Source organism: Rubellimicrobium roseum, assembly GCF_006152145.1.
Taxonomy (GTDB): domain Bacteria; phylum Pseudomonadota; class Alphaproteobacteria; order Rhodobacterales; family Rhodobacteraceae; genus Rubellimicrobium; species Rubellimicrobium roseum.
The window spans coordinates 109,405-333,955 of the sequence record NZ_VDFV01000002.1 but is presented as its reverse complement, the minus strand read 5'-3'; the positions used below and the strand labels follow the sequence as shown (position 1 = coordinate 333,955).

General features: G+C 70.3%; 205 protein-coding genes, 2 tRNA genes and 2 pseudogenes (2 of these 209 running past the window's edge). 116 read left to right on the top strand and 93 right to left on the bottom strand.

All coding sequences use genetic code 11. The features are described from left to right. From dpdH to FHG71_RS03935, 10 genes are all read left to right on the top strand, one after another. Positions 1–1,949: the 3' portion of a protein DpdH gene (gene dpdH / locus FHG71_RS03980; RefSeq protein WP_139080307.1), read on the top strand. Its footprint begins 1,066 nt before the window's first position; only the last 1,949 of its 3,015 coding nucleotides appear in the window; the start codon falls outside the window, past its left edge; it ends in the stop codon at positions 1,947–1,949. Further along, positions 1,939–2,652, top strand: coding sequence for a hypothetical protein (locus FHG71_RS03975; protein ID WP_139080306.1), 714 nt, complete (start codon positions 1,939–1,941; stop codon positions 2,650–2,652). The genes dpdH and FHG71_RS03975 overlap by 11 nt, the downstream gene beginning before the upstream one ends. Before the next feature lie 29 nt (positions 2,653–2,681). Further along, positions 2,682–7,163: a protein DpdJ gene (gene dpdJ, locus FHG71_RS03970; protein WP_176559273.1), complete on the top strand. Its 4,482-nt coding sequence runs from the start codon at positions 2,682–2,684 to the stop codon at positions 7,161–7,163. Beyond that, entirely contained in the window at positions 7,163–7,690 is a 528-nt protein-coding gene (dpdK, locus tag FHG71_RS03965) for a phospholipase D-like domain-containing protein DpdK (RefSeq protein ID WP_139080304.1), read from the top strand. The genes dpdJ and dpdK overlap by 1 nt, the downstream gene beginning before the upstream one ends. Further along, positions 7,669–9,813 carry a protein DpdD gene (gene dpdD / locus FHG71_RS03960; protein ID WP_281281942.1) on the top strand — a complete coding sequence of 715 codons (2,145 nt, stop codon included), beginning with the start codon at positions 7,669–7,671 and terminating at the stop codon, positions 9,811–9,813. The genes dpdK and dpdD overlap by 22 nt, the downstream gene beginning before the upstream one ends. A 151-nt stretch (positions 9,814–9,964) precedes the next feature. Further along, entirely contained in the window at positions 9,965–10,606 is a 642-nt protein-coding gene (locus FHG71_RS03955) for a hypothetical protein (protein WP_139080302.1), read from the top strand. A 543-nt stretch (positions 10,607–11,149) separates the two neighbouring features. Then, positions 11,150–13,507 (top strand): ATP-dependent helicase, encoded by a 2,358-nt coding sequence (locus FHG71_RS03950; protein ID WP_139080301.1) that lies wholly within the window; start codon positions 11,150–11,152, stop codon positions 13,505–13,507. Between the two features lies 1 nt (position 13,508). After that, positions 13,509–14,690, top strand: a complete 1,182-nt coding sequence (locus FHG71_RS03945; RefSeq protein WP_139080300.1) for a PD-(D/E)XK nuclease family protein — start codon at positions 13,509–13,511, stop codon at positions 14,688–14,690. A gap of 386 nt (positions 14,691–15,076) precedes the next feature. Further along, the gene (locus FHG71_RS03940) at positions 15,077–16,249 is read left to right on the top strand and encodes an ankyrin repeat domain-containing protein (RefSeq protein ID WP_139080299.1); all 1,173 of its coding nucleotides are present in this window, start codon (positions 15,077–15,079) and stop codon (positions 16,247–16,249) included. Then, positions 16,246–16,752, top strand: a complete 507-nt coding sequence (locus FHG71_RS03935; RefSeq protein WP_139080298.1) for a hypothetical protein — start codon at positions 16,246–16,248, stop codon at positions 16,750–16,752. The genes FHG71_RS03940 and FHG71_RS03935 overlap by 4 nt, the downstream gene beginning before the upstream one ends. A 1,047-nt stretch (positions 16,753–17,799) precedes the next feature. Here the strand turns inward: FHG71_RS03935 and FHG71_RS24690 are convergent. Together FHG71_RS24690 and FHG71_RS03925 are read right to left on the bottom strand one after the other, a co-directional pair. Next, entirely contained in the window at positions 17,800–18,276 is a 477-nt protein-coding gene (locus tag FHG71_RS24690; RefSeq protein WP_425467319.1) for a GNAT family N-acetyltransferase, read from the bottom strand. A gap of 88 nt (positions 18,277–18,364) precedes the next feature. Then, entirely contained in the window at positions 18,365–19,825 is a 1,461-nt protein-coding gene (locus FHG71_RS03925; RefSeq protein ID WP_139080296.1) for a hypothetical protein, read from the bottom strand. 108 nt (positions 19,826–19,933) lie between these two features. On the opposite strand from FHG71_RS03925, the gene FHG71_RS03920 reads away from it, so the two are divergent. The 3 genes and pseudogenes from FHG71_RS03920 to tnpC all read left to right on the top strand — a co-directional run. Then, positions 19,934–20,155 carry a hypothetical protein gene (locus FHG71_RS03920; RefSeq protein WP_139080295.1) on the top strand — a complete coding sequence of 74 codons (222 nt, stop codon included), beginning with the start codon at positions 19,934–19,936 and terminating at the stop codon, positions 20,153–20,155. Between the two features lie 139 nt (positions 20,156–20,294). Further along, entirely contained in the window at positions 20,295–20,558 is a 264-nt protein-coding gene (locus FHG71_RS24685; RefSeq protein WP_425467317.1) for a transposase, read from the top strand. Between the two features lie 57 nt (positions 20,559–20,615). Next, positions 20,616–21,938, top strand: a pseudogene (tnpC, locus tag FHG71_RS03915) (IS66 family transposase); the annotation flags it as partial. A 175-nt stretch (positions 21,939–22,113) separates the two neighbouring features. On the opposite strand, the gene FHG71_RS03910 reads toward tnpC, so the two are convergent. From FHG71_RS03910 to FHG71_RS03890, 5 genes are all read right to left on the bottom strand, one after another. Then, entirely contained in the window at positions 22,114–22,932 is an 819-nt protein-coding gene (locus FHG71_RS03910) for a hypothetical protein (protein WP_139080294.1), read from the bottom strand. An 879-nt stretch (positions 22,933–23,811) separates the two neighbouring features. Beyond that, a tRNA-Thr gene (locus FHG71_RS03905) sits at positions 23,812–23,887 on the bottom strand. A gap of 41 nt (positions 23,888–23,928) precedes the next feature. Continuing rightward, positions 23,929–25,380 (bottom strand): heme biosynthesis protein HemY, encoded by a 1,452-nt coding sequence (locus FHG71_RS03900; RefSeq protein ID WP_139080293.1) that lies wholly within the window; start codon positions 25,378–25,380, stop codon positions 23,929–23,931. Between the two features lie 34 nt (positions 25,381–25,414). Next, the gene (locus FHG71_RS03895) at positions 25,415–27,088 is read right to left on the bottom strand and encodes a COG4223 family protein (protein WP_139080292.1); all 1,674 of its coding nucleotides are present in this window, start codon (positions 27,086–27,088) and stop codon (positions 25,415–25,417) included. A 48-nt stretch (positions 27,089–27,136) separates the two neighbouring features. After that, complete coding sequence (locus tag FHG71_RS03890) at positions 27,137–27,871, bottom strand: uroporphyrinogen-III synthase (protein ID WP_139080291.1); 735 nt, start codon at positions 27,869–27,871, stop codon at positions 27,137–27,139. Positions 27,872–27,967: 96 nt separating this feature from the next. Here FHG71_RS03890 and tsaD point away from each other — a divergent pair, with 96 nt between their 5' ends. Genes tsaD through FHG71_RS03875 form a run of 3 tightly spaced genes read left to right on the top strand, consistent with a single transcriptional unit; the run spans position 27,968 to position 30,473 of the window. Further along, positions 27,968–29,062, top strand: a complete 1,095-nt coding sequence (gene tsaD / locus FHG71_RS03885; RefSeq protein ID WP_139080290.1) for a tRNA (adenosine(37)-N6)-threonylcarbamoyltransferase complex transferase subunit TsaD — start codon at positions 27,968–27,970, stop codon at positions 29,060–29,062. Continuing rightward, positions 29,059–30,036: an NAD(P)H-dependent glycerol-3-phosphate dehydrogenase gene (locus tag FHG71_RS03880; protein ID WP_139080289.1), complete on the top strand. Its 978-nt coding sequence runs from the start codon at positions 29,059–29,061 to the stop codon at positions 30,034–30,036. The genes tsaD and FHG71_RS03880 overlap by 4 nt, the downstream gene beginning before the upstream one ends. A 17-nt stretch (positions 30,037–30,053) precedes the next feature. Beyond that, positions 30,054–30,473: an EVE domain-containing protein gene (locus FHG71_RS03875; protein ID WP_139080288.1), complete on the top strand. Its 420-nt coding sequence runs from the start codon at positions 30,054–30,056 to the stop codon at positions 30,471–30,473. A gap of 189 nt (positions 30,474–30,662) precedes the next feature. Here the strand turns inward: FHG71_RS03875 and FHG71_RS03870 are convergent, their stop codons facing one another. Together FHG71_RS03870 and ahcY are read right to left on the bottom strand one after the other, a co-directional pair. Next, on the bottom strand, positions 30,663–30,872 hold the full coding sequence (locus tag FHG71_RS03870) for a hypothetical protein (RefSeq protein ID WP_218014022.1): 210 nt from the start codon (positions 30,870–30,872) through the stop codon (positions 30,663–30,665). Positions 30,873–30,922: 50 nt separating this feature from the next. Then, entirely contained in the window at positions 30,923–32,317 is a 1,395-nt protein-coding gene (ahcY, locus tag FHG71_RS03865) for an adenosylhomocysteinase (protein ID WP_139080287.1), read from the bottom strand. A 144-nt stretch (positions 32,318–32,461) separates the two neighbouring features. On the opposite strand from ahcY, the gene FHG71_RS03860 reads away from it, so the two are divergent. Continuing rightward, positions 32,462–33,022, top strand: coding sequence for an HD domain-containing protein (locus FHG71_RS03860; RefSeq protein WP_139080353.1), 561 nt, complete (start codon positions 32,462–32,464; stop codon positions 33,020–33,022). 4 nt (positions 33,023–33,026) lie between these two features. Here the strand turns inward: FHG71_RS03860 and FHG71_RS24535 are convergent, their stop codons facing one another. Further along, positions 33,027–33,149 carry a hypothetical protein gene (locus FHG71_RS24535; RefSeq protein WP_281281939.1) on the bottom strand — a complete coding sequence of 41 codons (123 nt, stop codon included), beginning with the start codon at positions 33,147–33,149 and terminating at the stop codon, positions 33,027–33,029. 92 nt (positions 33,150–33,241) lie between these two features. Between FHG71_RS24535 and FHG71_RS03855 the strand changes: the two genes are divergently transcribed. Next, the gene (locus FHG71_RS03855) at positions 33,242–34,108 is read left to right on the top strand and encodes a LysR family transcriptional regulator (protein ID WP_139080286.1); all 867 of its coding nucleotides are present in this window, start codon (positions 33,242–33,244) and stop codon (positions 34,106–34,108) included. A 21-nt stretch (positions 34,109–34,129) separates the two neighbouring features. On the opposite strand, the gene FHG71_RS03850 is transcribed toward FHG71_RS03855, so the two are convergent. Both FHG71_RS03850 and FHG71_RS03845 read right to left on the bottom strand, forming a co-directional pair. Continuing rightward, a complete protein-coding gene (locus FHG71_RS03850) occupies positions 34,130–34,696 on the bottom strand; it encodes an ActR/PrrA/RegA family redox response regulator transcription factor (RefSeq protein ID WP_139080285.1) in 567 nt (188 codons plus the stop codon). Between the two features lie 63 nt (positions 34,697–34,759). Next, positions 34,760–35,383: an SCO family protein gene (locus tag FHG71_RS03845; RefSeq protein ID WP_139080284.1), complete on the bottom strand. Its 624-nt coding sequence runs from the start codon at positions 35,381–35,383 to the stop codon at positions 34,760–34,762. 84 nt (positions 35,384–35,467) lie between these two features. Between FHG71_RS03845 and regB the strand changes: the two genes are divergently transcribed. From regB to hslU, 11 genes are all read left to right on the top strand, one after another. Then, complete coding sequence (gene regB / locus FHG71_RS03840) at positions 35,468–36,817, top strand: sensor histidine kinase RegB (RefSeq protein WP_342777506.1); 1,350 nt, start codon at positions 35,468–35,470, stop codon at positions 36,815–36,817. Positions 36,818–36,898: 81 nt separating this feature from the next. Further along, positions 36,899–38,455, top strand: a complete 1,557-nt coding sequence (locus tag FHG71_RS03835) for a PAS-domain containing protein (protein ID WP_139080282.1) — start codon at positions 36,899–36,901, stop codon at positions 38,453–38,455. A 74-nt stretch (positions 38,456–38,529) separates the two neighbouring features. Then, positions 38,530–38,997 (top strand): tRNA (adenosine(37)-N6)-threonylcarbamoyltransferase complex ATPase subunit type 1 TsaE, encoded by a 468-nt coding sequence (gene tsaE / locus FHG71_RS03830; protein WP_139080281.1) that lies wholly within the window; start codon positions 38,530–38,532, stop codon positions 38,995–38,997. Then, entirely contained in the window at positions 38,990–39,967 is a 978-nt protein-coding gene (locus FHG71_RS03825) for an aminoglycoside phosphotransferase family protein (protein WP_176559271.1), read from the top strand. The genes tsaE and FHG71_RS03825 overlap by 8 nt, the downstream gene beginning before the upstream one ends. After that, the gene (locus tag FHG71_RS03820; protein ID WP_139080279.1) at positions 39,964–40,647 is read left to right on the top strand and encodes a nucleotidyltransferase family protein; all 684 of its coding nucleotides are present in this window, start codon (positions 39,964–39,966) and stop codon (positions 40,645–40,647) included. Before FHG71_RS03825 ends, FHG71_RS03820 begins: the two co-directional genes overlap by 4 nt. Further along, the gene (addB, locus tag FHG71_RS03815) at positions 40,647–43,586 is read left to right on the top strand and encodes a double-strand break repair protein AddB (RefSeq protein WP_139080278.1); all 2,940 of its coding nucleotides are present in this window, start codon (positions 40,647–40,649) and stop codon (positions 43,584–43,586) included. Before FHG71_RS03820 ends, addB begins: the two co-directional genes overlap by 1 nt. Before the next feature lie 42 nt (positions 43,587–43,628). Continuing rightward, positions 43,629–47,036, top strand: coding sequence for a double-strand break repair helicase AddA (addA, locus tag FHG71_RS03810; RefSeq protein ID WP_139080277.1), 3,408 nt, complete (start codon positions 43,629–43,631; stop codon positions 47,034–47,036). An 84-nt stretch (positions 47,037–47,120) separates the two neighbouring features. Next, positions 47,121–47,441 carry a thioredoxin gene (gene trxA, locus FHG71_RS03805; protein ID WP_139080276.1) on the top strand — a complete coding sequence of 107 codons (321 nt, stop codon included), beginning with the start codon at positions 47,121–47,123 and terminating at the stop codon, positions 47,439–47,441. Beyond that, a complete protein-coding gene (gene hslV, locus FHG71_RS03800) occupies positions 47,441–47,998 on the top strand; it encodes an ATP-dependent protease subunit HslV (RefSeq protein WP_139080275.1) in 558 nt (185 codons plus the stop codon). The genes trxA and hslV overlap by 1 nt, the downstream gene beginning before the upstream one ends. 51 nt (positions 47,999–48,049) lie before the next feature. Further along, positions 48,050–49,156: a hypothetical protein gene (locus FHG71_RS03795; RefSeq protein ID WP_139080274.1), complete on the top strand. Its 1,107-nt coding sequence runs from the start codon at positions 48,050–48,052 to the stop codon at positions 49,154–49,156. A 58-nt stretch (positions 49,157–49,214) separates the two neighbouring features. Next, entirely contained in the window at positions 49,215–50,519 is a 1,305-nt protein-coding gene (hslU, locus tag FHG71_RS03790; protein ID WP_139080273.1) for an ATP-dependent protease ATPase subunit HslU, read from the top strand. Here hslU and FHG71_RS03785 read toward each other — a convergent pair. The 5 genes from FHG71_RS03785 to FHG71_RS03765 all read right to left on the bottom strand — a co-directional run bounded on the left by FHG71_RS03785 (position 50,507) and on the right by FHG71_RS03765 (position 54,618). Continuing rightward, positions 50,507–51,337 (bottom strand): metallophosphoesterase family protein, encoded by an 831-nt coding sequence (locus FHG71_RS03785; protein ID WP_246045332.1) that lies wholly within the window; start codon positions 51,335–51,337, stop codon positions 50,507–50,509. The two genes, hslU and FHG71_RS03785, sit on opposite strands and share 13 nt — an antisense overlap. Further along, positions 51,334–52,275 (bottom strand): diacylglycerol/lipid kinase family protein, encoded by a 942-nt coding sequence (locus tag FHG71_RS03780; protein WP_139080272.1) that lies wholly within the window; start codon positions 52,273–52,275, stop codon positions 51,334–51,336. Before FHG71_RS03780 ends, FHG71_RS03785 begins: the two co-directional genes overlap by 4 nt. A gap of 74 nt (positions 52,276–52,349) precedes the next feature. Next, the gene (locus tag FHG71_RS03775) at positions 52,350–52,943 is read right to left on the bottom strand and encodes a Smr/MutS family protein (RefSeq protein ID WP_139080271.1); all 594 of its coding nucleotides are present in this window, start codon (positions 52,941–52,943) and stop codon (positions 52,350–52,352) included. Then, positions 52,940–53,938 (bottom strand): murein transglycosylase A, encoded by a 999-nt coding sequence (mltA, locus tag FHG71_RS03770; protein WP_246045331.1) that lies wholly within the window; start codon positions 53,936–53,938, stop codon positions 52,940–52,942. The genes FHG71_RS03775 and mltA overlap by 4 nt, the downstream gene beginning before the upstream one ends. Positions 53,939–53,955: 17 nt before the next feature. Continuing rightward, on the bottom strand, positions 53,956–54,618 hold the full coding sequence (locus FHG71_RS03765) for a Tim44/TimA family putative adaptor protein (protein ID WP_139080269.1): 663 nt from the start codon (positions 54,616–54,618) through the stop codon (positions 53,956–53,958). A gap of 137 nt (positions 54,619–54,755) precedes the next feature. Here FHG71_RS03765 and FHG71_RS03760 point away from each other — a divergent pair, with 137 nt between their 5' ends. Together FHG71_RS03760 and secB are read left to right on the top strand one after the other, a co-directional pair. Beyond that, complete coding sequence (locus tag FHG71_RS03760) at positions 54,756–55,250, top strand: FxsA family protein (protein ID WP_176559270.1); 495 nt, start codon at positions 54,756–54,758, stop codon at positions 55,248–55,250. Between the two features lie 57 nt (positions 55,251–55,307). Then, a complete protein-coding gene (secB, locus tag FHG71_RS03755; RefSeq protein ID WP_139080267.1) occupies positions 55,308–55,832 on the top strand; it encodes a protein-export chaperone SecB in 525 nt (174 codons plus the stop codon). Positions 55,833–55,848: 16 nt separating this feature from the next. On the opposite strand, the gene dnaQ is transcribed toward secB, so the two are convergent. The 4 genes from dnaQ to FHG71_RS03735 are packed head-to-tail and all read right to left on the bottom strand — an operon-like array spanning position 55,849 to position 58,583. Beyond that, positions 55,849–56,547 carry a DNA polymerase III subunit epsilon gene (gene dnaQ, locus FHG71_RS03750; RefSeq protein ID WP_139080266.1) on the bottom strand — a complete coding sequence of 233 codons (699 nt, stop codon included), beginning with the start codon at positions 56,545–56,547 and terminating at the stop codon, positions 55,849–55,851. Beyond that, positions 56,547–57,155 (bottom strand): dephospho-CoA kinase, encoded by a 609-nt coding sequence (gene coaE, locus FHG71_RS03745; RefSeq protein WP_139080265.1) that lies wholly within the window; start codon positions 57,153–57,155, stop codon positions 56,547–56,549. Before coaE ends, dnaQ begins: the two co-directional genes overlap by 1 nt. Before the next feature lies 1 nt (position 57,156). Continuing rightward, the gene (locus FHG71_RS03740) at positions 57,157–57,984 is read right to left on the bottom strand and encodes a shikimate dehydrogenase (RefSeq protein WP_139080264.1); all 828 of its coding nucleotides are present in this window, start codon (positions 57,982–57,984) and stop codon (positions 57,157–57,159) included. Then, the gene (locus FHG71_RS03735; protein ID WP_139080263.1) at positions 57,981–58,583 is read right to left on the bottom strand and encodes a Maf family protein; all 603 of its coding nucleotides are present in this window, start codon (positions 58,581–58,583) and stop codon (positions 57,981–57,983) included. The genes FHG71_RS03740 and FHG71_RS03735 overlap by 4 nt, the downstream gene beginning before the upstream one ends. A gap of 388 nt (positions 58,584–58,971) precedes the next feature. Here FHG71_RS03735 and hemJ point away from each other — a divergent pair, with 388 nt between their 5' ends. The 7 genes from hemJ to FHG71_RS03700 all read left to right on the top strand — a co-directional run bounded on the left by hemJ (position 58,972) and on the right by FHG71_RS03700 (position 66,332). Further along, entirely contained in the window at positions 58,972–59,418 is a 447-nt protein-coding gene (gene hemJ, locus FHG71_RS03730) for a protoporphyrinogen oxidase HemJ (RefSeq protein WP_139080262.1), read from the top strand. Positions 59,419–59,570: 152 nt separating this feature from the next. After that, entirely contained in the window at positions 59,571–60,845 is a 1,275-nt protein-coding gene (gene rho / locus FHG71_RS03725) for a transcription termination factor Rho (protein WP_139080261.1), read from the top strand. Between the two features lie 6 nt (positions 60,846–60,851). Then, the gene (gene mnmE / locus FHG71_RS03720) at positions 60,852–62,132 is read left to right on the top strand and encodes a tRNA uridine-5-carboxymethylaminomethyl(34) synthesis GTPase MnmE (RefSeq protein WP_139080260.1); all 1,281 of its coding nucleotides are present in this window, start codon (positions 60,852–60,854) and stop codon (positions 62,130–62,132) included. 4 nt (positions 62,133–62,136) lie between these two features. Next, complete coding sequence (gene mnmG / locus FHG71_RS03715) at positions 62,137–64,008, top strand: tRNA uridine-5-carboxymethylaminomethyl(34) synthesis enzyme MnmG (protein WP_139080259.1); 1,872 nt, start codon at positions 62,137–62,139, stop codon at positions 64,006–64,008. Further along, complete coding sequence (rsmG, locus tag FHG71_RS03710; RefSeq protein ID WP_139080258.1) at positions 64,005–64,625, top strand: 16S rRNA (guanine(527)-N(7))-methyltransferase RsmG; 621 nt, start codon at positions 64,005–64,007, stop codon at positions 64,623–64,625. Before mnmG ends, rsmG begins: the two co-directional genes overlap by 4 nt. After that, positions 64,618–65,409 carry a ParA family protein gene (locus FHG71_RS03705; RefSeq protein WP_139080257.1) on the top strand — a complete coding sequence of 264 codons (792 nt, stop codon included), beginning with the start codon at positions 64,618–64,620 and terminating at the stop codon, positions 65,407–65,409. The genes rsmG and FHG71_RS03705 overlap by 8 nt, the downstream gene beginning before the upstream one ends. 11 nt (positions 65,410–65,420) lie before the next feature. Further along, positions 65,421–66,332, top strand: a complete 912-nt coding sequence (locus tag FHG71_RS03700; RefSeq protein WP_139080256.1) for a ParB/RepB/Spo0J family partition protein — start codon at positions 65,421–65,423, stop codon at positions 66,330–66,332. A 95-nt stretch (positions 66,333–66,427) separates the two neighbouring features. Here the strand turns inward: FHG71_RS03700 and hemW are convergent, their stop codons facing one another. The 3 genes from hemW to rph are packed head-to-tail and all read right to left on the bottom strand — an operon-like array spanning position 66,428 to position 68,920. Next, on the bottom strand, positions 66,428–67,615 hold the full coding sequence (gene hemW, locus FHG71_RS03695) for a radical SAM family heme chaperone HemW (RefSeq protein WP_246045330.1): 1,188 nt from the start codon (positions 67,613–67,615) through the stop codon (positions 66,428–66,430). Beyond that, entirely contained in the window at positions 67,608–68,216 is a 609-nt protein-coding gene (locus FHG71_RS03690; protein WP_139080255.1) for a non-canonical purine NTP pyrophosphatase, read from the bottom strand. Before FHG71_RS03690 ends, hemW begins: the two co-directional genes overlap by 8 nt. Next, positions 68,216–68,920 (bottom strand): ribonuclease PH, encoded by a 705-nt coding sequence (gene rph, locus FHG71_RS03685; RefSeq protein WP_139080254.1) that lies wholly within the window; start codon positions 68,918–68,920, stop codon positions 68,216–68,218. The genes FHG71_RS03690 and rph overlap by 1 nt, the downstream gene beginning before the upstream one ends. 132 nt (positions 68,921–69,052) lie before the next feature. On the opposite strand from rph, the gene hrcA reads away from it, so the two are divergent. Together hrcA and FHG71_RS03675 are read left to right on the top strand one after the other, a co-directional pair. Then, a complete protein-coding gene (hrcA, locus tag FHG71_RS03680) occupies positions 69,053–70,135 on the top strand; it encodes a heat-inducible transcriptional repressor HrcA (RefSeq protein ID WP_139080253.1) in 1,083 nt (360 codons plus the stop codon). Between the two features lie 14 nt (positions 70,136–70,149). Beyond that, positions 70,150–70,722, top strand: a complete 573-nt coding sequence (locus FHG71_RS03675) for a nucleotide exchange factor GrpE (protein ID WP_139080252.1) — start codon at positions 70,150–70,152, stop codon at positions 70,720–70,722. A gap of 176 nt (positions 70,723–70,898) precedes the next feature. Here the strand turns inward: FHG71_RS03675 and mutS are convergent, their stop codons facing one another. Further along, entirely contained in the window at positions 70,899–73,535 is a 2,637-nt protein-coding gene (gene mutS, locus FHG71_RS03670) for a DNA mismatch repair protein MutS (RefSeq protein WP_246045329.1), read from the bottom strand. Positions 73,536–73,659: 124 nt separating this feature from the next. Between mutS and FHG71_RS03665 the strand changes: the two genes are divergently transcribed. The 4 genes from FHG71_RS03665 to FHG71_RS03650 are packed head-to-tail and all read left to right on the top strand — an operon-like array spanning position 73,660 to position 78,395. Next, complete coding sequence (locus FHG71_RS03665) at positions 73,660–75,924, top strand: NADP-dependent malic enzyme (protein ID WP_139080251.1); 2,265 nt, start codon at positions 73,660–73,662, stop codon at positions 75,922–75,924. After that, positions 75,921–76,790: a ribokinase gene (locus tag FHG71_RS03660; RefSeq protein ID WP_139080250.1), complete on the top strand. Its 870-nt coding sequence runs from the start codon at positions 75,921–75,923 to the stop codon at positions 76,788–76,790. The genes FHG71_RS03665 and FHG71_RS03660 overlap by 4 nt, the downstream gene beginning before the upstream one ends. Beyond that, on the top strand, positions 76,780–77,682 hold the full coding sequence (locus tag FHG71_RS03655; protein ID WP_139080249.1) for a D-amino acid aminotransferase: 903 nt from the start codon (positions 76,780–76,782) through the stop codon (positions 77,680–77,682). The genes FHG71_RS03660 and FHG71_RS03655 overlap by 11 nt, the downstream gene beginning before the upstream one ends. After that, a complete protein-coding gene (locus FHG71_RS03650; RefSeq protein WP_484335638.1) occupies positions 77,679–78,395 on the top strand; it encodes a sulfotransferase-like domain-containing protein in 717 nt (238 codons plus the stop codon). The genes FHG71_RS03655 and FHG71_RS03650 overlap by 4 nt, the downstream gene beginning before the upstream one ends. A 174-nt stretch (positions 78,396–78,569) precedes the next feature. On the opposite strand, the gene FHG71_RS03645 is transcribed toward FHG71_RS03650, so the two are convergent. Together FHG71_RS03645 and FHG71_RS03640 are read right to left on the bottom strand one after the other, a co-directional pair. Further along, positions 78,570–79,802: an argininosuccinate synthase gene (locus tag FHG71_RS03645; RefSeq protein WP_139080248.1), complete on the bottom strand. Its 1,233-nt coding sequence runs from the start codon at positions 79,800–79,802 to the stop codon at positions 78,570–78,572. A 469-nt stretch (positions 79,803–80,271) separates the two neighbouring features. Then, on the bottom strand, positions 80,272–80,706 hold the full coding sequence (locus tag FHG71_RS03640; protein WP_246045328.1) for an NUDIX domain-containing protein: 435 nt from the start codon (positions 80,704–80,706) through the stop codon (positions 80,272–80,274). Positions 80,707–80,819: 113 nt separating this feature from the next. Here FHG71_RS03640 and hslO point away from each other — a divergent pair, with 113 nt between their 5' ends. From hslO to FHG71_RS03605, 7 genes are all read left to right on the top strand, one after another. Next, positions 80,820–81,827 carry an Hsp33 family molecular chaperone HslO gene (hslO, locus tag FHG71_RS03635; protein ID WP_139080247.1) on the top strand — a complete coding sequence of 336 codons (1,008 nt, stop codon included), beginning with the start codon at positions 80,820–80,822 and terminating at the stop codon, positions 81,825–81,827. Beyond that, positions 81,814–82,416 (top strand): NUDIX hydrolase, encoded by a 603-nt coding sequence (locus FHG71_RS03630; RefSeq protein ID WP_139080246.1) that lies wholly within the window; start codon positions 81,814–81,816, stop codon positions 82,414–82,416. Before hslO ends, FHG71_RS03630 begins: the two co-directional genes overlap by 14 nt. Then, the gene (locus FHG71_RS03625) at positions 82,409–83,578 is read left to right on the top strand and encodes a CCA tRNA nucleotidyltransferase (RefSeq protein WP_342777505.1); all 1,170 of its coding nucleotides are present in this window, start codon (positions 82,409–82,411) and stop codon (positions 83,576–83,578) included. The genes FHG71_RS03630 and FHG71_RS03625 overlap by 8 nt, the downstream gene beginning before the upstream one ends. A 117-nt stretch (positions 83,579–83,695) precedes the next feature. Further along, positions 83,696–85,579 (top strand): ABC transporter ATP-binding protein, encoded by a 1,884-nt coding sequence (locus FHG71_RS03620; protein ID WP_139080245.1) that lies wholly within the window; start codon positions 83,696–83,698, stop codon positions 85,577–85,579. After that, positions 85,576–87,468: an ABC transporter ATP-binding protein gene (locus FHG71_RS03615; RefSeq protein ID WP_139080244.1), complete on the top strand. Its 1,893-nt coding sequence runs from the start codon at positions 85,576–85,578 to the stop codon at positions 87,466–87,468. The genes FHG71_RS03620 and FHG71_RS03615 overlap by 4 nt, the downstream gene beginning before the upstream one ends. A gap of 80 nt (positions 87,469–87,548) precedes the next feature. Further along, positions 87,549–88,769 carry a class I SAM-dependent RNA methyltransferase gene (locus FHG71_RS03610; protein ID WP_139080243.1) on the top strand — a complete coding sequence of 407 codons (1,221 nt, stop codon included), beginning with the start codon at positions 87,549–87,551 and terminating at the stop codon, positions 88,767–88,769. Positions 88,770–88,851: 82 nt separating this feature from the next. After that, the gene (locus tag FHG71_RS03605; RefSeq protein WP_425467318.1) at positions 88,852–89,367 is read left to right on the top strand and encodes a L,D-transpeptidase family protein; all 516 of its coding nucleotides are present in this window, start codon (positions 88,852–88,854) and stop codon (positions 89,365–89,367) included. Positions 89,368–89,418: 51 nt separating this feature from the next. On the opposite strand, the gene dalA is transcribed toward FHG71_RS03605, so the two are convergent. Beyond that, entirely contained in the window at positions 89,419–89,937 is a 519-nt protein-coding gene (dalA, locus tag FHG71_RS03600; RefSeq protein WP_139080242.1) for a divisome-associated lipoprotein DalA, read from the bottom strand. A 166-nt stretch (positions 89,938–90,103) separates the two neighbouring features. Between dalA and FHG71_RS03595 the strand changes: the two genes are divergently transcribed. Then, the gene (locus tag FHG71_RS03595; RefSeq protein WP_139080241.1) at positions 90,104–90,706 is read left to right on the top strand and encodes a L,D-transpeptidase; all 603 of its coding nucleotides are present in this window, start codon (positions 90,104–90,106) and stop codon (positions 90,704–90,706) included. A gap of 86 nt (positions 90,707–90,792) precedes the next feature. Continuing rightward, positions 90,793–91,467 carry a ribulose-phosphate 3-epimerase gene (gene rpe, locus FHG71_RS03590; RefSeq protein WP_139080240.1) on the top strand — a complete coding sequence of 225 codons (675 nt, stop codon included), beginning with the start codon at positions 90,793–90,795 and terminating at the stop codon, positions 91,465–91,467. Here rpe and FHG71_RS03585 read toward each other — a convergent pair. From FHG71_RS03585 to FHG71_RS03575, 3 genes are all read right to left on the bottom strand, one after another. After that, complete coding sequence (locus tag FHG71_RS03585) at positions 91,464–91,937, bottom strand: gluconokinase (protein ID WP_139080345.1); 474 nt, start codon at positions 91,935–91,937, stop codon at positions 91,464–91,466. The two genes, rpe and FHG71_RS03585, sit on opposite strands and share 4 nt — an antisense overlap. Positions 91,938–91,969: 32 nt before the next feature. Continuing rightward, entirely contained in the window at positions 91,970–93,034 is a 1,065-nt protein-coding gene (gene hemH, locus FHG71_RS03580) for a ferrochelatase (protein ID WP_139080239.1), read from the bottom strand. An 87-nt stretch (positions 93,035–93,121) separates the two neighbouring features. Beyond that, positions 93,122–93,985: a methyltransferase domain-containing protein gene (locus FHG71_RS03575; RefSeq protein ID WP_425467316.1), complete on the bottom strand. Its 864-nt coding sequence runs from the start codon at positions 93,983–93,985 to the stop codon at positions 93,122–93,124. On the opposite strand from FHG71_RS03575, the gene FHG71_RS03570 reads away from it, so the two are divergent. The 4 genes from FHG71_RS03570 to FHG71_RS03555 are packed head-to-tail and all read left to right on the top strand — an operon-like array spanning position 93,984 to position 96,642. After that, a complete protein-coding gene (locus tag FHG71_RS03570) occupies positions 93,984–94,724 on the top strand; it encodes a ComF family protein (RefSeq protein ID WP_139080238.1) in 741 nt (246 codons plus the stop codon). The two genes, FHG71_RS03575 and FHG71_RS03570, sit on opposite strands and share 2 nt — an antisense overlap. Before the next feature lie 54 nt (positions 94,725–94,778). Then, a complete protein-coding gene (gene grxC / locus FHG71_RS03565; protein ID WP_139080237.1) occupies positions 94,779–95,036 on the top strand; it encodes a glutaredoxin 3 in 258 nt (85 codons plus the stop codon). Continuing rightward, positions 95,036–95,863, top strand: coding sequence for a carbon-nitrogen hydrolase family protein (locus FHG71_RS03560; RefSeq protein WP_139080236.1), 828 nt, complete (start codon positions 95,036–95,038; stop codon positions 95,861–95,863). Before grxC ends, FHG71_RS03560 begins: the two co-directional genes overlap by 1 nt. After that, a complete protein-coding gene (locus FHG71_RS03555) occupies positions 95,860–96,642 on the top strand; it encodes a GNAT family N-acetyltransferase (protein WP_139080235.1) in 783 nt (260 codons plus the stop codon). The genes FHG71_RS03560 and FHG71_RS03555 overlap by 4 nt, the downstream gene beginning before the upstream one ends. On the opposite strand, the gene ubiG is transcribed toward FHG71_RS03555, so the two are convergent. Next, positions 96,636–97,415 carry a bifunctional 2-polyprenyl-6-hydroxyphenol methylase/3-demethylubiquinol 3-O-methyltransferase UbiG gene (gene ubiG / locus FHG71_RS03550; RefSeq protein WP_139080343.1) on the bottom strand — a complete coding sequence of 260 codons (780 nt, stop codon included), beginning with the start codon at positions 97,413–97,415 and terminating at the stop codon, positions 96,636–96,638. The genes FHG71_RS03555 and ubiG overlap by 7 nt on opposite strands. A gap of 53 nt (positions 97,416–97,468) precedes the next feature. Between ubiG and pip the strand changes: the two genes are divergently transcribed. From pip to infB, 6 genes are all read left to right on the top strand, one after another. Continuing rightward, the gene (gene pip, locus FHG71_RS03545) at positions 97,469–98,521 is read left to right on the top strand and encodes a prolyl aminopeptidase (protein ID WP_139080234.1); all 1,053 of its coding nucleotides are present in this window, start codon (positions 97,469–97,471) and stop codon (positions 98,519–98,521) included. Then, on the top strand, positions 98,518–99,849 hold the full coding sequence (locus FHG71_RS03540) for an ABC transporter substrate-binding protein (protein WP_139080233.1): 1,332 nt from the start codon (positions 98,518–98,520) through the stop codon (positions 99,847–99,849). The genes pip and FHG71_RS03540 overlap by 4 nt, the downstream gene beginning before the upstream one ends. Positions 99,850–99,984: 135 nt before the next feature. After that, positions 99,985–100,605, top strand: a complete 621-nt coding sequence (gene rimP / locus FHG71_RS03535) for a ribosome maturation factor RimP (protein ID WP_139080232.1) — start codon at positions 99,985–99,987, stop codon at positions 100,603–100,605. Continuing rightward, the gene (gene nusA / locus FHG71_RS03530; RefSeq protein WP_139080231.1) at positions 100,605–102,314 is read left to right on the top strand and encodes a transcription termination factor NusA; all 1,710 of its coding nucleotides are present in this window, start codon (positions 100,605–100,607) and stop codon (positions 102,312–102,314) included. The genes rimP and nusA overlap by 1 nt, the downstream gene beginning before the upstream one ends. 19 nt (positions 102,315–102,333) lie before the next feature. Beyond that, positions 102,334–102,975, top strand: a complete 642-nt coding sequence (locus FHG71_RS03525; RefSeq protein WP_139080230.1) for an RNA-binding protein — start codon at positions 102,334–102,336, stop codon at positions 102,973–102,975. 16 nt (positions 102,976–102,991) lie between these two features. Continuing rightward, entirely contained in the window at positions 102,992–105,505 is a 2,514-nt protein-coding gene (gene infB, locus FHG71_RS03520) for a translation initiation factor IF-2 (RefSeq protein WP_139080229.1), read from the top strand. A 311-nt stretch (positions 105,506–105,816) separates the two neighbouring features. Here infB and FHG71_RS23385 read toward each other — a convergent pair whose 3' ends face one another. The 4 genes from FHG71_RS23385 to FHG71_RS03505 form a co-directional block, all read right to left on the bottom strand. Beyond that, positions 105,817–105,963: a hypothetical protein gene (locus tag FHG71_RS23385; RefSeq protein WP_176559269.1), complete on the bottom strand. Its 147-nt coding sequence runs from the start codon at positions 105,961–105,963 to the stop codon at positions 105,817–105,819. Between the two features lie 109 nt (positions 105,964–106,072). Continuing rightward, entirely contained in the window at positions 106,073–106,522 is a 450-nt protein-coding gene (gene mutT, locus FHG71_RS03515; RefSeq protein ID WP_139080228.1) for an 8-oxo-dGTP diphosphatase MutT, read from the bottom strand. Beyond that, positions 106,503–107,720, bottom strand: coding sequence for a bifunctional glutamate N-acetyltransferase/amino-acid acetyltransferase ArgJ (argJ, locus tag FHG71_RS03510; RefSeq protein ID WP_139080227.1), 1,218 nt, complete (start codon positions 107,718–107,720; stop codon positions 106,503–106,505). The genes mutT and argJ overlap by 20 nt, the downstream gene beginning before the upstream one ends. Before the next feature lies 1 nt (position 107,721). After that, entirely contained in the window at positions 107,722–108,705 is a 984-nt protein-coding gene (locus FHG71_RS03505; protein ID WP_139080226.1) for a peptidylprolyl isomerase, read from the bottom strand. Positions 108,706–108,902: 197 nt separating this feature from the next. On the opposite strand from FHG71_RS03505, the gene secA reads away from it, so the two are divergent. Next, positions 108,903–111,704, top strand: coding sequence for a preprotein translocase subunit SecA (gene secA, locus FHG71_RS03500; protein WP_139080225.1), 2,802 nt, complete (start codon positions 108,903–108,905; stop codon positions 111,702–111,704). A 494-nt stretch (positions 111,705–112,198) separates the two neighbouring features. Here the strand turns inward: secA and radC are convergent, their stop codons facing one another. The 3 genes from radC to dnaK form a co-directional block, all read right to left on the bottom strand. Continuing rightward, complete coding sequence (radC, locus tag FHG71_RS03495; protein WP_139080224.1) at positions 112,199–112,963, bottom strand: RadC family protein; 765 nt, start codon at positions 112,961–112,963, stop codon at positions 112,199–112,201. Between the two features lie 202 nt (positions 112,964–113,165). After that, positions 113,166–114,317: a molecular chaperone DnaJ gene (gene dnaJ / locus FHG71_RS03490; protein ID WP_139080223.1), complete on the bottom strand. Its 1,152-nt coding sequence runs from the start codon at positions 114,315–114,317 to the stop codon at positions 113,166–113,168. A gap of 79 nt (positions 114,318–114,396) precedes the next feature. Further along, positions 114,397–116,304 carry a molecular chaperone DnaK gene (gene dnaK / locus FHG71_RS03485; protein WP_139080222.1) on the bottom strand — a complete coding sequence of 636 codons (1,908 nt, stop codon included), beginning with the start codon at positions 116,302–116,304 and terminating at the stop codon, positions 114,397–114,399. 202 nt (positions 116,305–116,506) lie between these two features. Here dnaK and FHG71_RS03480 point away from each other — a divergent pair, with 202 nt between their 5' ends. Both FHG71_RS03480 and FHG71_RS03475 read left to right on the top strand, forming a co-directional pair. Then, positions 116,507–117,112, top strand: coding sequence for an alpha-ketoglutarate-dependent dioxygenase AlkB family protein (locus FHG71_RS03480; protein ID WP_139080221.1), 606 nt, complete (start codon positions 116,507–116,509; stop codon positions 117,110–117,112). A gap of 102 nt (positions 117,113–117,214) precedes the next feature. After that, complete coding sequence (locus tag FHG71_RS03475) at positions 117,215–117,484, top strand: hypothetical protein (protein ID WP_139080220.1); 270 nt, start codon at positions 117,215–117,217, stop codon at positions 117,482–117,484. A 52-nt stretch (positions 117,485–117,536) separates the two neighbouring features. Here the strand turns inward: FHG71_RS03475 and FHG71_RS03470 are convergent, their stop codons facing one another. Continuing rightward, complete coding sequence (locus FHG71_RS03470) at positions 117,537–118,136, bottom strand: COG3650 family protein (RefSeq protein WP_139080219.1); 600 nt, start codon at positions 118,134–118,136, stop codon at positions 117,537–117,539. Positions 118,137–118,264: 128 nt separating this feature from the next. Here FHG71_RS03470 and cysQ point away from each other — a divergent pair, with 128 nt between their 5' ends. The 3 genes from cysQ to FHG71_RS03455 all read left to right on the top strand — a co-directional run bounded on the left by cysQ (position 118,265) and on the right by FHG71_RS03455 (position 120,875). After that, positions 118,265–119,065 carry a 3'(2'),5'-bisphosphate nucleotidase CysQ gene (gene cysQ, locus FHG71_RS03465; protein WP_139080218.1) on the top strand — a complete coding sequence of 267 codons (801 nt, stop codon included), beginning with the start codon at positions 118,265–118,267 and terminating at the stop codon, positions 119,063–119,065. Continuing rightward, on the top strand, positions 119,062–119,862 hold the full coding sequence (locus FHG71_RS03460) for a 3-deoxy-manno-octulosonate cytidylyltransferase (protein WP_139080217.1): 801 nt from the start codon (positions 119,062–119,064) through the stop codon (positions 119,860–119,862). Before cysQ ends, FHG71_RS03460 begins: the two co-directional genes overlap by 4 nt. Before the next feature lie 119 nt (positions 119,863–119,981). After that, positions 119,982–120,875 (top strand): UTP--glucose-1-phosphate uridylyltransferase, encoded by an 894-nt coding sequence (locus FHG71_RS03455; RefSeq protein WP_139080342.1) that lies wholly within the window; start codon positions 119,982–119,984, stop codon positions 120,873–120,875. Between the two features lie 600 nt (positions 120,876–121,475). Here the strand turns inward: FHG71_RS03455 and FHG71_RS03450 are convergent. The 9 genes from FHG71_RS03450 to FHG71_RS03410 all read right to left on the bottom strand — a co-directional run bounded on the left by FHG71_RS03450 (position 121,476) and on the right by FHG71_RS03410 (position 128,745). Continuing rightward, entirely contained in the window at positions 121,476–121,943 is a 468-nt protein-coding gene (locus FHG71_RS03450; protein ID WP_139080216.1) for a PTS sugar transporter subunit IIA, read from the bottom strand. A gap of 12 nt (positions 121,944–121,955) precedes the next feature. Further along, positions 121,956–122,570, bottom strand: coding sequence for a ribosome hibernation-promoting factor, HPF/YfiA family (hpf, locus tag FHG71_RS03445; RefSeq protein WP_139080215.1), 615 nt, complete (start codon positions 122,568–122,570; stop codon positions 121,956–121,958). Between the two features lie 150 nt (positions 122,571–122,720). Continuing rightward, positions 122,721–123,515 (bottom strand): LPS export ABC transporter ATP-binding protein, encoded by a 795-nt coding sequence (lptB, locus tag FHG71_RS03440; RefSeq protein ID WP_139080214.1) that lies wholly within the window; start codon positions 123,513–123,515, stop codon positions 122,721–122,723. Further along, positions 123,512–123,991, bottom strand: coding sequence for a lipopolysaccharide transport periplasmic protein LptA (gene lptA, locus FHG71_RS03435; protein WP_139080213.1), 480 nt, complete (start codon positions 123,989–123,991; stop codon positions 123,512–123,514). Before lptA ends, lptB begins: the two co-directional genes overlap by 4 nt. After that, positions 123,988–124,620 (bottom strand): LPS export ABC transporter periplasmic protein LptC, encoded by a 633-nt coding sequence (gene lptC, locus FHG71_RS03430; protein WP_139080212.1) that lies wholly within the window; start codon positions 124,618–124,620, stop codon positions 123,988–123,990. Before lptC ends, lptA begins: the two co-directional genes overlap by 4 nt. A 5-nt stretch (positions 124,621–124,625) precedes the next feature. Beyond that, on the bottom strand, positions 124,626–125,597 hold the full coding sequence (locus FHG71_RS03425) for a KpsF/GutQ family sugar-phosphate isomerase (RefSeq protein WP_139080211.1): 972 nt from the start codon (positions 125,595–125,597) through the stop codon (positions 124,626–124,628). Beyond that, on the bottom strand, positions 125,587–126,198 hold the full coding sequence (locus FHG71_RS23925) for a ribonuclease D (protein ID WP_139080210.1): 612 nt from the start codon (positions 126,196–126,198) through the stop codon (positions 125,587–125,589). The genes FHG71_RS03425 and FHG71_RS23925 overlap by 11 nt, the downstream gene beginning before the upstream one ends. A 102-nt stretch (positions 126,199–126,300) precedes the next feature. Continuing rightward, positions 126,301–128,133, bottom strand: a complete 1,833-nt coding sequence (gene treZ, locus FHG71_RS03415) for a malto-oligosyltrehalose trehalohydrolase (protein ID WP_139080209.1) — start codon at positions 128,131–128,133, stop codon at positions 126,301–126,303. Between the two features lie 93 nt (positions 128,134–128,226). Further along, a complete protein-coding gene (locus FHG71_RS03410; RefSeq protein WP_139080208.1) occupies positions 128,227–128,745 on the bottom strand; it encodes a GAF domain-containing protein in 519 nt (172 codons plus the stop codon). A 200-nt stretch (positions 128,746–128,945) separates the two neighbouring features. Here FHG71_RS03410 and FHG71_RS03405 point away from each other — a divergent pair, with 200 nt between their 5' ends. Next, positions 128,946–129,725, top strand: a complete 780-nt coding sequence (locus FHG71_RS03405) for a histidine utilization transcriptional repressor HutC (RefSeq protein ID WP_139080207.1) — start codon at positions 128,946–128,948, stop codon at positions 129,723–129,725. 5 nt (positions 129,726–129,730) lie between these two features. On the opposite strand, the gene hutU is transcribed toward FHG71_RS03405, so the two are convergent. From hutU to hutI, 4 genes are read right to left on the bottom strand one after another with little or no spacing between them, the layout of a single operon-like run. Next, positions 129,731–131,428, bottom strand: a complete 1,698-nt coding sequence (gene hutU / locus FHG71_RS03400) for a urocanate hydratase (protein WP_139080206.1) — start codon at positions 131,426–131,428, stop codon at positions 129,731–129,733. A gap of 11 nt (positions 131,429–131,439) precedes the next feature. Then, positions 131,440–132,240 carry an N-formylglutamate deformylase gene (hutG, locus tag FHG71_RS03395; RefSeq protein WP_139080205.1) on the bottom strand — a complete coding sequence of 267 codons (801 nt, stop codon included), beginning with the start codon at positions 132,238–132,240 and terminating at the stop codon, positions 131,440–131,442. Next, a complete protein-coding gene (gene hutH / locus FHG71_RS03390) occupies positions 132,240–133,772 on the bottom strand; it encodes a histidine ammonia-lyase (protein WP_139080204.1) in 1,533 nt (510 codons plus the stop codon). Before hutH ends, hutG begins: the two co-directional genes overlap by 1 nt. Continuing rightward, complete coding sequence (gene hutI / locus FHG71_RS03385; protein ID WP_139080203.1) at positions 133,769–134,974, bottom strand: imidazolonepropionase; 1,206 nt, start codon at positions 134,972–134,974, stop codon at positions 133,769–133,771. Before hutI ends, hutH begins: the two co-directional genes overlap by 4 nt. 444 nt (positions 134,975–135,418) lie before the next feature. On the opposite strand from hutI, the gene FHG71_RS03380 reads away from it, so the two are divergent. Beyond that, a complete protein-coding gene (locus FHG71_RS03380) occupies positions 135,419–135,886 on the top strand; it encodes a GNAT family N-acetyltransferase (RefSeq protein WP_176559266.1) in 468 nt (155 codons plus the stop codon). A 15-nt stretch (positions 135,887–135,901) separates the two neighbouring features. Here the strand turns inward: FHG71_RS03380 and FHG71_RS03375 are convergent, their stop codons facing one another. Continuing rightward, complete coding sequence (locus FHG71_RS03375; RefSeq protein WP_139080201.1) at positions 135,902–136,660, bottom strand: SIR2 family NAD-dependent protein deacylase; 759 nt, start codon at positions 136,658–136,660, stop codon at positions 135,902–135,904. Positions 136,661–136,860: 200 nt separating this feature from the next. On the opposite strand from FHG71_RS03375, the gene FHG71_RS03370 reads away from it, so the two are divergent. From FHG71_RS03370 to phoB, 8 genes are all read left to right on the top strand, one after another. After that, positions 136,861–137,853 (top strand): sensor domain-containing diguanylate cyclase, encoded by a 993-nt coding sequence (locus tag FHG71_RS03370; RefSeq protein WP_176559265.1) that lies wholly within the window; start codon positions 136,861–136,863, stop codon positions 137,851–137,853. 137 nt (positions 137,854–137,990) lie between these two features. After that, positions 137,991–138,953: a TIGR03885 family FMN-dependent LLM class oxidoreductase gene (locus FHG71_RS03365; protein WP_139080199.1), complete on the top strand. Its 963-nt coding sequence runs from the start codon at positions 137,991–137,993 to the stop codon at positions 138,951–138,953. Positions 138,954–139,247: 294 nt separating this feature from the next. Then, the gene (locus FHG71_RS03360) at positions 139,248–140,285 is read left to right on the top strand and encodes a substrate-binding domain-containing protein (RefSeq protein WP_139080198.1); all 1,038 of its coding nucleotides are present in this window, start codon (positions 139,248–139,250) and stop codon (positions 140,283–140,285) included. 69 nt (positions 140,286–140,354) lie between these two features. Further along, positions 140,355–141,779 carry a phosphate ABC transporter permease subunit PstC gene (gene pstC, locus FHG71_RS03355; RefSeq protein WP_139080197.1) on the top strand — a complete coding sequence of 475 codons (1,425 nt, stop codon included), beginning with the start codon at positions 140,355–140,357 and terminating at the stop codon, positions 141,777–141,779. After that, a complete protein-coding gene (pstA, locus tag FHG71_RS03350) occupies positions 141,776–143,134 on the top strand; it encodes a phosphate ABC transporter permease PstA (protein ID WP_139080196.1) in 1,359 nt (452 codons plus the stop codon). Before pstC ends, pstA begins: the two co-directional genes overlap by 4 nt. An 11-nt stretch (positions 143,135–143,145) precedes the next feature. Continuing rightward, positions 143,146–143,943 carry a phosphate ABC transporter ATP-binding protein PstB gene (gene pstB / locus FHG71_RS03345; protein WP_139080195.1) on the top strand — a complete coding sequence of 266 codons (798 nt, stop codon included), beginning with the start codon at positions 143,146–143,148 and terminating at the stop codon, positions 143,941–143,943. Between the two features lie 11 nt (positions 143,944–143,954). Further along, positions 143,955–144,677, top strand: a complete 723-nt coding sequence (gene phoU / locus FHG71_RS03340; protein WP_139080194.1) for a phosphate signaling complex protein PhoU — start codon at positions 143,955–143,957, stop codon at positions 144,675–144,677. Further along, positions 144,674–145,369 carry a phosphate regulon transcriptional regulator PhoB gene (gene phoB, locus FHG71_RS03335; RefSeq protein WP_281281937.1) on the top strand — a complete coding sequence of 232 codons (696 nt, stop codon included), beginning with the start codon at positions 144,674–144,676 and terminating at the stop codon, positions 145,367–145,369. The genes phoU and phoB overlap by 4 nt, the downstream gene beginning before the upstream one ends. Positions 145,370–145,476: 107 nt before the next feature. Here the strand turns inward: phoB and tal are convergent, their stop codons facing one another. After that, positions 145,477–146,442: a transaldolase gene (gene tal, locus FHG71_RS03330; protein ID WP_139080193.1), complete on the bottom strand. Its 966-nt coding sequence runs from the start codon at positions 146,440–146,442 to the stop codon at positions 145,477–145,479. Positions 146,443–146,577: 135 nt separating this feature from the next. Between tal and FHG71_RS03325 the strand changes: the two genes are divergently transcribed. The 8 genes and pseudogenes from FHG71_RS03325 to FHG71_RS03290 form a co-directional block, all read left to right on the top strand. Further along, a complete protein-coding gene (locus FHG71_RS03325) occupies positions 146,578–147,345 on the top strand; it encodes a sulfite exporter TauE/SafE family protein (protein WP_246045326.1) in 768 nt (255 codons plus the stop codon). Positions 147,346–147,407: 62 nt separating this feature from the next. Then, entirely contained in the window at positions 147,408–148,196 is a 789-nt protein-coding gene (locus FHG71_RS03320; RefSeq protein WP_139080192.1) for a ThuA domain-containing protein, read from the top strand. Further along, positions 148,193–149,383, top strand: coding sequence for a Gfo/Idh/MocA family protein (locus FHG71_RS03315; protein ID WP_246045325.1), 1,191 nt, complete (start codon positions 148,193–148,195; stop codon positions 149,381–149,383). Before FHG71_RS03320 ends, FHG71_RS03315 begins: the two co-directional genes overlap by 4 nt. A 28-nt stretch (positions 149,384–149,411) precedes the next feature. Beyond that, positions 149,412–151,085, top strand: a complete 1,674-nt coding sequence (locus FHG71_RS03310) for a glycosyltransferase family 4 protein (protein WP_139080191.1) — start codon at positions 149,412–149,414, stop codon at positions 151,083–151,085. Between the two features lie 67 nt (positions 151,086–151,152). Beyond that, positions 151,153–151,956: a hypothetical protein gene (locus tag FHG71_RS03305; RefSeq protein ID WP_139080190.1), complete on the top strand. Its 804-nt coding sequence runs from the start codon at positions 151,153–151,155 to the stop codon at positions 151,954–151,956. Then, the gene (locus FHG71_RS03300; protein ID WP_139080189.1) at positions 151,953–153,326 is read left to right on the top strand and encodes a tetratricopeptide repeat protein; all 1,374 of its coding nucleotides are present in this window, start codon (positions 151,953–151,955) and stop codon (positions 153,324–153,326) included. Before FHG71_RS03305 ends, FHG71_RS03300 begins: the two co-directional genes overlap by 4 nt. Continuing rightward, positions 153,323–153,730 (top strand): DUF6165 family protein, encoded by a 408-nt coding sequence (locus tag FHG71_RS03295; protein WP_139080188.1) that lies wholly within the window; start codon positions 153,323–153,325, stop codon positions 153,728–153,730. Before FHG71_RS03300 ends, FHG71_RS03295 begins: the two co-directional genes overlap by 4 nt. 82 nt (positions 153,731–153,812) lie before the next feature. After that, a pseudogene (locus tag FHG71_RS03290) lies at positions 153,813–153,917 on the top strand (chemotaxis protein MotB); the annotation flags it as partial. Between the two features lie 284 nt (positions 153,918–154,201). Here the strand turns inward: FHG71_RS03290 and FHG71_RS03285 are convergent. Beyond that, positions 154,202–154,528 carry a flagellar protein FlgN gene (locus FHG71_RS03285; RefSeq protein ID WP_139080187.1) on the bottom strand — a complete coding sequence of 109 codons (327 nt, stop codon included), beginning with the start codon at positions 154,526–154,528 and terminating at the stop codon, positions 154,202–154,204. Next, a complete protein-coding gene (locus tag FHG71_RS03280; protein WP_139080186.1) occupies positions 154,518–154,793 on the bottom strand; it encodes a rod-binding protein in 276 nt (91 codons plus the stop codon). Before FHG71_RS03280 ends, FHG71_RS03285 begins: the two co-directional genes overlap by 11 nt. A gap of 1,205 nt (positions 154,794–155,998) precedes the next feature. On the opposite strand from FHG71_RS03280, the gene FHG71_RS23380 reads away from it, so the two are divergent. Both FHG71_RS23380 and FHG71_RS03270 read left to right on the top strand, forming a co-directional pair. Then, positions 155,999–156,505 (top strand): flagellar hook-length control protein FliK, encoded by a 507-nt coding sequence (locus FHG71_RS23380; protein ID WP_176559264.1) that lies wholly within the window; start codon positions 155,999–156,001, stop codon positions 156,503–156,505. Between the two features lie 9 nt (positions 156,506–156,514). Continuing rightward, positions 156,515–157,180, top strand: a complete 666-nt coding sequence (locus FHG71_RS03270) for a flagellar hook assembly protein FlgD (RefSeq protein ID WP_176559263.1) — start codon at positions 156,515–156,517, stop codon at positions 157,178–157,180. Between the two features lie 377 nt (positions 157,181–157,557). On the opposite strand, the gene ubiB is transcribed toward FHG71_RS03270, so the two are convergent. Both ubiB and ubiE read right to left on the bottom strand, forming a co-directional pair. After that, the gene (gene ubiB, locus FHG71_RS03265) at positions 157,558–159,087 is read right to left on the bottom strand and encodes a 2-polyprenylphenol 6-hydroxylase (RefSeq protein WP_139080184.1); all 1,530 of its coding nucleotides are present in this window, start codon (positions 159,085–159,087) and stop codon (positions 157,558–157,560) included. After that, positions 159,087–159,845 (bottom strand): bifunctional demethylmenaquinone methyltransferase/2-methoxy-6-polyprenyl-1,4-benzoquinol methylase UbiE, encoded by a 759-nt coding sequence (gene ubiE, locus FHG71_RS03260; RefSeq protein WP_139080183.1) that lies wholly within the window; start codon positions 159,843–159,845, stop codon positions 159,087–159,089. Before ubiE ends, ubiB begins: the two co-directional genes overlap by 1 nt. A gap of 121 nt (positions 159,846–159,966) precedes the next feature. On the opposite strand from ubiE, the gene mutM reads away from it, so the two are divergent. The 10 genes from mutM (at position 159,967) to pncB (ending at position 171,096) form a co-directional block, all read left to right on the top strand. Then, positions 159,967–160,821: a bifunctional DNA-formamidopyrimidine glycosylase/DNA-(apurinic or apyrimidinic site) lyase gene (gene mutM, locus FHG71_RS03255; protein WP_139080182.1), complete on the top strand. Its 855-nt coding sequence runs from the start codon at positions 159,967–159,969 to the stop codon at positions 160,819–160,821. Positions 160,822–160,897: 76 nt separating this feature from the next. Beyond that, entirely contained in the window at positions 160,898–161,182 is a 285-nt protein-coding gene (gene rpsT, locus FHG71_RS03250) for a 30S ribosomal protein S20 (protein WP_139080181.1), read from the top strand. A 616-nt stretch (positions 161,183–161,798) separates the two neighbouring features. Further along, on the top strand, positions 161,799–163,214 hold the full coding sequence (gene dnaA / locus FHG71_RS03245; RefSeq protein ID WP_139080180.1) for a chromosomal replication initiator protein DnaA: 1,416 nt from the start codon (positions 161,799–161,801) through the stop codon (positions 163,212–163,214). Positions 163,215–163,292: 78 nt separating this feature from the next. After that, on the top strand, positions 163,293–164,414 hold the full coding sequence (gene dnaN, locus FHG71_RS03240; RefSeq protein ID WP_139080179.1) for a DNA polymerase III subunit beta: 1,122 nt from the start codon (positions 163,293–163,295) through the stop codon (positions 164,412–164,414). Next, entirely contained in the window at positions 164,411–165,520 is a 1,110-nt protein-coding gene (recF, locus tag FHG71_RS03235) for a DNA replication/repair protein RecF (RefSeq protein WP_139080178.1), read from the top strand. The genes dnaN and recF overlap by 4 nt, the downstream gene beginning before the upstream one ends. Before the next feature lie 11 nt (positions 165,521–165,531). Next, positions 165,532–165,960: a VOC family protein gene (locus FHG71_RS03230; RefSeq protein WP_139080337.1), complete on the top strand. Its 429-nt coding sequence runs from the start codon at positions 165,532–165,534 to the stop codon at positions 165,958–165,960. Positions 165,961–165,964: 4 nt separating this feature from the next. Further along, a complete protein-coding gene (locus tag FHG71_RS03225; RefSeq protein WP_139080177.1) occupies positions 165,965–166,585 on the top strand; it encodes a LysE family translocator in 621 nt (206 codons plus the stop codon). A 113-nt stretch (positions 166,586–166,698) separates the two neighbouring features. Beyond that, positions 166,699–169,134, top strand: coding sequence for a DNA topoisomerase (ATP-hydrolyzing) subunit B (gene gyrB / locus FHG71_RS03220; RefSeq protein WP_139080176.1), 2,436 nt, complete (start codon positions 166,699–166,701; stop codon positions 169,132–169,134). A 67-nt stretch (positions 169,135–169,201) separates the two neighbouring features. Next, the gene (pncA, locus tag FHG71_RS03215) at positions 169,202–169,807 is read left to right on the top strand and encodes a bifunctional nicotinamidase/pyrazinamidase (protein WP_139080175.1); all 606 of its coding nucleotides are present in this window, start codon (positions 169,202–169,204) and stop codon (positions 169,805–169,807) included. Next, a complete protein-coding gene (gene pncB / locus FHG71_RS03210) occupies positions 169,804–171,096 on the top strand; it encodes a nicotinate phosphoribosyltransferase (protein WP_176559262.1) in 1,293 nt (430 codons plus the stop codon). The genes pncA and pncB overlap by 4 nt, the downstream gene beginning before the upstream one ends. A gap of 6 nt (positions 171,097–171,102) precedes the next feature. Here the strand turns inward: pncB and arfB are convergent, their stop codons facing one another. Continuing rightward, positions 171,103–171,537 (bottom strand): alternative ribosome rescue aminoacyl-tRNA hydrolase ArfB, encoded by a 435-nt coding sequence (gene arfB / locus FHG71_RS03205; protein ID WP_139080174.1) that lies wholly within the window; start codon positions 171,535–171,537, stop codon positions 171,103–171,105. Positions 171,538–171,585: 48 nt separating this feature from the next. On the opposite strand from arfB, the gene FHG71_RS03200 reads away from it, so the two are divergent. Then, positions 171,586–173,478, top strand: coding sequence for a hypothetical protein (locus FHG71_RS03200; protein ID WP_139080173.1), 1,893 nt, complete (start codon positions 171,586–171,588; stop codon positions 173,476–173,478). A 243-nt stretch (positions 173,479–173,721) separates the two neighbouring features. Here the strand turns inward: FHG71_RS03200 and FHG71_RS03195 are convergent, their stop codons facing one another. From FHG71_RS03195 to FHG71_RS03165, 7 genes are all read right to left on the bottom strand, one after another. Further along, positions 173,722–174,351 (bottom strand): queuosine precursor transporter, encoded by a 630-nt coding sequence (locus FHG71_RS03195; protein WP_139080172.1) that lies wholly within the window; start codon positions 174,349–174,351, stop codon positions 173,722–173,724. Between the two features lie 83 nt (positions 174,352–174,434). Continuing rightward, positions 174,435–175,322 (bottom strand): esterase-like activity of phytase family protein, encoded by an 888-nt coding sequence (locus tag FHG71_RS03190; RefSeq protein WP_246045324.1) that lies wholly within the window; start codon positions 175,320–175,322, stop codon positions 174,435–174,437. A 4-nt stretch (positions 175,323–175,326) separates the two neighbouring features. Further along, a complete protein-coding gene (gene mepA / locus FHG71_RS03185; protein ID WP_139080171.1) occupies positions 175,327–176,235 on the bottom strand; it encodes a penicillin-insensitive murein endopeptidase in 909 nt (302 codons plus the stop codon). Beyond that, a complete protein-coding gene (locus FHG71_RS03180) occupies positions 176,232–177,593 on the bottom strand; it encodes an MFS transporter (RefSeq protein WP_139080170.1) in 1,362 nt (453 codons plus the stop codon). Before FHG71_RS03180 ends, mepA begins: the two co-directional genes overlap by 4 nt. An 850-nt stretch (positions 177,594–178,443) precedes the next feature. Further along, a complete protein-coding gene (locus FHG71_RS03175) occupies positions 178,444–178,611 on the bottom strand; it encodes a YdcH family protein (RefSeq protein ID WP_139080169.1) in 168 nt (55 codons plus the stop codon). Positions 178,612–178,743: 132 nt separating this feature from the next. After that, complete coding sequence (locus FHG71_RS03170; RefSeq protein WP_139080168.1) at positions 178,744–179,535, bottom strand: tRNA1(Val) (adenine(37)-N6)-methyltransferase; 792 nt, start codon at positions 179,533–179,535, stop codon at positions 178,744–178,746. Further along, positions 179,486–179,701 carry a putative signal transducing protein gene (locus FHG71_RS03165; protein WP_139080167.1) on the bottom strand — a complete coding sequence of 72 codons (216 nt, stop codon included), beginning with the start codon at positions 179,699–179,701 and terminating at the stop codon, positions 179,486–179,488. Before FHG71_RS03165 ends, FHG71_RS03170 begins: the two co-directional genes overlap by 50 nt. Positions 179,702–179,758: 57 nt before the next feature. Here FHG71_RS03165 and FHG71_RS03160 point away from each other — a divergent pair, with 57 nt between their 5' ends. Further along, complete coding sequence (locus FHG71_RS03160) at positions 179,759–180,757, top strand: polyprenyl synthetase family protein (protein ID WP_139080166.1); 999 nt, start codon at positions 179,759–179,761, stop codon at positions 180,755–180,757. On the opposite strand, the gene FHG71_RS03155 is transcribed toward FHG71_RS03160, so the two are convergent. Next, positions 180,733–181,152 (bottom strand): winged helix-turn-helix transcriptional regulator, encoded by a 420-nt coding sequence (locus tag FHG71_RS03155; RefSeq protein WP_139080165.1) that lies wholly within the window; start codon positions 181,150–181,152, stop codon positions 180,733–180,735. The genes FHG71_RS03160 and FHG71_RS03155 overlap by 25 nt on opposite strands. A 96-nt stretch (positions 181,153–181,248) precedes the next feature. Between FHG71_RS03155 and FHG71_RS03150 the strand changes: the two genes are divergently transcribed. Continuing rightward, positions 181,249–182,094, top strand: coding sequence for an SDR family oxidoreductase (locus FHG71_RS03150; protein WP_139080164.1), 846 nt, complete (start codon positions 181,249–181,251; stop codon positions 182,092–182,094). Here the strand turns inward: FHG71_RS03150 and FHG71_RS03145 are convergent. From FHG71_RS03145 to FHG71_RS03135, 3 genes are all read right to left on the bottom strand, one after another. Next, positions 182,091–182,945: a 4-(cytidine 5'-diphospho)-2-C-methyl-D-erythritol kinase gene (locus tag FHG71_RS03145; RefSeq protein WP_139080163.1), complete on the bottom strand. Its 855-nt coding sequence runs from the start codon at positions 182,943–182,945 to the stop codon at positions 182,091–182,093. The two genes, FHG71_RS03150 and FHG71_RS03145, sit on opposite strands and share 4 nt — an antisense overlap. Continuing rightward, complete coding sequence (locus tag FHG71_RS03140; RefSeq protein ID WP_139080162.1) at positions 182,938–184,656, bottom strand: tetratricopeptide repeat protein; 1,719 nt, start codon at positions 184,654–184,656, stop codon at positions 182,938–182,940. Before FHG71_RS03140 ends, FHG71_RS03145 begins: the two co-directional genes overlap by 8 nt. Positions 184,657–184,786: 130 nt before the next feature. Beyond that, entirely contained in the window at positions 184,787–186,460 is a 1,674-nt protein-coding gene (locus tag FHG71_RS03135; RefSeq protein ID WP_139080161.1) for an electron transfer flavoprotein-ubiquinone oxidoreductase, read from the bottom strand. 174 nt (positions 186,461–186,634) lie between these two features. Here FHG71_RS03135 and greA point away from each other — a divergent pair, with 174 nt between their 5' ends. Continuing rightward, entirely contained in the window at positions 186,635–187,105 is a 471-nt protein-coding gene (gene greA / locus FHG71_RS03130) for a transcription elongation factor GreA (protein ID WP_139080160.1), read from the top strand. A gap of 60 nt (positions 187,106–187,165) precedes the next feature. Here the strand turns inward: greA and FHG71_RS03125 are convergent, their stop codons facing one another. The 4 genes from FHG71_RS03125 to FHG71_RS03110 all read right to left on the bottom strand — a co-directional run bounded on the left by FHG71_RS03125 (position 187,166) and on the right by FHG71_RS03110 (position 188,739). After that, positions 187,166–187,747 (bottom strand): GNAT family N-acetyltransferase, encoded by a 582-nt coding sequence (locus FHG71_RS03125; RefSeq protein ID WP_139080159.1) that lies wholly within the window; start codon positions 187,745–187,747, stop codon positions 187,166–187,168. 45 nt (positions 187,748–187,792) lie between these two features. Further along, positions 187,793–188,383, bottom strand: coding sequence for a molybdenum cofactor guanylyltransferase MobA (gene mobA / locus FHG71_RS03120; RefSeq protein ID WP_139080158.1), 591 nt, complete (start codon positions 188,381–188,383; stop codon positions 187,793–187,795). An 81-nt stretch (positions 188,384–188,464) separates the two neighbouring features. Beyond that, positions 188,465–188,590 carry a type B 50S ribosomal protein L36 gene (ykgO, locus tag FHG71_RS03115; RefSeq protein WP_037280171.1) on the bottom strand — a complete coding sequence of 42 codons (126 nt, stop codon included), beginning with the start codon at positions 188,588–188,590 and terminating at the stop codon, positions 188,465–188,467. 74 nt (positions 188,591–188,664) lie between these two features. Continuing rightward, a tRNA-Val gene (locus FHG71_RS03110) sits at positions 188,665–188,739 on the bottom strand. A gap of 133 nt (positions 188,740–188,872) precedes the next feature. Between FHG71_RS03110 and FHG71_RS03105 the strand changes: the two genes are divergently transcribed. Together FHG71_RS03105 and FHG71_RS03100 are read left to right on the top strand one after the other, a co-directional pair. After that, positions 188,873–189,733, top strand: coding sequence for an N-formylglutamate amidohydrolase (locus FHG71_RS03105; protein ID WP_139080157.1), 861 nt, complete (start codon positions 188,873–188,875; stop codon positions 189,731–189,733). A 100-nt stretch (positions 189,734–189,833) separates the two neighbouring features. After that, positions 189,834–190,823: an MBL fold metallo-hydrolase gene (locus FHG71_RS03100; RefSeq protein WP_139080156.1), complete on the top strand. Its 990-nt coding sequence runs from the start codon at positions 189,834–189,836 to the stop codon at positions 190,821–190,823. Between the two features lie 30 nt (positions 190,824–190,853). On the opposite strand, the gene scpA is transcribed toward FHG71_RS03100, so the two are convergent. Genes scpA through FHG71_RS03080 form a run of 4 tightly spaced genes read right to left on the bottom strand, consistent with a single transcriptional unit; the run spans position 190,854 to position 197,098 of the window. Beyond that, positions 190,854–192,983, bottom strand: a complete 2,130-nt coding sequence (scpA, locus tag FHG71_RS03095; protein ID WP_139080155.1) for a methylmalonyl-CoA mutase — start codon at positions 192,981–192,983, stop codon at positions 190,854–190,856. 12 nt (positions 192,984–192,995) lie between these two features. Then, positions 192,996–194,996 carry an acetyl-CoA carboxylase biotin carboxylase subunit gene (locus FHG71_RS03090; RefSeq protein ID WP_139080154.1) on the bottom strand — a complete coding sequence of 667 codons (2,001 nt, stop codon included), beginning with the start codon at positions 194,994–194,996 and terminating at the stop codon, positions 192,996–192,998. Between the two features lie 9 nt (positions 194,997–195,005). Further along, on the bottom strand, positions 195,006–196,532 hold the full coding sequence (locus FHG71_RS03085) for an acyl-CoA carboxylase subunit beta (RefSeq protein ID WP_139080153.1): 1,527 nt from the start codon (positions 196,530–196,532) through the stop codon (positions 195,006–195,008). Continuing rightward, positions 196,532–197,098 (bottom strand): biotin transporter BioY, encoded by a 567-nt coding sequence (locus tag FHG71_RS03080; RefSeq protein WP_139080152.1) that lies wholly within the window; start codon positions 197,096–197,098, stop codon positions 196,532–196,534. Before FHG71_RS03080 ends, FHG71_RS03085 begins: the two co-directional genes overlap by 1 nt. 107 nt (positions 197,099–197,205) lie before the next feature. Here FHG71_RS03080 and FHG71_RS03075 point away from each other — a divergent pair, with 107 nt between their 5' ends. Beyond that, complete coding sequence (locus FHG71_RS03075) at positions 197,206–198,636, top strand: helix-turn-helix domain-containing protein (RefSeq protein WP_139080151.1); 1,431 nt, start codon at positions 197,206–197,208, stop codon at positions 198,634–198,636. Here FHG71_RS03075 and recD2 read toward each other — a convergent pair. Beyond that, positions 198,621–200,816, bottom strand: a complete 2,196-nt coding sequence (gene recD2, locus FHG71_RS03070; protein WP_139080150.1) for an SF1B family DNA helicase RecD2 — start codon at positions 200,814–200,816, stop codon at positions 198,621–198,623. The two genes, FHG71_RS03075 and recD2, sit on opposite strands and share 16 nt — an antisense overlap. 123 nt (positions 200,817–200,939) lie before the next feature. On the opposite strand from recD2, the gene FHG71_RS03065 reads away from it, so the two are divergent. Next, positions 200,940–203,030 (top strand): S9 family peptidase, encoded by a 2,091-nt coding sequence (locus FHG71_RS03065; RefSeq protein WP_139080149.1) that lies wholly within the window; start codon positions 200,940–200,942, stop codon positions 203,028–203,030. Here FHG71_RS03065 and FHG71_RS03060 read toward each other — a convergent pair. Together FHG71_RS03060 and FHG71_RS03055 are read right to left on the bottom strand one after the other, a co-directional pair. Continuing rightward, positions 203,008–203,667 carry an alpha/beta hydrolase gene (locus tag FHG71_RS03060; protein ID WP_139080148.1) on the bottom strand — a complete coding sequence of 220 codons (660 nt, stop codon included), beginning with the start codon at positions 203,665–203,667 and terminating at the stop codon, positions 203,008–203,010. The two genes, FHG71_RS03065 and FHG71_RS03060, sit on opposite strands and share 23 nt — an antisense overlap. Positions 203,668–203,719: 52 nt before the next feature. Beyond that, positions 203,720–204,076 (bottom strand): hypothetical protein, encoded by a 357-nt coding sequence (locus tag FHG71_RS03055; protein WP_139080147.1) that lies wholly within the window; start codon positions 204,074–204,076, stop codon positions 203,720–203,722. Between the two features lie 169 nt (positions 204,077–204,245). Between FHG71_RS03055 and FHG71_RS03050 the strand changes: the two genes are divergently transcribed. Together FHG71_RS03050 and FHG71_RS03045 are read left to right on the top strand one after the other, a co-directional pair. Further along, positions 204,246–205,571 carry an ABC1 kinase family protein gene (locus FHG71_RS03050; RefSeq protein ID WP_139080146.1) on the top strand — a complete coding sequence of 442 codons (1,326 nt, stop codon included), beginning with the start codon at positions 204,246–204,248 and terminating at the stop codon, positions 205,569–205,571. A 352-nt stretch (positions 205,572–205,923) separates the two neighbouring features. After that, entirely contained in the window at positions 205,924–206,865 is a 942-nt protein-coding gene (locus FHG71_RS03045; RefSeq protein ID WP_139080145.1) for a sugar ABC transporter substrate-binding protein, read from the top strand. 79 nt (positions 206,866–206,944) lie between these two features. Here the strand turns inward: FHG71_RS03045 and FHG71_RS03040 are convergent, their stop codons facing one another. The 3 genes from FHG71_RS03040 to FHG71_RS03030 all read right to left on the bottom strand — a co-directional run bounded on the left by FHG71_RS03040 (position 206,945) and on the right by FHG71_RS03030 (position 209,992). Then, a complete protein-coding gene (locus FHG71_RS03040) occupies positions 206,945–207,535 on the bottom strand; it encodes an alpha/beta hydrolase (protein WP_139080144.1) in 591 nt (196 codons plus the stop codon). Next, complete coding sequence (locus tag FHG71_RS03035; protein ID WP_139080143.1) at positions 207,532–208,464, bottom strand: VOC family protein; 933 nt, start codon at positions 208,462–208,464, stop codon at positions 207,532–207,534. Before FHG71_RS03035 ends, FHG71_RS03040 begins: the two co-directional genes overlap by 4 nt. A 103-nt stretch (positions 208,465–208,567) precedes the next feature. Continuing rightward, positions 208,568–209,992, bottom strand: coding sequence for an aldehyde dehydrogenase family protein (locus FHG71_RS03030; protein ID WP_139080142.1), 1,425 nt, complete (start codon positions 209,990–209,992; stop codon positions 208,568–208,570). A gap of 108 nt (positions 209,993–210,100) precedes the next feature. On the opposite strand from FHG71_RS03030, the gene FHG71_RS03025 reads away from it, so the two are divergent. Then, positions 210,101–210,754, top strand: coding sequence for a peroxiredoxin (locus tag FHG71_RS03025; protein WP_139080141.1), 654 nt, complete (start codon positions 210,101–210,103; stop codon positions 210,752–210,754). A gap of 61 nt (positions 210,755–210,815) precedes the next feature. On the opposite strand, the gene FHG71_RS03020 is transcribed toward FHG71_RS03025, so the two are convergent. Further along, positions 210,816–212,153 carry an alpha/beta hydrolase gene (locus FHG71_RS03020; RefSeq protein WP_246045323.1) on the bottom strand — a complete coding sequence of 446 codons (1,338 nt, stop codon included), beginning with the start codon at positions 212,151–212,153 and terminating at the stop codon, positions 210,816–210,818. 176 nt (positions 212,154–212,329) lie between these two features. Here FHG71_RS03020 and FHG71_RS24180 point away from each other — a divergent pair, with 176 nt between their 5' ends. Beyond that, complete coding sequence (locus FHG71_RS24180) at positions 212,330–214,042, top strand: catalase (RefSeq protein WP_246045322.1); 1,713 nt, start codon at positions 212,330–212,332, stop codon at positions 214,040–214,042. Here the strand turns inward: FHG71_RS24180 and FHG71_RS03010 are convergent. The 6 genes from FHG71_RS03010 to rpsO form a co-directional block, all read right to left on the bottom strand. Beyond that, entirely contained in the window at positions 213,978–214,532 is a 555-nt protein-coding gene (locus tag FHG71_RS03010) for a L,D-transpeptidase (RefSeq protein WP_139080140.1), read from the bottom strand. The genes FHG71_RS24180 and FHG71_RS03010 overlap by 65 nt on opposite strands. 111 nt (positions 214,533–214,643) lie before the next feature. After that, positions 214,644–215,303 carry a L,D-transpeptidase gene (locus FHG71_RS03005; RefSeq protein ID WP_139080139.1) on the bottom strand — a complete coding sequence of 220 codons (660 nt, stop codon included), beginning with the start codon at positions 215,301–215,303 and terminating at the stop codon, positions 214,644–214,646. 88 nt (positions 215,304–215,391) lie between these two features. Next, a complete protein-coding gene (locus tag FHG71_RS03000; RefSeq protein WP_139080138.1) occupies positions 215,392–216,174 on the bottom strand; it encodes a glycosyltransferase family 25 protein in 783 nt (260 codons plus the stop codon). Between the two features lie 3 nt (positions 216,175–216,177). Further along, positions 216,178–216,876 (bottom strand): hypothetical protein, encoded by a 699-nt coding sequence (locus FHG71_RS02995; RefSeq protein WP_139080137.1) that lies wholly within the window; start codon positions 216,874–216,876, stop codon positions 216,178–216,180. A 61-nt stretch (positions 216,877–216,937) separates the two neighbouring features. Further along, a complete protein-coding gene (gene pnp, locus FHG71_RS02990; protein WP_139080136.1) occupies positions 216,938–219,076 on the bottom strand; it encodes a polyribonucleotide nucleotidyltransferase in 2,139 nt (712 codons plus the stop codon). A gap of 199 nt (positions 219,077–219,275) precedes the next feature. Next, positions 219,276–219,545 carry a 30S ribosomal protein S15 gene (gene rpsO, locus FHG71_RS02985; protein WP_139080135.1) on the bottom strand — a complete coding sequence of 90 codons (270 nt, stop codon included), beginning with the start codon at positions 219,543–219,545 and terminating at the stop codon, positions 219,276–219,278. 211 nt (positions 219,546–219,756) lie between these two features. Between rpsO and FHG71_RS02980 the strand changes: the two genes are divergently transcribed. The 3 genes from FHG71_RS02980 to FHG71_RS02970 are packed head-to-tail and all read left to right on the top strand — an operon-like array spanning position 219,757 to position 222,283. Then, positions 219,757–220,947 carry a glycine C-acetyltransferase gene (locus FHG71_RS02980; protein WP_139080134.1) on the top strand — a complete coding sequence of 397 codons (1,191 nt, stop codon included), beginning with the start codon at positions 219,757–219,759 and terminating at the stop codon, positions 220,945–220,947. Beyond that, positions 220,944–221,969 (top strand): L-threonine 3-dehydrogenase, encoded by a 1,026-nt coding sequence (gene tdh, locus FHG71_RS02975; RefSeq protein ID WP_139080133.1) that lies wholly within the window; start codon positions 220,944–220,946, stop codon positions 221,967–221,969. Before FHG71_RS02980 ends, tdh begins: the two co-directional genes overlap by 4 nt. Beyond that, a complete protein-coding gene (locus tag FHG71_RS02970) occupies positions 221,966–222,283 on the top strand; it encodes a hypothetical protein (protein ID WP_139080132.1) in 318 nt (105 codons plus the stop codon). Before tdh ends, FHG71_RS02970 begins: the two co-directional genes overlap by 4 nt. A 48-nt stretch (positions 222,284–222,331) precedes the next feature. On the opposite strand, the gene FHG71_RS02965 is transcribed toward FHG71_RS02970, so the two are convergent. Further along, positions 222,332–222,604 (bottom strand): hypothetical protein, encoded by a 273-nt coding sequence (locus FHG71_RS02965; protein WP_139080131.1) that lies wholly within the window; start codon positions 222,602–222,604, stop codon positions 222,332–222,334. 178 nt (positions 222,605–222,782) lie between these two features. On the opposite strand from FHG71_RS02965, the gene FHG71_RS24175 reads away from it, so the two are divergent. After that, positions 222,783–223,913: an MFS transporter gene (locus FHG71_RS24175; RefSeq protein ID WP_139080130.1), complete on the top strand. Its 1,131-nt coding sequence runs from the start codon at positions 222,783–222,785 to the stop codon at positions 223,911–223,913. Then, positions 223,910–224,551, top strand: the 5' portion of a protein-coding gene (locus FHG71_RS24170; RefSeq protein ID WP_139080129.1) for an ABC transporter ATP-binding protein. It continues 27 nt past the right edge of the window; the window shows 642 of its 669 coding nt (coding positions 1–642); its start codon is at positions 223,910–223,912; its stop codon lies beyond the right edge, outside the window. The genes FHG71_RS24175 and FHG71_RS24170 overlap by 4 nt, the downstream gene beginning before the upstream one ends.

Below are 224,551 nucleotides of genomic sequence, written 5' to 3'. Positions count from 1 at the left end.
CCTACATGCGCACAACCCACATCGTCGACATGGATCAATCCGCGGGCCGGTCCGAGGGGCAGGGCGTCACGCCACGGGCGCTGTCGGAGTTCGCGGCGCGCTACCTAAACGCAGCGCGTTTGGGGCGCGAGCGAATTGGTAACTGGAGCGAGGGCGCGGCGCCTGGCGAGGCAGCGCCCTCGGTCTGCCCGAACTGTCCTCACGTGAGCACCTGCCACGCGACCTTCGGGGAAGTAGATGGCTATGGTCTCTATCCGTTCACCGAGCGCGCGCTCACGAACCTCGCTTCGAGGGTCGATCGGAGCATGCCGGCCAGCTTCAACCCCCGTATCCTACAAAACGACCTCTTAGTGGAGGTGCTGGACAACTTCGCGCCGGACATCGAGGCGGGCGCCTATCCATCACCTCGGCTTCTTGAGAAGGTGGGTGGGGCGAAGCTCCCGGTTTCTGTCGAGAGCGCCTTGCAAGCCAAGGACGCCCAAGCCGCGCCCCGCTGGATCGCGGCCTTGGAGATCTATGACGGCACAGGGCGGATCGTCGAATTGCCTCGCCGATTCCGTGAGGTTTTTAGCATCCCACCGATCCCGGATGCTCTCGCCCCGACTACTCCGTCCACCCCGTCAGCCCCCGTTATCACGCCCGGGCAAGGACAGCCGCGTACCGTCAACCCCGACGACGAGGCGATCGAGTCTTGGATTCGCGGTGGCCTACTTAACGAGAGGGTTGCCGTGCGGTTACGCGACCTGCTCTTTCCAGCCATCGCAGATGCGATCGACTGGGACATGTTGGGAATGGCTCGCGCTGACTTCGCAGGGGGGGCCGGCGCCTTCAAACGGACCAGCATCAGTTTCGTGCGACAGTCGACTAGGGCGTCCAGTCGCGCCGGGGTGCAGATGGAGATCGCAGCCGACGCTAAGACAGGCACGGCGCTGCAAGGTCTTCTGCGCGCGGCGCAGGATCAGTTCCGATGGCACTTCGAGGGAGGAGACCGAGCGCTTGCGGCGTTCCTCGACTGCCTTGATGGATGGTCAGCCGAAGTTGTGCGTCAGCTGCGCCACTTAGTTGCCCCGACGCCTCGCTGGAACCAGGCGGCTGGCGCCCTCCAACTCCTCTGCGTGGCCGCAGCGATCGGCGGCAAGATCAAGGCGGACGCTACGGCCGCTGACATTATCGACGCCGTCTTCGACGGCCTACCTAGCGATCCCGCAGCCTCGACCCGTGACCTGCGCAACCTGTTTGCCAAGCTGTCGCGGGAACGCGAACACCTAGTGGGGGTTGTTCGGGCCCAGGCGTCAAGCCTGAAGGGTGGACGGGCAGGCGCGATGCTCGACCCGCTTCGGGCGCTGAGCCCGGTGCGGGCATTGCGGGCCAGCAAATGGCATCTCGACCTCGATCCTGGAGACAACGTCGACAAGGTCGCCACGCTTTACCGGGAGGTGGCGATGAACTTGAGCGCCGCCGTCGTGGCCGAGCGCGATGTGCGGCTGACATGGCTGGCCGACATGGAGGCGGCCTTTGGATCCTCGACCCCGCGCGCCGCCATCATCGCCGCTTTAGACGATGCCAGACAGCAGACGTTCGACGCTGGAATTAGCACGGAGAATACAAGGCGAGCGCTGGTCGAGGCCCTCGATCGGTTCAAGACCACCCAGTACGACGACGCGATCGCCGCCGCTCGCCAACTGGCCCGCTTGGAGGACCCAGTCGCCGCTCTGCCCCAGTTCGGTCGTGGCCGGGCCAACGCTGTGGAGGCAGGAACCGCGCTGCGCCAAGTGGCGACGCAGTTCCTGGACGCGGTGGAGCGCAACCTCGAGCAGGATGGGGTGGGGCAGTCGGCCGGAGCGGCCGACGTGGCACGCAGCCTCGAGAGCCTGGAGAAAGACCTCGGAGCGATTGTTGAGGACCTCACGGCGTTGACCATGCAAGGAGAGCCCAGTCGTGTTGCTTGAGCGCGCATCGGCCCTCGCGGCCAAGATCTCCCGGCACCAGTCTCTCAAGAAGGCTGCGGCTGAGGCGGACATGCTCCGCACCCGGGCGGGCCAGGTGCGTCAGGCAGCCGCAGCGCTGGCCGAGCAGCGAAGCGCGCTGCGGCGCCTAGAAGCGGCGGGAGTGGCTGTGTCATTCAGGCCAACTCACCCAGCTCCACTCGTCGAACGTGCGCAGGGCTTGAAGGCGGTTGTTAAGGAAAACCCCGCCGGGCTCGCGGACCCTTCGTTCAACCTAAAGTACGAGTTCACGGATCGTCTCAAGGGCATCGCGGATGCCGCACGCCAGACAGCGGAGAAGGCATGGCGGGCTCACGTCCTAGCCCAGGCCACTGTCGCCTCCGACGAGGTCCTACAGACTCTGGGTCGACTGCCCCCGCTCAGGGCAGGCGTCACCCGCATCCTTAACTGCAGAAACCGCACTACGGCGCTGTCCCAGGCGCTTCCTACGGATCCGAATGCTGCAAACCGGGAGTTGGCCCAGCTCGTGTCGGACCAGCGCGCCGCCTGGAATGAACTCACAGCCGACGACATCCCGCCAGCGGTTATCGGCTTCCTACGCTCCTGCGGCAATGAGGGCGCTTCCTTGAGTGCCTTCTCGGGCGAGGTTCGCACTTGGTTGGAGGGTCGCAACCTTCTGGGCGCGTTCCGCATTCGCATCTTATAGGCGCGGTAATGTCACCCTCTCCCAGGGCCATGGCCCTCCTGGATCAGATCGAGACGCTTGAAATGCGCTCGCTTCGGTGGGGCTTCACCGGGGGGGGCCTGACTGCTTCCGAGGCCTCGGCCCTTTGCCCGCAAGCCGACCAGGCGGAGGATGTGCTCGAGGAGTTGATTGATTCAAAGCTGTTGCTCGAACTCAGCGGCGCCCAGGGGCGCCTTTATCGCTCGCGCTTTGCCGAAGCGGTGCGCCTTCTAGTGGCGAACCGGCAACTCTTTAAGGGTCGACCTTGGCAGGAGGCACCTCACCTCGTCGCGGACTTCCGCGTCGACCGACGGCCTCGTCGCTTCCCTCGGCGCGACTTAGAACCCTCGGCCATCCTTGCCGCGCGCGGCGGGCGGATCGCTCCCAACGCCTTGCGACGTGCCTTATGGGATGCCCTGACTGGCCGGCCTGGCCTGCGCCTCGCAGCCTTCCAAGAGAGGGCCACACTCCGGCTCGTGGATTCGCCCGACGACGGCGGTACAATCGTGACGGCTGGAACCGGGAGCGGCAAGACAATCGCCTTCTATCTTCCCGCGATGCTCCGGATCGGTGAGGCCATCGGTTCCGACTCCTGGGTCAAGGCCGTGGCCGTGTATCCTCGAATTGAACTCCTAAAGGACCAGTTCGCTGAGGCCTTTAGCATGGCCCGCGCCATCGACGCGGCCCTGACTGCCCATGGCCGGAGGCCCCTGCGCATCGGCGCGCTGTTTAGCTCCACACCGAGCCGAGCCGCCGTCGAGGATGTCGAGCGCCATGGCTGGCCGCGGCGTGGCCGCGATCACGTCTGCCCCTGGCTTCGATGCCCGGAATGCAAGGACGACATGCTGTGGCGGGCCGTCGACCTCCAGGCGGGCGTTGAGCGACTCCACTGCGCGCGTCCAGGTTGCGGGACCATCGCCAGCGAGTCGCACATTGCCCTGACCCGCAAGCGCATTCAGCGCGAGCCGCCGGACATCCTGTTCACCACCACCGAGATCCTGAACCAGCGCCTATCTGACCATTGGATGCGCGGGGTGTTTGGCGTCGGAAGCGCCCGAAAGCCCTTTTTGGCCCTTCTCGACGAGGTGCACACCTACGAAGGCACCAGCGGCGCGCAGGCCGCTCTCACCTTCAGGCGGTGGCGGTACCTCTTGGGCCGGCCCCTGCATTGGGCGGGCTTATCTGCAACCCTGGAGGAGGCGAATCGGTTCTTCTCTGATCTCACCGGGGCTATGCCCGAGCGCGTGGCGGAGGTGACACCAGCGGCCGAGGAGTTTGAAGAACGCGGCGCGGAGTATCAAATCGTACTTCGGGGCGACCCGGCTGCGCGGACTTCGCTCCTGTCCACAACGATCCAGACGGCAATGCTGCTGCCCCGCGTCCTCGACCCGCCGGGGGCGCCCGCCTCGGGAGCGTTTGGCCGGCGCGCGTTCCTCTTTACCGATGACCTCGATGTGACGAACCGCCTCTACAACGACCTCCAGGACGCCGAGGCTTACACCATCTTTGGCCGGCCTGATGAGAAGCGCAGCCCCCTCGCTAAGTTGCGGGCTGCGGGCGCGGATGATCGGGCGCGCGATGCGGAGGGGCAACGGTGGCGCCTCTGCGAAGACCTCGGCCACCCCCTGTCCCAGCGACTCCTGATCGGTCGCACGACTTCCCAGGATGGAGGGGTCGCGCAGGGCACCAACGTTGTGGTTGCCACCGCGGCGCTCGAGGTAGGCTTCAACGACCCTGAAGTCGGCGCGGTCATTCAGCACAAAGCGCCGCGTGGCATGGCGTCGTTCCTCCAGCGAAAGGGACGCGCAGGACGCGATCGGGCGATGCGGCCAATCATGCTCACGGTCCTGTCGGACTACGGCCGAGACCGCGCCGTATTCCAGTCTTATGAGCGGCTTTTCGATCCCGAACTCGCTCCTCAGCACCTGCCTATCCGCAATCCTTACGTCCTCAAAATGCAGGCTACCTTTGCCCTGTTCGACTGGCTGGCCGCCGAGGCTGCAGGTCGAGAGCGGGCATGGGCCTGGGATGTGCTGAGCCGACCGCTCGACACGCCGTCCGACAACGTCGCCGCCGTGCGGGATCGGATGAAGGCCTGCCTGAGGGCCCTCGTCCGCGGCGATGAAGCAACCCTGGCGAGCCTCCAGAGTCATCTGAGGGGCGCCCTCGGTGTGAGCGAAGATGTGGTCCAGTCGCTCCTCTGGGAGGCTCCCAGGTCCCTCCTCATGGAAGCGGTGCCGACCCTCGTGAGGCGGCTGTTCCGGGGCTGGCGTCTGGCCTTTCCTCGTCCCGGGACGGGCCTCGACCTACACGTGCCCTGGCATCCGCTGCCCGACTTCGTGCCCCATAATCTGTTCAGCGACCTGAGCCTACCTGAGGTCCGTATCGTGATCCCCCCTGCGACGGTCCGCCACGAGGAGCGCACCGAGGCGCTGCCCATTGTCCAAGCACTCAACCAACTCGTCCCTGGGCGCGTGACCCGGCGCTTCGCTTTCGAACGGGGTGCCCTGTCGCATTGGGTGCCGGTGGACCCTACCAGGCCCGAGCAGGACCTACGGATCACCGAGTATGCCGAGGTGCACGAGTTCGTCGGTGAGTTCACCGGCCGCTACAACGACGACAGCGAGGAGGGCGCGAGGCTCGTCTTCCGACCATGGACAGTGCGCCTGTGCCAGGCCAAACGCACCGATGCCCTGCCCTCAAGCAACGCGAGGCTCGTCTGGCGCACGGATATCGCGCCCCAGGGCGAGGCCATCACGGTGCCTGTCTCTCCACGCTCGGCCTGGTGCGCTCACGTTCCGCGCGTCGAGTTTTTTCTCCACCGCTTCCGGGCCAGCGCGCAGGTTCGGCGCTTCGCCGGCGAGGCCAAGGCCAACGTCCGCCGGCTTGACGGCGACGCCGCCGTGACCGTTCGTTTCCTGAGCGACGATGGCCGCCCAGCCGCCCTGGGTTTTGCGCTCGACGTGGACGGCATTCGGCTGGACCTCTCGCTACCCGTCCAGGGCTCAGATTGGGACAATAGGCTGCCCCCAGATCTATTGCGCGCCTGCAAACTCTCCTACCTGCGCGAGCGCCTGCGGACCGATCCCGCACTTTCCCCCGAGATCAACGTCTTCCAGCGCGATTGGCTCTTCGAGATCCTGTGCTCAGTGCTGTTCGCAGACGTAGCCGCGACCCAGCGGACTATTGAAGAGACCGCTACCGACCTGCTCTCGGATGGCCGGATCGACGATGCGCTGGGCGACGTGATCGACACGATTTTCAGTGCGCGCCCCGCCGCGTCCTACGAGGACGAAGTGGGTGAAGACGAAGCAACCGGTGAGGAAGCTAGTCCCAGTGGACTCGGGCGCTTGCCTCGCCTCCTCAAACTCCTTGTCGCGAGCCCGCAGGTCGGCGATCGCTTGAGAGCCCTGGCCGGGGAGATCGCCGCTCCCGATCAACAGGCTTTCGGCGCCTTCATCCGCCGCCTCGTCGTGGAGTCCATGGCCGAGGCCATGCGGCAGGCCTGTATCGCGGCCGCTCCGCGTCATGCTACATCGGATGACCTTTTGGCCGACGTTCACGACGACTCCGGGACGGGCACAGCTACCATTTGGATCACGGAAACGACCCTGGGCGGGGCCGGCGTGCTCGAGGCCTTCGCCGAGCGCTTCGCGGCAGAGCCTAGCGCCTTTTTTGATGCCGTTGAGGCGGCGCTGGCTCCAACCGACCTCGAATTGGTCGATCCGGGGCTCCGCCGCGTCCTGTCTCTACTCAGGGACGATCCGAGCCTGGCAGAGCAGGTGCAGCAGTTGCGCATGGTCGAGTCGCATGCCCACCGTGCCCGCCATTGGCAGTGTGTCGCGGCCACTCTCGGCCGGCGCGGAGGTGTGGACCTCAGCCACGCCTTCGTCGCCTCGCTTAACACGCGCCTGCTGCGGCCGGGCACCGATGCCACGCTTGATGGTCTGATGCTCGATCTGGTGGAGGGGTGGAGCGAACTGGAGCGCCGGGTCGGCCTGTGTGTCGGCGTGCGCGAGTTCGCCTTCGTTGCGAGCCGGCATGGAGGCTGGCGCCGCCGTATCCGGGACCATCTAGCTCGGTCGGTGCCAGGGGGGGCTGCCGACGTCAGTTCCTACGCGGCGGCGACCGCTCTGCTGTGGCCTACGGACGTCGAGGTGCGCCGCTCCAGCCTTCAGGGCTTCCATCCGTTCCGCGACGTCCGCCCCACCGACCCGGCCGTGCCCCGTTACTTGCTCCTGGGCCGATCGGTGGCGACTGTGGAGTTGAGCGCTCCCGACTGGCGTCTCTGTCTCAATGCGGCACTTGGGGCCCAAGGGCGTTGCCGCCTTGCCGCCGCTCTCGATCAAGCGCCGGCGCTGCGCGCCGCGTTGGTGCAGCTCGCTGCCTCGCCGGTCGATGTGGGAGCGCTCCAGTTCTTCCCCGTAGTCGAGCGGATCGATCACGAGGCGGAGCGGATCGTCGCAGACCTTTCACTTCGGGAGCACGCGTGATGACGGCCCCCAGCCGGGACCTTCACGGCCCCTCGCAAGCGCGAGGCATACGGGACCTGCTCCAAAGCCTCTTTGCCGCGGAACTCCTGAGCCCAAGCCCCAAGCTTTGGCTGCTCTTCGCCTGGATCTCGGACGTCGAGATCCTCGACAACTCCGCCCGCCGCTTCGCGACGCTCGTGCCCGATTGGCCCGCTGCGCCGATCCGGCTGACCCAGGTTCTCGACGCGCTATTAGTGCGCGGAGCCGAAGTCAGCTTGGTGATACGAGCTGAAGGTCACAACGACTACGTCCTTTCTCGCCTCTGGGCCCTGAAGACACGTCATGAGCGAGGCCTGAGATGGACCGTCGCTAAGGACTTCCATGCCAAGGGGCTGCTCGGGGCCGACTATGTGCTGAGTGGGTCAATGAACCTCACTCGCAATGGTATTACGGTCAACGGCGAGCACTTGGTGCTCAGGACCGACCCCGCGGTCGTGGCCGAGCAAGCCCTGGAGATGGAGCTGCAATGGGGAGGGCTGCTCGCGTGATCGCTGCCGACCTCGAGACTTCGCAGGCCATCCTTAGCAGGCTTGCCCCGTGGCCCTCGCAGTCGGTCGTTTCGACCGAGATCGACGCTCTCTGCGAACGGTTGAGAACAACTCTGGTCGATCCCCAAGTGCCCGGTGCCCTTGTGCCCCAAATCTCAGCTTCAGGGGACCTGTGGATCGCCGCAGCCTCTACACCCAGCGACTGGCGTAGGTTGAGCCCGGTTCTGCACGCCTTCGCCGGCCCTACTATGACCTCCTTTGATGGGCAGCCAGCCTCACTGCCGTCCGAATGCGATCTTGCCAGCGCGGCCGAAGGCTTCGGGCCAATGATCACCGCCGTCCTACGCCTACCGCCTGAGGCGGGTGTCCGGCTGGGAGCTCTTCGTGCCCTCCAAAGCGCTTGCGACACCTTCGCGCGTGCACCAAGGACGACCCGCGCGACCCCTGAGCCGACCAGTTGGTTGCTCGCCCGCTTCCAAGACTACCTCAATGTCGGCCGCTGGGACGCGGCTGCTACACTCCTTGACCGGTTGCGCGGCGAACTCCGGATCGACGCCCTGAACCTCAAGTCGCTCCAGGTGCAACTCCTGGCCGCGCGCGAGGATTGGATTGGTATCACCGATCTGCCTGGCTTCGCGAACCTGCTCAACGCCCGGCGTACGCCCGCCGTAACTGCCCTTCTCCTCGAGGCACTCTACCGCACTCATCTAGCCCAGGCCTTTGACGATCCCGAAGAGGCACGCCGCATCTACGCCAACAAAACGCGTCCGCTCGCCCTACCCCTGCTCTCTCTTCCGCGTCCATCTCCCTTGAGCCAAGGCGGCTGGCGGCTCTGCGGACTCGAGGCGCTCGAGTCGCCATCTCGGCGTGAACTTCGCCTCGCCCTGGTCGGGCACGAGGCGGACCTAGGCTGGGTGGCCGACCGCCTCGGACCAGCGGAGCCTCCCGCGCCCACGCCTCAGTCCTCTGCCGACAGCGCTCAGACCGCTATCGCCACCATGCAAGCCACGGAGAGCCTTGACGCGATGGCCGCGGCGTTAGCCGCATTGTCCCGGCTGACCGACGATCAACGGCAGGCACTCGGCCAGCTAGAGCCAATGCGAACGGCTCTTCAAGCGCTCGATGCTGAGGTCGGCGCCTCAACTGTGCCTACCTCCTGGACGGAGTGGCTCGGCCGGGTCTCCGATCCCGGCTTCACGAGCGCGCTCGACGTCGCGCGATTGGGGGCCGAGGAGTGGCGGCTCGACGATGTAGCGCACGATCCCGAGGCGGTCCGCGCATTCCTCGACGCGCTGAATGCCATTCAGAGCGACAATCTTGCCGCCGAACGTACCTTTCATGCCCTGCCCTTCATCGTGGCGACGATGCGTCGGGATGATACCTTCCCCAGTCCTGTCCTCGTCCCCGCCTATGCAGGCCTGCTCACCCTTCTCGCGCTCGGAGTCACCAGGGGCAGTGCAACCTTCCAATCGAGCCGCGTCCTGGTGGAGGCCCTCCTATCGATCGGGCTGAACGCGAAGCGCTACGGCGACCTCGTCGCGGACCTGGACGAGATCGCCGGCGAAGGCTTTGGCGCTGACATGGCCTACTGGGCGCTCGACATTGTCGAGACAATTATGAGGGCGGCGACGCCCGACGTGCGTACGCGCGAGCGGTTCGTCCACGGCGTCTTGGCACGCCTAGTCCCGATCCGGGCCCGAATGAGCAGCCTACAGCGAGCCGCTGCCGATCGGCTGGCAATCGAGTTCGGCTGGGACTTTGGTGCGGCCGATGCCAATGACGCTCCCGACGATGGACTCATGGCGCGACTGAGTGGAAAGAAGGTCAGCATCTACTCGTTAAGTGAGACTGCCAGTCGCCAAGCTAAGGCGGAGTTAGAGCGGTCCGTGAATGACATCAGGGTGGAGTGCAACGCCGACCACGTCGGCACGGCGGCCCTCAAAGCACTGGCGACTAACAGCGACTTGTTCGTCATCGTGTGGTCGGCAGCCAAGCACGCTGCCACCGACTTCATCCGCGCCAATCGTGGCAACCGGCCGCTCGTCTACGCAAAGGGGAAAGGGGTTTCGAGCATCTTGTGCGCCGTCGAGGAGCACATCAGGCAGGTTAAAAGCAGCAATTGACCAATCCTACCTGGGAGTTTCCCCGGCCAGAGAGAGAAAGAACCGGATGTAGAGCATCCAAGCATTTTCCACACCTTCGCCATCAGAAAAGACTGCATGGGTAGAAGGTTGGAGCCAGTGCCAGAGAGTGGTGAGTTATCAAGGAGCGAATATGCCCGATCATGATTGCAGGTCTTCGAGAACGGAAGCGGTCGCGGCCAGTCAGGCAATTAACAAGACTATAAGGATGATTCTAGACCTTTGGCAGGAGGTTTTTGAAGAGGAGCTAGAAATCGGAGGAGATCAGTCAGCCCGCAGGCGAGATCAACTCCTGGAAACGCTTCGTAGCAAGTTCAAGGACCAGCAAGCACGAGCAGCGGTCTTGGAGAGACTAGGAATTAAGGGAGAAGTTGACCCAGAGGCACTAATACGCATCCTTGAGAAAGAGTTTCTTGGCTCTTCCAGGCCCACAAGTATCGACGATTTCTCACCAAACCAGTTTCTGAAGGTTTTGCGCGAGGTATGTCGAAATCGAGTCCAAAGTGACGACTACCGTGATATTCCTCTACCAGACCTGCTTCGTGCCGTTCTCGACAGAATGTTCGAGGAGGTTCGCGCGCCGCGGGCCATCAGGGTGGGGCGGAACCGGCACTTCCCCCGTCTTATACAGTATTTAAGAGAGTACGAGAAGGAGACCACCTGGGAGGACGGACAAGGATTCCGCTTAATGAATGCTTCCGGTCGTGGCTCCGTATCGACAAATCCGGATGACCCGCGCAAGCTAAAGGTTCGTCTTAATCCAGACTATCTGTAGCAACACTTATCGATTGAGGGTAGCTCTGGCAGATGCGCTATGAGACAGGAAAGTGCCTAGCAGGGATCGGACCGACGATTGAAAAATTAGATCGTGAGCTAGCTCAACTGGTTCAATCAAATCAACAATCGCATCATACGCAGCGGAGGCGGTCTTGGAACCCACAAATTGGTAGCGAGAGATGGCGTCAAGTGTCCAGTCCTCTGAGAAGAGATGGCGAGTATGCGCACGATTGCTGGGGACCTCAATCGGAGGTTTTTTGTTGCGAAATGGAAAGCACCAACTACCACACTCGTGCGGGAACTAATGTGGTGGTGGCGGACGTAGAGACGATATCCCATAACTACAGCAACGGCGATGATCGGTTCGAGGACTTCAAGGTGGTGCATCACAGATCGACTCTAGTCGATAGCGAGCCTACTCCTGCGGCGCCCAACGTCGTCACTGACCAAGCGGCTAAAGGGTGTTGAATTGCTAGAGTTCCCAACCTCGCCAACCGTCAAGGAATTCCCAGAGATAGTTGCGCGCGCCCTCTCAACGCACGTGCCGAACGAACGGCAGCGTGAGGCCATCGCGGCGTCCAGCGACGTGCCACTCTTGGTGGTGGCCGGACCTGGCACCGGCAAGACGACGACGTTGGTACTCAGGGCGCTCCGTTTCACGTTCGTAGATGGGATTGCGCCCGAGGACGTGCTGATCACCACCTTCACCGAGAAGGCAGGGCGAGAGATCAGGTCGAGGCTGATTGAATGGGGCACCAGATTGCGCGCCCACCTCGTTGCTGTGGCTGCCGCAGCGGGTGACGAAAAGCATGTCCGCCATCTGTCGACCATGGACGTCAACCGCTACATTGCGGGCACGCTCGACAGCATCTGTGAGGACGCGGTCCGTGACATGCGCGAGCCGAACGAAGCGTCGCCGGTCATCTTAGAGCAGTCGGCCTCGCGAGCCATTCTCTACCGGCGCGGCGAGGTCTGGAGTGAGTTGCGTACCTTGGGCGACCCACTGCGGGCCTACCTCGGCCGATACGGTTTCACCGGAGACCCGGTACGCAACAACGGCGAGGCGACCGAGATCGTGCGCACCATCATCGACCGGCTGGTGCAGGACCTTGTCGACCTTAATGCTTACGGTGCTCCGCATAGCGACCAGGAGTTTCGCCAAGCAATCCTGCGCATCAAGAATCGCTACGAGCAGCACCTTGCCGGTAGCAACCAGATGGACTTTGCGCTGCTTGAACGGCGCTTCTTAGACCGACTCCGGGCGGGTCGCATCCCGCGGAGCATGCATTCGCTGCGGATGGTGATGGTCGACGAATACCAAGACACTAACCCGCTGCAGGAGGCGATCTACTTCGAGTTGGTTCGCCGCACCGGCGCCAGTCTCACAGTGGTGGGCGACGACGACCAGTCGCTCTACCGCTTCCGCGGGGCGACGATCGAGCTCTTCCGCGACTTCCGCGACCGGGCTCAACAGGAGCTCGGTTGCCCCGAGCCGCAGCTCGTCTGCCTGGAGGAGAACTATCGCTCGTCCAAGCAGATCGTCGAGTTCTTCTCCGCCCATGTAACCAACGATCCCGATTTCGCCGGCGCGCGTGTGCCGCTCCCAGCACCGTACGTGCGCCGCGTCATCTCGACTGCCGGCGCCGCCCCGATCGGGGTCATCGGCATGTTTAGGAACGATGCGCCCACCCTAGCTGCCGACCTTGCAGACTTCCTCCATCGCGTCTTCCGCCAGGGCGGCCGCTTCCCGCTCCCGCACGAAGACACGTTGACCGAACCAATCCTTCCCGCCGACGGAGGTGACCTCGGGGACGCTGTGCTGCTGGCTTCCACCGTTGCAGAACGCGGGAGGCCGTTCAGGGGGACTCCCGGTAAGGAGAGGCTGCCCCTCCACCTCCGGCGGGAACTGGAGGCGCGGGGCCTCGCCGTGTTCAATCCGCGCGGCCGGGCGCTACGCGACGTTGACATCGTTCAGCGGTTCCTTGGGCTCGCTCTCGTCTGCATTGATCCCTCGCCTGCCCCTGGATTGCGGGGTGAACGTCAGCAGCAGGCATTCCTTACGAACGAGGCGAATGACTTCCTAGACCAGTGGCGCGCTGCCGCCGAAGCGATGCTCACCGTCAACCCGCGCTCGCCGCGCGGCGAACTGCTTTCGGCCAAGGTAGAGCGGTGGCGCTTGTTTGCGGTACACGGCGAAGGAGACGAAACCGAGTGGCCTCTGCTCGACATCTGCTATAGCTTTTTGCCTTGGTTTCCGCCCTTCCAAGACGATCCCGAGGCGCAGGTCTATCTAGAAGCGATTACGAGGACAGTCGCGGCCGCGTCGACCTTCTCGGGCTACAAAGCTACCATTCAGCGGGATGAGCCGCACCGCCACCGCTCAGTAAACAGCGCAATTCGAGACGTACTCAATCCAATCGCGGAGGATCTCGTCCAAGTTGATGAGGAGATCATGCCGAGCGTGCCTCGCGACCGGCTCAACATTATGACCATTCACCAAGCGAAGGGGCTGGAATATCCACTTGTCATCGTCGACGTATCGTCAGATTTCAAGACGAATAATGCCAGACAGCGCTTCCGGCGCTTTCCTGACGAGGAGAGTTCGGTAGTGAGACTAGAGAACGACTTAACACTGGTGACTCCAGTCGGCCCCGCGCGTGGGCAACGCACCGGCATGCAGCGTACCTTTGAAGATCTCGTGCGCCTCTACTACGTTGCCTACAGCCGCCCGCAGAGTTTGCTGATGCTGGTCGGCTGCCAGCAGGGCCTTCAGTTTAGGACGAAAATCAAGAACGTTGCGAAGTTCTGGCGTCGCGACGAAAGCTGGGCATGGCTAAGCGATCCTGCATTGCGGCCGCCGCCGGTCGACGCAGACCACCTACCATTCGTCAGGATTTGAAATGCGCATTGCCCGTAAGCGCCCCGATCACGTCGTTCCCGAATACTCGCTGACCGGCGACTTGCTGTCATTCCGCCGCTGCGCGCGGCAGTATCGCTACCAGAACGGTAGCGCTCTGCCACCGTCGCGGCCCGTGCAACTCTGGTACGGTGAATTTATCCATGGACTGCTGGAGAATGTCTACAGGCTTTGGAAGAGCAAGGGCGGCCTGCCGTTTCCGCTTCCCTACGAACGGCTCTCCATGTCTGAACCGATTGAGGAACCGCCAGCAGACTTGGACGAATTCGACCTGCGCAATCTCGGCTGGCCTGTCGAGGAGTCGCTCCTCAATCAGAATAAACGTGCCCGCAGCCGCAAAGCGAGATTAGCCGCCTACCGCCGTGCCGAGGCAGCGGTGAACATGTTGGGTCCGCACTTGTTCCCGCTGATCGCCGAGGCTGAGGAACGGGTCATCGGTACCCGTGACATCCCCGGCGCCATCGCTAGCGAACATCGCGCCGAGAAATACGCGCTCACCGGTGTCATTGACGTGTTGACCGAGATAGAGCTAGGCTCGGCACACACGGATAACCTGATCAGACAGGCTGTGCAGGCGCAGTGCCCTGACCTCGCCGGCGAATTTGAGGTGATTGTCGATTACAAGGGTACACGCCGCCCCGACACAAATACGTCCGAGTGGCGAGACGGCGAGTGGCAGGTCCAGACTTACGCTTGGTTGCGTCACGAGCAGCGCCGAAGCCGACGTGTGGCCGCGGGCATACTGATCTATATCAACGAACTCGCTCCCGGCGAAGGAGATTTGCTGGCGCTAAAGGCAGCGTTGAGCAAAGGTCGAACGGATGTCGGGCCCGCGCTAGATAGCGACCGCCGTATGTTGGAGAACTGGCGGCCCGGTGCCCGCGCCGACTTCAGTCATGGTTTCCTGTTCTCGCGGGCGGTGCGCGTCATTCCCGTTAATGACGCTAGCATCGAAGAAGCCACTGGCGCCTTCGACGACACCGTCAGAAGCATTGAGGAGTGTGTCCGCCGCGAAGACCAAGCGGTCAGCATTCTCCAGACTTGGCTAGACGATTGCCTAGACGGTAAGACATGCGCCGCGTGCGACTTCCGCTATTTCTGCGAGGGTTACCAGAGGAACGGCAACACTATTGGCGAGGAGGACAGGATCGAGGACGAGATTTGAGCGGATCCAATAGGACGACGGCAGCGCCTACTCTCCGTTGAATATTCTGTACCGGCCTTTGATAGAGCGGGTTGGCGGTGGACCTATGCGGCTCGGGGACCCAGGCTATGCAGATGAACTCATAGCGCGTGAGACCCTTCAGCGTCTTAAGCGAGCGGCCGAAGTAGGAGGCCTGCACGAAGTTGTCGAGATGCCGGCGGAGTTGGAGTAAGCGTCCGGTTTGACTGCTGCGGCCGGCACGCAGGAGCCGCCCATAGTCGCCCCGAGCCGCGGAATAGCAGTCCCCTACGCGCCACGGACGCGCTAGGCTGGCGTCCGCGGGCCGAGGTCGGCAGGATTGGACTAAGCAGGCCCAGGACATACTCACTTTGAGGATCTAGGAAGAATTGAACGACCTAATTAAAGCCGTGACATCCGGGGATATCTCGGCAGTCAGCACCGCCCTTGCGAGCGCTGATGATAACCCTGAGACACCCAATCAAATCAGCGCAACCGCACTCCTCGCTGCCATGAAAGCAGGCTTTACGAAGATCGCGCATGCCCTGATCGAGGATGCCCGCTTCGATGCGAAGGTTGGCGACGGGGAACCGCTCCGACAGGCCATCGTTTTAGGCTATCTCGATTTGGCGGAACTGATGGTCGATAAGGGTGCACCGCTGAACCGCTGGTCGGCCGAGAGCGGCTCGGCGATGCTTCTGGCCTTGGACCGGGAGTACTTCCCGCTAGCCCGGCATATGATCTCGCAAGGGGCAGAACTCTCTATTCGCGACGACAGGGGCTGGACACCCCTGATATGGGCAGCAACCACTGGAAGACGGCCCGTTGTCGACTTCCTGATCGAGAACGGCGCCGATATCCACGTCTGCAATAATGACGGCTGGAACGCTATAACCGGCGCCTTCTTCAAAAATCACGCCGGAGTCGTGGAGGCCCTGCGGGCCAACGGCGCTTATTTCGGCCAAAAGTATGCGGATGCCGTTCTGCTGTCGGCCTTCCGGAACGGGCAGAACGACATGTTCTTCGATCTCGTCAAACAGGGTGCGAACATCAACGTCGCCAATGACAAGGGCGAGCCACTCATTATTCTCGCGGTGAGCCGGGGCGAGAAGGCTTTCACCGAGTTGCTCCTGGAGTATGGCGCGGATCCAAACAGCCGTTCTTCCAAAGGGCAGACATGCTTAGTGCTAGCCTTGGAGCTATGCAACTTTGAGTTGGCCGAGGTTCTAGTTGCTGCCCACGCTGCAACCACTATCCCTGGACCCAAGAGTTGGACCCCGCTGCATTACGCCGCCTATCATGGGTCCGCCAGCACGTGCAGACTTCTGATCGCCCACGGCGCTGCTATCAATCAGCGGGCCGACGAGGGAATCACCCCTCTCATGTTGGCCGCACAACAAAACCATCTGGAGGCTGCAAGAACGCTGACGAAGCTTGGCGCAGATTTGAACATCCGTTCAGGGAAAGGAGATCGTGCGCTTTCGATGACACCTATTCATATCATCAACGGGCCCACGACTAAAACGGGATTGTTCCTGAAAGAGCATGGCGCACTTGCATGATCGAGGAGGCATCGGTCATCGACGCCGTCAGGCGGGGCTACAACGAGCTAAGATCCAGTTCCCTCGAGGAGATCATCTCCTACTTCGCCGCCGTCGATGCAGACGCGGCCCTGGGGCACATGAACAATATTAAGGGAATCCTATTCGAGGAGGTCTACACGACCCATCTGATCGAGCAGGGCATCGAAGCCGCAATGTTCGAGGCAACCAACCACCCACTCGCGGACATCGCCATCTATGAGGGGAGCGCTGTTGTCGGCGAGTTGCAACTGAAAGCGACCGACAGTGCCAGCTACATTGCAGCCACCTTGCAGGAGAACCCGGACGTGCCTCTCGTCGTCACCAGCGAGGTGGCCTCGAGCTTCAAAGCAGGACTTGTGACCGACTCGGGCATCGAGAACGCGGTTTTGGAGGATGCGGTCCAGAACACGATCTTTGAGGAGGCGATCAGCCCATTCGGGGCGTTCACCCTCATTAGGTGGCTGATGGGGATACCGTTCTAGCACGTCGCCGAAGAGCCAGACTCTCGACGCGCTCAGGCGAGTTCTCGACTGCTCCGGAGCCAAGTCCGTAGGCGACATAGTCCGAGCAGACGTTTAAGGACATTCGGCCAGAAGTAAGCGATGGGGTGGACGCCCCCGACAACATCAAACCCTGGGATCGAACATCTTAGCCAACCAATAGAGGTCGGCAGCGAAGTGGAGGGTACTGAGGACGCTTGCTCACGGCTGGAGCAGCGGCACCATGGGTCCCCACCGCAGGGCAGCCTAGGGCCGTGTTCTCGTGTTGGGTAAGTTCTTTGCGCTGGCGCAGACGAAGCGCGTCGACTACTTCCTCGACCACAGGCTAAGCGTATCCGTCATGCTCACTGAGGGCCAGAAAAGACCTGATGCTGCCGCGGAGCGAATAAACTGCGGCGTGTCTTTAGACCTCCGGGCAACGCAGATCGAGCAGAGTGAGAAGATGCACCAAGGGAAGTCAACCATGATGACTTCTGCCCCTTTGGACTTGAAATACCTTGCGACTTCATGATGGCAGGCTGGAAACCATGATATTCGTAACTGGCGCATCTAGCTCGGGCAAAACATACACTATCCAGCTTCTGACTGAGCAGAAGCCAGAGATAAAGCATGTCAGGGCCAGTCAAGTTCTTGCGAAACTAGGCCGCCCCCTTCATCTCCAAAATAGGAGAGACGCTATTGGGAATCAGTTCGCGCTGATCAGCTATTTGCGGGAGCATGATCTGCTGGGTAGGCCTGACGCCATTCTGGATGGCCATGCAGTCTTGGAAACCGAAGAAGGCCCCTTGACCCTTCCCGACCAAATTACCGACCAACTCTGCCTACTTGCCCTTGTTGAAATAACAGAGTCAGCTGAAGAGATCCACGCAAGACAACGAGGCAAAGGATTGCCTAGCACGACTCAGAAGATCCTACTCATTCAGGATCTGGAGAGAGCCTACCTCAAGTACAACAGTGATAGGCTCGGCATTCCAGCGAGTCAGGTCCGATCAGGCGACGTCAATGAGCTGCAACGAATTGTCGAACGAGTCAGGATGACGGATTTGGGCGCAGTCGCCCGTTAAAAACTAGCTCCTTTGAGCTGCCGCCATAATACCCTAATAGTTCCTCTTGAAGCTCGAATCCGAAGTACTGGAACAAACCCAAGAACAGGGGGGCCCGGTGCTCCGAGACCGTGATCAGAGGCCGCTCAGTCTCTAACCAATCCATCGCATCCGCTACGAGCAAACGACCCACTCCATGGCGCCGCGCATGTGGCGCAACCCACACAGTGCAGAGCTTACGCTCTGCTCCTCTCTTAGCGATCACGACTCCCTTCAGCCCACTCTGATCTGTGGACAAGAAAATACGTCTGCTCCCTCTCTCTACGCCAGGAACAACCTTACTCCAGTACCATGAGCGGAAGCCTGGGTAGGTACTCTGAAGGCCTTGTAGAGCACGCCAAGCCAAGTCAGCCTCGCAGCCAAAGTGCTGTAGGCTGGGCGTCTGAAACTCAGGCGCAGGCATCGGGGCAGCGACAGCGGCTAGGGTCATGTAGCGAAACTAGAGGGCTGCGGTGCCTCAGGCAAGTACAAGTCCAGCGCTTCGAGGCGGTTTACCGATCTCGAGGCTGCCGCTTGCGCTTAGCTAAGTTGCGGTACACCGCCCACAGCAGTCCGATGACTATTACCACTCCAATCAGGTTGGCTGTAACCGCCGTCGTAATACCCTCGGGGAGAGTCAAGCCCAGTTTAGACCTAATCGGCCCCGTGATAGCGGACTGGACAAGAGCTGTGACGACCGTAGACGTCGAACTCCCGACCGCTCCTAGGAGCACCGCGCCAAATATAAACATCTTGAGATTAGGTTCGCTTCCTCTGAAACTTGCAAATGCAGTGAAGTCGTCGATGGCCTGCTCCTCCCGGGGCGTGCCAGAGCCTTGCTTCTTCCAATGATAGATAAGCATCCGCTCGGTTGGATAAGTTCTAGTTTCGCCGCCGGAGTAGGGACGCCCCTCTAGATAGTTGTTCCATATGAGCCCCTCAAGGCGCCTGACCTTATGGTTTGGAGCATGCTGCATCACCAACTGGCGCGTGGCCTCACGGATCAGGAAGTAGTGCACCGCCTCGACATGAAACTCCTTACCTTCCGCCAGATCGGCAACACGTCTCGGATAGCTTCTCTTCTCATTCAGTCGGAAATCGATGAGCTCCAAAGATTCAAAAGAAGGTGACCACGCCGACTCGTCCGCTGGCAGAACGGAGCTAAAGACCTGCATGCGGTCAGACGGAAACCGAATACGGAAGCGCAGATATTGCGGCGCATGCCGCTTCCCAGATTGAAGCAATGCCCTCTCTGCACTGCGGATACGCTCACAAAGAGCCTCACCGAATGCAATTACCGAGCCACCATCGCTATTCAAATCTTGCTGACTAGTAGTAAAGATCTCTTTGGTGGTATTCACGGAGTGAATCGTGGCGAAGTACTCGCCCTGCTCCTCGGCCTCGAAGCTGTAATCTTGCTCACTCTTAAGTGAGATTACAGAATTGAACACCGCGTTCAAAGTGTGCTCATCCTTCAACACGGGACTTAGATCGGAGATCCAAGTAGGGTCGATGTAGGCAGGAACATAGACATAGATCCTGCCAAGCTGTTCCGTGTTGGATAGCAGAAGACCGATATCGAGGAAGCTGAACAATGGCGAGAGATCTCGCCATAGGTTGAAGTGCAGTTCCAGCCTCGGCTTTGGACTGGTAGAATGAACATCGGACGACTGCGTTAGCGCTTGGTCGTCCGCTCGCAATCCCTCTGAGTTAGTCACTCGCCGAGTAGTCAGATCCGGCTTCGTCGCCTGGGCGGCGGTCTCGAGTGATTCAACCGTAACCCCGCCAGTATCAAGATTCTCACCCGACATTAAGGGCAGCAAAGGAGGCTGACTTCCTGAACGGCTATTGGCTCCGCTGATAACCTCGATGCTGTAGCCTTCGGCTGCGATCTCCTCAACAATGCCCGTACTTGTACCAGCACCGTAGTCTGCAGGCCGTTTGTCAAACCATGTCGCGACGGTCCCTCTCATGCTTGACAAGGTTCACCCGAGTTCCACGCTTCTAGGGGTATCTGAGCACCTTTAGGCAACTAACTCTCGCTCGCTCAACTCTGGGTAGCCACTTGAACTTGGCTCGTGATGACACTCGAGATCCTATATGAGCAAGGCTGGCGGCAACAAGTTGAGTATGCGCTGCTCGAAGTGAAACTGCAGAGCATCGCGGGACGGGCCTACTCGGTGGTTGCGACGGCGATGACGGGATCGCACCTGCGTGTACCCGAGATCCAACAAAACCTGCTCTGGCCGGCCGTGGCGATAGCTCGAAAGTGCCTGGTTTCTGCGGAAGAGGATGCATGGTGAAAATCGGCTTGCCCAAGACGAGGTGTAAGCGGTAGCTTGGCCCCCTCTCTGTGTGCTGAGTGCGGCTTCTGCTCCATTGCCGCGGGATGGCGGCCCGGATTGGAGCAACGCTTTGCAGAGAAGATTGCCAAGTTCTTTGGTGAGCTTTGGCCTTGGGGTCGAGCAGCTTGAGGTGCTCTCGGGTCCCACGGGGCGGCGTCATGGGCCTGACGAGGTGAAGGCCCGCATTGTCGCCGAGACGCTGGAGCGAGGCGCGCGCGTGAAGGAGGTGGCCGCGCGGCATGGGATCCAGCCACAGCAGCTCACGGCCTGGCGACGGCTGGTCCGCAAGGGTGAGCTTGCGATCCCGGCCGAGAGGGAGACGGAGTTCGCGGCGTTGGTGGTCGAGCCGTCGGTGGCATAGGCCGAGGTGGCCAAGGCGGCCATCGGCTCTTCACCCCGAACTGTGACGCCGATCCGGCGCAACCTTGGTCGGCTGCCGCAAGAGCTTCCGCGCATCGAGCGTGTGGTCGAGCCCTCCAGCACGCTCTGCCCCTGCGGCTGCGGTGCCATGACCCGGATCGGCGAAGACCGCGCTGAGCGGCTCGACATCGTTCCGGCCCAGTTCCGGGTGATCGTCACGATCCGGCCGAAGTATGCCTGCCGGATCTGCTCCAGCGCGGTGGTGCAGGCGCCCGCGCCGGCCCACCTGATCGAGGGCGCGCTGCCGACCGAGGCCCTGGTCGCGCATGTCCTCGTCTCCAAATACGCCGATCACGTGCCGCTCTACAGGCAGGCGCAGGCCTATGCCCGCTCCGGCCTCGATCTGCACCGCGCCACGCTCGCGGACTGGGTGGGCAAGGCGGCCTTCCACCTCCAGCCGGTGGTCGACCGGATGGCCCAGCATCTGAAGCGCTCCTCCAAGCTCTTCCTCGACGAAACCACCGCGCCGGTGCTCGACCCCGGGCGCGGCAAAACAAAGACCGGCTACTTGTGGGCGCTCGTGCGCGACGACCGGCGCTGGGGCGGGAGCGACCCGCCCGGCGTGGTCTACGCCTATGCGCCCGGCCGCGGCACCGAGCAGGCCGAGGCCGTGCTGCGCGGCTTCACGGGCACTCTCCAGGTGGACGGCTATGCCGCCTACAAGGCACTGGCTCGCCGCCCACGCCCCGAGGGACCTCTCGTCCTGGCGCATTGCTGGGCGCACGGCCGGCGGCAGCTGCGCGAACTCTTCGACCGCGACGGCTCCGCCGTGGCCGAGGAGGGCCTCAGGCGCATCGCCGAGCTTTACGCCATCGAGGCCGAGCTCAAGGGATCTGCGCCCGAGGCGCGCCGAGCCGTGCGCCAAGACCGCGCCAAGCCGCTCGTCGAGGCCTTTGGCGCCTGGCTCGCCGGATGCCGCGCCAAGCTCTCGCCCAAGTCCCGCGCCGGCGAGAAGCTCGCCTACTTCGCCAACCACTGGGACGGGCTCCGCGTCTACCTCGAGGACGGCCAGGTCGAGATCGATTCCAACGCCGTCGGGAACACCATCCGCCCCATAGCTCTCGGAAGGAGGAACGCCCTCTTCGCCGGTCATGACGAGGGCGGCCGCGCCTGGGGCCGCATCGCCTCGCTGATCGAGACCGCCAAGATGAACGGCGTCGAGCCCTTCGCCTATCTCTCCGCAACCCGCGAAGCCCTCCCCAAAGGTCACCCTCAGAGCCGCCTCGACGAGCTCCTCCCCTGGGCCTTCAGCTCAACGTCAAGCCGACTTCGCAAAGGCGTTCAGACACCGCTTACGACGAGGTCGTCGCAACACGCCTAGCACATGGGGATGCCGCGCCAGACTTCGAGGCGAACGAAAGCGTTCTCGATCCGGCAGCGCTTACGCCTGCCGAGTAGAGGCACCCACGCCAATCAGGGATTCAGACGCGCAGCCATCGAGCCTTCAACTCGTCTCGCAGCCAGTCAGCATCGTAGCTTTATGGCACCCCAAGCGGCTATTCGTGAGTCGATCGATGCATCCCGATCCACCTCGTAACATCCCAGTTTGGTAGGAGCCGCGACGGGTCGCACAAAAAGCACCGGCATGGCCTCTTGGATTGTGTGCGCTCTTTCGCAAGATATTGTCGGACACCATCATGGTTGTTCGGTGAAGGGTGCTGCAGTGCGACAATCCGCGTTAGGTCCAAACCTGCGAGGCGGGCTGCATGGCGCACCACTCCCGGTCCACGTCGGCCCAGAACAGCAATAATCGCATCCGACGGCAATTGTCGGAGTTCTGCCGCCAGGAGGTCCTCTATCATCAGGCGGAGGAAGGGATGCTTTAGGCTGTCTATCTGGTTGTTGAAGAGCTTGTCTCCGATGAACGTGGGATATCGCAAGGTTGACGTGAAGTGGACCTTGTGTGCTTCCGCCTTCCAGAGTTCGTCCACATCGTCGATGCCGACACGCTCGGCAACACCGCTGTGCTCGAGAAGCGCTTTGAGGTTCTCTTCGATCGCACGATCGTTGGTGCCCTGCTTGCCACGAAACGAAGACTCACATTTGATTTGCGTGATTTCATGTGTCGGATCGTGCCCAGCCAAAGCTGCTCGCCGAGCTGCCAACAACGCCCGCTCTGCCTGGTTTGGCCCCGGAGTCACACCTACGATCGCGAGCTTAGCGTGCGGGTTCACGGCATCGAATGGAGCCCACACAACAGAGATCCCTTCGCAGTCGGCCTCTCCTGGCGCTGGATAGATTTCAAGCTCTGGTGTCCGTCGCAACGTAGCTGCTGTGAGGCTGCCTTCGGACAACGTCACAAGGCGATGGTGCATGGCCCTTGGATCGGGAAGCAAAGACACAATGGTACCCTCAAACTTGCGGACAACTGGAAGAACGTTGCTCCCGCTGCTACGTGCCAAGCTTCAAAGCCGCGGCAAAACCAGTCTTTTGCTTTCTCTGCCCCAAGACAAGAGACAAGCTTCACGCCGACTCTGGGTTAATCCTGCCCTGTTCGGGAACTACAACACCCATCGCCCGCAGTCTGCACTTGAAATGTGCTCGCTCCCAAGTTTGTCGCCACTCAAATCGCAATTGCCTGAGCGTCCAGCGAGGCGAAGACCAGTTCAAAGCGGCCCGAACGTCTTTTGCACCAGGTAAGTAATAATCGCCAGCGGTGGCTCACAGACGCCGTTCTTGCTGATGTTACCTTGAGGTCGCAATAGTCCGCCTCGACGGTTATGGAGCGCGGCGCCCTGGCGATCCTCCCCTTCCAGCATTGTGCTTGGAAGAGAGACTATCCCAACGCAGGAGCTGCAACGAGGCGTTGGCTTCCACTGAAGGCGTGGACGACCTTCTTGAACTACGGGCGATCTAGCCAATGCGAAGACGCCTGCATGCGTGGCTCGGAGTATCCTAGAGAGCGCGTCACCTCACGCGGCGGCAACGTCATACTTTTCAAGTCCACACTGCCCAGACTTCCGGGGTTACCCCTACTTGGCCTCTGTCACGGTCGGGATGGTACCATTGCCCCGCGGAGAAGGATCAAGGAGCCTTAACTCCAGTTCCTAACATGGATGAACACCGGCTCGAACTGATGAGCCAGTTCCACTCCAGGCGCAACCATCTGAGCAGTGCGGGGTGGATACAAGGGTGGATCGACCCTATCGTCCTTCCACCAACTTACTCTTGTTCCCAAGTTTTTTTAGAAGGCGTGGTGCCGCAGAAGGGACTCGAACCCCCGACCCCATCATTACGAATGACGTGCTCTACCAGCTGAGCTACTGCGGCGACGAGGGGGCTTTAGCACTCCCCTTTGGAAGGGAAAAGCCCTAAGTTGACGATGCTGGCGCTTGACGCGAGGTGTCGGAATCGGGGACCAGGGGCGCCGGAATGTCCGCCGGCTTCGTGCCGTCGCGTACCAACAGCGGTAGGAGTTCCACCCCTCCCGGCAGGGTCGCCTCGGCGGGCGGTGTCTTCCAACTCAGCGTGTCGAAGGCATGGCAGTTGCCGCAGACCGGAACCCATTGCGCATGGATGCGCCCGCAGTTGTCGCAGACCCACTGAGGTCCCCGCGGCGCGGCGAGCGCCCGGGTGAGCCAGCCGCGCACAACCGACTCGTCCTCGCCCCGGCCGCGCGCGATGGCCGCGATCAGCGTGAGATTGCGACCCGTGGGCTGCGTCTCGGGCAGGTCGCCTAGGGCGCGGCGGGCGGCTTGGAAGTCCTCAGCGGCGATCAGCAGCTCGGCCACCAGCATCCGCGTCTCGGGATGCTCGGTGCGGATCGAAGTCAGCACCTTGAATCGGTCGAGCCGCGCCTGCGGCGTTTCGTCGGGCACGATCTCCGCGAAGGCCGCCGCCAGGTCGGGATGGGGCTGCACGTCCCAAGCCTTGCGCAGGAGGCGCGTCGCAGAGCGTGCATTGCCGGTCGCGATGTAGCCGCGCGCCGCCATGACGGCCGCCGGGATCAGGTCGGGCGACTTCCGGTTCGCCTCAATGGCAGCCTCGCGCGCCTCCAGGCTCTTGCTCTCGTCCAGAATGTCGGCCGCTTGCGACAACGCCAGGACCGCATCGCGGCGCTTGTGCACGTCCTTGGGCAGCGCGCCGGACTTGCGCTGCGCCTCCAGCGTCCGGCGCGCCCCGGACCAGTCGTGCGACTCGGCCTGAAGCCGCAAGAGCACGTCCTGCGTCTCGCGGTGGCGCGGATCGATCTCGAAGGCCTTCTCCGCCAGCCGCAGCGCGGTCACGTCGTCGCCCTCAGACAGCTTCTGGCGCAGGAGGCCCCGGATGCCGGCGAAGCGGGTCCTCTCGTGACGGGCAAGAAGCTTGTATGTTTCCTCGGCCCGCACCTTGTCGCCGGCAAGCTCGGCCGCCTGCGCGACCAGCAGGTTCGTGAGCTCGGGACGATCGAGATACTTGTTGGCGGCCATCGCCCGCGACAGGGCGGCACGCCCATCCCCCGAGGCCAGCGCCACGGCCGTGTCGGTCAGCGCGGCCAATCCCTTGCGTTCGCGACGGCGGGAGAAGTGGTTCGACAGCGCGTTGTTGTCGCCGTTGAGGAACCGGAGCACCGCGCCCAGCACGCCCACGATCTTGAGCACGACCCAGAGCAGGGCCAGGAGCACGATGAGCCCGATGGCGAGCTGAAGGGGGGTCAGCGTGACCTCGTAGCCCCCCATGGCGATGACGGCGCCGCCCGCCTGCTCCATGAGATAGGCCCCGCCCAGGGTCACGCCGGCGACGGCGGCCACGAAGGCGAGGAGCTTGATGAGGGACCAGAGCATGGACCGGGGCCTTTCCTGTTCTCGGTGGGGGCCGTCAGTCGGCCGCTGTCGTCTCGGTGGAGGTCGCGGGGGTGTCGCGGAGCGTGTCCAGGGCGGCGTCCGCCTCGACGCGGGTGCGGGCGGCGGCGATCCAGTCATTCATAGTGGTTCGCACCGCCTCGGGTAGCGTCTCGATTTCGGCCAAGGCCTCGCCGAGCCGCCCCTGCCCGAGGTGGTCCTCAGCCCGGGACAGCACGGCGTCCGGATCGGTCCCATCGCGCGGGGCCGTCGAGCGCAGCGAGAGCTGCCCTGCCAGGAAGCCCATGACGCCGTCGCCGTCGTCCACGAGACCTCCGTCGCGCGCAGCGGCCAGCGCCGCACGGGCGGCCTCGGGGAAGGACTCGCGCAGGTCGGCCAGCGTGGGAACACCCTCGGCGGCGCGGCTCGAGAGAGCCTCGGGCGCTTGGGCGCCGACGGCCTCCAGCTCGGACAAGGCCGGCTCGAAGGGCTCGCCCGAGTCGAGCGCGGTGTCGAGTTGCGCAACGATTGCGCTGCGACGGGCCTGAGCCTCGGCGGCCGCGGCGCGGGCCTCGATCTGCTCGCTGGCCTGGGCCGCGGCGCGGGCCTGCTCGGTTGCCGAACTGCTGGCCTGCTCGGCAGCATCGAGACGTGTGTCAAGATCGGCCAAGGCGGCCTGCAGCTCGGCCACTGTCTCCTCCGTGCCCGTCAGACGCGGCTCGACGGCGCTCAGGACCTGCTCGCGCAGTTCATCCGGTTCGACAGTTGGGGTCGCCGCAGCCACATCCTCCACCGCCAGGGAGCCCAGGGGAGCTTCTGACCCGACCGGCGTCGCCGGACGGCTCTCGATCGCGGCGATGCGTCGTTCGAGATCGCTCGCGCGGGCCTCGATGTCTTGGGCCAGTTCAGCGCGGAGCGGCTCCAGATCGGCGGCTCCTGATGGGGCGGGCGTGGCTTCCAGCGCCGACAGACGCGACTCCGCCTCTGCAAGCCGGTCGGCGAGAGCCTGCACGTCACCCTCGCCGGCTACGGGCTGCGCCTCTAGGGCGGCGATGCGCTCCTCCAGATCGGCAGGCAGTTGGGCAGCGAACAGACCCAAGCGATCCTGCGCAAGCCAGGCTGCGCCGAAGCCCAAGGCGGCCGCGATCATACCACCAAGCAGCAGGCCTCCGACACCGCTGCGACGACGCGGCTCCGGAGGCGGCGCAGAGGAGGACACCGGGGTCCCCAAGTCCGACTGAAACCGGCGCGGCTCGGCAGGTTCGTCCGAGGCGAACGGACGGGCAGACGCTCCGAAGGGGGGCGATGCCGGCTCCTCCGTGCGCAGGGACGGGGCAGGCTCGACCACAGTCGGAGAAGGCTCGGAGGGCACGGCCTCCGCCGACGGCGTGGGGGCCGAGCGCCAGTCCTCAAGATCCACACGCGGGGTTTCCGCGACGGGCTCGACCATGGGCGAGGCCTCGGGACCCAGGTTCAGGACGGGGTCGGACGGCACCACAGGTTCGGCCGGGCGCATCTCGCCCGGGCCTTCGTCGACCGTGGCGGCGTCGGGCGCCGCCGACTCCTCGGGCGGCATCTCCGCTTCGCGCCCCGGCGGAAGGAACGTCTCGGTGGCCTCCGGCAGGATCTCGGCGCGCTCGGCCGGCAGACGGTCCGCCTCGGCCTCGGGTGTGACCTGCGCCCTGTCCTTGGGGCCCGGCTTGCGCGCCATGTTCGTTCCTTTCCTGGAGGTCCAAGGGACCGGGATGCCGGGGCCTACCTAATCCGCTCCGCCGTTCGCCTCAAGCCGCCGTGGAAGGAGCCGGTCGAGCCGCCCAAGGGTGGCTTCGACCATCGCGGACCCTTCGGGATGCGGAGCGACGACCAGACTCGCGGGGCACAGCGTCGCGGCGGCGGCGGCCACAGCCGGACTGATCGCCACGACATGGAGGGCGGCGCGCGGGTGCCAGCCGGCGAGGAGAAGTGCGCTGCGCGGCGAGAAAACCGGCGCAACGAAAGAGTCAGGGCCATCAAGGGCCGTGCGGGCTTCAGGCGAGGGCGGACGCTCCTGCTGGCGGTAGGCCACGGCCTCGCTGGCCACGATCCCGGCCGCACCGAGGCGTGCCGCGAGATCGCCTCGCCCATGCTCCCCACGCAGGTGAAGAAGCGGACCTGCCGGCCGGGCGACGAGGATCGTCGCCAGCAGGCCCTCGGCGTCCCGGGCCACTGCGACCGGCCGCAGGCCGGCGCGCCGGGCGACATCGGCAGTGCGCGGGCCCACGCACCAGGCGGGCAGCCCTGAAAGGTCCAGCTCCCCCGCCCGCGTCGCGCCGTTCTCAGACGTGAGGACCAGCGCGGCGGGCCGCCCGGCCAGGACGACCGGAACGGGGACGATCTCCATCACAGGACTGACGAGAGCAGGGATCGGTCGGCCCCACCCAGCCTCGCAGGCCGCGAGGAAGCGCCGCGAGGCGGCCTCGGGCCGCGTGAGCAGCAGCCGTGCCCCATCCGTCATGATCCCGCCTCCTTGCCCGTCGTCGTCCCGGATGCTACGCGCGAAGCCCGGGCGGGGGCCAGCCCATAGGACGGGCCCGACTGGATCGTGGGGATCATGGACGGACCTCTCATCTTCCTCGGCCTGGAGTCGAGCTGCGACGACAGTGCGGCCGCCGTCCTGTGCGAGGGACCGGTCGGCACACGGGTCCTGTCCTCGGTCGTGCGCGGCCAAGGGCGGCTTCATGCGGCCTTCGGTGGCGTCGTGCCCGAGATCGCGGCTCGCGCCCATGCCGAGGTTCTGGACCTTTGCGTCGAAGAGGCCCTGGCCCAAGCGGGCGTCGGACCGGAGAAGCTGAACGGTCTCGCGGTGACGGCGGGACCGGGACTCATCGGCGGGGTGCTGGCGGGGGTGATGACGGCCAAAGGCCTTGCGGCGGCGACGGGGCTGCCGCTCTGGGGCGTCAACCACCTTGCCGGGCACGCGCTGACGCCCCGTCTCACTGACGACCTTCCGTTTCCCTACCTCCTGCTTCTCGTCTCGGGCGGGCATTGCCAGTTCCTGATCGCCGAGGGACCCGACCACTTCCGCCGGCTGGGCGGCACCATTGACGATGCACCGGGAGAGGCCTTCGACAAGGTCGCCAAGCTCCTGGGCTTGCCCCAGCCCGGCGGCCCGGAGATCGAACGCGAAGCGGCACAGGGCGATCCCCGCCGCATCCCCCTGCCACGCCCGCTTCTTGACCGCGAGGGCTGCGACCTGTCCTTCTCGGGACTCAAGACGGCGGCGCTACGGGCACGCGATGCGCTGGTGGCCCGGGCGGGGGGCCTGCGCGAAAGCGACCGGCGCGACCTCTGCGCGGCCTTTCAGCTCGCGGTGGCCGACATCCTGGCCGAGAAGTCGCGCCGTGCGCTGGCGATCTACCGCGAGGCCGGACCCGAGGTCCCCGCCTTGGCCGTGGCCGGGGGCGTGGCCGCCAACGGGGCGATCCGGGCTCGGTTGCAGGACCTCTGCGCGCGCGAGGGCGTGGCCTTCGTCGCGCCGCCGCTCGCGCTCTGCACCGACAACGCAGCGATGATCGCCTGGGCGGGGATCGAGCGGGCGCGCGCAGGCATCCCCGCCGACCCGGCGGTCGTCGCCCGGCCGCGCTGGCCGCTGGACGGGGACGCCGCTCCACTGCTCGGGGCTGGCAAGAAGGGCGCCAAGGCATGACGCGCATCGCCGTCGCGGGCGCGGGGGCCTTCGGCACGGCCCTCGCCGTGGCTCTCTGCGAGACGCGCGACGTGGCGCTCTGGGGACGCGATGCGCCAGCCATGTCCGCCATGGCGCAGAGCCGCGTCAATCCGCGCCTGCCCGGCGTTTCCCTTCCCGCAGCCCTGCCCGTCACCGCCGACCCCGACGCCCTGTCCGATGCGGAGGTCGTGCTGCTGGCCACCCCGGCGCAGACCTTGCGCGCCTTCCTGGACGACCATGCTCCGGCGCTCGGAGGCAAGCCACTCGTGGCCTGCGGCAAGGGCATCGACCTTCGGACGCTCGACGGGCCAAGCGCCACGATCCGCCGTGCGCTACCCTCGGCACTTCCCCTCGTGCTGACGGGGCCGAGCTTCGCGGCCGACATCGCGCGCGGGCTGCCCACGGCCCTGACGCTCGCCTGCGCCGACCGGACCGAGGGCGCCCGGCTGCAGGCGCTGCTGGCCACGCCCGCCCTGCGGCTCTACCGCACGACCGACCTCGTGGGGGCCGAACTGGGTGGCGCGCTCAAGAATGTCATCGCCATCGCTTGCGGCGCCTGTCTTGGCGGCGGCTTCGGCGAGTCGGCCCGTGCGGCGCTGCTCACGCGCGGCTTTGCCGAGATGCAGCGGCTCGCGCTGCGGCTCGGGGCCAGGAGCGATACGCTGATGGGGCTTTCGGGCCTCGGGGATCTCGTGCTCACAGCCACCTCGGAAGGCTCGCGCAATTACCGCTACGGCCTGTCGCTTGGCCGGAGCGAGCCGTTCGACGCGGCGGTGACCGTGGAAGGCGCAGCCACGGCGCGGGCGGCCGCGAGGCTGGGCGGGACGCTCGGGCTCGATCTGCCGGTGACCGAAGCGGTGGCCGAGCTGGTCGAAGGGCGGACCAACGTGGGGACGGCCCTGCAGCGCCTGCTTGATCGCCCCCTCAGGGCCGAGCAGGACAGCGCAGACTAGCAACAGGAAAGATCAAGATGGCATACTGGCTCTTCAAATCCGAGCCGGACGTCTTCGGCTGGGACGAGCAGGTCGCCCTGGGAGAGGCCGGGGGCGAGTGGCATGGTGTGCGCAACTATCAGGCGCGCAACAACATGCGGCTGATGCGACCGGGGGATCGCGGCTTCTTCTACCACTCGCAGAAGGGGCGCGAGGTCGTCGGCATCGTCGAGGTGATCGGCACCTGTCACCCTGACAGCACGACGGATGACCCGCGTTGGGACTGCGTGGACGTGCGGGCCCTGCGGCCTTTCGCCCGTCCGGTGACGCTGGAGGAGATCCGTGCCGATCCCGCGCTGGCCGACATGGTCCTCGTGCGCAACAGCCGCCTCTCCGTGCAACCGGTTACAGAGGACCAGTGGCGCCGCATCTGCGAGTTAGGTGGAACCGAACCCTGAGGCGGCCAGCCGGCCGGATGCAAAGGGACCCCGCAGGACGGCGCGGGGCCCCTCCTCCTCACCCGCGCTCCCACACGCGACGAAGGCCTTGGCCCGAACCGTCCTGGCTCATCCTTGGTGTAGCACGAAGAAGTGCCCCGGGCCAAAGGGCGAGTACCGGCAATTCGAGGAAAATGCGACCTGACCGGGTCAGCGCAGGCGGCGCCGCGCGGCCCACAGGACTAGCAGGCCCACGACGGCCATGAGCAGCCCCCACCAGACCCAAGGGGTCTGGTCGATCATGAAGCTCCGGGCCGGATAGGGGAACAGGCCGCTACCCTGCGCGGCCCAGAGAAGACCCGAGGCGATCATCAGCACGCCCAGGATCGATAGGAAGGTCCGCATGAGAAATTCCACCATGACCGAGGATCGGGGGAGCCTCGCACGGCGGCCCGCCCCCGGCCAAGGGCTCAGTAGCGGTAGTGCTCGGGCTTGAAAGGGCCCTCGACGGACACGCCGATGTAGTCGGCCTGCTCGCGGTCGAGCACCGTGAGCTTGGCCCCGATCCGCCTCAGATGAAGGCGCGCCACCTTCTCGTCCAGCTGCTTGGGCAGGATGTAGACGCCCGGCGCGTATTCGCCCGGCTTGGTCCAGAGCTCGATCTGCGCCAGCACCTGGTTCGAGAAGGACGCCGACATCACGAAGCTCGGATGCCCCGTGGCGTTGCCAAGGTTGAGGAGCCGCCCCTCTGACAGGAGGATGATCCGGCTGCCCGAGGGCATCTCGATCATGTCGACCTGGTCCTTGATGTTGGTCCACTTGTGGTTGCGCAGGGCGGCGACCTGGATCTCGTTGTCGAAGTGGCCGATGTTGCCGACGATGGCCATGTCCTTCATCTGGCGCATGTGTTCCAGGCGGATGACGTCCCTGTTGCCGGTCGTGGTGATGAAGATGTCGGCCGTCGTGACCTCGTCCTCGAGGATCGTGACCTCGTAGCCGTCCATCGCCGCCTGGAGCGCGCAGATCGGATCGACCTCGGTCACCTTCACGCGCGCCCCCGCGCCCCGCAACGACGCCGCCGAGCCCTTGCCCACGTCGCCGTAGCCGCAAACCACGGCGACCTTGCCGGCCATCATGGTGTCGGTCGCACGGCGGATGCCGTCCACGAGCGACTCCTTGCAGCCGTACTTGTTGTCGAACTTCGACTTGGTGACCGAGTCGTTGACGTTGATCGCCGGGAAGGGCAGCAGGCCCTTCTTATGGAGATCGTATAGACGCTTGACGCCCGTCGTCGTCTCCTCGGTCACGCCACGGATGGCGTCGCGCTGAGCCGTGAACCAGCCTGGCGACTGGGCCAGCCGCTTGCGGATCTGGTTAAAAAGGCAGACCTCCTCGTCCGAGGTGGGCACGGCGATCAGGTCGGTCTCGCCGGCTTCGACCCGCGCGCCTAGAAGGATGTAGAGCGTCGCGTCGCCGCCGTCATCGAGGATCATGTTGCAGGTCCCCTCGGGGAACTGGAAGATGCGGTCGGTATAGGCCCAGTACTCCTCCAGCGTCTCGCCCTTGACAGCGAAGACCGGCACGCCCGCCTCGGCGATGGCGGCCGCGGCGTGGTCCTGGGTCGAGAAGATGTTGCAGGACGCCCAGCGCACCTCGGCCCCGAGCTTGACCAGCGTCTCGATCAGCACCGCCGTCTGGATCGTCATGTGCAGCGAGCCCGCGATCCGCGCACCCTCCAAGGGCTTGGAGGTCCCGAACTCCTCGCGCAGCGCCATGAGGCCCGGCATCTCGGTCTCGGCGATGGCCAATTCCTTGCGCCCGAAGGCGGCGAGGCCGAGGTCCTTGACGATGTGATCGAGGGGCATGGGCGATCCTTCCAGGCAGCGGCTGTGGCGGGGCGACTTAGCACTCCGGGTGTTGATGGGCAATTACTTGGCCCCGATGCTCGCTCTTGGCTAGATCGCGAGGCGGAGAAGGAGGCGGTCTTGGTCAAGCGTGCATGGCAGCGGATGCTTTCGGGAAGGAGGCTCGACCTCCTCGACCCGACGCCGATGGACATCGAGATCGTGGACATCGCCCACGGCCTCGCTTTCGTGGCACGCTGGAACGGGCAGACGCAGGGCGACTGGCCCTATTCGGTGGCCGAGCACTCGCTGCTGGTGGAGGAGATCTTCGGCCTCACAGCGCCCGAGCCGTCCCTGCGCTGGCGGCTGGCCGCGCTCCTGCATGATGCGCCGGAATACGTCATCGGCGACATGATCTCGCCAGTGAAGGCCGTGCTCGGCGAGGGCTACGGCGCGCTCGACGCGCGGCTCGCGCAAGCGGTGCACCTCCGCTTCGGCCTTCCCGCCACGCTCCCGCGCGAAATCAAGGCGGCGATCAAGCGGGCCGATAAGGTCAGCGCCTGGCTGGAGGCCACGCGAATCGCCGGCTTCTCGGTAACGGAGGCCGACCGCCTGTTCGGGCGCCCACCCGATGGGGTGCTGGCCGGCCTCGTCCTGCGGCTCCGACCGCCGACGGAAGCACGCGCCGCATTCCTGGCGCGGCACGCCGAACTGATGGAGGCGTGAGCCCTCACCCGAGCCGGGGCCAACTCATCGGACGGCGCACGGGCTGGGGCATCTCGCGGCGAACCGGCTCACGCGGGCCCGAGGCATGGGCCACAAGGCTGATGGCTTCGGCAATGATCTGAAACATGATATGAACTCCGTCAACTTACGCCAACGAAATAGGCAATCCTGCTGGCCTATACGAGGCAGGAATCCTGTCCACCTGTTAGGCCAGCTATCATGCCGCTTCCTTCCCTGACGAGCCTGCGCGCCTTCGAGGCCGCCGCCCGGCTGGGCGGCTTTTCGGCTGCTTCGCGCGAGCTCAACGTCACCCACGCGGCTGTCGCTCAGCAGGTGCGCAGCTTGGAGGCGTCTTTGGGCGTGACGCTCCTGGAGCGCATGGGCCGTGGCCTTGTGCTCACGCCCGAGGGGGAACGCCTGGCTGCGGCGCTGACTGCCGGCTTCGAGGCCATTTCGACAGCCGTCGACGAGGTGCGGGCGGGCGAGGACGGGCGCCCGCTGCAGGTCACGCTCACTCCGGCCTTTGCCAGCCAGTGGTTGGTGCCGCGGCTCGGGCGCTTCTGGGCGCGTCACCCAGAGGTGCCGATCTCGCTCCATCCCGACCGGCAGGTGGTGGACCTCGCCCGCGCCCGAATGGACCTTGCCATCCGGCTGGGCGAGGGCCAGTGGGCGGGACTCGACGCCGAGCTGCTGGTGCCAGCGGCCTATACGGTGGTGGGCGCCCCTGCGCTCCTGGGCGAGCGGACCGCGCTCGAGGCTGCCGAGATGGCGACACTGCCTTGGATCTTCGAGCAGGGCTCGCACGAGGAGCGCGCCTGGCTGCGACGGATCGGCCTCGACCCGGACGGGCTCCAGGCCACGACCATGCCCACCGAAGAACTGGCGCTCTCGGCCGCGCGGGCGGGGTATGGACTTTACGTGGAGTTGCTGGCGCTCTTGGGCGACGATCTGGCCTCCGGGCGGCTCAGGGCCGTCCACGCCGCGACCGACCCGCGCTTCGGCTTCTGGATGGTCCGTCGCCCGGTCCCGCCCCGCCCGGCGCTGCGCCGCTTCATGCGCTGGCTACGCGAAGAGGCGAAGGGCTGAGATGTTTCACGTGAAACACCTCTATTTCGGGCTGCGCTTGGCCAGGATGCGCTGGAGCGTCCGTCGGTGCATCCCGAGCCGCCGCGCGGTCTCGGACACGTTGCGGTCGCACATCTCGTAGACGCGCTGGATGTGCTCCCAGCGCACGCGGTCGGCGCTCATCGGGTTCTCGGGGGGCTCGGGCAGGTCGCCCTCGCCAGCAAGCAGCGCCCGGGTGACCTCGGCGGCATCGGCGGGCTTGGACAGGTAGTCGATGGCCCCGATCTTCACCGCCGCCACGGCGCTGGCGATGGCGCCGTACCCCGTGAGCACGATGACCCGGGCGTCGCCACGCGATTCGCGCAGCCGCTCCACCACATCGAGTCCGTTGCCGTCACCCAGCCGCAGGTCGACCACCGCATAGGCCGGAGGCCGGAGCGCGATGGCGGCGATGGCCTGAGCCACCGACCCTGCCATCTCCACCCGAAACCCCCGCCGTTCCATCGCGCGGCCCAAGCGGCGCAGGAAGGCCTCGTCGTCGTCGACAAGGAGAAGCGACGGGTCCGGCCCGAGGTCCAGCTCCTCGGACGGGGTCTCAGGCAGCGGCATGGGTCCATCGGGCGACATGGCTCGAGAATAGGGGCTTGCCCGCGCTTTTCAATGCGGAAGCTGTCAGGCCCCCGCCACCTCGGCAAAGCACTGGAGCCGGTCGGCCACGGCCTCGGGGCTCTCGTCGCGGTTCACGAAGTCGACGAACCCCACCTCGGGCAGCACGAGATAGCTGAAGCTCGAATGGTCCACGAGATAATAGTCCGGGTCGCCGTCCTGCTTGGCATAGTAGACCCGGTAGGCCCGGGCGGCCTCGGCCACCTGCTCAGGGCTGCCGGTCAGGCCGACCGTGCGGGGATGGAAGGCCTCGGCGTAGGACGCGACGACCTCGGGCGTGTCGCGCTCGGGGTCCACCGAGACGAAAACGGGGCGGGCCTCGATCCCGCGCTCCTCCAGGATCTCCACGGCGCTGGCGTTGCGCGCCATGTCCATCGGGCAGACATCGGCGCAGGAGGTGAAGCCGAAGTAGAGGATGGACGGCTCGGTCACGACCTCCGCATCGGTGACGGTCTGCCCGGCTCCGTTCACCAGAGTGAAGGGCCCGCCGAGGTCACCGCCGGCCACCTGCCCGTCGCGGCACTTGGCGAAGGCGTCCGACGCGCCGCCGAACCGGGGCGCGAGGGCCATACCGGCCAGGCCCGCAAAGGCCAAGGCGCCCGCGACGGCGGCGATGATGCTGGTCCGCATGGGGCTGTCTCCTAGCTTCGTCGGCTGTAGATCGGATGCGCCAGCGACCGTAACAATGCGCCCAAGCGCCGCAAGGAGGCTCCCCTGACCGATCCGCACGCCCTCGCAAATCCGACCGAGGCCCTGAGCTCCGCCCGGCGGGGCGACTGGGTGCCGCTGCGCACATTGACGGTGCTGCGCTGGCTCGCCATCGCCGGTCAGATCGCCGCCTTGGTGGTAGCCACGCGCCTGCTCGATCTCGGGATCGCCACGGGGGCGGCCTCGCTCGCCATTGGTGCCTCGGTCCTTGTCAACCTCGTGGCCACCTTCACCGCCCCGCGCACGCGCCGCCTGACCGAGCGCGAGGCCACCTTGTTCCTGACCTTCGACATCCTCCAGCTCGGGTTCCTTCTCGCGCTCACGGGGGGGCTCAACAATCCCTTCGCCGTGCTGCTGCTCGCGCCCGTGACCATCGCGGCCAGCGTCCTCGACCCGCGCACGACGCTGGTCCTGGGCGGGCTTACCCTGACGGTCATCACGGCGATTGGGACCTGGTACCTGCCGCTCCTCACGCCCGAGGGGCCGCTGCAGACGCCGCGGCTGTTCTTGTGGGGCTTCTGGGTGGCGCTGATGATCGGGGTGGGATTCCTCGGCCTCTACGCCCGCAGCATCACCGCCGAGATGACCGCCATGGGCGACGCCCTGACCGCCACGCAACTCGCGCTGGGTCGGGCGCAGCGGCTGTCGGACCTCGATGGTGTCGTGGCCGCCGCCGCGCACGAGCTGGGCACGCCGCTCGCGACGATCAAGCTCGTGTCAGGCGAGATGATCGAGGAGTTGGAAGGCCGCCCCGATCTGGACGACCTTCTCGAAGACGCCCGGCTCCTGCGCGATCAGGCCGACCGCTGCCGCGACATCCTGCGCGCCATGGGCCGGGCGGGCCGGGACACCTATCTCGACCGAGCGCCCTTCGAGGCGGTCCTGCGCGAGGCGGCCGAACCCCATCTGGGCCGCGGCAAGATCGTGGAGATCCTGGTGCCCGAAGGGCGCCAGCCCGACATTCCCCGCCGGCCCGAGATCGTCCATGGCCTGCGCAATCTCGTGCAGAACGCGGTGGACTTCGCCGCCTCCCGCGTGGAGATCCGCCTCGACTGGACGCCCGAGCGGCTCTCGGTGCGCATCCGCGACGACGGCCCGGGCTTCGAACCCGCGCTCCTCGACCGCATCGGTGATCCGTTCATGCGGGGGCGCCCGACGCACCGACCCTCGACCTCCGGGCCGGAACTGCGGCGCCCCGGCTACGAGGGCATGGGCCTCGGCCTTTTCATCGCCAAATCCCTCCTCGAACGCACGGGTGCGCGCCTCACCTTTGCCAACGACGCCGCCGGCGGCGCCGTGGCGGTCGTGGCTTGGCCGCCCGCCGTCCTTGCCTCGTCGCCCCGGGGCGAGGCCTGAGCGGTCCCTACCATGCCACTTTCGAGAATTAACCAGGAATTAACCTCTTTCTGACATCCTGCCCCGAGAGGAGGGCATCGGATGCTGCTGGAAGCGTTGGAGGTTTTGGGAGTCGCATCCGTCGCGCTCGCGGGGGCGGCCATGATCGTCCTTGCATTGGAACATCGCCTGCGGAGCGGGCCGTCGACCGGAACCGCCCAGCCCGACGGGCGGGCCGTCCTGCTGTTCGAGCAGGGAACCTTGGTCGACGCCACGCCGGGCGCGCAACGTCTCCTCCAACAGACCGCCAGGGTCGGGTCGGACCTGTCCCGGCTCGCAACCGCGCTGGCCCGCGGCTTCGGCCCCGACCTGGAGCAGCGGCTCGCCGGGCTACCGCGATTTGGGCGGCTGGTGCTAGCCTCGCCTCACGGGGCTGGCACCCTGGAGATCGCAGACGAGGGCCGGGCGCTCCGCGTGACGCTTGCGCCCGACGCAACGGCCGGCTCGGCCGTCGACCTGCTGGCGCTCCGGGCAGCCGAGGCCGAGCTCGATCTACTTCGTGGCCTGGCCGAGGCCGCGCCGCAGCCGATCTGGATGATGGATGAACGGGGCGGGCTCGCCTGGGCGAACCAGGCCTACCTCGCGCTGGCCGACCGCGCGGCCGGTCTGCCGGAGGGTGCCGCCACCGCGGCTTGGCCCGCGCAGCCTCTCTTCCCCGTGCCTGCCGACCTCGCCGAAGGAGAGCGCCGTCTTCAGCGCCTCTCCCTCCCGGCGCCCCCGGACGGCGAGCCCTCCTGGCATGACGTGACCAGTCTCCGGCGTGGCGAAGGCAGCCTGCACTTCGCGACCGACGTGGGCGACCTCGTAAGGGCCGAAGCGGCGCGGCGGCAATTCGTTCAGACGCTGGCCAAGACGTTCGCGCATCTGCGCACGGGCCTGGCGATCTTCGACCGCGACCGACGGCTCGTCCTCTTCAACCCCGCCTTCGTCGACCTCACCAGCCTGCCGATCGGCTTCCTGAGCGGACGCCCCCTGGTGCGAACGGTGCTCGACCGCCTGCGCGACGCCAAGATACTGCCGGAGCCGCGCGACTACGCCGGCTGGCGCGAAACCGTGGCCGCGCTTGAGGCCGCCGCCGCCGAGGGCCACTACCACGAAACCTGGACCTTGCCCGATGGCCGGACCTACCGCGTGACGGGGCGGCCGCACCTCGATGGCGCCCTAGCCTTTCTCTTCGAGGACATCAGCGACGAGATTGGCCTCACCCGCCGCTTCCGGGCTGATCTCGGCATGGCTCAGGCAGCGCTGGACGCTCTGGAGGACGCCGTGGCCGTCTTCTCCCCGACCGGGGTCATCAGCCTGTCGAACGTCGCCTATGCCCGCCTCTGGGGCCTCGCCGACGACGAGCGGACCGCGCCGAGTCTCCTGACCGAGCTGGCCCGCTGGGAGGAACGATCCGTCTCCTCTCCAATCTGGAACCGGCTGCGCGACGGCTGGAACGCGGGTCGACTAGAAGCGACGGGCACGCTCGAGCTGCACGATGGGCGCGACATATTCATCCGAGCCCTGCCGCTAGCCCGCTGCGGCACGCTCGTGTCGTTCCGGCCGGCCCCCACGTCTCCGCCGGACGATCTTCCGGCGATGCCGTCCAGCTCCTGACCCAAGGTCATCTGGAACAGTCTGCGGCCAGAGCGGGGCTGGCGGGACTGGCCTGGACTGCGTAATCTCTGCCCATGCGGCTCGCCGAACCCATTCCCCTGCCTACCGAAGCCCAGACCGAGGCCTTGGCTGCCCGCCTTGCCCCGCGTCTTGCGCCCGGGGACACGGTGCTCCTGTCCGGCCCGGTGGGAGCCGGGAAATCCGCGTTCGCCCGTGCCCTGATCCGGGCGCGGCTGGGGGATCCGACGACCGAGGTCCCCTCCCCCACTTTCACCCTGGTCCAGACCTACGGCGAAGGCCCTCAGGCGATCTGGCACGCCGACCTCTACCGCCTGTTGCACCCCGACGAAGTGGCCGAACTGGGACTTCTCGTGGCTATGGAGGAAGCCATCTGCCTGATCGAATGGCCTGATCGGCTGGGCCCGCTCGCGCCGACGCAGGCGCTGAGCCTGGACCTGGCGCCCTGGGGCGAGGATGGCCGGCAGGCCACCTTCTCGGGCCCCTCGACCTGGGCATCCCGCCTCGAGGATCTTGATGTCTAGCCTTCCGCCACCGCGCCCCGAGCCGGACTCCTGTGCCGTCTTTCTCGCGGCCTCGCCCGCGGCAGGCTGGCGCCGCGCGGCTCTCGCAGGCGATGCCTCGGGCCGGCGCTACGAGCGGCTCCATGGGCCCGACGGCCGCACCGCCGTCCTGATGGACAGCCGCGCCGAACCGGCCTCGCTCGCCCCCTTCCTCCGCATCGGCGCCCATCTGCGCGCCCTGGGCCTTCACGCGCCCGCCATCCTGGCCGAGGCGCCGGGTCTTCTTCTTCTCGAGGACCTCGGCCCCACGCATATGGCAGCTTGGCTGGCCGATCACCCCGATGACTCGCCCATGCTCTATGGCACGGCCGTCGACGTGCTCCTGCGCCTCCAGTCTGCGCCAGCGCCCGACGGACTGGTGGCCCTGACGCCGCTTCGCGCCGCCGGCATGATCTCGCCCCTGTGGGAGCATTATCTACCCGGCCTCGACCCTCGCCGCGCGGGCGAGTTGAGCGGGCGCCTGCGCGAGGCCCTGGAGCGGCATGCCCCCGAGGCGACCGTCCTGAGCCTCCGCGACTACCACGCCGAGAATCTCGTCTGGCGCGGGGATCGCGAGGGCATCGATCGCCTAGGCCTGCTCGACTTTCAGGACGCCGTGATGGCCCCGCCCGAGTATGACCTCGCCTCCCTCCTGCGCGACGCCCGCCGCGACATGGACGCTGCCCTGCGGACCGCGATGATCCGCCGCTTCGCCGAGGGCACGGGCCGTGACGAGGCCCGCGTCGCGGCCGCGACGGCGGTCCTCGGCCTCCAGCGCAACCTCCGCATCCTAGGCGTCTTCGCCCGCCTCGCGAGAGAGCGCGGCAAACCCGCCTACCTCGCGCTCCTCCCCCGGGTGCGCGCCCATGTGGAGGGCGACCTCGCCCATCCGGCGCTGGCTCGCCTGGCCCCCCTCGTCCGCGACGCCCTCTCGTCCGGAGCCGTCTCATGAGTCCCCGCGCCGCCATGATCTTTGCCGCAGGGCTCGGCACACGCATGGGCGCGCTGACCGCCACGCGCCCGAAGCCGCTCATCGAGGTCGGAGGCCGGCCGCTCATCGATCAGGCGCTCGACCACGCCAAAGGCGCGGGCGCCGCGCCGATCGTGGTCAACGTCCATTACCTCGCCGACCAGATCCGCACCCATCTCGCCCGCGAGCCCGTGCTCATCGCCGACGAGACGGCGGGCCTTCTGGAGACGGGCGGAGGCCTCAAGGCCGCGCTGCCGCTCCTCGGACCTGATCCTGTCTGGACGATCAACAGCGACACCGCCTGGGCCGGGCCGAACCCGCTGCGGGCGCTCGCGCAGGGGTGGCGGCCTGAAATGGAGGCGCTTCTTCTCCTTGTGCCCACCGCCCGCGCGCGGGGCTACCGAGGGATGGGCGACTTCGACCTTGACCCGACGGGGCGGCTCGCGCGCGGGACCTCGCATGTCTATACGGGGGCGCAGATCCTGCGCACCGAAGGGCTGGCCGAGATGCCCGATCCCGTCTTCTCGCTCAACCGCCTCTGGGACCGCGCCGCCGGCCGGGGCGGCCTTTACGGCCTCGTCTACAGCGGAGCCTGGTGCGACGTCGGGCGGCCAGAAAACCTTCCCCTTGCCGAGAACCTCCTCCGCGTGGGCGCGCCCTGATGTTCGCCTCGCCCGGCCCGCGCCTCTTCGGCCTGCCCCCCGGCCTCGACTTCGCGACCGAGATGCTGGCCGGCCTCGCGCGCCGGCTCGACGGCCATCCACCCGAGGCGTGGGCGCGCGTGACGCTCTATGTGCCCACCCGCCGGATGCAGCGCCGCCTGCGCGAGGCCTTCGACGCCGGCGCCGCGCGCGTGGTTCCGCGCATCCGCCTCCTGGGCGACGTGGCGCTCGACCCGGTCGGAGCCGACCTGCCCCCGCCGGTTCCCGCGCTCCGCCGCCGGCTGGAGCTGACGCAACTCATCGCCGCCCTCCTCGCGGCCGAGCCCGATCTCGCCCCCCGCGCCCGCCTCTTCGACCTGTCCGACAGCCTCGCCGATCTCATGGAGGAGATGCAGGGCGAGGGCGTGCCCCCTTCGGCCATCGAGGCCGTCGACGTGGCCGACCTGTCGGGCCACTGGGCGCGATCGCTCCGCTTTCTCGGCATCCTCGAACCCTGGTTCCAGGCCGAGGGCGCCCCCGATGGCGACGCCCGGATGCGCCGCGTCGTGGACCGGCTGGAGCGCGCTTGGCTCACGACCCCCCCGCGCGACCCGGTGATCGTCGCTGGCGCCACCGCCGCGCGGGGCGCCACGTTGCGATTCATGGAGTTGGTGGCGCGGCTGCCGCAGGGTGCCGTGGTCCTGCCCGGCTTTGACGAGGATCTGCCCGACGCGATCTGGGACCGCCTCGACAGCCCGCTCACCGGCGAGGACCACCCGCAGTTCCTCCATGCCGTCCTCCTGCGCCGCCTGAGGCTCGCACCCGCCGAGGTTCGCCCCTGGGCCGCAACGCCCGCCCCTTGTTCCCTGCGAAACAGGCTTGTCTCCCTGGCGATGCGCCCGCCGCCCGTCACCGACCAATGGCTCTCCGAAGGGCCGCTACTGGGAGACCTTGCCCCCGCCTGCGACGGGCTCACGCTGGTCGAGGCCCCGTCTCCGCGCGCCGAGGCCGAAACCATCGCGCTGCGGATGCGCGCCGCGCTGGAGGAAGGCCGGACCTGCGCCCTCGTCACCCCCGACCGGACGCTCACCCGCGCCGTGGCGGCGGCGCTTGACCGCTGGGGCGTGGTCCCCGACGACAGCGCGGGCGAGCCGCTGCCCCTCTCGCCTCCCGGCCGCCTTCTGCGGCAGGTGGCCGACCTGCGCGGGACCCGGCTCACGGGTGAATCGCTTCTGTCGCTCCTCAAGCATCCGCTCTGCCACGCGGGGGCCGACCGCCCCGCCCACCTGCGGCGCATCCACCAGCTCGAGCTCCGCCTCCGCCGCAAGGGACCGCCCTCACCCGATGCCGGCACCGTCCGCGCCTTTGCGGCGGCGGAACTGGGCACCGACCCCGGCCTGGGTGCCTGGGCCGACTGGCTGGCCGGGCTTGTGGACCGCCTCCGACCCGCTGGGGAACGCCCCTTGGCCGAGCAGGTGGCCGACCATCTGGAACTGGCCGAGGCGTTCTCGGCGGGCTCCACCGCCACGGGGCCGATCCCTTTGTGGCAGGAGGCTGCGGGGCGCGAGGCCCGGCGCGTCTGCGAGCAGCTCCTTCGCCACGCCGATGCGGGCGGGCGCCTGTCGCCCCGCGACTACGCCAGCCTCTTCCAGGGCGTGCTCGACACCGCCGAGGTGCGCGACCGCGACCGGGGCCATCCGCGCGCCCTGATCTGGGGCACGCTGGAGGCGCGCGCACAGACCGCCGACCTCGTGATCCTGGGCGGCATGAACGAGGGCGTCTGGCCCCCGGCCGCCCCCGTGGACCCTTGGCTCAACCGCCGGATGCGCGAGGTCGTGGGCCTGCCGCTTCCCGAACGCCGCATCGGCCAAGCGGCGCTCGATTACATGCTGGCGCTCGGAGCTTCCGAGGCCTGGGTCACACGCGCCGTGCGCAGCGACGAGGCACCCACCGTCCCGTCGCGCTGGCTTAACCGCCTCCTCAATCTCCTTGAAGGCCTGCCCCGCCAGGGTGGCCCTGCCGCCATCGCGGCCATGAAGGCGCGCGGCGACTCTTGGCTCGCCTGCGCGGGCGCCCTGTCCCGGCCCGCCGAGCGGCTACGCCCCGCGCCTCGGCCTTCCCCGCGCCCGCCTGTCGAGGCGCGGCCGCGCCGGATCTCGGTCACCGCGCTCGATCGCCTGCGCCGCGACCCCTACGCCGTCTACGCCCAGACGGTCCTGCGCCTGCCCGCTCTCGATCCTCTGACCGCCGCGCCAGATGCCCCCCTGCGCGGCACCGTGATCCACAAGGCCCTGGAGAAGTTCCTGGAAGCTGGGATCGCTCCCGACCTACCTGATGCGTCATCGAAACTCCTTCAAACGGCAGCCGAAGTCTTTGAAGCAGATTGCGCCTGGCCGGTGATGCGTCGCCTTTGGCTCGCGCAGCTGGCCAAGGTCGCGCCCGGCTTCCTGGCCACGGAGGTCGAGCGTCGCCATCTCGCCAAGCCCGCGCTCTTCGAGACGAAGGGCGAGATCGAGGTGCCGGGCCTTGGAATCACCTTGGTCGCCAAGGCCGACCGCATCGACCTGACCCCCGACGGCCGGGCGGTGATCCTCGACTACAAGACGGGCCAGGTGCCCACGGTCGCGCAGCAGAGAACCTTCGCCAAGCAGCTCCTCCTGATGGCCGCCATGGCCGAGCGCGGCGCCTTCGGCTCGCTGGGGAAGGTCCCGGTGCAGGGGGCCGCCTTCGTGGGCCTGGGCTCCGACCAGCGGGTCATCCCGGCGCCGCTCGACGAGATCCCGCCCGACCAGGTCTGGATCGAGCTCCAGGCGCTCCTGCGCGTCTGGCTCGACCCCGCCCGCGGCTTCTCGGCGCGTATGGCGATGGAGCGCGAGGACCAGGAAAGCGACTATGACCATCTTGCCAGATACGGCGAATGGGATCATGCCACCCCCGTGACGCCCGAGGACATGGTCTGATAGCGTCGACCCTGACCCGATGCAGGACCCGGCCCTCCCCCCATGACCGCCCCCCGCCCGAGCTTCCTCGCCGACCATCCGGCGGCCGAGCGGCAACGCGAGGCCGCCGATCCGCGCGCCTCGACCTGGCTGTCGGCCAATGCAGGGAGCGGCAAGACCCGCGTTCTCACCGACCGGGTGGCGCGGCTCCTGCTCGCGGGCGTGGACCCGGCGAACATTCTCTGCCTCACCTACACCAAAGCGGCGGCGGCCGAGATGCAGACCCGCCTCTTCCGCCGCCTGGGCGGCTGGGCGATGAAGGAGGACGAGGCCCTCATCCGCGAGTTGCGCGATCTCGGCCTCACCGAGGGGCTGGAGCCCGTGAACCTCGCGGAGGCGCGGCGGCTCTTCGCGCAGGCGCTGGAAACGCCGGGCGGCCTCAAGATCCAGACGATCCACGCCTTCTGCGCCTCGCTCCTGCGCCGCTTCCCGCTCGAGGCCGGGGTCTCGCCCCAGTTCCGCGAACTCGACGACCGCGGCATGGCGCTCCTGCGCGCCGAAGTGGCCGAGGAGATGGCACTGGGGCCGCAGGCCGCGCTGGTGGATGCCGTGGCGCGGCACCTTTCGGCGGGTGCCTTCGAGGCGATGCTGGCCGAGATCGCCAGCCGTCGCGACGCTTTCCGCCCAGGCCCCAGCGAGGCCGAGCTGCGCGCGCTCCTGAGCCTGCCCGAGGGGACCTGCGAGGATTCGCTCCTCGCCTGCATCGAGAACGCCGAGCGGCGGCAGCTCCTGCGCGACCTGGCCACGCTCTGCCGGATGGGCGGCACCAACGACCAGAAGGCAGCGGTCGCGCTTCATGCGGTCTGCGCGCACGCGCCGTTCCGCCTCGATTCCCTGACCGAACTGGAGTCGCTGTTCCTCTACGGCGAAAGCGCGAAAGCCGGTCCCTTCACCGCCAAGATCGGTGCCTTCCCGACCAAGGCGCTGCGGGGCAAGGACCCCGACCTGATCGAGCGCCTCGAAGACCTGATGCGCGAGGTTGAGGCAGCGCGCGACCTCCGCCTCTGCCTGCAGGCGCATGTCCGCAACCGCGACCTCCACGCCTTCGCCGCCAGCTTCGTCGAGGCCTACGAGCGCCGCAAGCTCGCGCGCGGGCTCCTGGACTTCGACGATCTCATCGGCCGCGCCCGCGCGCTGCTCACCGACCCGGCTGTGGCGCAGTGGGTGCTCTGGCGGCTCGACGGCGGCATTGACCATATCCTCGTGGACGAGGCGCAGGACACCTCGCCCGGCCAATGGGCGGTGATCGAGCGTCTGGCCGAGGAATTCGCTGCCGGCGAGGGCCGCGACCCCCAGCGCCACCGCACGATCTTCGTCGTGGGCGACCGCAAGCAGTCGATCTTCTCCTTCCAGGGCGCCGACGCCGAGGGCTTCGACCGGATGCAGCGGCATTTCGGCGAGCGGCTCGGGCGCATCGGCCAGACCCTGCGCTCCACCGCGCTCGAATATTCCTTCCGCTCGTCCGAGGCGATCCTCAAGACCGTGGACGCGACCTTCGTGGACCATGACGGACTGGGGGACTCGCGACCCAGCCACCGCGCCTTCAAGGCGGGCATGCCGGGCCGGGTGGACCTCTGGCCGGCCGTCCCCAAGGCGGAGAAGCCCAAGGACGAGCGGCACTGGACCGACCCCGTCGACTCCGAGGACCCGCGCAGCGAGACCATCCTTCTGGCCGAAAAGGTCGCGCTGGCCGTCAAGGAGATCCTCGACGAAGGCTCGCTGCCCGTGGAGGTCGAGGGAACCTGGATGCGCCGTCCGGTCACGCCCGGCGACGTGATGATCCTCGTGCAACGCCGCAGCACACTCTTCACCGCCATCATCCGCGAGCTCAAGAAGCTCAAGCTGGACGTGGCCGGGGCCGACCGGCTCAAGCTGCGCGCCGAGCTTGCCGTGCGCGATGTCGAAGCGGTTCTGCGCTTCCTGGCGCTGCCCGAGGACTGCCTGTCGCTGGCCTGCGCCCTGAAAAGCCCGCTCTTCGGCTGGACCGAGCGGGACCTCTACCGCCTGGCCCAGCCCCGGCCCGAGGGCCAGACGCTTTGGGAGGCGCTCTGCGCGGGACCCGCCTGCGAGGCGCGCGCCATCCTCGACGACCTGCGGGCCAAGGCCGACTTCCTGCGGCCCTATGACCTCGTGAACCGGCTGCTCCTGCGCCACGACGGTCGCCGCAAGCTCCTGGCCCGCCTGGGCCCCGAGGCCGAGGACGGGCTCGACGCCTTCCTCGCCCAGGCGCTGGCCTACGAGAGCGAGGCCGTCCCTTCGCTCACGGGATTCCTCGAATGGCGCGGCCAGGACGAGGCCGAGGTGAAGCGCCAGATGGATGCGGCCAGCGACCGCATCCGGGTGATGACAGTGCACGGCTCCAAGGGGCTCGAGGCGCCGGTCGTCTTCCTGCCCGACTGCGCCAAGCGCAGGCCGCCGACACTCGCCTCGCTTTATCCGGTACCGGGGCGGCGCGGCGTGCTCTGGGCCTCCAGCGCGGCCGACATGCCCCAGGTCATGCGCGAGAGGAAAGCCGACCTCCTCGCCGCGCAGGAGCGGGAGCGGCGGCGGCTCCTTTACGTCGCCATGACGCGAGCCGAGTCCTGGCTCGTGGTCTGCGCCGCGGGCGAGTGCGGACATGGAAGCTGGCACGGCGCCGTCGAGCAGGCGCTGGTCGAGGAGCTGAATGGGCCCGAGCACCCCTTCCCGACCGGCCCCGGCCGGCGCTACGGCGGCGACTGGGACCACCTGCCCTGGGCGCCCGACCGTGCTCGTCGCCTCGCGCCGGAGCCCGCGCCCGCGCCCGCCTTCGGCCCGGTCTCCGCGCCCGGCCCCCATGCGCTGGCCCGCGCGCCCTCGGACCTCGGCGGCGCCAAGATCCTCGACGGCGAGGAGGCGGGCGACGACCCCGAGGCCGTGCGCGCCCGGTCGCTCGCGCGCGGCCATCTCATGCACCTCGCACTCGAGCACCTGCCCCTCACCGCGCCCGACGCCGTGCTCGCGCTCCTCGCGGCCACCGAGGAGGGCGCGATCGCCGGAGACTTGCGCGAGATCGTGGCCGAGGCGGAGACCCTGATCGCCGCGCCGCATCTCTCTCCGCTCTTCGGCCCCGAGAGCCTGGCCGAGGTCGAGGTCAGCGCCGACGTCGCGGGCCTGGGGCGCCTGCATGGCCAGATCGACCGCCTGCTCGTCACGCCTACGGCCGTGACCGCCATCGACTTCAAGACGAACCGCGTGGTTCCCAAGAGCCTCGACCAGGTGCCCGAGGGCGTCCTGCGCCAGCTCGGCGCCTATGCGGCGATGCTGGAGGCGCTCTATCCCGGGCGCGAAGTGCGCACGGCCGTGCTCTGGACGCGCGCCGCCCGGCTTGACGAACTGCCCCGCGATCTCGTCATGGCCGCCCTGCAACGGGCTGCAGCCCCTGCGGCTTGACGCCTCAGGATCGGCTCCATACGTTCGGCCTCCGACCCCTGTCGCCGCACCTGACGCGGCGGCACCCTCTGCAGGAGAGCCATCATGGCCACCGTTCCCGTCACCGACGCCACCTTCGGCGCCGAGGTCATCAACTCCTCCGTCCCCGTCGTCGTGGACTTCTGGGCCGAGTGGTGCGGCCCCTGCCGGATGATTGGCCCGGCCCTTGAGGAGCTCTCGGCCCAGTACGGCGACCGCGTGAAGATCGCCAAGGTCAACGTGGACGAGAACCCGAACACCGCCGCCCAGCTCGGTGTGCGCGGCATCCCGGCGCTGTTCGTCTTCAAGGACGGCAAGCCCGTGTCCAACCGCGCCGGCGCCGCGCCCAAGGCGGCGCTGCAGGCCTGGATCGACTCGTCCATCTGATGGCCGACAGCGACTTTCCGGGCTGGCACGGCACCACGATCCTGGCCGTCCGCAAGGGCGGCCGGGTGGTCGTCGCCGGGGACGGCCAGGTCTCGCTGGGCCAGACCGTCATCAAGGGGACGGCGCGCAAGGTGCGCCGTCTCTCGCCCGGGGGCCATGACGTGGTGGCGGGCTTCGCCGGCTCCACCGCCGACGCCTTCACCCTGCTCGAACGTCTCGAGGCCAAGCTCGAGGCCTCGCCCGGCCAGCTCGCCCGCGCGGCGGTGGAACTGGCCAAGGACTGGCGCACCGACAAGTACCTCCAGAAGCTCGAGGCCATGCTGATCGTCACCGACGGGGACGCGCTGCTCGTCGTCACGGGCGCGGGGGACGTGCTGGAGCCCGAGCACGACGTGGCTGCCATCGGCTCCGGGGGCAACTACGCGCTCGCCGCCGCCCGTGCGCTGATGGAGACGGATCTCGACGCCGAGGCCGTCGCCCGCAAGGCCATGGCCATCGCGGCCGAGATCTGCGTCTACACCAATGGCAATCTCACGGTGGAATCCCTCACCTCCTGAATCGCCGCGGCCGGGCTATAACCCGGCCAGACCCGCTCCGGAGGCGCCGCCATGACCACCGCCCTGTCACCCGACGACCTGCGCGCCGCCGTGGCGACCGGCGTCCTGTCCGAGGCGCAGGCGGCCCGCCTCACCGCCCTCGCGCAAAGCCGCCGCGGCGCGCGCGAGGGCCTCGCCCCCGGCGACGAGCCCTTCGAGCTCTTCAAGGGTTTCAACGAGATCTTCATCGTCACCGGCCTCATCATCCTGACCGTGGGCTGGCTGAGCGCGGTCTCAGTCTGGATCGCCGGTACCATCGACCCGTCAGACGACCCCCTCCGGCTGGTCGCGCAAGTGGCGCTGGCCGGGGCGGTCGTCGTATGGGGCCTGTCCGAGTACTTCGTCCGCCGCCGCCGCATGGTGGCGCCGGCCATCGCGCTGTCGGTGCTCTGGGCCGGCAACGCCGCTCTGGGCTTCCTGGGCGGGCAGGCCGGCGAGGCGCTGCTGATGGGCACCGTGGCGAGCCAGACCGGCTTCGCCGTCTTTCCCTACGAGGCGCTGACCCTGCCTCTCGCGCTCTCGACGGCGGCTATCGCCCTCTACTGGCTGCGCTTCCGCGTGCCTTTCGCCATGGCGATGATCGCGCTGGGGCTCTTCGCCACCGCCCTGGTCTTCGCCGCGGCCCGCGCCGGCACGCCCTCGACTCCGGCGGACCTGTTCCTGCTGTCGGGCAGCGGCCCCTTCGCCTGGATCACACTGCTTCTGGGGCTCGGCGTCTTCGCCACGGCCATGGCCTTCGACATGAGCGATCCCCACCGCGTGACGCGACGCGCCGCGAACGGCTTCTGGCTTCATGTGGTCGCCGCTCCCGCGCTGGTGAACACCGTGGCGCTCACCCTGCTGGCGCAGGCGACACCACAGGCGAACGGGCTTCTCGCGCTCTTCCTCGTCGTCATCGCGCTCGTCGCGGTGGTGATCGACCGCCGCTCCTTCCTGATCGCTGGCGTGGGCTACTGCGTGGCGCTGGCCGGCACCGTCTTCGGCGGAACCGGCAGCGCCCTCACGGTGCTCGGCCTGGGCGTCCTCCTCCTCCTCCTCGATGCATTCTGGGAGCGCATCCGCGCCCGCCTCCTGCGCGCGCTGCCGCTCCCACTGCACCGCCTGCCCCCGGTGGCTTGAGACCGGGGCGCCAAAGGCCCATTTGGGGCGGGACACGGATTCTGACCCGAAGGCCCCCATGACCGACCTGACCCCCCGCGAGATCGTTTCCGAGCTCGACCGCTTCATCATCGGCCAAGAGGCCGCGAAGCGCGCCGTGGCCGTGGCGCTCCGCAACCGCTGGCGGCGCAAGCAGCTCCCCGACGACCTCGCCCGCGAGGTGACGCCTAAGAACATCCTGATGATCGGTCCCACCGGCGTCGGCAAGACCGAGATCTCGCGCCGCCTCGCCCGTCTCGCCAAAGCGCCGTTCCTCAAGGTCGAGGCCACCAAGTTCACCGAGGTCGGCTACGTGGGCCGCGACGTGGAGCAGATCGTGCGCGACCTCCTCGACGCGGCCATCGTCCAGACGCGCGAGATGATGCGGGAAGACGTGCGGGCGAAGGCCCTCCAGGCCGCCGAGGAGCGCGTCATCACCGCCATCGCCGGCGAGGATGCCCGTCCCGGCACCCGCGAGGCCTTCCGCCGCAAGCTCAAGGCCGGCGAGCTCGACGCCACCGTGATCGAGCTGGAGCTCGCGGACACCTCGAACCCGATGGGAATGCCGGGCTTCGACCTGCCCGGCCAGCAGGGCATCGCCATGGCGAACCTGGGCGACCTCTTCGGCAAGGCCTTCCGCCGCACGACGAGGAAGCGCATGACCGTGGCCGAAAGCTATGACACCCTCCTCAACGAGGAAGCCGACAAGCTCCTCGATGACGAAACGGTGACGCGCGCCGCACTTGAGGCCGTGGAGCAGAACGGCATCGTCTTCCTCGACGAGATCGACAAGGTGTGCGCCCGCGCCGAGACGCGCGGCGCTGACGTGAGCCGCGAGGGCGTGCAGCGCGATCTCCTGCCGCTGATCGAGGGGACGACGGTGTCCACAAAGCATGGCCCGGTCAAGACGGACCACATCCTCTTCATCGCTTCGGGCGCCTTCCACATCGCCAAGCCGTCGGACCTCCTGCCCGAGCTGCAGGGCCGCCTGCCCATCCGCGTGGAACTTCAGCCGCTGACCGAGAAGGATTTCGTCCGAATCCTGACCGAGACGGAGAACGCCCTCACCCGCCAGTACGCAGGCCTGATGTCGACCGAAGGCGTGGAGGTCGCCTTCACCGAGGACGGCATCGCCGCGCTCGCGCGCATCGCCGCCGAGGTGAACCGCAGCGTGGAGAACATCGGGGCGCGCCGCCTCTACACCGTCATGGAACGCGTCTTCGAAGACCTGAGCTTTGCCGCCCCCGACCGCGGTGGCGACAGGGTCACCGTGGACGCGGGCTTCGTGGAAAAGCACCTGGGCGCCCTCATGGCCCGCGCCGATCTCGGCCGCTACGTGCTCTGACCGAACGAGACAGGCCGGTCGAGGACCGGCTCCCAGGGTGCGTCGGAACGCTCCGGATCGCGCGCGAAATGCGTGGTCTGGTCAATTTCCCAGACCGGCTCCGTCAAGGCGGCGTAGCGGTCCACCTGCACCCAGCCCGGCTCGATGCTCAGCAGGTTGAGCGTGTTCGGCTCGTCCCGAAGCCGGGTGGACAGGCCCGTGCCCGCCTGCACGAGAAGGATGCCCGGCGCAGAGGTGAGGGGCGCCACATGGGCGTTGTGGAGGTGCCCCGACAGGACGATGTCGGCGCCGGCGCGGCCCAGCGCCTCGACGCCATCGAGCGTGCGGCGCATCGGCGGCTTGCTGTTGCCCGGCGGATGCTCGAGCGGGTGGTGCATGACGGCGACCAGCGTCTTCTCGGGCTGCTCCTGCCGCGACGCCGCGATCTGGCGGAGCGCCGTCTTACCGATCCGCCCCGCCTGATGGGCATAGCGGTTCACCGTGTTGAGCCCGATGACCGTGATCTCCTCGTCCTCGTGGCGCGGCGAGAGGTCGTGGTGGATCAGGCTACGGTAGCGGCCCCAGGGATCGAGGAACCGCAGGAGCACATTGTGAAGCGAGATGTCGTGGTTCCCCGGCACCGCGAGCCAGGGCGCGCGTAGCCGGTCGAGGAAGGCGGCCGCCTCCAGGAACTGCCCCCGACGGGCGCGCTGCGTGAAGTCGCCCGAGATCGCCACGAGATCGGGCGACAGCTCCGCCACCAGCGCCACCAGCGGGTCGAGGAGGTCAGGCCGCGTGCGCCCGAAATGCAGGTCCGACAGGTGGAGGATGCGCCTCACGCCGCCGCCCCCGCGTGCTGGGCCTCGTCCACGGCCTCAGGCGGCGCAAAGACCTCCAGCGCCTCGTGCCGCATCCGCAGGCGCAACGGCGTGCGCATGCGGAACTTCTCGCCATCGCAGGCCACCGTCAGGTGACGCGAGCGGGTGGCGATGGTCACCTCGTCCGCGCAGAGGAGGTCGAAGTCCCGCCCCTCCCGCATCGACCGCCGCACCAGCCGCCAAGCCTTGTGGAACATGCCCACCCGGCCGGTGTCGGGTGCGACGAAGACGGCGAAGCGCCCCTCGGCCACGCAGTCCGTGCCTGCCAGCCCGAAGCTGTCGAGCTGATAGGCCGAGCGCGCGACGAACAAGAGTGGCGTTCTGACCCGCCGCTCCTCGCCGTCGGCGCGCACCGTCAGGAAGAGAGGCCGCTGGAAGCGCACGAAGGTCTTGGCCGCCGACCAGTGGGCCGCGAGCCGACGCCGGCCCCAGCGGGCATAGACGTCCTCGCGCGCGCGCAGGATCGCCGGATAGATTCCCAGCGAGATGTTGTTCAGGAAGGCCTGCCCGTTCACCTCGCCCACCGCGACGCACCGGGTCCGGCCGTCGCGGATCACCGCCGCCGCGCCCGCCGGGTCTTCGGGAATGCCCAGGCCACGCGCGAAGTAGTTGAACGTGCCCAAGGGCAACACGCCGAAGCGCCGCCCCGAACCCAGGAGCGCGCCCGCCACCGTCATGATGGTGCCGTCGCCACCCGCGGCCACGACCGCGCCGAAGCCCTCCTGCACCGCCTGCCGCGCAGCGTCGTCGATGTCCTGGCCGCGAACGCGCCGCAGCGTGGCGCGGGGGCCCAGCACCTCCATGGCGGCCTGGATCGCATCGGCCTCGCGGCTGTTGCGGCCCGAGCCCTGGTTGCAGATCACGCAGATGCGGTCGGCGGAAGTCTGGAGGTCTGTCATGTCCGGTCCGTGGATGGCGCGAGGGCGCGCGGGGAAGGCAACGCGCAGGGCCCGGCCCCGGGTTCCCCAAGGCCTCAGCCCGCGCGCAGGTAGACGTAGAGCGCGCCCTCGCCTCCGTGCCGCCGATGGGCGGGCGCGACCTGCAGGACGAGCGGGGCCAGCGGCGGCAGCCGCAGCCAGCGCGGCACGTCGTGGCGCAGCCGACCGGCGACGGCCGGCATGGGCGCTAGGTCGTCGTTCACCCGCCCCTTTCCGGTGATGACCAGCACCAGCCGCTTGCCCTGCGCCCGAGCCATCGGAACAAAGGACAGGAGCGCCTCATGCGCCTCGGCCAGGGTCATCCCATGCAGGTCGATCCGCCCCTCGGGTCGCAGCTTGCCGCGCGTCATCTGGCCGAAGCGCCCGGCGTCCATGTGCACGGGCCCCTGCCTCAGGCCTTCGACGAGCCCCGGCAGCAAGTCGTCCGAGCGGCGGTGATCCACGACCTGCCCCACGCGGAAGGACGGAATCGGCGCCCGCAGGGACGACAGGGCCTGCCCCGCGGGAGCGGGCGGGGCCGCCTTTGGCGCGGGGGCCGGTATGGGCTGGGCGGGGTGGAGCGGCGTGGCGCTCCCCTTGACCCGTTCCCAAAGTTCCCGGTCCTCCGAGGAGAGCCGGCGGGGCGTCACGTCGGCCCGGCCGGGCCCGGACCCCCGGCCGCACCGGGCCGGGGCAGCAGCAGGACCATCCGCCCGCCCTCCCGCACGGCACCGGCCTGCCGGCCGGCCTCGATCCCCGTCCCGAAGAAGATGTCGGCCCTCTGCGCCCCGCGGATCGCGCTTCCGGTGTCCTGCGCCACCATCAGCCGCCGCAGGCCGCCCCCGGTCTCGATCCAGACCGGCAGCCCCAGCGGAACGCAGGCGGGGTCCACCGCCACGCTCCGCCCCGCCATCACGGGGCGTCCCATCGTCCCGGGCGGGCCCGCCTCGGCCGGCAGGTCATCCAGCGCGCGGAAGAAGGCAAAGGACGCGTTGAGCCGCCGCAACGCCGCGCCCTCGACGGGATGCGCCATGACCCAGTCCCGGATCGCCTCGACCGAAACCTCGTCCGCCGGAACCGCCCCACGCTCGACCAAGACCCGGCCGATCGACGTGTAGGGGTGGCCGTTGCCACCCCCGTGTCCCAACCGCAGGACGCGGCCGTCGGGCAGGCGAATACGGCCGGATCCCTGCACCTGCAGGAGGAAGGCCTCGAGAGGGTCCGCGACCCAGGCCATCTCCAGACCGCGCCCCGCGAGCGCCCCGTCCTCGATCTCGGCGCGCGTGGGCCCCGGATCCCCGAGATCCTCGGGCCGGCGGTAGAGCGGCACGGGAAACCGCTCCGACCACCGAAGGTCGCCCTCAAGCTCCGGCTCGTAGTAGCCGGTAAAGAGAGCGGGCGCCTCGTCCTCGACCAGCAGGGGGCGGAAGCGGGCCTCGAAGAAGGCCCGCGCCTGCCCTGGCGCGATCGCCTCCGCCTCCTCGGCCAGGGCCGCCCAGTCAGGCAGGGCGATGTCGGAGCAGGTCACGCGAAAGGCGGCCAGGGCCGCCTCGTGGTCATCCTCCGCCCAGCCCTCCAGCGCCCCGAATCCGAGGTCCGTCAGCCGCCGATGAACCGGGGTGGATTCTGTCGCTCCGCCCGTCATCGGCCGGCCTCCCGCAGTCATTCGCCCGTGGCGACCAGGATCCAGTTCGGGTCGGACGACCCCATGGTGCGAGCGAAGGTCCAGACGTCCTTCTGCCGCTTGATCTCGGTGGGCGAGCCCTCGACGATCTGGCCCGCGCTGTCGCGCACGACCGAGGTGAGCTCGCCCACGAAGCGCACCGCGACCTCGCCCTCGCGCGTGGTGCGGTCATAAGTCGCGTCGCGCAGCGCGAGATCGCTCACGCCCACGAAGGTCGCCTCGACCTTGTAGCCGTTGCGATGCCGTTCCTCGACCACCTCGGCGAAGGCGTCGTAGATATCGCGGCTCAGGAAGGGCTTCACGGATGCGAGGTCGCCGCGCTCGAAGGCCATCAGGATCATCTCGTAGGCCGCGCGCGCGCCCTGCAGGAACTCGCGCACGTTGAAGGACGGATCCGCGCCCTTCATCGCCGCTAAGGCCCGAGCCGCGTCGGAGTCCTCGGGAACGTGATCGGTGATGTCGCGGTCCGGCCGCCCCTCGATCACTTCCAGCTCGGGCCGCGCACGCCGGCTGGGCGCTTCGGGCAGCGCCACGGGCGGCTTCTCGAAGCCCTCGCGGCTGCCCAGGACGCTCCTCAGCCGCAGGATCAGGAAGATGGCGATGCCGGCCAGAACAAGTAGCTGGATGATCGGAGAGTTCATGAGGTCCTCGTGGCCGGTGTGGGACCACGGATGGTAACGCGGCCGTCCGTCACCTATGTATGCCGGGGTCGGGATCAAGTCCATTGGCGCCGGACCGGCGCCACCGGCCCAAGATCCCGACGCAGCGGAGGATTTCCATGGCACGCCTTCTCCTTCCCCTTCTCGTCCTGGGCGAGATCGCGGGCTTCGTCCTCGTGGGCCGTGCGGTCGGCGTGCTGGGCACGCTGGCCCTCGTCGTCCTCGCGACGGCGCTGGGGGTCTGGCTTCTCAAGCGGCAGGGGGCCGAGGCCATGGCCAGCATGCGGGGTACCCTGCAGACGGGGCGCGACCCCCGGCCCGCTCTGCGGCGCGGCGGCTTCGGGCTGGTCGCGGCGCTCCTCCTGATCCTGCCCGGCTTCCTGAGCGACGTCGTGGCGATCCTTCTCCTGCTGCCGCCCGTCCAGCAGGCGATCGCGCGGCGCTTCGCGGCGCGCGGCGTCCGGATCGTCACGATGGGGCGGTCCCAGGGCTTCGGCCCCGCCGCCCCGCCCCGGCCCGAGGCTCCGCGCGACCGCGTGATCGACGCCGAATGGGAGGATGTGGCCATGCCCAAGAATCCGACGCACCGGCCCTCCGGCTGGACCCGGCATTGAGGCATCCTCCCGGGGGTGCTAGGCAGCGCCATCACCTTGCAATCCCCGGGAGGACCCATGCAAGACCAGCCCGAGAGCCCCCAGGGGGACTCCCCCGCCGCCGCCCCGGCCGCTGCCCCGCGCATCAGCCAGCGAATCCTGACCCAGTACGTCCGCGACCTGTCCTTCGAGAACGTGCTCGCGCGCAAGGGCGTTTCCGGCGACCTCACGCCCGAGATCGCAGTGCAGGTCAGCCTCGACGGACGCAAGCGCGGCGGGGCCGACAACCAGTACGAGGTCACGACCAAGCTCACTGCCACTTCCAAGACCAAGGCGGCCGGCGAGGTGCTCTTCGTGCTCGAGATCGAGTACGTGGGCGTGTTCCAGATCGAGGGCGTGCCCGAGGCGCAGATGCACCCCTACCTGCTGATCGAGTGCCCGCGGATCACCTTCCCCTTCCTGCGCCGCATCGTGTCGGACGTGACGCGTGACGGCGGCTTCCCGGCGCTGAACCTCGAGATGATCGACTTCGTGCAGCTCTACCGCAACGAGCTCGCGCGCCGTCAGCAGCAGCCGGCCGCCGCGCCCAGGCTCGACGCCTGACCAGGGACGCGGCGCTTCAGGCCTTCAGCCAGAGCGCCGCGTCCCCCAGCCCCGCCACGAACTTCGCGTGCGCCGCCGCCTCCTCCTCGGTCAGGCGCGGGGGCAGCGCGTAGGGCCGCGGACGGGGTCGCCAGGCCGCATCGACCTGGGTCCCGCCGGCTTGCGCCGGCTTGGCGGGCTCGGCGCTCAGGGCGAAGTCGGGCTGCCGGCCGCCGATCAGCTCCAGATAGACCTCGGCCAGGATCTCGCTGTCGAGCAGCGCCCCGTGCAGCGTGCGCGCCGAGTTGTCGATCCCGAAGCGTCGGCAGAGCGCGTCGAGCGAGGCGGGCGCCCCCGGGAACTTGCGCCGCGCCATCAGCACCGTGTCGATGGCCCGGTCCATCGGCATCGCGGGATAGCCGCAGCGTCCCAGCTCGTGATTGAGGAATTTCATGTCGAAGGCGGCGTTGTGGATCACCAGCCTCGCGTCCCCCACGAACTCCACGAACGACGTCGCGACCTGGGCGAACTTGGGCTTGTCGCGCAGGAAGTCGTCGCCGAGCCCGTGGACGGCGAAGGCCTCGGCCGGCATCGCCCGCTCGGGGTTGATGTATTCGTGATAGGTCCGGCCCGTGGGCAGGTGGTTCAACAACTCCACCGCTCCGATCTCCACGATCCGGTCGCCCGTCTCGGGATCGAAGCCCGTGGTCTCGGTGTCGAGCACGATCTCGCGCATCAGCTCCTCCTGGGGGCGGCCGCCCCGCCCCGGATCTCGGCCACGATCCCTCGCACGGCGGCGCGGGCCTCCTCAAGCGTCTCCGTCGGCACGACCCAGCGCGCGCGCTTGCGCTTCTCCGCGTCCGGCATCTGCCGCCCGATCAGCAGCGCCGCCGCCTCGGCATCCATCCCGGGCCGCGCGAGGAGGCGTCGCATCTGCGTCTCCGGCAAAGCCGAGACGACCGCCACCCCGTCGCAGTCCCGGTCGATCCCCCGTTCGTAGAGAAGAGGCACATCGAGCACGACGATGTCGGCCTTGCCCTGCGTGGCCCGGTGGAAGCGCTCGCGGTCCTCGGCCACCAGCGGATGCACCAGCGCTTCGAGCCGGGGAAAGAGCGACGGGTCCCGCTCCAGCGCCGCCCGCAGGGCGGGCCGGTCCACCGCACCACCGACCACCGCCTCGGGCACGAGCCCCGCGACCTTCGGCACCGCCGCCCCGCCCGGGGCATAGAGCGCGTGCACCGCCGCGTCTGCGTCCCAGACCGGCAGGCCCTCGTCGCGGAACATCGCGGCCGTGGTGGATTTTCCCATCCCGATCGAGCCCGTGAGCCCCAGGACGAACGCCATCTCAGGCCAGGACGGCGGCGCGGAGCGCCTCGTCCACCTCCGGCCGCACGCCGAACCAGCGCTCGAAGGCCGGCACCGCCTGATGCAGAAGCATCCCCAGCCCGTCCACCGCAACGGCTCCCGTCTCGCGCGCCTCGCGCAAGAGCCGCGTCTCCAGCGGCGCATAGATAAGGTCCATCACCACGTGGCCCTCCCGCAGCCCGTCGAGCGGCACGCGCAGCTCGGGCTTGCCGACCATGCCGAGCGAGGTCGTGTTGACCACCGTCCGCCCGTCCTCGACCGCGTTGCCCGCCTGCACCCAGTCATGGACCCGAACGCGGTCTCCGAACTCCTTGGCCAAGGCCTCGGCGGTCTCGCGGGTGCGGTTGGTGAGCAGGATCTCGGGCACGCCCGCGTCCAGAAGCGTCACGATCACCGCCCGCGCCGCGCCCCCGGCGCCCAGCACGGTCGCAGGGCCCGCCGCCGGGTCCCAGCCCGGCGCACCCCGCCGCAGCGCGTTCAGGAAGCCCTCGCCATCGGTGTTGTCCGCGAGGATCCGCCCTTCGCGGAATACGAGCAGATTCGCCGCCCCGATCCGCTGCGCCCGTTCCGTCGCCTCGTCCGCGAGCCGCAGCGCCGCGAGCTTGTGGGGGATCGTGACGTTCACGCCCCGGAATCCGGCCTTGGGCAAGGCGCGCAGCACCTCCTCCAGGTCGTCCTCGCCGACCTCCAGGGCGACGTAGTCCCCGGCGATCCCGTGCCGGGACAGCCAGTGGCGATGAAGACGGGGCGAGCGGGAATGCGCGATCGGTCGCCCGACGACGCCGGCGAGGAGATAGGGGCTGGTCATGCCGGAATGCTCCCCCGCACCGACAGGAAAGACAAGAGGGGCAGGAGCGGCAGCCCCAGCACGGTGAAATGGTCGCCCTCGATGCGGGAAAACAGCCGCACGCCCTCCGCCTCGACCTGATAGGCCCCGACCGAGTGGCGCACCTCCTCCCAGTTCCGCGAAAGGTAGCCGTCGATCCAGGCTTCCGACATCCGCCCCATCGTGAGCCGCGCTTCCGAGACGTGCCGCCAGACCGGCTCCTCGCCCCGGTGGATCACCGCCGCCGAATGCAGCTTGTGCGTCCGTCCCATGAGGAAGCCGAGCTGCTCGCGCGCTTCCTCGGGCGTTCGGGGCTTCGAGAAGACGCGTCCCTCGCAGGACAGGACCTGATCGCCCCCCAGCGTCAGCGCCTCGGGCCGCTTCGGCGACACCCGCGCGGCCTTCATCTCCGCGAGCGCGTCCGCGAGATCGCGGGGGCTCGCGCCTTCCGCGAGCAGCGCCTCCTTCAGCGCGCCCTCGTCCACGCGCGGCACCACGACCTCGAACTCCAGTCCCGCGGCCCGCAGCATCGCGGCGCGGGTCGCCGAACCGGAGGCCAGGACGAGGTTTTCGCGAGGCATGTGGACAACCTTGGGAGCATCTGGGGATGAAACGGCCCCCACTCTGGACGACTTGGGGAGTGGACGGAAGGCCTGTGGGAGACTCACCCCTTTGGGGCCCCGAGTCGCCCCGAGTCCCCCACGGTGGACAGGGATAACTCGACCCTGTGGACGAATCGGAATCGAATCGGCGGCCCTTCGGGGCAGCCTACAGACCTGATGCATATACATCAGTCACTTAGCTCTAATCCTGTGGCATCCGGGTGTCCCGATTCGGGGGAAAGTCCTGTGGATGAACCTGGGGACCGCCCCCTCTCTGCCGAGTTGTCCCCAGTACAACCGCCATCCACCTCCCCCTTCCTTTCAAATGACTCTAGAGAAGGAGGGGCAAACCCGAACGCGGTGCCGAATGCTCGATCTGCTCGAATCCTCGTACCTCTGGCTCAAGGCCGCGCATGTCGTCGCGATGGTTTCCTGGATGGCGGGACTGTTCTACCTGCCCCGGATCTTCGTGTACCACGCCGAGCGGGCGACGGTCGGGTCCGAGCTCGACCGGACCTTCCAGGTGATGGAGGACAAGCTCCTGCGGCTCATCATGCGCCCGGCCCTGATCGCGACCTGGGGCTTGGGAATCGTGCTGGTGCTTCTGGGTGGCTGGTGGACCGAGGTCTGGCTCTGGGTGAAGGTCACCTCGGTGCTGGCGCTCAGCGCCTTTCACGGCTGGTGCGTCGTCCGGGCGCGCGATTTCGCGGAGGGGCGCAACAGCCGCACGGGCCGGACCTTCCGGATTATGAACGAGGTGCCGACGCTCCTGCTGCTCGTGATCGTCGTCATGGTGATCGTGAAGCCCTTCTGAGAGCCCCGCGACCCCCCGATTGACGGGAGGCGCGAAGATGCCTATCTCTGATCCGGCCCTCCCGTCCGGGAACGGCATCCCACGCGCATATCTTCCGTCCCGACTGCCGCCCTCTGGGGTGAGCGCGGTCGCGCAGGACCATCAGGATCTCCATGACCCAAGACCGCCTCAACTTGGCCGACCTCAAGGCGCAAAGCCCCAAGGACCTCTTGGCGCTGGCCGAGGAGCTCGAGATCGAGAACGCCTCGACGATGCGCAAGGGCGACATGATGTTCGCCATCCTCAAGGAGCGCGCGGACGAGGACTGGGTGATCGGCGGCGACGGCGTGCTCGAAGTGCTCCAGGACGGCTTCGGCTTCCTGCGCAGCCCCGAGGCGAACTACCTGCCCGGCCCCGACGACATCTACGTCAGCCCCGAGATGATCCGGCAGCACTCCCTGCGGACCGGTGACTCGGTGGCGGGCGTCATCCAGGAGCCCAGCGACAACGAGCGCTACTTCGCCCTCGTCACCGTCGAGCGGATCAACTTCGAGGAGCCCGAGCGCGCCCGCCACAAGGTCGCCTTCGAGAACCTCACGCCCCTCTACCCCGACCAGCGCCTGCAGATGGAGATTGAGGCCGATCCCACGATCAAGGACCGCTCGGGCCGGATCATCGACCTCGTGGCCCCCATCGGGAAAGGCCAGCGCTGCCTGATCGTGGCGCCGCCGCGCACCGGCAAGACGGTGCTCCTCCAGAACATCGCCCACTCGATCGAGAAGAACCACCCCGAGTGCTACCTGATCGTGCTGCTCATCGACGAGCGGCCCGAGGAGGTCACCGACATGCAGCGGAGCGTGAAGGGCGAGGTCATCTCCTCGACCTTCGACGAGCCCGCGACGCGCCACGTCGCCGTGGCCGAGATGGTCATCGAGAAGGCCAAGCGCCTCGTGGAGCACAAGCGCGACGTGGTGATCCTGCTCGACTCGATCACCCGTTTGGGCCGCGCCTACAACACGGTCGTCCCCTCCTCGGGCAAGGTGCTGACGGGTGGCGTCGACGCCAACGCCCTCCAGCGGCCCAAGCGCTTCTTCGGCGCCGCGCGCAACATCGAGGAAGGCGGCTCGCTCACGATCATTGCCACCGCGCTCATCGACACCGGCTCGCGCATGGACGAGGTGATCTTCGAGGAGTTCAAGGGCACCGGCAACTCCGAGATCGTGCTCGACCGCAAGGTGGCCGACAAGCGGACCTTCCCGGCCATGGACATCCTCAAGTCCGGCACCCGGAAGGAGGACCTGCTGGTCGAGAAGATCGATCTCCAGAAGATGTATGTCCTGCGCCGCATCCTGAACCCGATGGGCACCACCGACGCCATCGAGTTCCTGATCTCCAAGCTGAAGCAGACCAAGACGAACTCGGACTTCTTCGACTCGATGAACGCGTAAATTACCATGGCCGACACGATCTTCGCCCTGGCCACCGCGCCCGGCCGGGCGGGGATCGCGGTCCTCCGCGTCTCGGGCCCCGAGGCGCACCGGGCCGCCGGGGCCCTCGCGGGCCATCTGCCCGTGCACGGGCGCACCCTGCGGACCCTGCGCGACGCCGAGGGCGAGCCACTTGACCAGACGCTCGTCCTCACCTTCGCCCCCGACCGCAGCTTCACCGGCGAAGCCGTCGTGGAGCTTCACTGCCATGGCGCCCCGTCGGTGGTCGCCGCCGTGCTGCGCGCGCTCGGGACCCGTCCGGGCCTGCGCCCGGCCAAGCCCGGCGAGTTCACCCGGCGCGCGCTCGAGAACGGCCGTCTCGACCTCGCGCAGGTCGAGGGCCTCGCGGACCTGCTCTCGGCCGAGACGGACGCGCAGCGCCGCCAGGCCCTGCGCGTCTTCGCGGGCGCCCTGGGCCGCAAGGCCGAGGAATGGCGCGCGCGCCTTCTCCGGGCGGTGGCGCTCGTCGAGGCCACCATCGACTTCTCCGACGAGGACGTGCCCGAGGACGTCTGGCCCGAGGTGCTGGAACTCATCGTCCTGCTGGAAGAGGAGCTGCGCGAGGAGGCCCGGGGCGCCCGCATCGCCGAGCGCCTGCGCGAAGGTTTCGAGGTCGCCATCGTGGGCGCCCCGAACGTCGGAAAATCCACGCTCCTCAACCGTCTGGCCGGGCGCGAGGCCGCCATCACCTCCGAGATTGCCGGCACCACCCGCGACGTGATCGAGGTCCGCATGGACCTTGCGGGCCTGCCGGTGACGCTCATCGACACCGCCGGCCTGCGCGAGGCGCAGGACCCCATAGAGGCCATCGGCATCCAACGCGCCCGTGACCGCGCCGCCCGGGCCGACCTCCGCGTTCACCTCCACCTCGCGGGCGAGCCCGCGCCGGAGCCCGGCCCCGACGATCTCGTGGTCCGCGCCAAGGCCGACCTCGCCCCCGGCAAGGGCCTCGCCATCTCGGCCCGGACCGGGGACGGCGTCGACGCCCTCGTGGCCGAGATCGGCCGCCGCCTGTCCGACCGCACCACCGGCCTCGGCGTCGGCCTGCGCGAGCGCCACGCCCGCGCCATGCTTGACGCGGCAAGCCTCCTTGACGAGACGCGCGCGCTCGTCGACATCGGCGCGGCGGTGGAGATCGTCGCCGAAACCCTCCGCCGCGCCCTGCGCCAACTCGACGCCCTTGTGGGACGGGTCGGCGTGGAGGATATACTCGGCGAGATCTTCTCGAGCTTCTGCATCGGCAAGTGAGGCGGTGTTTCACGTGAAACAGTTCGACGTCATCGTGGTGGGCGGCGGCCATGCGGGCTCCGAGGCGGCGCATGCCGCGGCCCGCGCCGGCGCGCGCACGCTCCTGCTGACGCTTAGTCTCGCCTCCGTGGGCGTGATGTCCTGCAACCCGGCCATCGGCGGCCTGGGCAAGGGCCACCTCGTGCGCGAGGTCGATGCCCTCGACGGGATCATGGGACGCATGGCCGACAGGGCCGGCATCCAGTTCCGCCTGCTCAACCGCTCCAAGGGTCCCGCCGTGCAGGGCCCCCGCACCCAGGCCGACCGCCGCCTCTACCGCGAGGCCGTGCAGGCCGAGATGGCCGCCTGCCCGGGCCTCGACCTCCTCGAAGGCGAGGCCGCCGACCTCCTCGTCGAAGGGAACCGCGTCGCAGGTGTCGTCCTGGGTGACGGAACCCCCGTCCGCGCGCGTTCCGTGGTCCTGACCACCGGCACCTTCCTCAACGGCGTCATCCATGTAGGCGACCACTCGCGTCCCGGCGGCCGGGTGGGCGAGCCGCCCTCCAAGGCCCTCGCGGATCGCCTCTACGGCCTCGCGCTCCCCATGGGTCGCCTCAAGACCGGCACGCCCCCGCGCCTCGACGGCCGGACCATCGCCTGGGACCGGCTGGAGCGGCAGGAAGCCGACCTCGACCCCGCGATGCTGAGCTTCCTGTCCGACGGCCCCATGGCCCCCCAGGTCGCCTGTGGCATCACCCATACGAACGGGCGCACGCACGAGATTATCCGCGCGAACCTGTCCCGTTCCGCCATGTACGGCGGCCACATCCAAGGCGTGGGCCCGCGCTACTGTCCCTCGATCGAGGACAAGGTGGTGCGCTTCGCCGACAAGGACTCGCACCAGGTCTTCCTGGAACCCGAGGGGCTTGACGACCCGACCGTCTACCCCAACGGCATCTCCACCTCGCTCCCGGCCGAGGTGCAGGAGGATTACGTCCGCTCGATGGAAGGTCTCGAGCAGGCCGTCATCACCCAGCCCGGCTACGCCATCGAGTACGACTACGTGGACCCGAGGGCGCTCTCGCTGGCGCTGGAAGTCAAAGCCCTGCCCGGCCTGTACCTTGCCGGCCAGATCAATGGCACCACGGGCTACGAGGAAGCCGCGGCCCAGGGCCTCGTGGCCGGCCTCAACGCCGCCCGCGCGTCCCGCGACGAGGCCCCGGCCGAATTCAGCCGTGCCGATTCCTACATCGGCGTCTTGATCGACGACCTGACCACCCGCGGCGTGACCGAGCCCTACCGCATGTTCACCTCGCGGGCCGAGTTCCGCCTGTCCCTGCGCGTCGACAACGCCGACCAGCGCCTCACGGCCAAGGGGCATGACTGGGGCGTCGTGGGGGACACCCGCTGGGCCGCGTTCAGCGAGAAGATGGACGCGCTGGAGACGACACGGGCCGACCTGCGCGCCCGCCGCTTCACCGCGCGCCGGATCGCCGGCGCGGGCCTCAACCTGAATCCGGACGGCGAGACGCGCGACGGCCTACAGACCCTCGCGCTCACCGACGCAACCTGGGACCACCTGGCCGCGCTCGACCCCGCGCTGCCCCTGCCCGCCCCGAAGATCCGCGAGCAGCTCAAGCGCGAGGCGCAATACGCCACCTACCTCGACCGGCAGGAGCGCGACATCGCGCAACTCAAGCGCGATGAGGCCACGCGCCTGCCGCCCGACTTCGACTATTCGGCGGTCTCCGGCCTCTCGATCGAGCTGCGCCAGAAGCTCGAACGCGCCCGCCCGGCCTCCCTGCGCCACGCGGCCGAGATCGACGGCATGACGCCCTCGGCGCTCCTCCTCCTCACCGCGCGGCTTCGCAAGCGCGCGGACGGCCTCGCCGCATGACCCCCACGCGCGATCTCGCCGGGCTGAACCTGTCACCGACCGCCCGGGCACGTCTGGAGGCCTTCGAGGCCCTCGCCCGCCGCTGGACCGGGAAGATCAACCTCGTGGCGCCCTCCACCGTCCCCGATCTCTGGACGCGCCACATCCTCGACTCGGCCCAGCTCTGGCCACTCGCGCCACCCGAAGCCCAGACCTGGGCCGACCTCGGCTCGGGCGGCGGCTTTCCCGGGATCGTCGTCGCCATCCTCGCGGCCGAAGCCGGCACCCCCAAGGTCACCCTGATCGAGAGCGATCAGCGCAAGTGCGCCTTCCTGCGCACCGCCGCGCGCGAGCTGGGCGTGCCCGTCACCGTCCTCGACCAGCGCGCCGAATCCGCCCCGCCCCAGGCCACTTCCGTCGTCTCCGCCCGCGCGCTCGCGCCCCTCGCCACCCTCCTCCCCCTTGTCGCGCGCCACCTCGCGCCCGGCGGCACCGCGCTCCTGCCCAAGGGCCGCGACCATGCCGCCGAGATCGAGGCCGCCCGCGCCAAGGGATGGCGCTTCGCGGTCGAGGCGCTCCCCAGCGCCACCGACCCCGAGGCCCGCCTCCTCCGCCTCACGGACCTTGCCCATGGCTGACCCGCGCTACCAACCCAAGATCATCGCCGTCGCCAACCAGAAGGGCGGCGTCGGCAAGACCACGACCGCCATCAACCTGGGCGCGGCGCTGGCGCGGCGCGAGCGTCGCGTGCTGCTCGTGGACCTCGACCCGCAGGGCAACGCCTCCACCGGCCTGGGCCTGCCGCCCGAGGACCGCAAGGTGTCGAGCTTCGACCTCCTTTTGGGCGAGGCCACGCCCGGCGACGCCGCCCACCCGACGGCGATCCCCAACCTTCTCCTCGTCCCCGCCACCAGCGACCTCAGCGGCGCCGACCTGGAACTGGGCGAGCGGCAGGGCCGAACCTCGCTCCTGCGCGGCGCGCTGCGCCAGCCGCTGATGGACGAGCTCACCCTCGACTACATCCTGATCGACTGCCCGCCCTCGCTGAACGTGCTCACGATCAACGCCCTCGTGGCCGCGCAGTCCGTCCTTGTGCCGCTCCAGAGCGAGTTCTTCGCCCTCGAAGGCCTGTCGCAGCTCATGCTGACCATCCGCGAGGTGCGCCAGAGCGCCAACCCGGGCCTCCGCATCGAAGGCGTGGCGCTCACCATGGTCGACCGCCGCACCAGCCTCGCCCAGCAGGTCGAGGCCGACGCGCGCGAGAATCTGGGCGACCTCGTGTTCCAGACGGTCATCCCGCGCAACGTGCGCCTGTCCGAGGCGCCCTCGCACGCCCAGTCCGTTCTCGACTACGACCCTTCCTCGTCCGGCGCGAACGCCTATCGCGCACTCGCGGCCGAGCTCCTCGCCCGCGAAACCTGAGAGCGTCCCCCATGGCCGAGAAGCCCCTCCTGAAACGCGGCCTCGGACGGGGCCTGTCCGCGCTGATGGCGGATCTCGGCAGCGACCTTGCCAAGGAAGCGGCCCCCCCAGCCCCTGCCGCGGCCACGGTGCCTGTCCCGCGCAGCCCCGACCGGCTCATGCCCATCGAGTCGCTGCGCCCCAACCCCGACCAGCCCCGCCGCACCTTCGAGCCCGCCGCGCTCGAGGAACTGGCCGCCTCGCTCAAGTCCAAGGGCGTCATCCAGCCCCTGATCGTGCGCCCCGACCCGCACGAGCCCACCGCCTGGCAGATCGTCGCGGGCGAGCGGCGCTGGCGCGCGGCGCAGAAGGCGGGCCTGACCGAGGTCCCGGTGATCGTGCGCGACTACGACGACGCCGAGCTGCTGGAAATCGCGATCATCGAGAACATCCAGCGCGACGACCTCAACCCGATCGACGAGGGCGCGGCCTACAAGAGCCTGATCGACCGCTTCGGCCACAGCCAGGAGCAGGTGGCCTCCGCGCTCGGCAAGAGCCGCAGCCACGTCGCCAACCAGATGCGCCTCCTGAACCTGCCCCGCGAGGTGCAGCAGATGGTGGCCGACCGCACGATCAGCGCGGGCCACGCCCGTCCCCTGATCGGCCATCCCCGCGCGCTCGACCTCGCCCGCCGCATCGCCGAGAAGGGCCTCTCCGCCCGCGACGCGGAGCGCATCGCCAAGGTGGCCGAGGCCGAGAAAGCCCGCCGCGCCCGCGCCGAGAAGGACGCCGACACCCGCGCCATCGAGGGCGAGTTGTCGGCGGCGCTCAGGATGGCCGTGCGGATCGACCACGGCGCCGCCGGCGAGGGCGGGCGCATGACCATCACCTACAAGGACCTCGACCAGCTCGACGAGCTCCTGCGGCGACTCTCGGGCGGCTGAAGGGGCGCAGGGGGCTCTGCCCCTTCGGGGCTCCCCAGGGAGGTTTGGGACCAAAGGAAACGCAGCGATCCGGACGGAACCCGCTGGCCTGCGCCCTAGGCCAGCAACTCGCGCAGCACGGCGTTGAGCAGCGGGCGCCCCGCTGCCGTCGTCCGCAACCGACCGTCCTCATGGGACACGAGCCCCATCCCGGTCAGCGCCTCGGCCCGTCCTGCCAGTTCGGGCAACGCGCCGAGCCGCCCCATCTCCACGCCGTCCGCCAGCCGGAGCCCCATCATCAGCCGCTCCTCGGCGGCCTCGACCTCGCTCAGCCGCTCGCGCGCGCTCTCGCCCGTCCCGCCCTGCTCGACCATCTGCAGCCAGCGCCCCGGCGCCCGCTCGGTCTCGACGCCCGTCCGCACGCCCCCGAGCGTCAGCCGCCCATGCGCCCCCGGTCCCACGCCGACCCAGTCGCCGCCCTGCCAGTAGACGAGGTTGTGCCGGCTCTCCTGCCCGGGCGCGGCATGGTTCGACACCTCGTAGGCCGGCAGCCCGGCGGCCTCGGTCAGCCGTTGCGTGATGTCCCACAGGTCCGCCGCCCGGTCCTCGTCGGGCAGGTCGCGCAGCTTGCCGGCCGCGAAGCGGTCCCCGAAGGCCGTCCCTTCCTCGATGGTGAGCTGGTAGAGCGACAGATGCCCCGCCGCGAGCCCGAGCGCCTCGCGAAGCTCCGCCTCCCAGGCCTCGGGCGTCTGCCCCTGCCGCGCATAGATCAGGTCCAGACTCACCCGCTCGAACGTGTCGCGCGCGATCCCGAAGGCGGCGGCGGCCTCCTCGGCCGAATGAAGACGCCCGAGCCGCTGAAGGTCCCGGTCGTTCAGCGCCTGCACGCCCAGCGACAGCCGGTTCACCCCGGCCGCGCGGTAACCCCGGAAACGCCCCGCCTCGACCGAGGTCGGATTGGCCTCCATCGTGATCTCGATGTCGTTGGAAAACCCCCAAGCCCCTCGCGCCGCGCCAATCACCGCCTCGACCGTCTCGGGCTCCATGAGCGAGGGCGTGCCCCCGCCCAGGAAGATGGACCGCAGCACCCGCCCGGGCACCTCGTGGCCCGCGCGCGCGATCTCGGCCTCGTAGGCCCGCGCCCAGCGCCCCTGGTCGATGCTCCGCGCGACATGGCTGTTGAAGTCGCAATAGGGGCACTTGGCCTGGCAGAAGGGCCAGTGGACGTAGAGCCCGAAGCCCCCCGCCTCCCAGTCCTCCCGCCGAACCTCGACCACGGGGCTCAGGCGCGCGCCGTCAGCCAAGACAGGCCGCCTCGAAGGCGCGGATCGACCGCCCGCGGTGACTCAGCGCGTTCTTCTCGTCGTGGGTCATCTCGGCAAAGGTCCTCGTCTCGCCCTCGGGCACGAAGATGGGGTCGTAGCCGTGTCCCATCACCCCCCGCGGCGGCCAGATCACGCAGCCGTTGACCTCGCCCCGAAACGACTCCTCGTGCCCGTCCGGCCAGGCCAGCACCAGCACGCTGACGAAGCGCGCGGCCCAGGGCTCGGGCGCCCCCGAGGCCAGCAGCGCCTCGTGCGTCCGTGTCATCGCCACCAGGAAGTCGCGGCCTCCGGGCGTCTCGGCCCAGTCCGCCGTCCGCACGCCCGGCTGACCCCCCAGCGCCTCGACCTCGATGCCGCTGTCGTCGGCGAGCGCTGGCACGCCCAGCGCACGCGCCGCCGCATGGGCCTTGATCCGGGCATTGCCGAGAAAGCTGTCCTCCGTCTCCTCGGGCTCTGGCAGCGCATGGTCCTTGAGCGAGCTGATGGCGATCCCGCGCGGCTCCAGCAGCTCGCGCATCTCCTCGAGCTTGCCCCGGTTCCCCGTGGCGACCACCAGGCTCGCCTCCATGAGCCGCCGCATCAGGCCACCGCCGCCCGCTGCGCCTGCGCCAGAAGGCCATTCCCCAAGGTTGCGAGGTCCAGAAGAGTGACCATCTGCTCGCGCGAGAAGGTCGCCCCTTCCGCGCTCATCTGCACCTCGATCAGCCGCTCGCCCGTCATCACCACGTTCGCGTCCACCCCGGCCTCGCTGTCTTCGGGATAGTCGAGGTCCAGCACCGGCTGCCCGGCATACATCCCCACCGAGATCGCCGACACGGGCGTGGCCAGCGGATCGCGCTGGATCGCCCCGGCCTTCAGCAGCTTGTTCACCGCGATCCGCAGCGCCACCCAGCCCCCGGTGATGGCCGCGCAGCGCGTGCCGCCATCGGCCTGGATCACGTCGCAGTCCACGCTGATCTGCCGCTCGCCCAGCGCCACGAGGTCGCAGCCCGCCCGCAGGGACCGTCCGATCAGCCGCTGGATCTCCTGCGTCCGCCCCGAGGCGCCGTCGCGCTCGCGCCGCATGCGGGTGTTGGTGGCGCGCGGCAGCATCCCGTATTCGGCCGTGACCCAGCCCTTGCCGGTGTTCTTCAGGAAGGGCGGCACCCGCTCCTCCAGCGAGGCCGTGCAGAGCACGTGCGTGTGCCCCAGCCGGATCAGGCACGAGCCCTCGGCGTGGCGGTTGACATGGGGCTCGATGGACAGGGAACGCAGGGCGTCGGTGGCACGGCCGGAGGGGCGCATGGGATCTCCTATGGGATGGTCGGTCCCGGCCCTACAGGACCGGGGGCCCCGCGCCAACCCGTCCCTCCGCGTCCCGTTGACGCCCAAGCTGCGGTTGCTTACATGCGTTCGCCCCGGAGATAGCGCAGGCCCATGCCCGACCGTTCGTCCGTCATCGAGGAAATGAACGACCGCTCGCGCGAGGTCTTCCGCCGCGTGGTCGAAGCCTATCTGGAAACCGGCCAGCCGGTGGGCTCGCGCACGCTCACCCGCAGCATGACCCAGCAGGTCTCGGCCGCCACGATCCGCAACGTCATGCAGGATCTGGAGGAGCTGGGCCTCCTCGGCCACCCGCATGTGAGCGCCGGCCGCGTGCCCACCCAGGCGGGCCTGCGTCTTTTCGTCGACGGCCTCCTCGAAGTGGGCCCCATGGCCGGCGAGGATCGCGAGCGGCTCGAATCCACCGTCAGCGCCACCCCGAACCGGCGCGGCGCCGACGTCAACGACGCGCTCGACCGCGTGGGCGCGGCGCTCTCCGGCCTCACGCGCGGCGCCTCGCTCGTGCTCGCGCCCAAGCGCGACGGCGCCCCCATCCGGCACGTGGAGTTCGTCTCCCTCGGCCCCGACCGCGCCCTTCTCGTGCTGGTCTTCGCCGACGGGCACGTGGAGAACCGCGTCTTCGTCCCTCCGCCCGGCCAGACCCCTTCCTCGATGCGCGAGGCCGCGAACTTCGTGAACGCGCTGGCCGAGGGCCGCACGCTGTCCGAGCTCCACGCCGCCATCGCCCGCGAGATGGAGACCCGACGCCAGGAGCTCGACCAGCTCGCGCAGGCGATGGTCGAGGGTGGCATCGCCACCTGGGCCAGCGAGGAGCACGGCGCCCCGGACCGGCTCATCGTGCGCGGCGCCGGGAACCTCCTCGACAGCCCCGAGTCGCAGGCCGACCTCGAACGCGTCCGCTCGCTCATGGACGACCTCGAGCGCAAGAGCGACATCGCCCGCTTCCTCGAGCTCGCGCAGGAGGCCGAGGGCGTGCGCATCTTCATCGGAAGCGAGAACAAGCTCTTCTCGCTGTCCGGTTCGTCCCTCGTGGTGTCGCCCTACATGAACGCCGACCGCACGGTCGTCGGCGCCATCGGCGTCATCGGCCCCACGCGGCTCAACTACGGGCGCATCGTCCCCATCGTGGACTACACCGCGCAGCTCGTGGGCCGCCTCCTTTCCGAACGATCCTGAAGGATTTTCCCCGCATGTCCGACCGACCCGATCCACAGACCCTGGGCGACGATCTCAAGTCGCTCGACGACCTCGCCGCCGAGGGCGACGCCGCCGATCAGGCCCATGACGCCCTCCTCCAGGAACTCGACGCCCTGCGCGCCGAGCGGGACGACTTCAAGGACCGCTTCGTCCGCCAGCTCGCCGAGACCGAGAACATGCGCAAGCGCGCCGAGCGCGACCGCAAGGAGGCCGAGCAGTACGGCGGCTCCAAGCTCGCCCGCGACATCCTGCCGGTCTACGACAACCTGCGCCGCGCGCTCGACGCCGTGACGCCCGAGCAGCGCGAGGCCAACGCCGCCCTTCTCGAAGGCATCGACCTCACGATGCGCGAGATCGTCAGCACCTTCGCCAAGCACGGGATCACCGTGATCTCGCCCCAGGTGGGCGACCGCTTCGACCCGGCCGTGCATCAGGCGATGTTCGAGGCCCCTCTCCCGGGGACCAAGGCGGGCGACATCATCCAGGTCGCGACCGAAGGCTTCCTGCTCCACGACCGCCTGCTGCGCCCCGCGCAGGTGGGCGTGTCCTCGATGCCGGCCTCCTGAGGCTCGGCCGGACCAGGGGGGCTCTGTACCCCACGCCTGCGGCTCGAACGCGTTCGCGGCCGTCCTCGGTGACGACAGCCCCCCGGGCTGTCGTCCTGACGCTCGAACGCCCGCCGAGATATTTCGGACCAGAGAAGGGGCCAGTGCGGTCGGAGGCACATCCGACCGCCCAGCGATCAGCACCCTTCGGCTATGCGCTTCAATTCGTAGACCAGTTCCAGCGCCTCGCGCGGGGACAGGTCGTCCACCTGCACCGCCCGCAGCCGCTCCTCGACGGGCGACGGCTCGGGGGGCGCGGGCTCCGGCTCCACCCCGCGCGCAAAGAGCGGCAGTTCCTCCTCCAGCGTCCGGGGCCCGCCCTCGCGCGCCCGCGCCTCCAATCCTCGCAGCACCGCCCGCGCCCGCGCCACCACCTTGGGCGGCAGCCCGGCGAGCTTCGCCACCTGCACCCCGTAGCTGCGATCCGCCGCCCCCGCGCGCACCTCGTGCAGGAACACGACCTCGCCTTCCCAGTCCGCCACCGCCACATGGGCGTTGGCCGCTCCGGGCAGTTGCGCGGCCAGCGTCGCCAGCTCGTGGTAATGCGTGGCAAAGATCGCCCGGCAGCGGTTCACGCCCTCCAGATGCTCCAGCACCGCCCAGGCGATCGACAGCCCGTCCCAGGTCGCCGTGCCGCGTCCGATCTCGTCCAGCAGCACGAGGCTGCGGTCGTCCGCGCGATGAAGGATCGCCGCCGTCTCGACCATTTCGACCATGAAGGTCGACCGCCCGCGCGCGAGGTCGTCCGAGGCCCCGACGCGAGAGAACAGACGGCTCACCAGCCCCATCTCCAGCCGCTCGGCCGGCACGAAGCTGCCGGCCTGCGCCAGCACCGCCAGCAGCGCCGCCTGCCGCAGATAGGTGCTCTTGCCCCCCATGTTGGGTCCCGTGAGCAGCCGCACGGGCCTTTCCGACAGGTCGCAGTCGTTGGCGACGAAGGCCCTGCCCTCGCGCCGCAGCGCCGCCTCGACCACCGGATGCCGCCCCCCTGTCACCCGGAAGGCGCGGCCCTCGTCCAGCACCGGCCGCGTCCAGCCCTCGGCTAGCGCCAGATCCGCCAGCGCCGCCGCTACATCCATCTCCGCCAAAGCACCCGCCACGCGCGCCAGATGCCCCGCCTCGGCCAGCACGGCCCGGCGCAGCTCCCCGAAGATGCGCTTCTCGATGGCCAGCGCCTCCCCGCCTGCATTGAGCAGCCGCGCCTCCGTCTCGCTCAGCGCCTGCGTGGCGAAGCGCACGGCCGAGCCCGTCGTCTGGCGGTGGTGGAACTCCGCGTCGAAGGGCGGGCGCCGCAGCTTCTCGGCCTGCGCCGCCGTCACCTCGACCACGTAGCCCAGCGTTCCGTTGTGCCGGATCTTGAGCGAGCCCACCCCCGTCCGGTCGGCGTAGTCCGCCTGCATCTGCGCGATGACGGCTCGCCCTTCGTCCCGCAGCCGCCGCGCCTGGTCGAGGTCCGCCGCAAAGCCCGCCGCCACGAAGCCCCCGTCCCGCGCCAGCGTCGGCGGCGAGGCGACCAGCGCCTCGTCGAGCAGCCGCGCCAGCCCGTCCGGCCCCGAGAGGCGCTCCACGGCCTCCGCCAGAAGCCCCGGTAATATCTCCGCCCCCAGCAGCGCCGCCACCCGCTCCGCCGCCCCCAGCGCGTCCCGCAAGGCGCCCAGGTCCCTCGGCCCGCCCCGGTCCAGCGCCAGCCGCGACAGCGCCCGGTCGAGGTCCGGCGCCCCCCGCAGCGTCTCGCGCAGGTCACGCGCGAGCGCGGGCCGCTCCACCAGCGCCTCCACCGCGTCGAGCCGCGCCCCGATCACCGGCAGCCGCCGCGACGGCGCCGCGAGCCGCGCCTCCAGCGCCCGCGCGCCCCCGGCCGTCACCGTCCGATCGATGCAGCCCAGCAGCGACCCCGGCCGACCGCCCCCCAGGGCCCGCGTCAGCTCCAGCGAGGCGCGGGTGGCCGCGTCGATCTCCACGACCTCGCCCTCGGCCTCGCGCAGGGGCGGGCTCAGATGCGGCCGCGCGCCCTTCTGCGTCAGGTCCAGATAGTCCACCAGCGCCGCCATGGCCCCGACCTCGGCCCGCCCGAAGGCGCCCCAGCCGTCCAGCGTCGCCACCCCGAACCAGGCGCAGATCCGCCGCGCGCCCCCATCGAAGGCCGCCCGCGGCAGCGCCGTCACCTGCGCCCCCGCCTCCCGGGCCAGGCCCGCCAGTTCCCGCTCCATCTCGTCGCAGACCAGGATCTCGCGTGGCGCGAGCCGCGCAAGCTCCGCCCCCAGCCCGTTGATCCCGCAAGGCTTCACCCCGAAAGCGCCCGTCGAGATGTCGACCCAGGCCAGCGCGCCCTCCCCTCCCCTGCCCGCCCAGGCCGCCAGGAAGTTCGCCCGCCGCGCCTCCAGCAGCGCCTCCTCGGTCAGCGTGCCGGGCGTCACCAGCCGCACCACGTCGCGCTTCACGACCGACTTCGAGCCGCGCTTGCGGGCCTCCGCCGGGTCCTCCAGCTGCTCGGCCACGGCGACCCGGAACCCCTTGCGGATAAGGCTCAGAAGGTAGCTTTCCGCCGTCGCCACCGGGACGCCGCACATGGGGATGTCGCGCCCCAGATGCTGCCCGCGCTTCGTCAGCGCGATGTCCAGCGCCTCGGCCGCGGCTTCCGCGTCCTCGAAGAACATCTCGTAGAAGTCGCCCATCCGGTAGAACAGCAGCGCCTCCGGGTGGCGTCCCTTGATCTCCAGGTACTGCGCCATCATGGGCGTCACGGCGCCAGTCTCCGGTCCCGTCCCGTCCATGCCCGAGTCTCCCGCAAGCCGGCCCGCAGGCTAGGCGCTCGCGCCCGCGTGGGCCAGCCCCCGCCGAACCCCGTTGCCCCGGCCGTGGCGCTCGCGCAATCTCCGCCCAAACAGGGGGACCACCATGGCACGAGCCCGTATCACGCCCGAGGAGGCGCTCGCCTTCCATCGCGAGCCGCAACCCGGCAAGTGGGAGGTCACGCCCACCAAGCCGATGACCACCCAGCGCGACCTGAGCCTCGCCTATTCCCCCGGCGTGGCCCATCCCTGCCTGTCGATCCGGGACGACCCCGGCTGCGCCTACGAGCTGACGAACAAGGGCAACCTCGTCGCCGTCATCTCCAACGGCACGGCGGTGCTGGGCCTGGGCAACCTCGGCGCGCTGGCCTCCAAGCCGGTGATGGAGGGCAAGTCCGTCCTCTTCAAGCGCTTCGCCGACATCAACTCGATCGACCTCGAACTCGACACCGAGGACGTGGACGCCTTCTGCAACGCCGTCCGTCTCCTGGGGCCGAGCTTCGGCGGCATCAACCTCGAGGACATCAAGGCGCCCGAGTGCTTCATCATCGAGAGCCGGTTGAAGGAGGAGATGGACATCCCCGTCTTCCACGACGACCAGCACGGGACGGCGGTGATCTGCGCGGCGGGGCTCCTCAACGCGCTGCACCTGACGGGCAAGAGCCTCGGGGACTGCCGCATCGTCCTGAACGGCGCGGGCGCCGCCGGCATCGCCTGCATCGAGCTTCTGAAATCTATGGGCGCCCGGCCCGAGAACTGCATCACCTGCGACACCAAGGGCGTGATCTACAAGGGCCGCACCGACGGCATGAACCAGTGGAAGTCCGCCCACGCCGTCGAGACCGACCTGCGCACGCTGGAGGAGGCCATGCGCGGCGCCGACGTCTTCCTCGGCGTCTCGGCCAAGGGCGCCGTCACGCCCGAGATGGTCGCCTCCATGGCCCGCGACCCCGTGATCTTCGCCATGGCCAATCCCGACCCCGAGATCACCCCCGAGGAGGCCCACGCCGTCCGCCCCGACGCCATCGTCGCCACGGGCCGCTCGGACTATCCCAACCAGGTCAACAACGTCCTGGGCTTCCCCTACCTCTTCCGGGGCGCGCTCGACATCCAGGCCCGCGCCATCAACGACGAGATGAAGATCGCCTGCGCCGAGGCCCTGGCGGCGCTGGCACGCGAGGAGGTCCCCGACGAGGTGGCCCTTGCTTACGGCAAGAAGCTGACCTTCGGGCGCGACTACATCATCCCCACGCCCTTCGACCCGCGCCTGATCCACCGCATCCCCCCGGCCGTGGCCGCAGCCGGGATGCGCACCGGCGTCGCCCGCAAGCCCATCGAGGACGCCGAGGCCTACACGACCCAGCTCCGCTCGCGCATGGACCCGACGGCCTCGGTCCTGCGCGGCATCCACGCCCGCGCACGCGCCGCGCAGGCCACGATGATCTTCGCCGAGGGCGACGACCCCCGCGTGCTGCGCGCCGCCGTGAACTACCAGCGCGGCGGCTTCGGCCGCGCCCTCGTCGTGGGCCGCTCGGGCGACGTGAAGGACAAGCTCGCCGCCGAAGGGATGCTCGACGCCGTGGGCGAGCTGGAAATCGTGAACGCCGCCGTCACGCCGCATCTCCAAACCTACAAGAGCTTCCTCTACGACCGTCTCCAGCGGCGCGGCTTCGACCAGGAGGACATCCACCGCCTCGCCGCCCGCGACCGCCATGTCTTCGCGGCGCTCATGCTCGCGCACGGACACGGCGACGGCATGATCACCGGGGCCACCCGCAAGTCCGCGCATGTCATGGACCTGATCGGCCGGGTCTTCGACGTGGGTCCCTCGGACGGCGCCGTGGGCATCACCGCCGTGCTGCACCGGGGCCGCATCGTGCTCATCGCCGACACGCTGGTGCAGGAATGGCCCGAGGAGCGCGACCTCGCCCTGATCGCCCGGCGCGGCGCGCAGGTGGCCCGCGACCTCGGCCTCACGCCCCGCGTGGCGTTCCTGTCCTTCTCCACCTTCGGCCACCCGGTCTCGGAACGCGCGACCAAGATGCACATGGCCCCCCGCGTCCTCGACGAGGAGGGCGCGGATTTCGAATACGAAGGCGAGATGACCGTCGACGTGGCCCTGAACCCCCGCGCGCAGGAATCCTATCCCTTCCAGCGCCTCACCGGCCCCGCCAACGTCCTCGTCATGCCCGCGCGCCATTCCGCCTCGATCTCCGTCAAGCTCATGCAGGAGATGGCGGGCGCCACCGTGATCGGCCCCATCCTCGCCGGGGCCGACCGACCCATCCAGCTCTGCTCGACCGTGTCCACCGCGAACGACGTGCTCAACATGGCCGTCATGGCCGCCGCCCAGGTCGAGAGGCCCGCATGACCATCTGGAACCTGGGCAGCATCAACGCCGACCACGTCTACGCCCTGCCCCATCTCCCCGGCCCCGGCGAGACGCTGGCCGCGCGCAGCCTGACCACGGGCCTCGGCGGCAAGGGGGCCAACATGTCGGTGGCCTGCGCCCGCGCGGGCGGCCAGATCCGCCACATCGGCGCCGTGGGCGCCGAGGGCGCCTGGATGGTGGACCGCCTCCGGAGCTACGGCGTCGACACCTCCGCGATCCTCACGCTCGACGGCGCCTCGGGCCATGCGATCATCGCCGTGGACGACGCGGCCGAGAACATGATCCTCGTCTTTCCCGGCACCAACCGCCGCATCCCCCGCGCCCATATCGACGCGACCCTCGCCGCCGCCAAGGCCGGCGACCTGTTCCTGACCCAGAACGAGACCAACCATCAGGTCGAGGCCGCCTTCTCGGCCAAGCTGCGCGGCCTGCGCGTGGCCTACGCGGCCGCCCCCTTCGACGCCGCCGCCGTCCAGGCGATCCTACCCCACGCCGACCTCCTCCTCCTCAACGAGGTCGAGGCCGAGCAACTGCGCCAAGCCACCGGCCAGGGCCCCGCCAGCCTCGGGCTTTCCGACGTGATCGTGACGCTGGGCGCCGAGGGCTCCGTCTGGCTCCACGGCGGGCAGGAGCACCGCGTCCCCGCCCTCCGCGTCACGCCCGTCGACACCACGGGGGCCGGCGACACCTTCACCGGCTACGTCCTCGCGGGCCTCGACGAGGGCCGCCCCATGCCGGACGCCCTGGCCCTCGCCACCCGCGCGAGCGCCCTCAAGGTCACGCGCCCCGGCGCCGCCGACGCCATCCCCACCCGCCTTGAGGCCGAGGCCTTCCATGCCGGATGATCACATCTCGACCCACCAGGCCGAGGACGATGCCCGCAACGAGCAGATCCTCATCTGGGTCAACGGCCGCCTCCTGCCCCGCGCCCAGGCCGTGGTCAGCGTCTACGACTCGGGCTTCATGCTGGGCGACGGCGTATGGGAGGGGCTGCGCCTCTACGACGGCCGCTGGGCCTTCCTGGACGAGCATCTCCAGCGCCTCTTCGAGGCCGCCAAGGCCATCGACCTCGACATCGGCGCCACGCCCGAGGAAGTCGCCGATGCCCTCACCGCCACCCAGCTCGCCAACAACATGCACACGGACGTGCACGCCCGCCTGATGGTCACGCGCGGCGTCAAGTCCCGCCCCTTCCAGCATCCGCGCCTCTCGCGTTCGGGCCCCACGCTCGCGATCATCATGGAGCATTCGCGCCCGCAGATCCCCCGCCCGATCCGGCTCGCGACCGTGCCCCACCTGCGCGGCCTGCCCATGACGCAGGACCCCAAGCTCAACTCGCATAGCAAGCTCAACTGCATCCTCGCCTGCATCGCCGCCGAGAAGGCCGGCGCCGACGAGGCGCTGATGCTCGACGTCCACGGCTTCGTGAACACCACCAACGCCTGCAACTTCTTCATCGTTCGCCGGGGCGAGGTCTGGACCTCGACGGGCGACTACTGCATGCCCGGCATCACGCGCCAGAAGGTGATCGACCTCTGCCGCGCCAACGGCATCCCCGTCCACCAGAAGAACTTCTCCCTCGTGGAGACCTACTCGGCCGACGAAGCCTTCCTGACCGGCACCTTCGGTGCCCAGACTCCCGTGGGCAGCATCGACGGCCGCACCATCGGCACGGGCCGGATGGGCCCCGTGACCCAGCGATTGCGCGACCTCTACAAGGCGCTGGTGGGCGCATGACCCGCGTCATCGCGATGTGGTCCGGTCCCCGGAACCTTTCGACCGCCCTCATGTACAGCTTCGCCGCCCGCGACGACTGCGCCGTCTGGGACGAACCCTTCTACGCCGCCTACCTGCGCCTCACCGGCCTCGGCCATCCCATGCGGGACGAGGTCATCGCCGCCCATGACGCCGATCCCGCCTCCGTCGCCGCCGCCTGCGTGGCCGACCGCCCCGAGCCACTCGTCTACCAGAAGCACATGACGCTCCACATGGTCCCGGACGTTCCCCGCGACTGGATGGACCGGGTCACGAACGTGTTCCTGATCCGCCACCCCGCTCGCGTGGTCGCGAGCTACGCCAAGAAGCGCGAAGCCCCCACCTTCGACGACCTGGGCTTCCGCCAGCAGGCCGACCTCTTCGACGAGGTGACCCACCGCCAGGGCCACCCGCCGCCGGTCCTGTCGGCCGAGGCCGTTCGCTCCAACCCTGAAGGCACCCTGACCCGCCTCTGCCAGACTCTTTCCATCCCTTTCAGTGATGGAATGCTGTCGTGGAATCCAGGCCCGAAGCCGTTCGACGGAGTCTGGGCGCCCCACTGGTACGGCGCGGTCCACGCCTCCATCGGCTTCGACTCGGCCGAGGGCCCGCTGCCCGACCTGCCCCCCCACTACGCCCGCCTCGCCGAGCAGGGGATGCCCTTCTACGAGCGCCTTCTGGCCCGCGCCCTTTAGATCCGTCCAACAGAGCCATCCCGTAGGTTGGGGCAATCTTTGTTGCCCCAAACAGAAAGGGCGGGGTCTCCCCCGCCCTGTCCCGTCCTCGCCGGCCAGGCGGCCCGCACCTTGCAGGCGCTCGGAAGCCTTCGCCGCGGACGACAGCCCTCCGGGCGGTCGTCCGGGCGCGGCTCAGCCTTTCGCCCGCGCGTTCCGCACCGCCACCAGCCGCAGCCGCAGCGCGTTGAGCCGGATGAACCCTTCCGCGTCCTTCTGGTCGTAGGCGCCCGCGTCCTCCTCGAAGGTCACGTGCTTCTCGGAGTACAGCGAATGGTCCGACCACCGCGCCACCGTCCGCACCGAGCCCTTGTAGAGCTTCAACCGAACCGTCCCGGTCACGTGCTCCTGGCTCTTGTCGATCAGCGCCTGCAGCATCTCCCGCTCCGGCGAGAACCAGAACCCGTTGTAGATCAACTCCGCATAGCGCGGCATAATCGAATCCTTGAGGTGCCCGGCGCCCGCATCCAGCGTGATCTGCTCGATCCCCCGATGCGCCTCCAGCAGGATCGTGCCCCCGGGCGTCTCGTAGGCGCCGCGCGACTTCATGCCGACGAAGCGGTTCTCCACCAGATCGAGCCGCCCGACCCCATGCCGCCCGCCGATGTCGTTGAGCCGCGCAAGGATCGTGGCGGGCGACAGGCGCTCGCCGTTGATCGACACCGCGTCCCCGCGCTCGAAGCCGATCTCCACGAACTCGGGCGTGTCCGGCGCCTCCTCGGGATCGACCGTGCGCTGCCAGACGTAAGCCGGCGGCTCCTCGGCCGGATTCTCCAGCACCTTTCCTTCCGAAGACGTATGAAGGAGATTGGCATCGACCGAGAACGGCGCCTCGCCCCGCTTGTCCTTGGCGATGGGGATCTGGTTGGCCTCGGCGAACTCCAAGAGCTTCGTCCGGGAGGTCAGGTCCCACAGCCGCCACGGCGCGATGACCTTGAGCGCGGGGTTCAGCGCCGCGACGCCCAGCTCGAACCGCACCTGGTCGTTGCCCTTGCCGGTCGCGCCGTGCGCCACCGCGTCCGCGCCCGTCTCGGCCGCGATCTCGGCCAGCCGCTTGGCGATCAGCGGCCGCGCGATCGAGGTCCCCAGCAGGTAGAGCCCCTCATAGAGCGCGTTGGCCCGGAACATCGGGAACACGAAATCCCGCACGAACTCCTCGCGCAGGTCCTCGATGTGGATGTTCTCGCTCCTGATCCCCAGCAGTTCTGCCTTCTTGCGCGCGGGCTCCAGCTCCTCGCCCTGGCCCAGGTCGGCGGTGAAGGTCACGACCTCGCAGCCGTACTCCGTCTGGAGCCATTTCAGGATGATGGAGGTGTCGAGCCCGCCGGAATAGGCGAGGACGACCTTCTTGGGGGCAGGCGCGGTCATGTTCGGGCTCCACTGGGGCAGTTCGCCGCGCCCCTAGCCCGTTTCGCCTGAACCGGCAAGCGAGGGGCTGACGTGGGGTCGGCCCGTTGCTGTCGACGGGGTGTTGCGCGCACCGGGGGAGGACCGTTCGGTGCTGTCAGAAACCGTTAACCTTTGTCCCGCACCCTGGTCCCGCACGCATCGCCACGGGGCCGCCTGCGGGACTCTGCTCTCCCGCTCTCGGACGACATCTTCGTGGCCGCTCTTTTCAGGGACCCGGCCCGCGTGCCGCCGGACCAACTGGGGAACCCACCCCCCAGCCGCCGCGCGTCGAACACGCGCCCCCTGCCCGCGTCGGAGTGGCGTCCGCCGAGCAGCCCCGGAGACCGTCCGCCCCGTGCCCCCAGACGCGGCGGAAACGCTCCGGCCCTTTCCCGGCCCCACGTATCCCGGGGGCGAAGCCGCGCAGCGGCGAGGGGGCAGAACTCCCTTACCGCAGCACCCGCCGCAGGAAGTCCCGCTCGGCCGCGTTCGGCAACAGGTCCAGCGCCATCTCCGGCGAGGCCCAGAGCGCCGCGTGCCCGGGCTCGGTGGGCTCGCCCAGCCGCCGCACGGGCCGCGCGAGCCAGACCTGGCACACCTTCTCGGCCCAAAGATCGTACTCGGGCATGTAGGCGTAGCGCTTGTAGACCCCCAGCCGCCGCGAGCCTCCGATACGCCAGCCGGTTTCCTCGAAGATCTCGCGGTGGAGGGCCGGCAGGGGCTGCTCGCCCGGATCGATCCCCCCGCCCGGAAGCTGCACCTCCGGCTCGGGCGCGGCCTGGAAGGTCAGCAGCAACTCGCCCTCGCGCCACAGGATCGCATAGATCCCGGGCCTGCGGCGGTAGACCCGACCGCGCACCATCGGCTCGCCCCAGCGCCGCATTCCCGCCCCCTTCAACAGCACCTCTCGCGGCCCTATATGACCGCCCGACCCCTTCCCCGCCAGACGCGGCTGTCCCATTGGAGCCGTCGGCCCTTTCCGCTAAAGGATTTGTCATGGATCTTGGTGCCCGCATCGCCTGGGACGACACCGTCCTGCCCTTCCAGCTCGACGCCTCCGACATCCGGGGCCGCGTGGCGCGCCTCGACGGCACGCTCGAGAAGGTCCTGGCCCAGCACGACTACCCCGCCGCGATCGAGGCGCTGGTGGCGGAAACCGCCCTTCTCGCCGCGCTGATCGGCCCCACGGTCAAGCTGCGCTGGAAGCTGTCGATCCAGGTCCGCGGCGACGGCCCCGCCCGCATCATCGCCGCCGACTACTACGCCCCGGAATCGGACGACGAGCCCGCGCGCATCCGCGCCTGGGCCAGCTTCGACCCCGCGCGCCTCGACGAGGGCGGCGACGCCTTCGGCCAGATCGGCAAGGGCTACTTCGCCATCCTGATCGACCAGGGCGAAGGGACGACCCCCTACCAGGGCATCACGCCGCTCGCGGGCGGCTCCCTCGCCGCCTGCGCGGAAACCTACTTCGCGCAGTCCGAGCAGCTTCCGACCCGCTTCGCGCTCTCCTTCGGCCGCTCGCGGCTGGGCGGCGACCAGGAGCGCTGGCGCGCCGGCGGCGTGATGATCCAGTCGATGCCCAAGGCCGGCATGTCCGTCGCCGCCGCCGAGGGCACGGGCGAGGGCGGCCTCCTGCACCACCGCGACATCCTCGACGGCGAGGACGGCGAGAACTGGAACCGCGCCAATATCCTGCTCGACACCGTCGAGGACCTGGAGCTGGTGGGCCCGCAGGTGCATCCGACCGACCTCCTCGTGCGCCTCTTCCACGAGGAAGGCCCCCGCATCTTCCCGGCCCATCCGGTGAACTTCGGCTGCTCCTGCTCCGAGGACAAGGTGCGCCAGTCGCTCTCGATCTACTCGGCCAAGGACATCGGCCACATGACGACCGAGGAGGGCATCGTCACCGCCGACTGCCAGTTCTGCGGCGCGCATTACGAGTTCGAGCCCAACTCCCTGGGCTTCGAGGCGACGGCTCCGGCGGGCACGAGTGCATCCCTCTGAGGCCGAGGACCTCCTGAGACGGGCGCTGGCGGTCCCCCGGGCCGCCACGACCGACTACGACCTCGACCCCGGCCTGCCCCGCCCCGCGGGCCGGGAGCTGCGCCCCGCCGCCGTCCTGCTCGCCGTGGACCTCACGGGCCCGCAGGCGCGGGTGATCCTGACCAAGCGCTCGGCCCACCTGCGCCATCACCCCGGCCAGATCGCCCTGCCCGGCGGCAAGATCGACGGCGTCGAGGACGCCCCCGCCTGCGCCCTGCGCGAGGCGCACGAGGAGGTGGGCCTGCCGCATGCCGAGGTCCTGGGCCTCTACGGCCCCCACGAGACCGTCACCGGCTTCTCGGTCGCCGCCGTCCTGGCCCTCGTCCGCGAGCCGTTCATCCCCCGCCCCGAGGCCGGCGAGGTCGCCGAGGTCTTCGCCGTGCCGCTCGCGCATCTGGCCCGGCTCGACCGCTACCGGGTGGAAGGCCGCCGCTGGCAGGGCCGTCATCGCCGCTACTGGGTTGTCCCCTGGGGTCCGTACTACATCTGGGGCGCCACGGCGCGGCTCTTGCGGGGCCTCGCCGAACGCATGGAGACTGCCCGTGGATGATCCGACCCCCGCCCTGACGCCGCTCCTGGCCGACGAGGCCGCCCGCCGTGTCCTGGAGATGCTGGAGGGCGGCGGTCACCGTGCCTGGATCGTCGGCGGCGCCGTCCGCGACGCGCTCCTGGGCAAGCCCATCGGCGACATCGACGTGACCACCGACGCCACCCCCGAGCGCGTCATGCACCTCGCGCAGGCCGCGGGCCTGCGCCCCGTCCCCACCGGCCTCGACCACGGCACGGTGACCGTGCTGGCGGGCCGCCCCGTCGAGGTCACGACGCTCCGCCGCGACGTGGCGACGGACGGCCGCCATGCCACCGTGGCCTTCGGCACCTCGCCCGAGGAGGACGCCCGCCGCCGCGACTTCACGGTGAACGCGCTCTACCTCGCGCCCGACGGCACCCTCCTCGACCCGACCGAGGGCCTGCCGGACCTGCGGGCGCGGCGCATCCGCTTCGTGGGCGACCCTTCGACCCGCATCCGCGAGGATTACCTCCGCTCCCTGCGCTACTTCCGCTTCCACGCCTGGCACGGCGACCCGGACGAGGGGCTCGACCCCGACGCCCTCGACGCCATCGCCCGCAACCTCGACGGCCTCGACACCCTCTCGCGCGAGCGCGTGGGCCACGAGACGCTCCGCCTCCTTGCCGCCCCCGACCCGGCCCCCGCCGTCGCCGCCATGCGCGTGACCGGGGTTCTGGCCCGCGTCCTGCCGGGGGCGGGCGACGGCCTCCTGGCCCCTCTCGTCCATATCGAGGGAGAGGCGGGCCTCCCTCTCGACCCCTTGCGGCGCCTGGCGGCGCTGGGTGGCGAGGAGGTGCCCGAACGGCTCCGGCTGTCGCGCCAGCAGGCCAAGCGGCTCGAACGCCTGACCGAGGGCATGGGCGCCTTCACCCCGCCGGGCGAGCTGGGCTACCGCCTGGGCGAGACCGACGCGCTCGATATCCTCGCGTTGCGCGCCGCGCTCTCGAACGCGCTCCTCGACCCCGAGGCCGAGCGGCTCGCCCGGAAGGGCGCGATTCAACGCTTCCCCCTCTCGGCCGCCGACCTCGCGCCCCTCGCCGGGCCTGCCCTGGGCCAGCGCCTGCGGGACCTGGAACGCGCCTGGATCGACTCGGGCTTCGCGCTCCCGCCCGAGGCTCTCCTCGCCCTGCCCCCGGCGGGCTGACCGAAAAAGCGGCAGGTTCCGTTTTCCTGCGGGACGGGCCAGCCTATATCCGCCCGACAACCTTCCTTTGCGGCTCGTCGCGCCCCTCCCGGGCGACGGCCCCACATGCGTGTCCCCATGTTCCGCCTTTTCGAGAACCTCGTCGATCCCTTCGCGCCCCATGAGGTCGTGAACGAGCCCCCGCGCCGGCTCTGGCCCTTTCTCAAGGGCTACATGGGCCCGTTCCGCGGCGTCTTCGTCGCCTCCGCCGTCTTCGTGGCGGCGGTCGCGGCCGTGGAGCTCTGGCTCATCCACTACTCGGGGGCGCTCATCGACGACCTCACCGCCGCCTCGCCCGAGACGGTCTGGGCCGACCACGGGACCGAGCTCCTCCTCGTCGCGGCCTTCGTGCTCTTGGTGCGCCCCTTCATCTTCGGGGTCCAGGCGCTGCTCCTGAACAACGCGATCCTGCCGAACTTCGGCACCCTGATCCGCTGGCGCGCCCATGGCCACGTCCTGCGCCAGTCGGTGGGGTGGTTCGAGGGCGACTTCGCCGGCCGCATCGCCAACCGCGTCATGCAGGCCCCCCCAGCGGCGGGCGACGCGATCTACAACGTCTTCGACGCCATCGCCTACGCGATCTCCTACATCGCGGGTGCCGCCGTCCTGCTCTGGGTCGCCGACCCCCGGCTCCTGATCCCGCTCACGCTCTGGCTCATTCCCTATGCGCTCCTCGTGCGCTGGGTCGTGCGCCGCATCGGCCCCGCCTCCGAGGCCTCCTCCAGCGCCCGCAGCGCGGTCAACGGCCGCGTCGTGGACGCCTACACCAACATCCATTCGGTCAAGATGTTCGCCCAGGGCGACCGCGAGCTGCTTGACGCGCGCGAGGCCATCGCCCGGACGCGCGAGACCTTCCAGCGCGAGATGCGGCTTTTCACGATCATGGACATCGTGCTGACGCTCCTGAACGGCGTGCTGATCGTGGGCGTGGTGGGCTGGGCCATCTGGCTCTGGACCGGGGGCCTCGCCACCGTGGGCATCGTGGCCGCGGCCTCGGCGCTGGTGCTGCGGATCTCCAACATGTCCGGCTGGATCATGCTGTCGGTGTCGGACTTCTTCCGCTCGCTCGGCACCGTGCAGGAGGGCATGGAGACCATCGCCCAGCCCATCACCCTGCTCGACGCGCCGGATGCCACGCCGCTCCACGTGACCGAGGGCCGGATCGAGCTGCGCGACCTCACCCACCACTACGGCCGCGACTCGGGCGGCCTCGACCACCTGGACCTGATGGTGGCCCCCCGCCAGAAGGTGGGCCTCGTGGGCCGCTCGGGCGCGGGCAAGTCGACGCTCGTCAAGCTCCTCCTGCGCTTCTACGACGCCGAGGGCGGCGCCATCCTCATCGACGGCCAGGACATCCGGGGCGTCACGCAGGATTCGCTGCGCTCGGCCATCGGCATGGTCCAGCAGGAATCGTCCCTCCTGCACCGCACGGTGCGCGAGAACCTGCTCTACGGACGGCCTGACGCCACCGAGGACCAGATGATCGCCGCCGCCCGGCAGGCCGAGGCGCATGACTTCATCCTCCGGCTGGAGGACTCGGACGGCAACCGCGGCTACGACGCCAAGGTGGGCGAACGCGGGGTGAAGCTGTCGGGCGGCCAGCGCCAGCGCATCGCGCTCGCCCGCGTGATCCTCAAGGATGCGCCCATCCTCGTGCTCGACGAGGCGACCTCCGCGCTCGACTCCGAGGTGGAGGCCGCCATCCAGGGCACGCTCGCCACGATGATGGAGGGCAAGACGGTCATCGCCATCGCGCACCGCCTGTCCACCATCGCCCGCATGGACCGCATCGTGGTGCTCGACGGCGGCCGCATCGTCGAGGACGGCACCCATGACGAGCTTCTGGCCCAGGGCGGCCTCTACGCCCGCCTCTGGAGCCGCCAGTCCGGCGGCTTCCTCGCCCGTGACATCGACCTGACGCCCGACCTGACGCCCGACCTGACGACGGAGGCCGCCGAATGACCGCCCTTCCCGCGCCCTCGGCCCGCCCGACCTGGGCCGAGCGCCTCGCGCGCCTGATCCCGCCCTTCGATGAGGCCCCGGTTCCCCGTCCGCCCCGCACCCTCTGGGCCTTCTTCGCCTGGTGCCTGCGCGGGTCCTTCCCGGTCCTCGCGGTGGCCTCGGTGGTCAGCGTCCTCGCCGGCACCGCCGAGGTCGTCTCGGCCATGCTGCTCGGCACCGTGATCGACCTCGCCTCCGGCAGCAGCCCCGACCGGCTCTGGTCCGACCACACGCTGCTCTTTCTCGGGATCGCGCTCTTCCTGATCGTCCTGCGCCCGCTCACCTTCGGCGCCTCGGCGGCCTTCCAGTCGGTGGTGATCGGCCCTTCGCTCAATGTGCTGGTGCTCTCGCGCCTGCACCGCTGGACGCTGGGGCAGGACATCACCTTCTTCGACAACGACTTCGCCGGCCGCATCGCGCAAAAGCAGATGCAGACCGGCCGGGCCGTGACCGAATCCACGGTGGAGTTCATCAACACCATCGTCTTCGCGCTCTCCTCGGTGATCGCGACCATGCTGCTGGTGATCTCGATCGACTGGCGCGTGGGGCTGGCGCTGGGGATCTGGTTCGCGGGCTACCTGTTCTACATCAGCCGCTTCCTGCCCCAGATCCGCCGTCGCGCCGAGGGCCGCGCCGCCGCCCGCGCCGTGGTCACGGGGCAGGTGGTGGACACCATCACCAACATGCGCACCGTCAAGCTCTTCGCGCACGCCGACGCCGAGGACGAAGCCGCCATCCAGGCCATGGACCGCTACCGCGAGACCACGCTCGACTACGGCACCATCTCCACCAGCTTCCGCTTCGGCCTCATGGTGATTGCCGGGCTCCTGCCCGTCCTGATGGTCGGCCTCACGCTCCATTTCTGGACGCAAGGGACCGCCACACCCGGCGACATCGCGGCGACCGGCACGGTGGCGCTGCGCATCGCGCAGATGACGGGCTGGGTCAGCTTCGCGCTCATGGGCCTTTACGCCAACGTGGGCGAGGTCGAGGACGGGATGAACACGCTCGCCCACAATCACAGCATGGAGGACGCCCCCGATGCCCGCCCGCTGCCTGCGGCCGACGGCATCCGCTTCGACGACGTCCACTTCACCTACGGCCGCGAGGGCGACGAGGAAACGGGCGGGGGCCTGCACGACCTGAACCTGACGATCGCCCCGCGCGAGAAGATTGGCCTTGTGGGCGCCTCGGGCGCGGGCAAGTCCACCCTCGTGGCGCTCCTGCTGCGGCTCTACGACGTGGAGCGTGGGCAGGTGCTGGTGGGCGGGCAGGACGTGCGCCAGACCACGCAGGAGTCCTTGCGCCGCGCCATCGGCATGGTCACGCAGGAGACGGCCATGTTCAACCGCTCGGCCCGCGACAACATCCGCTACGGCCGCCCCGACGCCACCGACGAGGAGGTGGTCGCCGCCGCCAAGGCCGCCCGCGCCCACGACTTCATCCTGCAATTGGAGGACTTCAAGGGCCGCAAGGGCTACGACGCCCATCTGGGCGAGCGCGGCGTGAAGCTCTCGGGCGGCCAGCGCCAGCGCATCGCGCTCGCCCGCGCCATGCTCAAGGACGCGCCCATCCTTGTTCTCGACGAGGCGACCTCCGCCCTCGACTCCGAGGTCGAGGCCGAAATCCAGGCCGCGCTGGAGGAGGCCATGGTCGGTAAGACGGTGATCGCCATCGCCCACCGCTTGTCCACCATCGCCAGCATGGACCGGATCGTCGTCATGGATCAGGGCCGCATCGTCGAGGAGGGCACCCACCAGGCGCTCCTTGCCCGCGGCGGCCTCTACGCCCGCTACTGGAACCGCCAGTCGGGCGGCTTCCTCACCATGGAGGCCGAGGCGGCCGAATAAGCCCCGTGCGGCGCTCCGCCCGCTTGCGGTGGGGCCCGCCCTCGCCCATCTAGGCGGCCTTGTTTCCTTCAGGCCGCCCGATGACCGCACTCCCCGACACCGCCGCGCGCGTCCAGTCGCTCACCCACCACGGCCAGGGCCGCCTCGCGGACGGCACGCTGGTCCCGCGCGTCCTGCCGGGCGAGGAGATCGCGCCGCGCGCCGACGGCACCTGGCGCATCGTGACGCCCTCGCCGGATCGCGTCGCCGCCCCCTGCCCTCATTTCAGCGCCTGCGGTGGCTGCGCCATGCAGCACGCCTCCGACGCCTTCGTGGCCGAGTGGAAGGCCGGGATCGTCTACGGCGCCCTCGCGGGCCAGGGGATCGAGGGCGAGGTCGCCCGCGTCGTCACCTCTCCGCCCAACAGCCGCCGCCGCGCCCGCCTCGCCGCGCGCCGGCTCAAGAAGGGTGCGCTCCTGGGCTTTCATGCTCGCGCCTCGGACACGGTGATCGACAACCCGCACTGCAAGATCCTCACCCCCGCCCTGATGGCGCTGCGCCCCGCCCTCCTCGACCTCGCGCAGGTGGCCGCTCCCCGCTCGCGCGAGATCGGGATCACCCTGACCGACAGCCCCGCCGGGGCCGACGTGGTGCTGGAGGAGGCGCGCGACCTCGATGTCGGCCTGCGCCAGGACGCCGCCGCCTGGGCTGCCCGGGCCGGCGTCGCCCGCCTCACCTGGAACGGCGAGCTGATCGCCCAGCGCGAGGGCCCCTGGCAATCCCTGGGCCGCGCCCGCGTCGTGCCGCCCCCCGGCGCCTTCCTCCAGGCCACCCAGCACGGCGAGGCTGCGCTCGTAACCTCCGTCCGCGAGGCCGTGCAGGGCGCCGCCCGCGTGGCCGACCTCTTCGCGGGCGTGGGCACCTTCGCCCTGCCGCTGGCCGAATCAGCCGAGGTCCACGCCGTCGAAGGCGAGGCCGCCATGCTGGAGGCGCTCCAGAAAGGCTGGCGCGGCGCGCCGGGCCTGCACCGCGTCACCACCGAGGCGCGCGACCTCTTCCGCCGCCCGCTCGACCCGACCGAGCTGAAACGATTCGACGCCGCCGTGATCGACCCACCCCGCGCCGGGGCCGAGGCGCAGGTCCGCGCCCTGGCCGAGGCCCGCCTGCCGACCGTCGCCTATGTGTCCTGCAACCCCGCCAGCTTCGCGCGCGACGCCAAGGCGCTGCTCGCGGCCGGCTACCGCATGGACCCGATCACCGTCGTGGACCAGTTCCGCTGGTCCCCTCACGTGGAGCTCGCCACGCGATTTTCGCTCGCCTGACCTCACGGCCTCTCGCGGGACGGTGAGTTCTCGGCTACGATCGGGGCAGAAACGGCGGCAGACCGGGCAGGCGACAGTGACGATTTCCAGGCGATTCCTCCTCATGGGCGGCGCGGCCCTGACGGCCTTGGCCGGCTGCGGCGGTGGCACCCCGACCAAGTTCCGCAATTACCAAGGCCCGCCGGTGACCGGCGTGATCGTGTTCAAGTCCAGGCGGGTCATGTACCTGATGAGCGGCAACCGCGCCCTGCGCGAGTTCCGCTTCGAACTGGGCGGCGATCCCATCGGCCACAAGTTGATGGAAGGCGACGGCAAGACGCCCGAGGGCACCTACACGATCAACCGCCGCAACCCGAACTCGCAGTATCACCTGTCGATCGGCATCTCCTACCCGAACGAGCAGGACGTGGCCCGCGCCGCGGCCCTGGGCTTGTCGCCCGGCGGCGACATCTTCATCCACGGCCAACCCGCGAGCCTCAAGCCGGGCGCCTATCTCGCCGGCAGCTGGACCGCCGGCTGCATCGCCGTCACGAACTCCGAGATGGAGGAGATCTACGCCATGGTGCGCGACGGCACGCCGATCCACATCTATCCCTGAACGCCCACGGCGGGGTCCGTGCCCCGCCGCCATGTTCCGGTCCCGGCCGCCTCAGGCGGCCAGCACCATCGTCCACCAGATCTTGCCCGACTGCTCCTGGAACCACGCGAGGCCCAGCCGCGTCGCCGAGGGATCGAGGATCACCGCCCGCGTGCTCGGGTTCTCCATCCAGGCGGCCAGCGTTTGGAGCTCGTTCTCGTAGGTTTCCGAGATCGCCTCTCCCACGAGCCGCCCCGGATAGCCCACCCGCCGCAGTCGGTCCACCGGAGAGGACCCGTCCGAGCCGAAGTGCCAGGGCCGGTTCTGCACCGCCATGTCGCGGGCATGCGTGGCCGCCGCGGCCGTGAGCTGCGCGTCGAGCGCCACCGGCGGCGCCCCGGCCGCCTGCCGCAGCGTGTTGACCGAATCGGCCATCCGGTAGCCGATCTCAGCCTCCATCTCGGGCGTGATGCGGTAGAGCGTCGGCAGGGGAAGCCCGTCCGGACCCACCAGCGGCCGGGGCGGAGGCCCCCCGCAGGCCGCGAGCGCCAGAGACGCCATCCCGCCCAACATCAACGCCCTGCGCCGCATCCCGTGTCCCCTCGGTTGTCCAGGCGCTTCCTTAACGGTGGTGCAAGAGGGTTTCAAACCGGATCGACACGGAGCGGCCCACCTCCCGAGACCTTGAATTGCGGCCCTGCATGGGCATCTGTAACGAGCCGATCACGAGCATGGGACAATAAGGGGAACGGGCGACATGGCCGACCGGAACGGCATCAGCCGCAGGCAACTCTTGGGCGCGGGCGCGGCCTTCCTGGGCGCGGGCCTTGCGGCGCCGGCCTTCGCGCAGCAGGCCAACTCCACCGAGATGGAGGCCGACATCTCGCAATCCACGCGCCACAACGTCTCGGCCTTCCGCACGGTGAACTGGCAGGACCACTTCCAGTCGACGCGCGGCGGCGTGATCCTCTGCGACATCCAGTCGCGCGCGCTCCACTACTGGAGCGAGGACCAGTCGATCTATCGCCTTTATCCGACCTCCGTGCCGCTCACCGACGAGCTGACGCGCCTGGGGATGACCGAGGTCGTGGACAAGGTGGTCGCCCCGCCGTGGCGCCCCACCCCCTCCATGCGCGAGCGCAACCCCGAATGGCCCGAGTTCGTGGCCGGTGGCGACCCGATGAACCCGCTCGGGCCCTACGCGCTCTACCTGAGCTGGCAGTTCTACCGTATCCACGGGACCCACGACACCCGCAAGATCGGGCGGCGTTCCTCGAACGGCTGCATCGGCCTCTACAACGAGCACATCGCCGAGCTCTTCCAGCTCGCCACCGTCGGCACGCAGGTGAAGCTGATCTGACGGCGGTCCCCAGGGCCGATGGGGTCGCAGGGGGCTTGGTTTCCAGGCCCCTTCGCGTTTATGCCCCCGGGCCAGGAGGACCCATCATGACCCACGCCGTGACCATCGCCCCATCCATCCTGTCCGGCGACTTCGCCGCACTCGGGGGCGAATGCCGCGCCCTCGCCGAGGCCGGGGCCGACTGGGTCCATGTGGACGTCATGGACGGGCACTTCGTCCCCAACCTCACCTTCGGCCCGCAGATGTGCGCCGCCCTTCGCCCCCACATCCAGGGCACCATGGACGTGCACCTGATGATCGCGCCGGTGGACGCCTACATCGGGGCTTTCGCCCAGGCCGGCGCCGACGTGATCACCGCGCATCACGAGGCCGGGCCGCACATCCACCGCACGCTGCAGGCGATCCGCGCCGCCGGCTGCAAGGCCGGCCTTGCCGTCAATCCCGGCACCGGCATCGACGCCGTGGCGCATCTCCTCGACGAGGTGGACCTCCTCTGCGTTATGACCGTGAACCCGGGCTTCGGCGGCCAATCCCTGATCCCGGCCATGCTCGACAAGGTGCGCGCGCTGCGGGCCCTGATCGCGGACCGCCCGATCCGCCTCCAGGTCGACGGCGGCGTCAGCCTCAAGACCGCCCGCTCGCTCGCCCAGGCGGGCGCGGACGTGATGGTGGCGGGCTCGGCCGTCTTCCAGGGCGGCCCCGAGGCCTACGGGCGCAACATCCGCGCCCTGCGCGAGGCGGCCCAAGGCGTGATGGCCTAAAGCCGCGCCAGCCGCTCCAGAAGGTCCGCGAGAACCTCCTCCTTGGGCCCGTCCACGGGCACCCGCAGCCCGCGCTCGTCGGCCTCCAGCGGCTCCAACGCCTCGATCTGGCTGTCGAGCAGCGCGGGCGGCATGTAGTGCCCCTGCCGCTTCAGCAGCCGTTCGTGGATCAGCCCGCGCTCGGCCACCAGATGCAGGAACACCAGGTCCGGCACCCGCGCCCGCAGCCGGTCGCGGTAGCCCCGCCGCAGCGCCGAGCAGGCCCCCACCACCGGCGCCTCACCCTCGGCCAGCGCCTCGGCCACGCGGTCGAGCCAGGGCCAGCGGTCCTCGTCCGTGAGCGGCGTGCCCGCGGCCATCTTGGCGCGCGCCTCCGGCGAATGAAGGTCATCCCCCTCGACGAAGCGCCCGCCCAGGGCGGCCGCCAGCCGCGTGCCGGTGCCGGTCTTGCCGACCCCCGACACGCCCATCACGACAAATCGGCCCGTCCGTGCCTCCAAGATCAGGCCCAGCCGCCCAGGTTGCGCAGGATCGCCCCCTCGATCGCGTCGAGATGCGCGGGATCGTCGTTGAGGCAGGGGATGTAGGTGAACTGCTCCCCGCCCGCATGCTCGAAGGACTCCCGGATCTCCTCCTGGATCTCCTCCAGCGTCTCGATGCAGTCGGCCGAGAAGGCGGGCGCGCAGATGGCGAGCCGCTTGACGCCCTCCTCCTTCACCAGCCGCGCGACCTCCTCGACCGTGTAGGGCCGCAGCCATTCCTCGGTGCCGAAGACGCTCTGGAAGGTCGTGCGGACCTTGGTGCGCTCCCAGCCCAGCGCCTCGGTCAGCAGCCGCGTCGTCTTCTGGCATTGGCAGTGGTAGGGGTCGCCCTGCATGAGATACCGCTTCGGCATCCCGTGATAGGAGCAGACCAGCAGCTCCGGCTCCTTCTCCGCCGCCGCCCAGCCCCGCCGGACCGACTCCGCCAGCGCCCCGATATAGGCGGGATCGTCGAAATAGGGGTCCATGACGCGGGCGATGGGCTGCCAGGGCAGGTCCATCAGCGCGCGGAAGAACTGGTCGCAGGCCGTGGCCGAGGTCGCCCCCGCATATTGCGGATAGAGCGGCACGAAGAGGATGCGCTGGCACCCCTCCTCCACCATCCGCTTGATCACCGACTGCGTGGACGGGTTGCCGTAGCGCATGCAGAACTCGACCCGCACCCCGTCACCGAAGCGCGCCTGGAGCCGCTCGCGCAGCCCCTCGGTCTGGGACTTGGTGATGGTGAGGAGCGGGCTCTCGTTGCGCTCCCGGTCCCAGATCTTGCGGTAGTTGGCCCCTGACGTGAACGGCCGCTTGGTTAGGATGATGGTCTGGAGCAGCGGTTGCCATTTCCAGGCCGGGTAGTCGATCACCCGCTTGTCCGACAGGAACTCGTTCAGGTAGCGCCGCATCGACCAGTAGTCGGTGTTGTCCGGCGTGCCGAGGTTGGCCAGCAGGATGCCGATGCGGGCGGGCTGGACCGCCGGATGCCCCTGGGGGGCATGGGCGGGAACGGCGGGGGTCCGAGGCGTCAGGGCGTTCATGGTGTCTCCCGAAACAGCGCCCGGCTTATCGCCGGGACCGGGGGGGCGGGGCAAGGCACATCGCCTGTGCGCCCCCATCAACTTGGCTCAAATACGCATGCGACCGTGCCACCGGGCGCCACATCCGCCGTTCTCCCGCCGCGCCGCCTCCAGCGCCTCCGCCAGGCTGCGCGCGGCCGAGCCCGGCCGCAGCGCCTTGGGCTGGCTCGGCGCCGGGGCCCAGGCGGTCAGCGTCACGACCTCGAAATGCGCGACCGCGCGCCCGTCGGTCAGCGGGTAGCGGGCCATCGCGCCCAGGATCACGTCGCGCCGGCTGAACCGCCGCAGCCGCCCCTCCAGCGCATTCGATTCGCCCATCGCCCGCAGGTCGCGCATGAGCGCGAGGGCGTCCGCGTAGCTCACGTCGAAGGGTGCCGAGTCCGCGACCGGCAGCGCCAGCCCCACCCGGCCCAGGAGGTTGCCGAGATCCCGGATCTCGCCCATTGGCGCCACGCGGGGGCTCAGGCCGCCGGTGGCCTCCACCTCGGCCTCCGCGAGCGCCCCCCGCAGCTCGGCCAGCGTCGTGCCGCCGAACAGCGTGGCCAGAAGGAACCCGTCCGGCTGCAGGGCCCGCGCCGCCTGCGCGAGCTGCCCCACAGGATCGTCCGCCCAGTGCAGGCAGAGGTCATGGATCACGAGGTCATGCGCCCCGGGCTCCAGGTCCAGCACCTCCGTGTCCGGGACCGTCTTCGCCCCGGGCAGCCGCCCGGCCCAGACCTGCGGGAAGGGCGTGACCACGGCGGGCGCCGTAAACCGCCTGTTAACCTCCAGCAGCCTATCCTCCACCTCGGCCGCGACGGCCTCGCGCAGGAATGGGGCGGTGGCGCGCGCGCGGTGACGGGACAGGGCGGATCGGTCGGTGAGCTGGGGCATGGCGCCCATGTAGGGGAGCGCGGGGGTGTTGCAAAGCATGGCGCGCGCAGCGTCGACATCGCTCGGCGCGCTCCGGCGCGCGGTCTATCCGCCCGCCTGCGTGGCCTGCGGCGAATTCACGGACTCGGAATTCGGGCTCTGCGGCCCCTGCTGGCGCGGGGCGGGCTTCCTGGCCGGCGCGCTGGTCTGCGACGCCTGCGGGGTGCCCCTGCCCGGCCAAGACGCCGGGCCCGTCCATTGCGACGACTGCCTTCGCCGCCCTCGGGCCTGGAGCCGGGGCCGCGCCGCCCTGCCCTATCGCGGCACCGGGCGGCAGCTCGCCCTCGCCCTCAAGCACGCCGACCGCACCGACCTCGCCCGGCCCCTCGGGCGCTGGCTCGCGACGGCGGCCCGGCCGCTCCTTCTCGACGGGCAGGTGCTCGTGCCGGTGCCGCTCCACTGGACGCGCCTCCTGCGCCGCCGCCATAACCAGGCCCTGCTCCTGGCCGCCGAGGCCGGACGCCACCTGGGCCTGCCCGTCCTGCCCGACGCCCTGCTGCGCCGCCGCGCCACCTCGTCCCTGGGCCATGGCGGGCGCGAGGCGCGGGCCCAGGCCCTGGCCGGGGCCATCGCGCCCCATCCCCGCCGGGGGGCGGCGCTCGCCGGGCGGCCTGTCCTCCTCGTCGACGACGTGATGACCTCCGGGGCGACGCTGGTGGCCTGCGCCGCCGCCGCGCACGCCGCCGGCGCCTCGGACGTCCGGGTTCTCGTTCTCGCCCGCGCGCTCCTCGAACCCTAGAAGCCGTCGCGCGCGTTCCCTAGGTTGAAACCGAATCCATCCGGAGTCTCCGCCATGGCGAACATCGAGATCTACACCTCGCCCACCTGCGGCTACTGCCACGCCGCCAAGCGCCTGCTCGCCCAGAAGGGCGTGAGCTACACCGAGGTCGACGTGGTCCGCGACCCGTCCCGCCGCCCCGAGATGGTGAGCCGCGCCGGCGGCCGCCGCACCGTCCCGCAGATCTTCATCGACGGTGACCATGTCGGCGGCTGCGACGACCTTTACGCCCTCGAGGAAGCGGGCAAGCTCGATCCCCTGCTCGCCGCCTGATGCGGGCGGCACTGCTCCAGTTCACCTCCGGCGACGACCCGGAGGAGAACCTGGCCCGCCTCCGTCCCCTGGTCGCCCAGGCGGCGGCGGGCGGCGCGCAGCTCCTCTGCACGCCCGAGGTCACGAACTGCGTGGCCCCCCGTGCCCGCCTGCACGAGGTCGCCACCAACGAGGCGCGCGACCCCGTGCTCGCGGGCCTGCGCGAGGAGGCCGCGCGCCATGGCCTCTGGATCGCCCTGGGCTCGCTGGCGATCCGGCCCGACGACGGCGACGGTCGCTTGGCCAACCGTTCCTTCCTTCTCGACCCCTCGGGCGCCATCGCCGCGCGCTACGACAAGATCCACATGTTCGACGTGGACGTCTCGGCCGCCGAGACCTGGCGCGAATCGCAGGGCTTCCGCCCCGGCGACCGCGCCGTGGTCGCCCGCACGCCCCTGGCCGCCCTGGGCCTCGCCATCTGCTACGACCTGCGCTTCCCGCATCTCTTCCGAACGCTCGCGCAGGCGGGCGCGCAGGTCCTCCTCGTCCCCGCCGCCTTTACCCGGCCCACGGGCGAGGCGCATTGGGAAACCCTCCTGCGCGCCCGCGCCATCGAGACGGGCTCCTTCGTCCTCGCCGCCGCCCAGACCGGCACCCATGCCTCGGGCGCGACGATCCGCCACACCCACGGCCACTCGCTCGCCGTCGCCCCCTGGGGCGAGGTGCTGGCCGACGCGGGCCGCGAGCCGGGGCTGACGCTGGTGGACCTCGACCTCGCACAGGTGGAGGAGGCGCGGGCCCGCATCCCCGCCCTTCGCCATGACCGTTCCTTCGCGGCCCCCGCATGAGGTCGCTGGGCTTCCGCACCGACCTCCTGGCGCTCTCGGGCCTCGCCGAGGTCGAGCGCCATCCCGATCACGTCGTGATCCGCACCCCCCAGGAGCCCGACTACTGGTCCGGCAACGGCCTCATCCTGCTCGGCCCCCCGGGAGACCCGGAGGAGGAGACCGCCCTCTTCCACCGCCGCTTTCCCACCGCCGAACACGTCAGCATCGCCTGGGACGTCCCCGATCTGGACCCCGACGAGGTCCGCCCCCTGTGGGAGCCGCGGGGCTTCGCCGTCGAGGTCTCGGACGTCCTGGCCCGCACCGGGGTCCCGCCAGCCTCCGATCTGCCGCCCGATGCCGAGCTGCGCGAGCTGCGCCGCGACGCCGACTGGGACGACGTCCTTGCCCTGGGCCTGGAACTGGCTGCCGAGGACGGCCTCGACCTCGCGCGGCACGAGCCTTTCCTGCGTCGGCGCCTGAGCGGGCAGCGCGCGCAGGCCGGGCGCGGGCTCGCCCGCTGGTGGGGCGCCTTCGCGGGCGGACGCCTCGCGGCCTCGCTGGGCGTGGTGCAGGGCGAGGGCCTGGCCCGCTACCAGACCGTCCAGACCGCCCCCGCGCAGCGCCGCCGGGGCCTCGCCTCGGCCCTCATCCGCCGCGCGGCCGAAGCGGCGCTGAAGCGCGATCCCGAGGCCCGCCTCGTCCTCGTGGCCGAAACCGGGGGCGCACCGGGCCGGCTCTACCGCCGCGCGGGCTTCGACCTGGCCGAGCGCACCGTCGCCGTCCTTCGCCGCGGCTACTGAGGGTCCCTCTCGCGCACGCTGGCGGTCACGTAGTTCACCGACAGGTCGCGCTCGGACAGCCGCCAGCTCCAGGTGAGCGGATTGAACACCATGCCCATGCGGTCGATGGGGCGCAGCCCGGCCGCGCGCATCATCTCGAACAGCTCCTCGGGCGTGATGAACTTGCGCCAGTCATGCGTGCCCTTGGGCAGCCAGCGCATGACCTGCTCGGCGCCCACGATGGCCATGGCATAGCTCTTGGCGTTGCGGTTGAGCGTCGAGCAGATGTGAAGCCCCCCGGGCCGCAGAAGCTCGCGCACCGACCGCAGGTAGTCGGCCGGGTCGGCCACGTGCTCGATCACCTCCATGTTCAGCACGACGTCGAAGCGCTCGCCCTGCTCGGCCAGCGCCTCGGCGGTGGTGTGGCGGTAGTCGATCCGCAGGCCCGACTGCTCGGCATGAAGCCGCGCCACGGGGATGTTGCGCGCCGCCGCGTCCGCGCCCACCACCTCGGCCCCCAGCCTCGCCATGGGCTCGCTCAGCAGGCCGCCGCCGCAGCCGATGTCGAGGAGGCGGAGGCCCGAGAACGGCGCCTCATGGCCGCGATCCCGCCCGAAACGCGACGCAATACGGGTCACGATGTAGTCGAGGCGAACCGGATTGAGCATGTGAAGCGGCTTGAACTTCCCCTGGGAGTCCCACCATTCTGCGGCCATCCGCTCGAACTTTTCGACCTCGGCCGTGTCGATGCTGCGACCGGAGGTCTCCTTCACGGTCGCGTCGTCCGCGCGCATATCCATATTCCATCCTCTCGCAACTTTGCCCTTAGGAATGATATAGCTCGGCCATGGACAAGTCCTCCGCGCCCCTGATCTCGCGCTTTGCGCCGCATCCCGCTCTTTATCCGGGGCAGGAGCCCTATGCGACGCACGCGCTGGATGTGGGCGACGGGCACCGTCTCTATGTGGAGGAATGCGGCAACCCGGACGGCCTGCCCGTGGTCGTGCTCCATGGCGGCCCGGGCGGCGGCTGCAGCCCGGCCATGCGCCGCTACTTCGACCCGCGCGTCTTCCGGGTCGTGCTCTTCGACCAGCGCGGCTGCGGCCGCTCGCGCCCGCACGCCTCCGTCGAGGCCAACACCACCTGGCACCTCGTGGCCGACATCGAGCGGATCCGCCGGCACCTGGGCATCGACGCCTGGGCCTGCGTCTTCGGCGGCTCCTGGGGCGCGACGCTGGCCCTGGTCTACGCCCAGGCCCATCCCGACCGGGTGCGCGGCCTCGTGCTGCGCGGCGTGTTCCTGATGACGCGGGGCGAGCTCGACTGGTTCTACGGCGGCGGCGCCGGCGCCTTCTGGCCCGACCTCTGGGACCGCTTCACCACCCTTGTCCCCGAGGAGGAGCGCCATGACCTCATCGCCGCCTATCACCGCCGCCTCTTCTCGGGCGATCTGCGCGAGGAGGTCCGCTTCGCCCGTGCCTGGGCGGGATGGGAGAACGCGCTGGCCTCCATCGACAGCGAGGGACCGGGGGGCCTGCACGCGGTGACCGGCGCGCCGCTCGGCGGCTTCGACGCGCCGGCCGACTACGCGCGCGCCTTCGCCCGCCTCGAGAACCACTATTTCGTGAACGGCGGCTTCCTGGCGCCCTCCCAGGCGATCCTGTCGAACATGGACCGCATCGCCCATATTCCCGGCGTGATCGTGCAGGGGCGCTACGACATGATCTGCCCGCCCTCCTCGGCCTGGGCGCTCGCCCGCGCCTGGCCCGCCGCCCGGCTGGAGATGATCGCCAAGGCCGGCCACGCGCTGTCCGAGCCCGGCATCACCGCCGCGCTCGTCCGGGCCATGGACGCCCTGGGCGACCGGCTCGCCCCCCGCCGGAGGCACGCCACCCCATGATCCCGCGCCGCCGCCCCGATGCTCCGCTGCGCCGCCTCGACTCGCGGGTGAGCCGGCGCGGCCTCCTGGGCGCGGGCGTGCTGGCGGGGGTTCTGGCGGCCAGCGGCGTGCCGCTCCAGGCCCGCGCGCGGGGCGGCGTCCTGCGCCTCGCGGTGGCGCGTCCCCTGCCCCAGGGCCCGGGCTGGGCCGAGGCGCCCGCCGCGCTCGGGCCCGGCGCCGTCTACGACACCCTGACCGAGATCGGCCCCACGGGCGAGCTTTCGGGCGAACTCGCGCAGTCCTGGGAGGCCGCGCCCGGCGCGCGGGCCTGGTTCGTGGCGCTGCGCCCCGGCGTGCGCTTCCACGACGGCACGCCCCTGCGCGCCTCCGACGTGATCGCCTCGCTCGAACGGCACCGCCGTGGCCCGGCGGCCTGGGCGCTGTCGCGGATCGAGCGGATCGAGCCCCAGGGACCGCAGGGCCTGCGCATCGAGCTTCACGAGGGTGACCCCGACCTGCCCTTCCTCCTGGCGGACCCGGCGCTGGTGATCGGGCCCGAGGGCCGCCTCGACGGCGTGGGCACCGGGCTCTACCGCGTGGCCGAGACCCAGCCCGAGGACCGGCTCCGGCTCGACCGCGTCCCCAGCCACTGGAAGGACGGCCGCGCCGGCTGGTTCGACGCCATCGAGGCGCTGCACCGGCCCGCTCCCCGTGACCGCCTGGAGGCGGTCGTCGCCGGCGAGGCCCATGTCACCGGCCCGCTGCCGCCCGCGCTTCTGGAGGAGGCGCGCGCCGCGGGCCTGGGCGTGACGGCGGTGCAGGGCAACCGGCAGCTCCACGTCACGATCCGGCGCCGCGCCGACGGGCGGTTCCACGAACTGCTGCGGCAGGGCGTCGACCGCGCCGCGCTCGCCGCCCTCCATGGGGGCACGCCGGCGGCCGACCATCCGCTCGGGCCGCTCCATCCGGCCCTCTCGGACCTGCCTCCGCCCCCCCTCGACCCCGAGGCCGCCCGCGCGCTCCAGAGTGTCGAGCTGCGCTTCACCACGTGGGACGGCTGCCCGACCGAGGACGCGACCTTCCGCAGGGCGCTGGCCGGGCCCTGGGCGGCGATCCGCCGCCACCCGGACCTCCTGCGTGCGCTGGCCTCCGCCCGCGCCACCGACGGCCCCGAGCGCGCCGCCCACTACGCGGGCGCGCAGGCGGTCTTCGCCCGCTTGGCCCATGTCACGGTCGCGGCCCATGTCCCGGCGGTGACGGTCCACGCCCGCGCTCTCGCCCATGACGCGGTCTCGCCGCTCGCGCCCCTCGACGGCGGGCGTCTGGCCGAGCGCTGGTGGTTCGCCTAAATCCCTTGCATCGGCGCGCGCCGCCGCCTATATGCCTTCTCGACAGCGGCGCGCCGGCTTCCATCCCCGGCGCCCACCGGCAGACTATCGACGGGCCGCGCGCCCGTTTTTTCGTTTTTCGGGACTGCCTCATCCATGTCCGACCTCATCGCCAAGACCGCCATCGACAAGCGCCTCGCCGAGATCGTCGAGCCCGTGGCCGCCGACCTCGGCCTCGAACTCGTGCGCCTGCGCCTCATGAGCGGGCACACCCCCACGCTCCAGATCATGGCCCAGCGTCCCGACGGGACCATGGAGGTCGAGGACTGCGCGCGCCTTTCGACCGCCGTGTCGGCCGTCCTCGACGTCGAGGACCCGATCACCGAGGCCTACACGCTGGAGGTGTCGAGCCCCGGCATCGACCGCCCGCTCACCCGCCTCAAGGACTTCGAGACCTGGGCCGGCTTCGAGACCAAGATCGAGCTGTCCGAGGCCGTGGACAACCGCAAGCGGTTCAAGGGCACGCTCCAGGGCGCCGAGGGCGACGAGGTCCTCCTCGAGATCGAGCAGGGCAAGGAGACCGTGACCATCGGGCTCAAGTTCGACTGGATCGCCGACGCCAAGCTCGTGCTGACCGACGACCTCATCCGCGAGACTCTGCGCGGCCGCAAGGACGCGGGCCAGATCGACGAGGCGCAATTCGACGCCGTGGAACAAATCATCGACGGGGAGGACGAAGCCGACGCTCCCGCCCCGACCCAAGAGGAGAAGAACTGATGGCCATCACCTCCGCCAACCAGCTCGAGCTGCTGCAGACCGCCGAGGCCGTGGCGCGCGAGAAGATGATCGACCCCGGCCTCGTGGTCGAGGCGATGGAGGAGTCGCTCGCCCGCGCCGCCAAGAGTCGCTACGGCGCCGAGATGGACATCCGCGTCCGCATCGACCGCAAGACCGGCCGCGCCACCTTCACCCGCGTCCGCACCATCGTCGAGGACGAGGCCGTCGAGAACTACCAGGCGCAGCTCACCGCCGATCAGGCCGCCAAGATCCTGCGGACGGGCGCCACGCCCGTGACCGTGGTCGCGGGGGCCGAGGGCCGCCAGTTCCTGCTGCGCGCCGCCACCGAGGCCGACGCCCGGCGCATGACGGGCGTGAGCCAGACCGACGCGCCGGCCGTGGGCGACGAGATCGTGGACGAGGTGCCGCCCGTGGACCTGGGCCGCATCGCCGCGCAGTCCGCCAAGCAGGTCATCCTCCAGAAGGTCCGCGAGGCCGAGCGCGATCGCCAGTTCGACGAGTTCAAGGACCGCGTGGGCTCGATCATCAACGCCACCGTCAAGCGCGAGGAATACGGCAACGTCATCGTCGACGTGGGCGCGGGCGAGGCGATCCTGCGCCGCAACGAGAAGATCGGCCGCGAAGCCTACCGCCCCGGCGACCGCATCCGCGCCTATGTCAAGGACGTGCGGCGCGAGATGCGCGGGCCGCAGATCTTCCTCAGCCGCACCGACCCGCGCTTCATGGCCGAGCTCTTCAAGATGGAGGTGCCCGAGATCTACGAGGGCATCATCGAGATCAAGGCCGTGGCCCGCGACCCCGGCAGCCGCGCCAAGATCGCGGTCGTGTCCTACGACAACTCGATCGACCCCGTGGGCGCCTGCGTCGGCATGCGCGGCAGCCGCGTGCAGGCCGTCGTCAACGAGCTGCAGGGCGAGAAGATCGACATCATTCCCTGGAGCGAGGACATCGCCACCTTCCTCGTGAACGCGCTCCAGCCGGCCGAGGTCAGCAAGGTCGTCTTCGACGAGGAGACCAGCAAGATCGAGGTCGTCGTCCCCGAGGAGCAGCTGTCGCTCGCCATCGGGCGGCGCGGCCAGAACGTGCGCCTCGCCTCCCAGCTCACGGGCCGCGACATCGACATCCTCACCGAGGAGCAGGAGTCGAGCCGCCGGCAGAAGGAGTTCGACGAGCGCACGCAGCTCTTCATGGGCACGCTCGACCTCGACGAATTCTTCGCCCAGCTTCTCGTGGCCGAAGGCTTCCGCACCGTCGAGGAAGTGGCCTATGTCGACCAGGACGAGCTTCTCGGCATCGACGGCGTGGACGAGTCCACCGCCGAGGAGCTGCAGGCCCGCGCCCGCGACCACATCGAGGCGCAGCGCAAGGCCGCGCTCGACCGCGCCCGCGCCCTGGGCGTCGAGGAGTCGCTCATCAACTTCCCCGGCCTCACGCCCCCGATGATCGAGGCGCTGGCCGCCGACGGCGTCAAGACGCTCGAGGACTTCGCCACGCTCGCCGACTGGGAACTGGCCGGCGGCTGGACCGAGGTGGACGGCAACCGCGTCAAGGACACCGGCATCCTGGAAAAGTTCGACCTTTCGCTCGAGGAGGCGCGCGACATGGTGATGTCCGCCCGCGTGGCGCTCGGCTGGGTCGACCCCGACGAGCTCGACCAGGGCCGCGAAGAGGAGGCGGAGGAGGCCTGACCTCCTCCGGGCAGCCGCGATGACGCGAGGCGGAGCGAAGATGCGTCCCGAGGAGCCCGAGCGGCGCTGCCTCGTGACCGGCGAGACGGGGCCCAAGTCGGGCCTCGTCCGTTTCGTGGTGGGACCCGATAACGCGGTCGTGCCGGACATTGTTGGAAAATTGCCGGGCCGGGGGCTGTATGTGACGGCATCGCGCCCCATATTGGAGCAGGCGAGGAAGGGCCAGTTCGCCCGCGCGGCCAAGGCCCCCGTCAACGTGCCCGAAGGTCTGGCCGAGGAGGTCGAGCGCCAGCTCGCCCACCGCGTCGTGGACCTCGTGTCGCTCGCGCGCAAGGCGGGGCTCGCGATCGCGGGCTTCGAGAAGGTGAAGGAGGCCCTGGCCCTTTCGGGCGAGGGCCTGGGCAAGGGCCGCTGGGCCCGGATCCGCGTCCTGCTCCAGGCCTCCGACGGCTCCGAGCGGGGCAAGGCCAAGCTCTGGACGCCCGAAGGCGCGCGCTACTTCAGTTGCCTCACGGGCGACGAACTGGGGCACGCATTCGGTCGCCCGAACGTCATTCATGCGGCTTTGGCGTCTGGCGCCTTGGCCGATCGTGTTGTAGAGGAGGCCGCGAAACTCCGTGGCCTGAGAGAAGTGGACAGCGGCGACCGCGCCGCTCCCTGAGGAACAGATACCCTTCATGAACGATACCGGCGACAAGAAACCCCTCGGCCTTCGCGCTCCCGGCGCCCGGCCCGGCACCGTGAAGCAAAGCTTCTCGCACGGCCGGACGAAAAGCGTCGTTGTCGAGCAAAAGGCCCGCAAGCGGGTCGTGGCGGCCCCCGCCGCACCCGCGGCCGGGGGAACGGCCACGCGCGCGAGCGCCATCCTGGGGGATCCGTCCAAGCGCCCCGCCGGGATCTCGGACGCCGAACTCGAGCGCCGCATGAAGGCGCTTGCCGCCGCCCGCGCCCGCGAGGCGGAGGAGGCCCAGCGCCGCGCCGTCGAAGAGGCCGAGCGCGAGGCCGAGCGTGCCCGCAAGCGCGCCGAGATCGAGGCGCGCGAGCGCGAGGAGCAGGCCCGCCAGGAAGAGATCCGGCGCAAGGCCGAGGAGGAAGAGCGCAAGCGCCTCATCGCCGAGCGCAAGGCCGCGGCCCAGGCCGCGACCCCGGCGCCGCGCGCGCCCGTGCAGCCCGGCCCGCCTCCCACCGAGGAGGACCGCCGCGCCGCGCTTCAGGCCCGCAAGCCCGACCGCGAGAAAGGCGACGCCCGCGGCCCCGCCAAGGAGGCCAAGGCCAAGCCCGCCCGCGAGGGCGACGAGCGGCGGGGCGGCAAGCTCACGCTCACGCAGGCCCTGGGCGACGGCGACCGCCAGCGCTCCATGGCCGCGATGCGCCGCAAGCAGGAGCGGGCGCGCCAGAAAGCCATGGGCGGGCATGACCCGCGCGAAAAGGTCGTGCGCGACGTGCAGCTCCCCGAGGCCATCACCGTGGCCGAGCTCGCCAACCGCATGGCCGAGCGCGTGGCCGACGTCATCAAAGCCCTGATGCGCAACGGCATCATGGCGACGCAGAACCAGTCGCTCGACGCCGACACCGCCGAGCTCATCGTCGACGAGTTCGGCCACCGCGTGGTGCGCGTGTCCGACGCCGACGTCGAGCACGCGATCGATACCGTCGAGGACCGGAACGAGGATCTCCTGCCGCGTCCGCCGGTCGTGACCATCATGGGCCACGTCGACCACGGCAAGACCTCGCTCCTGGACGCAATCCGCAAGGCCAACGTGGTTTCGGGCGAAGCCGGAGGTATCACCCAGCACATCGGCGCCTATCAGGTGCGGACGGACGGGGGGAGCCTGCTCACGTTCCTCGACACGCCCGGCCACGCGGCCTTCACCTCCATGCGCGCCCGCGGCGCGCAGGTGACGGACATCGTGGTCCTGGTGGTGGCCGCCGACGACGCGGTGATGCCGCAGACGATCGAAGCCATCGCTCACGCCAAGGCCGCCAAGGTCCCGATGATCGTGGCGATCAACAAGATCGACAAGTACGACGCCGATCCCCAGAAGGTGCGCACCGACCTCCTCCAGCACGAGGTGGTGGTCGAGGCGATGTCCGGCGACGTGCAAGACGTCGAGGTGTCGGCCAAGACGGGGCAGGGGCTCGACAACCTGCTCGAAGCCATCGCGCTCCAAGCCGAGATCCTGGAGCTCAGGGCCAACCCGAAGCGTCGCGCCCAAGGCGCGGTGATCGAGGCCAAGCTCGACGTGGGCCGTGGTCCCGTGGCGACCGTGCTCGTGCAGAACGGCACGCTCAACAAGGGCGACATCTTCGTTGTGGGCGAGAAGTGGGGCAAGGTCCGCGCGCTCATCAACGACAAGGGTGAGACGGTCGAGTCGGCCGGTCCCTCGGTTCCCGTGGAGGTCCTGGGCCTCAACGGCACCCCCGAGGCCGGCGACGTGCTCAACGAGGTCGAGACCGAGGCGCAGGCCCGCGAGATCGCCGACTACCGGGCCAAGGTCACGCGCGACAAGCGCGCGGCAGCCGGGGCCGCGACCACGCTCGAGCAGCTCATGGCCCGCGCCAAGGCGGACAAGAGCGTGGCCGAGCTGCCGGTGGTGGTGAAGGCGGACGTGCAGGGCTCGGCCGAGGCGATCGTCCAGGCGCTGGAGAAGGTCGGCAACGAGGAGGTGCGCGTCCGCGTGCTCCACTCCGGGGTCGGCGCGATCACCGAGTCCGACGTGGGCCTGGCCGAAGCCTCCAAGGCGCCGGTCATCGGCTTCAATGTCCGGGCCAACGCGCCCGCACGGGCCTCGGCCAGCCAGAAGGGCGTGGAGATCCGGTACTACTCGATCATCTACGACCTGATGGACGACATCAAGCAGGCAGCCTCGGGGCTTCTCAAGGCCGAGGTGCGCGAGCGGTTCATCGGCTACGCCCGCATCCAGGAGGTCTTCAAGGTCTCGAACGTGGGCAAGGTCGCGGGCTGCCTCGTCACCGAGGGCGTGGCGCGCAAGTCCGCGGGGGTTCGCCTCCTGCGCGACAACGTCGTTATCCACGAGGGCACGCTCAAGACGCTCCAGCGCTACAAGGACCAGGTCAACGAGGTTACCTCGGGCCAGGAGTGCGGGATGGCCTTCGAGAACTACGACGACATGCGCCAGGGCGACATCATCGAGATCTTCGAGCGCGAGACGGTCGAGCGCACGCTCTGACCGGCCCCGCCCAGGCACTGCAACAAAAAGGGGGACCCGCCGGGTCCCCCTTTCTTCATCTGGATCAGTTCAGTCTGGAGCTCTTCAGACGCGCCGTCCCGAACCAGAATCGGCTAGGACATTCAACACAGGACGCCTAAAACCGGCGCGGCTTCGGGTGTCATCGCAGGGATGAAGCTGTCCCACCGAACGATCCCGCGCTGTCCGGCGCGGGTCCGAACGCCACCTCCCTGCCGTGCCATCGGCCCGGTCCCGGCGGCCTCCTCCTGCCACTGACCGAGCCCTTGCGCCCCGTCCGGGGTCAGGCGGGCTCAGGCCAGATGGGGCAGGGGGCGCTCCACCGGATAGCCCTTGTAGGTCTTGCTGCCCACGCGGATGACCACGCGCCCGTCATCGAGTTGACGAACGAGAAGCCCCTGGACCGACATGCAGGTCCCGATTTGAATGGTCCGAAGCATGCGACACCTCCCTGACACGCGTGCTGTCTTAAGCGTGCCATACCAATCGTAAACGACATATTAAATTCACAAATGGTCGCGGTTTCTTGGCGCAAGTGTCACACTTCGCCTACAGCCAGTCCCGCAGGATCGGGATCAGCGGCACGTCGGCCGGGGGCATGGGATAGCGGCGCAGCTCCGAGGCCCGCGCCCAGGCGAGCTGCTGGCCTTCGCGCGGCTGCGGCGTCCCCTGCCAGCGCCGGCAGGCGAACAGCGGCATCAGCAGATGGAACCGCTCATAGGCGTGGCTCGCGAAGGTCAGCGGCGCGAGGCAGGACGCATGGGTGTCGATGCCCAGTTCCTCGTGCAGCTCGCGGATCAGCGCCGCCTCGGGTGTCTCTCCGGGCTCCACCTTGCCGCCCGGAAACTCCCACAGGCCCGCCATCGACTTGCCCTCGGGCCGCTGCGCGAGCAGCACACGCCCATCGGCGTCGATGAGAGCCACGGCGGCCACGAGCAGGAGGGGACGGGGGGAGGAGATCTCCCCCGCGCCAGCCGCCTCAGGAGCGGTAGTCGGCATTGATGTCGATGTAGCCATGGGTCAGGTCGCAGGTCCACACGGTGGCGGCGCCGTCGCCGATCCCCAGGTCCACCCCGATGACCAGCTCCTGCCGCTTCATGTAGGCCGAGGCCGCCTCCTCCGAGTAGTCCGGCGCGCGGAAGCCGTCCCGCGCCACGGTGATGTCGCCGAAACGGATCGCCAGGCGGTCGCGGTCGGCCTCGGCCCCCGACTTGCCCACGGCCATGACGATGCGGCCCCAGTTGGCATCCTCGCCCGCGATGGCGGTCTTGACGAGCGGGCTGTTGGCGATGGCCATCCCCACGCGATGCGCGTCGGCCTCGGAGGCTGCCCCCGTCACCCGCACCTCCACGAGCTTCGTGGCTCCTTCGCCGTCGCGCACGACCTGCAGCGCAAGGTCGAGGAACACCCGCTCCAGCGCCGCGGCGAAGGCGGGCTCGCCGCCCACGTCCACGCCCGAGGCCCCCGTCGCTGCCATCAGCAGCGTGTCCGAGGTCGAGGTGTCGCTGTCCACCGTGATCCGGTTGAAGGTCCGGTCGGTCACGGCCGAGACCATGTCCTGCAACTCCGCCCGCCCGATCCGGGCGTCGGTGAAGACATAGACCAGCATCGTCGCCATGTCGGGCGCGATCATCCCCGAACCCTTGGCGATGCCGGCGATCCGCACCGTCCCGCCCGGAAGCCGGACCTCGGCCGAGGCCCCCTTGGGGAAGGTATCGGTGGTCATGATGGCCCGCGCCGCCGCTTCGATCCCGCCCGCATCGAGAGCGTCGCGCAGAGAGGGCAGGGCCTCCGCGATCCGCTCCCAGGGCAGCGGCTCGCCGATGACGCCGGTCGAGGAGGTGAAGACGCGGCCCTCGGGCAGCCCCAGTGCCTGGGCCGCGGCCGCGCAGATGCCCGCGACGGCCTCCTCGCCGACCCGGCCCGTGAAGGCGTTGGAATTGCCGGAATTGATGACGAAGGCCGCAGGCCCGCCTTCATCCTGTGCCATTTTGCTCTGGCAGTCCCTTACGGGTGCCGAGCGCGTGGCCGAGCGCGTGAAGGTCCCGGCCACCGTCGCGTTCTCCAGGACCGCGAGCATCACGTCGGTGCGGCCCTTGTAGCGCACCCCCGCGGCGGCCGAGGCGAAGCGGACCCCCCCGATCACGGGGAGGTCCGGGAAGGCGGCGGGCGCCAGCGGCGAGATCTTGGTGGCCAAGTCAGTCCTCGAGAAGCGTGGCGTCGTTCAGCACGGCAGGGTCGAACTGCCCCGGCTCGGGCCGGGTGACCTGCGCTCCGGCCTCCAGCTCGGCAAGCCGCGCCTCGACGGCCTGCTGCTGGAGCTGGCCCTCGATCTCCGCACGCACGGCGTCGAGCGCCGGGGCCTCCTGCGGGCGGGTCTCGTTCAGGCGGATGACGTGCCAGCCGAACTGCGACTGGATGGGCGCCGAGGTCTGCCCGGCCTCCAGGCCCGACACGCCCGTCTCGAACTCGGGCACCATCATGCCGGGGCCGAACCAGCCGAGCTCCCCGCCCTGCGCGCCCGACCCGGTGTCGGTCGAGACCTCCTGCGCCACGGCCGCGAACTCCTCGCCGGCGTTCAGCCGCTCGACGACGGCCTGCGCCTCCTCCTCGGTTTCCACGAGGATGTGCGAGGCGTTCCACTCGGTCGCGGGCTCGACGTTGCCGTACTGCGCGTCATAGGCGGCCTGCACGGCCTCGTCGGTGACGGCCGTTCCGGCGATGTCGCCCAGCACTTCGTTGGCGAGCAGCGCTCGGCGCTGGTTCTCGATGGCGATGCCGGTCGCGACCGAGGGCTCGGTCGCCTGCTGGGCCAGCAGCTCCTGCTGGATGAGCTGGTCGACGACGCCGCCGAACAGCACGTCGGGCGGAAGCTGCTGGTACTGCGCCGGAAGCTGCCGCGCGGCCACGAGCACCTGGCCCAGCGTGATGTCGGTGCCGTTGACGCTGGCCACGACCGTGTCGCGCGTAGCATCGGTGGCCGGGGCAGGGGCCTCGGCGGTCGCGCCCTCGGCGGGGGCGTCGGTGGCTTGGGCGTCGGTCGTCTCTCCGTCGGGGACGACCGGGGCGGTGTCCTCGGCCGCGGGGGCCTCTTCCGTCGCCGCATCCTGGGCCGCGACGGGCAGCGCCAGCGCCAGGGCGAGCGCGGAGGCCGTCTGGAGGAGCATGAGCTGTTTCAGCATGGAACGAAGCCTTGATCGGGCAGCCCCGAAGGGCCGCGTTGACAGCGGGACCGCCCCCCCTTATCTCCGCGAATGGCCTTGGGTGGGCGCGCGGCCCCTCAATTAGGCCGGGCGCGCGCGGGCCACAAGGAATCTCCTCACAATTCGGCGGGAGTCCGGTCCGGGCTCGGGTTAGCGAGAGGACGGGAAGGACTGTCATGGGCTTGGGTACGCTCGCGCGGAGCATCTTCGGCACCCCCAACGACCGCCGGGTGAAATCGGTGCGCCCCTTGGTGGAGGCCATCAACGCGCAGGAGGCGAAGGTCAAGGCGCTGACCGACCAGGGCCTCAAGGACGCCACCGCCGCGTTGCGCGAACGGGCCAAGGGCGGCGAGAACCTCGACCGGCTCCTGCCCGAATGCTTCGCGCTGGTGCGCGAGGCGGGCGTGCGCGCCCTGGGCCTGCGGGCCTTCGACGTGCAGCTCGTGGGCGGCATCTTCCTGCACCAGGGCAACATCGCCGAGATGAAGACGGGCGAGGGCAAGACGCTCGTCGCCACCTTCCCGGCGACGCTGAACGCTCTGGCGGGCAAGGGGGTGCACGTCGTCACGGTGAACGACTACCTCGCCCGACGCGACGCCGAATGGATGGGCAAGGTCTACGGGGCGCTGGGCCTCACCACCGGCGTGGTCGTGCCCCAGCAGCCCGAGGACGAGAAGCGCGCGGCCTATCAGGCCGACATCACCTACGCGACCAACAACGAGCTGGGCTTCGACTACCTGCGCGACAACATGAAGTCGGACCTCGCGCAGATGGCCCAGCGCGGCCACAACTACGCCATCGTGGACGAGGTGGACTCCATCCTCATCGACGAGGCGCGCACGCCGCTCATCATCTCGGGCCCCTCGCAGGACCGCTCGGAGCTTTACATCCGTGTGGACAAGCTGATCCCGCTCCTGCCCGAGGCGGGCTACACGGTCGACGAGAAGACACGCAACGTCACCTTCACCGACGAGGGCAACGACGCGCTGGAAGAGCATCTGCGTGCGGCGGGGCTGCTGCCCGAGACGCAGTCGCTCTACGACCCCGAATCCACGACGCTGGTCCACCACGTCAACCAGGCGCTGCGGGCGCACAAGCTGTTCCAGCGCGACAAGGACTACATCGTCCGTGACGGCAAGGTGGTGCTGATCGACGAGTTCACGGGTCGCATGATGGTGGGCCGCCGCCTCTCGGACGGCCTGCACCAGGCCATCGAGGCCAAGGAAGGCGCGAAGATCGAGCCCGAGAACGTCACGCTCGCCTCCGTGACCTTCCAGAACTACTTCCGCCTCTACGCCAAGCTTGCCGGCATGACCGGGACAGGCCTGACCGAGGCCGACGAGTTCCGCGAGATCTACGGCCTGGGCGTGGTGGAGATCCCCACGAACCGCCCCGTCGCCCGCAAGGACGAGCACGACGCCGTCTACCGCACCGCGCGCGAAAAGTACGAGGCCATCGTCAAGGCGATCCGCGAGTCCCACGAGAAGGGCCAGCCCATCCTCGTGGGCACGACCTCGATCGAGAAGTCCGAGATGCTCTCGAACCTCCTCAAGAAGGAGGGCATCCCCCACAACGTCCTCAACGCCCGCGAGCACGCCCGCGAGGCGCAGATCGTGGCCGAGGCCGGCCAGCCCGGCGCGGTGACCATCGCGACGAACATGGCGGGCCGCGGCACCGACATCCAGCTCGGCGGCAACGTCGAGATGAAGGTGCTCGAGGCGCTGGCCCAGGACCCCGAGGCGCACCCCGACGAGGTGCGCGCCCGCATCGAGGCGGGGCACGCCGCCGACAAGGAGCGCGTGAAGCAGGCCGGCGGCCTCTACGTGCTGGCGACCGAGCGGCACGAGAGCCGGCGCATCGACAACCAACTCCGCGGCCGCTCGGGCCGTCAGGGCGACCCGGGCAAGTCGAGCTTCTTCCTGTCGCTCGAGGACGATCTCATGCGGATCTTCGGGTCCGAGCGGCTCGATAAGGTGCTCTCGACGCTCGGCATGAAGGAGGGCGAGGCCATCGTCCATCCCTGGGTGAACAAGTCGCTCGAGCGTGCGCAGGCCAAGGTCGAGGGCCGCAACTTCGATATCCGCAAGCAACTCCTCAAGTTCGACGACGTGATGAACGACCAGCGCAAGGTGATCTTCGCCCAGCGCCGCGAGATCATGGAGGCGAAGGACGTCAACGAGATCGTCGCCGACATGCGCCATCAGGTCATCGACGACCTCGTGGACGACTTCATGCCGCCGCGCAGCTACCCCGAGCAGTGGCAGACCGAGGCGCTGGACGAGTCGGTCAAGCTCAAGCTCGGCCAGGAGCTGCCCATCGCCACCTGGGCGGCCGAGGAGGGCGTGGACCAGGACGCGATCCGCGAGCGGATCAAGGCCGCGACCGACACGTTCATGGCCGACAAGGAGCAGGCCTTCGGCCCCGACACCATGCGCTCCATCGAGAAGCAGGTCCTCCTGCAGACCATCGACGGCAAGTGGCGCGACCACCTCCTGCGGCTCGAGCACCTGCGCTCGGTCGTGGGCTTCCGCGGCTACGCCCAGCGCGACCCGCTCAACGAGTACAAGACCGAGTCCTTCCAACTCTTCGAGAAGCTGCTCGACAGCTTGCGCGAGGAGGTCACGCAGAAGCTGTCGGCCCTGCGCCCGATGACGGCCGAGGAAAGCCAGGCGATGATGCAAAGCCTCCTCGCGCGCCGCGCCGCGCCGGCGGCGGGGCAGGGGACTCTCGCCGCGCAGCCCGCCGCCGCGCCCCAGCAGCCCCCGGTGGGCCAGCCGACCGCTCCGGTCAATGCCATCCGCACGATGGCGCCCGCGCTGGCCGGGGCCGGAGCCGCCCCGGAGGCCGAAGCCGCGCCCGCGGAGCCGAAGCCCGGCTTCGACGCAGCGGACCCTTCGACCTGGGGCAACCCCTCGCGCAACGACCCGTGCCCCTGCGGCTCGGGCCAGAAGTTCAAGCACTGCCACGGGGCGTTCTGAGCCGCCCCAAGAAGCGCCGAAACGACACGGGCCGGGATGTTCCACGTGAAACATCCCGGCTCTTGGTTTTGACGCCTCTGACCTGAAGTGCGGCTACCGAGACGCCGAGAGAGCCGATCGGAGGCCGGGGCATTTCCAGAGGATTCCGGCGATCAGGGCCACAGCCCAGCCCACCGCTTCCAAGGCTCCGCCAGCGAACAGCAGAAGAGCGGCGCCGTCCGAACACGTGAGCACGGGCCGAAGCACAGCCGCGATCCCTTCGTTGTTATAGTAGTGACCGAGTCACTGAGATGATCTGGCGGCGTCCCTGATGGGGCCTCGCGACACATGCCCCGTGGGTCTGGGCTGGACCATGCGTCTATACTCCACGCCTGATCCCATGGAGCGGATCAGGCCGCCTGCATGGCGCCGCCGGGCAGGGCTGTCGGTCCGTCGATGAAGGTGTTTCGTCTTCCATCCGGCTTCCTGCGCCGCAGCGTAGGCGGTGTCCGGGATTACAGATACCCCTCGGCCCGGAAGCTCAACTCCCGCTCCCGCCCGATGATGAGGTGGTCGTGCAGCACGAGGCCCAGCGCCTGCGCCGCCGCCTCGATCTGCGCCGTCATGTCGATGTCGGCCTGGCTTGGCGTCGGGTCGCCCGAGGGATGATTGTGCACGAGGATGAGCGCCGAGGCGTTCAGCTCCAGCGCCCGCTTGACCACCTCGCGCGGATAGACCGGCACATGGTCCACCGTGCCCCGCGCCTGCTCCTCGTCGGCGATCAGCACGTTCTTGCGGTCAAGGAACAGGACGCGGAACTGCTCCTGCTCCCGGTGCGCCATGACGGTGTGGCAATAGTCCAGAAGCTGCGCCCAGGACGACACCACCTGCCGCCGGAGGACCTTGGCCCGCGCCATGCGATGCGCTGCCGCCTCCACGACCTTCAGTTCCGTCGCCACCGCCGGCCCCACGCCCTCGACCTGCAGGAGGCGGGGCAGGGGGGCCGAGAGCACCGAGGCGAAATCGCCGAAGGCGTCGAGCAGCCGCCGCGCCAGGGGCTTCACGTCCTGCCGGGGGATGGCGCGGAACAGGACCAGCTCCAGCATTTCGTAGTCAGGCAGGGCCGCCGCGCCTCCGTCCAGGAACCGCTGCCGCAGCCGCGCGCGATGGTCGGCGATGTAGGACGGCAGCCGCGCACCGGGCAACGGCGCCACGGGCGCCTCGTCGCCATCGAGCGGAAAGAGTGTCTGCGAGTCGGCAAGGCCCGGAATGCTGGTCATGCCCGGGACGATACGGCGACGCGGTTAACAGATGGTAAACGGCGCGGGGAGCGCGAGGGGCCCGCGGGTCCCTCGCCCTTGTCCTCGTCAAGGAAGGTCAGGACCGCTCCCGCCAGCCCCTCGCAAGCGCTCGGGGCGTTCAGGCTTCGGATCGGTCCCCCGGACCGATCCGCCTGCGCGCCGATGGCGCGCGGACCAGCCTTCAGCCTTTCATCGAGTCCCAGAACCCCTTCACGGCCGAGAAGAACCCGGCGCTCTGGGGGTTGTTCTGCTCCGAGAGCTTGTCGAACTCCCGCAGCAGTTCCTTCTGCCGGGCGGTCAGGTTCACCGGCGTCTCGACGGACAGCTCGATGAACATGTCGCCCACGTCCTTGGTGCGCAGGACCGGCATCCCCTTGCTGCGCAGGCGCATCTGGCGGCCCGTCTGCGAGCCTTCGGGGATCTTCACCCGCGCCCGCCCGCCGTCGATGGTCGGCACCTCGATGTCGCCGCCCAGCGCCGCCGTGGCCATCGACACGGGCACCCGGCAATGCAGGTCCGCCCCGTCGCGCACGAAGATCGGGTGATCCTTCACCTCGATGAAGATGTAGAGGTCGCCCGTCGGGCCCCCCCGCATCCCCGCCTCGCCCTCGCCGGCCAGGCGAATGCGCGTGCCCGTCTCCACCCCGGCCGGGATGTTCACGGACAGCGTCTTCTCCTTCTCGACCCGGCCCGCGCCGTGGCAGGTCTTGCAGGGGTTCTTGATCGTCTGGCCCAGCCCGTTGCAGGTCGGGCAGGTCCGCTCCACGGTGAAGAAGCCCTGCTGCGCCCGCACCTTCCCCATGCCCGAGCAGGTCGGGCAGGTCAGCGGCTCGCTGCCGCCCTCGGCGCCGGTGCCCTTGCAGGTGCCGCAGGCCACGGCGGTGGGCACCTGGATCGTCTTCGTCAGGCCCTGATGCGCCTCCTCGAGGGAGATGCGGAGATTGTAGCGCAGGTCGTTGCCCCGCGCCGCCGCCCGCGCGCGCCCCTGCGCGCCCCGCTGGCCCATGATGTCGCCGAACAGGTCGTCGAACACGTCCGAGAAGGCCGAGGCGAAGTCGCCGTTCGGACGGAAGCCGCCCGCGCCGCCGCGCGCCCCGCCCATGCCGCCGTCGAAGGCCGCATGGCCGAAGCGGTCATAGGCCGCCTTCTTCTGCTCGTCCTTCAGGACCTCGTAGGCCTCGTTCACCTCCTTGAACCTGGACTCGGCGTCCGGGTTGGCGGCGTTGCGGTCGGGGTGCAGCTCCTTGGCCTTGGCCCGATAGGCCTTCTTGATCTCCTCGGCCGAGGCGCCGCGGGCCACGCCGAGCGTTTCATAGTAGTCGCGTTTCGCCATCGCACTCATCCTCCAGCCCCCCAAACGAAACGGCCGGCCCGCGAGGGAGCCGGCCTTCTCGGGTCAGGAGGCCTGCCCCTCAGCGGCCCCGCTTGTCCTCGCCCAGATCCTCGAAGTCGGCGTCGACGACGTCGTCATCACCGCCATGCGACCCCGGACCTTCGTCCCCGTCCGGCCCTTCGGCCTGCTGGGACTTGTAGATCGCCTCGCCAAGCCGCATCGCGGCCTCGGTGACGTTCTGGATGCCCGAACGGATCTTGCCGGCGTTGTCGCCCTCGACCTCGTCCTTGAGCGCGGCCACCGCCAGCTCGATCGCCTCGACCGTCGAGGGGTCGACCTTGGAGCCATGCTCCTTGAGCGACTTCTCGGTCGAATGGATCAGCGACTCGGCCTGGTTGCGGGCCTCGATCAGCTCGCGGCGCTTCTTGTCGGCCTCGGCGTTGGCCTCGGCGTCGCGGACCATCTTCTCGATCTCGGCGTCCGACAGGCCGCCCGAGGCCTGGATGGTGATCTTCTGCTCGCGGTTGGTGCCCTTGTCCTTGGCGGAGACGGACACGATGCCGTTCGCGTCGATGTCGAAGGTCACCTCGATCTGCGGCATGCCGCGCGGGGCAGGCGGGATCTGCTCCAGGTTGAACTGGCCCAGGAGCTTGTTGTCCGCGGCCATCTCGCGCTCGCCCTGGAAGACGCGGATCGTCACGGCGTTCTGGTTGTCCTCGGCCGTGGAGAAGATCTGCGACTTCTTGGTCGGGATCGTGGTGTTGCGGTCGATCAGCCGGGTGAACACGCCGCCCAGCGTCTCGATGCCCAGGGACAGCGGCGTCACGTCGAGCAGCACCACGTCCTTCACGTCGCCCTGCAGCACGCCCGCCTGGATCGCCGCGCCCAGCGCCACGACCTCGTCGGGGTTCACGCCCTTGTGCGGGTCCTTGCCGAAGAACTTGGTCACTTCCTCGACGACCTTGGGCATCCGCGTCATGCCGCCCACCAGCACGACCTCGTCGATGTCGCCCGCCGTCACGCCCGCGTCCTTCAGGGCCGCCTGGCAGGGCTTCAGCGTCGACTTGATGAGGTCGGCCACCAGCGACTCGAGCTTGGCGCGCGTCAGCTTCATCACGAGGTGGAGCGGCTGGCCGTTCGCCATCGAGATGAAGGGCTGGTTGATCTCGGTCTGCGACGTGCTCGACAGCTCGATCTTCGCCTTCTCGGCCGCTTCCTTCAGGCGCTGGAGCGCCATCTTGTCCTTGGTCAGGTCGACGCCGTGCTCCTTGCGGAACTCGTCCGCGAGGTAGTTCACGATGCGCATGTCGAAGTCCTCGCCGCCGAGGAACGTGTCCCCGTTGGTGGATTTCACCTCGAACAGGCCGTCGTCGATCTCCAGGATGGTGACGTCGAAGGTGCCGCCGCCGAGGTCATAGACCGCGATGGTCTTGGTGTCTTTCTTGTCGAGCCCGTAGGCCAGCGCGGCGGCGGTCGGCTCGTTGATGATGCGCAGGACTTCGAGGCCCGCGATCTTGCCCGCGTCCTTGGTGGCCTGGCGCTGCGCGTCGTTGAAGTAGGCAGGGACCGTGATGACGGCCTGCGTCACCGGCTCGCCCAAGTAGGACTCGGCGGTTTCCTTCATCTTCTGCAGCGTGAAGGCCGAGATCTGCGAGGGCGAGTACTTCTGGCCGCGCGATTCGACCCAGGCGTCGCCGTTGCCGCCGTCCACGATCTTGTAGGGGACGAGCTTCTTGTCCTTCTCGACTTCCGCGTCGGTGGTGCGGCGGCCGATCAGGCGCTTCACGGCGAAGATTGTGTTCTCGCTGTTCGTCACGGCCTGCCGCTTGGCAGGCTGGCCGACGAGCCGTTCGCTGTCGGTGAAGGCGACGATGGACGGCGTGGTGCGCGCGCCTTCGGCGTTCTCGATGACGCGGGGCTGCGAGCCGTCCATGATCGCCACGCACGAGTTGGTCGTGCCGAGGTCGATCCCGATCACTTTGGCCATTGTTCAAATCCCTTTCAGGCGGTCTGACGCGTGGGGGCCCTGCGGGAGGCACCCCCGATGGTTGATGGGGTATGCGGCGGGCGTCCCGCCGCGGACGGACGGTATATAAGAGGGGGGATTTGGGGGTGCAACGGGGCGGCGCTGCAACTCTGCCACGATTTGCGGCCCACCGTTTCGCCGCGGCACCGCAGGAGGCGCGACCATGGACCAGACTCTCGACCTCAACGGCGTCCTCGTCCGCCCCGGCCACCTGGACCGACCGGCGCAGGAGGCGATGCTGGCGGACATCCTGCGCGTGCAGGCCGAGGCACAGCCCTTCCATCCGGTCACCCGCTGGGGCAAGGCCATGTCCGTCGCCATGACCAGCGCGGGCCGCTTCGGCTGGGTCTCGGACCGGCGCGGCTACCGCTACGAGGAGCGTCATCCCTCGGGCCTCCCTTGGCCGCCGATCCCCCCATCGGTCCTGGCGGTCTGGGACGCCGTGGTCCCCGGCGCCCGGCCCCCCGAATGCTGCCTCGTGAACCTCTACCGCGAAGGGGCGCGCATGGGCCTTCACCAGGACCGCGACGAGGCGGACCTGTCGCAGCCCGTGGTCTCGATCTCGCTCGGCGACGAGGCGCTGTTCCGCGTGGGCGGCATCGAGCGCGGCGGTCCCACGGCGTCGCTCTGGCTCCGCTCGGGCGACGTGGCGGTGATCGGCGGGCCCGCCCGGCTCGTCCACCACGGGATCGACCGGGTGCGGGCGGGCTCCTCGGACCTCGTGCCGGGCGGCGGGCGGATCAACCTCACCCTGCGGGTCGTGACCTGACGGGGAAACCCGCCGACCGCCCCGCGCGGCCCGGAACGCGCGGGGCGCTGGCGCCGTGAGGCAGCGGCCGACGGCCCTTCGCAACTCACGGGAGCCACTCCGATGGACCAGAACGACCAGCAGAGCCAGTCCCTCCAGCGCCGCTACAACATCCGCGAGGTCACCCAGTACCAGGCCTCCTGGGTCGAGCAGGAGCGCGGCGAGGAGGGCAAGTTCACCGTCCAGCTCATCCTCGACAACGGCGTGGAGGAATACATCCTCGACGTGGACTCCGACGACATGGAGCCGATGCTGCGGCTCCTGGAGCGCAGCAAGCACACGACCTTCGACCTCGACCGCAAGGTCCTGATGTTCTCGAATCTCAAGGCCTGAGGCCGCGCCGGTCCCTCAACTTGGCCCAACTACGCCTGCGCCCTGTCCTGCCCTAGCGCGCCGACAGGGCGCAGCACCCCTCTAGGAACAGCTCGCCCCGGTTCCAGACCATGGCGGCCAGCCCATAGGACCGATCGCTCATCCCGTCCGAGCAGGCCTTTCGCACCACCGTCAGGTCCAGCGTCTCGCCGCCCGCGTCGAAGGCCGCGACGCCGCCCGTGAAGCCCGCCACCTCGCCGTGCTGGCGCAGCGGCACCTCGCCCCGCTCGGGCGTCGAAAAGGCCGCGCCCTCCGACGTCACCTCCAGCGCCCAGAAAGGCTCGGTCCCCCGGCAGAACAGCGGGCGCGGCAGCGGCGTGGACGCGGGCGCTTCGGGCGCAAGGAATTGCATGGCGACCCAGCCCGACCCCTCGCGCAGCGGCATGAGCCCCCAGCGCCCGTCGGGCGTGGTCTCCAGCACCTCGACCCCGGTGCTGCCCGGCGGCAGCGTGCCCAGCACCCGCGCCGCCGCGTCGGGCCGCTCGCGGACGTTCAGCGCGTCGCCCGCCGCGACCCCCGTGACCGAGAAGCGCGCGGGCAGGTCCTGCGCCCCGGCCGCGCCCCCGAGCAGGAGCGCGAGCGCCAGGGCGAGCGGGCGGGCGGGCGGGGGCATCGGGCGGTCCTCCGGGGCTGCGGGCGTCCCCGTTGCACCACGCCGCCCCGCGCCGGGCAAGGGTCCGCCTTGCCGATCCCCCCGCGCCCTCGCATAACGGCGCGGGCCACCCCGAAGGGAGACACCTGATGGACTTCGACCGCCTGTCCGAGACCATGCGCCGCCTCGCCATCGAGGCGGGCGAGGCGATCATGGAGATCTACCGGGCCCCCGACCTCGGGGTCGAGACTAAGGCCGACGACTCGCCCGTGACCAAGGCCGACCTCGCCGCCGACCGCATCATCTCGGACGGCCTGCGCGCCGCCTTCCCGGACGTCCCCCTCGTGACCGAGGAGCAGGCCGCCACCCACGGCGCGCTCCATGGCGACTTCCTGATCGTCGACCCGCTCGACGGCACCAAGGAGTTCGTGCAGCGGCGCGGCGACTTCACGGTGAACATCGCCTTCGTGCAGGGCGGCGTGCCCACGCGCGGCGTCGTCTACGCCCCCGCCAAGGAGCGGCTCTTCTACACCAACGCGCTCGGCCAGACGGTCGAGGAGGACGGCACCCACGACCCCAGCCGCGTGGGCTTCTCCGTCCCCATCCGTGTGGCCCGGCCCGACAACGCCGCGCTGCGCGTCGTGGCCTCGAAAAGCCACCGCGACGCCGCCACCGACGCCTACATCGCGGGCTATCAGGTCGCCGACTTCAAGAGCGCGGGCTCCTCGCTCAAGTTCTGCCTCGTCGCCACCGGCGAGGCCGACCTCTACCCCCGGCTCGGGCGCACGATGGAATGGGACACCGCCGCGGGGCAGGCCGTCCTCCTGGGCGCGGGGGGGCGCGTCGTCCGCTTCGACAGCCACGCGCCGCTCCTCTACGGCAAGCCCGGCTACGAGAACCCCTTCTTCATCGCCCATGCGCCGGGCGTCGACCTGATCCCCGCCGGATGAGCCCCCTTCTTGTCATCCCCGCCCGCCACGCCTCCACGCGCTATCCGGGCAAGCCGCTGGCCCTGCTGAAAGGGGCTACGGGCGAGTCGAAGAGCCTCCTGCGCCGCACCTGGGAGGCCGCGCGGCAGGTCCGGGGCATCGCCCGCACCGTCATCGCCACCGACGACGAGCGCATCCGGGCGCACGCGCTCTCCTTCGGGGCCGAGGTCGTGATGACCTCCGACCGCCACCTCAACGGGACCGAGCGCTGCGCCGAGGCGCTGGACCTCCTGGGCGGCGACCACGACATCGTCGTGAACCTCCAGGGCGACGCGCCCCTCACGCCCCCCTGGTTCGTCGAGGCGCTGGTGGACGCGCTCCGCGCCCGCCCCGACATGGCCGTGGCCACCCCCGTGCTGCGCACCACCGGCGCGCAGCTCGCTGCGCTCCTCGACGACCGCCGGCAGGGCCGCGTGGGCGGCACCACCGCCGTCTTCGGCGCCGGCCACCGGGCGCTCTACTTCTCCAAGGAGGTCATCCCCTTCACGGGCCGCGACTTCGGGGCCCACGAAGCCACGCCCGTCTTCCACCACGTGGGCGTCTACGCCTACCGGCCCGATGCGCTGCGCGGCTACGGCGCCTGGCCGCCCGGCCCCCTGGAGACGCTGGAGGGGCTAGAGCAGCTCCGATTCCTGGAGCAGGGCCAGCCGCTCCTCTGCGTCGAGGTGGAGGCTCGCGGGCGGGAGTTCTGGGAGCTGAACAATCCATCGGATATCAGCAGGATAGAAGCTATGATGGCAACGATGGGGTTAGCCTGACGAGCCGTAAAGATGGCGAAAACATGGCAAAAAGTGACTTGCCGCATCGCGGCGTATTTGCCTGATTGCGTTTGCGTGTTAGGTCGGTGATGCAACAATGGTCGAGCATAGGGGTCATGATGCAGCGCAAGGTCACCAAGGCGGTCTTTCCGGTCGCCGGTCTCGGGACGCGGTTCCTTCCAGCGACGAAATCCGTGCCGAAGGAGGTCCTGACCCTCGTCGACCGCCCGCTGATCCAGTACGCCATCGACGAGGCGCGCGCCGCCGGCATCACGGACTTCATCTTCGTGACCGCCAAGGGCAAGTCGGCGCTCGAGGACTACTTCGACTGCGCGAACGAGCTTGAGGCCAAGCTCGAGGCCGACGGCAAGCACGACCTCCTCGACGCCCTGCGGTCGTCGAACATGGAGTCGGGCTCCATCGCCTACATCCGCCAGCACAAGGCGCTGGGCCTGGGCCACGCGGTGAACTGCGCCAAGCGCCTGATCGGGGACGAGCCCTTCGCGGTCATCCTGCCCGACGACGTGATCGCGGCGGAAAAGCCCTGCCTCCAGCAGATGGTCGAGGCCCATGCCGAGACCGGCGGCTCGATGGTCGCCGCGATGGAGGTGCCGATGGCGCGCGCCTCCTCCTACGGCGTGCTCGACATCCGCGAGGACATGGGCGCCATGGTCGCCGTCAAGGGCATGGTGGAAAAGCCCAAGGCCGGCACCGCGCCCTCGAACCTTGCCGTCATCGGCCGCTACATCCTGTCCCCGCAGGTGCTCGACAACCTCGACAAGATCACCCCCTCGGCCGGCGGCGAGCTTCAGCTCACCGACGCCATCGCCATGGAGCTGACCGAAGGCCGCCCCGTCTACGGCTACCGCTTCCGGGGCGAGCGCTTCGACTGCGGCTCCAAGGCGGGTTTCCTCCAGGCCACCGTCGCCTTCGGCCTCGCCCGCGAGGAGCTGCGCGACGAGTTCTCCAACTACATCCAGCAGATCGTCTCGATGCGCGAAGCCGCGCAGTAAGGACGGACGGCCCCTGGTCATCGCGCCGCGTCCCGGTCTCCGGGCGCGGCGTTCGCATGTCGCGCGGGTGTTGCGCGAAGCGGGGGAGGACCGTTCGGTGCTGTCAGACCTCGTTAACCTCTGGCGCGCATCCTGAGGGCAAGTCACCGCTGCCCGGATGCCCCCATGGACCCCGACGCCCTCCTGCGCGACCCCTCGCGCCTGTCCTTTGCCCGCCGCCAGCCGCTCCTGGCGCTGCACGCGCGCCTCGCCCCCCTGGCCCAGGGCCGGCCCGAGGCGCGCGCGCTCGCCGCCCGCGCCTTCCTCGCCGCGCTCGCGCTCGCCGCCTCGCCCGCCACCGACGAGGCGCTCGCGAACGGCGCCCGCCACGAGCTGTCGCGCTTCACGCACGACCTCCTGTCCCTCGACTGGAACAGCTACCGCATGGAGCCCGAGGCGCCCTTCCTGCCCGGCTGGGCCCGCCGCGCCGCGCTCGACGCCGCCCTCCCGCCCGAGCACCGCCGCGACCGCCCCCTCGGACGCCCGCGGCCCAATGCGGTCACGGACGGCGCGCGTGGGCGGCCAGGGCCGGGCGTCCCCGGGGCGGGGCGTCCGTCCGCCTCAGGCGGCGAGGTTGCGGGGGCCGCCCTCGGTCAGGATGGTGTGCAGCGTCGCGGGATCGTCGTTGGCGCGCAGCTTGGCGCAGATCGCCGGGTCGCGCAGGGTCCGCGACACCAGCGCCAGCGCCCTCAGGTGCTCGACGCCCGCGCTCGCCGGGGCGAGCAGGGCGAAGATGAGGTCCACCGGCTGCCGGTCCACCGCGTCGAAGTCGAGCGCCTTGTCGAGCCGCAGGAACAGGCCCCGCACCCGGTCAAGGCCCTGGAGCCGCGCATGGGGCAGGGCCACCCCGTGCCCCACGCCCGTGGGCCCCAGCGCCTCGCGTTCGAGAAGAGCCTCGTTCACCTTGGCCGGGTCGAGCCGCCAGCAGGACCCGGCCATCTCGGCCAGGTCCTGGAACAGGCGACGCTTGCTGGGCGACGAGGAGATGACCTTGACGCCGTCGGGCCGCAGGATGTCCGCAAGTTGCATGTAGGTCCGCCGTCAGCCTTGGGATTGCGGCGCGCCGCCGGATTCGATCCGGGGGTCGATCCAGCCGATGTTGCCGTCCTCGCGCCGGTAGACGACGTTGATGGCGCCGCCCTTCTCGTTGCGGAACACCAGCACGGGGGCATGCGCCAGCTCCATCTGCATCACGGCCTCGCCCACCGAGAGCGAGGGGACCCGCAGCTCGGTCTCGGCGATGATGGTGGGGCCCGCCTCGCCGTTGACGTGCTCCTCGTCGTCGTGGCTGTCGTCCTCGTCGAAGGGCGCCAGCACGAAGGACCCGGCGGGCACGGTGTCCACGGGGTTCGGGCGCTCCTTGTGGTGGTCCTTGAGCCGGCGCTTGTGGCGGCGGAGCTGCTTGGCCATCCGCTCGCGCGCCTGTTCGAAGGCGGCATAGATCTCGGTCGCCGCGCCGTTGGCCTGCGCGGTGAGGCCGGTCGACAGATGCACGAAGATCTCGCAGTGGTGGCTGTGGCCATCGCGCGAGAAGGTCACCGTCGCGTCCGTGGGCCGGCCCGCGTACTTGGACGTGGACTCCGTCAACTCCTGATTGACATGAGTCTGGAGAGCCTCGCCGATGTCGATGTCCTTGCCGCTCACTCGGATGCGCATGTCATCTCCTCGCGTTGCGCCGGCGACCCCGGGGGGCGGCCGGTCGATGATTGCCGTTCGGGGGCCGGCGGACGGGTCGCCCCGCTTCTCCGGCCCTTGCTTCGGGCCCGTTGCCGCGGCCCTTCGCCTCTCTGCGCTCCGGCGTCAAGGTCATGGGCCGCGTCGCCCTCCCACAACGCCCAGGCCCGCGCTGCGCACGGGCTCGCCGAAGCTCTGGCCCAGGTAGACGCGGCGCACCGCCTCGTCGCGCACCACCTCGGCGGCGGTGCCGGACATGAGCACGCGCCCGTCGTGCAGGATGTAGGCCCGGTCCACGAGGCCCAGCGTCTCGCGCACGTTGTGGTCGGTGATGAGCACCCCGATCCCGCGGTTCTTGAGCCCCTCGACCAGCGTGCGGATCTCGCCCACCGCGATGGGGTCCACGCCGGCGAAGGGTTCGTCCAGAAGGACATAGGACGGCCGCGCCGCAAGGCATCGCGCGATCTCGACCCGCCGCCGCTCGCCCCCCGACAGCGCGAGCGCGGGCGCGCGGCGCAGGTGGGCGATGCCGAACTCGGACAGCAGCTCCTCCAGCCGCCCGCGCCGGGCCGAGCGGGGCTCGGACAGCTCCAGGATGGCCAGGATGTTGTCCTCGACCGACAGGCCGCGGAAGATCGACATCTCCTGCGGCAGGTAGCCCAGGCCCAGCCGGGCGCGCCGGTACATCGGCAGGCCCGTCACGTCCTGCCCGTCGAGCAGCACCTGCCCGCCCTCGGGCGTCACGAGCCCGGCGATCGAGTAGAAGCAGGTGGTCTTCCCCGAGCCGTTGGGCCCCAGGAGCGCCACCACCTCGCCGGGGCCGAGGTCCAGGCTCACGTCGCGGATCACCGGCCGGCGGCGGTAGCTCTTGCGCAGGCCCCGGACCGACAGGCCCCTGAGGGCGGGGGGCTCGGGCGCCGGGCTCATGGCGCGGCCTCGCGGTTCAGGAGGGTGCGGACGTTGCCCTCGACCTGCGCGGTCCCGGCGGCGAGGTCCACCACCATCCGGTCGGCGGAGATCGCGCTTTGACCCTGGGTGAGCAGCACGTCGCCCGTGAGCGTCAGCGTCCGCGCGGTCAAGTCATAGTCGGCCTCCCGCGCCTCGGCGGCCTCGGTGGGTGTGGCGAGCGTCACGCCGCCCGAGGCCAGGAGACGGGCGATGGCCTGCGTCGCCTCGTCGTAGCGCACCTCGACCTCGGCGGCGCTCAGGCGCAGGTCGCCCTGGCCGATCACCACGTTGCCCGTGAAGACCGCCGCGCCCGTGGCCTGATCCACGGTCAGCGTCTCGGAGGTGACCTCGACAGGGGCTGAAGGGTCCGTGGCAAGGCCGCCGAGGGCCACGCTCTGGGCCGGCGCCGCGCCGGGAGCGAAGAGAAGCGCGAGAAGAACGGCGCGCAGGGTCATTCGATGGCCTCGGCAGTCGGGTCTGAAGGAAGATATAGCAGGCGGACGCCCTCGTTGAACACCAACCGTGCGCCGTTCCCGTTTCCGCGCGTCAGAGCCATGCGACCCGCCTCGATCGTGCCGAAGGGCGCCGTCGCCGTGACCGGCCCCGTTTCGGCTGTTCCGGTGGCCAGGTCCGCGGTTGCCTCGGCCGTCTCGACCGTGATACCGGTCGCATCCTCGACATGAACGCCCCCGCTAAGGCGCAGCCGCTGCGCGGGCCCGTTGACCTCGCCCGTCCCCGCCGTCAGCGTGGCGACGTCCCGGGCGCCCCCGGTCTCCAGCCGCGGGGCATCCAGGGCGTAGACGTCCGCGCGGCCCTGCAGGGGAATGAGCCGATCCGCCGACAGCACCACCGTGGTGCCGTCGGGCGCCACCCCCGCGAGCCGTGGCTGGTCGATGCGGGCGTCGCGGGCGATCTCTTCGATGCGGGCGAAGGGAATCTCGCCCGGCTGCCCGGGCTCGCGGGCGAGGAGGAACAGGGTGGACAGGAGCGCCAGGGCCGCGAGCGGCAGGAGCACCTTGGCCCAGGCGATGACGCGGGTCCGACGGCGAAAGGGGATGCGGGGCGGGAGGCCGGGCTCGGCCATGGCCGTCAGCCCAGGCCCGCGCGCAGGCAGTCGTGGATGTGGAGCAGGCCTTCGACGCGCCCCGGCGCCTCGGGGTCCACGACGAAAAGGCAGGTGATGCGCCGGGCGTTCATCAGGCCCACCGCCTCCTCGGCCAGCCGGTCGGGACCAATGGTGAGCGGGCTGCGGGTCATCACCTCGCCCGCGCGCCGGGTCAGGAGCCCCTCCATGTGGCGCCTCAGGTCGCCATCGGTGACGATGCCGGACAGCCGCCCCACGCCGTCGGTCACTCCCGCGACCCCAAAGCCCTTCTGGCTCATGACGAGGAGCGCCTCGGACATGGGCGCATCCTCCGGCACCAAGGGGACGGCCTCGCCGGTGTGCATGAGGGAGCGGACTTTGGTGAGCCGCGCACCCAGCCGTCCGCCGGGATGGAAGTCGCGGAAGTTCTCGGGCGTGAAGGCCCGTGCCTCCATCAGCGCGATGGCCAGCGCGTCGCCCAGCGCGAGCATCATCGTCGTCGAGGTGGTGGGCACCACGCCGATCCCGCAGGCCTCCGGGAGGCTGGGCAGCAGCAGGGCCACGTCCGCGCGACGCAGGAGCGAGGACTCGGGCCGCCCTGCGACCCCGATGAGCGGAATGCCGAAACGGCGCGTGTGGGCCACGAGGTCGGCCAATTCCGGCGTCTCGCCCGAGTTCGAAAGGCAAAGCACCACGTCGCCCTTCAGCATCATCCCGAGGTCCCCGTGCGAGGCCTCGGCCGGATGGACGAAATGCGCGGGCGTGCCGGTCGAGGCAAAGGTCGCCGCGATCTTGCGCGCGACGTGCCCCGACTTGCCCATGCCCGAGACGATCACCCGGCCACGGGCCGCCAGGATCGTCTCCACGGCGCGGGCGAAGCCACCGTCCAGCGTCTCGGCCAAGGCGAGGAGCGCCTGCGCTTCCTCCCGGATCACGCGGGCGGCGGTGGCCTGGGCGCGAGGAAGGTCAGTGGGCAAAGATGTCCACCTCGGGCCAGCCGGCGACGTCGAGCCGCGCCCGCATCGGCAGGAAGTCGAAGCAGGCCTGTGCCATCTCGGTGCGGTCCTCCCGCGCGAGAAGCTGGTCGAGCGCGCCGCGGAGCCGGTGAAGGTACAGGACATCCGAGGCCGCGTAGTCGAGCTGCGCGGGCGTCAGCTCCTCCGCGCCCCAGTCCGACTGCTGCTGCTGCTTGGAGATGTCGACGTTCAGCAGGTCCTGCAGCAGCGCCTTGAGCCCGTGCCGGTCGGTGAAGGTCCGTACCAGCTTGGCCGCGATCTTGGTGCAGTAGACCGGCTGCGCCAGCACCCCGAAGGCGTGGTCGAGCGCCGCGATGTCGAAGCGCCCGAAGTGGAAGAGCTTGAGCACGTCCGGGTCGGCCAGCATCCGGCAAAGGTTCGGCGCCTCGGTCTGGCCCTTGGCGATTTGTACAAGGTGGCAGTGGCCGTCGCCCCCCGACATCTGCACGAGGCAGAGCCGGTCGCGCCCGGTCACCAGCCCCATGGTCTCGCAGTCGATGGCCACCACGGGCCCGAGATCCAGGCCGTCCGGCAGGTCGCCCTGATAAAGATAGTTGGCCATGGAGGTCCCGTCCGTCCGTTGCGAGGCAGGCCCTGAGCTACGCGCGCCGGGCGTGGGGGTCAATGCGGGTGGGCCGCGACCGCCAGTCCGGGCGCGCCCGGCTCAGGGCGTTTCGAGGTAGACCGCCACGAAGGGAGGCATGGCCTCGGCCCGCGCGTCATCGCCGATCATGAAGATCCGCTCGCCTCGGGCCGGGAGCAGCGCGCGGGGAATCGCTCCCAGATTGGCCCGCAGCTTCAGGAGCGCTCCGTTCAGCCGCCAGTCCACCGCCAGCGCCCCGTCCTCGTGGGACAGCACCGTTCCGCAGCCCGGTTCCACCCCCGCGAGATGCGGCACGATCCGCTGGCGCCGAAGCCCGAGCAGCGCCCGCACCTCGGCCAGCTCCGCCTGACCTTCAGGGCCTGCGCGGCGGCTCCAATCGAGCTTCGAGGCCAGGAAGGTGCTTTCGGCGTTGGGATCGGGGATATGGGCCAGCCCTTCGTCCCCGGTTCCGGCAAAAGCCGCGAAACCCGCGAACTCCCGCCGTCGCCCTTCGCGCACAGCGTCCGCGAGATCCCCACGGTAATCGGTGAAGAAGCAGAAGGGCCGCGTCTCGCCATGCTCCTCTCCCATGAACAGCAGGGGCACGTGCGGCGACAGCAGCAGGATCGCCCGCAGCGCCCGCAGCATCGGAGCGCCCGTTAGCGCCGCGAGCCTCTCGCCATAGGCGCGGTTGCCGACCTGGTCGTGGTTCTGGAGGAAATCCACGAAGGCGTCGGGCTGAAGATGCCCGCTCGGACGCCCGCGCGGCTCGCCGGTCTGGGGAGCAACCTCGCCCTGATAGGCGAAGCCCTCGGCCAGGGCGCGCGCGAGAAGCTGCCAGTGGTCGCGCGCGAAGTCGCCGTAGTAGCCTTCGCTCTCGCCCGTGGCGACGACATGGGCGGCGTTGTGGAAATCGTCGTTCCATTCCGCGGTATAGAGGGGCACCGCCCCCCCGGGCTCCCGCTCGTGAAGGTAAGTGACGTTGCGGTTGTCCTCGGTCGTCAGGTGGATGGGGCGGTCGGTGATCTCGGCCCGGACGCGCCGGGCCAGTTCCACGAGGATCTCGGGGTCGGACCCGTCGCGCACATGGTCGATGGCGTCGAGCCGCAGACCGTCCAGCCGGAACTCGGTCAGCCAACAGAGGGCGTTCTCGACGAAGAAGCGCCGCACCGGGTCGCGGCCGTAGGCGATGGCGGCGCCCCAAGGGGTGTGGCGGGCGCTGTCGAAGAAGTCCGGGGCGTAGAGGCCCAGGTAGTTCCCCTCGGGGCCGAAGTGATTGTAGACCACGTCAAGAAGCACCATCAGCCCTTGTGCATGCGCCTCGTCCACCAGCGCGCGCAGGTCGTCGGGCGAGCCATAGGCGTTGTGGGGCGCGTAGGGCAGGACTCCGTCATAGCCCCAGCCGCGGGACCCCGGAAACTGGCCCACCGGCATGATCTCGATCGCGGTGATCCCGACCTCGGCCAGATCCCGGAGCCGGCCGGCCGCGGCCGCGAGTGTGCCCTGGGGGGTGAAGGTGCCGATGTGCAGCTCGTAGAGGACTGCTTCCTCCCAGGGCCGGCCCGCCCAGGGCGTGCGCCAGCGATAGGTGCGGGGGTCCACGACGAGCGAGGGCCCGTGCACGTCCCCTGCCTGCGCCCGCGCGGCCGGGTCGGGCACCGCCGTTCCGTCGGGCAGCACGAAGAGGTACTCCGCCCCGGGACCGATCTCGGATGTCACGAGCTCGAACCATCCCTCGCCCTCAGGCTCCATCCGGCGGTCGCGTCCGCCGCTGCGCAGATGCAGCGAGTCGGCGGCGGGTGCCCAGAGCCGGAACCGGGTGCTCCCGTCCCCGAGCACGAACGCACCCCAGTTCGTAGGGAAGGCCGAGCTGTCGCGAAGGGCTGGATCGTCAAGGCGGGACAGGGTCGTCATCAGACCTCCGGAGGACACGCGCCGTCCAACCTGCGAAAGGGGCCGTTGTTCCGGGCCTCCCGGGACGACTTCGGGCCCGGGGGATGACACCGTCTAGTGGAGGGCCTCGCTTGAGAGCCGGTCAAATTCGCGCTCGGCCAGCGCCCCCATGGCTTCGTCGGCCATCCGCTCCAGCTCGGCCCGCTCCTCCGGCCCGAGGTCGCGAGGATGTCCATCGAGAAGGCAGAGCGCCCCGAGCCGGGCCTGCCGCACGTAGGTCAGGGGCGCGCCGGCGTAGAAGCGCAGGAAGGGGGCAGCCTTCACCAGGGAATGGCCGGCGAAGTCGGGATCGAGCAGGGCGTCGGGCACCACGAAGGCCCGGTCGCCCCGGATCGTGCGGTCGCAGAACTGTCCGAGCCGGGGCGCCTCCCGCAGGTCCGTGCCCGCCCGCGCTGCGACCACGACCCGATCCTCGGCCACCAGCGTGATCAGCGCCATGGCGGTCCCGAAGCGTGCCCGGGCGCGCTCGCAGACCGCCTGGAACTCGGCCGGGGCGGGCGAGGTCAGCAGGCCCGTCCGGCGCAGGGCGCGAAGGCGTTCGGCTTCCAGGAAGGTGTCGGACGTCATGATCATGGCGTTCTTGTCCTTGGCCCCTGCGGGGCATCGCGGCTTCGAAGGCCATTCAACCGGCCTGGGCGCCCCAGGTTCCGCCCTTGCCTCTGGGTCAGAACGTCGCTGGCCACGGCGTGTCGCGGCACGCACGTCAAAGGGGCTATCCCGGGCACAGGTATAGACCTAGAATCGCGCCATTATCGGGTCGTCGGCAGGGATGCATGACCGGGGAAGACAACTTGGTTCAGGGCAGACCGGAGACGCCGTCCGGCAAGAGCCCGCGCGCCACCCATCACGAACGCATCCTGTCCGAACTGAAGGGTCGGATCCTGTCGCGCGAATGGCCGCCCGGCTTCCGCCTGCCCTTCGAGACCGAGCTCGCCGACCGCTACGGCGTGTCTCGCATGACGATGAACAAAGTGCTGGGCCAGCTCGCGCGCGAGGGGCTTCTTGTGCGTCGGCGCAAGCTCGGCACCTTCGTCGCTGCGCCGCGTGCCCAGGCGGCCGTGATGGAGATCCACGACATCGAGGCCGAGGTGCGTGCGCTGGGCCTCCACTACGCCTTCGCGCTCGACCGGCGCGAGCTGCGGCCGGCCACCCCGCTTGAATGCGACGACGCGCGGATCGACCCCGTGGTCGGGTGGCAGGTCCTCTTCGTGCGGGGCGTCCACCTGGGCGCGTCCGAGCCCTTCTGCCTGGAAAGCCGCATCATCAACCCGCTCGCCGCCCCTGGGGCGCTCGACCAGGATTTCTCGCGAGAAGGGCCGGGGCGGTGGCTCCTCAAGGAGATCCCGTGGACGGCGGCCGAGCATCGCATTCGGGCCGTCAGCGTCCATGGAGCCGAGGCGCGGCTTCTGGGCCTGCGTAGCGACGAGGCCTGCCTTGAGATCCTGCGCCGGACCGAGATCGCCGGGACTTGGGTGACGCTGGCGCGGCAGATCTATCCCGGCAGCCGCCACCAGCTCCTGGCCCGCTTCTCGCCTGGCTCCGCCGAAGGGTGACGCACTCAGGGGCCCAGGATGCCGGGCAGGCGCAGGCCATGCGTGCGGGAGCAGGCCCGGGCATCCTCGTAGCCCGCGTCGGCGTGACGCCAGACGCCCGAGGCTGGATCGTTCCAGAGCACCCGCTCCAGCCGGCGCGCGGCCTCGGGGGTGCCATCGGCGACGATCACCATGCCCGCGTGCTGGCTGTAGCCCATCCCGACGCCGCCCCCATGGTGCAGCGACACCCAGGTCGCCCCCGAGGCGGTGTTGAGCAGCGCATTCAGGAGCGGCCAGTCCGACACCGCGTCCGAGCCGTCGCGCATCCCCTCGGTTTCGCGGTTGGGGCTGGCCACGCTCCCCGAGTCGAGGTGGTCGCGGCCGATGACGATGGGGGCCTTCAGCTCGCCCGAGGCTACCATCTCGTTGAACATGAGGCCCGCCCGGTGCCGCTCGCCCAAGCCGATCCAGCAGATGCGGGCGGGCAGGCCCTGGAAGGCGATCCGCTCGCCCGCCATGTCGAGCCAGCGGTGAAGCCGGGCGTTGTCCGGGAAGAGCCGCTTCATCGCGGCGTCCGTCCGACGGATGTCCTCCGGGTCGCCCGACAGCGCCACCCAGCGGAAGGGCCCGATGCCCCGGCAGAAGAGCGGGCGGATGTAGGCCGGCACGAAGCCCGGAAAGGCGAAGGCGTCCTCCAGCCCTTCGTCCCTGGCCACCTGCCGGATGTTGTTGCCGTAGTCGAGCGTGGGCACGCCCGCCCGCCAGAAAGCCAGCATCGCCTCGACGTGCCGGCGCATCGAGGCGCGCGCGGCGGCCTCGACCGTCGGGGGGTCCGTCTCCTGCCGCGTTCGCCAGTCGCCCACGCTCCAGCCCGCCGGGCAGTAGCCGTGCAGCGGGTCGTGGGCCGAGGTCTGGTCGGTCACGATGTCGGGCCGGCCGTTGGGCATCGGTTCCCCCGCGGCCATGCGGCGGGCGATCTCGGGAAAGACCTCGGCGGCGTTGCCGAGGAGGCCTACGGACTTCGCCTCGCCCTTGGCCGTCCAGTCGCCGATGAGCGCCAGGGCCTCGTCCAGCGTGCGGGCCTTGGCGTCGAGGTAACGGGTGCGCAGGCGGAAATCGATGCGCGTCTCGTCCACCTCGACCGCGAGGCAGCAGGCCCCCGCCATCACGGCGGCGAGCGGCTGCGCCCCCCCCATGCCGCCCAAGCCCCCGGTCAGGAGCCAGCGTCCCGTGAGGTTCCCGCCGTAGTGCTGTCGGCCCGCCTCGGCGAAGGTCTCGTAGGTGCCCTGCACGATCCCCTGCGTGCCGATGTAGATCCAGGATCCGGCCGTCATCTGGCCGTACATCATGAGCCCCTTGCGATCGAGCTCGTTGAAGTGCTCCCAAGTCGCCCATTTCGGCACGAGGTTCGAGTTCGCGATCAGCACCCGCGGCGCGTCCGGATGCGTCCGCACGATCGCCACCGGCCGCCCGGACTGCACCAGCAGCGTCTCGTCGGCCTCCAGGTCCCGCAGCGCGTCGCAGATGCGGTCGAAGTCGTCCCAGGTGCGCGCCGCCCGCCCGATGCCGCCATAGACCACCAGCTCGTGCGGGTTCTCGGCCACGTTGGGGTGGAGATTGTTCATCAGCATCCGCAGCGCCGCCTCGGCGAGCCAGGTCTTGCAGCTCCGCTCGGGGCCGGTGGGCGGGAAGATGTCGCGGAGGTTGTGGCGCGGATCTGACATGACAGCCCCTTTCAGGTTCGGGCGAGCGAGGGAGCGAGCGCGACAATCGCCGACAGGATCCCAGTCAGGACGGGCCGCAGCGCGGCGGCCTTTTCGGGGTCGAGCGCAAAGGGGGGTGACTCGGCAGCGAGATGGGAGGCTTGGGCCAGCTCCATCTGGATGGCGTGGACCCCCTCGGAGGGGCGGCCATGGTGGCGCACGGTCCAGCCGCCCCGGAAGCGGCCGTTCAGCACCCAGCTCCGGCCCGAGGCGCGGGCCACGGCCACAACGGTCTCCTCCAGCGCGGGTGCGCAGGTCCGCCCGCCGTCGGTGCCGATGTTGAGGTCGGGCAGGACGCCCGGAAACAGCCAGGGGATCTCGGAGCGGATCGAGTGGCAATCGTAGAGGATCGCCACCCCGAGACTTTCCCGCACGCGCACGATCTCGGCCGCGAGCGCGGCGTGGTAGGGGCGGTGAACCCGCTCGCGCCAGAGCGCCCGGTCCGCCTCGGCGGGCTCTTGACCCGGTTGCCAGATCGGCACGTCGTCGAAGGTGGCCTCGGGGATAAGCCCGGTGGTGGTCTGGCCGGGATAGAGGCTGCCTCCCGCAGGGTCGCGGTTGAGATCGATCACGTAGCGGTGGTGGGTGGCGGCGACCACCGTCACCTTGGGCAGGAGGCCCTCGTAGAGCGCATCGACGTGCCAGTCGGTGTCGCGCAGAACGCGCCCCTCGTCGTTGAGGCGGTCAGCCACCGCAGGCGGCAGGTGGGTGCCGACATGGGGTAGGCTCAGGATCAGTGGCCCTGCGCCGCGCCGGACGACCACCGGCTCCATCAGGAGAGCCCCGGCAGGAGGTCGGCGCCCGTGGCCTCCAGCGCGCCTTCGGCCACCAGCGCGCCGGCGGCGGCCATGTCGGGCGCCATGTAGCGGTCCTCGCGCAGCGGGGCGATGCGGGCTCGGATCGCCGCCAACGCCCGTTCCAGCCGCGGCGAGGTGCGCAGCGGCGCCCGCAACTCGATCCCCTGCGCGCCCATCATCGCCTCGACCCCCACGATCCAGTAAAGGTTCTGTGTCATGGCGAGGAGCCGCCGCGCTCCATGGCAGGCCATGGACACGTGGTCCTCCTGGTTGGCCGAGGTGGGCGTGGAGTCGACCGAGGCCGGATGGGCGAGCTGCTTGTTCTCGCTCATCAGCGCGGCCGTGGTCACCTCGGCGATCATCAGGCCCGAGTTCAGGCCCGGCTCGGGCGTGAGGAACCCCATCAGGCCGAAGTTCAGCGCCGGGTCCACCAGCAAGGCGGTCCGCCGCTGCGAGATGGACCCGATCTCCGCCACCGCGAGCGCGATCTGGTCGGCGGCGAAGGCCACGGGCTCGGCGTGGAAGTTGCCGCCCGAGACGACCGAGCCGTCCTCCAGCACCAGCGGGTTGTCGGTGGCGGCGTTGGCCTCGATCTCCAGCGTGGTCGCCGCCTGCCGCAGCAGGTCGAGGCAGGCTCCCGTGACCTGCGGATGGCAGCGCAGGCAGTAGGGGTCCTGCACCCGCTCGTCGCCTTCGCGGTGGCTGTCGCGGATGGCCGATCCGTCGAGCAACGCCCGCAGCGCTTGCGCCACGTCGATCTGCCCGCGATGGCCGCGCAGCGCGTGGATTCCTTCCGCGAAGGGCGCCGTGGAGCCCATCGCCGCGTCCGTGGACAGTGCCCCGGCCACCACCGCCGCGCGCAGGGCGCGCTCGGCCCGGAACAGGCCCGCCAGCGCCAGCGCCGTCGAGACCTGCGTCCCGTTGATGAGCGCGAGCCCCTCCTTGGCGGCCAGCACCACGGGCTGGAGGCCGGCCGCCTCCAGCGCCGCCCGTCCCGCCATCCGCCGCCCGGCAAAGACCGCTTCGCCCTCGCCGATCAGCACGGCCGTCATGTGGGCGAGGGGGGCCAGATCGCCCGAGGCGCCAACCGAGCCCTTCTCGGGGATGATCGGAACCACGTCGCGCGCCAGCATCTCCTCCAGCAGGCGCACCACCTCGATCCGTACCCCCGAAGCGCCGCGCCCGAGCGACACGAGCTTGAGCGTCAGGATCAGGCGCACGACCGCTTCGGGCAGCGGCTCGCCCACACCGCAGCAATGAGACAGGATCAGGTTGCGCTGGAGCGTCTGGAGGTTCGCCGCCTCGATCCGGATCGAGGCGAGCTTGCCGAAGCCGGTGTTCACCCCGTAGACCGGCGCGCCGCCCGCTGCGACCTCGGCAATGCGCCGGGCCGCGCGCTCCACCGCCCCAAGTGCCGCAGGATCGAGCCGCGCCCTGCGCCCCTGCCAGTAGACGGCGGCCAGATCGGGCAGGAGCACCGATCCGGGGGTCAGGAGGGCAGGGGTCATGGGGCGATCTCTCCCTGGAAGATGCGGGCGTGGAGCGGGTTGAAGCCGATCCTGTTGACGAGGAGCGCCGGGCTTTCCACGTCCCAGAGCGCGAGGTCGGCCGACAGGCCCGGCGCGATTTGCCCCGTCAGGCCCGACAGTCCCAGCGCGCGCGCCGCATGGGAGGTGACGCCCAGGAAGCATTCGGCCACGGTCATGCGGAACAGCGTCGCCCCCATGTTCATCGCCAGCAGCAGTGAGGTCAGGGGCGAGGTGCCGGGGTTGCAGTCGGTGGCCAGCGCCATGGGCACTCCGGCCGCGCGAAAGGCCGCGACGGGCGGCGCCTTGGTCTCGCGCAGCAGGTAGAAGGCGCCGGGCAGCAGCACCGCGACCGACCTGGCGGCGGCCAGCCGCGCGGCATCCTCCTCGGTCGCGTGCTCCAGATGGTCGGCCGACAGCGCCCCGAAGCGCGCGGCGAGCGCCGTCCCGCCCGAATGCGAGAGCTGCTCGGCGTGGAGCTTGACCGGCAGCCCGAGCCGCCGGGCGAGGTCGAAGAGTGGCGCGATCTCCTCGGGCGCGAAGGCGATGCCCTCGCAGAAGGCGTCCACGGCGTCGACCAGTTCCTCGGCTGCCGCGCGTTCCAGCCCCGCCATCGCCACCTCGCGCAAGTAACCCTCGCGATCGCCTGCGTACTCGGGCGGCAGGGCATGGGCGGCGAGCCAGGTGGTGCGCACCCGCACCGGGCGCCGCTCTGCCAGCCGCCGCGCCGCGCGCAGCATGTCGAGTTCGGCCTCGACCGACAGCCCGTAGCCCGACTTGATCTCGACGGTCGACACGCCCTCGGCCAGCAGGTGGTCGAGCCGGGGCAGCGCTGCCGCGACCAGCCCTTCCACGTCCAGCGCCCGCGTCGCCCGCATGGTCGAGGCAATGCCCCCGCCGGCCCGGGCAATCTCCTCGTAGCTGGCGCCGTCCAGCCGCATCTCGAACTCAGCGCTGCGATCGCCCCCGTGAACCAGATGGGTGTGGCAGTCGAGAAGGGCAGGCGTCAGAAGCCGCCCTTCGCAGTCGACGACTCGCTGGCCGCACCGGGGCAGCGCCAGGCCCAGGGCGGTGATCCGCCCGCCTGCCGTCTCGACCTCCAGCGCGCCGGGCGCGGGGGTGCGGCCGATGCTTCCATCGGCGGTCATGATTCGCGCGTTGGTCCAAAGCGTCACATCGGTCATGGTCCGCTCCTCGTAGGCCGGACGGCGCCATGCCTCCTGCGCACCGCAGGTGGACAAGCGGCTTGGCGTTTCATGTATAGACATGAAGATGGAACCCTGGGAAGTCCCTGTGAGGGGCGCCGAGCCGTCGCGGCCCGGGTGGCGAGGGAAGTCAGAAGGCCGGGTGCAGGCTGAAGCGACCGGGTTCTACCGCCGACAGGACCCTCCACCGGACCTGCACGGCTCGGACCTGCTGACGGAATTATATCCGGGGGCCCGCCGCTTGGCCGGCAGCCATATCTCCAAGGCAATGCTGCGTTGCGGAATCGGCGTTTGTGGCGGTTGGCGCGGCACCTTATCTGACGAACATCCGACATCCTCCCAGGTCCACGACAGACCATGCCCGGCGCCGCACTGCTCTCACCATGTCCCTATCCGTTGCGCCTTCTGGACGAGCATGAAGACTTGAGCCTTCTCCGTTCGCAACTGAAGGTGCACTACCGGAGCCTCGGCCCGCGCTCGCGGCGCCTGCGCTTCCTGGGAGAGCCTTCGACCGAGGCGCTCGACCGGCTGGCCGACCGGGCGGATCCCGAGCTGGTGCTCGAACTCGTCGAGGAAGGCGCGGTCCGCGCCGTGCTCGAGGCCTATGCGACCTCGCCCGGCCATGTCGAGGTCGCCATCTCGGTCGAGGATGGCTATCAGGGCCGTGGCCTCGGGCGCGCGCTCTTCGAGGAAGGGCTGGTTCTCCTGGCCTCGCGCGGGTTCCGCACGGCCGATCTCGTCTGCCTGCGCGAGAACACCGCCCTGCTGCATCTGGTCAGCCGGGCCGGCGCCCGGCTGCGCATGGAGGGCGGCGAGGTTCACATCTCCATCGAGCTCGGCCAGGTGCTCGACCACGTGCGCGGCGCGGAGCCCGGTCCCGCTGCCCAGTAAGCCCGGCTGGCCCTGTCAGAGCCCCGAGCCCGACCAGGCGGCCATCCACCCCGTCACAATCTCGTCCAGCTCGCCCACGACCTTCGCGGCCGGCTTGAAGAGGGTGCGGTCGAACTGCCGGGGCATGACCATCCCGGGCACGAAGTTCTCCGGCGCCACGGGTTCGAGGTTGTTGAGCACCTTGCGGCACGGCAGCCGCTCGGCAATCTGCCCGATCGGGACCACGGCGCCATCCGTGCCGATCACCACGAGCACGTCGTCGCGGCCCAGCGCGCCGAGAATCTCGGACATGGGCTTGTAGAGCGGTGCCGGTTCGTTGAAGAACACGACGTTGGGCTTGACCCGGTCCCGCGACCCGCAGGTGGGGCAGCGCTCCTCGGAGGGGTCCCAGGCCTTCGGCCCGATGTCCCAGACCGACCCGCAAGCCAGGCACCGCATCTCGCTCAGGACCCCATGGACGTGCAGCACGTCCCGGGCTCCGGCCCGTTCGAGCAGGTCGTCGATGTTCTGCGTGATCAGCGTCGTCCGGAAGCGCGTCTGCCAATTGGCCAGCAGGCGGTGCATGGGGTTGGGCTGCACCTCGGCCAGCGCCGCGCGGCGGGCGTTGTAGAAGCGATGAACGCTCTCGCGATTGCGTTCCCAGGTATCGTAGTTGCAGACCTCGTCGATGGAGTGGTTCTCCCAGAGGCCGTCAGCCCCCCGGAAGGTCGCGATCCCGCTGTCGGCCGAAAGGCCGGCGCCGGAAAAGACGACCAAGTGTCGTTGATGGGGCATCGCATGTCCTCGTCCCAGGCCTCCCGGACCATACAGCTTCGTGGGCCGGGCGGGAGGCCCGTCGGCGCGACCGGGCGAAAGGGGCCAGTCGCGAGAGTCCCGATCTAGGGCATTAAGGATTTCGCAAGGGGCGACGGGTTAGAGACAGGATGATCGATCCCGAACCGGCCCGTTCGAACCTAGCGCGCTTCAGGAGTCCCATGCCCTTCCTTTCGACCCTCAAGCTGACGGACGAGCCGGGTCGTCTGACGGCGCTGCGGCGCTATGGGGTGCTCGACACGGACCCGGAAGCCGACTTCGAGGATGTCGTCGACCTGGCCAAGGCCGTCTTTCAGGTGTCCTGCGTGGCGATCAGCTTCATCGACGACCGCCGCCAGTGGCTCGGGGCCTCCCGCGGGCTGGGCGTGACCGAGATTCCTCGGTCCATGAGCCTGTGCCACCACACGATCCAGCAGCCCGGGACCTTGGCCGTCGACGACCTGACGCGGGACCCGCGCTTCGCCTCCAACCCCTTCGTGCTCGGCGAGCCCGGGCTCCGGTGCTATCTGGCCACTCCCCTGCGCTCGCCCGATGGTTACAACTTGGGGACCCTCTGCGCGATGGACGGCGCGGCGCGCCAGTTCGGCCCGTCCGACATCGCGATGATGGAGCGCCTCGCCCGGCTGGTCATGTCGCACTTGGAACTGCGCACCTTGGCCCGGCGGGACGGGCTGACGGGGGCCATGACGCGGCGCAGCTTCGAGGCCGAGCTGCAGCGGGCCACGCAGGGTGACCGTGGCCATCGGCGCATGGCGCTGATCCTGCTGGACATCGACCACTTCAAATCGGTGAACGACCGCTTCGGGCATCTCGCGGGGGACGACGTCCTGCGCGAGGTGGCCCGGACGCTCCAGGAACGCCTGGGGCCGGGCGACGCCCTGGGACGCCTGGGCGGCGAGGAGTTCGCTCTGCTCCTGCGCCGGGCCGAGCCCGATCGCGCCCGAAGCGTCGCCGAGGAGATTCTTGGAGCGGTCCGCGATCTCGACCTGCCGGTCGGCCAGGTAACGGCAAGCTGCGGGGTGGCCGTCTGGCCCCCCGGACGCGCCACGCATCGCGATTGGATCGGGGCCGCCGACACCGCCCTGTATGGCGCCAAGGCCAGCGGCCGCGACCGGCTTTGCCTTGCCGGCCCGACCGATCTCCTGGGCTGCTGAAGCAGGGGGCACACCGGAACGCAGGGTGGCGGCTCGCCAAGGGACGGGTGGGGCAGGGCCGTCGGGCCTGCGCGTCCTTGCGCTCGGAACCGGCCGGAATGGCCTTGGGTTTGTCCGGTCGTCAGGAGGAACACACCATGGCCCGTATCGGCTATCACGCCTCGCACGAGCAGTTCCCGCCCTCCGAGCTGCTGCGCCTCGTCGAGACAGCCGAGCGGGCGGGTTTCGACGCCGCCAAGTGCTCGGACCATTTCCGTCCCTGGGGCGGGCAACAGGGACACTCGGGCTTCGCGTGGTCCTGGCTCGGCGCCGCGCTGGCGCGGACGGCCTTTCCCATCGGTTCGATCTCGGCGCCGGGCTACCGCTACCATCCGGCCATCCTTGCGCAGGGGGTCGCTACCTTGGCCGAGATGTTCCCCGGCCGTGTGTGGCTGGCGCTGGGCAGCGGCCAGCGGCTCAACGAGGATGTCATGGGGGTCGTCTGGCCCGAGAAGGCCGAGCGCAACGCCCGCCTCGCGGAATGCGCCGACATCATGCGCCGGCTCCTTCTGGGCGAGAGGGTGTCCCACCACGGCCGCGTCACCGTCGTCGACGCCGAGATCTACTCCCGCCCTTCGACGCCTCCGCCCCTGCTGGGCGCGGCCGTCACCGAGGCCACCGCCGAGGCCGTCGGCGGCTGGGCCGATGGGCTCCTGACGGTGAGCGGCGAGCCCGACCAGGTCCGCAAGGTCGTGGAGGCCTTCCGGCGCGGGGGAGGGGAAGGCAAGACGCTCGTGATGCAGGTCGGGATGAACTGGGCGCCCACGGAAGACGAAGCCCGCCAGGGCGCTTGGGAGCAGTGGCGCACCAACGTCCTGGGCGGCGAGGTCAACTGGGAGCTGCGCACGCCCGAGCAGTTCGAGACGGCGACCCGCCACGTCCGCCCGGAGGACGTAGCCGAATCGATCCTTGTCTCCTCCAGCCTTGACCGCCACGTGGACTGGATCGGGCGCTACGTCGAGCTGGGCTTCGACGAGATCTACCTCCATCAGGTCGGTTGCAACCAGGACGCCTTCCTCGACACCTTCGGGACGAGGGTCCTGCCGCAACTCCGCCCGTAGCGGAGCCTTCGGTCCCGGCACCTTGCTCGGGCCGCAAGCCCGAGTCGGCTTGCCGGAGATGGCCGAGCCCGACCGAGCCGTCTCCCGAGAATCAGATCGGACGCTCGGCCTCTCACTTCCGGAGAGCGCAGATGACCTAGGGTCAGTGTCGCTCCATCGGCGGCTCGGAGCGTCATTTGTCATGAAACTATTACATGGCTGTTACATGAGCATCGCTGTGCGGCCTTAGGGAGTGCTCCCAAGGGCCGGCGACCTGCCTCTCCGGCCCACAAGGGACAAACAGGAGCTTCCCCCATGTTTCACGTGAAACACCCGGCCACGGCCCTCGCGCTCGTCCTCGCGGCGACGCCGGCGCTCGCGCGCGACAACGTCCAGGTCGCTGGGTCCTCGACCGTCCTGCCCTATGCCACCATCGTGGCCGAGGCCTTTGGCGAAAACTTCGACTTCCCGACCCCGGTCGTCGAGGGCGGCGGCTCGGGCGCCGGCCTCGCGCGCTTCTGCGAGGGCGTGGGCGAAAACCAGATCGACATTGCCAACGCCTCGCGCGCGATGCGTGCGGGCGAGTTCGAGACATGCCAGGCCAACGGCGTGACCGACATCATCGAGGTCCGCATCGGCTATGACGGGATCGTCTTCGCGTCCCAGAAGGACGGTCCCGCCTTCGCCTTCACGCCCGAGCACTGGTTCAACGCCCTGGCCGCCCAGGTCGTGCAGGACGGCCAGGTCGTGGCCAACCCCTACACCAACTGGTCGCAGATCGACCCGGCCCTGCCGGACCAGGAGATCCTTGCTTTCATCCCCGGCACCAAGCACGGCACCCGTGAGGTGTTCGAGGAGCGGGTCATGGCCGCGGGCTGCGAGGCCACCGGCGCCCTGGAAGCCTTCGTCGCCTCCGGCATGGACGAGGACGCGGCCGAGGACGCCTGCCTCGCGCTGCGCACCGACGGCGTGTCGAACGACATCGACGGCGACTACAACGAGACGCTCGCCCGACTCGAAGCCAACCCGACCGGCATCGGCGTGTTCGGCCTGGCCTTCTACGAGAACAACACCGACAGGCTGCAGGTCGCGACAATGTCGGACGTGACCCCGTCCACCGAGTCCATCGCCACCGGCGAGTACCCGGTTTCGCGCCCGCTCTTCTTCTACGTCAAGAAGGCCCATATCGGCGTGATCCCTGGCCTCAAGGAATACGTCGAGTTCTTCGTCTCCGACGATCTCGCCGGTCCGGACGGCCCGCTGGCCGAGTACGGCCTCGTCTCCGACCCCGAACTGGCGTCCGTTCAGCAGACGGTTGCCGACGAGACCGCGATGGCCGCCCCGGCCGAGTGATCTGACGCTCTCCCGGGGCCGGCGCGCCGTTGCGGCACGCCGGCCCCTTTTCCCATTCGAGTGATCCCTATGCCTCTTGGCTGGCTTTTCCTCCTCGTCCTCCTCATCGCCGCCCTGGGCTATGCCCTGGGGCGCCGGCGTGCGCTCGCCGGCGCAGGCGGCAACCTACGGGCGATGCACTCGCTGCCCGGCGCCTATGGCTGGAACGTGGCCATGGCCGTGCTTATTCCCTCGCTCATCATGCTGGCGCTCTGGACCGCCCTCGCGCCCTTCGTGCTCGACCGCATGGTCGCGCCACTGATGGCGGGGCAGGAGGGCGAGATCTCCCTCCTCATGAGCGACGTGCGCCGCGTGGCCGATGGGCTCGTGCGGCTGGGCGAGGATGTGAGCTCCGTGCAGGCCGAGGGCCTGCGGGACCGCCTGGCCGAGGTCGGCGTCGCCGTGGGCCAGGACGTGTCGGATGCCACCCTGGCCGCCGCGGCGCGCTACGACGTGCTGAGCGCGCGTTCGGGCTGGGCGCTCACGGTTCTCGTGCTGGCCATCGCCCTGGGAGCGGCCGCCTGGTCGCTCCGCCGCATCACGCCCGGCCTGCGGGCCCGCAACGAGGTCGAGACCGCCATCCAGGGCCTCCTGATCGCCGCCGCCCTGGTCGCCATCGCGACCACCGTGGGCATCGTGCTGGCCCTCATCTCCAACACGATCCGCTTCTTCCAGGTCTATCCCGCCTCCGACTTCTTCTTCGGCGCGACCTGGAGCCCGTCCTTCGGGGGCGGATCCGAGCTGGGCATCCTGCCGCTCGTCTGGGGCACTCTTTATATCTCGGCCATCGCGTTGCTCGTGGCGGTGCCGCTGGGCCTCCTTTCGGCCGTCTACCTGTCGGAATACGCCAGCAAGCGCGTGCGTGCCTGGGCCAAGCCCATGCTCGAGGTCCTGGCCGGCATCCCCTCCATCGTCTACGGCCTCTTCGCGCTGCTGACGGTAGGACCTGCGCTCCTCGTCGTCTTCGGTGACGGAGGCCTGGGCTGGATGCAGGGCGGCACGGCCGTCATCACCGCAGGCCTCGTGATGGGCATCATGCTCATCCCCTTCGTCTCCTCGCTGTCGGACGACATCATCAACGCTGTGCCGCAGGCCATGCGCGACGGCTCGCTGGGCCTGGGCGCGACGCCCAGCGAGACGATCCGCCAGGTCGTCCTGCCCGCGGCGCTGCCGGGCATCGCGGGAGCCGTGCTCCTCGCCGCCTCGCGCGCGATCGGCGAGACCATGATCGTGGTGCTGGGCGCCGGCGCCGCGGCGCGGCTCTCGCTCAACCCCTTCGAGGCGATGACCACGATCACCGCCAAGATCGTGAGCCAGCTCACCGGCGACCAGGACTTCACTTCGCCCGAGGCGCTGGTGGCCTTCTCCCTCGGCATGACCCTCTTCGTGGTCACGCTTTGCCTGAACATCCTCGCGCTCTGGATCGTGCGCCGCTACCGGGAGCAGTACGAATGACCGACCTCCCCGCCGCCGGGGCCATCCCCGTCACTCCCAGCCCGAGCCGCTCGATCCTCGAGACCGACGCCCGCACCCGCGCCCGCAACCGGGCCGAGGCCCGCTTCCGCGCCTATGGGCTCGGCGCGCTGCTCGTCGGCCTGATCTTCCTGGTGCTGCTCCTGGGCTCCATCCTGTGGAACGGCATGGGCGCCTTCACGCAGACCCAGGTCACGCTTCCCATCGAGCTTCTCGAATCCGAGCTCGACCCCGAAGGGACCCGCGATCCGGCCGTGATCGGCGAGGTTTCGACCTTCGGCTACAACGACCTGATCGAGGCCTCGCTCGCCCGCGTCGTCGCGGATGCGGGCGTGCAGACCGAACTCGACGCCGGCGACCTCACCGACATCCTCTCCTCCGGCGCTGCCGCCCAGCTCCGAGAGGCGGTCCTCGCCGACCCGTCCTTGGTCGGGCAGACGGTGACCTTCGACCTCCTCGCCGCCTCGCGGGTGGACGGCTACGTCAAGGGCCGCGTCACGCGCGAGAGCCTGGCCGACGACCGGAACCTCAGCCCCGTGCATCTCGACGTCGTGGACCAGCTCCGCGACGCGGGCTTCGTTTCCCGCGGCCTCAACCTCGACTTCATCACCGGTGCCGACGCCTCCGAGAAGCGGCCCGAGGAGGCCGGGATCGGCGTCGCCATGATCGGCTCCTTCTACATGATGCTGGTGGTTCTGGGACTGTCGCTGCCCCTGGGCGTCGCGGCCTCGATCTACCTTGAGGAGTTCGCCCCCAAGAACCGCCTCACCGACCTCATCGAGGTCAACATCGCCAACCTCGCGGCCGTGCCCTCCATCGTCTACGGGATCCTGGGCCTCGCCGTCTTCATCCAGTTCGCGCATCTGCCGCAGTCCGCGCCGCTGGTGGGGGGCCTCGTCCTCACGCTGCTCACGCTGCCCACCATCATCATCGCCACCCGCGCCTCGCTCAAGGCGGTGCCGCCCTCGATCCGCGACGCCGCGCTGGGCGTGGGGGCCTCGAAGATGCAGGCGGTGTTTCACCACGTCCTGCCGCTCGCGGTGCCGGGCATCATGACCGGCACCATTATCGGCATGGCCCACGCCCTGGGGGAGACGGCGCCGCTCCTGCTGATCGGGATGGTCGGCTTCGTGGCCTCCAACTACCCCGGCGGCGTGGTCGAGGGCTTCACCTCCCCGAACTCGGCCATGCCCGCGCAGATCTACGAATGGGCCAAGCGCGCCGACCCCGCCTTCTACGAGCGGGCCTGGGGCGGAATCATCGTCCTTCTCGTCTTCCTTCTCCTCATGAACCTCGCGGCCGTTCTGGTGCGTCGCCGCTTCGAACGCCGCTGGTAAGGAGCTACATCATGAATGACATGCGACTGTTCGAAAGGGCCGCGGCCGTGGACGGAGTGAAGATCAGGGCCCAGGGCGTGAATGTCCACTACGGCGCGGCGCACGCGCTCAAGGACGTGTCCGTGGACATCGGCGACCGGCTGGTGACGGCCTTCATCGGCCCCTCGGGCTGCGGCAAGTCCACCTTCCTGCGCTGCCTCAACCGGATGAACGACACCATCCCTGCCGCGCGGGTCACCGGCACCATCGCGCTCGATGGCCAGGACATCTACGACCGCCGCGTCGACCCGGTGCAGTTGCGCGCCAAGGTCGGCATGGTGTTCCAGAAGCCCAATCCCTTCCCCAAGTCGATCTACGACAACGTGGCCTACGGGCCCAAGATCCACGGCTTGGCCAAGAACCGGGCCGAACTGGACGAGATCGTCGAAAAGGCTCTGCGCCGCGCCGCGCTCTGGACCGAGGCCAAGGACCGGCTCCAGTCGCCCGGCACCGGCCTCTCGGGGGGCCAGCAGCAGCGCCTCTGCATCGCCCGCGCCATCGCGACCGAGCCCGAGGTCCTGCTGATGGACGAGCCCTGCTCGGCGCTCGACCCCATCGCCACCGCGCAGGTCGAGGAGCTCATCGACGAGCTCAAGCAGAACTACTCGGTGGTGATCGTCACCCACTCCATGCAGCAGGCCGCCCGCGTGAGCCAGCGCACCGCCTTCTTCCACCTGGGCAACCTCGTGGAGTACGGCGAAACCGGGCAGATCTTCACCAACCCGAGCGACCCGCGGACTGAATCCTACATCTCCGGCCGGATCGGCTGAGAAGGCGCCCCATGAACGAGCAGCACATCCTCAAGTCCTACGACCGCGACCTCGAGGCGATCCAGGCCGCCATCCTCAAGATGGGGGGCCTCGTCGAGGACGCGATCCTCCACGGCGCCGACGCGCTGGCCGCCCGCGACACCGAGGCCGCCGACCGCGTCCGCGCCGGCGACAAGGCCATCGACGGGCTCGAGGAGCACATCAACGAGGAGGTCGCCCGCACCATCGCGCTGCGCGCGCCCATGGCCGCGGATCTGCGCATCCTGCTGTCGGTCCTGCGTCTCGCCGCCGCGCTCGAACGCATCGGCGACTACGCCAAGAACATCGCCAAGCGCGTGGGCGTCCTGGCCGAGGCGCGCGGCATCGAGGGCGCGGACGCCTCGCTCCGCCGCATGGCGCGCGAGGTGCAGGGCATGCTGCGCGACACGCTCGACGCCTTCGTGCGCCGCGACGCGGGCCTCGCGCGCGAGGTGCTGGCCCGCGACGAGAGCGTGGACCAGATGTACAACGCGCTCTTCCGCGAGATCCTGACCTTCATGCTCGAGGACCCGCGCACCATCACCGCCTCCATGCACCTCCACTTCATCGCCAAGAACCTGGAGCGCATGGGCGACCTCGTGACCAACATGGCCGAGCAGGTCGTCTACGTCGTGACGGGCGAGAAGCCCCACGACGAGCGGCCCAAGGGTGACCGCACGGCCTTCATGGGGGCGCCGGAGGCGGGGACACCGTGAGCCGACCCTCGCTGGCGCCGCATGTGCTGGTCGTGGAGGACGAGCCCGCCCAGCGCGAGATGCTGGCCTACAACCTGGAGGCCGAAGGCTTCCGGGTGACCCAGGCCTCGGATGGCGACGAAGGGCTCGCGGCCCTGCGCGACGACCCGCCCGACGTGCTCGTCCTCGACTGGATGCTGCCCGGCGTTTCGGGCATCGAGATATGTCGCCGCCTGCGCGCCCGCCCCGAGACGCGGGCGCTTCCGGTCATCATGCTGTCGGCCCGCTCCGAGGAGGTCGACCGCGTGCGGGGGCTGGAGATCGGGGCCGACGACTACGTGACCAAGCCTTATGCCGTGGCCGAGCTTCTGGCCCGCGTGCGCGCCCAGCTCCGCCGTGTGCGGCCCTCGACGGTGGGGCAGGTGCTCGAATACGCCGACATCACGCTCGACTCCGAGACGCACCGGGTGACGCGCGACGGCAAGGTGCTCAAGCTAGGCCCCACCGAGTTCCGGCTCCTCGCGGTGCTGATGGAGAAGCCCGGCCGCGTCTGGTCGCGCGAGCAGCTCCTCGATCGGGTCTGGGGCCGCGACATCTTCGTGGACACCCGCACGGTGGACGTCCATGTGGGCCGCCTGCGCAAGGCGCTCATGGCCGAAGGCGGAGGCGACCCGCTGCGCACCGTGCGCGGTGCGGGCTACGCGCTGGGCTGAGCGGCGGCTGCCCCGCGTCACCCCGGCAGGTCCCGCAGGTCCGAACGCGAAAGGGGCGGACCCTTGGGTCCGCCCCCGTCATCCTTCATACGGGCCCGTCGGAGCCCTCACTCCGCCGCGGGTGCGACCTTGCCTTGGTCCAGCCGCTCGCGGATGATCTTGCCCAGCTTCAGTGCGTCGGCGTGGAAGTTGCGGATGCCCTCCGCGAGCTTCTCGGTCGCCATGGCGTCCTCGTTCATCTCCCAGCGGAAGCTTTCCTCGGAGATCGGCTCGGCCTGGCCCTGCGCCTGACCGGGCGACAGCCGGCGCGGCAACTCCCCTTGATCCTCCGAAAGCTTGGTCATCAGGTCCGGCGAGATGGTCAGCCGGTCGCAACCCGCCAGGGCCTCGATCTGCCCGGTGTTGCGGAAGGACGCGCCCATGACGACCGTTTCGATCCCGTGCGCCTTGTAGTGATCGTAGATGCGCCGCACCGACAGCACGCCGGGATCTTCGTCCGGCCCGAACGTCTTGCCTTCCTTCTTGGCGTACCAGTCGGTGATCCGCCCTACGAAGGGCGAAATCAGGAACACACCCGCGTCCGCGCAGGCTTTGGCCTGCGCCATGGAAAACAGCAGCGTCAGGTTGCACTGAATGCCCTCGCGCTCCAGCCGCTCGGCCGCGCGGATACCCTCCCAGGTGGAAGCAAGCTTGATGAGGATGCGGTCGCGGCCCACGCCCAGCTTGTCGTAGGCTTCGATGATCGCGTGCGCCTTGGCGACGGAGCCTTCGGTGTCGAACGACAGGCGCGCGTCCACCTCGGTCGAGACCCGTCCCGGCACGATCTTCGCCAGCTCCGCACCCAGGCCCACCGTCAGTTCCTGCGCGATGGTCTCCAGGGCGCCGTCCGACCCGCGGCCCGTGTCCACGGCGCGGGCGAGGTGCTCCTCCATGGCCGGGTTCTGGATGGCCTTGAGCACCAGCGACGGGTTCGTCGTGCAGTCCTGCGGCTGAAGCCGGCGCACCGCCTCGAGGTCGCCGGTATCGGCCACGACGACGGTCATGGACCGGAGTTGCTCGAGCTTGCTGGCCATGGCTGATCTCCTCCCAAAGGCTGCCGCGCCCTATCTAGGCCATTGCGCCCTCCGCCGCAAACGGGCCGTCCCCTCGTTGACCCCCGGCCGCGAAAGGCGCACACGGGTCGCCGGGCAGGCGAGGGCAGGCATCCTATGGACATGGCGGAGTTCCACGATCCCCTGGCGCTCGCGGTGATGGCGCTGGCCGCCGCCATCGTGGGCCTGGCCAAGGGCGGGCTCGCGGGCGTAGGGACCATGGCCGTGCCCGTGCTGGCGCTGGTGCTCTCGCCCGTGCAGGCGGCCGCGATCCTCCTGCCCATACTTTGTCTCACCGACATCGTCGCCACCTGGACCTGGTGGGGCACCTGGAGCCGCCGCACGCTGGCCCTCATGCTGCCCGGCGCCATCGCCGGGATCGGCATCGGCTGGCTCACGGCGGCGCTGGTTTCGGACGCCGTGGTGCGCCTGATCGTGGGCACGGTCGCCGTTGCCTTCGTCGCGCGCTGGCTCTGGCAGCTCTGGCACCGCCGTCCTGCCGTCCCCCGCCCGGAGGCCGCGGCGCCGGCCTCGTTCTGGGGCAGCCTCGCCGGCTACACCAGCTTCGTGGCCCATGCCGGCGGCCCACCTTTCCAGGTCTACACGCTGCCCCTCGGCCTCGACCCGCGCACGCTCACCGGCACCTCCGTCGCCTTCTTCACCATCGTCAACTACGTCAAGCTCATTCCGTACGCCGCGCTGGGCGAGTTCGACGCGCAGAACCTCGGCGCCTCGGCGCTCCTCGCCCCCGTCGCCGTGGCCTTCACCTTCGTCGGCGCCTGGATCATCCGCCGGATGCGGGCCGAGGTCTTCTACCCCGTGACCTACGTGCTGACGGCGCTGGTGGGGCTCAAGCTTGTCTGGGACGGGCTCGCGGGACTCTGAGCCCGGTTGCGCTATCGTCCCCGCCCATGCAAGTTCGCGCCGACCCATCCGGGAGAGACATCATGGCCATCCGCACCGTCGTCTGGGGCGAGAACGTCCACGAGCAGAAGAACCGCATCGTCGCCGGGGTCTATCCCAAGGGGATGCACCAGGCCATCGCCGATGCCCTGAACCAGGACCCGGCCATCGAGGCCACCACCGCCACCCTGCAAGAGCCCGAGCACGGCCTTCCCGCCGCCCGCCTCGCGGACACGGACGTCCTCCTCTGGTGGGGCCACGCCGCCCACAAGGAGGTGTCGGACGAGGTGGTGGAGCGCGTGGCCGAGGCGGTCTGGTCGGGCATGGGCCTCCTCGTGCTGCACTCGGGGCACTTCGCCAAGATCTTCAAGCGCCTCATGGGCGCGCCCTGCAACCTCACCTGGCGCGAGGCCGGCGAACGCGAGCGCCTCTGGGTCACCTCGCGCAACCACCCCATCGCGGCCGGGCTCCCTGACCACTTCGAGCTGGAGCAGGAGGAGATGTACGGCGAGCCCTTCGGCGTCCCCGAGCCGCTGGAGACAGTCTTCGTCTCATGGTTCCAGGGCGGCGAGGTCTTCCGCTCGGGCCTCACCTACAAGCGCGGCGCGGGCAACGTCTTCTACTTCCGCCCCGGCCACGAAACCTATCCGACCTACCACGACGCCAACGTCCAGCTCGTGCTGAAGAACGCCGTGAAATGGGCTCACAACCCCGCCGCCCGCGTCCAGGGCGACGTGACGCGCGCGCCCAACGTCCCGGTCGAGCAGGCGCTGGAATCCATCGAGGAACGGGGCCCCAAGCTTCACCATGCCGGCGAGGAGGGCCTGCGTTGACCACCGAAACCCCCCGGACCACCGCTGGCCAGACCGAGGCCGGCGCCGCCGGCTGGGCCGAGGCTCCGCTCGATCGCCGGCAGGGCGAGCTGCAGCCCGCCGGCCGTCCCGTGGCCGCCGAGGCCAAGGGCGACAAGCCGGTGCGCCTGCTCGTCCTGGGCACCGGCAACATGGCCCGGCTCCAGAGCAAGGGCTTCTCCGCCATTCCGGGCGTGACCCTCGTGGGCAGCGTGGACGTGAGCGAAGAGCGCCGCTCAGCCTTCAACGCCGAGCATGGCATCCCGCAGGGCTTCGCTTCTGTCGAGGAGGCGCTCGCCTGGGGCGAGTTCGATGCCGTGACCAACATCACCCCGGACGCGGTGCACTACGTCACCACCATGCCCTTCCTGCGGGCCCGCAAGCACGTCCTGTGCGAAAAGCCCCTGGCCACCAATTACGCCCACGCCGCCGAGATGGCGCAGGTGGCCTCGATGATGGGCGTGGTGAACATGGTGAACCTCACCTATCGCAACGTGGCCGCGCTCAACGAGGCGGCGCACCTCGTGGCCGAAGGGCACATCGGCGAGGTGCGGCACTTCGAGGCCTCCTACCTCCAGTCCTGGCTGACCCAGCCCGCCTGGGGCGAATGGTCCGAGTCGCCCACCTGGCTCTGGCGGCTCAGCAAGGGGCACGGCTCCATGGGCGTCCTGGGCGACGTGGGCGTCCACATCATCGACTACGCCTCGCACATCGCGGGCTCGCCGCCCTGCAACGTGTCCTGCCGGCTCGCCACCTTCCCCAAGGCGCCGGGCCACCGGATCGGCGAATACCTGCTCGACGCCAACGACAGCGCGGTGATGCACGTGCGGCTCGCCAACGACGCGGTGGGGGTGATCCATGCCACGCGCTACGCCTCCGGCCACCTCAACGACCTCACCCTGCGCCTCTTCGGCACCAAGGGCGGGCTGGAGGTGCGCGGCAGCAACGTCTTCAGCCAGCTGCGCGGCTCGTTTGGCGACGACATGCTGACCGGCACTTGGCGCGATCTCGACGCGCCGCCGGTTCCGACCAACTACGAGCGGTTCATCGCGGCCATCCGGGCCGGCACGGGCGTCCTGCCGGATTTCGCCCGCGGCGCCATGCTCCAGCGGGTCATCGACCTCGCCGTGCTATCCGACCAGGGTCACTCGGTCGACATGGCGGTCTGACCCCATTCCGCCAAGGCATCCGGCCCGCATGGACCATCCTGTCCCCGCCATCTTCTTCCACCCCGACATGGTCGAAGGGGCGGGCAAGGACCTCGTCGGCCGCCGCTCGGCCGGCACCGGCTTCCTGAACGCTTGGCTCGCCCATTCCGGCGCGCCCGAGATCCGCGTCGTGACCGATACGCCCGAGCACGGGCAGGTGCTCGCGCAACTCCTCCGGGACCGGGGCGAGACGCGGCCCCTGCGCGCGACGCCGCTCCTGGGCGGCGGCGACTTCGGGGACGCGGGCTGCGTGTTCTTTCCGGCTCCCAGCTTCCAAGCCGCCGCCTGGCGCCGCCAGCGCCTGGGGCCCGAGCGGCTCTCGCTCGTGGGCCTCACTCACACCGTCTCCACCCGCCGCATCATCGAGAGCCTTCACGCCCTCATGTCCGAGCCGGTGGAGGAGTGGGACGCCATCATCTGCACCTCGCGCGCCGTCCGCTCGGTGCTCGCGCGCCAGTTCGCGGCCGAGGCTGCCTACTTCCGCCAACGCTTCGGCGCGACGCGGGTCCCCCAGCCGCAGCTTCCCGTGATCCCGCTCGGCGTCGACGCGGCCGCCTTCGCGTCCCGCCCCGGCGCGCGCGAGGGATTCCGCGCCGCGCAGGACGCGCCGCCCGAGGCCGTGGTCGTCATGACCATGGGCCGCCTGTCCGTGGTCGAGAAGGCCAACCCCGTCCCGCTGATGCTGGCGCTGGAGGAGATCGCCCGGACCTTCGACCGGCCGCTGCATCTCTGGCTCACCGGCTGGGCCAGCCGCCCCGAGGAGGAGGCGCTCCACCGAGAAGCGGCGCAGCTCGCGCCCTCCGTGACGGTGCGCCTTCTCGACGGCCGCGACCCGCAGGTGCGGCGGGACGCCTGGGCGGGGGCGGACCTCTTCACGCTGCCCTCCGACTCGATCCAGGAAACCTTCGGCCTTGTCCCGGTCGAAGCCATGGCGGCGGGCCTGCCGGTGGTCATGCCCGACTGGGACGGCTTCCGCGACACCGTCCGCCACGGCGAGACGGGGTTCCTCGTGCCCACCCGCATGGCGCCGCCGGGCCTGGGGGGCCAGCTCGCCCGGCGCTTCTCGGACGGCACCGACGCCTATCTCCACCACCTCACGCTGGTGCAGGCCCATGTCCAGATCGACGTGCCCGCCTACGCCCGCGCGCTGGGGACGCTGATCCGCGACCCCGGGCTCCGCGCCCGGATGGGAGAGGCCGGTCGCCGCCACGTCGCGGCCCATCTCGACTGGTCGCGCATCGTCCCGCTCTACCTCGACCTCGCCCGCGACCTGGCCGAGCGGCGGCGTGGCGCCACGCCCACGACGCCCGCCCTCGCCCCCGGCCTGCCGAACCCGCTCGAGATCGACCCCTTCGAGCTCTACGCCGACTACCCCTCCGCCGCGCTCGACGGCGCGACCCCGATCCATCCCGGGCCGCAGGGAGGACCTGGGTTCCTCGACATCAACGACCGCCTCTCCGGTCGTGCCCTCTACCGCCGCCGTGTCGCCACGCCCGAGATGTCGCTCCGGGTCCTCCGGGCCGTGACCAAGAGGCCCGGCCTGACGGTCCTCGACCTCGCGCGCCATCTCGGGCTCGATCCCGTGACGGTGGCCTCCACCGTCCTCGTGCTGGCCAAGGCCGACGCGCTGCGCCTGCCCGAGCCGCCGCTGCGCCGCTCCTGACCACGCCCTTTGCCTTCGCGACCGCTTTCGGGTTACCTCCGGGCCGTCGGGCACGAGGAGGGGCGCCATGAGGATCTCGGTGAGCTTCGAGCGGGATGCGGAGCCCCAGGCCGGGCATGACTCAGGCCGCGGTCCCGTCACGGTGGGCTGGTGCCTGACGGAAACCAAGGGCGGCATCATCTACGCCCCGCCCGAGCGGGTCCGCTCCGTCGACCTCGATCGCCGCCACGCGAAAAGCGCCTCGCGCTGCCCGGCGGTCATCAACCTCGAATCGCGCCACTTCCTGATCCGTGCGCCCTTCGACATGCACGTGGGCTTCGCCCGCGACGACAAGGGCAAGCCCGTCCTGCGCAACCTCGCCGGCGAGGCCAGCGCCATCCGCGCCTCCAAGCTCGGCGAGAAGCTCCACCTCACGCCCGAGCCCGAATGGCGCCACCCCGGCGTTCCCACGATCCAGCTCTCGCTGCCCTATCTCTTCGTGGCCGATGAGCCCGTCTACCTGAGCCAGGTCGCCCCCTTCATGCATTACACACCGGACCCGCTCCCCGGCACCATCTTCGGCGGCCGCTTCCCCATCGATGTCTGGCCGCGCCCGCTGATGTGGGCCTTCGAATGGCACGAGCCCCAGAAGCCCCTCCGCATCCGGCGCGGCGACCCGCTCTTCTATGCCCTGTTCGAGACCACGCCCCCCGACCGCGGCGTGGCGGTGGTCGAGGCCGAGATGACGCCCGACCTGCGCGACTACATGGACCTCATCTCGGGCGCGGTGAACTACGTGAACCAGACCTTCTCGCTCTTCGCCGCCGCCGAGGAGCGCCGCCCGCCGCGCCTCGTCCAGCCCGTCAGGCGCCGCGAGAAGGCCGCCGAATGACCATCGCGGCCGAGGACGACCTGACGGCCCTGCGCAGCCACGCCATCGCCGCCCATCGTGCCGGCCGGCGGGCCGAGGCGCTGCCGCTCTACGCCGCGGTGCTCGCGCGCGCCCCGGACGATGCCGGGATCTGGACCAACCTCGGCGCCCTCCTGCGCGCCGAGGGGCACTACGACCAGGCCCGCCGCGCGCAGGAGCGGGCCTTCGCCCTCGACCCCACCGCGCCGGGCGTGCTCAACAACCTCGCCAACATCCTCAACGATCTGGGCGAGCACGAGCGCAGCCTCGCCCTGCGCCGCGAGATCATGCGCGCCGCGCCCCACGACCCCAACCATCTCGCCATGGCCGGCAAGTCGCTCCGTTCCCTGGGCCGCCTCGACGAAGGCATCGAACTCCTCGAGGACGGCGTTCGCCGCTTCCCCGCTCATGCCGAGATGAAGATCCAGCTCGCCCTGACGCAGCTCGCGGCCAGGCGCTACGGCGCGGGCTTCGGCCATTACGCGGCCCGGTGGGAGACAGGCGAGCTCGCCCCCCGCAGGATCGAGGCGCCCAAGTGGGACGGCGGCCCGATCGAGGGCCGCACCATTCTCGTCCTGCCCGAGCAGGGCTTCGGCGACGCGCTCTGCTTCGCGCGCTTCCTGCCCATCCTGCGTCACATCGAGCCGGCCAGCGTGCTGCTGCTGAGCGAGAACCCCCTCCTGCGCCTCATGCAAGGCGTGGAGGGAGCCGACCGCGTCGCCTCCTCCATGCGGGCCGACGAATTCGATGTCTGGGTCGACATGATGGACCTGCCCATCATCCACTTCGCCGTGGACGACGCCGTGCCCCCGCCGACGCGCCTGTCGATCCCCGAGGATTCGCGCGCCCGCGCCCGCGGGATCGTCGCGCCGTTCCGGGACCGCCTTAAAGTGGGCGTGGTCTGGTGCGGCTCCGTCACCTACCGCGCGAACGCCTTCCGCAGCTTCCCGCACACCGAGTTGCACGCGCTCCTCGACCTGCCCGGCCTCCAGCTCTTCTCGCTCTACAAGGGCCCCGAACTCGCGGCCTTCCAAGCCGACGGGACCTCGGCCTTCATCGTCGACGCAGGCAGCACCGACCGCGACTTCGCCGACTGCGCCGCGCTCATGGAGGAGATGGACCTGATCGTCACCTCCGACACCGTCACAGCACATCTGGCGGGCAGCCTGGGCCGTCCGGTCTGGACCCTGCTCCACTGGGACGCCTTCTGGCTCTGGGGCCCGAAGGGCGACACGACGCCTTGGTATCCCTCCATGCGCCTCATCCGACAGGACCGACCGCGCGACTGGTCCGGCGTCCTCGGCCGCGTTCGCGCCGACCTCGCCGCACGCCTCCAAGGACACGTTCCATGACCGACCTTCTGGTGCCAGTCTCGGCCGGCGAGCTTCTCGACAAGATCGCCATCCTGCGCATCAAGTCCGAACGCATTGACGCCCCCGAGAAGGTGGAGAACGTCAAACGAGAACTCTGCGCCTTGGAAACGGTGGCCGCCCGCGCCATCCCGCGCAGCCCCGCGCTCGACGCCGTGGAAGCCGAGCTCCGGGCCGTCAACGAGGCGCTCTGGGACATCGAGGACGATATCCGTGCCCATGACGCCCGCGGCGACTTCGGCGAGGGCTTCGTGCGTCTCGCGCAGGCGGTCTATCGCACCAACGACCGCCGCGCCGCGCTCAAGCGCGAGATCAACGGCCTGACCGGCTCGACCCTGGTCGAGGAGAAATCCTACCACGACCATTCCGCCTCTCCCACGGAGTGAGGCGCCCGCAACCTTTGTGCAGGATTCGAGACGTTAAGAGAGCGTTGTCGCTTTCCGGCCTATGACAACTCCCGGGTGAGATATGGGAGTTACGACCATGGCCAAGGCCGCGGCAGCGCCGATTATTCTCAAGCGCAAGAAGGTGTCGGGCGAAGGGGGGCATCACGGGGGCGCCTGGAAGGTGGCCATGGAGATGTCCTGTTGTGTGCGGCGCATTTTGCGCCAGGGTTTCGGGATGCCGGGAGGTGTTGGCCGCCGGCATGACGGGCCATTCTGACGTCCGCGGCGGGTCGCCGCGCCATCCTTCGGGATGCCGGAACATCCTGGGGTCGAAGGCGTAAAGAAGCGCCTAACGCCGAAGGACGTGATGCGAGCAGTTTGACTCAACTGCTTCTTGTTCTGGCCATTCCTTGCGAACGAGCGGCCGGCGACGCGAAGGCGCCGTCGGCAAGAGGTGCGCGATGAGAGAGGTCAGGCCTTGCGCTCGTACCGGGGCGAGGGCGCCGCCAGCGCGGCGCGCAGGCCGCTCGGGTCGTAGGTCGCAAGGCCCCGGCGCGCGGCTTCCAGGGCGGCGCGGCGGCCCAGGGCGTCGCGCAGGCCGTCGATCGCGGCGGCGAGCAGCGCCTGATTGCGGGCCAGCGCGGTGGCCAGTGGCGGCAGGGGCGCGCCCGGAGGCAGCCGGTCGAGGAGCGCCGCCTTGCGGGGCGCGAGGCTCTGGAGCCCGGACCAGTCCCCGGTGAGGATCAGGCGGCGCTCCGTCTCGAGGAGGAGGGTCAGGTCGGAGGGCTCAGGTCGCATCGCGGGCCTTGAGCGCCTCGAAGAGCGATTCGGCGAGCCCGATGCCCCCGGCCTGCGCCAGACGAAGCGCCTGCGCATCGAGCAGGAAGGAGGCGAACTGATCCTCGCCAGCGCCGCCGCCCAGCCCGCCGGGAGGGCGGCCCAGGCCGGCGGCGGCAAGCATTTCCTTGAGAAATCCTGCTTCGAGCCTGACGGCGGCGTCGCGGAGCGGACCGTCGCGGGCCGGAAGCTCGGCCAGTGGATTGGAGGGCGGCGATGTGATCATGCGGCGATGTCCCAAGATGTTTCGGGCATCTTGCGCGCGTCGGGTAAAGGATTGGTAAGCTTCCCGCGCAACACTGCACCTGAACAGCAGGGGCGAATCGGATGTTGGAGCCGGTCACGGCGGCTTGGGCCAGGCGCGCATCGCAGGACCTTCCCGCCTCGGGGCGGGGCGGGCCGTGCGCCGCGAGCGGCGGCGATTTCGCGGCCCTCCTTGAGGAAGCGGCCACGGCACCCGAAGAGCTCGGGCCGCCGGACGAGGCGATCCCTCCGGAGCCGGCCGAGCCGACACCAATCGTCGAGAATGCGACGGCCCTGGCCTCGGCCGTCGCGTCGGCCGGGCCGGGGCCGACGGTGTCCGGGGTCTCCACGCCCTCGGCCGAGGTCAGGTCCGCCGCCGCAGCGCGCGTCGCGGCCTGCGCGGCCGATCCGCGGCCCGGTCCGTCTTCGGCCGCGCCGGCCCTGTCCCACCTGACCACCGGGTCAGGCCACCCGGCGGCCACGCTTGATCCGGGGCTGGCGCCGGTGTCGACCGGAGTTCCGCGTACGGCATTCGAGGCGGTCTCTGTCATGCCCCCCGGCGCGCCGCCCCGGACGGAGTTCCTCCCATCGCCGGCTGCTGCGCAGGCCTCGACCGTCCGTCTGACCGAGACGTCTGAAACTTGGCCGGCCCCTGCTGGGGCGCGAGCCTTCGTGGACGGTGCGGAGGGCACCCCGCCCGACCCAGCAATTTTGCGGCACAATCTGTCGTTGCCACAGGAGACATCGTCGGTGTCCCGTGAGAGCGCGCGGGCGCAGGGCGCCTCGGCCCCCTTCCTGCATGAACTGGCGCCTCGCCAGATAGCATTCTCCGCTTCGCCAACCGGCACGCCGGTTGCGGCCGGCTTTGTCGGCCTGCCAGCGCCGGGAACCCAGGTGCCCGTCCCATCTTTGGCCAAGGCTCCGGCGGCCCAGGGTCCCGCCCCGAGCCCCGAAACACCTTCTGCGCCGTCGCTGGCGTCCTTGCCGGCTCCAGCAGGCGCTTTCGCGGAAGCGGTCCGGCCGGAACCATCCTCTGCCGGGCTCGCAAGCCAAAGGTCCGAAGCCGAAGCCCTGATTCCGGCCGGGTCGCGCCCAAACGCTCGGCCGGGGGATCTGGCCGTGTCCGGTATCCCATCGTCCGGATCGCCGGCCACTCCACGCCGCCTGCTCGATGACTCCGGAGTTCCCTTGCCCGAGGGGCCCGCGTCCGAATCGTTTGTCCTCTTGGCTCCGGCCGCAAGCGGCGCTGCCCCGACCGTTCTCCTGCCCGGGGAGGCCCTGGCCGCGCGTCGCATCGCCCGTCAGGTGGCGGAGCAGACGATCCTGCGCACCGGCGGGCGGGCGGAGATGAGCCTGGCGCCCGAGGAGCTCGGCCATCTCCGCCTGCGGGTGGATGTGGACGAGGGCGGCCTGCGCGTCCTGATCGAAGCGGCGCGGACCGACACGGCCGATCTGCTGAGGCGTCACGTCGAGACCTTGCGGCAGGAGTTGCGCAGCGAAGGCCTGGGCTCGGTCAGCGTCTCGATCGGAGGCGGAGAGGCGAACCGGGGCGGCGGGGACGCGCAGGGTCGTGCTCCGGCCTTGGAACGAGCGGGCCATGCGCCCAGCCCGGTGACGTTCGATCCCGGCGGACCTGCGAATCCCGTTCCGTCCCGGCCGCGTGCCGGGACCGGCCAACTCGACCTGCGATTCTGAGAGGATGCCTTGGACGCCCTGACTCCCACCCCAGCCGCCGCCACCGGTGCGACCGTTCCTGCCCGGAGCTCCACCGCCACAACGGTTCCGAACGATTTCAACACATTCCTGAAGATGCTGACCGTTCAGATGCAGAACCAGGACCCCCTCAATCCCATCGATTCGTCCGACTATGCGGTGCAACTCGCCACCTTCTCGGGGGTGGAGCAGCAGGTGAAGACCAACGAGATCCTGAACGGCCTGTCGGGGCAGCTCGCGCTTTCGGGCCTCTCGGAGATGGCGGGCTGGGTGGGGCGGCAGGCGCGGGCGGCGATGCCGGCCTGGTTCGACGGGGTGCCCGTGACGATCTCGCCCAAGCCCCTGGCCGCGGCCGACCGGGTGGAGCTGGTGGTGCGGGACGCGAAGGGGGGCGAGGTGGCGCGGAGCGAGATCCCCGTCTCGTCGGAACCCATCGAATGGGCAGGCGTGGGGGAGGATGGAGGGCCTTTGCCTGGTGGGTTCTACAGCTTCGAGGTGGTGAGCTACGCGGGCGGCCAGCCGGTCCTGACCGAGCCGGCGGAGATCTATGCCCGGGTGACGGAGGTGCGGACGGAAAACGGCCAGCCGGTGCTCGTGATGGAGGGGGGCGGGGTGGTGGCGGCCGACAAGGTCACGGCACTGCGCGCTGCCGGATGAGGCGGGGTGTGGGCGCGAGCGGACGTGATCGGGCCGTCTCACACCTGACGAGCGCACCTTTCGTTGGTTCTCCGGGGCGGACGGGGCGGGACACTTGCCTGAGGCCGTCAAAGACGGGAGCGATCCCGGGAACTACACGGCCGCTTGAATGGGTCCGGCAATGGCCCGAGCCATCGCAGCCGTTCGCTTGGCACACCTCGCCTGCAGCGGCAGGGGCTGCGCTCTCGTCGCTTGGCGTGGCATCTGTATAGGTGACTGCCGAGGGATGCCGGTCCGCCAAGGGGGCTTGACCCTGTTTCCGATCCGCCGCGCTCCCGATGGCTTCTCCCCGCAAGGAGGGCTGGGGCGCTGCATCCTGCGACCGTCTGGCGTCGTCGCTAGAAGTTCCCGGCGAGGAGCCCGCCCAAGATGGCCAGGGCCGCGCCGACGGCCATGTAGAACGAGGCGGCGGGCAGCCCCGGCCGCCACCAGGTCGAGGGCGGCGTCGCGGTGCGGATGAGGCCCGCCCTGGCGATCTCGGGCAGGCGCGGCGAGAAGCGCGCGAGGATCCAGGCGGTGCGGGCGAGGTCGCGGGCGAAGGCCTTGGGGCCGAGCGAGTCGCGGATGTAGCCTTCGACCACGGGGCGCGCGCCGTCCCAGATGTTCATCTTGGGGTCCAGCATGCGGGCCACGCCCTCGACCACGACCATGGTGCGCTGGAGCAGGATGAGCTCGGTCCGGGTCTGCATCCCGAAGCGCTCCGTCACCTCGAAGAGATAGGCCAGGAGGCGTCCCATGGAGATGCGCGAGGCGTCCATGCCGAAGATGGGCTCGCCCACGGCGCGCAGGGCTTGGGCGAACTGGTCTATGTCGCGGTCGGGGGGCACGTAGCCCGCCTCGAAATGGACCTCGGCCACGCGGCGGTAGTCGCGGCGGATGAAGCCGATGATGATCTCGGCGTAGACGCGGCGGGTGTATTCGTCGATCCGGCCCATGATGCCAAAGTCGTAGGCCACGAGGTTGCCGTCCGCGTCGATCTTGAGGTTGCCCTGGTGCATGTCGCCGTGGAAGTAGCCGTCGCGCAGGGCATGGCGCAGGAAGAGCTGGAGCACGCGCCGCGCCAGCGCCTCGGTGTCGTGGCCCGCGGCGCGGATCGCCTCCACCTCGGCGGCGCCGATGCCTTCGACCCAGTCCATCGTCATGATGCGCCGGCCCGAATAGGCCCAGCGCACGGCCGGCACGCGGAAGCCCTCGTCGTCCGCGGTGCTGTCGGCGAACTCGGAGGCGGCGGCGCTTTCGAGCCGGAGGTCGAGCTCGCCCATGACCACGCTCTCGAAATGGTCGATCACATCCAGTGGCCGCAGCCGACGGGCGGGCGGCGCGAACAGGTCGAGGATGCGCGCGGCGAAGCGGAAGGCGTCGATGTCGCGCCGGAAGGCCTTCTCGATGCCGGGGCGGAGCACCTTGACGGCGACCTCCTCGCCCGTGGCCAGGAGCCGCGCGCGGTGGACCTGGGCGATGGAGGCGGCGGCGACGGGTTCGGAGAACTCGGAGAAGAGGCTGTCCACGGGGCGGTCGAGCTCGGCCGCGACGGCGAGGCGCGCCTCGTGGGTCGGGAAGGGCGGCAGGCGGTCCTGCAGGATCCGGAGCTGGCGGGCGAGGTCGTCGCCCACGATGTCGGGGCGGGTGGACAGGATCTGGCCGAACTTGACATAGGCCGGCCCCAGCGCCGTGATCGCGCGCGTGACGGGCGGCATGGCCGGATCGCCCGCGTAGCCCATCCAGCGAAAGGGCATGACCAGCGCCCGGATCGCGCCCTGCAGGAGCGGCGGCGCCTTCAGCGCATCGAAGACCTGGGCCAGGGCGCCCGTCCGCTCGAAGGTGGCGCCCGTCCGCAGGAGCCGCAGGATGTTGACGGGCCCGCGCATCAGATCTTCCAGGCGGAATGGAGGCAGGCCACGCCCATGGTGAGGTTGCGGAAGGAGGCGTTGGCAAAGCCCGCCTGCCGGATCATGTCGAGAAAGGTCTCCTGGTCGGGGAAGCGGCGGATCGACTCGACAAGGTATTGGTAGCTTGCGCGGTCGCCGGTGACAGCCTGCCCCATCGCCGGGATGACGTTGAAGGAGTAAAGGTCGTAGGCCTTCTCCAGAAGCGGCACCGGCACGCGCGAGAACTCGAGCACCAAGAGCCGCCCGCCCCGGCGCAGGACCCGGAAAGCCTCGGACAGCGCCACCTCGGGCCGGGTCACGTTCCGGATGCCGAAGGAGATCGTGTAGCTATCGAAGGTCGCGTCGGGGAAGGGGAGCCGCATGGCATCGCCCGCCACCCAGGTCAGCCGGTCGCGGAAGGACTGCGCCTCGGCCCGGCGGCGGCCCTCGACCAGCATCGATTCGGTCAGGTCGAGCACGGTGACCGTGGCGCGGGGCGCGCGGCGCAGGATGCGGAAGGCGATGTCGCCGGTGCCGCCCGCCACGTCGAGCGCCTTCATCCCCGGCCGGGGGGCGAGCCAGTCGATCATTGCGTCCTTCCAGACCCGGTGGAGACCGCCGCTCATGAGGTCGTTCATCAGGTCGTAGCGGGAGGCGACGGAGGTGAAGACGCCCTGCACGCGCCCGGCCTTCTCGGCCTCGGGGATGGTCTCGAAGCCGAAGTGGGTGCTGGGGTCGCGTCGGGTCTCGTCCGGCATGGTGTACGGCTCGCTTGGGGGGCGCGGGGGAGGATGGCGCGCCATCGTGACTTGCCAAGGCTTGTCCGGCCTCGCGCCCGGGTCCTTATAGGGGACGGTCGGCCCAGGAAAGGACCCTTCGATGCCCGAACTGCCCGAGGTCGAGACGGTGCGCCGCGGCCTGCTGCCCGTGATGGAGGGCCGGCGGATCGCGCGCGCCCAGGTGCGCCGCCCCGACCTGCGCTGGCCCTTTCCCGAGAGGATGGCCGAGCGGCTGACGGGTGCGCGGGTCGAGCGCCTTGGGCGGAGGTCCAAGTACCTGCTCCTCGACCTCAAGCATGGAGAGACGCTGATCGTGCATCTGGGGATGTCGGGGCGGATGCTGGTGGGCGGCGAGGTGCTGGGCGAGTTCCACCACGACGTGGGCGCGGCGCCCGGGCCGCACGACCACGTCGTCCTCGACCTGGAGGGCGGGCCCCGCGTGACGTTCAACGACGCGCGGCGCTTCGGGGCAATGGATCTCTGGCCCACCGAGGACATCGGGAATCATCGCCTCCTGCGCGCGCTCGGGCCCGAGCCCCTGGGCAACGGCTTCTCGGCCGAGGCGCTCGCGCGGGCCTTCGCGCGCAAGGCCGCGCCCGTGAAGGCGGCGCTGCTCGACCAGGGAATCGTCGCGGGGCTGGGCAACATCTACGTGTCCGAGGCGCTGGCGCGGGCCGGCATCCACCCTGCGCGGCCCGCGCGCGAGATTGGGCGCGACCGGCTGGAGCGGCTCGTGCCCGCGATCCGGGCCGTGCTGGAGGAGGCGATCGAGGCTGGGGGATCGAGCTTGCGCGACCACCGGCAGGCCAATGGCGAGCTCGGCTATTTCCAGCACAGCTTCCGGGTCTACGATCAGGCGGGCCAGCCCTGCCGCACGGAGGGCTGCGGCGGAACCATCGAGCGGATCGTCCAGTCCGGTCGGTCGAGCTACTATTGTCCCGGCTGCCAGACTTGACGCGGTTGACACTTACCCACATCCCGTCTAGGGACGCGGCTTCAAGAATTCCAACCCTGCCGCGGGACGACACCACATGGCCAATACGCCCCAGTCCGCGAAGCGCGCCCGCCAGAGCGAAGCCCGCTTCAAGATCAACAAGATGCGCCGCTCGCGCATCCGCACCTACCTCCGCAAGGTCGAGGAGGCGATCGCCTCTGGCGACAACGCGGCCGCCCGCGAGGCGCTGCGCCAGGCGCAGCCCGAGCTGATGCGCGGCGTGTCCAAGGGGGTGGTGAAGAAGAACACCGCGTCCCGGAAAATCTCGCGTCTGGCCGCTCGCGTGAAGGCGACCGGCGCGGCCCCCGTGGCCAGCGCCTGAGTCCATCGCTCGCGGCACGAATCAAGGGGCGCGTCCTGCGGGGCGCGCCTTTTTCGTTTTTCGATAGGGCCTTAGCTGCGCGACTCGGGGCCAGGGGCCAATGCCGCACAGCCCCCGATTGTCCAGACCACGACGGCCTGGTTCCGGGCGCGAGCGAAAAAATTCCGGAGCTTTGACGACTCCGTCACAAGCGCGTCACCCGACTCCTCGGAATCCTGAGGAGTCGCGGGAGCCCGCCAAGGCCCGCTTCGATTCGGCTCGGCGGAGTCGCGCGTCAAGCCTGATGTTCGGTTGCGGGACCCTGCAGGCTCGCTAGCTTGACTACTGCGATTCCGATCGTTCCTGGGGGAATGAAGGGATCGGCGCGACCTCTCCCGAGCCGCCCCTGCCAGGGTGGCGCGGGGGACCGGGGCAGGCCCTGCCAGGCCGGCCCATGGCACCTGTCGCGCTGATCGGAGGGAGGAGCTGCGCTGCCACGCGGCTCCCGACCGCGCGCGCCGGCCGTCAGGTCGGGGTGCGCGACCTTGCATCCTTCCCAGGGACGCCTCGGGCGTGAAACGAGGCGAGGTCCTGGGGGGACCGGCGGGCGCCGCCCGCTCGATGCGAGGATGACGACATGGCGGACGGCGCAGGCTTCGGAACGATTCAGGTGGGCACGGAAGCGGGCGCGGAGGCGCTCTGGTCGCGGTGCCGGATACTGCTCAAGGAGCGGGTGGGGGCCGGCAGCTTCCAGAGCTGGATCTCGCCCCTGCGCCTCGCCTCGGTCGAGGGGGGCGTGGCCACGCTGACCGTGCCGACGGCCTTCCTGGGTTCCTACGTCGCCCGCAACTTCCAGGAGGCCATCCTCGCGGCGCTGGCCGAAGCGGGCGGTCCGGCCAGCCGACTCGTCTTCGAGGCGCAGGGCCGGACCCCGATGCGCGGCGCCGTTCCGATGCCGGCAGCCCAGGCCGCTGCCCCCATGGCGGCCCCGGCGCTGGCCCCCGAGCCGGCCGAGGAGACCCAGCGGCTCGACGCGCGCCTCACCTTTGATCGATTCGTCGTGGCCAAGTCGAACGAGTTGGCCTACGCCGCCGCCCGCCGGATCTCCGAAGGCATGGCGGTGGGGTTCAACCCGCTTTTCCTTCACGGCGGCGTGGGGCTCGGCAAGACTCACCTCATGCAGGCCATCGCCCACGAGATGCGCGCGCGCCGGCCGCACACGCGGGTGCTCTACCTTTCGGCCGAACAGTTCATGATCCGCTTCGTGACCGCGCTGCGCGACCGCAAGATGATGGACTTCAAGCAGGTCTTCCGCGCCGTGGACGTCCTGATGGTGGATGACATCCAGTTCATCGCCGGCAAGGATTCCACGCAGGAGGAGTTCTTCCACACGTTCAACGCGCTGGTGGACCAGGGCAAGCAGATCGTGCTGACCGCCGACCGCTCGCCGGTCGAGATCGCCGCGCTGGAGGAGCGCGTGACCTCGCGCCTCCAGTCGGGCCTCGTGGTGCAGGTGCATCCGGCGGATTACGAGCTGCGGCTGGGGGTCCTGCAATCCAAGCTCGCCGCGGCGCGCGTGGCCGATCCTAACCTGCGCATCGCGGATGGGGTGCTGGACTTCCTCGCCACCCGCGTGACCTCGAACCTGCGCGTGCTGGAAGGGGCGCTCACCCGGCTCTGCGCGCAGGCGAGCCTCGTGGGCCGCGAGATCACGCTCGACCTCGCCCGCGACTGCCTGGGCGACGTGCTGCGGGCCTCCGACCGCAAGGTCTCGATCGAGGAGATCCAGCGCAAGGTGGCCGAGCACTATCACATCCGCCTCGCCGACCTGATCGGGCCCAAGCGGCTGAGGAGTTTCGCGCGTCCCCGGCAGATGGCCATGTACCTGGCCAAGACCATGACCAGCCGGTCGCTGCCGGACATTGGACGGCGCTTCGGCGGGCGCGACCACACCACCGTCATGCACGGGGTTCGCAAGATCGAGGAGCTTCTGGGCACGGACGCCCAGATCGCGGATGACCTCGAGATCCTGCGCCGCGCGCTGGAAGGCTGACGCGACCCCCTTGAGCGGTGGAAAAAACCTTGTAGGTTTCGCCTCCCGGCCGTGGCCGGAAGGACAGGGAGAGAGAACATGAAATTCAGCATCGAGCGCGCCGTTCTCTCCAAGGCCGTGGCGCAGGCCCAGTCAGTGGTCGAGCGGCGGAACACCATTCCGATCCTCGCGAACGTCTTGATCGAGGCCAAGGGCGACGGCGTCCGCTTCCGCGCGACCGACCTCGATGTCGAGGTCGTCGACCGTGCCGCGGCTCGTGTCGATCAGGAGGGCGCGACGACGGTCGCGGCGCTGATGCTGAACGAGATCGTCCGCAAGCTCGGGGACGGGGCGCTGGTGACACTGTCCACGCAGGGCGCGCCCGGGCGGCTGACCATCGAGGCGGGGAGGTCGACCTTCCAGCTCTCGACCCTGCCGGTCGAGGATTTCCCGCAGATGGCCTCGCCCGACTACACGACCACCTTCGAGGCGCCGGCGCCGCTGCTGCGCCGTCTCTTCGACAAGTCGAAATTCGCCATCTCGACCGAGGAAACGCGCTACTACCTGAACGGCGTCTATTTCCACGTGTCGCAGGGCGCCGACGGCCAACGCGTGCTGCGCGCCGTTGCGACCGACGGGCACCGCCTCGCGCGCATCGACGCGGAGCTGCCCCAAGGCGCCGAAGGGATGCCCGGCGTGATCGTGCCCCGCAAGACGGTGGCGGAGCTGCGCAAGCTTCTCGACGACGACGAGGCCGTCATCAAGGTCTCGGTCTCCGACACCAAGATCCGCTTCGAGACGCCGACGATCACGCTGACGTCCAAGGTCATCGACGGGACCTTCCCCGACTACACGCGCGTGATCCCGCAGGCCAACGCCCGTCGGCTGGAGGTGGACGCCAAGGAGTTCGCCAAGGCCGTGGACCGGGTGGCGACGGTGTCGTCCGAGCGGTCGCGCGCGGTGAAGATGAACCTGGACGAGGACCGGCTGATCCTGTCGGTGAACGCTCCCGACCAGGGCACCGCCGAGGAGGAACTGGCCGTGGCCTATGGCGACGACCGGCTGGAGATCGGCTTCAACGCCAAGTACCTCCTGGAGATCGCGCATCAGGTCGACCGCGAGAACGCGGTGTTCCTGTTCAACTCCTCGGGCGATCCCACGGTGATGCGGGAGGGCGACGACCAGTCCGCACTTTATGTCGTGATGCCGATGCGGGTGTGAGCCGGCCGCATCTCCAGCATCTGGCGCTCTCGCAGTTCCGCAGCCACGCCCGCGCGCGGCTCGACTTCGACGGGCGGCCCGTGGCGCTCTGGGGGCCGAACGGGTCGGGCAAGACGAACCTTCTGGAGGCCGTGTCCTTTCTGTCGCCCGGTCGCGGCCTGCGCCGCGCGGGCGCCGAGGAGGTCGGGCGGCGGGCCGAGGGCGTGGGCTGGAAGATCGCGGCGCGGCTGGAGCTGCCGGGCACGATCCGCGAGGTGGAGACGCAGGCCCTGCCGGGCGAGGCGCGCAGCGTGCGGATCGACGGCAAGGCCGCCTCGCAGCTCGATCTGGCGCGGCTGATCCCTGTCCTGTGGCTCGTGCCGGCCATGGACCGGCTCTGGCTCGAGGGGGCCGAGGGGCGGCGGCGCTTCCTCGACCGCGCCTGCCTGAGCCTTTTTCCCGATCATGGCGAGGCGTCGCTGGCCTACGAGAAGGCCATGCGCGAGCGGAATCGGCTGCTGAAGGACGGCTCGCGGGACGCACACTGGTACGGGGCGCTCGAATCGCAGATGGCGCAGGCGGGGACGCGTCTGGCGCGAAACCGCGACGCGACGCTGGCCCGCCTGATGGCGGCGCAGGCGAGGGCCGAGACGGCCTTTCCGGCCGCGACGCTGGCCGTCGTCTATCCCGAGGACCCGCTCCCCCCCTCCGAGGACCTGTTCGCCCTGGCGCTGGAACGCGGGCGCTGGCGCGACATGGCGGCGGGGCGCAGCCTTGCGGGCCCCCATCGCGCCGACCTGGACGCGGTCTGGACGGCCAAGGGCGTGGCGGCGCGGGACTGCTCGACGGGCGAGCAGAAGGCGCTGCTGGTGTCGCTGATCCTCGCCAACGCGCGGGCGCTGGAGGAGGAGGGCACGGCGCCGGTCCTCCTTCTCGACGAGGTGGCGGCCCATCTCGACCCGGGCCGCCGCGCCGCGCTCTATGACGAGGTCTGCGGGTTGGGCCTCCAGGCCTTCATGACCGGTACGGAGCCTGCGCTCTTTGCCGAACTGGGCGCGCGGGCGCAGTATTGGGAGGCCGCCGAGGAGGGCGGCGCGACGCAACTCACGGAACGGAGCCTGCCATGAGCCACCACCTGCTGCCCGACCAACGCGTGACCCTCGTCACCCTGGGCGTGCGCGACCTCGCCCGGTCGCGCGCCTTCTACCGTGCCCTGGGGTGGCATCCGGCGCAGGAGCAGGAGGGCGTCTCGTTCTACCAGATGCACGGCGCGGCGCTGGCGCTTTTCGGGCTGAAGGATCTGGCCGACGACATGGACCGGCCCGCGGACGATCTGGGGACGGGCGCGGTGACGCTCGCGCAGAATTTTCTGACCGAGCAAGAGGTCGACGCCGCCTGGCACCGGGCCATGCAGGCCGGCGCGCGAACGATCAAGGTTCCGCAGGCCACCGCCTGGGGCGGCTATTCGGGCTACTTCGCGGATCCCGACGGGCATGTCTGGGAACTGGCGATGAACCCCTTCTGGCCGCTCGGGCCGGACGGGAGCCTGACCCTGCCGCGGGCATGATCGCGTGACCGTCTCGGGCGCCGACCTGGGGTTCTACGCCGTCGCGGTCGGTTTCCTGTGGCTCACGCCCGGGCCGGTCTGGGTCGCGCTGACCGCGCGCGCTCTGTCCGGCGGATTCCGAGGCGCCTGGCCCCTGGCGGTGGGCGTGACCCTCGGTGATCTGCTCTGGCCCTTCTGCGCGATCCTGGGGGTGAGCTGGATCCTGTCGGTTTGGGGCGGCTTCCTGGAGGCCATGACCTGGGTCGCGGCGATGACGTTCCTTGTCATGGGCGCGCTCGTGATCCGCGGCGCGGGCCGGCCGCTCGGGGCCGATTCGCGCCTCACGCGGCCGGGTATGTGGGCGGGGTTCGGGGCCGGAGTCGCGGCGATCCTGGGCAACCCCAAGGCCATCCTGTTCTACATGGGGATGCTGCCCGGCTTCTTCGACCTGTCCCGGCTCACGGTGCCCGACATTCTGGCGATCCTCGTGGTGTCGATGATGATCCCGCTCTTGGGCAATCTCGCGCTGGCGTTTGTCGTGGACCGGGCGCGGGTCGTCCTGACGTCTCCGCGCGCGGTGCGGCGGACCAACCTTGCCGCGGGCGCGATGCTCGTGGCGGTGGGCCTGCTGATCCCCCTCCTGTGACCTTTGCAGGGGTGGCAATCCGGCCGGAAAACCCCATATCTGCAAGGCCTAAGGGGTGACATTCCCCCCTCTCCCTCCTATAAGATCGACGAGTTTCAGAAGGGTCTTTCCCCATGTCCGACGCATCCGCCGCGGCTGCCACCTATGGCGCCGAATCCATCAAGGTTCTCAAGGGCCTGGATGCCGTGCGCAAACGCCCGGGCATGTACATCGGCGACACCGACGACGGATCGGGCCTCCACCACATGGTCTACGAGGTCGTGGACAACGGCATCGACGAGGTGCTGGCCGGCCACGCGACCGAGGTGAACGTCCGCATCCACGCCGACAGTTCCGTGTCCGTGCGCGACAACGGGCGCGGCATCCCCGTGGACATCCACAGGGAAGAGGGCGTCTCGGCGGCCGAGGTCATTATGACCCAACTCCACGCCGGGGGTAAGTTCGACCAGAACAGCTACAAGGTTTCGGGCGGCCTGCACGGCGTCGGCGTCTCGGTGGTGAACGCACTCTCCGACTGGCTCGACCTGCGGATCTGGCGCGACGGGAAGGAGCATCACGCCCGCTTCGAGAACGGCGACACGACCGTGCCGCTCCATGTCGTGCGAGAGGCGCCCGGCGAGAAGGGCACCGAGGTGCGCTTCTTCGCCTCGGCCAAGACGCATCGTCCGGACGGGACCTTCTCCAACCTCGAATATTCCTTCAAGACGCTGGAAACGCGCCTGCGCGAGCTCGCCTTCCTCAACTCGGGCGTGAAGATCACGCTTGATGATGAGCGCCCGGCCGAGCCGCTTCATGCCACGCTCTTCTACGAGGGCGGCGTGAAGGAGTTCGTGAAGTATCTCGACCGCTCCAAGTCCTCGACCATGCCCGAGCCCATCCACATCTCGGGCGAGCGCGCAGGAATCGGGGTCGAGGTGGCCATGTGGTGGAACGACTCCTACCACGAGACGGTCCTGCCCTTCACCAACAACATCCCCCAGCGGGACGGCGGCACGCACATGCAGGGCTTCCGCGCGGCGCTGACACGGACGATCACCAAGTACGCGCAGGACAGCGGCATCGCCAAGCGCGAGAAGGTCGACTTCACCGGCGACGACGCGCGCGAGGGGCTGACCTGCGTGCTCTCGGTCAAGGTGCCGGACCCCAAGTTCTCTTCCCAGACCAAGGACAAGCTCGTCTCCTCCGAGGTGCGTCCGGCGGTCGAGAACCTCGTGGGCGAGAAGCTCGCCGAATGGTTCGACGAGAACCCCAACCACGCCAAGGCCATCGTCGGCAAGATCATCGAGGCGGCGCTCGCCCGCGAGGCGGCGCGCAAGGCGCGTGAACTGACGCGCCGCAAGTCGGCCATGGACGTGAACTATCTGGCCGGCAAGCTGAAGGACTGCTCCGAGAAGGACCCCTCCAAGACCGAGGTCTTCCTGGTGGAGGGCGACTCGGCCGGGGGCAGCGCCCAGACCGGCCGCGACCGACGGACCCAGGCCGTCCTACCGCTGCGGGGCAAGATCCTCAATGTGGAACGGGCGCGCTTCGACCGGATGCTGTCCTCGCAGGAGATCGGCAATCTCGTCATGGCGCTCGGCACCGGCATCGGGCGCGACGAGTTCAACATCCAGAAGCTCCGCTACCACAAGATCGTCATCATGACGGACGCGGACGTGGACGGCGCGCATATCCGCACGCTGCTGCTGACCTTCTTCTTCCGGCAGATGCCGGAGCTGATCGAGGGGGGTTATCTCTACATCGCGCAGCCGCCGCTCTACAAGGTCAGCCGGGGCAAGTCCGAGGTCTACCTGAAGGATCAGGCGGCGCTGGACGACTACCTGATCCAGCAGGGGGTCGAAGGGGCCGTGCTGCGCCTGGGAACCGGGGCCGAGATCGCGGGGCAGGATCTCCTGCGCGTGGTGGAGGAGGCCCGTGCGGTCCGGCGCAGCCTCGACGCCTATCCGACGCACTACCCGCGCCACATCCTCGAGCAGGCCGCTATCGCGGGGGCCTTCCGCACGGGGGCCGTGGACCAGGATCTCCAGGGCGTGGCCGAGACGGTGGCCGAGCGGCTCGATCTGATCGCGCTCGAATACGAGAAGGGCTGGCGCGGCCGCGTCACCCAGGACAAGGGCATCCGCCTGTCCCGCGTCCTGCGCGGCGTGGAGGAGCTGCGCACGCTCGACGGCGCCATGCTCCGATCGGGCGAGAGCCGTCGGCTGGGGGCGCATTCCGATGCGCTGGTCGAGACTTACGAGAAGCCCGCGACGCTGGTGCGCAAGGACCGCTCGCAGTTCGTGTTCGGGCCGCTCGACCTGCTCCGCGCGATCCTGACCGAGGGCGAGAAGGGGCTCGCGCTCCAGCGCTACAAGGGCCTGGGCGAGATGAACCCCGAGCAGCTCTGGGAGACGACGCTCGACCCCGAGGCACGGACTCTCTTGCAGGTGCGCATCGACGACGTGGCCGAGGCCGAGGACATCTTCTCGCGCCTGATGGGCGACGCCGTGGAGCCGCGGCGCGAGTTCATCCAGCAGAACGCGCTGCAGGTCGCGCATCTGGACACCTGACAGGCGGTTGACCGCCCCGGGCCCCCTCCTTACCCATGGCAGGCACGCCATGGGGAGGGAGGATGCCATGCGCCCCGCGAACGAAGCCCTCGTCGTCATCGACGTCCAGAACGACTTCTGCCCCGGCGGCGCGCTGGCCGTGCCCGGCGGCGACGGGATCGTGCACGGCATCAATGCCCTGATGGCCGAGTTCCCGGCCGTCATCCTGACCCAAGACTGGCATCCGACGGGGCATTCCTCCTTCGCCTCGTCCAACTGGGACCACGAGCCCTACGAGACGATCGAGATGCCTTATGGCCATCAGGTGCTCTGGCCCGACCACTGCGTGCAGGGGACGCAGGGCGCCGAGTTCCACCCACTCCTGCGCACGGACGCCGACCTGATCCTGCGCAAGGGCTTCCGCCCCGGCGTCGACAGCTACTCGGCTTTCTTCGAGAACGACCACACCACGCCCACGGGCCTTGCGGGCTACCTGCGCGAGCGGGGGATCGACACGGTGACGCTCGTCGGCCTCGCCACGGATTTCTGCGTCAACTACTCGGCGGTGGATGGGGCACGGCTCGGCTTCCGCGTCACGGTGCGAGAGGACCTGACCCGCGCCATCGATCTCTCGGGCAGCCTTGCCGCCGCGCGCCACGCCTGGGACGCAGCCGGCGTGCAGGTGGTCCGATGATGGACCTCGCCACCCGCGTCTGGAACCACACCTGGAAGATCGACCCGATCGTCCGGTCGCTGATCGACACGGACTTCTACAAGTTGCTCATGTGCCAGTCGGTCTTCCGCAACCGGCCGGACGTGAACGTCACCTTCCAGCTCATCAACCGCAGCCACAACGTCCGGCTGGCCGAGCTGATCGACGAGGGCGAGTTGCGCGAGCAGCTCGACCATGTCCGCAGCCTGTCGCTCACCCGCGGCGAGTCGACCTGGATGCGGGGGAACACCTTCTACGGCAAGCGGCAGATGTTCTCGCCCGAATTCATGGAATGGTTCGAGGCCCTGCGGCTGCCGCCCTACCATCTGGAGAAGAAGGACGGTCAGTTCGAGCTGACCTTCGAGGGCGCCTGGCCCGAGGTCATGCTGTGGGAGATCCCGGCGCTCGCCATCATCATGGAGCTGCGCTCGCGGGCCGTGCTCAAGGACATGGGCAAGTTCGAGCTGCAGATCCTCTATGCCCGCGCCATGACGCGGGTCTGGGAGAAGGGACAGCGGCTGCGCCGGATCGAGGGGCTTCGGCTCGCGGACTTCGGCACGCGCCGCCGCCACGGCTACCTGTGGCAGGACTGGTGCGTGCAGGCGATGATCGAGGCGCTGGGCGACAAGTTCGTCGGCACCTCCAACTGCCTCATCGCCAAGAAGCGCGATCTGGAGGCCATCGGCACCAACGCCCACGAACTGCCGATGGTCTATGCCGCCCTGGCGGAGAGCGACGAGGAGCTGCTCCAGGCCCCCTATACGGTGCTGGAAGAATGGCAGGAGGAGCACGAGGGCAATCTCCGCGTGATCCTCCCCGACACCTACGGGACCAAGACCTTCCTCGACCGCGCCCCGGACTGGCTGGCCGCCTGGACGGGCATCCGCATCGACTCGGGCGACCCGGTGGAGAACACGGAGCACGCCATCCGCTGGTGGCAGGCTCACGGCCAGGACCCGCGCGAGAAGCTGATCGTCTTCTCCGATGGTCTCGACGTGCCCGAGATCGAGGCGCTCCACGCCCGCTTCGCCGGCCGGGTGCGGCTGACCTACGGCTGGGGAACGCTCCTGACCAACGACTTCTCCGGGCTCGTGGAGGGCGATGCGCTCGCTCCCTTCTCCCTCGTCTGCAAGGCCGTGGAGGCCGATGGCCGCCCCACGGTCAAGCTGTCGGACAACCCGGAAAAGGCGATGGGACCGAAGGATCAGGTGGAGCGGTACAAGCGGCTCTTCGGGGTGGGCGAGCAGGTGGGACGGGCGGTGAGGGTCTAGCGCTCCTCAGTCCTCGCCCGGGGCGGACTGGCTCCGTCCCGCCTTGACCTCGCTGCGCTTGGCCTTTTCTTCCAGCCGTCGCCGGATGCTGCCGCGCGTGGGCTTGGTCGCGATCCGCCGCTTGGGCGCCACGAGCGCCTTGGCGATCAGCTCTGCCAGCCGCTCCCGCGCGATCTCGCGGTTGCGGGCCTGGCTGCGGGTGTCCTCGACCCGGATCAGCACCGCGCCCGAGCCTTCCTCGCCGACCCAGCGGCTGCCGGCGAGCCGGCGCAGCCGGCTCTTGACGGGCGGGGCGAGGGAGGGCGAGCGCTCGGCCTCGAAGCGGAGCTCCACGGCGGTGGAGACCTTGTTGACGTTCTGCCCGCCCGGCCCCGAGGATCGCGAGAACTGCTCGGTGAGTTCCCAATCCTGGATCGCCACGTGGTCGCTGATCCGCAGCACGGCATCCTCTTCGTTGACTCGGCAAGGGGAGCGCCCCACCAAGAGGGGATGATCGCCTCGCCCCTTCGTTATAGCGCCTTCTGCGCCCTCGTCCTCGGGGGGCTGGCGTGGGTTGCGGCCGAGGGGGCGCGGCTCGGGCTGCTGCCCGCGCTGCTGGTCCTGCCGCTGGTCGCCGCCCCGGTCTGGGTCGCGCTGGCCTATGCGGCAGCGGTGCGCAAGGCGCAAGCCCGGGCGGTCCTGCGGGACGGCCCGGCGCCGTGGTGGGCCTTCGTGATGGGCGGCGCCCTGGCCCGGCAGGTCCTCGCGGTGCCGGTGGCCCTGGTCGCGGCCGGGCACGTCGCGGTGTGGCTCGTCACTCAGGGGTGGTCGGGCTGGGCGTGGATCGCGCTGGCAGCCTTGGCGCTGTACCCCGTGGCGGCGCTGACGGCTCGGCCGCTGGCGGCACTGAAGCCCTATGCCCGGCTGCGCCCGGTGCTTCTGCTTGCGCCGCCCCTGACGGCGGTGCTCCTGACCGCCGCTTGGGGGCTCGGGGCAGGCCTCGGAGGGGTAGGGGAGGGGACGCTGGCCCAGCGGGTCGCGGCCGAGCCCCGTTACGAAGGGGCCTCGGCCCTCATGGCCTGGGCGGTCGACGCGGCTGCCGTGGCGAACGGCCTGCGTGGCTGGGGGCTCGGACGGGCGGAGGCACAGGTCGGGCCGCTCGTGGCGCTCTGGACGATGGGGGTCACGTTCGGGAGCTTCTGGCTCGTGGCGGGCGTCTTTTCCAGCTTTCTGCTGCCCCGGGGCGAGACGCGGCGCATCCTGCGAACCTCGGACGCGGACCAAGCCCTGCGGGTCGGCCCCGGGCGAGTGGCCACTGCGGCGGCGTTGGCCGTGATCCTGGCGGGGGTGATCGCGTCGGCACTGGCCGAGGCGGAGGCTTGGGCCGCCGGCCGGAGCCGCCCGGTCGTGCTGGCCGAGCTGCCGGGCCTGGGCGCCCCGGCCGAGCCGGGCCTGCGGCCGGCGCCCGGGCCCGGGCTGGACGCGCCACCTGCGAACGCGCGGCCGGTGCTGCCCAGCCCCAGCGCCGCGCGGCGGATCATCGAGGCCGAGCGGATCGGCGACCTGACCTGCCCGGAGGGGACGCTGGCCGGGATCGCGGACCTCGACCAGAGCCTGCGCGAGGCCGTGGCGGCGCGCCGGGCCGAGGTGGAACGGGCGGCGCGCGCGGGTTTCGACCGGATGCGGGCCCGCGTTCCGGCGTTCCTGGACGGCTACTACAGTCTGACCGCGGAGTATGTCCGCACCTTCCGGCTTGTCGCCGGGGGGGCCGAGGCCTTCCTCGCGCGCCAGATGACCGAGGCCTTGAGCGCCGAGACGGCTTTCGCCGACCTGCGGGCAGCGGTGCTGGCCCTTGAGGCGCCCTTGCCAGGGCTTGCCGCGCGGGAGCAGCTGCTCGGTGACTGCGGCGGGCTGCCGTCGGACCTGACGGAGTTCCAAGTCGCTGCGACGGCGCCGGCGGCGCTGCTCGACCCGGTGCCCGTCACCGAATTGATGACGTTCCAGGCGCGGCTGGCGGCCAGCGGCGTCGGCGTGGCGGCGGGAGGAGTGGCCGGTGCGATCGCGGGGCAGCTCGTCGCCAAGCTGATGGCCAAGGAGGCCTTCGGGCTCGCGGCCGAGGCGGTCGCCAAGCTGGCGGTCGGAAAAGCGGCGGGCGGGCTCGGGGGCGCGGCCGCGGGAGCCGGCGCCGGGGCCCTGGCCGGGAGCGTGGTGCCGGGGATCGGGACCACGCTGGGCGCCCTTGTCGGCGGAGTGGCCGGCGGCCTCGCCATCGGCGTGGCGACGGACTACGCCCTGATCGAGATCGAGGAGGCCGTGTCGCGCGACGCCTTCGAGGCGGAGATCATCCGGTCCATCGACGAGGCCGAGGCGGCCTTTCTGGCAAATTTCGGGCCGTCCAATTGAAAAGGGCCGCCCCGTCTGGTGCGGCCCTCTCGAAAGTTCAGGAGGTGGGGTCGGTTAGACCGTCGTCCACCCGGGTTCCCGGAGGGCTGAGGGCTGCCTCAGCCGCGGATCCCCCGTGCTGTCCCGACACCTCTCTCCAGGTTCTTTCTCGACACTGGATCACCTCCTTTCTAAGGGTTTCGCCTGACTCCCAAGATGGGACTTCCTGGCCCTGTGTCAAACCCCGAATGCGGAAGATGACGTTCAACTCACGCGTTGGTGCATCTGCCCAAGAATGAGGCGGTACGGGACGAGCGCGATGAGCGCGAGGGCGATCTTCACACAAAGGTCCGCAAGGGCCAGCGTCACCCAGAGCGGCGCCTGCGGGCCGAGGTTCAGCAGGGGAACCGGGCCTTGCGCCCAAGTCACCATCTCGTTCGCGCTCAGGGGGAAGAGGACGCTGAACGTGGCGGCGAAGGCCACCGAGAAGAAGATGGCCGTGTCGACCGAGGACGACACGAAGGAGGACGCGAGCGGAGCCCGCCACCATTCGCGGTTCCGGAACCGCTGGAAGATGGCCACGTCGAGGAGTTGCGCCGCCAGGAAGGCGGCCCCAGAGGCCACGGCCACGCGCAGGGGCACGGCGGGTCCGGTTTCCAGCATGATCTGCGAACCCACGAGCGAGCAGACGATCCCGGTGACGAAGCCCCAGAACACCACCGCACGGGCCGCGCGAGGGCCCTGCGTGCGGTTGGTGAGGTCGGTGACCAGGAAGGCGAGGGGATAGGTGAAGGCCCCCCAGGTGAGGAGCCCTCCCGCGATGACGAACTGCACGAGGACGTTGGAGGCCACGACGATCGCGGCCATGGCGAGGATGGCGGGCAGGAGGCGCATGGAGGAGGTCCGTTTTGGCAAGGGTGCGGCGACTTGGCCCCGCGAGCCGGGGCGGTGCCCGATACGCCCCCCAGCGCCCCGCGTCAATCCGGCAGGCGGTAGTCGACGATCTGCGTTTCCTGGAAGAAGAAGCCGTTGTCGTCCGCGATCATGGTCGCGCGCAGGCCCTGCGCGTCCTGCCAGATCGCCACGCCCTCCAAGTTGTCGTGGGTCCCCGTGGCCGTGGTCAGCAGGACGGTCTCGCCGGTTCCGTCGAGGTCGATCCGGCGCAGGCGCGAGCGGAAGCCGAGCCCTGTGAAGTCGCGTTCGAGCAGGTAAAGCCGCCCGTCGGGGCCGATATCCGCGCCGGAGACCGAGAAGCCGTCGCCCACGGGCAGCCGGAAGGCGATCTCCCACCGGTGGCCGTCGAAGCGGTGGAGGGCCAAGTCCCTTTCGCCCGGGATCGGCCGCTCGGCCAAGGTGTAGAGCCGGTTCTCGGCATCCACCGCCAGCGCCTCCAGGCCGCCGTTGTCCCGCATGCGGGCGAAGTCCGGGTGCTCGGGCAGCAGGAAGGGCAGCCGGCCGTCCCGCCCCTGCTGGCGTACGCGGGTGTCGCCTTCGAAGCTGATCCAGACCCGGCCGTCCGCGGCGATGGCCAGCCCCTCGCTGTCGGCGCGCTTGCCCTGGAGCGGGTCGCCGCCGCGGTCGAGGAGCCGGTCGGCCTTGGGCGTCACGACCCCGATCACCGCGCCGGCCTCGTCGCGGAGGAGGCGGCCCGAAACGATGGCGCTGCGGTCGCTCATGGCGGTGAAGGACAGGCCGTCGTCCGCCATCTCGATGGCGGACATGCCGCCGAAGTTGCGCCAGGTCCCGTGCCAGACATGGGTGCCGACATAGGTCGCCTCGCCTCCCGGCCGGCTGGCCGCCGGCAGGAGAGCGGCCGAGCCCAGGCTGGCCGCCAGCAGGGAGGCCCGGAGGAACAGACGGCGCACCGGCTCAGTCGCTGGCCAGGACGCCCATGCACTGGCCGGGAAGGTCGGCCAGGGTCAGGTCGGCGCGCGGCTCGGGCGGGGGGGCGTCGGGGTCGGCCGGAGCCGGGTTGAGGATGCCCGCGACCCATTGGCGCGCCTCTTCGCATCCATCGCCGGGGGGCACGGGGTCCTGCGCCGCGCAGCCCGGGGTGCCGGGCGGGCAATGGAGCCGGACGTGGAAGTGGGTGTTGTGCCCCCACCAGGGCCGGACCTTGGCGAGCCAGGAGCGGTCGCCGGTGGCGGTCTCGCACATGGCGGCCTTGGCGCCCGCGAAGACGAAGATGCGCGCGACGCGCGGGTCCTGGGCGGCGGCGCGCAGAAGCGCCTCGTGCTGCGGGGTCCAGGCGTCGCGGACATAGGCGCCCTCGGCCCGCTGCATGTCGGTGGAGGATATCTCCTCGCGTTCCTGCGCGGTGAGGTTCAGGCGGGTGGCGGGGCGCATCCAGATGTCGGCGTCGAGCCCGGTCTGGTGGCTCGCGTGGCCCGAGGTCATGGGGCCGCCGCGCGGCTGGCTCATGTCGCCGACGTAGAGGCCCGCCCAGCCGGGCAGCGTGGCGGCGGTGCGGCTGAGATCCTGCACGAAGTCCACGGTGACGGGCTGCGCCCAGTTGCGGTTCCGGGACAGGCGCATGGCCTGCCAGGTGGGCCCGGTTTCGGGAAGCTGGACGGCCCCGGACTGGCAGCCGCGCGAATAGGCACCGATGGGCTCGGACGCCTGCGCCGAAGGGCCCGCCTGGGCGCCGAAGAGATGCTTGGCCACTCGCGTGTCGCCCGGACCGGCCGCCGGGGCGGTGGTGTCATGGGCGCTGCCACCGCCGCCGCAGGCCGCGAGAAGCAGGGTCAGGGCCAGGGCCTTGAGGGGGCGGTTCGTCATCGCGCGCGGTCTCCCTGGGGGTCGGTCCAGCGTAGCAGCCCCAGGCCGACAAGGAAAAGCAGGATCACCGGCACCAGCCCCATCCGTGTCGAACCCGTGATCGCCGTGGCGGCGGTGACGAGCGCCGGCGCCAGGAAGGCCGTGGCGCGGCCCGACAGCGCGAAGAGCCCGAAGGCCTCGCCGGCGCGGGCCGGATCGGTGTGCCGGACCATCAGGCTGCGCGAGGCCGAGTAGAGCGTGCCCCCGGCGCCGCCGATGGCCACCCCGCAGAGGTAGAAGAGGGTGTCGGGCAGGACAGAGCCTTGAGGCAGCGGAAGGCCGAACAGCGTTTCACGTGAAACGCCGATCATGACCGAGCAGACGGCGAGCAGCGCCCAGCAGGAGGCCACGATGACCGGCTTGGGGCCGAGGCGCCGGTCCGCGAGCCCGCCGGCCCAGGTCACGATCGCCGCTGCGACCGCGGCCACGAGGCCGAAGATCCCGATCTTCACGATGTCCCAGCCCAGGACCAATGCCGCGTAGATGCCGCCAAAGGCGTAGAGCGCCCCCAGGCCGTCCCGGTAGAGCATGGAGCCCAGAAGGAAGCTGCCGAGGCTCGGGCGCCGCCCGATGTCGCGGATCGTGTCCCGGAGACCGGATGCGACCTCGCGCAGGGACGGGCGGCGGGCGCGGGTCGGGGCGTCGCGCACCCAGAGGGCGAAGGGGAGAATGGACAGGGCAAACCAGAGGGCGATGAAGGGGCCGACGCTGCGGGTGCCCTCGCGCTCCTCCGGGTCGAGGCCCAGCGCCGGGGGGCGGCCCAGGAGGGTGCGGCCGGCGTCGTTCTCGGCCAGGAACAGCAGGACGACCAGCAGCGAGAGGACCCCGCCCCAGTAGCCCAGCGCGGCGCCCGAGCCCGAGATGCGCCCGATCTCGGACGCGGGCGCCAGGGCGGGGAGCTGCGCGTTGTTGATGTTGAGGGCGGCCTCGCCCGCCACGAAGCCCAGCCAGAACAGGACGAGCACCGGCAGGAGATGGGCGCCGTCGGGGGTGAGGAACCACAGGCTCGAGGCGCAGCCGAGATAGATGGCGGACAGGCCCGCGATCCAGGGCAGCTTGCGCCCCGAGGCGTCGGCATAGGCCCCCAGCAGGGGCGCGGTCAGCGCGATGAGGAGGCCGGCGAGGGTCTGGCCCGCGCCCCAGAGGCTTTGCGCCTGCGCGGCGGCGGCTTCGGGGGCCGCGCCCTGGGCCTCGAAGCGACGCGCGGCGACCTGGGCGAAGTAGGGGGCGAAGACGAAGGTCAGGCCCAGCGTGGCATAGGGCTGCTGGGCCAGGTCGAAGAACATCCAGCCCCAGATGCGTTTGCGTGCGCTCGTCATGTCGGCTCCCCGGTTCGGGGGAGGAGTGCGCGAAAGGAGCGGGGGCGGCAACCGACTTTCGGGGCGGGCTCCTCGCGGGGGCCGCAGCCGGGACGCCACGCCGGACTGCGGGGGCGCGTCCACGACGCGCGGCGGCTGGGTCTTTGCGGCCCCGCCCCCGGCGTCACCCGACGTGAGGGGGAGTCCTCCCAGGGGGACGGGGGCCCGCGCCGTCCCTTCAAAGAGCCTCGGTCCGTGAAGCCTCTCTCCCGCAGGAGCCCCGGACAGGAACGGCCATCGGCGGACGCGCGGCCCGGAGCGGCTGGCCATCCGTGGCCGCCCCGGGGGAAGCGCGCCCGCCTCGTCCGCCGGGTCCGTCCGGGCCCGCCCCCCTTTCCATGGCGCCGTGCCGGGGCGGGCCGGAGGGCGGGGTCATGGGGGGGGCGCTCCGGGTCCTTGGGGGCGAGCGTGGCAGGGCCAGGTTAACGACTCCCTACACCACCGAACGGTCCTCCCCCGGTTCGCGCAACGGCTTGACAGGCGTGCGAGCCCCTGCCGGGCAGGGCCGGATAGGTGCGTGGGGTGCCGCCGGCGGTTTCCGCTCGGGCCTGCAGGGAGGAGGGGAGCGATTCGCTTTGTCCGCCAGCGGCGCGACGCCCCGGGCGCAGGGGACCGCTGTCGTCCGGTCCGGGAGGAGAGGTCCCGTCCCTGGATGGAGCGATCGAAGCGGATGCGCTGTGGAGAGGGGAAAGCCCTTGGGGCGACGGGGATCGGGCTTGCTGTCCGGGCACGCGCGCCCCGGAAGGCGCGCGTCAGGCCGAGAGGGCGTAGGGGGCGCGGGCGTCAGGTGCGCCCGCGGAAGTCTGGGGCCTCAGTGCGTCGTGAGACGCGTGATCTCCTCCTTGAGCATGAGCTTCTGCTTCTTCATGCGCGCGATCTCGAGGTCGTCGCTCCCCGGGGCGCGCTGGGCGGCCTCGACCGCCTTGGACAGCGTCTCGTGCTTGCGGCGAAGTTCTTCCAGATGGCCGTTCAGACTCATGGATCGTCCTCCGTTGTGGTGCCTTCCACAGGGTCAACTCGACCACAGTTTCATGAAACTGTCATGCGGCAGACGGTCGCGGCACAGTTTGGGCGGATTCTCGCTTAGGTTGTAAGTTGCTGGGTGCTGGCGCTATGGCCAGGGCAGCGCCGCGCCGTCGCGCAGGACCGCCGCGGCCCAGGGGGCGAAGTCGGGCGCGTCGCGCTCGTGCCGCGCTCCGGCATGGACCGGGAGCGCGGCCAGAAGGCAAAAGGGGGCGCGGCCCCCCTTGCGCGCGCGCAGCAGGACCGTTGTGGCGGCGCGGCCCTCGCGTGGGGCGAGAGGGAGCAACTCGGGCGAGCCCAGGGTCGCGGGCAGGGCCGCCAGGACCTCGGGCAGGCGGGCCGCGCGCTGGATCAGCGTGAGCGTGCCACCGGGGCGCAGGCGGCGGGCGGCGAGCTTCAACCAGAGCGCGAGGGGCGTGTCGCCGCCATGGGCGAGGTCGCGGCCCGGGTCGGCGGCGCGGGTGGTGCGGGTCCGGTCGTAGTAGGGCGGGTTCATCAGCACATGGTCGAAGGTCGCTGCCCGCAGATCGGGCGGGGGCACGGCCAGGTCGCCCTCCCACAGGTCCAGGGGCAGGCCGTTCAGGGCGGCGTTGCTGCGGGCCAGCGCGGCATAGGCGGGCTGGATCTCGATCCCGGCGAGCCGGAGGCCGGGGACGCGCGCCCCGAGCGCCAGGATCGCCGCGCCCGCGCCGCAGCCCAGCTCCAGCGCGGCCTCTCCGGGGCAAGCGGGGACGGCAGCCGCGAGCAGGATCGCGTCCTGCCCGGCGCGGAAGCCCCGCGCGGGCTGGCGCAGCCGGAGCCGTCCGCCCAGGAAGGCGTCGAGCGTCAGGTCAGAGGCCGCGGTCGATGCCGTTGTCACGGATGACCAAGATCGCGTCATCGAGGTCCTCCTCGCGCACCATGAGGCGGCGCGGCAGCACGCCGATAGAGCCTTCGAGGATGCTCATGTTGTGGTCGAGCGGGAAGCAATCTATACCCTCCCCCCGCAGGAGCGCGGTGGCGAAGGCGATCACGGTGGGATCGGTGGTGCGCAGCAGTTCCCGCATCGTCCGGGCAGGCTAGCCCTGCGCCACCCCCGATGTCGAGCCCGTGGAACCATGCTGATGAGCCTCGATCACGCCCGCGCGAAACCCCACGACCGGCTCGCGGCCGCGCTGGAGGCGGACCTCGGGGCGGTAGGCGCGCTCATCCGCGAGCGGATGCAGTCGGAGGCGGCGCCCCGCATCCCGGCGGTCACGGCGCACCTGATCGAGGCGGGGGGCAAGCGGCTGCGGCCGATGCTGGTGCTCGCGGCCGCGCGGCTTCTGGGCTACGCGGGCCCGTTCCACGTGCATCTGGCGGTGGCGGTGGAGTTCATCCACACGGCGACGCTGCTGCACGACGACGTGGTGGACGATTCCAAGCAGCGGCGCGGGCGGCCCACGGCGAACCTCCTGTGGGACAACATGTCCTCGGTGCTGGTGGGGGACTACCTCTTTGCGCGGTCCTTCCAGCTCATGGTCGAGGCGGGGGACCTGCGGGTGCTGGGCATCCTGTCGGACGCCTCGGCGACGATCTCGGAGGGCGAGGTGCTGCAGCTCGTGGCGGCGCGGGATCTGGCGACGACCGAGGACACCTACCTGAAGGTCATCCGGGGCAAGACGGCGGCGCTGTTCTCGGCGGCGACGCAGGCGGGCGCGGTGGTCGCGGGGGCCGACGCCACGCAGGAGGAGGCGTTGCGCGACTACGGTGACGCCTTGGGCATCGCCTTCCAGATCATCGACGACCTACTGGACATCGAGGGCACGGACGCCATCGGCAAGAACCGGGGCGACGACCTGCGCGAGGGCAAGCTCACGCTGCCGGTGATCCGGGCCGTGGCGGCGGCATCCGACGAGGAGCGGGCCTTCTGGACGCGCGTGATCGCGCGCGGGCAGGTCGAGGACGCGGACATCGAGCGGGCGCGCGACCTGATGAAGCGGCATGGGGCGCTGGCCTCGACCCGCGCCGAGGCCGAGATGTGGGTCGGGCGCGCCAAGGCGGCGCTGGGGCGGCTGCCCGGCCATCCCCTGCGCGAGATGCTGTCGGACCTGGCCGACTACGTGGTCGCGCGCGAGGCCTGAGCGCCGATCTGGGCGTCGTAGGCGGCCTGCGCCGCCATCACCGCTTCGATATGCGCCTCGGCCCAGCGGGCCAGCGCCTGCACCGTCTCGGCCAGCGTCCGCCCGAGCGGGGTGATTGAGTATTCCACCGTCACCGGCACCGTCGGGAAGGCCCGGCGCACGATCAGGCCGTCGCGCTCCAGCCGCTTGAGGGTCTGCGACAAGACCTTCTGCGACACGCCCTCGATCCCCCGCCGCAGCTCGTTGAAGCGCCGTGGACCCTCGGCCAGCCGTACGAGGATCAGCGTCACCCACTTGTCCGCGAGCCGGTCGAGGACGAGCCGCGTGGGGCAGGACTCGGAATAGACGCTGTAGGGCGGGGGCGGGGCGGTTTCCGCAGGGTGACCTAGTGACATGGAGGTGCCTTCTTTTCCCGTCCGCTTCGCCGTGCCATGTGATGTCACGTCGAAACCAGGTTTCCAATGGAAACCATATAGGCGAGGACGAGGACGATGTCAGGACGGATTCTGGTGCTGGGCGCGAGCGGGCATGTGGGCCAGCCGCTGGTGGCGGAACTGGTGGCGCGGGGCGAGGCGGTGCGGGCCGCGTCGCGGGGCGGGCAGGCCCGGGGCGGGGCCGAGGGCGTGCGCTTCGACTGGCACGATCCGGCGACGCACGAGGCGGCCTTCGAGGGCGTGGACCGTGTCTTTGCCCTGCTTCCGGCCGGTCAGCTCGATTCGCCGGGCCTGCTGCGGCCGGTGGTCGAGCGCGCGGCGGCGCAGGGGGCCAAGGTCGTGCTGATGACGGCGATGGGGGTCGATGCCGACGATTCCATTCCCTACCGGCAGGCCGAGCTGATGCTGGAGCGCAGCGGCGCGCGCTGGACGGTGATCCGGCCCAACTGGTTCATGGACAACTTCCACAGCTACTGGCTGGACGGCGTGAAGCGCGGCGCCATCACCGTCCCGGCGGGCGAGGGCAAGACCAGCTTCATCGACGCGCGCGACATCGCGGCCTCGGCCGCGGGTGCGCTGACCTCGGACCGCTTCGAGGGGCGGGCCTTCAACCTGACCGGGCCCGAGGCGCTGAGCTATCACGAGGCGGCGGCGGTGCTGTCCAACGTCGCGGGGCGGACGATCGCCTACCGGCCCGTGGACGACGAGAGCTTCGTGGGGATGATGACCGGGGCGGGGATGCCCGAGGATTACGCGCGCTTCCTGACCGCGATCTTCGGGCCGGTGCGCGAGGGCTGGGCCGCGGCCCTGACGGGCGACGTGGAGGAGCTGACGGGCCGCCGCCCGCGCGACCTGCGGGCCTATGCGCAGGACCACGCGGCGGCGCTGCGGCTCGCGGCCTAGGTCAGCAGCGGCGCCGGGGCGACCCACCAGGACTGGCGGGCGACCTGGATGGCGCGGGCGGCGGTGCGGGCCGCCCCCGCGTCCTTGCAGATGCCCACGCAGGTCGCCCCCGAGCCCGACATGACGGCGGCCAGCACGCCGGGCGCGCGTCGCAGCAGGGCCAGAGCCTCGCCCACGGGCGGGGCGAGCTTCTCGGCCGGACCCTGGAGGTCGTTGCGGACCGTCTTGAGCCAGGCAGCGAAGTCCTCGGGCCGGCGCGTCTCGGGCAGGGCGGGAAGAGGGGCGTTGCTCTTGGTTTCCAGCGCCTGGAAGACGTCGCGGGTCGGCAGGGCCGTGCCTGGGTTCACGAGGATCAGGCCCAGCGACGGCAGGGGCGGCAGGGGGTCCAGCACCTCGCCGCGCCCGCGCATCCGCATGGCGGTGGGCGCGCGCAGGCAGACGGGGACGTCCGAGCCCAGCTCCAGCACCTCGGGCGCGTCGGGGTCGAGCGGCTCCACGTCCCAGAGCTTGGCCAGGAGCTTGAGCGTCGCGGCGGCGTCCGAGGAGCCCGAGCCGATGCCCGCCCCGTGCGGCAGGTTCTTGGTGAGCCGGATCGCCGCGCCCTTGGTCACGTTCCGCGCCTCCCGCAGCGCCTGCGCCGCCCGCAGCACAAGGTTGGTGCCGTCCGTGGGCACGCCGATGGCGAAGGGGCCGCCCACGGTCAGCGTCAGCTCGCGCGCCGGGGTGGCCGTGATCTGGTCGCCGGTGCCCGCGAAGACCACCAGGCTGTCAAGCCGGTGGTAGCCGTCCGACCCCAGCCCCGTGACGTGGAGCGCCAGGTTCACCTTGGCGGGAGCGAAGCCCTTATCCACCGGAGGCCTCGTCCGCGAGGGCGGTCGTCTCCCGGTCGTCGGCCTCGGCGGCCAGCACGGCGTCGAGCCCCTGCGCGAGCTTGAGGCGGATGCGCGCCTCGTCGGCCTCGGCGGGTTCGAAGCTGAGCGCGCGCGTCCACTGGAAGCGCGCCTCGCGGGTGCGCCCGACCTTCCAGTAGGCGTCGCCCAGATGATCGTTGATGACCGGATCGGTGGACAGGAGCGTGGAGGCCAGCTCCAGCTGCTCCACCGCCTCCGCGTAGCGGCCCAGCCGGAAATAGGCCCAGCCCAGCGAGTCCACGATGGCCCCCGAGTCGGGGCGCAGGTCCACGGCGCGGGCGATCATCTCCATGGCCTCGTCCAGCTTCTCGCCCCGGTCCACGAGGCTGTAGCCCAGGTGGTTGAGCACCTGCGGCTGGTCGGGATTGAGCCGGAGCGCGGCACGCAGGTCCGATTCGGTCGCGGGCCAGTCGGCCTGCCCTTCGTGGGCGAGGGCGCGCATGAAGTGAAGGTACCAGAGCCGCCCGGCCCCCTCCGGCAGGAGGGCGATGGCGCGGCCGTAGGCGGCCTCGGCCTCGGCGAAGCTTTCCATGCGGCGCAGGTGGTCGGCCAGGGCCGTCTGGGCCTCGGGGCTGTCGGGGTGGTCCTGGGCGAGCCGCGAGAGGACCTCGAGCGCGGCCTCGTCCAGGTCCTCGGACTGGAGGACCCCGGCGCGGCCGATCTCGGCGCCGAGCGTGAGGGGATCGCTGGCGGGCACGAGCCCGTAGGCCTCGCGCGCCAGCGCGGGCTGGCCCAGGTCCTCGAGGAGCCGCGCGGCGAGGATCGCGGCCTCGGCATGGGACGGATCGAGCGCCAGCGCGGCGCGGGCGTAGAGGAGCCCGGCTTCGCTGTCCTCGGGGGCGAGCACGGCGGCGAGGCTGAAATAGGTTTCGGCCAGCCCTTCGGCGGGGGTGGCGACCAGGGTGAAGGCCACGGGCTCGTTGGCCGCGAGGCGGGCGCGCAGGTCCGCGAGGGGCGCGTCGAGGTCGGCACCGAAGGCGGCGTCGATGAGGTTCATCGCCTCTTCGGGACGGCCCAGAGCGGCGAGCACCTGCGCCTGGGCCAGGACGACGCGGGGCGTGCGCTGGAGCCCGTCGGAGGCCAGGGCGGTCTGGGCCCCGGCGAGGTTGCCCCCGACCGCAAGCGCCAGCGCCTTGTGGTAGAGCGCGAAGGAGCGGAAGGCCGGCGTGGCGCCCAGTTCGTCGAAGGCCGAGGCTGCGGCGGCGCTGTCGTTCAGGCCCGCCCAGGCCCAGCCGCGCGTGAGCCCGTCCACGAGCGGGGCCACGCCACGCCCAGCCTCCAGCTCGGACAGGAGGCCGCGCCAGTCGCCGTCCCGGGCATGGCCGAGGTCGAGCACGAGATGGGCGTAGGGGCTCTGGAGCCCCGCCTCGACGATGCGGGCGGCCAGGGCCTGCGCCTGCTCGATCCGGCCGAGGCCGAGATTGGCGGACAGGGCGTTGCCGAGGAGCCAGGGATCCGCGGGGTCGGCCTCCAGCGCCTCGGCGAAGAGGTCGGCGGCGCGGGGCAGGTCCGCGGTCGCGCGCGCCGCACGGGCGGCGAGGTAGGTCCCGGCCGGCGCCGAACCCCCGTCCGGCGCGGCGGCGGGCGCGGTGGCGATGAATGCGGCGGCGATCGCCCCGAGAAGGGCGGCTCCGCGTCCCGATGCGTGCAAGGTGGCGGCCCCTGTCGTGCTGTCCCGCCCGCCAAGGTAAGGAGGGGGCCGGGCGGGCGCAATCGAGCGCGAGAAAATCGGGGCCGAAGCGGCAGATTCCCGCCCCCGTTGTGCCGGGGGCGGGGGAGGATCACATGTTGGGGTAGTTGGGCCCGTCGCCGCCCTGCGGGACCGTCCAGACGATGTTCTGGGACGGGTCCTTGATGTCGCAGGTCTTGCAGTGGACGCAGTTCTGGAAGTTGATCTGGAAGCGCGGGCCCGTGGGCTCCTCCACCACCTCGTAGACGCCCGCCGGGCAGTAGCGCTGCGCGGGCTCGGCATAGAGCGGCAGGTTGCGGGCAATCGGGATCGAGGGGTCCTTCAGCTTCAGGTGCGCGGGCTGGCCTTCGTCGTGGTTGGTGCCCGAGAAGGCCACGTTGGTGAGCCGGTCGAAGCTGAGCCTGCCGTCGGGCTTGGGGTAGGCGATCGGCTTGTGCCTGGCGGCGGGCTCGGTGGACTCGGCGTCGGTCTTGCCGTGGCGGATCGCGCCCAGGACCGAGCGGTTCAGGAGCGTCTGCGTCCACATGTCGAAGCCGCCCACGCCGAGGCTGGCCATGAGGCCGTAGCGGCTCCAGAGCGGCTTGACGTTGGCCACCGCGCGCAGGTCGCGGCCCACCGCGCCGGTGCGGACGACGGTGTCGTACTCCTCCAGCACGTCGCCCTCGCGTCCCGCGGCGATGGCGGACTGCGCCACCTCGGCCGCGTGGAGGCCCGAAAGCATGGCGTTGTGGTTGCCCTTGATGCGGGGGACGTTGACCATGCCCGCCGCGCAGCCCAGCAGCGCGCCGCCGGGGAAGGCGAGCTTCGGGAGCGACTGCCAGCCGCCTTCGTTGATGGCGCGCGCGCCATAGGCGGTGCGCTTGCCGCCGGTCAGGATCTCGGCCACCAGCGGGTGATGCTTGAAGCGCTGGAACTCGCCGTAGGGGTAAAGGTAGGGGTTGCGGTAGTTCAGGTGGACGACGAAGCCCACGTAGACCTCGGTGTCCGACAGCGCATAAAGGAAGCCGCCGCCGCCCGCGCTCTTGTCGAGCGGCCAGCCCATGGTGTGCAGGACCTGCCCCGCCTGCACGCGGCCCGGCTCCACGGTCCAGAGCTCCTTCATGCCCAGGCCGTACTTCTGCGGCTCGCGGCCTTCGGCCAGCTTGTAATGCGCGATGACCTGCTGGGAGAGCGAGCCGCGCACGCCCTCGGCGAGGAACACGTACTTGCCGCGGATCTCCATGCCGGGCTCGTAGTTCGGGCCGGGCGCGCCGTCGAAGGTGCCGTCCGCGACCTTGCCGAACTCGCCCGCGACCACGCCCGCCAGGCGCGGGCTGCCGTCGGGGGCCTCGCCCCAGACCAGCTCCGAGCAGGACATGCCGGTGAAGATCTCGACGCCCAGCTCCTCGGCCTGCTGGCCCAGCCAGCGGCAGACGTTGCCCATGGAGACGATGTAGTTGCCGTGGTTGTTCATCAGCGGCGGCATGACCCGGTTGGGGATGCGCATCCGCCCGCCCTCGCCCAGCACGTAGAAGGCGTCGGAGGTCACCGGCGTGTGGAGGGGCGCGCCCTTGGCCTTCCAGTCGGGGATGAGCGCGTCCAGGCCCACGGGGTCGAGCACCGCCCCCGACAGGATGTGCGCGCCGATCTCCGAGCCCTTCTCCAGCAGCACCACGCTGAGGTCGGGGTCGAGCTGCTTGAGCCGGATCGCGGCCGACAGGCCCGACGGCCCCCCGCCGACGATCACGACGTCGTAGTCCATGGATTCCCGCTCGACCTGCGCCATCTGCCATCCCTTCCCTTTTCGGGAAGCGGAGGTAGACATTCCCGAGGGAAAGCGCAAATGCGACATGGCGCTGCGGGGCCCGTCCCCGCGCGCGCCCCGGAGGGCTTGACTTCAAGACACCCCGCCGGGTTATGAACCTGTCTCCCGAAGCCCCGCGATGACGGGAAAGGACCTATGGAAAAGATCCCTCTGACCCGTGCCGGATACGACAAGCTCGACGCCGAGCTGAAGCGCCTCAAGACCGTGGAGCGGCCCGAGATCATCGCCGCCATCGCCGAGGCGCGCGCCCACGGGGACCTGAGCGAGAACGCCGAGTACCATTCCGCCAAGGAGAAGCAGAGCTTCATCGAGGGCCGGATCAAGGAGCTGGAAGGGGTCTTGGGCCTCGCGGAGGTGATCGACACCTCGAAGCTGTCGGGCTCGATCAAGTTCGGCGCCACGGTGAAGCTCGTGGACGAGGACACCGACGAGGAGCGCACCTACCAGATCGTCGGCGAGTACGAGGCCGACATCGAGAACGGCCGGCTGAACGTCAGGAGTCCGCTGGCGCGGGCGCTCATCGGCAAGGGCGCGGGCGACAGCGTCGAGGTCCGCACGCCGGGCGGCGAGAAGAGCTACGAGATCCTGGAGGTCTCCTACTCCTGACCGGGGCGCCCGTGGGGAATGTCGCGGGCGTATCTGGACCAGGTTGATGGGGCCGCCGCCTCAGCCGACCCGCAGCACCATCGTCGTCGCCGCGCGGAAGCGGAAGACGTAGCGCAGCAGGCCCGTCGAGTGGCGGGCCACCGCGCGGTAGCCCTTGCGCTCGTAAAGGGCGCGGGCGCGGGTGTTCTCGTCCACCACGTCGAGCCGGACCTCGGCATAGCCGCGGGCGCGAGCCTCCTCGGCGATGGCGTCGAGGAGCCGCGTGCCCACGCCGTGGCCCCGCGCCTCGGGGGCGACGAAGATCCCGTCCATCAGGAAGCGCGCGTTCTCGGTGTCGCGGCTGAGGAGCGCGAGCGCCCCGATCCGCCAGAGCGCCCCCCCGCGTCCGTAGATGCGCGCCATCTCGGCGTAGCCGCCCCCCACCAGCGCGCCCTGAGCCGTCTTGAAGCCGGCGACGCCCAAAAGACGGCCGTCCTCGGCCCAGGCGCAGACGGCGTGGTCGGGCGAGAGGACCGATTCGATGAAGCGCAGCGCCCGGTCGCGGGGGCCGAGCGCCCGGCCGAGCTTCTGGCCAAAGGCCTCCCAGTAGAGGGCGGCGATGGCGGGCCGGTCGGCGGGGGCGAAGCCTTTGACGATGTGCATGGAACGGATGGTGGGAAGCTGCGCGCGAAAATCCAGGGGGGCGAATCAGAGCCAGCGGAGCGCTGCCGCCACGTCCTCGGGGGTGTTGAGGTTGAGGAAGGGGTCGGGGCCCCCGCGCGGCACGGGGAACTCGACTGCGTTGGCGCCTTGGGCGCGGGCGAAGGATTCGACCCGGCGCAGGCCGCCCGCGAGGTCCTGGCGCAGGGGGGCGGCGAGCTCCACGGGCCAGAGGCCCGCAACCGGGTGCGTGCGCCCGGCGGAGGCGGCGATGGCCGGGGCGCCGGCGGCCGCGAGGCGCCGGGCGAGGTCAGAGGGCAGGAAGGGGGCGTCGCCCGGGACGGTGAGCACCCGGTCGGCCCCGAGCCCTTCCGCCCAGAGCATCGCGGCCAGGAGCCCGGCGAGCGGCCCGGGGCGGCCCTCGACCGGGTCGGCCAGGACCGGCAGGCCCAGCGCGGCGAATCGGCCGGGGTCGCCGTTGGCGTTGAGCGCGAGGGGGCCGGCCTGGGGTCGGAGGCGCGCGACGATGGCCGACAGCACCGTGCCGCCGCCCCAGGGTCGCAGGCCCTTGTCCCCTCCGCCCATGCGGCGCGCGAGCCCGCCCGCGACGATCACGGCCGGCAGGGGCGAGTCGGGCATGGGGGCGGCTCCGGCGGAAACGAGAAAGGCCGCCCCGGTGTCCCGGCGGCGGCCCATGTTCGGTGCCCTGTGGGCGACCGCTCAGCCCTGGCGGGCCTTGTAGCGGCGCTGGGTCTTGTTGATGACGTACACCCGGCCCTTACGGCGCACGACGCGGCAATCGCGGTGGCGCTGCTTGAGCGAGCGGAGCGAGTTGGCGACCTTCATCGTCGTCTCTCCTGTTCGCGGCGCGCATCGCGCCTGTTTCGGTTCGTGCGAGGTCTTGCGACCCTGCCGGAAGATGGTGGGCGGTACTGGGATCGAACCAGTGACCCCTACGATGTCAACGTAGTGCTCTACCGCTGAGCTAACCGCCCGTTCCGTTCCGCCGACACACAAGGCGTCGGCATCGGGTGGGCGGTGGATAATTGCTGCGCGCGGGGTGGTCAAGGGCTTTTGGCGAGGTAGCATTCCACGCTATGCCAGCGGACGCGGGGGACCCTTCGACGCATGACCCAGGCCTTTCAGATCACCCGGCCCGAACGGCGGACGACCTCGGTCGTCTTCGCCTCGCCGCATTCGGGACGCGAGTATCCCAGGGCCTTCCTGGAGCGCGCCGAGCTGGATTCGCGCACGATCCGGTCGTCGGAGGACGCCTTCGTGGACCTCCTGTTCGACAGCGCGACGGATCACGGAGCCCCGTTCCTGCGGGCGCAGGCCTCGCGCGCCTTCGTGGACCTCAACCGCGCCGCCGACGAGCTCGACCCCGCGCTGATCGAGGGGGTGCGGCGTCCCGTCCACAACCCGCGCGTGGCCAGCGGCCTGGGGGTGATTCCCCGCGTGGTGGCGGGCGGGCGCCCGATCCATCGCGGGCGCATCGCCCTGTCGGAGGCGCAGGGCCGCATCGACGGCTACTGGCGGCCCTACCACGAGGCGCTTCAGGGGCTGCTGGCGGAAAGCCATGCCCGATTCGGCGAGGCGATCCTGATCGACTGCCATTCCATGCCGCACGAGGCCATCGAGTCCGTGGGCGCGCCCGGCGGCGCCCGGCCGGACGTGGTGCTGGGCGACCGCTTCGGCGCGGCGGCCTCGACGGCGGTGGTGGACCGGATCGAGGCGGCCTTCGTGGGCGCCGGGCTGCGGGTGTCGCGCAACATGCCCTTTGCGGGCGCCTACATCGTGCAGCATTATGGCCGCCCCTCGCGCCGGCAGCATGCGGTGCAGGTGGAGATCGACCGCTCGCTCTACATGGACGAGCGCCTGGTCGAGCCCCTGCCGGCCTTCGAGGAGTTCCGCCGGCTGGTGCGGGGCGTGGTGGCCGAGCTCACGGCCATCGGGCGGCCCGAGGGCCTGCGCATGGCGGCCGAGTAGGCGCGCGGGCCGGGGCGGCCGCGACGTTTCGGCGCGATCCGGTGGAAACCCGGGGCCGCCCGCTCCGGTTGGCCTGGGACATGCCCCCGGAGCCCTGCCCATGATCCCTCGCAAGCCCTTGCACCGCGGCCCCCGCACCCCGCATTTCGACGGGCTCCGCTTCCGGTCGCATCCCGAGCCGCCCCGGCGCGGGGTCGCGGCGACGTTGCGATTCGTGCGGGGCCAGATCGCGGGGCGCTGGCCACCCCCCGCCGAGCCGGTCGTCCCGGACGTGCCACCGACGCGGGTGGAGGCGCTGCGGATCTGCTCGGCCGGGCATTCGAGCCTTCTCGTGCAGGTCTCGGGGCTGAACGTCCTGATCGATCCCGTCTTCGCCGAATGGCTGGGGCCCTGGCCGCATTCGGGGCCGCGCCGGGCGCATCCGCCGGGCATCCGCGAGGCAGACCTGCCGCCCATCGACGCCGTTCTCCTGACCCACAACCACTGGGACCATCTCGACGGGCCGGGCGTCGTCCGCCTGTGGCGGCGCTTCGGCGCCCGCGTCCTAGCGCCGCTCGGCAACGACTCGGTCCTGCGCCGCTACGACCCGGCCCTGCCGGTCGAGGCGCTCGACTGGGGGCAGGGAGTGCCCTTGTCCGACCGGTTGACGGCCCATCTCGCGCCCGCCTACCACTGGTCGGGCCGGGGTCTCCTCGACCGGCGCATGGCGCTCTGGGGCTCCTGGGTGCTGACCGGGCCGGGCGGGGTGCTCTACCACGTGGGCGACACGGCCTATGGCGACGGACGGATCTTCCGGGACGTGCGCGAGCGGTTCGGGGCCCCGGACGTGGCGCTGATCCCCATCGGCGCCTACGAGCCGCGCTGGTACGTAGGCACCCAGCACGTCGATCCCGACGAGGCGGTGCGCATCCTGCTCGACTGCGGGGCGGCGCAGGGCTTCGGCCACCACTGGGGGACGTTCCAGCTCACCTGGGAGGCGCGCGAGGCGCCGCCGCGCGACCTGGCGCTGGCGCTCGACCGGCATGGCCTGCCGCCCGAGCGGTTCCAGCCGCTGCGGCCCGGACAGGCCGTCGAGCCGCCCTGGCGCTGAGTCGTTCCCCGGCGTGGGCGGGATCCCGGCTCAGGCGGCCTTGTCGCGGCACAGAAGCTCCAGCACCTCCAGCGCGGCCTCGGGGATGGGGGTGCCCGGCCCGAAGACGGCGGCGACGCCCGCGGCCTTGAGCGCCGCGTGGTCCTGCGGCGGGATCACGCCGCCCGCCACCACGATGATGTCGCCCCCGCCCTGCGCCCGCAGCGCCTCGACGAGGCGGGGGGCGAGCGTCAGGTGCCCGGCCGCCTGCGAGGAGACGCCCACCACATGCACGTCGTGGTCGAGCGCGAGCCGCGCGGCCTCGTCGGGGGTCTGGAAGAGCGGGCCCACGTCCACGTCCCAGCCGAGGTCGGCGAAGGCCGTGGCGATGACCTTGGCGCCACGGTCGTGGCCGTCCTGGCCCATCTTCACGACCAGCATCCGGGGCCGGCGCCCTTCGCGCGCGGCGAAGGTCTCCACCGCCGTGCGCGCGGCCTCGAAGGTCTCGTCCCCCGCCCGTGCGCCGCCATAGACGCCGGCGAGCGTGCGGACCTCGGCCCGGTGGCGGCCCCAGACATCCTCGAGCGCCTGGGAGATCTCGCCCACGGTGGCGCGGGCGCGGGCGGCGGGGATGGCGGCGGCCAGCACATTGCCGTCGGCCCGCGCGGCCTCGCGCAGGGCGTCGAGCGCCGCGTCCACAGCAACCTGATCGCGCGAGGAGCGGACGGCCTGGAGCCGCTCAACCTGGGCGGCGCGCACGGCGTGATTGTCGATGGCGCGGATCTCGACCTCGCCCGCGTCCGCCGCCTGATAGCGGTTGACGCCGACGATGACCTCCTCGCCCCGGTCGACGCGGGCCTGCCGGCGGGCGGCGGTCTCCTCGATGCGCATCTTGGGCCAACCCTCGGCCACGGCGCGGGTCATGCCGCCCTTCGCCTCGACCTCCTCCATCAGCGCCCAGGCGGCCTCGGCCATCTCGTGGGTGAGGGCCTCGACGTAGTAGCTGCCGCCCAGGGGATCGACGACGCGGGTGACGCCCGTCTCCTCCTGCAGGATGAGCTGGGTGTTGCGGGCGATGCGGGCCGCGAAGTCCGAGGGCAGCGCCAAGGCCTCGTCGAAGCTGTTGGTGTGCAGCGACTGCGTGCCGCCCAGCACCGCCGCCAGCGCCTCGTAGGCGGTGCGGACCACGTTGTTCATCGGGTCCTGGGCCTGCAAGGACACGCCCGAGGTCTGGCAGTGGGTCCGCAGCATAAGGGATTCGGGCTTCTTCGCCCCGAAGCCGGACATCACCCGGTGCCACAGGAGCCGCGCGGCGCGAAGCTTGGCGACCTCCATGAAGAGGTTCATGCCGATGGCGAAGAAGAACGACAGGCGCGGCGCGAAGCTGTCCACGTCCAAGCCCCGCGCCATCGCCGCGCGCACGTATTCGCGGCCGTCCGCCAGCGTGAAGGCCAGTTCCTGCACGAGGTCGGCCCCCGCCTCCTGCATGTGATAGCCGGAGATGGAGATCGAGTTGAAGCGCGGCATCCGGGCCGCCGTGTGGGCGATGATGTCGGCCACCACCCGCATCGAGGGCTCGGGCGGGTAAATGAAGGTGTTGCGGACCATGAACTCCTTGAGGATGTCGTTCTGGATGGTCCCCGACAGCAGCTCGGGCCCCACGCCCTGCTCCTCGCCGGCCACGACGAAGCAGGCCAGCACCGGGATCACCGCGCCGTTCATGGTCATGGAGACCGACACCCGGTCGAGCGGGATGCCGTCGAAGAGCACCTTCATGTCCTCGACCGAGTCGATGGCGACCCCGGCCTTGCCCACGTCGCCTTCCACCCGCGGGTGGTCCGAATCGTAGCCGCGATGGGTGGCGAGGTCGAAGGCCACCGAGACGCCCTGCTGCCCCCCCGCGAGCGCGCGGCGGTAGAAGGCGTTCGATTCCTCGGCCGTGGAGAAGCCCGCGTATTGCCGGATGGTCCAGGGCCGGCCCGCGTACATCGTGGCGCGCACGCCCCGCCCGAAGGGGGCGAGGCCGGGCAGGCCGGGGTCGGGCAGGCCGGCCACGTCGGCGGCCGTATAGAGCGGCTTGACCGTCAGGCCTTCCAGCGTGGGCTTCTCGAGGCCCGACGGGTCCGCGCCGCGCAGCTCCTTGCCGGCGAGCGCCCGCCAGCGGTCCAGATCGTCAGCCATGCGCCGTCCTCCTCACGCGAATTCCAGGATGACCTGATCCACCGCCAATGTCTCGCCTTCGCGCGCGCGGATCGCCTGCACGCGGGCCCGCCGTTCGGCCTTGAGCGTGTTCTCCATCTTCATGGCTTCGACCGTGGCGAGCGCCTGGCCCTCCTCGACCTCCTCGCCCTCGGCCACCAGGAGCCGCACGAGAAGCCCCGGCATCGGGCAAAGGAGCGACTTGGAGGTGTCGGGCGGCAGCTTGACGGGCATGAGCGCCGCCAGTTCCGCCTCGCGCGGGGTCATGACCCGCACCCGCAGGTCCGCGCCGCGCGTGCGCAGGCGGAAGCCGCCCGTCGCCGCCTCGACCTTGAGCACGAGGGGACGGCCATCCACCGTGAGCCGCGCGAGGCTCTGCCCCGGCGCCCAGGGCCCCTCGACCCGCAGCGTCGTGCCGCCCAGGAACGTCACGTCGGCGGCGCCGGGCTCGGCCAGGATGGAGACGGGAATCCGCTCGCCCTGAAGCTGCACGACCCAGTCGCGGCCCACGTGGCGCTCGTGGTGGTCGAGACGGCCCGAGAGGCGCGCGCGCCGGATCTCGGCCACGCGGTGCATGGCGACGGCGGCGGCGGCCACGCGGCGCAGCTCGGGCGCGGGGAGCTCCACGCCCGCGAAGCCCTCGGGCCATTCCTCGGCGATGAAGGCGGTGGTGAGCCGCCCCTCGCGGAAGCGGGGATGCGCCATGACGGCGGACAGGAAGGGCAGGTTATGGCCGATCCCCTCGACCTCGAAGCCGTCGAGCGCCTCGGCCATGGCGTCGATGGCGCCCTCGCGCGTCGGCGCCCAGGTGCAGAGCTTGGCGATCATCGGGTCGTAGAAGCGGCTGATCTCGCCGCCCTCCTGAACGCCGGTGTCGTTGCGCACGACCGTGTCGCCCTGCCGCCCCTCGGCGGGCGGGCGGTAGCGGGTGAGCCGCCCGGTGGAGGGCAGGAAGCGGCGGTAGGGGTCCTCGGCGTAGAGCCGGCTTTCCACCGCCCAGCCGTTCAGCGCGATCTCCTCCTGCCGGAAGGGCAGGGGCTCGCCGGCGGCGACGCGGATCATCTGCTCCACGAGGTCGATGCCGGTGATGAGTTCCGTCACCGGATGCTCGACCTGGAGGCGGGTGTTCATCTCGAGGAAGTAGAAGTTGCGGTCGCCGTCCACGATGAATTCGACGGTGCCGGCGCTCTCGTAGCCCACGGCGCGGGCGAGGGCGCAGGCCTGCTCGCCCATGGCCTTGCGGGTCGCCGCGTCGAGGAAGGGCGAGGGCGCCTCCTCCACGACCTTCTGGTTGCGCCGCTGGATCGAGCATTCGCGCTCGTGCAGGTAGACGGTGTTGCCGTGCCTGTCCGCGAGAACCTGGATCTCGATGTGGCGGGGCTGGTCGACGAACTTCTCGATGAAGATGCGGTCGTCGCCGAAGGAGGCCGCCGCCTCGTTCTTCGAGGCCTGGAAGCCCTCGCGCGCCTCGGCGTCGGACCAGGCGATGCGCATCCCCTTGCCACCACCGCCCGCCGAGGCCTTGATCATCACCGGATAGCCGATGCCGGACGCGATCCGCACGGCCTCGTCGGCGTCGGCGATCAGGCCCATGTGGCCGGGCACCGTGTTCACGCCCGCCTCGGCCGCGATGCGCTTGGAGGTGATCTTGTCGCCCATCGCCTCGACGGCCGAGGTCGGCGGGCCGATGAAGGCCACGCCCGCCTCGGCCAGCGCGGCGGCGAAGCGGGGGTTCTCGGACAGGAAGCCGTAGCCCGGGTGGACGGCCTCGGCGCCCGTACGGCGCACGGCGTCCATCACCCGCTCGATGCTGATGTAGCTCTGCGCGGCGGGGGCGGGGCCGATGCAGACGGCCTCGTCGGCCATCTGGACGTGCAGCGCGCGGGCGTCGGCCTCGGAATAGACGGCCACCGTGCGGATGCCCATGCGGCGGGCGGTCTTGATGACGCGGCAGGCGATCTCGCCCCGGTTGGCGATCAGGATCTTGTTGAACATCGCGTCACCTCAGAGCGGCAGGTTGTCGTGCTTGCGCCAGGGGGTCTCAACCTCCTTGGTGCGGAGGAGGGCTAGGGCCCGGGCGATGCGCCGCCGAGTGTTGTGCGGACGGATCACCTCGTCAATGTAGCCGCGCTCGGCCGCGACGAAGGGGGACATGAAGCGCTCCTCGTAGTCGCGGGTGGCCTCGGCGATCTCCTCGGGCTCGCGGCCGCGGTACAGGATCTCGGCCGCGCCCTTGGCGCCCATGACGGCGATCTGCGCCGAGGGCCAGGCGTAGTTCACGTCGCCGCCGATGTGCTTGGAGGCCATCACGTCGTAGGCGCCGCCGAAGGCCTTGCGGGTGATGACCGTCACCAGAGGCACCGTGCATTCGCTGTAGGCGAAGAGGAGCTTCGCGCCGTGCTTGATCAGGCCGCCCCCTTCCTGCGCGGTGCCCGGCAGGAAGCCCGGCACGTCCACGAAGGTCACGATCGGGACGGAGAAGGCGTCGCAGAAGCGCACGAAGCGCGCGGCCTTGCGGCTGGCGTCGCTGTCCAGCACCCCCGCCAGCACCATGGGCTGGTTGGCGACGATGCCGACGCTGCGCCCCTCGATCCGGGCGAAGCCGGTGACGATGTTGCCCGCGAAGCGCTCGCCCAGCTCGAAGAAGTCGCCCTCGTCCACGACCTTCCGGATCAGCTCCTTGATGTCGTAGGGGCTGAACGGATTGTCGGGGACCAGCGTGTCGAGGCTGGGCTCGGCCCGGTCGCCCGGATCGTGCGAGGGCCATTCCGGCACGCCGTCCCGGTTGTTGGCGGGCAGGAAGTCGATGAAGCGCCGAAGTTCGGTCAGCGCCTCCACGTCGTCGTCCCAGGCGCCGTCCGAGATGGAGGACCGCGTGGTGTGGACCGAGGCGCCGCCCAGTTCCTCGTGCGTCACGACCTCGTTCGTCACCGTGCGCACCACGTCGGGGCCGGTGACGTACATGTAGCTCGTGTCGCGGACCATGAAGATGAAGTCGGTGAGCGCCGGGGAGTAGACGTCGCCCCCCGCGCAGGGCCCCATGATGAGGCTGATCTGCGGGATCACGCCCGAAGCCACGACGTTCTGCTTGAAGATCTCGGCATAGCCCGCGAGCGAGGCCACGCCCTCCTGGATGCGCGCGCCGCCCGAGTCGTAGAGCCCGACGATGGGGCAGCGGGTCTTCAGCGCCAGATGCTGGACCTTGCGGACCTTCTCGGCATGCGCCTCGGAGAGCGAGCCGCCGAAGACGGTGAAGTCCTTGGCGAAGACGAAGATCTTGCGCCCGTTCACCGTGCCCCAGCCCGTCACCACGCCGTCGCCGGGGATGCGGGTCTTGTCCATGCCGAAGGCGGTGGAGCGGTGGGTGACGAAGGTGTCGAACTCCTCGAAGGACCCTTCGTCCAGCAGCAGCTCGATCCGCTCGCGGGCCGTCAGCTTGCCGCGCCGGTGCTGCGCCTCGATCCGCCGGGGGCCGCCGCCCAGGCGGGCCTCCTCGCGCTTCTGCTCCAGCTCCTCGATCACGTCGCGCATCACAGGCCTCCGATCCGGCGGGTCAGCTTCTGCCCGGCAAGGAGCAGCATGAGGGCGAGGGCGGTCTTGACGGCGCTGCCCAGAAGGAAGGGCGCGGCGCCCTTGGCCCAGGCCTCGGGAAGCCCGGTGAAGGTGGCGAGCCACAGCACGCCCGGCACGAAGACCAGCGCATGGCCCAGCGTCAGCGCGGCCAGCAGCAGGAGCCCGTGCCGCGTCGCGCCCCGGTCCACGGCCCAGCCGATCAGCATCGCGGCCAGGAGGAAGCCCAGGAGGAACCCGCCCGTGGGGCCCATCATATAGGCGAGGCCGCCGCCGGCCGCGAAGACCGGCAGGCCCAGCGCGCCCTGGCCCAGGTAGGCCAGCACCGTCGCCGTGCCGAGCCGCAGGCCCAGGCCGCCCGCCAGCACCAAGAGCGCCAGCGTCTGCAGCGTCATCGGCACGGGCGCCATGGGGACGCTGATCCGCGCCGAGAGCGCAAGGAGCCAGCTTCCCCCGAGGACGACGGCGACGGGGACGAGCCACCCGGCGCGCGACCGGCCGGGGGCGGACAGGGTGACGGGGGTCATGCGGATTCTCCTCCTCCCAGGATTTCGGCCTTCTTGGCACGGATGGCGTGGAAATGCGCGGCGTTTCGTGCCAATCTGCGAAGCTGCGAAGATTGCGGATCAGGAAATTGCGAAAGCGGAAAGTCTTCTCCGGCGAGGCGGTGCGGACGCTCCGGCAGGCCCGGCGCATCACGCAGGCCGAGCTTGCGCGCCGCCTCGGGATCTCCACGAGCTACCTCAACCAGATCGAGCACAACCAGCGCCCGCTGACCGCCGGGGTGCTGCTGGAACTGTCGCGCGTGTTCCGCGTGGACGCGCAGGCCTTTTCCGACGACGAGCAGGACCGGCTGCTCCTCGGCCTCAAGGACGCGCTCGCGGACCCGGCGCTGGGCGCGGGGGACATCCCGGCGGCCGAGATCAAGGCCGTGGCCCAGTCCGCCCCCGGCGTGGCGCGCGCGCTGCTGCGGTTGCAGGCCGACCACCGGGCGCTGCTCGACCGCTACCAGTCGCTGGACGATGCGCTGTCGCTGCGGCGCGGGGCGCCCGCCGCGACGGTCGCGCCGAACCTGCCCTATGACGAGGTGCGCGACTTCTTCCATGACATCGGCAACTACGTGGACTCGCTCGACACCCTGGCCGAGGCGCGGGCGGCGCGCCTGCCCGGCGCGGACGACCCCTCGCTGCGGCTCGCCCGCGCGCTGGAGCAGGACCACCGCGTGGCCGTGGCGCTCGACCGCGACCTCGCCGCGCGCCGACCGATGCGCCGGTTCGACCCCGCCACGCGGCGGCTCCAGATCGACGCCTTCCTCGAACCCGCGTCCCAGCGCTTCGCGATGGCGCACCAGCTCGCGCTTCTGGAGGCGGGCGAGGCCATCGAGGAGGCCGTTGCGGGCGCGGGCTTCGCCAGCCCCGACTCGGGCGCCATCGCGCGCATCGCGCTGGCCAACTACTACGCGGGAGCGCTGATGCTGCCCTATGGGGCCTTCCTGCGGGCGGCCTCGGATTTGCGCCACGACGTGAGCGCGCTCGCCGCCCTGTTCGGGGCGAGCCTGGAGCAGGTCTGCCATCGGCTCTCGACGCTGCAACGGCCGGGGCAGGAGGGCATCCCCTTCTATTTCCTGCGAGTGGACCGGGCGGGCAACATCACCAAGCGTCACAGCGCCACCCGCGTCCAGTTCGCCCGCTACGGCGGGGCCTGCCCGCTCTGGAACATCCACGAGGCCTTCGAGACGCCCGACCGGATGCTGGTGCAGATGGCCGAGATGCCGGACGGCACGCGCTACCTGTCGATGGCGACCGGCGTGACCAAGGCGGCCTCGGCCTTCGGCGCGCCCCGCCGCCGCTACGCGATCGGCTTCGGCTGCGAGCTGGCCTACGCCGACCGGCTGGTCTACGGCGACGGGCTCGACTGGCAGAAGCCCCGCGCGCTGACGCCCATCGGCGTGAGCTGCCGCCTCTGCGACCGGCCCGACTGCGCGCAGCGCGCCTATCCGCCGGTGGGCCGACGGCTGGCTGTGGATCGCAACCGGCGCGGCGAGGTGCCCTACGAGCTGCCCTGAGCCAGCCATTCCCCGAGCCTGGACCACCGCTTGCGTCCGGAGGCGTTGCGCACCGCGAGCCCCACCGCCTTGACCTGCCCCACGAGCACCACCAGGCGCTTGCCCCGCGTGACGCCGGTGTAGAGGAGGTTGCGTTGCAGCATGGCGTAGTGCTGGGTCAGGACCGGGATGACCACGGCCGGATACTCGGAGCCCTGGCTCTTGTGGATCGTCACCGCGTAGGCGGGCTGGAGAGCGTCCAGTTCGCCGAAGGGGTAGACGACCTCGCGCCCGTCGAAGCGCGCGACGAGCTCCCCGTCCTCGGGGTCCACCCGCTCTACGAAGCCGATGTCGCCGTTGAAGACCTCGCGCTCGTGGTCGTTCTCCACCTGCATGACCTTGTCGCCCGGGGCGAAGGTCCAGCCGAAGCGCTCGACGCGCGGCCCGCCGTCGGGGTTCAGCGCCGCCTGCAGCAGGCCGTTCAGCGCCCGCGCCCCCACGCCGCCCCGGTTCATCGGGCAGAGCACCTGAATGTCGCGGATCGGGTCGAGCCCGAAGCTTTTCGGGATGCGCGAGCCCACCAGCACCTGGAGCCGCTCCGCCGCCTGCTCGGGCGTCTCGGCAGGGACGAAGTAGAAGTCCGACCCCTTCTCGGCCCAGTTCAGGTCCGGCATCCGCCCCCTGTTGATCCGGTGGGCGGCGGCGATGATGCGGCTTTCGGCGGCCTGCCGGAAGACCTCGGTCAGCCGCACGACGGGCACCGCGCCCGACCCGATCAGGTCCGCCAGCACCTGCCCCGGGCCCACGGAGGGCAACTGGTCGATGTCGCCCACGATCAGCAGCCCCGCCTCGTCCGGCAGCGCGCGCAACAGCGCCTGCATCAGCGGCACGTCGATCATCGAGCTTTCGTCCACGACGAGGAGGTCGCCGTCGAGCGGGCTGTCCTCGGTCTTCCTGAAGCCGCCGGTCTTCGGGTCCGTTTCCAGCAGCCGGTGGATGGTCCGCGCCTCCAGCCCCGTCGCCTCGGACATGCGCTTGGCGGCCCGGCCCGTCGGCGCGCAGAGGAGCATCCGCACGCCCTTGGCGCCCAGCACCTTGAGGATCGCGTTCACCAGCGTCGTCTTGCCCACCCCCGGTCCGCCGGTCACGACCAGCACCTTGGACCGCAGCGCGAGCCGCAGCGCCTCGGCTTGGCTGGGGGCGAGCGCCATCCCCGTGCGCGCCTCGATCCAGGGCAGGGCCTTGTCCGCGTCGATGGCGGGCCAGGGCAGGGGGGCGGACTGGAGCGCCCGCAGCCGTTCCGCGATGCTCCGCTCGGCGTGGTAGAGCCCCGCGAGGAACAGGCAAGGCGCGCCGCCGACCTCGGTCGCGATCACCGTGCCCTCGGCCACCTCCTGCGTGATGGCCTCGATGATGAGCGGGTGGGGTACCTCCAGCAGGGTTCCGGCGAGCGCCGTCAGTTCCTCCGCCGGCAGCCCGCAATGCCCCTGGCTCATGGCCTCGGTCAGCGCGTAGGAGATGCCCGCCCGCACCCGGATCATCGCTATCCGCTCGATCCCGAGCTTTTCCGCGATCATGTCCGCCGTCTTGAAACCGATGCCCCTGATGTCGCGCGCCAGCCGATAGGGGTTCTCCTTCATCACGGCGACCGACTCGGTCCCGTAGGCCTTGAAGATGCGCACCGCCCGCGCCGTGCCCACGCCGTGCGAATGCAGGAACACCATGATGGAGCGGATCACCTTCTGGTCCGCCCAGGCCGAGGTGATCCGCGCCATCCGCTTGGGCCCGATGCCGCCCACCTCGCGCAGGCGCTGGGGCTCGGCCTCGATCACGTCGAAGACCCGCTCGCCGAAAAGCTGCACGAGGCGCTTGGCGTAGACCGGCCCGATGCCCCGGATCATGCCAGAGCCCAGGTAGCGCTCGATCCCCTCCAGCGAGGTAGGCTCGGAGGTCCGGAGCACCCGCGCCCGGAACTGCCGCCCATGCGCGAGGTCGTGGACCCAGTCGCCCCAGGCGCTGGCCCATTCCCCGGCGCTGATCGTCGCGGCGTGGCCCACCACGGTCACGAGGTCGCGCTCGCCCCGCGCCTTGACGCGCAGCACGCAGAAGCCCGTCTCGGCGCTGTGAAAGGTCACGCGCTCGATCAGGCCCGTCAGGACCTCCGCCTCCGTTGCCGCCGTCGCGCCCACGCCCGTTCCCATGAGGCCCTATCTAACCCGAAAGAGGCCGGAAATCCCGCCCCCCGCGCTCACGTTCCGCCGATCCCGTGGCTGGCGGCCCCTGCGCGGAGCGCTACAAGAGGGCGAGCCGCCCGGAGCCCCCTCATGACCCATCCGCGTTTCCCCGCCCATCCCGCCCCGCAGGCCCGGCGCGATCCCCGCGACGACACCCGCCACGGGATCACCCGGACCGACGAGTACGGCTGGCTGCGCGCCGCCAACTGGCAGGAGGTCCTGCAGGACCCCGCGCGGCTCGACCCCGAGATCCGCGCCCATCTGGAGGCGGAGAACGCCCATCAGGCCGCGCTCATGGCCGGAACCGAGGACCTGCAGGCGCAGCTCTTTTCGGAGATGAAGGGCCGCATCAAGGAGGACGACGCCTCGGTGCCGATGCGCGACGGCCCCTTTGCCTATGGCACGGCCTATGTCACCGGCGGCCAGCACCCCCGCTTCGTCCGCGTGCCCGCCGAGGGTGGCGCGACCGAGGTGATCCTCGACGGCGACCGGGAGGCCGAGGGCAAGGCCTATTTCGACCTGGGCGGCGTCGCGCATTCCCGCGACCACCGCCGCCTCGTCTGGGGACACGACGACAAGGGGTCCGAGTTCTACACCCTGCGCGTCCGCGACCTCGCCTCGGGCGCGGACCTGCCCGACGCGGTGGCTGACACCACGGGCGAGGGGGCCTTTGCTGCCGATGGATTCGTCTACGTGGCGGTGGACGCCAGCCACCGGCCTTCGCGCGTCCTGTTCCACCGCCTCGGCACGCCCGTCTCCGAGGACCGCCTCCTCCACGACGAGCCCAACGCGGGCATGTTCGTCTCGGCCGGGACCACGCGGGACGGGCGCTGGATCGTCGTCTCCATCGGCGACCACGAGACGAACGAGACGCGCCTGATCCCGGCCACCGACCCCGCCGCCGCGCCCCTGCTGGTCGAGCCCCGGACGCCGGACGTCCAGTACCATCTGGAGGAGGGCGGGGACGAGCTGTTCGTCCTGACCAACGCCGACGGGGCCGAGGACTTCAAGGTCATGGCCGCCCCCGCCGCCGCACCCCACAAGGCCCAATGGCGCGAGGTCGTTTCCCATGTTCCCGGCCGGCTGATCCTGTCGATCACCTCCTTCGCGGGCTTCCTCGTCCGGCTGGAGCGCTGGCAGGGCCTGCCCCGGATCGTCGTGCGCGACCGCGCGAGCGGAGAGGAGCACGCCATCGCCTTCGATGAGAAGGCCTATGCGCTGGGCGTCCACCCGCCCTACGAATACGACACGACGACCCTGCGCTTCTCCTATTCTTCGATGACGACACCCGGGCAGGTCTTCGACTACGACTTGGCGACGCGCGAGCGGGTGCTGCTCAAGACGCAGGAGGTCCCCTCGGGCCACGACCCGGCGCAGTACGTCACCCGCCGCCTCCACGCGCCCGCCCCGGACGGCGAACTGGTCCCGGTCTCGGTCCTCTACCGCAAGGACACGCCGCTCGACGGCTCCGCGCCCTGCCTGCTCTATGGGTACGGCGCCTATGGCATCACCATCCCGGCAGGGTTCGAGACCAACCGCCTGTCGCTGGTGGACCGAGGCTTCGTCTACGCCATTGCCCATGTGCGGGGCGGCAAGGACAAGGGCTGGGCCTGGTACGAAGCCGGCAAGCGGGCCGCCAAGCCCAACACCTTCACCGACTTCGTCGCCGCCGCGCGGCATCTGGTGGCCGAGGGGCTGACCTCCCACGATCGAATCGTGGCGCAGGGCGGATCGGCCGGGGGAATGCTGATGGGGGCGGTGGCCAACCTCGCGCCCGAGGCCTTCGCCGGGATCGTCGCCGAGGTGCCCTTCGTGGACGTGCTCACGACGATGCTCGACGACACGCTGCCGCTCACGCCGCCCGAATGGCCCGAATGGGGCAACCCGATCGAGTCCGAGGCCGACTACCGCGCCATCGCCGCCTACTCGCCCTACGACAACGTGGGGGCGCGGCCCTATCCGCCGATCCTGGCGCTCGCGGGCCTGACCGACCCGCGCGTGACCTACTGGGAGCCCGCGAAATGGGTCCTGCGCCTGCGCGACCGCACGGCCAGCGGGAACCCGGTGCTGTTCAGGGTCAACCTGGAAGCGGGCCACGGCGGCGCCTCGGGCCGGTTCGAGCGGCTGCGCGAGGTGGCGCTGGCGCAGGCCTTCGCGCTCAGGGCGGTGGGGCGGGCCTGAGCACGCCCTCCAGCCAGAGCAGGAGGTCCCGGTCCAGCGCCTCGCGGCATTGATCCAGCCCGTGGCGGCAGCCGGGATAGAGGATCAGCTCCTTGGGCCCGCTCGCCCGCGCATGGATGTCCTCGGAGCAGGAGGGCGGCAGGATCTCGTCCGCCGTGCCGTGGACGAGGAGCAGGGGCCGGGGGCTCAGCGCGTCCACGGCTCCGGTCCCGGCGGTCTGGGAACTGAGCGCCGCCACGGCGACGACCGTGGGGGACACGGCGCCCGCGCCGATGACCACGGCGCCTCCGAAGGAGTGCCCGACCAGCACGGTCCGCGTCTTGCCCAGGGTTTCGAGCCAGGCGATCCCCAGGAGGGCGTCCTGCACGCAGGCCCCAAGCTCCCCCGGGCGGCGATAGTCCAGTTCCAGCGAGGCCACGCCACGTGGCTGGAGGAGCCCCGCGAGCCGCGTGTAGACCCTGCCCGCCGGGCCACCCAGGCCCCCGCCCGAGCCGAAGACCCAGAGGATCGCCGCATCCCCATCCGCCGGATGCAGCCGCCCGACGAGGCTGCCCTGCGCCGTCACGAGCTTCACGAGGTCCGAGGTCTCGTCCTCGGGATGGGTGACCACGTCGAGAAGGGACAGGGCAGGGGGCATGGCGCGAACTCCGGCGGGCCGTTCCGAACCGCGCGGGGCGCGGCCTGTTCCCTCAGCCTCCGAAGCGGTGCACCCGCCCGTCGACCGCGATGCGCGACACGGTGCGCAGGTTGATCGAGCGCGGCGCCCCAGCCCGCACATCCCAGACCGGCAGGAGATGAGGGTGCCGCATCTCGCGCGTCCGTGCCGCGCGCCGGGCCCGTTCGCTCGCCGCCTCGCCCTTGAGGCGGGGGCCGAGCGCGGCGGGCTGCACTTGCATTTGCCGCTCGGTGCCGTCCGTCTTCACGAAGGTCACGCCGCAGAAGCGCCCACCCGCCGAGGCGAGGAGGTCGCGCTTGATCGCGAGGTCGGGCGCTTCGGGCCAAGCGGACGGCGGGGCCGCCCGGACGGGGAACCGGGGGATGGGCATGTCGGAGATCCCTGAGGATGTTTCACGTGAAATAGGTATGAATGTTTGCGTTTACAAGGATTTGTCCCTTGCTGGCGCCTGCTCCGCGCCGATCAAGGCGATGCGAGCCGCTGGCCTCGCGCCCGCGACCGACTAGGTTCCGCGCGACCTCCTGACCGCGAGTTCCCCCATGCCGCCTCCCCTCAAGGGCCTGCCCGTTCCCTCCGGCCGCCTCGCGCGGCTCACCCGTCTGGGCGGCCTCGCCGCGGGCGTCGCGGGCGGCGCGCTGGCCGAGGGCGCGCGGCAACTCGCGCGCGGGCAGCGGCCGGGGCTGGAGCAGGTCCTGCTCACTCCCGGCAACCTCGCCCGCGTGGCCGACCGGCTGGCCGAGATGCGCGGCGCTGCGATGAAGATGGGCCAGTTCCTGTCGATGGATGCGGGCGACCTGCTGCCGCCCGAGCTTTCGGACATCCTCGCGCGCCTGCGCGCCGACGCCGCGCCCATGCCGCCCCGGCAACTGGGGGCGGTGCTCGACGCCGAATGGGGCGCGGGATGGCGCGGGCGCTTCGTGGATTTCGACACCCGGCCGCTGGCCGCCGCCTCCATCGGGCAGGTCCACCGCGCGCGGCTGCGCGACGGGCGCGATCTCGCGGTCAAGGTCCAGTATCCGGGCATCGCCCGTTCCATCGACAGCGACGTGGACAACGTCGCGACCCTCCTGCGCCTGTCGGGTCTCCTGCCCGAAGGGCTCGACGCAGGCCCCCTGCTGGCCGAGGCCAAGCGCCAGCTCCGCGATGAGGCCGACTACGCCAAGGAGGCCGCGCACCTGCGCCGCTTCGCGGGCCTCCTCGCCGGGGACGGAGCCTTCCGCGTGCCGGAGGTCCATGCCGACCTCTCGACTCCCCACGTCCTCGCCATGTCCTTCGAGCCCGGCGAACCGCTGGAATCGCTCGCGCAGGCCCCGCAGGCCACGCGCGACGAGGTGGCCGGCCGGCTGGTCGACCTCGCCCTGCGCGAGCTCTTCGGCTGGGGCTGGATGCAGACCGACCCCAACCTCGCCAACTACCGCTGGGACGGCCGCCGGGTGGTGCTCCTCGACTTCGGCGCCACGCGCGAGGTGCCCCGGCCCATCGCCGACCTCTATCGCGGTCTCCTGCGGGCGGCGCTGGCCCGCGACCGCGACGGAGCCGAGGCGGCGCTCGGGGCCTTCGGCGCGCTCGACGCCCGCACGCCAGAGCCCCTGCGGGAGGAGGCGCTGGCGCTCTTTGACCTCGCCGCGCGCGAGATGCTGCACGAAGGTCCCTTCGACTTCGGCCGGAGCGACCTCCTGGCCCGCCTGCGCGACCGGGGGATGGCACTCGCGCTCGACCGCAGCGGCTGGCGCGTGCCGCCGGCCGAGACTCTCTTCGTCCAGCGCAAGCTCGGTGGCCTTTATCTTCTCTGCTCCCTCCTCGGGGCTCGCCTGGACCTGCGCGAACGGCTGGGACCCTGGATCGAGGGACCTGCCGCCACGTGACCTCGCGCGCTTTCTCGGGCCGATGGCGTCAAGGCCCAGATCCTTCCATTTGAGGGCATTTCGTCAGGCCCCATTGGTGTAATCCCATCAGGATTGGGGGAAAGGCCGTTCCTCGCGTTGACAGAGGGGCGCGTTCCGGGTGCTTTCACGTCACGTAAACGGTCGCGGCACGGACAGGCATCGCAACGACGGTGCGCGCTCGCGGGAGGGAGGACCACGATGCGGCCTTGGGACATCCATCGCGCGACCGTGGCGGCCTGACCGCCGCGACATCCGGGCCCCTTGGGGAAGGGGGGCTCTCCGGTCTTGACGAATCCGCGGCGCGCCGGACGCCGCACCAGGGAGGAACAACATGAAAAAGACCTTCGTTCTGGCCGGCTTCGCCGGTCTGCTCTCCACTTCGGCCATGGCCGAGACGATCGGCGTCTCCATGGCGCTCTTCGACGACAACTTCCTGACCACGCTCCGGGGCGGCATCCAGGCCCATGCCGACTCGCTCGACGGCGTGGACGTGACGATCGAGGACGCCCAGAACGACGTGGGCAAGCAGCTCAGCCAGATCGAGAATTTCATCGCCGCGGGCGTGGACGCGATTATCGTGAACCCCGTGGACACCTCGGCCACGCAGGCCATGACCGACGTCGCCAACAACGCCGGCATCCCGCTCGTCTTCGTGAACCGCCAGCCCATCAACATCGACACCCTGCCCGACAACCAGGCCTTCGTCGCCTCCGACGAGGTCGAGTCCGGCACGCTCCAGACGCAGGAGGTCTGCCGCCTCCTCAAGGAGCAGGGCGCGACCGAGGCCAGGATCGTCGTCATGCAGGGCGAGCTGTCCAACCAGGCCGCCGTGCAGCGCACCAAGGACATCCACGACGTCATCGCGACCGAGGAATGCGCCTTCATGCAGATCGTGGAGGAGCAGACCGCCAACTGGAGCCGCACCCAGGCCACCGACCTCATGGCCAACTGGCTGTCGGCAGGCGTGGAGTTCGACGCCTTCATCGCCAACAACGACGAGATGGCGATCGGCGGCATCCAGTCGCTCAAGGCCGCGGGCTTCTCCATGGACGACGTGATCGTGGCCGGCATCGACGCCACGCAGGACGCCCTTGCCGCCATGCAGGCGGGCGACCTCGACGTGACCGTGTTCCAGGACGCCGCCGGCCAGGGCCAGGGCGCGGTGGACGCGGCGCTGGCGCTGGCGCGCGGCGAGCCGGTCGAGCAGAAGGTCTGGATCCCCTTCCAGCTCGTGACCCCCTCCAACATCGGCGACTTCCTGAACGCCAACTGACACCGAGGTCCCGCGCCGGGCGCATCCCTCTCCGCGCCCGGCCTTCGCGGGGCGGCCCCCGAATTGGGCCGCCCCTCGTTCATGCGGCCAGGAAGGCCCGCGCCGCCTCCCATTCCCCGGGCGCCACCTCGTGCCCGCCGCCGTGCCAGTGCAGCGTCACCTGCGCGCCCTGCGATTCCAGCCAGTCCGACAGGCGCACGGTCAGGGGCACGGGGCAGATCGGGTCCCGCTGCCCGGCCGTCACGAGCACCCGCCGCCCCGAAAGCCCCGGCGCGTCCGGCGGCGTGAAGGGAATGAGAGGGTGCATCAGCACCGCCTCCGTGAACAGATCGGGCCGATGCGCCAGCACCGAAGCCAGGATATTGGCCCCGTTCGAGTAGCCCAGGCCCGCGACCCGCGTGGCCCCCGTCCGGGCGATCTCGCCTTCGACGAACCCGGCCATCGCGGCCGTGCGGCGCCCCAGGTCCTCCATGTCGTAGACGCCTTCGCCAGTGCGGCGGAAGAAGCGGAGCATCCCGTGCTCGTTCACCTCGCCCCGGGGGGAAACGACATGCGCCCCCGGCAGGAGCTGCCGCCCCACGTCCAGAAGCTGCCTCTCGTCCCCGCCGGTGCCGTGGAAGGTCAGCAGGAGCGGCGCGCCCGCGTCCCCGTCGAGCCGCGCCGCGATCACGCCAGGCCCTCCAGGGGCTCCAGCTGCCGCACCAGCCGCTCGCGCAGGTGGTCGTGCTGGCGCGGCAGCTTCAGAGCCGTGCCCAACGCCTCGGGCGCCTCGTCGCGGGCGAAGCCCGGCTCCTCGGTCGCGACCTCGAACAGCACGCCGCCGGGCGAGCGGAAATAGATCGCCCAGAAGTAGTCGCGGTCGATCGAGGGCGTGGCCTGGAAGCCCGCCGCGGCCAGCTCCTGCCGGACCTCCGCCTGCGCGGCGCGGTCGGCGACCGAGAAGGCGACGTGGTGGACGCTGCCCGCGCTCTGCAGCGCGGGGCGGGCGGTCGGGTCCTCGTGCAGGTCCACGACCTGCGCCCCGTTGCCCCGGTCCAGCCGCATCCGCGTGACCGCGCCCTCGCGCCCCGCCTCCCGGTAGCCCATCAGCCGCAGGAGGTCCGCCGTCGCCCCCACGTCGCGCAGCGCGAGCGTCACCGAATGGAAGCCCCGGATCGCCGTCTCCACGCCCACGCCCCCTTCGGTCCAGGGCGTCCGGTCGTCGCCCGCGACCTCCACGAGCGCGAGGCTTTCCCCGTCGGGTCCCTCGGTCAGCAGCCGCTCCTCGCCAAAGGCGATCTCGCGCGTGGTCGGGCCCAGGGGGGCGAGCCGCTCCTCCCAGGCCGGAAGGCTGCCCACCGGCACCGCGAAGGCGGTCAGCGCGGCCTCGCCCGTGCCCCGTTTGCCGCGGGCGGCGTTCGGAAAGGGGAAGGAGGTCATCACCGTCCCCGGCCGCCCCAGCCCGTCCCCGAAATACAGGTGGTAGACGTCCGGCGCGTCGAAGTTCACCGTCGTCTTGACGCGGCGCAGGCCCAGCGCCTGCGTGTAGAAGGCGTTGTTCGCCGCCGCGCCCGACGCCAGCATCGTGACGTGATGCAGCCCGTTGATCCTGTCCGTCATCGCATCCTCCGCAAGCCTTACGGCGGAGAGATAGGCGATGAGGGGCCGGGGACCCAATTCCCTTCGCCCGAACCGGCCCTGTGCGCGGATGCGGGACCAGGCCTCACCAGCCCGAGATGGACTTCACCTCCAGGAACTCCTCGATCCCCCAGGCGCCGCCCTCGCGCGCGCGCCCCGAAGCCTTGGTGCCGCCGAAGGGCGCGCCGCGCCCGCGGCTCTGGCCGTTCATCTCGACCATGCCGGACTTGAGCCTGCGCGCGAGGCGGTGCCGCCGCGCCTCGTCCTGCGTCTGGATGTAGTTGGTGAGCCCGTAGTCGGTGTCGTTGGCGATCCGCAGCGCCTCCTCCTCGGTGTCGAAGGGGAGCATGGACAGGACGGGGCCGAAGATCTCGATCTTCTCGATGCTCATGCCGGGGACCACGTCCGCAAAGACCGTGGGCCGCACGAAGAAGCCGCGGTTCAGGTGCTCGGGCCGCCCGGGGCCGCCGGCCACCAGCCGCGCGCCCTCCTCGATCCCCTTCTGGATCAGGCCCTGCACGTGCTCCCACTGCCGCGCGTTCACCACCGGGCCGATATGCGGGCCGGGCTCGGAGGCGGGGCCCACCGTCGTCGCCTCGGCCACGCCGCGCGCGATCTCGACCGCCTGCTCGTAGACGGGCCGCTCGACCAGCATCCGCGCGGGCGCGTTGCAGCTCTGGCCGGTGTTCTCCATGACGTGCCGCACGCCGCGCTCGACCGCCCGCTCGTCCGCGTCGGCGAAGACGAGGTTCGCGCCCTTGCCACCCAGTTCCAGCGTCACGCGCTTGAACGTGTCGGCTGCCGCCACCGTGATCGCCCGCCCCGCGCGGGTCGAGCCGGTGAACGAGATCATCTCCACGTCCGGGTGGGTGGACAGCCGCGTGCCCGCGCCCGCCCCGTCGCCCTGGATCAGGTTGAACACGCCGGGCGGGCATCCGGCGTCGTGCAGCATCTCGGCCACCACCACCGCCGAGAGCGGCGCCTGCTCGGACGGCTTGAGGACCGAGGTGCAGCCGGCCAGCAGCGCCGGGATCACCTTGAGCGCGATCTGGTTGGCCGGCCAGTTCCACGGCGTGATGAGCCCCACCACGCCGATAGGCTCCATCGCGATCATGCTGCCCCTGGGGCCCAGCGGGCGCAGCCATTCGATCCGGTCGAAGGCCGTCAGGAAGTTCTCTAGGTGCCACGAGAAGGAGGGGGCCTGCTCGGCCAGCGCGAAGTCGATGGGAGCGCCCATCTCGCGGCTGATCGCCTCGGCGAAGTCGCGCTCGCGCCGCCCGTACTGCTCCAGGATGCGCCCGGCGAGCGCGCGGCGCTCCTGCGGGTCGGTCTCGGCCCAGGCGGGCAGGGCGGCCTTGGCGGCGTCCACGGCGGCGTCCACGTCCTGCGGGCCCGCCAGCATGATCGTCACGGCGCCTTCCTCGGTCGAGGGATCGATGACCACGTGCTCGCGCCCGTCCCGCGATTCGACCCATTGCCCGCCGATGTAGAAGCTGCGCTTGTCGATCATGGCCGTCCCCTCAGAGGTGCCGTGGCGTCCCCACGGTCCGCTCACTATATTGCCCGGGCCATCGCCCGGCCAAGGCCGGGCCACGACATCGCCAAGGGGAGCCGCGACATGGGCCTGCGCATCAACGACACCATCCCGAACCTGCGGGTCGAGACCGACCAGGGAACCATCAGCCTCCATGACTGGGTGGGCGACTCCTGGGCGGTGATCTTCAGCCATCCCAAGGATTTCACCCCCGTCTGCACCACCGAGTTCGGCGCCGTCGCGCGGCTCGACGAGGAGTGGAAGAAGCGCGGCGTCAAGGTGCTGGGCGTGTCAGTGGACGGGGTCGAGGACCACCTCCGCTGGAAGGAGGACATCAAGGTCGCGGGCTCCGCCGAGCCGACCTTCCCCATCGCGGCCGACCAGGACCTCGCCATCTCCAAGGCCTTCGACATGCTTCCGGCCGAGGCCTACCTGCCCGACGGCCGCACGCCCAACGACACGGCAACGGTGCGGTCGGTCTTCATCATCGGCCCGGACAGGAAGCTGAAGCTGTCGATGACCTATCCGATGACGGTGGGCCGCAACTTCTCCGAGATCCTGCGGGCGGTGGACGCGCTGCAGGCCTCGGTGAAGAACGGCGTGGCCACCCCGGCCGACTGGCAGCCCGGCGACGACGTCATCATCCCCGTCGCCGTCAAGGACGACGAGGCGCGGGCGAAGTTCGGCGAGTTCACCACCGTCCTGCCCTACCTGCGCAAGACCAAGCTACCGGCCTGAGCCGGCCCTTCGCCCCGTCCGGGGCCGCAGCCCGGCCCCGCTGGGGGCCGGGCCAAGGCGCTTACTGCTCGGCAGGGGCCGCGTCGCCCTCGACGGCCTCGGCCGCCGGAGCGGCGTTCTCCTGCTGGACCGCGCCATCGACGGGCTCCAGCCCGCCTTCTACAGCGGTGTCGTCGCCTTCGGCGGCCGTCGCCTCCACGTCCGTGACCTCGTTGGCCGGGGCCTCCGCCGTCGCCGGATCGCGCGCCTCGAAGACGGTGCGCAGCGCGAAGCTCGCCATGTCCGTCGCCTCCTTCGCCTCGGGCACCACCGCGCCCATGCCGAAGAACTCGTGCGTGACGCCCGGATAGGTCATCTGCTGCACGTCCACGCCCTGCGCGGTCAGGGCCTCGGCCAGCGCCTCGCCCTCGCTGGCCAGCGGGTCGATCTGCGCGTTGATGACCGTCGCGGGCGGCAGCCCCGCCAGATCCGTCCGGTCCACGAGGTTGATGCGCGGGTCGGCCGTCTGGGACGGATCCGTGAAGACGTGCTCCACGAACCACATCATCGCGTCGCGCGACAGGGGCTGCGCGTCCGCGTAGGTCTGGTAGGAGGGCGTCTCCATGTCGTTGCCCGCCACCGGATAGACCAGCAGCATGTGATCGGGCTGGATGAGCTGCGCGTCGCGGGCGTTGATGGCCACGTTCATGGCGAGGTTGCCGCCCGCGCTCTCGCCCGCCACCGCCAGCCGCTCGGCGTCGGCGTTCAGCGTGCCCGAGTTCTCGATGATCCAGGCATAGGCGGCGTTGGCGTCCTCGTGCGCCGCCGGGAAGGGGTTCTCGGGGGCGTGGCGGTATTCCACCGAGACCACGACCGCCTGGGCCCCGGCCGCGAGCGCCCGCGCCGAGGCGTCGTAGGTGTCGATGTCCGCGATCACCCAGCCCCCGCCGTGATAGTAGACGATCAGCGGGAAGGGGCCCTCGCCCTCGGGCGTGTAGACGCGCAGCGGCTGCTCCGAGCCGTCGGCGGCCGGATAGGTGAGGTCGCGCGTGGCAATCGCCGCCAGCTCGGGCGGGGTTTCGATGCCCTGCTCCTCCATCACCGCCATGACGGCGTCGGCGGGCGTGGGCTCCTGCCGCTGCTCCTCGGGCGGCAGCGTGCCGATCGGGTCCGCGCCCAGTTCGGCCAACTGGTCCAGCACCTGCTGCATCTCGGCCGTGGGCTGGGCTGGCTCGCCCGCCGCGGCGGTCTGGGTGCCCTCCTCGGCCATGGGCTGGGTGGTCGCGTCGTCCTGGGCCGTGTCGTCGGGCGTGGCCGCGTCGTCGCCGGTGGCGTCCTGCGCCAGCAGGGCCACGGGCGAAAGCGTCAGGGCCGCCACGAGCGCCGCGCTCGCGGTGGTCGTTCTCAGCAGGGAATGCATGGAAGATCCTTTCGGAATCCGAACCGGTTCAGGCGGCCAATGCCCGGAAGCGGACAGGAGTTCCCGCGACGGCACCGTCACAAAGTCGTAGGGCGCGAAGCCCCGACCGACCGGAACCGCGCGCTGCGCTGGGGGTTCGCCCGGCGCGTCCCGCCCTCGATCCCCCGGAGCCTGCCATGACCTCGACCGTTTCCGCCCCGCCCCGGTCCCCTGCGGCCGACCTCGAACGCCCGGCCCCGGACGAGGCCGAGACCATCGCCACGCTCGACGCGGCGATGCGCCGGATCCAGGAAACGACCCTGAAGGACTACGGCCACGCCCTGCGCAGCGTCCACGCCAAGAGCCATGGCCTGATCGAGGGCGAGATGCGGGTGCCGGGCGGCCTGCCGCCCGAGCTGGCGCAGGGGCTCTTCGCCCGGCCGGGCACCTACCGGGTGGTCATGCGGCTTTCGACCAACCCCGGCGACGTGCTCGACGACACCGTGTCCGCACCGCGCGGCATGGCGATCAAGGTGATGGGCGTCGAGGGCGAGCGCCTGCCCGGCTCCGAGGGCGGGCGGACTCAGGATTTCGTCATGGCGAACGCGCCCGCCTTCGCCGCGCCCGACCCCAAGGCCTTCGCGGGGAACCTGTCGCTCCTTGCCGCTACGACCGACACCGGGCAGGGCTGGAAGAAGGGCCTGTCCGCCACCCTGCGTGGCGCCGAGGCCGCGGTCGAGGCGATGGGGTCCAAGAGCCCGACGCTCACCACCCTCGGCGGCCAGCCGATCACGCATCCCCTGGGCGAGACCTTCTACACCCAGACGCCCTTCCTCTACGGCGACCACGTGGCCAAGCTGTCGCTGGCCCCGGTCTCGCCCGGCCTCGTCGCGCTGACCGGCCAGCCCGTGGACGTGCAAGGCCGCCCGAACGGGTTGCGCGAGGCGGTCATCGACGTCTTCCGCGAGCAGGACGCCGAATGGGAGCTGCGCGTCCAGCTCCGCACCAAGGCCGAGACCATGCCCATCGAGGACGCCTCGGTGCCCTGGCCCGAGGAGGAGAGCCCCTACGTCGCCGTGGCCCGGATCACCGCGCCGCGCCAGCCCGCCTGGAGCGAGGCCCGCGCGCGGCAGGTGGACGACGGCCTGGCCTTTAGCCCCTGGCACGGGCTGGCCGCGCACCAGCCGCTGGGTGGCATCAACCGCGCCCGCCGGGGCACCTACGACAACGCGGCCCGCTTCCGGTCGCAGCGGAACGGCTGCCCCATCGCCGAGCCCTCGCGCGGGCTGCGGCTCGTCGATGAGCCGGCTATGACCTACGGCACGGCCCCGGGCCGCGAAGGCCGGCGTCCCGGAACGCCGGACGCGCGCGACGGGGCCTGGGGCCAGCCAGTGAACGACACGATGCGCCATGCCGTCGCCGGCGCCGCCGGAGGTCTGGCGGCGGGGCTCCTCCTGTCGGGGGTCATCGCCGGGATGGGCGCCGCCCAGGGACGGGCCTCGGAACTGGTGACCCTCGAGCGCCGCACGCTGGGCCGCCCCGAGCATCCCGACAGGTCTGGCTCGGCCCGCGAGGAGGCGCTGGGCCACGGCGGACATCTCGCGCTGTCGGCCCTGGCCGGCGCGGGCTACGGCGCGGTCCACAAGGGCGAGGGCTCGCCGGTGGCGGCGGGGCTCGCCTTCGGGGTCGGGTTCTGGGCGCTGGCCTATGGCGTGGTGGGCCCCGCCCTGGGCGTCACGCCCAGGCCCTGGCGCGACGAGCCCGCCAACCTCGCCCAGCACGCGCTCCTGCATGCGGTCTTCGGGGTCGCCACGGCGCTGGCGGCCGATCGCGTCGCGCCCCCGCTCAGAGCGAGATCACCCGCGTCCCGACCGGCACCCGGTCGTAAAGGTCGATCATGTGTTCGTTGATCATGCGCGGGCAGCCTGAGGAGAAGCTCTGCCCCATGGTCCAGGGCTGCGGCGTGCCGTGGATGCGGAAGAACGTGTCGCGCCCGTCCTGGTACAGGTAGAGCGCCCGCGCCCCCAGCGGGTTCATCGGATGCCCGCCCGGCAGGCCGCCCCGGAACTTGCCGTAGACATGCGGCTCGATGGCGACCATCTCGGGCGTGGGCCGCCACGAGGGCCATTCGACCTTGCGGGCGACCGTGGCCACGCCCCGGAAGTTGCGCCCCGGCGCCCCCACGGCGATCTTGTAGCGCCGCGCGCGGCCCTCCCCGATGGTCCAGTAAAGCCAGGTGTTCTCCACGTCGACATGGATCTCGCCCAAGGGCACGCCGGGCGCGATGTCCACGTCGGTGGGCAGCCAGTCGGGCGGAATGCGGACGACGTCCCGCGCCAGCGCGGGCGCGGCCAAGACGCTCGCCGCCGCGGCGGCGAGAAAGCTTCGGCGGGTTGTCATGGTGCGGGCCTGTTTCCCTGCGTGTTCTGCTCGGGGCAAGCCTAGCAGAACGGCCGCCGAGTCGCCCCGGCGGCCGTTCGTTTTCATTCGACCGTGGCCTATCTGCGACCCTCAGTAGGCGTAGGCCCGCGCGCCCAGCGGCACGCGGTCGTAAAGGTCGATGACGTGGCTGTTGTACATGCGGAAGCAGCCGTTCGAGGCGTTGTGCCCGATCGAGGTGGGGTCCACCGTGCCGTGGACCCGGATCGCCGTGTCGCGCTCGCCCTGGAAAAAGTACAGCGCCCGCGCGCCCAGCGGGTTGTCGGGGCCCCCCGGCATCCCGTCGGCGTACTTGGCGTAGCGGTCCGGGTTGCGGTCGATCATCTCGTCCGTGGGCCGCCAGGACGGCCATTCCACCTTGCGGCCGATCACCGCCTGCCCATGCCAGCCGAGCCCCTCCGTCCCCACGGCCACGCCGTAGCGGATGGCGTAGTCGCCCGGCAGGATGAAATAAAGGTAATGGCTCTGCGGCACGATGTGGATGTCGTTCGGCACGAGGCCCGGCGCCACCTGCACCACGCGCGCGCGGAACCGGTCGGGGATCTCGTAGTCGCCGTCGAAGTCGGGGGGCAGCGTCAGCGAGGCCTGCACCGCCTGTGGCCCGATGTTCAGCCGGAGCGGGCCCGGGTCCTCGATGAGCGGCGCCTCGGCGGAGACGAGCTCCTGCGCGGCGGCACGCCCGGCGGCGAGCGCCAGCGCCGAGGCGGCGATGAAGCGGCGGCGGGTCAGCATGCGTGGTCGTCCTCGTTCGAATCGGGCGGCCGAAGGGGACGCCCCGCCTTCCGTTCTATCTTGGCCGGAGCGGGCCCGGCAACGCCGTTCACCCGCCGGATGCGGTTCCGCCCAGCCCCCGCCGCAGCTTGTGAAAGGCGGCCCGCGCCTTGTCGCCCCACAGCCGGCGCTGCTTGACGAGCCCATAGAGCGGGCGGCGCCCCTCGACCTTGCGCCGGGCACCGGGGGCGTCGATCTCGCTCTCGGCCCCCGTGGGCCGGACGAGCGGCGGCCAGACCGCGAGCCCCCGGTCGGTGGCCGTCAGCCAGCGGCGGAAATGGTTGTCCACCGGCGCGTCGATCCGCGCGTGGCCCCCGACGAATCGGCCCGCTCCCTCGCGCGACCAGATCAGGCCCGTCGTGGTCATCGGGAAGTAGTGCGCGCGGCCCAGCACATGGGTCGTCCCCTCGCCCGCGAAGTCCCGCAACGGCGTGAAGAACTTCCGCTTCCCCGCGCCGATGTTGCACAGGTCCCAGTCCCCGGGCTGCCCCGCCAGCCAGTCCAGGACCTCGCCCAGAACCCGCGCCGCGCCGGGGACGGGCGCCATGTCGTCCTCCAGCACGACGGCGAAGCGGGCCCCGGTCGCGAGGAAGCGGCGCGCGCAGTCGAGGTGGCTCAGGTAGCATCCGATCTCGCCGCCCCGGAGCGTCCGTCCCATGTAGGCCAGCGCGCCGGCCTCGTCGTAGCCCGGCAGGGACGCGGGCGGCACGCCCCGCCCGTCGAAGGCTGCCACCCGCTCGAAGCCGAGGCCCTGCGCCTCCAGCGCGCGCGTGGCCAGGGCCAGCCGCTCGTCCGAGCCGTCGAGGTTGATGAGATAGGTGACGGCGGTCACGGCTCAGCCCGGGCTGCGGCCGCGCCACCAGTCCCTCAGGCGCGCGAAGCGCTTGGGCGGGCGCGGCATGGTGGTGCGCTGGTCGCCGATGTGGTGGCAGAAGCCGGGCTCGAGGAAGGCCACAACCTTTCCCTGCGCCCGCAGGTGGCGCGAGACGTGTCGCTCCTTCTCGAAGCGGGCGAAGCCGCCCAGCTCCTCCCAGAGCGCGCGCCGCGCGAGGTGCGGGTTGAAGGTCCAGCCGTGCCACTGGTCGTGCAGCCGGTCGAGGCAGGCGTAGCGGACGCCGTCGCGCTCCTCGTGGCGGATGCGCGCACGGTCGGCCTCGGTGAACCAGGTGAAGTCCGAGATCCCCCGGAAGCACACGGCCGAAAGCGAGGGCTCGACCTCCAGGAGATGCCGTGCAGGGTCGAGGAAGTCGTGCCGGGTGTAGGCCCAGTCGTCCTCGTCGTGCCAGATGAAGGGGGTCGTCACCTCGGCGTACATCGCGTCGATGACGCGGTGCTGGCCCTGGCGCGGGGCCCCGGTCCCCACGATCCGCCCGTTGGGGCAGCGATCCAGCAGCACGGCGCTGCTTTCGGCGTCGCCGAAGTCGTTGACGGCCAGCGTCCGCACGGCGCGCAGCTCGGGCGAGAGGCTGTCGAGGCTTGCCGCCAGCAGGTCCGGGCGGCTTCCGATGGTCAGGCAGTGGGTGATGTCGTCCATGGTTCCGGTCCCCGCAAGGCAGGCGCGGGCCCCCTGGGGGACCCGCGCCCGAGGCGGTGAATCACTCGGCCGCCGGAGCCTCTTCCTTGGCCATCTCCTGGCCGGTCGCCTGGTCGACGACCTTCATCGACAGACGCACCTTGCCGCGGTCGTCGAAGCCCAGAAGCTTGACCCAGACCTCCTGGCCTTCCTTCAGCGCATCCGACGGATGGTTCAGGCGGCGGTTCTCGATCTGGGACACGTGCACGAGGCCGTCGCGCTTGCCGAAGAAGTTCACGAAGGCGCCGAAGTCCACAATCTTGACGACCGTGCCCTTGTAGACGCCGCCTTCCTCGGGCTCCGCCACGATCGAGTAGATCATGTCGTAGGCCTTCTTGATCGCGTCCCCGTTGGACGACGCGATCTTGATGGTGCCGTCGTCGTTGATGTCGACCTTGGCGCCCGATACTTCCACGATCTCGCGGATGACCTTGCCGCCCGAGCCGATCACTTCCCGGATCTTGTCGGTCGGGATGGTCATCGTCTCGATGCGCGGCGCGTGGACGCTGAAGGCGTTCGCGCTGGTCAGCGCCTTGGCCATCTCGCCCAGGATGTGCAGCCGGCCGGCCTTGGCCTGCTCAAGCGCCTTGCCCATGATCTCGGGCGTGATGCCCGCGACCTTGATGTCCATCTGGAGCGAGGTGATCCCGGCCTCGGTGCCCGCGACCTTGAAGTCCATGTCGCCGAGGTGGTCCTCGTCGCCCAGGATGTCGGTCAGCACGGCCCACTGGCCGTCCTCTTCCAGCACGAGGCCCATCGCCACGCCGGCTACGGGGGCCTTCAGCGGCACGCCCGCATCCATCATCGACAGCGATCCGCCGCAGACGGAGGCCATCGAGGAGGAGCCGTTCGACTCGGTGATCTCCGACACGACGCGGATCGTGTAGGGGAAGTCCGTGGGCGCGGGCAGCACCGCCTGCAGCGCGCGCCAGGCGAGCTTGCCGTGGCCGATCTCGCGACGTCCGGGCGAGCCCACGCGGCCGACTTCACCGACCGAATAGGGCGGGAAGTTGTAGTGCAGCAGGAAGTTCTCTTTGAAGTTGCCGTGCAGCGCGTCGATGAACTGCTCGTCGTCGCCGGTGCCCAGCGTGGTCACGACCAGCGCCTGCGTCTCGCCGCGCGTGAACAGCGCCGAGCCGTGGGTCCGGGGCAGCACGCCCGTCTCGCTCACGATGGGGCGCACCACGTCGAGCGCGCGCCCGTCGATCCGCTTGCCGCCGCGCACGATGTCGCCGCGCAGCACGCTCGACTCGAGGTCCTTGAGCGCCGCCTTGAGGCTCGGGTCGGCCCGCTCCTCCTCGGAGAGGCCCGCCTTGATGGTCTCGACGGCGGCGTCGATGGCCGCCACGCGGTCCTGCTTCACGCGCAGCGCGAAGGCTTCGCGCATGGCGGTCTCGCCCAGGGCCCGCACCCGCGCCGACAAGGCCGAATAGTCCACCGGCTCGAAGTCGAAGGGCTCCTTGGCCGCGGCCTCGGCGAGGTCGATGATGAGGTCGATGACCGGCTGCATCTGCTCGTGCGCGAAGGTGACCGCGCCCAGCATCTCCTGCTCGGAGAGTTCATAGGCCTCGGACTCCACCATCATGACGGCGTCCTTGGTGCCCGCCACCACGAGGTCGAGCCGCTGCTCGGGCTTGTTGCGGATGCCCTGGATGTCGTCGACCTGCGGGTTCAGCACGTACTGGCCGTTGACGAAGCCCACGCGCGCCGCGCCGATCGGGCCCATGAAGGGCACGCCCGACAGGGTCAGCGCGGCGGAGGCCGCGATCATCGCCACGATGTCCGGCTCGTTCTGGAGGTCATGGCTCAGCACGGTGCACATCACGAGCACCTCGTTGCGGAAGCCCGGGACGAACAGCGGCCGGATCGGCCGGTCGATCAGGCGCGACGTCAGCGTCTCCTTCTCCGAAGGGCGCGCCTCGCGCTTGAAGAAGCCGCCCGGAATCTTGCCGGCGGCGTAGAATTTCTCCTGGTAGTGCACGGTCAGGGGGAAGAAGTCCTGGCCCGGCTTCGGCTCCTTGGCGAAGGTGACGTTCGCCATGACCGAGGTCTCGCCCAGCGTGGCGATGACGCTGCCATCCGCCTGACGGGCGACCTTGCCCGTTTCCAGCGTCAGCGTCTCGCCGCCCCACTGGATCGATTTCTTGTGTTCGTTGAACATCGGGTGTCCTTCCGGCGCGCCTTCGCGCCTGTGATGCCCCCCTGTCACTTCCATTTCCTGGGGGCCGGTTTTCGGAGGGGCCGCATTGCCCCTGGCTCTGTCTGTGCGAGGCGCCGGTCGAGCCCGGCCGACGCCCGTCGTCGGATAAGGAAACCGCGCCCCCCGGTCTTCGGTTCGAGGGGCGCGGTTCGGTCGTCTCTTAGCGGCGCAGGCCCAGACGCTCGATCAGGGACTGGTAGCGGGCCTCGTCCTTGCCCTTGAGGTAGTCGAGCAGCTTGCGGCGCTGCGCCACCATCATGAGAAGGCCGCGGCGGCCGTGGTTGTCCTTCTTGTGCGTCTTGAAGTGCTCGGTCAGCGTGGCGATGCGCGAGCTCAGGATCGCGACCTGCACCTCGGGCGAGCCGGTGTCGCCGGGCTTCGTCGCGAAATCGGAAAGGATGCGGGCCTTGTCTTCGGCGGTGATCGACATCGGAGTGTCTCCTGTAGGGTTCGTGTGACGGCGCAAGCCGGGATGTCGTCCAGCAAGGCCCGTCCGCAGGGGCAACCCGGCGGATTGGTGGCACATAGGGGCAATCCCTCCGCTTGGGAAGGGCCACGATGCGACATGATTTGCCGCATCCCGCCAAGCGCTTGGTTCGGGCCGGGCGGCACCCTAGGTAGGGCCCGCAAGGAGACGGCGCATGCACGACTTTCTGGACGAGATCCGGTCCCGCCTCGACGCGATCCGCGCCGAGGGGCTCTGGAAGACCGAGGCGGTGATCGCCTCACCGCAGGGCCCCCGCGTCCTGGTGGAGGGGCGCGAGGTGCTGAACCTTTGCGCCAACAACTACCTCGGGCTCGCGGACCATCCCGCGCTCAGGCAGGCCGCCGCGCAGGCCATGGAGGAACGCGGCCTGGGCCTGGCCTCCGTCCGTTTCATCTGCGGCACGCAGGACCTCCACAAGGCGCTGGAAGCGCGCGTCGCCCAGTATCTCGGGCTCGACGACGCCATCCTCTTCGCCGCAGCCTTCGACGCCAACGGTGCGCTCTTCGAGCCGCTGCTGACAGATCAGGACGCCGTGGTCTCGGATGCGCTCAACCACGCCTCCATCATCGACGGCATCCGTCTGTCCAAGGCGCGCCGTCTGCGCTTCGCCACGGGCGACATGGACGACCTCGAACGCCAGCTCCGCGCGGCGCGCGAAGGGGGCGCGCGGAACATCCTGATCGCCACCGACGGCGTGTTCAGCATGGACGGCTTCTTCGCCGACCTCGCCACCATCCGCGACCTCGCGGACCGGTACGGCGCGCTCCTCATGGTGGACGACTGCCACGCCACGGGCTTCGTGGGCGAGAAGGGCCGGGGCACGCCGTCGCGGGCGGGCGTTCGAGCCGACATCGTGACGGGCACCTTCGGCAAGGCGCTGGGGGGCGCGCTGGGCGGCTTCGTCGCCGGCCCCCAGCCCGTGATCGACCTCCTGCGCCAGCGCGGGCGGCCCTACCTCTTCTCCAACGCGCTGCCCCCCGCCATCGTGGGCGCCGCGCTCGCGGCTCTCGACCTCGTGGAGGGTTTCGAGGGCGACGAGCGCCGCGCGCAACTCGACACCAACACCCGCCGCTGGCGCCGGGGCCTCCAGTCCATGGGCTTCGAGCTCCTGCCCGGCGAGCATCCCATCGTCCCCGTCATGCTCCACGACGCGCGCCTCGCGCAGGAGATGGCGCGGCGGCTCCTCGACCACGGGGTGCTGGCCACGGGCTTCTTCTATCCGGTGGTCCCGCAGGGAAAGGCCCGCATCCGCACGCAGATGAACGCGGCCCTGACCCTGCCGGACCTCGACCAGGCGCTCCAGGCTTTCCGACAGGCGGGGCGCGAGACGGGAGTCGTCATATGAAGGCGCTGGTAAAGGAGGCCCCAGGCGAGGGCCTCACCCTCAAGGACGTGCCCGAGCCCGCCATCGGCCCCGACGACGTGCTCATCAAGGTCCGCAAGACCGGCATCTGCGGGACCGACATCCATATCTGGAGCTGGGACGCCTGGGCCGCCCGCACCGTCCCCACGCCGCTCGTGACGGGCCACGAGTTCGCGGGCGAGATCGTGGCCCTGGGCCGCGACGTGACCGACCTCAAGTTGGGCCAGCGCGTCTCGGGCGAGGGCCACCTGATCGGCAAGACCTCGCGCCAGTCGCGCTCGGGCCGCTTCCACCTCGACCCCGAGACGCGCGGCATCGGCGTGAACGAGCCCGGCTCCTTCGCGGAATACCTGCGCCTCCCGGCCTTCAACGCCGTGCCGCTGCCCGACACGATCGACGACGAGATCGGCGCCATCCTCGACCCCCTCGGCAACGCCGTCCACACGGCGCTGAGCTTCGACCTGATCGGCGAGGACGTCCTGATCACCGGCGCGGGCCCCATCGGCATCATGGCGGCGGCCGTGGCCCGGCACGTGGGCGCGCGCCATGTCGTCATCACCGACGTGAACCCCCTGCGCCTCGACCTCGCCGCGCAGGTCGCGGACGTGACTCCCGTGAACGTCGCGCAGGAGGACCTCAGGGAGGTGATGTCCCGCCTCCACATGGTGCAGGGCTTCGACGTCGGCCTGGAGATGTCGGGCAGCCAGCAGGCGCTCGACCAGATGGTGGAAAGCCTCGTGATGGGCGGGCGCATCGCGCTCCTCGGCATCCCGCCCGGAAAAAGCCCGGTGGACTGGAGCCGCATCGTCCTCAAGGCCCTCACCCTCAAGGGCGTCTACGGCCGCGAGATCTTCGAGACCTGGTACAAGATGATCGCGATGCTGGAGAACGGCCTGGACGTGCGCAAGGTCATCACCCACCGCTTCAAGGCCGACGATTACCGGCAGGGCTTCGAGGCGATGCTGTCGGGGAAAAGCGGCAAGGTCGTCCTCGACTGGGCGTGAGATACCCCGTCACGCCCGACGGCCGCTACTTCGTCGTGCGCGGCCGGCTCTGGCGCATGGCGAATCCCGCGCTCGACCCGGCAACGCGCGAGGCGCTGGTGCGCGACCTCATGTCCGCCCGCCGCGCCGTGCGCGACGCGAAGGGCGAGCCCGAGGCCACGCGTCAGGCCCGCGCCCGCGTGGACGCCGCCAAGCGGGCCCTGGGCGAGCGCGGGCCGGTCTGGTGGACCGACGGGAGCCCAGACTTCAAGCGCCGGATGGCGCGGACCACTCCCTACGCCGACTGGTTCGCTGGTTTGGGCAAGGAGCCGTAGGGCGCGCGGGCCGAAGCCCACCCTGCGCCGCCCGAGGCGGCCTCAGGCTCACTTGTCCTGATAGACGTCCTTCTCCTGGGTCGTGCCGCGCCCGCGGCTGTCCTGGTTGTCGCCCAGCGGCCCGCGAAGGTCGCCCGTCTCCTTCAGGCCGGGGGTTTCGCGCGTCACGCCCGTCTCGTCGATGCGCTCGCGGATGCTCTGGGGCACCTCCTTGGCGCGCTTGAGGTCGTGTTCGGCCGGGAACCCGGGTCCGGCGTTCGGAACCTCGGTCTGGCGGCCGGGCAGCGGTCCCTGATCGCTCTTGTCGTGCGAGCCTACCATGGCCTCGTCCTCCTGATGCTGCTGGATCGGCCCCGCCGGGCGGGACCCTGGGCTCCCCTTGGGGGGCTCCTGTCCCAACGCCCGGCCTCCCCGAGCGTTCCGATGCGGCGGCCTCTGGAAGTCCCCCCGGCGTTGCGCCAAGTCTGGGGGCGCGACCTCCCCCCAGGAAAGCCCCGCCGTGACCTCCGCCATCGCCTCCCAGGCCGGGACCCCCGTCCCCGGCTTCGCCTCGCGCCTGTTCGCCTCGGGCGCGCTCGCCTTCTTCCTGACCGGCAACCTCGTCTCGCTCTACGGCGTGGCGCTGCCCGCCTGGTCCGAGACCTACGCCCTTGCCGAGGGGCAGGGCGGCGCCCTCCTCGCCGCGCAGGGCGCGGGCTCCTTCGCGGCGGTGCTGGCGGGCGTCTTCGGCCTGCCCCTGGGCCAGCGCGCGGGCCTCGTGGCGCTGGGGCTCGGCACCCTGGGCCTCGCGCTCGGCCCCGCCTGGGGGTTGATGCTGCTGGCCGCCGCCGTTGCCGGGGCGGGCTTCGGCTTCCTTTGCGTGGCGGTGAACCGCGCCTTCCTGGCGGGCTTCGGCGACCGGGGCCCCGGCATGGTGGGCCTCGTCAACGCCTTCTTCGGGCTGGGCGCCATCGGCGCGCCGCTCCTCTTCCTGCTGGCGGGCGAAAGCCCCGGCCCCGTCATGGGCGCCATCGCCGCCCTGTCGGTCGTGGCGCTCCTGCTGTCCCCCCGCGACGACGCGCCCCTCACGCGCGGCCTGCCCGACCTGCGACAGAAGAGGCTTCTCGTCACGCTCTTCATCTTCTGGAACGGCCTGATCGAAGGCGCGATCACCGGCTTCGGCGCCTCGGCCCTGATCGACGCCCGCCTGTCGTCCGAGGCGGCGGCCCAGCTCACCTCGGGCTTCTTCGTCACCTACCTCGCCGCCCGCATCGCGCTCTACTGGCTGGCCGCGCGCATCCCGCCGGGGCCGCTGTTCCTCTTCGGCCTGCTCGGCGCCTCGGCCTGCATGGCCGCCGCCGCGCTGGGCGCGCCGGGCCTGGGCTTCATCCTGGCGGGCGCCTTCGTGGGCGTGATCTTCCCGGCCTACTACGTCTGGGCCATCGGGGTCCTGGGCCCCGATGGCCGCATGACGGCGGCGATCCTGACCATGGCGCTCCTGGGCGGGACCCTTGGCCCGATCCTGCTGCGGCCTATCCTCGCCACGACCGGAGAGGAGGGCGTGTTCTGGATCGTGTCGATGGTGTCGCTGGGGGTGGCCCTGTCCTTCGCCACGCTGAAAGGCCGGGCCCAGGCCCTGGCCCCGGCGTGAGCGCCGCGCTCCTGGCGGTCCGCGACGTCCACAAGAGCTTCGCGGGCCCCGACGCCCCCATTCCCGTCCTGCGCGGCGCCTCGCTCGACCTCGCGCAGGGGCGCACGCTGGCGCTCACGGGCGAGTCCGGCTCGGGCAAGAGCACGCTCCTCCATCTCATCGGCGGCCTCGACCGCCCCGACAGCGGGAGCATCCGCCTGGGCGACGTGGAGGTGACGACGCTCGACGACCGCGGCCGCGCCCGCCTGCGCCGCGACGCGGTGGGCGTGGTCTTCCAGCAGTTCAACCTCGTCCCTTCGCTGGACGCCGGCGCCAACATCGCCTTCCAGGCCCGCCTCAAGGGCGCCCGCGACCCCGCTTGGGAAAAGGAGCTGGCCGACCGCCTCGGCCTGACCCCGCATCTCCACAAATACCCCGAGGAGCTGTCGGGCGGCCAGCAGCAGCGCGTGGCCATCGCCCGGACGCTCGCCGCCCGCCCGCGCCTCGTGCTGGCGGACGAGCCCACGGGCAACCTCGACGAGGCTTCGGCCAGCGCCGTCCTCGACCTCATGCTCGACCTCGTGCGCCAGACGGGGGCGAGCCTCCTGACCGTCACCCATTCCGAGGCGGTGGCCGAGCGCATGGACACCCGCGTCCAC

Bases quoted from the DNA above. Each gene is read 5' to 3' on its own strand.
- infB (WP_139080229.1), top strand. From the start codon at position 102,992: ATGAACGATACCGGCGACAAGAAACCCCTCGGCCTTCGCGCTCCCGGC.
- rpsO (WP_139080135.1), bottom strand. From the start codon at position 219,545: ATGTCGATCACCGCCGAAGACAAGGCCCGCATCCTTTCCGATTTCGCG.
- FHG71_RS03475 (WP_139080220.1), top strand. From the start codon at position 117,215: ATGGACCAGAACGACCAGCAGAGCCAGTCCCTCCAGCGCCGCTACAAC.
- FHG71_RS03860 (WP_139080353.1), top strand. From the start codon at position 32,462: ATGCTTTCGGGAAGGAGGCTCGACCTCCTCGACCCGACGCCGATGGAC.
- FHG71_RS03180 (WP_139080170.1), bottom strand. From the start codon at position 177,593: ATGACGAGCGCACGCAAACGCATCTGGGGCTGGATGTTCTTCGACCTG.
- mutT (WP_139080228.1), bottom strand. From the start codon at position 106,522: ATGCCGACTACCGCTCCTGAGGCGGCTGGCGCGGGGGAGATCTCCTCC.
- hslO (WP_139080247.1), top strand. From the start codon at position 80,820: ATGGATCTTGGTGCCCGCATCGCCTGGGACGACACCGTCCTGCCCTTC.
- FHG71_RS03060 (WP_139080148.1), bottom strand. From the start codon at position 203,667: ATGCCCCCTGCCCTGTCCCTTCTCGACGTGGTCACCCATCCCGAGGAC.
- FHG71_RS03780 (WP_139080272.1), bottom strand. From the start codon at position 52,275: ATGACAGACCTCCAGACTTCCGCCGACCGCATCTGCGTGATCTGCAAC.
- FHG71_RS02965 (WP_139080131.1), bottom strand. From the start codon at position 222,604: ATGGTAGGCTCGCACGACAAGAGCGATCAGGGACCGCTGCCCGGCCGC.
- mltA (WP_246045331.1), bottom strand. From the start codon at position 53,938: ATGACGGGCGGAGCGACAGAATCCACCCCGGTTCATCGGCGGCTGACG.
- pncB (WP_176559262.1), top strand. From the start codon at position 169,804: ATGATGGACCTCGCCACCCGCGTCTGGAACCACACCTGGAAGATCGAC.
- lptA (WP_139080213.1), bottom strand. From the start codon at position 123,991: ATGACCCTGCGCGCCGTTCTTCTCGCGCTTCTCTTCGCTCCCGGCGCG.
- hemH (WP_139080239.1), bottom strand. From the start codon at position 93,034: ATGAACGCCCTGACGCCTCGGACCCCCGCCGTTCCCGCCCATGCCCCC.
- tdh (WP_139080133.1), top strand. From the start codon at position 220,944: ATGAAGGCGCTGGTAAAGGAGGCCCCAGGCGAGGGCCTCACCCTCAAG.
- FHG71_RS03735 (WP_139080263.1), bottom strand. From the start codon at position 58,583: ATGCCTCGCGAAAACCTCGTCCTGGCCTCCGGTTCGGCGACCCGCGCC.
- FHG71_RS03080 (WP_139080152.1), bottom strand. From the start codon at position 197,098: ATGACCCCCGTCACCCTGTCCGCCCCCGGCCGGTCGCGCGCCGGGTGG.
- FHG71_RS03910 (WP_139080294.1), bottom strand. From the start codon at position 22,932: ATGCACCATCGCCTTGTGACGTTGTCCGAAGGCAGCCTCACAGCAGCT.
- FHG71_RS03585 (WP_139080345.1), bottom strand. From the start codon at position 91,937: ATGGGCGTGTCGGGGGTCGGCAAGACCGGCACCGGCACGCGGCTGGCG.
- FHG71_RS03645 (WP_139080248.1), bottom strand. From the start codon at position 79,802: ATGACCGCGCCTGCCCCCAAGAAGGTCGTCCTCGCCTATTCCGGCGGG.
- tal (WP_139080193.1), bottom strand. From the start codon at position 146,442: ATGGCCAGCAAGCTCGAGCAACTCCGGTCCATGACCGTCGTCGTGGCC.
- FHG71_RS03320 (WP_139080192.1), top strand. From the start codon at position 147,408: ATGGCCATCCGCACCGTCGTCTGGGGCGAGAACGTCCACGAGCAGAAG.
- FHG71_RS03640 (WP_246045328.1), bottom strand. From the start codon at position 80,706: ATGCGGCGCTGGGGCGAGCCGATGGTGCGCGGTCGGGTCTACCGCCGC.
- coaE (WP_139080265.1), bottom strand. From the start codon at position 57,155: ATGGCGTTCGTCCTGGGGCTCACGGGCTCGATCGGGATGGGAAAATCC.
- FHG71_RS03700 (WP_139080256.1), top strand. From the start codon at position 65,421: ATGGCCGAGAAGCCCCTCCTGAAACGCGGCCTCGGACGGGGCCTGTCC.
- rho (WP_139080261.1), top strand. From the start codon at position 59,571: ATGACCCAAGACCGCCTCAACTTGGCCGACCTCAAGGCGCAAAGCCCC.
- FHG71_RS03170 (WP_139080168.1), bottom strand. From the start codon at position 179,535: ATGACGCGATCTTGGTCATCCGTGACAACGGCATCGACCGCGGCCTCT.
- nusA (WP_139080231.1), top strand. From the start codon at position 100,605: ATGGCCATCACCTCCGCCAACCAGCTCGAGCTGCTGCAGACCGCCGAG.
- FHG71_RS03460 (WP_139080217.1), top strand. From the start codon at position 119,062: ATGAGCCCCCTTCTTGTCATCCCCGCCCGCCACGCCTCCACGCGCTAT.
- tsaE (WP_139080281.1), top strand. From the start codon at position 38,530: ATGCGGCTCGCCGAACCCATTCCCCTGCCTACCGAAGCCCAGACCGAG.
- ubiG (WP_139080343.1), bottom strand. From the start codon at position 97,415: ATGCGCGCGGACGACGCGACCGTGAAGGAGACCTCCGGTCGCAGCATC.
- rsmG (WP_139080258.1), top strand. From the start codon at position 64,005: ATGACCCCCACGCGCGATCTCGCCGGGCTGAACCTGTCACCGACCGCC.
- FHG71_RS03570 (WP_139080238.1), top strand. From the start codon at position 93,984: ATGGCGCGCGCAGCGTCGACATCGCTCGGCGCGCTCCGGCGCGCGGTC.
- dnaK (WP_139080222.1), bottom strand. From the start codon at position 116,304: ATGGCCAAAGTGATCGGGATCGACCTCGGCACGACCAACTCGTGCGTG.
- FHG71_RS03555 (WP_139080235.1), top strand. From the start codon at position 95,860: ATGAGGTCGCTGGGCTTCCGCACCGACCTCCTGGCGCTCTCGGGCCTC.
- FHG71_RS03020 (WP_246045323.1), bottom strand. From the start codon at position 212,153: ATGCATTCCCTGCTGAGAACGACCACCGCGAGCGCGGCGCTCGTGGCG.
- FHG71_RS03470 (WP_139080219.1), bottom strand. From the start codon at position 118,136: ATGCCCCCGCCCGCCCGCCCGCTCGCCCTGGCGCTCGCGCTCCTGCTC.
- FHG71_RS03845 (WP_139080284.1), bottom strand. From the start codon at position 35,383: ATGCGGACCAGCATCATCGCCGCCGTCGCGGGCGCCTTGGCCTTTGCG.
- scpA (WP_139080155.1), bottom strand. From the start codon at position 192,983: ATGGCTGACGATCTGGACCGCTGGCGGGCGCTCGCCGGCAAGGAGCTG.
- FHG71_RS03030 (WP_139080142.1), bottom strand. From the start codon at position 209,992: ATGATCGACAAGCGCAGCTTCTACATCGGCGGGCAATGGGTCGAATCG.
- FHG71_RS03620 (WP_139080245.1), top strand. From the start codon at position 83,696: ATGTTCCGCCTTTTCGAGAACCTCGTCGATCCCTTCGCGCCCCATGAG.
- FHG71_RS03575 (WP_425467316.1), bottom strand. From the start codon at position 93,985: ATGCTTTGCAACACCCCCGCGCTCCCCTACATGGGCGCCATGCCCCAG.
- hutI (WP_139080203.1), bottom strand. From the start codon at position 134,974: ATGACCGATGTGACGCTTTGGACCAACGCGCGAATCATGACCGCCGAT.
- FHG71_RS03925 (WP_139080296.1), bottom strand. From the start codon at position 19,825: ATGAGAGGGACCGTCGCGACATGGTTTGACAAACGGCCTGCAGACTAC.
- pncA (WP_139080175.1), top strand. From the start codon at position 169,202: ATGCGCCCCGCGAACGAAGCCCTCGTCGTCATCGACGTCCAGAACGAC.
- secA (WP_139080225.1), top strand. From the start codon at position 108,903: ATGGGCTTGGGTACGCTCGCGCGGAGCATCTTCGGCACCCCCAACGAC.
- FHG71_RS03480 (WP_139080221.1), top strand. From the start codon at position 116,507: ATGGACCAGACTCTCGACCTCAACGGCGTCCTCGTCCGCCCCGGCCAC.
- FHG71_RS03195 (WP_139080172.1), bottom strand. From the start codon at position 174,351: ATGCGCCTCCTGCCCGCCATCCTCGCCATGGCCGCGATCGTCGTGGCC.
- FHG71_RS03100 (WP_139080156.1), top strand. From the start codon at position 189,834: ATGATCCCTCGCAAGCCCTTGCACCGCGGCCCCCGCACCCCGCATTTC.
- FHG71_RS03610 (WP_139080243.1), top strand. From the start codon at position 87,549: ATGACCGCACTCCCCGACACCGCCGCGCGCGTCCAGTCGCTCACCCAC.
- FHG71_RS03405 (WP_139080207.1), top strand. From the start codon at position 128,946: ATGACCGGGGAAGACAACTTGGTTCAGGGCAGACCGGAGACGCCGTCC.
- FHG71_RS03675 (WP_139080252.1), top strand. From the start codon at position 70,150: ATGTCCGACCGACCCGATCCACAGACCCTGGGCGACGATCTCAAGTCG.
- FHG71_RS23925 (WP_139080210.1), bottom strand. From the start codon at position 126,198: ATGGCCAACTATCTTTATCAGGGCGACCTGCCGGACGGCCTGGATCTC.
- FHG71_RS02995 (WP_139080137.1), bottom strand. From the start codon at position 216,876: ATGGACGACATCACCCACTGCCTGACCATCGGAAGCCGCCCGGACCTG.
- FHG71_RS03945 (WP_139080300.1), top strand. From the start codon at position 13,509: ATGCGCATTGCCCGTAAGCGCCCCGATCACGTCGTTCCCGAATACTCG.
- addA (WP_139080277.1), top strand. From the start codon at position 43,629: ATGACCGCCCCCCGCCCGAGCTTCCTCGCCGACCATCCGGCGGCCGAG.
- FHG71_RS03065 (WP_139080149.1), top strand. From the start codon at position 200,940: ATGACCCATCCGCGTTTCCCCGCCCATCCCGCCCCGCAGGCCCGGCGC.
- FHG71_RS03835 (WP_139080282.1), top strand. From the start codon at position 36,899: ATGCTGCTGGAAGCGTTGGAGGTTTTGGGAGTCGCATCCGTCGCGCTC.
- FHG71_RS03665 (WP_139080251.1), top strand. From the start codon at position 73,660: ATGGCACGAGCCCGTATCACGCCCGAGGAGGCGCTCGCCTTCCATCGC.
- mutM (WP_139080182.1), top strand. From the start codon at position 159,967: ATGCCCGAACTGCCCGAGGTCGAGACGGTGCGCCGCGGCCTGCTGCCC.
- FHG71_RS03655 (WP_139080249.1), top strand. From the start codon at position 76,780: ATGCCGGATGATCACATCTCGACCCACCAGGCCGAGGACGATGCCCGC.
- dpdJ (WP_176559273.1), top strand. From the start codon at position 2,682: ATGGCCCTCCTGGATCAGATCGAGACGCTTGAAATGCGCTCGCTTCGG.
- FHG71_RS03795 (WP_139080274.1), top strand. From the start codon at position 48,050: ATGACCACCGCCCTGTCACCCGACGACCTGCGCGCCGCCGTGGCGACC.
- mepA (WP_139080171.1), bottom strand. From the start codon at position 176,235: ATGACGAACCGCCCCCTCAAGGCCCTGGCCCTGACCCTGCTTCTCGCG.
- hrcA (WP_139080253.1), top strand. From the start codon at position 69,053: ATGCCCGACCGTTCGTCCGTCATCGAGGAAATGAACGACCGCTCGCGC.
- FHG71_RS03615 (WP_139080244.1), top strand. From the start codon at position 85,576: ATGACCGCCCTTCCCGCGCCCTCGGCCCGCCCGACCTGGGCCGAGCGC.
- ubiB (WP_139080184.1), bottom strand. From the start codon at position 159,087: ATGCGCGGGCCCGTCAACATCCTGCGGCTCCTGCGGACGGGCGCCACC.
- FHG71_RS03825 (WP_176559271.1), top strand. From the start codon at position 38,990: ATGTCTAGCCTTCCGCCACCGCGCCCCGAGCCGGACTCCTGTGCCGTC.
- pnp (WP_139080136.1), bottom strand. From the start codon at position 219,076: ATGTTCAACGAACACAAGAAATCGATCCAGTGGGGCGGCGAGACGCTG.
- hpf (WP_139080215.1), bottom strand. From the start codon at position 122,570: ATGCGCATCCGAGTGAGCGGCAAGGACATCGACATCGGCGAGGCTCTC.
- FHG71_RS03955 (WP_139080302.1), top strand. From the start codon at position 9,965: ATGCCCGATCATGATTGCAGGTCTTCGAGAACGGAAGCGGTCGCGGCC.
- FHG71_RS03360 (WP_139080198.1), top strand. From the start codon at position 139,248: ATGTTTCACGTGAAACACCCGGCCACGGCCCTCGCGCTCGTCCTCGCG.
- FHG71_RS03525 (WP_139080230.1), top strand. From the start codon at position 102,334: ATGACGCGAGGCGGAGCGAAGATGCGTCCCGAGGAGCCCGAGCGGCGC.
- FHG71_RS03850 (WP_139080285.1), bottom strand. From the start codon at position 34,696: ATGCCGCTGCCTGAGACCCCGTCCGAGGAGCTGGACCTCGGGCCGGAC.
- FHG71_RS03855 (WP_139080286.1), top strand. From the start codon at position 33,242: ATGCCGCTTCCTTCCCTGACGAGCCTGCGCGCCTTCGAGGCCGCCGCC.
- FHG71_RS24180 (WP_246045322.1), top strand. From the start codon at position 212,330: ATGACCTCGACCGTTTCCGCCCCGCCCCGGTCCCCTGCGGCCGACCTC.
- hutU (WP_139080206.1), bottom strand. From the start codon at position 131,428: ATGTCAGATCCGCGCCACAACCTCCGCGACATCTTCCCGCCCACCGGC.
- mnmE (WP_139080260.1), top strand. From the start codon at position 60,852: ATGGCCGACACGATCTTCGCCCTGGCCACCGCGCCCGGCCGGGCGGGG.
- rimP (WP_139080232.1), top strand. From the start codon at position 99,985: ATGTCCGACCTCATCGCCAAGACCGCCATCGACAAGCGCCTCGCCGAG.
- recD2 (WP_139080150.1), bottom strand. From the start codon at position 200,816: ATGGGAACGGGCGTGGGCGCGACGGCGGCAACGGAGGCGGAGGTCCTG.
- dnaA (WP_139080180.1), top strand. From the start codon at position 161,799: ATGGCGGACGGCGCAGGCTTCGGAACGATTCAGGTGGGCACGGAAGCG.
- pstC (WP_139080197.1), top strand. From the start codon at position 140,355: ATGCCTCTTGGCTGGCTTTTCCTCCTCGTCCTCCTCATCGCCGCCCTG.
- FHG71_RS03540 (WP_139080233.1), top strand. From the start codon at position 98,518: ATGATCCCGCGCCGCCGCCCCGATGCTCCGCTGCGCCGCCTCGACTCG.
- FHG71_RS03050 (WP_139080146.1), top strand. From the start codon at position 204,246: ATGCCGCCTCCCCTCAAGGGCCTGCCCGTTCCCTCCGGCCGCCTCGCG.
- FHG71_RS03450 (WP_139080216.1), bottom strand. From the start codon at position 121,943: ATGCAACTTGCGGACATCCTGCGGCCCGACGGCGTCAAGGTCATCTCC.
- dnaQ (WP_139080266.1), bottom strand. From the start codon at position 56,547: ATGCGCGAGATCGTGCTCGACACCGAGACCACGGGCTTCGATCCCGAG.
- FHG71_RS03010 (WP_139080140.1), bottom strand. From the start codon at position 214,532: ATGACAACCCGCCGAAGCTTTCTCGCCGCCGCGGCGGCGAGCGTCTTG.
- FHG71_RS03165 (WP_139080167.1), bottom strand. From the start codon at position 179,701: ATGCGGGAACTGCTGCGCACCACCGATCCCACCGTGATCGCCTTCGCC.
- FHG71_RS03105 (WP_139080157.1), top strand. From the start codon at position 188,873: ATGACCCAGGCCTTTCAGATCACCCGGCCCGAACGGCGGACGACCTCG.
- rpe (WP_139080240.1), top strand. From the start codon at position 90,793: ATGACCCACGCCGTGACCATCGCCCCATCCATCCTGTCCGGCGACTTC.
- FHG71_RS03090 (WP_139080154.1), bottom strand. From the start codon at position 194,996: ATGTTCAACAAGATCCTGATCGCCAACCGGGGCGAGATCGCCTGCCGC.
- FHG71_RS03150 (WP_139080164.1), top strand. From the start codon at position 181,249: ATGTCAGGACGGATTCTGGTGCTGGGCGCGAGCGGGCATGTGGGCCAG.
- FHG71_RS03175 (WP_139080169.1), bottom strand. From the start codon at position 178,611: ATGAGTCTGAACGGCCATCTGGAAGAACTTCGCCGCAAGCACGAGACG.
- rph (WP_139080254.1), bottom strand. From the start codon at position 68,920: ATGCGCCCCTCCGGCCGTGCCACCGACGCCCTGCGTTCCCTGTCCATC.
- secB (WP_139080267.1), top strand. From the start codon at position 55,308: ATGCAAGACCAGCCCGAGAGCCCCCAGGGGGACTCCCCCGCCGCCGCC.
- FHG71_RS03890 (WP_139080291.1), bottom strand. From the start codon at position 27,871: ATGACGGATGGGGCACGGCTGCTGCTCACGCGGCCCGAGGCCGCCTCG.
- FHG71_RS03660 (WP_139080250.1), top strand. From the start codon at position 75,921: ATGACCATCTGGAACCTGGGCAGCATCAACGCCGACCACGTCTACGCC.
- ubiE (WP_139080183.1), bottom strand. From the start codon at position 159,845: ATGCCGGACGAGACCCGACGCGACCCCAGCACCCACTTCGGCTTCGAG.
- dnaJ (WP_139080223.1), bottom strand. From the start codon at position 114,317: ATGGCGAAACGCGACTACTATGAAACGCTCGGCGTGGCCCGCGGCGCC.
- FHG71_RS03560 (WP_139080236.1), top strand. From the start codon at position 95,036: ATGCGGGCGGCACTGCTCCAGTTCACCTCCGGCGACGACCCGGAGGAG.
- FHG71_RS03085 (WP_139080153.1), bottom strand. From the start codon at position 196,532: ATGCGCGACGTGATCGAGGAGCTGGAGCAGAAGCGCGAGGAGGCCCGC.
- FHG71_RS03740 (WP_139080264.1), bottom strand. From the start codon at position 57,984: ATGACCAGCCCCTATCTCCTCGCCGGCGTCGTCGGGCGACCGATCGCG.
- FHG71_RS03055 (WP_139080147.1), bottom strand. From the start codon at position 204,076: ATGCCCATCCCCCGGTTCCCCGTCCGGGCGGCCCCGCCGTCCGCTTGG.
- FHG71_RS03125 (WP_139080159.1), bottom strand. From the start codon at position 187,747: ATGCACATCGTCAAAGGCTTCGCCCCCGCCGACCGGCCCGCCATCGCC.
- FHG71_RS24690 (WP_425467319.1), bottom strand. From the start codon at position 18,276: ATGCCTGCGCCTGAGTTTCAGACGCCCAGCCTACAGCACTTTGGCTGC.
- FHG71_RS03005 (WP_139080139.1), bottom strand. From the start codon at position 215,303: ATGCTGACCCGCCGCCGCTTCATCGCCGCCTCGGCGCTGGCGCTCGCC.
- dpdK (WP_139080304.1), top strand. From the start codon at position 7,163: ATGACGGCCCCCAGCCGGGACCTTCACGGCCCCTCGCAAGCGCGAGGC.
- ahcY (WP_139080287.1), bottom strand. From the start codon at position 32,317: ATGCCCCTCGATCACATCGTCAAGGACCTCGGCCTCGCCGCCTTCGGG.
- hemJ (WP_139080262.1), top strand. From the start codon at position 58,972: ATGCTCGATCTGCTCGAATCCTCGTACCTCTGGCTCAAGGCCGCGCAT.
- hslV (WP_139080275.1), top strand. From the start codon at position 47,441: ATGGCCGACAGCGACTTTCCGGGCTGGCACGGCACCACGATCCTGGCC.
- FHG71_RS03375 (WP_139080201.1), bottom strand. From the start codon at position 136,660: ATGCCCCATCAACGACACTTGGTCGTCTTTTCCGGCGCCGGCCTTTCG.
- FHG71_RS03295 (WP_139080188.1), top strand. From the start codon at position 153,323: ATGACCGACCTTCTGGTGCCAGTCTCGGCCGGCGAGCTTCTCGACAAG.
- tsaD (WP_139080290.1), top strand. From the start codon at position 27,968: ATGGACGGACCTCTCATCTTCCTCGGCCTGGAGTCGAGCTGCGACGAC.
- dalA (WP_139080242.1), bottom strand. From the start codon at position 89,937: ATGCGGCGCAGGGCGTTGATGTTGGGCGGGATGGCGTCTCTGGCGCTC.
- cysQ (WP_139080218.1), top strand. From the start codon at position 118,265: ATGGACTTCGACCGCCTGTCCGAGACCATGCGCCGCCTCGCCATCGAG.
- grxC (WP_139080237.1), top strand. From the start codon at position 94,779: ATGGCGAACATCGAGATCTACACCTCGCCCACCTGCGGCTACTGCCAC.
- ykgO (WP_037280171.1), bottom strand. From the start codon at position 188,590: ATGAAGGTCGCCAACTCGCTCCGCTCGCTCAAGCAGCGCCACCGCGAT.
- FHG71_RS03370 (WP_176559265.1), top strand. From the start codon at position 136,861: ATGCCCTTCCTTTCGACCCTCAAGCTGACGGACGAGCCGGGTCGTCTG.
- mobA (WP_139080158.1), bottom strand. From the start codon at position 188,383: ATGCCCGACTCGCCCCTGCCGGCCGTGATCGTCGCGGGCGGGCTCGCG.
- FHG71_RS03765 (WP_139080269.1), bottom strand. From the start codon at position 54,618: ATGAACTCTCCGATCATCCAGCTACTTGTTCTGGCCGGCATCGCCATC.
- FHG71_RS03280 (WP_139080186.1), bottom strand. From the start codon at position 154,793: ATGATCACATCGCCGCCCTCCAATCCACTGGCCGAGCTTCCGGCCCGC.
- treZ (WP_139080209.1), bottom strand. From the start codon at position 128,133: ATGACGACCCTGTCCCGCCTTGACGATCCAGCCCTTCGCGACAGCTCG.
- rpsT (WP_139080181.1), top strand. From the start codon at position 160,898: ATGGCCAATACGCCCCAGTCCGCGAAGCGCGCCCGCCAGAGCGAAGCC.
- FHG71_RS03305 (WP_139080190.1), top strand. From the start codon at position 151,153: ATGAGGATCTCGGTGAGCTTCGAGCGGGATGCGGAGCCCCAGGCCGGG.
- FHG71_RS03135 (WP_139080161.1), bottom strand. From the start codon at position 186,460: ATGGCGCAGGTCGAGCGGGAATCCATGGACTACGACGTCGTGATCGTC.
- FHG71_RS03760 (WP_176559270.1), top strand. From the start codon at position 54,756: ATGGCACGCCTTCTCCTTCCCCTTCTCGTCCTGGGCGAGATCGCGGGC.
- FHG71_RS03325 (WP_246045326.1), top strand. From the start codon at position 146,578: ATGGACATGGCGGAGTTCCACGATCCCCTGGCGCTCGCGGTGATGGCG.
- FHG71_RS03880 (WP_139080289.1), top strand. From the start codon at position 29,059: ATGACGCGCATCGCCGTCGCGGGCGCGGGGGCCTTCGGCACGGCCCTC.
- FHG71_RS03650 (WP_484335638.1), top strand. From the start codon at position 77,679: ATGACCCGCGTCATCGCGATGTGGTCCGGTCCCCGGAACCTTTCGACC.
- phoU (WP_139080194.1), top strand. From the start codon at position 143,955: ATGAACGAGCAGCACATCCTCAAGTCCTACGACCGCGACCTCGAGGCG.
- FHG71_RS03900 (WP_139080293.1), bottom strand. From the start codon at position 25,380: ATGCTCTGGTCCCTCATCAAGCTCCTCGCCTTCGTGGCCGCCGTCGCC.
- FHG71_RS03410 (WP_139080208.1), bottom strand. From the start codon at position 128,745: ATGATCATGACGTCCGACACCTTCCTGGAAGCCGAACGCCTTCGCGCC.
- FHG71_RS03895 (WP_139080292.1), bottom strand. From the start codon at position 27,088: ATGGCGCGCAAGCCGGGCCCCAAGGACAGGGCGCAGGTCACACCCGAG.
- mutS (WP_246045329.1), bottom strand. From the start codon at position 73,535: ATGGACGGGACGGGACCGGAGACTGGCGCCGTGACGCCCATGATGGCG.
- dnaN (WP_139080179.1), top strand. From the start codon at position 163,293: ATGAAATTCAGCATCGAGCGCGCCGTTCTCTCCAAGGCCGTGGCGCAG.
- FHG71_RS03505 (WP_139080226.1), bottom strand. From the start codon at position 108,705: ATGCTGAAACAGCTCATGCTCCTCCAGACGGCCTCCGCGCTCGCCCTG.
- FHG71_RS03705 (WP_139080257.1), top strand. From the start codon at position 64,618: ATGGCTGACCCGCGCTACCAACCCAAGATCATCGCCGTCGCCAACCAG.
- radC (WP_139080224.1), bottom strand. From the start codon at position 112,963: ATGACCAGCATTCCGGGCCTTGCCGACTCGCAGACACTCTTTCCGCTC.
- FHG71_RS03595 (WP_139080241.1), top strand. From the start codon at position 90,104: ATGGCCGACCGGAACGGCATCAGCCGCAGGCAACTCTTGGGCGCGGGC.
- pstB (WP_139080195.1), top strand. From the start codon at position 143,146: ATGAATGACATGCGACTGTTCGAAAGGGCCGCGGCCGTGGACGGAGTG.
- greA (WP_139080160.1), top strand. From the start codon at position 186,635: ATGGAAAAGATCCCTCTGACCCGTGCCGGATACGACAAGCTCGACGCC.
- FHG71_RS03935 (WP_139080298.1), top strand. From the start codon at position 16,246: ATGATCGAGGAGGCATCGGTCATCGACGCCGTCAGGCGGGGCTACAAC.
- FHG71_RS02980 (WP_139080134.1), top strand. From the start codon at position 219,757: ATGCACGACTTTCTGGACGAGATCCGGTCCCGCCTCGACGCGATCCGC.
- gyrB (WP_139080176.1), top strand. From the start codon at position 166,699: ATGTCCGACGCATCCGCCGCGGCTGCCACCTATGGCGCCGAATCCATC.
- lptB (WP_139080214.1), bottom strand. From the start codon at position 123,515: ATGAGCCCGGCGCCCGAGCCCCCCGCCCTCAGGGGCCTGTCGGTCCGG.
- FHG71_RS03870 (WP_218014022.1), bottom strand. From the start codon at position 30,872: ATGGTGGAATTTCTCATGCGGACCTTCCTATCGATCCTGGGCGTGCTG.
- dpdD (WP_281281942.1), top strand. From the start codon at position 7,669: ATGGGGAGGGCTGCTCGCGTGATCGCTGCCGACCTCGAGACTTCGCAG.
- FHG71_RS03820 (WP_139080279.1), top strand. From the start codon at position 39,964: ATGAGTCCCCGCGCCGCCATGATCTTTGCCGCAGGGCTCGGCACACGC.
- FHG71_RS03455 (WP_139080342.1), top strand. From the start codon at position 119,982: ATGCAGCGCAAGGTCACCAAGGCGGTCTTTCCGGTCGCCGGTCTCGGG.
- trxA (WP_139080276.1), top strand. From the start codon at position 47,121: ATGGCCACCGTTCCCGTCACCGACGCCACCTTCGGCGCCGAGGTCATC.
- FHG71_RS24535 (WP_281281939.1), bottom strand. From the start codon at position 33,149: ATGTTTCAGATCATTGCCGAAGCCATCAGCCTTGTGGCCCATGCCTCG.
- hslU (WP_139080273.1), top strand. From the start codon at position 49,215: ATGACCGACCTGACCCCCCGCGAGATCGTTTCCGAGCTCGACCGCTTC.
- FHG71_RS03300 (WP_139080189.1), top strand. From the start codon at position 151,953: ATGACCATCGCGGCCGAGGACGACCTGACGGCCCTGCGCAGCCACGCC.
- FHG71_RS03155 (WP_139080165.1), bottom strand. From the start codon at position 181,152: ATGTCACTAGGTCACCCTGCGGAAACCGCCCCGCCCCCGCCCTACAGC.
- FHG71_RS23385 (WP_176559269.1), bottom strand. From the start codon at position 105,963: ATGCTTCGGACCATTCAAATCGGGACCTGCATGTCGGTCCAGGGGCTT.
- FHG71_RS03875 (WP_139080288.1), top strand. From the start codon at position 30,054: ATGGCATACTGGCTCTTCAAATCCGAGCCGGACGTCTTCGGCTGGGAC.
- FHG71_RS03310 (WP_139080191.1), top strand. From the start codon at position 149,412: ATGGACCATCCTGTCCCCGCCATCTTCTTCCACCCCGACATGGTCGAA.
- FHG71_RS03365 (WP_139080199.1), top strand. From the start codon at position 137,991: ATGGCCCGTATCGGCTATCACGCCTCGCACGAGCAGTTCCCGCCCTCC.
- FHG71_RS03025 (WP_139080141.1), top strand. From the start codon at position 210,101: ATGGGCCTGCGCATCAACGACACCATCCCGAACCTGCGGGTCGAGACC.
- lptC (WP_139080212.1), bottom strand. From the start codon at position 124,620: ATGGCCGAGCCCGGCCTCCCGCCCCGCATCCCCTTTCGCCGTCGGACC.
- FHG71_RS03160 (WP_139080166.1), top strand. From the start codon at position 179,759: ATGAGCCTCGATCACGCCCGCGCGAAACCCCACGACCGGCTCGCGGCC.
- hutG (WP_139080205.1), bottom strand. From the start codon at position 132,240: ATGGAGCCGGTGGTCGTCCGGCGCGGCGCAGGGCCACTGATCCTGAGC.
- addB (WP_139080278.1), top strand. From the start codon at position 40,647: ATGTTCGCCTCGCCCGGCCCGCGCCTCTTCGGCCTGCCCCCCGGCCTC.
- FHG71_RS03035 (WP_139080143.1), bottom strand. From the start codon at position 208,464: ATGACGGACAGGATCAACGGGCTGCATCACGTCACGATGCTGGCGTCG.
- hutH (WP_139080204.1), bottom strand. From the start codon at position 133,772: ATGACCCCTGCCCTCCTGACCCCCGGATCGGTGCTCCTGCCCGATCTG.
- pstA (WP_139080196.1), top strand. From the start codon at position 141,776: ATGACCGACCTCCCCGCCGCCGGGGCCATCCCCGTCACTCCCAGCCCG.
- FHG71_RS03920 (WP_139080295.1), top strand. From the start codon at position 19,934: ATGACACTCGAGATCCTATATGAGCAAGGCTGGCGGCAACAAGTTGAG.
- FHG71_RS03045 (WP_139080145.1), top strand. From the start codon at position 205,924: ATGAAAAAGACCTTCGTTCTGGCCGGCTTCGCCGGTCTGCTCTCCACT.
- FHG71_RS03285 (WP_139080187.1), bottom strand. From the start codon at position 154,528: ATGCGACCTGAGCCCTCCGACCTGACCCTCCTCCTCGAGACGGAGCGC.
- FHG71_RS03200 (WP_139080173.1), top strand. From the start codon at position 171,586: ATGATCGCCTCGCCCCTTCGTTATAGCGCCTTCTGCGCCCTCGTCCTC.
- pip (WP_139080234.1), top strand. From the start codon at position 97,469: ATGGACAAGTCCTCCGCGCCCCTGATCTCGCGCTTTGCGCCGCATCCC.
- FHG71_RS03690 (WP_139080255.1), bottom strand. From the start codon at position 68,216: ATGCGGCGGCTCATGGAGGCGAGCCTGGTGGTCGCCACGGGGAACCGG.